At 54.7% G+C, this 228,433-nt stretch carries 231 protein-coding genes, 5 tRNA genes, 1 rRNA gene, 1 pseudogene, 1 CRISPR repeat array and 1 riboswitch; of the genes and pseudogenes, 81 read left to right on the top strand and 157 right to left on the bottom strand.

The genetic code is table 11. The features are described from left to right. Positions 1-56 precede the first annotated feature (56 nt). Positions 57-872: a helix-turn-helix domain-containing protein gene (locus ACUN8H_RS12225; RefSeq protein ID WP_445532366.1), complete on the top strand. Its 816-nt coding sequence runs from the start codon at positions 57-59 to the stop codon at positions 870-872. 98 nt (positions 873-970) lie between these two features. Here the strand turns inward: ACUN8H_RS12225 and ACUN8H_RS12220 are convergent, their stop codons facing one another. The 3 genes from ACUN8H_RS12220 to ACUN8H_RS12210 all read right to left on the bottom strand — a co-directional run bounded on the left by ACUN8H_RS12220 (position 971) and on the right by ACUN8H_RS12210 (position 2,688). Continuing rightward, positions 971-1,369: a lysozyme inhibitor LprI family protein gene (locus tag ACUN8H_RS12220; RefSeq protein ID WP_445532365.1), complete on the bottom strand. Its 399-nt coding sequence runs from the start codon at positions 1,367-1,369 to the stop codon at positions 971-973. 147 nt (positions 1,370-1,516) lie between these two features. Further along, a complete protein-coding gene (locus tag ACUN8H_RS12215; RefSeq protein ID WP_445532364.1) occupies positions 1,517-2,212 on the bottom strand; it encodes a metal-binding protein ZinT in 696 nt (231 codons plus the stop codon). Between the two features lie 269 nt (positions 2,213-2,481). Continuing rightward, on the bottom strand, positions 2,482-2,688 hold the full coding sequence (locus tag ACUN8H_RS12210) for a cold-shock protein (RefSeq protein WP_007111857.1): 207 nt from the start codon (positions 2,686-2,688) through the stop codon (positions 2,482-2,484). A 361-nt stretch (positions 2,689-3,049) separates the two neighbouring features. On the opposite strand from ACUN8H_RS12210, the gene ACUN8H_RS12205 reads away from it, so the two are divergent. Both ACUN8H_RS12205 and ACUN8H_RS12200 read left to right on the top strand, forming a co-directional pair. Further along, the gene (locus ACUN8H_RS12205) at positions 3,050-4,006 is read left to right on the top strand and encodes a calcium/sodium antiporter (RefSeq protein WP_445532363.1); all 957 of its coding nucleotides are present in this window, start codon (positions 3,050-3,052) and stop codon (positions 4,004-4,006) included. An 83-nt stretch (positions 4,007-4,089) separates the two neighbouring features. Next, positions 4,090-4,659 carry a hypothetical protein gene (locus tag ACUN8H_RS12200; RefSeq protein ID WP_445532362.1) on the top strand — a complete coding sequence of 190 codons (570 nt, stop codon included), beginning with the start codon at positions 4,090-4,092 and terminating at the stop codon, positions 4,657-4,659. Here ACUN8H_RS12200 and ACUN8H_RS12195 read toward each other — a convergent pair. Next, positions 4,656-6,455 carry a TRAP transporter permease gene (locus ACUN8H_RS12195; RefSeq protein WP_445532361.1) on the bottom strand — a complete coding sequence of 600 codons (1,800 nt, stop codon included), beginning with the start codon at positions 6,453-6,455 and terminating at the stop codon, positions 4,656-4,658. The two genes, ACUN8H_RS12200 and ACUN8H_RS12195, sit on opposite strands and share 4 nt — an antisense overlap. Before the next feature lie 121 nt (positions 6,456-6,576). Further along, positions 6,577-7,554 carry a TAXI family TRAP transporter solute-binding subunit gene (locus tag ACUN8H_RS12190; protein ID WP_445532360.1) on the bottom strand — a complete coding sequence of 326 codons (978 nt, stop codon included), beginning with the start codon at positions 7,552-7,554 and terminating at the stop codon, positions 6,577-6,579. 449 nt (positions 7,555-8,003) lie between these two features. Between ACUN8H_RS12190 and nhaD the strand changes: the two genes are divergently transcribed. Then, on the top strand, positions 8,004-9,482 hold the full coding sequence (nhaD, locus tag ACUN8H_RS12185; protein WP_445532359.1) for a sodium:proton antiporter NhaD: 1,479 nt from the start codon (positions 8,004-8,006) through the stop codon (positions 9,480-9,482). Between the two features lie 67 nt (positions 9,483-9,549). On the opposite strand, the gene ACUN8H_RS12180 is transcribed toward nhaD, so the two are convergent. The 5 genes from ACUN8H_RS12180 to ACUN8H_RS12160 form a co-directional block, all read right to left on the bottom strand. After that, positions 9,550-11,367 (bottom strand): putative bifunctional diguanylate cyclase/phosphodiesterase, encoded by a 1,818-nt coding sequence (locus ACUN8H_RS12180; RefSeq protein ID WP_445532419.1) that lies wholly within the window; start codon positions 11,365-11,367, stop codon positions 9,550-9,552. 267 nt (positions 11,368-11,634) lie between these two features. After that, the gene (locus ACUN8H_RS12175; protein ID WP_445532358.1) at positions 11,635-12,306 is read right to left on the bottom strand and encodes a glutathione S-transferase; all 672 of its coding nucleotides are present in this window, start codon (positions 12,304-12,306) and stop codon (positions 11,635-11,637) included. Between the two features lie 162 nt (positions 12,307-12,468). After that, on the bottom strand, positions 12,469-13,044 hold the full coding sequence (locus ACUN8H_RS12170; RefSeq protein ID WP_445532357.1) for an antibiotic biosynthesis monooxygenase: 576 nt from the start codon (positions 13,042-13,044) through the stop codon (positions 12,469-12,471). Positions 13,045-13,171: 127 nt separating this feature from the next. Further along, the gene (locus ACUN8H_RS12165) at positions 13,172-13,558 is read right to left on the bottom strand and encodes a hypothetical protein (RefSeq protein WP_445532356.1); all 387 of its coding nucleotides are present in this window, start codon (positions 13,556-13,558) and stop codon (positions 13,172-13,174) included. Between the two features lie 28 nt (positions 13,559-13,586). After that, complete coding sequence (locus ACUN8H_RS12160) at positions 13,587-13,814, bottom strand: DUF2835 family protein (RefSeq protein WP_445532418.1); 228 nt, start codon at positions 13,812-13,814, stop codon at positions 13,587-13,589. A gap of 156 nt (positions 13,815-13,970) precedes the next feature. Between ACUN8H_RS12160 and ACUN8H_RS12155 the strand changes: the two genes are divergently transcribed. Further along, entirely contained in the window at positions 13,971-14,651 is a 681-nt protein-coding gene (locus ACUN8H_RS12155) for a putative metalloprotease CJM1_0395 family protein (RefSeq protein ID WP_445532355.1), read from the top strand. On the opposite strand, the gene ACUN8H_RS12150 is transcribed toward ACUN8H_RS12155, so the two are convergent. The 12 genes from ACUN8H_RS12150 to ACUN8H_RS12095 form a co-directional block, all read right to left on the bottom strand. Continuing rightward, complete coding sequence (locus ACUN8H_RS12150) at positions 14,648-16,366, bottom strand: putative bifunctional diguanylate cyclase/phosphodiesterase (RefSeq protein WP_445532417.1); 1,719 nt, start codon at positions 16,364-16,366, stop codon at positions 14,648-14,650. The two genes, ACUN8H_RS12155 and ACUN8H_RS12150, sit on opposite strands and share 4 nt — an antisense overlap. Before the next feature lie 280 nt (positions 16,367-16,646). Then, positions 16,647-17,159, bottom strand: a complete 513-nt coding sequence (locus ACUN8H_RS12145) for a C40 family peptidase (protein WP_445532354.1) — start codon at positions 17,157-17,159, stop codon at positions 16,647-16,649. A gap of 65 nt (positions 17,160-17,224) precedes the next feature. After that, positions 17,225-17,854 (bottom strand): histidine phosphatase family protein, encoded by a 630-nt coding sequence (locus ACUN8H_RS12140; RefSeq protein WP_445532353.1) that lies wholly within the window; start codon positions 17,852-17,854, stop codon positions 17,225-17,227. Between the two features lie 32 nt (positions 17,855-17,886). Beyond that, positions 17,887-18,702, bottom strand: a complete 816-nt coding sequence (gene phnE, locus ACUN8H_RS12135) for a phosphonate ABC transporter, permease protein PhnE (RefSeq protein ID WP_445532352.1) — start codon at positions 18,700-18,702, stop codon at positions 17,887-17,889. A gap of 44 nt (positions 18,703-18,746) precedes the next feature. After that, positions 18,747-19,592 carry a phosphonate ABC transporter, permease protein PhnE gene (phnE, locus tag ACUN8H_RS12130; RefSeq protein ID WP_445532351.1) on the bottom strand — a complete coding sequence of 282 codons (846 nt, stop codon included), beginning with the start codon at positions 19,590-19,592 and terminating at the stop codon, positions 18,747-18,749. Beyond that, complete coding sequence (gene phnC / locus ACUN8H_RS12125) at positions 19,589-20,428, bottom strand: phosphonate ABC transporter ATP-binding protein (protein ID WP_445532350.1); 840 nt, start codon at positions 20,426-20,428, stop codon at positions 19,589-19,591. The genes phnE (ACUN8H_RS12130) and phnC overlap by 4 nt, the downstream gene beginning before the upstream one ends. A gap of 78 nt (positions 20,429-20,506) precedes the next feature. Then, positions 20,507-21,472, bottom strand: a complete 966-nt coding sequence (phnD, locus tag ACUN8H_RS12120) for a phosphate/phosphite/phosphonate ABC transporter substrate-binding protein (RefSeq protein WP_445532349.1) — start codon at positions 21,470-21,472, stop codon at positions 20,507-20,509. Between the two features lie 119 nt (positions 21,473-21,591). Further along, complete coding sequence (locus tag ACUN8H_RS12115; RefSeq protein WP_445532348.1) at positions 21,592-23,340, bottom strand: bifunctional diguanylate cyclase/phosphodiesterase; 1,749 nt, start codon at positions 23,338-23,340, stop codon at positions 21,592-21,594. A gap of 181 nt (positions 23,341-23,521) precedes the next feature. Beyond that, positions 23,522-25,441, bottom strand: coding sequence for an alkaline phosphatase D family protein (locus ACUN8H_RS12110; RefSeq protein WP_445532347.1), 1,920 nt, complete (start codon positions 25,439-25,441; stop codon positions 23,522-23,524). A gap of 15 nt (positions 25,442-25,456) precedes the next feature. Continuing rightward, positions 25,457-26,833: a sensor histidine kinase gene (locus ACUN8H_RS12105; RefSeq protein WP_445532346.1), complete on the bottom strand. Its 1,377-nt coding sequence runs from the start codon at positions 26,831-26,833 to the stop codon at positions 25,457-25,459. Then, positions 26,830-27,504, bottom strand: a complete 675-nt coding sequence (locus ACUN8H_RS12100) for a response regulator transcription factor (RefSeq protein ID WP_290700764.1) — start codon at positions 27,502-27,504, stop codon at positions 26,830-26,832. The genes ACUN8H_RS12105 and ACUN8H_RS12100 overlap by 4 nt, the downstream gene beginning before the upstream one ends. A gap of 68 nt (positions 27,505-27,572) precedes the next feature. Further along, positions 27,573-27,857, bottom strand: coding sequence for a PepSY domain-containing protein (locus ACUN8H_RS12095; protein WP_445532345.1), 285 nt, complete (start codon positions 27,855-27,857; stop codon positions 27,573-27,575). A gap of 230 nt (positions 27,858-28,087) precedes the next feature. Between ACUN8H_RS12095 and ACUN8H_RS12090 the strand changes: the two genes are divergently transcribed. Then, positions 28,088-28,567 (top strand): PepSY domain-containing protein, encoded by a 480-nt coding sequence (locus ACUN8H_RS12090; protein WP_445532344.1) that lies wholly within the window; start codon positions 28,088-28,090, stop codon positions 28,565-28,567. Positions 28,568-28,649: 82 nt separating this feature from the next. Here ACUN8H_RS12090 and ACUN8H_RS12085 read toward each other — a convergent pair whose 3' ends face one another. Continuing rightward, positions 28,650-30,008 (bottom strand): Glu/Leu/Phe/Val family dehydrogenase, encoded by a 1,359-nt coding sequence (locus ACUN8H_RS12085; protein WP_445532343.1) that lies wholly within the window; start codon positions 30,006-30,008, stop codon positions 28,650-28,652. Positions 30,009-30,133: 125 nt separating this feature from the next. On the opposite strand from ACUN8H_RS12085, the gene ACUN8H_RS12080 reads away from it, so the two are divergent. Next, the gene (locus ACUN8H_RS12080; protein ID WP_445532342.1) at positions 30,134-31,126 is read left to right on the top strand and encodes a DUF1853 family protein; all 993 of its coding nucleotides are present in this window, start codon (positions 30,134-30,136) and stop codon (positions 31,124-31,126) included. A gap of 11 nt (positions 31,127-31,137) precedes the next feature. Here ACUN8H_RS12080 and proB read toward each other — a convergent pair whose 3' ends face one another. From proB to rplU, 4 genes are all read right to left on the bottom strand, one after another. Further along, complete coding sequence (proB, locus tag ACUN8H_RS12075) at positions 31,138-32,277, bottom strand: glutamate 5-kinase (RefSeq protein ID WP_445532341.1); 1,140 nt, start codon at positions 32,275-32,277, stop codon at positions 31,138-31,140. 105 nt (positions 32,278-32,382) lie between these two features. Beyond that, the gene (gene cgtA, locus ACUN8H_RS12070; RefSeq protein WP_445532340.1) at positions 32,383-33,570 is read right to left on the bottom strand and encodes an Obg family GTPase CgtA; all 1,188 of its coding nucleotides are present in this window, start codon (positions 33,568-33,570) and stop codon (positions 32,383-32,385) included. Between the two features lie 194 nt (positions 33,571-33,764). Beyond that, positions 33,765-34,022 (bottom strand): 50S ribosomal protein L27, encoded by a 258-nt coding sequence (rpmA, locus tag ACUN8H_RS12065; protein WP_008957069.1) that lies wholly within the window; start codon positions 34,020-34,022, stop codon positions 33,765-33,767. A 29-nt stretch (positions 34,023-34,051) separates the two neighbouring features. Continuing rightward, positions 34,052-34,363, bottom strand: a complete 312-nt coding sequence (gene rplU / locus ACUN8H_RS12060; RefSeq protein ID WP_022520761.1) for a 50S ribosomal protein L21 — start codon at positions 34,361-34,363, stop codon at positions 34,052-34,054. A gap of 338 nt (positions 34,364-34,701) precedes the next feature. On the opposite strand from rplU, the gene ispB reads away from it, so the two are divergent. Both ispB and ACUN8H_RS12050 read left to right on the top strand, forming a co-directional pair. Further along, a complete protein-coding gene (ispB, locus tag ACUN8H_RS12055; protein ID WP_445532339.1) occupies positions 34,702-35,706 on the top strand; it encodes an octaprenyl diphosphate synthase in 1,005 nt (334 codons plus the stop codon). 100 nt (positions 35,707-35,806) lie between these two features. Then, positions 35,807-35,883, top strand: a tRNA-Pro gene (locus ACUN8H_RS12050). A gap of 105 nt (positions 35,884-35,988) precedes the next feature. Here ACUN8H_RS12050 and ACUN8H_RS12045 read toward each other — a convergent pair. Beyond that, a complete protein-coding gene (locus ACUN8H_RS12045; RefSeq protein WP_445532338.1) occupies positions 35,989-36,927 on the bottom strand; it encodes a GGDEF domain-containing protein in 939 nt (312 codons plus the stop codon). 349 nt (positions 36,928-37,276) lie between these two features. On the opposite strand from ACUN8H_RS12045, the gene ACUN8H_RS12040 reads away from it, so the two are divergent. Then, on the top strand, positions 37,277-38,422 hold the full coding sequence (locus tag ACUN8H_RS12040; RefSeq protein ID WP_445532337.1) for an MFS transporter: 1,146 nt from the start codon (positions 37,277-37,279) through the stop codon (positions 38,420-38,422). Between the two features lie 27 nt (positions 38,423-38,449). On the opposite strand, the gene ACUN8H_RS12035 is transcribed toward ACUN8H_RS12040, so the two are convergent. The 8 genes from ACUN8H_RS12035 to ACUN8H_RS12000 form a co-directional block, all read right to left on the bottom strand. After that, positions 38,450-39,232 carry a TSUP family transporter gene (locus ACUN8H_RS12035; RefSeq protein WP_445532336.1) on the bottom strand — a complete coding sequence of 261 codons (783 nt, stop codon included), beginning with the start codon at positions 39,230-39,232 and terminating at the stop codon, positions 38,450-38,452. A gap of 16 nt (positions 39,233-39,248) precedes the next feature. Then, positions 39,249-41,546 carry an ATP-dependent DNA helicase gene (locus ACUN8H_RS12030; RefSeq protein WP_445532335.1) on the bottom strand — a complete coding sequence of 766 codons (2,298 nt, stop codon included), beginning with the start codon at positions 41,544-41,546 and terminating at the stop codon, positions 39,249-39,251. After that, positions 41,543-43,234, bottom strand: coding sequence for a VRR-NUC domain-containing protein (locus ACUN8H_RS12025; RefSeq protein ID WP_445532334.1), 1,692 nt, complete (start codon positions 43,232-43,234; stop codon positions 41,543-41,545). The genes ACUN8H_RS12030 and ACUN8H_RS12025 overlap by 4 nt, the downstream gene beginning before the upstream one ends. A 41-nt stretch (positions 43,235-43,275) precedes the next feature. After that, the gene (locus tag ACUN8H_RS12020) at positions 43,276-45,054 is read right to left on the bottom strand and encodes a M14 family zinc carboxypeptidase (protein WP_445532333.1); all 1,779 of its coding nucleotides are present in this window, start codon (positions 45,052-45,054) and stop codon (positions 43,276-43,278) included. A 174-nt stretch (positions 45,055-45,228) separates the two neighbouring features. After that, positions 45,229-45,564: a hypothetical protein gene (locus ACUN8H_RS12015; protein ID WP_445532332.1), complete on the bottom strand. Its 336-nt coding sequence runs from the start codon at positions 45,562-45,564 to the stop codon at positions 45,229-45,231. A gap of 64 nt (positions 45,565-45,628) precedes the next feature. Then, positions 45,629-46,702: a histone deacetylase family protein gene (locus ACUN8H_RS12010; RefSeq protein ID WP_445532331.1), complete on the bottom strand. Its 1,074-nt coding sequence runs from the start codon at positions 46,700-46,702 to the stop codon at positions 45,629-45,631. 59 nt (positions 46,703-46,761) lie between these two features. Continuing rightward, positions 46,762-47,064, bottom strand: coding sequence for a GIY-YIG nuclease family protein (locus ACUN8H_RS12005; protein ID WP_445532330.1), 303 nt, complete (start codon positions 47,062-47,064; stop codon positions 46,762-46,764). Next, a complete protein-coding gene (locus tag ACUN8H_RS12000) occupies positions 47,057-47,536 on the bottom strand; it encodes a YchJ family protein (protein ID WP_445532329.1) in 480 nt (159 codons plus the stop codon). Before ACUN8H_RS12000 ends, ACUN8H_RS12005 begins: the two co-directional genes overlap by 8 nt. A gap of 185 nt (positions 47,537-47,721) precedes the next feature. Here ACUN8H_RS12000 and ACUN8H_RS11995 point away from each other — a divergent pair, with 185 nt between their 5' ends. Next, positions 47,722-48,033: a hypothetical protein gene (locus tag ACUN8H_RS11995; protein ID WP_008957053.1), complete on the top strand. Its 312-nt coding sequence runs from the start codon at positions 47,722-47,724 to the stop codon at positions 48,031-48,033. 69 nt (positions 48,034-48,102) lie between these two features. On the opposite strand, the gene argE is transcribed toward ACUN8H_RS11995, so the two are convergent. Continuing rightward, positions 48,103-49,266 carry an acetylornithine deacetylase gene (gene argE / locus ACUN8H_RS11990; protein ID WP_445532328.1) on the bottom strand — a complete coding sequence of 388 codons (1,164 nt, stop codon included), beginning with the start codon at positions 49,264-49,266 and terminating at the stop codon, positions 48,103-48,105. A 229-nt stretch (positions 49,267-49,495) separates the two neighbouring features. Between argE and ugpB the strand changes: the two genes are divergently transcribed. The 7 genes from ugpB (at position 49,496) to ACUN8H_RS11955 (ending at position 55,876) form a co-directional block, all read left to right on the top strand. Continuing rightward, positions 49,496-50,821, top strand: a complete 1,326-nt coding sequence (ugpB, locus tag ACUN8H_RS11985) for a sn-glycerol-3-phosphate ABC transporter substrate-binding protein UgpB (RefSeq protein WP_445532327.1) — start codon at positions 49,496-49,498, stop codon at positions 50,819-50,821. Between the two features lie 90 nt (positions 50,822-50,911). Beyond that, entirely contained in the window at positions 50,912-51,796 is an 885-nt protein-coding gene (gene ugpA, locus ACUN8H_RS11980; protein WP_445532326.1) for a sn-glycerol-3-phosphate ABC transporter permease UgpA, read from the top strand. 23 nt (positions 51,797-51,819) lie between these two features. Further along, positions 51,820-52,662: a sn-glycerol-3-phosphate ABC transporter permease UgpE gene (ugpE, locus tag ACUN8H_RS11975; protein ID WP_445532325.1), complete on the top strand. Its 843-nt coding sequence runs from the start codon at positions 51,820-51,822 to the stop codon at positions 52,660-52,662. A gap of 1 nt (position 52,663) precedes the next feature. After that, complete coding sequence (locus ACUN8H_RS11970) at positions 52,664-53,719, top strand: sn-glycerol-3-phosphate import ATP-binding protein UgpC (protein WP_445532324.1); 1,056 nt, start codon at positions 52,664-52,666, stop codon at positions 53,717-53,719. A gap of 91 nt (positions 53,720-53,810) precedes the next feature. After that, on the top strand, positions 53,811-55,055 hold the full coding sequence (locus tag ACUN8H_RS11965; RefSeq protein ID WP_445532323.1) for an RNA polymerase sigma factor: 1,245 nt from the start codon (positions 53,811-53,813) through the stop codon (positions 55,053-55,055). Between the two features lie 78 nt (positions 55,056-55,133). After that, the gene (locus ACUN8H_RS11960; protein ID WP_445532322.1) at positions 55,134-55,511 is read left to right on the top strand and encodes a YciI family protein; all 378 of its coding nucleotides are present in this window, start codon (positions 55,134-55,136) and stop codon (positions 55,509-55,511) included. Then, entirely contained in the window at positions 55,508-55,876 is a 369-nt protein-coding gene (locus ACUN8H_RS11955; protein ID WP_445532321.1) for a DUF1428 domain-containing protein, read from the top strand. The genes ACUN8H_RS11960 and ACUN8H_RS11955 overlap by 4 nt, the downstream gene beginning before the upstream one ends. Positions 55,877-56,031: 155 nt before the next feature. Here the strand turns inward: ACUN8H_RS11955 and ACUN8H_RS11950 are convergent, their stop codons facing one another. The 4 genes from ACUN8H_RS11950 to fdhD all read right to left on the bottom strand — a co-directional run bounded on the left by ACUN8H_RS11950 (position 56,032) and on the right by fdhD (position 59,930). After that, on the bottom strand, positions 56,032-56,481 hold the full coding sequence (locus tag ACUN8H_RS11950) for a DUF305 domain-containing protein (RefSeq protein WP_445532320.1): 450 nt from the start codon (positions 56,479-56,481) through the stop codon (positions 56,032-56,034). Positions 56,482-57,064: 583 nt separating this feature from the next. Continuing rightward, positions 57,065-58,069, bottom strand: a complete 1,005-nt coding sequence (locus ACUN8H_RS11945) for a porin (RefSeq protein WP_445532319.1) — start codon at positions 58,067-58,069, stop codon at positions 57,065-57,067. Positions 58,070-58,307: 238 nt separating this feature from the next. Beyond that, positions 58,308-58,973, bottom strand: coding sequence for an SDR family oxidoreductase (locus tag ACUN8H_RS11940; RefSeq protein ID WP_445532318.1), 666 nt, complete (start codon positions 58,971-58,973; stop codon positions 58,308-58,310). Positions 58,974-59,063: 90 nt separating this feature from the next. Beyond that, positions 59,064-59,930: a formate dehydrogenase accessory sulfurtransferase FdhD gene (gene fdhD / locus ACUN8H_RS11935; RefSeq protein WP_445532317.1), complete on the bottom strand. Its 867-nt coding sequence runs from the start codon at positions 59,928-59,930 to the stop codon at positions 59,064-59,066. 279 nt (positions 59,931-60,209) lie between these two features. Here fdhD and ACUN8H_RS11930 point away from each other — a divergent pair, with 279 nt between their 5' ends. From ACUN8H_RS11930 to ACUN8H_RS11920, 3 genes are all read left to right on the top strand, one after another. Continuing rightward, on the top strand, positions 60,210-61,373 hold the full coding sequence (locus tag ACUN8H_RS11930) for a glycosyltransferase family 4 protein (protein ID WP_445532316.1): 1,164 nt from the start codon (positions 60,210-60,212) through the stop codon (positions 61,371-61,373). After that, positions 61,336-61,875, top strand: coding sequence for a phosphatase PAP2 family protein (locus ACUN8H_RS11925; RefSeq protein ID WP_445532315.1), 540 nt, complete (start codon positions 61,336-61,338; stop codon positions 61,873-61,875). The genes ACUN8H_RS11930 and ACUN8H_RS11925 overlap by 38 nt, the downstream gene beginning before the upstream one ends. 115 nt (positions 61,876-61,990) lie before the next feature. Continuing rightward, positions 61,991-63,451 carry a sodium/glutamate symporter gene (locus tag ACUN8H_RS11920; protein ID WP_445532314.1) on the top strand — a complete coding sequence of 487 codons (1,461 nt, stop codon included), beginning with the start codon at positions 61,991-61,993 and terminating at the stop codon, positions 63,449-63,451. 86 nt (positions 63,452-63,537) lie between these two features. Here ACUN8H_RS11920 and ACUN8H_RS11915 read toward each other — a convergent pair whose 3' ends face one another. Continuing rightward, positions 63,538-63,669 (bottom strand): hypothetical protein, encoded by a 132-nt coding sequence (locus tag ACUN8H_RS11915; RefSeq protein WP_445532313.1) that lies wholly within the window; start codon positions 63,667-63,669, stop codon positions 63,538-63,540. A gap of 708 nt (positions 63,670-64,377) precedes the next feature. On the opposite strand from ACUN8H_RS11915, the gene ACUN8H_RS11910 reads away from it, so the two are divergent. The 3 genes from ACUN8H_RS11910 (at position 64,378) to ACUN8H_RS11900 (ending at position 65,299) form a co-directional block, all read left to right on the top strand. Continuing rightward, positions 64,378-64,509: an entericidin A/B family lipoprotein gene (locus tag ACUN8H_RS11910; RefSeq protein ID WP_445532312.1), complete on the top strand. Its 132-nt coding sequence runs from the start codon at positions 64,378-64,380 to the stop codon at positions 64,507-64,509. 5 nt (positions 64,510-64,514) lie between these two features. Next, positions 64,515-65,045: a YqiA/YcfP family alpha/beta fold hydrolase gene (locus ACUN8H_RS11905; RefSeq protein ID WP_445532416.1), complete on the top strand. Its 531-nt coding sequence runs from the start codon at positions 64,515-64,517 to the stop codon at positions 65,043-65,045. Positions 65,046-65,131: 86 nt separating this feature from the next. Beyond that, entirely contained in the window at positions 65,132-65,299 is a 168-nt protein-coding gene (locus ACUN8H_RS11900) for a DUF6435 family protein (RefSeq protein WP_445532311.1), read from the top strand. A gap of 53 nt (positions 65,300-65,352) precedes the next feature. On the opposite strand, the gene ntrC is transcribed toward ACUN8H_RS11900, so the two are convergent. The 4 genes from ntrC to glnA all read right to left on the bottom strand — a co-directional run bounded on the left by ntrC (position 65,353) and on the right by glnA (position 70,147). Beyond that, positions 65,353-66,780 carry a nitrogen regulation protein NR(I) gene (ntrC, locus tag ACUN8H_RS11895; RefSeq protein WP_445532310.1) on the bottom strand — a complete coding sequence of 476 codons (1,428 nt, stop codon included), beginning with the start codon at positions 66,778-66,780 and terminating at the stop codon, positions 65,353-65,355. Continuing rightward, positions 66,773-67,834: a nitrogen regulation protein NR(II) gene (gene glnL, locus ACUN8H_RS11890; protein ID WP_445532309.1), complete on the bottom strand. Its 1,062-nt coding sequence runs from the start codon at positions 67,832-67,834 to the stop codon at positions 66,773-66,775. The genes ntrC and glnL overlap by 8 nt, the downstream gene beginning before the upstream one ends. 221 nt (positions 67,835-68,055) lie before the next feature. Next, positions 68,056-68,604, bottom strand: a complete 549-nt coding sequence (locus ACUN8H_RS11885) for a DUF4124 domain-containing protein (protein WP_445532308.1) — start codon at positions 68,602-68,604, stop codon at positions 68,056-68,058. A 136-nt stretch (positions 68,605-68,740) separates the two neighbouring features. Continuing rightward, positions 68,741-70,147 carry a glutamate--ammonia ligase gene (gene glnA, locus ACUN8H_RS11880; RefSeq protein ID WP_445532307.1) on the bottom strand — a complete coding sequence of 469 codons (1,407 nt, stop codon included), beginning with the start codon at positions 70,145-70,147 and terminating at the stop codon, positions 68,741-68,743. Positions 70,148-70,680: 533 nt separating this feature from the next. Between glnA and ACUN8H_RS11875 the strand changes: the two genes are divergently transcribed. Next, complete coding sequence (locus ACUN8H_RS11875) at positions 70,681-71,310, top strand: hypothetical protein (protein ID WP_445532306.1); 630 nt, start codon at positions 70,681-70,683, stop codon at positions 71,308-71,310. 105 nt (positions 71,311-71,415) lie between these two features. On the opposite strand, the gene ACUN8H_RS11870 is transcribed toward ACUN8H_RS11875, so the two are convergent. Then, positions 71,416-72,444 carry an acyltransferase family protein gene (locus ACUN8H_RS11870; RefSeq protein WP_445532305.1) on the bottom strand — a complete coding sequence of 343 codons (1,029 nt, stop codon included), beginning with the start codon at positions 72,442-72,444 and terminating at the stop codon, positions 71,416-71,418. Between the two features lie 140 nt (positions 72,445-72,584). Here ACUN8H_RS11870 and ACUN8H_RS11865 point away from each other — a divergent pair, with 140 nt between their 5' ends. Next, the gene (locus ACUN8H_RS11865) at positions 72,585-73,613 is read left to right on the top strand and encodes an alpha/beta hydrolase (RefSeq protein WP_445532304.1); all 1,029 of its coding nucleotides are present in this window, start codon (positions 72,585-72,587) and stop codon (positions 73,611-73,613) included. A gap of 45 nt (positions 73,614-73,658) precedes the next feature. Next, complete coding sequence (locus ACUN8H_RS11860) at positions 73,659-73,961, top strand: hypothetical protein (RefSeq protein ID WP_445532303.1); 303 nt, start codon at positions 73,659-73,661, stop codon at positions 73,959-73,961. Positions 73,962-74,257: 296 nt separating this feature from the next. Next, positions 74,258-75,323: a CRISPR direct-repeat array (repeat unit 29 nt; unit sequence CGGTTCATCCCCGCTCGTGCGGGGATCGG). 110 nt (positions 75,324-75,433) lie between these two features. Here the strand turns inward: ACUN8H_RS11860 and cas2e are convergent. The 7 genes from cas2e to casA are packed head-to-tail and all read right to left on the bottom strand — an operon-like array spanning position 75,434 to position 81,629. Then, positions 75,434-75,727, bottom strand: coding sequence for a type I-E CRISPR-associated endoribonuclease Cas2e (cas2e, locus tag ACUN8H_RS11855; protein WP_445532302.1), 294 nt, complete (start codon positions 75,725-75,727; stop codon positions 75,434-75,436). Beyond that, positions 75,728-76,648 (bottom strand): type I-E CRISPR-associated endonuclease Cas1e, encoded by a 921-nt coding sequence (gene cas1e / locus ACUN8H_RS11850; RefSeq protein WP_445532301.1) that lies wholly within the window; start codon positions 76,646-76,648, stop codon positions 75,728-75,730. Between the two features lie 9 nt (positions 76,649-76,657). Further along, on the bottom strand, positions 76,658-77,347 hold the full coding sequence (gene cas6e, locus ACUN8H_RS11845; protein WP_445532300.1) for a type I-E CRISPR-associated protein Cas6/Cse3/CasE: 690 nt from the start codon (positions 77,345-77,347) through the stop codon (positions 76,658-76,660). Then, complete coding sequence (gene cas5e, locus ACUN8H_RS11840; RefSeq protein WP_445532299.1) at positions 77,347-78,099, bottom strand: type I-E CRISPR-associated protein Cas5/CasD; 753 nt, start codon at positions 78,097-78,099, stop codon at positions 77,347-77,349. Before cas5e ends, cas6e begins: the two co-directional genes overlap by 1 nt. A 9-nt stretch (positions 78,100-78,108) precedes the next feature. Further along, the gene (gene cas7e, locus ACUN8H_RS11835) at positions 78,109-79,200 is read right to left on the bottom strand and encodes a type I-E CRISPR-associated protein Cas7/Cse4/CasC (RefSeq protein WP_445532298.1); all 1,092 of its coding nucleotides are present in this window, start codon (positions 79,198-79,200) and stop codon (positions 78,109-78,111) included. Positions 79,201-79,260: 60 nt separating this feature from the next. Further along, complete coding sequence (gene casB, locus ACUN8H_RS11830) at positions 79,261-79,926, bottom strand: type I-E CRISPR-associated protein Cse2/CasB (RefSeq protein ID WP_445532297.1); 666 nt, start codon at positions 79,924-79,926, stop codon at positions 79,261-79,263. Continuing rightward, on the bottom strand, positions 79,926-81,629 hold the full coding sequence (casA, locus tag ACUN8H_RS11825) for a type I-E CRISPR-associated protein Cse1/CasA (protein WP_445532296.1): 1,704 nt from the start codon (positions 81,627-81,629) through the stop codon (positions 79,926-79,928). The genes casB and casA overlap by 1 nt, the downstream gene beginning before the upstream one ends. Before the next feature lie 394 nt (positions 81,630-82,023). Here casA and ACUN8H_RS11820 point away from each other — a divergent pair, with 394 nt between their 5' ends. Next, on the top strand, positions 82,024-82,455 hold the full coding sequence (locus tag ACUN8H_RS11820) for a DUF29 domain-containing protein (protein ID WP_445532295.1): 432 nt from the start codon (positions 82,024-82,026) through the stop codon (positions 82,453-82,455). A 5-nt stretch (positions 82,456-82,460) separates the two neighbouring features. Here the strand turns inward: ACUN8H_RS11820 and cas3 are convergent, their stop codons facing one another. After that, positions 82,461-85,169 (bottom strand): CRISPR-associated helicase Cas3', encoded by a 2,709-nt coding sequence (cas3, locus tag ACUN8H_RS11815; protein WP_445532294.1) that lies wholly within the window; start codon positions 85,167-85,169, stop codon positions 82,461-82,463. Between the two features lie 127 nt (positions 85,170-85,296). On the opposite strand from cas3, the gene ACUN8H_RS11810 reads away from it, so the two are divergent. From ACUN8H_RS11810 to ACUN8H_RS11790, 5 genes are all read left to right on the top strand, one after another. After that, positions 85,297-85,968, top strand: coding sequence for a hypothetical protein (locus ACUN8H_RS11810; protein ID WP_445532293.1), 672 nt, complete (start codon positions 85,297-85,299; stop codon positions 85,966-85,968). Between the two features lie 161 nt (positions 85,969-86,129). Then, positions 86,130-86,279 carry a hypothetical protein gene (locus tag ACUN8H_RS11805; RefSeq protein ID WP_290699917.1) on the top strand — a complete coding sequence of 50 codons (150 nt, stop codon included), beginning with the start codon at positions 86,130-86,132 and terminating at the stop codon, positions 86,277-86,279. After that, positions 86,276-87,010 carry a metal ABC transporter ATP-binding protein gene (locus ACUN8H_RS11800; RefSeq protein WP_445532292.1) on the top strand — a complete coding sequence of 245 codons (735 nt, stop codon included), beginning with the start codon at positions 86,276-86,278 and terminating at the stop codon, positions 87,008-87,010. The genes ACUN8H_RS11805 and ACUN8H_RS11800 overlap by 4 nt, the downstream gene beginning before the upstream one ends. Beyond that, positions 86,994-87,884 carry a metal ABC transporter permease gene (locus ACUN8H_RS11795; RefSeq protein WP_445532291.1) on the top strand — a complete coding sequence of 297 codons (891 nt, stop codon included), beginning with the start codon at positions 86,994-86,996 and terminating at the stop codon, positions 87,882-87,884. Before ACUN8H_RS11800 ends, ACUN8H_RS11795 begins: the two co-directional genes overlap by 17 nt. 31 nt (positions 87,885-87,915) lie before the next feature. Further along, on the top strand, positions 87,916-88,953 hold the full coding sequence (locus ACUN8H_RS11790; RefSeq protein WP_445532290.1) for a metal ABC transporter solute-binding protein, Zn/Mn family: 1,038 nt from the start codon (positions 87,916-87,918) through the stop codon (positions 88,951-88,953). A 55-nt stretch (positions 88,954-89,008) separates the two neighbouring features. Here ACUN8H_RS11790 and ACUN8H_RS11785 read toward each other — a convergent pair whose 3' ends face one another. Then, positions 89,009-89,884 (bottom strand): LysR family transcriptional regulator, encoded by an 876-nt coding sequence (locus ACUN8H_RS11785; RefSeq protein WP_445532289.1) that lies wholly within the window; start codon positions 89,882-89,884, stop codon positions 89,009-89,011. A gap of 138 nt (positions 89,885-90,022) precedes the next feature. On the opposite strand from ACUN8H_RS11785, the gene ampC reads away from it, so the two are divergent. Further along, positions 90,023-91,195 (top strand): class C beta-lactamase, encoded by a 1,173-nt coding sequence (gene ampC, locus ACUN8H_RS11780; protein ID WP_445532288.1) that lies wholly within the window; start codon positions 90,023-90,025, stop codon positions 91,193-91,195. Between the two features lie 170 nt (positions 91,196-91,365). Continuing rightward, a complete protein-coding gene (locus ACUN8H_RS11775; RefSeq protein WP_445532287.1) occupies positions 91,366-92,031 on the top strand; it encodes a cupin domain-containing protein in 666 nt (221 codons plus the stop codon). A 14-nt stretch (positions 92,032-92,045) separates the two neighbouring features. On the opposite strand, the gene ACUN8H_RS11770 is transcribed toward ACUN8H_RS11775, so the two are convergent. Then, positions 92,046-92,414 (bottom strand): DUF6164 family protein, encoded by a 369-nt coding sequence (locus ACUN8H_RS11770; protein ID WP_445532286.1) that lies wholly within the window; start codon positions 92,412-92,414, stop codon positions 92,046-92,048. A gap of 9 nt (positions 92,415-92,423) precedes the next feature. Further along, on the bottom strand, positions 92,424-92,960 hold the full coding sequence (gene gloA, locus ACUN8H_RS11765; RefSeq protein WP_445532285.1) for a lactoylglutathione lyase: 537 nt from the start codon (positions 92,958-92,960) through the stop codon (positions 92,424-92,426). Between the two features lie 127 nt (positions 92,961-93,087). Further along, positions 93,088-93,186: riboswitch (TPP riboswitch) on the top strand. A 23-nt stretch (positions 93,187-93,209) separates the two neighbouring features. Between gloA and thiM the strand changes: the two genes are divergently transcribed. From thiM to ACUN8H_RS11740, 5 genes are all read left to right on the top strand, one after another. After that, positions 93,210-94,019 carry a hydroxyethylthiazole kinase gene (gene thiM / locus ACUN8H_RS11760; protein WP_445532284.1) on the top strand — a complete coding sequence of 270 codons (810 nt, stop codon included), beginning with the start codon at positions 93,210-93,212 and terminating at the stop codon, positions 94,017-94,019. After that, entirely contained in the window at positions 94,009-94,632 is a 624-nt protein-coding gene (thiE, locus tag ACUN8H_RS11755; protein ID WP_445532283.1) for a thiamine phosphate synthase, read from the top strand. Before thiM ends, thiE begins: the two co-directional genes overlap by 11 nt. Continuing rightward, a complete protein-coding gene (locus ACUN8H_RS11750; protein WP_445532282.1) occupies positions 94,629-95,549 on the top strand; it encodes a LysR family transcriptional regulator in 921 nt (306 codons plus the stop codon). Before thiE ends, ACUN8H_RS11750 begins: the two co-directional genes overlap by 4 nt. 79 nt (positions 95,550-95,628) lie before the next feature. Then, positions 95,629-96,048: a DoxX family protein gene (locus tag ACUN8H_RS11745; protein WP_445532281.1), complete on the top strand. Its 420-nt coding sequence runs from the start codon at positions 95,629-95,631 to the stop codon at positions 96,046-96,048. 57 nt (positions 96,049-96,105) lie between these two features. Continuing rightward, complete coding sequence (locus tag ACUN8H_RS11740; RefSeq protein WP_445532280.1) at positions 96,106-96,843, top strand: DODA-type extradiol aromatic ring-opening family dioxygenase; 738 nt, start codon at positions 96,106-96,108, stop codon at positions 96,841-96,843. A gap of 8 nt (positions 96,844-96,851) precedes the next feature. Here ACUN8H_RS11740 and ACUN8H_RS11735 read toward each other — a convergent pair whose 3' ends face one another. The 32 genes from ACUN8H_RS11735 to fusA all read right to left on the bottom strand — a co-directional run bounded on the left by ACUN8H_RS11735 (position 96,852) and on the right by fusA (position 116,807). Beyond that, positions 96,852-97,727 (bottom strand): DMT family transporter, encoded by an 876-nt coding sequence (locus ACUN8H_RS11735; RefSeq protein WP_445532279.1) that lies wholly within the window; start codon positions 97,725-97,727, stop codon positions 96,852-96,854. A 133-nt stretch (positions 97,728-97,860) separates the two neighbouring features. Beyond that, complete coding sequence (locus ACUN8H_RS11730; protein ID WP_445532278.1) at positions 97,861-99,255, bottom strand: SPOR domain-containing protein; 1,395 nt, start codon at positions 99,253-99,255, stop codon at positions 97,861-97,863. A 262-nt stretch (positions 99,256-99,517) separates the two neighbouring features. Further along, positions 99,518-99,904, bottom strand: coding sequence for a 50S ribosomal protein L17 (gene rplQ / locus ACUN8H_RS11725; protein ID WP_008959150.1), 387 nt, complete (start codon positions 99,902-99,904; stop codon positions 99,518-99,520). A gap of 39 nt (positions 99,905-99,943) precedes the next feature. Next, complete coding sequence (locus tag ACUN8H_RS11720; protein ID WP_113269833.1) at positions 99,944-100,939, bottom strand: DNA-directed RNA polymerase subunit alpha; 996 nt, start codon at positions 100,937-100,939, stop codon at positions 99,944-99,946. A gap of 98 nt (positions 100,940-101,037) precedes the next feature. Beyond that, complete coding sequence (gene rpsD, locus ACUN8H_RS11715) at positions 101,038-101,658, bottom strand: 30S ribosomal protein S4 (RefSeq protein ID WP_290699868.1); 621 nt, start codon at positions 101,656-101,658, stop codon at positions 101,038-101,040. A gap of 12 nt (positions 101,659-101,670) precedes the next feature. Further along, positions 101,671-102,057 (bottom strand): 30S ribosomal protein S11, encoded by a 387-nt coding sequence (rpsK, locus tag ACUN8H_RS11710; RefSeq protein WP_007111985.1) that lies wholly within the window; start codon positions 102,055-102,057, stop codon positions 101,671-101,673. A gap of 39 nt (positions 102,058-102,096) precedes the next feature. Continuing rightward, positions 102,097-102,453, bottom strand: coding sequence for a 30S ribosomal protein S13 (rpsM, locus tag ACUN8H_RS11705; protein WP_022520863.1), 357 nt, complete (start codon positions 102,451-102,453; stop codon positions 102,097-102,099). 123 nt (positions 102,454-102,576) lie between these two features. Next, complete coding sequence (gene rpmJ, locus ACUN8H_RS11700; protein WP_008959154.1) at positions 102,577-102,690, bottom strand: 50S ribosomal protein L36; 114 nt, start codon at positions 102,688-102,690, stop codon at positions 102,577-102,579. A gap of 65 nt (positions 102,691-102,755) precedes the next feature. After that, the gene (gene secY / locus ACUN8H_RS11695; RefSeq protein ID WP_101147110.1) at positions 102,756-104,087 is read right to left on the bottom strand and encodes a preprotein translocase subunit SecY; all 1,332 of its coding nucleotides are present in this window, start codon (positions 104,085-104,087) and stop codon (positions 102,756-102,758) included. After that, positions 104,088-104,522 carry a 50S ribosomal protein L15 gene (gene rplO, locus ACUN8H_RS11690; protein WP_101147111.1) on the bottom strand — a complete coding sequence of 145 codons (435 nt, stop codon included), beginning with the start codon at positions 104,520-104,522 and terminating at the stop codon, positions 104,088-104,090. It lies immediately after the preceding gene. Positions 104,523-104,525: 3 nt separating this feature from the next. Next, complete coding sequence (gene rpmD, locus ACUN8H_RS11685) at positions 104,526-104,708, bottom strand: 50S ribosomal protein L30 (protein WP_008959157.1); 183 nt, start codon at positions 104,706-104,708, stop codon at positions 104,526-104,528. A 6-nt stretch (positions 104,709-104,714) separates the two neighbouring features. Beyond that, positions 104,715-105,215, bottom strand: coding sequence for a 30S ribosomal protein S5 (gene rpsE, locus ACUN8H_RS11680; protein ID WP_008959158.1), 501 nt, complete (start codon positions 105,213-105,215; stop codon positions 104,715-104,717). Between the two features lie 11 nt (positions 105,216-105,226). Continuing rightward, entirely contained in the window at positions 105,227-105,577 is a 351-nt protein-coding gene (rplR, locus tag ACUN8H_RS11675) for a 50S ribosomal protein L18 (RefSeq protein WP_008959159.1), read from the bottom strand. Positions 105,578-105,586: 9 nt separating this feature from the next. Beyond that, entirely contained in the window at positions 105,587-106,117 is a 531-nt protein-coding gene (rplF, locus tag ACUN8H_RS11670) for a 50S ribosomal protein L6 (RefSeq protein WP_113269835.1), read from the bottom strand. Positions 106,118-106,126: 9 nt separating this feature from the next. Next, complete coding sequence (gene rpsH / locus ACUN8H_RS11665) at positions 106,127-106,519, bottom strand: 30S ribosomal protein S8 (protein ID WP_290699860.1); 393 nt, start codon at positions 106,517-106,519, stop codon at positions 106,127-106,129. A 32-nt stretch (positions 106,520-106,551) separates the two neighbouring features. Beyond that, complete coding sequence (gene rpsN / locus ACUN8H_RS11660) at positions 106,552-106,857, bottom strand: 30S ribosomal protein S14 (protein ID WP_113269837.1); 306 nt, start codon at positions 106,855-106,857, stop codon at positions 106,552-106,554. Between the two features lie 10 nt (positions 106,858-106,867). Continuing rightward, on the bottom strand, positions 106,868-107,407 hold the full coding sequence (rplE, locus tag ACUN8H_RS11655) for a 50S ribosomal protein L5 (protein WP_280105346.1): 540 nt from the start codon (positions 107,405-107,407) through the stop codon (positions 106,868-106,870). Positions 107,408-107,425: 18 nt separating this feature from the next. Then, positions 107,426-107,740, bottom strand: a complete 315-nt coding sequence (rplX, locus tag ACUN8H_RS11650; protein ID WP_007111996.1) for a 50S ribosomal protein L24 — start codon at positions 107,738-107,740, stop codon at positions 107,426-107,428. Positions 107,741-107,754: 14 nt separating this feature from the next. Beyond that, positions 107,755-108,126, bottom strand: coding sequence for a 50S ribosomal protein L14 (gene rplN / locus ACUN8H_RS11645; RefSeq protein WP_008959163.1), 372 nt, complete (start codon positions 108,124-108,126; stop codon positions 107,755-107,757). Positions 108,127-108,175: 49 nt separating this feature from the next. Next, a complete protein-coding gene (gene rpsQ / locus ACUN8H_RS11640) occupies positions 108,176-108,436 on the bottom strand; it encodes a 30S ribosomal protein S17 (protein ID WP_007111998.1) in 261 nt (86 codons plus the stop codon). A gap of 1 nt (position 108,437) precedes the next feature. Beyond that, the gene (rpmC, locus tag ACUN8H_RS11635) at positions 108,438-108,629 is read right to left on the bottom strand and encodes a 50S ribosomal protein L29 (protein ID WP_007111999.1); all 192 of its coding nucleotides are present in this window, start codon (positions 108,627-108,629) and stop codon (positions 108,438-108,440) included. Next, on the bottom strand, positions 108,629-109,042 hold the full coding sequence (gene rplP / locus ACUN8H_RS11630; protein ID WP_007112000.1) for a 50S ribosomal protein L16: 414 nt from the start codon (positions 109,040-109,042) through the stop codon (positions 108,629-108,631). The genes rpmC and rplP overlap by 1 nt, the downstream gene beginning before the upstream one ends. A 15-nt stretch (positions 109,043-109,057) precedes the next feature. Further along, positions 109,058-109,759 carry a 30S ribosomal protein S3 gene (rpsC, locus tag ACUN8H_RS11625; RefSeq protein ID WP_009288141.1) on the bottom strand — a complete coding sequence of 234 codons (702 nt, stop codon included), beginning with the start codon at positions 109,757-109,759 and terminating at the stop codon, positions 109,058-109,060. 10 nt (positions 109,760-109,769) lie between these two features. Continuing rightward, complete coding sequence (gene rplV, locus ACUN8H_RS11620) at positions 109,770-110,102, bottom strand: 50S ribosomal protein L22 (protein WP_007112002.1); 333 nt, start codon at positions 110,100-110,102, stop codon at positions 109,770-109,772. Between the two features lie 18 nt (positions 110,103-110,120). Next, positions 110,121-110,396: a 30S ribosomal protein S19 gene (rpsS, locus tag ACUN8H_RS11615; protein WP_009098993.1), complete on the bottom strand. Its 276-nt coding sequence runs from the start codon at positions 110,394-110,396 to the stop codon at positions 110,121-110,123. Positions 110,397-110,429: 33 nt separating this feature from the next. Next, the gene (gene rplB, locus ACUN8H_RS11610; protein WP_290699825.1) at positions 110,430-111,260 is read right to left on the bottom strand and encodes a 50S ribosomal protein L2; all 831 of its coding nucleotides are present in this window, start codon (positions 111,258-111,260) and stop codon (positions 110,430-110,432) included. Between the two features lie 17 nt (positions 111,261-111,277). Then, positions 111,278-111,574 carry a 50S ribosomal protein L23 gene (gene rplW, locus ACUN8H_RS11605; protein WP_008959167.1) on the bottom strand — a complete coding sequence of 99 codons (297 nt, stop codon included), beginning with the start codon at positions 111,572-111,574 and terminating at the stop codon, positions 111,278-111,280. Further along, positions 111,571-112,176, bottom strand: coding sequence for a 50S ribosomal protein L4 (gene rplD, locus ACUN8H_RS11600; protein ID WP_240718647.1), 606 nt, complete (start codon positions 112,174-112,176; stop codon positions 111,571-111,573). The genes rplW and rplD overlap by 4 nt, the downstream gene beginning before the upstream one ends. A gap of 15 nt (positions 112,177-112,191) precedes the next feature. Beyond that, positions 112,192-112,830, bottom strand: coding sequence for a 50S ribosomal protein L3 (gene rplC, locus ACUN8H_RS11595; protein ID WP_290699820.1), 639 nt, complete (start codon positions 112,828-112,830; stop codon positions 112,192-112,194). Positions 112,831-112,989: 159 nt separating this feature from the next. Next, a complete protein-coding gene (gene rpsJ / locus ACUN8H_RS11590) occupies positions 112,990-113,301 on the bottom strand; it encodes a 30S ribosomal protein S10 (RefSeq protein WP_007112007.1) in 312 nt (103 codons plus the stop codon). 159 nt (positions 113,302-113,460) lie between these two features. After that, positions 113,461-114,654, bottom strand: a complete 1,194-nt coding sequence (gene tuf / locus ACUN8H_RS11585; RefSeq protein WP_101147113.1) for an elongation factor Tu — start codon at positions 114,652-114,654, stop codon at positions 113,461-113,463. 29 nt (positions 114,655-114,683) lie between these two features. Then, complete coding sequence (gene fusA, locus ACUN8H_RS11580) at positions 114,684-116,807, bottom strand: elongation factor G (RefSeq protein ID WP_445532277.1); 2,124 nt, start codon at positions 116,805-116,807, stop codon at positions 114,684-114,686. A gap of 108 nt (positions 116,808-116,915) precedes the next feature. Here fusA and ACUN8H_RS11575 point away from each other — a divergent pair, with 108 nt between their 5' ends. Next, on the top strand, positions 116,916-117,104 hold the full coding sequence (locus ACUN8H_RS11575; protein WP_445532415.1) for a pentapeptide repeat-containing protein: 189 nt from the start codon (positions 116,916-116,918) through the stop codon (positions 117,102-117,104). Here the strand turns inward: ACUN8H_RS11575 and rpsG are convergent. The 16 genes from rpsG to ACUN8H_RS11495 all read right to left on the bottom strand — a co-directional run bounded on the left by rpsG (position 117,037) and on the right by ACUN8H_RS11495 (position 133,049). Then, positions 117,037-117,507, bottom strand: coding sequence for a 30S ribosomal protein S7 (gene rpsG / locus ACUN8H_RS11570; RefSeq protein ID WP_009288145.1), 471 nt, complete (start codon positions 117,505-117,507; stop codon positions 117,037-117,039). The two genes, ACUN8H_RS11575 and rpsG, sit on opposite strands and share 68 nt — an antisense overlap. A gap of 162 nt (positions 117,508-117,669) precedes the next feature. Further along, positions 117,670-118,044, bottom strand: coding sequence for a 30S ribosomal protein S12 (rpsL, locus tag ACUN8H_RS11565; protein WP_008959173.1), 375 nt, complete (start codon positions 118,042-118,044; stop codon positions 117,670-117,672). Between the two features lie 223 nt (positions 118,045-118,267). Beyond that, the gene (rpoC, locus tag ACUN8H_RS11560) at positions 118,268-122,482 is read right to left on the bottom strand and encodes a DNA-directed RNA polymerase subunit beta' (RefSeq protein WP_445532276.1); all 4,215 of its coding nucleotides are present in this window, start codon (positions 122,480-122,482) and stop codon (positions 118,268-118,270) included. A 10-nt stretch (positions 122,483-122,492) separates the two neighbouring features. Next, positions 122,493-126,569 carry a DNA-directed RNA polymerase subunit beta gene (gene rpoB, locus ACUN8H_RS11555; protein WP_445532275.1) on the bottom strand — a complete coding sequence of 1,359 codons (4,077 nt, stop codon included), beginning with the start codon at positions 126,567-126,569 and terminating at the stop codon, positions 122,493-122,495. 310 nt (positions 126,570-126,879) lie between these two features. Further along, positions 126,880-127,248: a 50S ribosomal protein L7/L12 gene (gene rplL, locus ACUN8H_RS11550; RefSeq protein ID WP_290699793.1), complete on the bottom strand. Its 369-nt coding sequence runs from the start codon at positions 127,246-127,248 to the stop codon at positions 126,880-126,882. A gap of 112 nt (positions 127,249-127,360) precedes the next feature. After that, positions 127,361-127,867, bottom strand: coding sequence for a 50S ribosomal protein L10 (gene rplJ / locus ACUN8H_RS11545; RefSeq protein ID WP_240718642.1), 507 nt, complete (start codon positions 127,865-127,867; stop codon positions 127,361-127,363). A gap of 310 nt (positions 127,868-128,177) precedes the next feature. Then, positions 128,178-128,870 carry a 50S ribosomal protein L1 gene (rplA, locus tag ACUN8H_RS11540; RefSeq protein ID WP_445532274.1) on the bottom strand — a complete coding sequence of 231 codons (693 nt, stop codon included), beginning with the start codon at positions 128,868-128,870 and terminating at the stop codon, positions 128,178-128,180. Between the two features lie 2 nt (positions 128,871-128,872). Further along, complete coding sequence (rplK, locus tag ACUN8H_RS11535) at positions 128,873-129,304, bottom strand: 50S ribosomal protein L11 (protein WP_007112017.1); 432 nt, start codon at positions 129,302-129,304, stop codon at positions 128,873-128,875. Positions 129,305-129,386: 82 nt separating this feature from the next. Then, on the bottom strand, positions 129,387-129,920 hold the full coding sequence (gene nusG, locus ACUN8H_RS11530; protein WP_008959178.1) for a transcription termination/antitermination protein NusG: 534 nt from the start codon (positions 129,918-129,920) through the stop codon (positions 129,387-129,389). A gap of 8 nt (positions 129,921-129,928) precedes the next feature. Continuing rightward, a complete protein-coding gene (gene secE, locus ACUN8H_RS11525; protein WP_008959179.1) occupies positions 129,929-130,312 on the bottom strand; it encodes a preprotein translocase subunit SecE in 384 nt (127 codons plus the stop codon). 75 nt (positions 130,313-130,387) lie between these two features. After that, positions 130,388-130,463 (bottom strand) — tRNA-Trp (locus tag ACUN8H_RS11520). 221 nt (positions 130,464-130,684) lie between these two features. After that, positions 130,685-130,759, bottom strand: a tRNA-Thr gene (locus ACUN8H_RS11515). Between the two features lie 13 nt (positions 130,760-130,772). Beyond that, positions 130,773-130,846, bottom strand: a tRNA-Gly gene (locus ACUN8H_RS11510). A 135-nt stretch (positions 130,847-130,981) separates the two neighbouring features. Further along, positions 130,982-131,065: transfer RNA gene (locus tag ACUN8H_RS11505), tRNA-Tyr, on the bottom strand. Between the two features lie 152 nt (positions 131,066-131,217). Further along, positions 131,218-132,057 carry a type III pantothenate kinase gene (locus ACUN8H_RS11500; RefSeq protein WP_290699781.1) on the bottom strand — a complete coding sequence of 280 codons (840 nt, stop codon included), beginning with the start codon at positions 132,055-132,057 and terminating at the stop codon, positions 131,218-131,220. Further along, positions 132,054-133,049, bottom strand: a complete 996-nt coding sequence (locus tag ACUN8H_RS11495) for a biotin--[acetyl-CoA-carboxylase] ligase (RefSeq protein ID WP_445532273.1) — start codon at positions 133,047-133,049, stop codon at positions 132,054-132,056. The genes ACUN8H_RS11500 and ACUN8H_RS11495 overlap by 4 nt, the downstream gene beginning before the upstream one ends. A gap of 234 nt (positions 133,050-133,283) precedes the next feature. Here ACUN8H_RS11495 and typA point away from each other — a divergent pair, with 234 nt between their 5' ends. From typA to ACUN8H_RS11465, 6 genes are all read left to right on the top strand, one after another. Further along, positions 133,284-135,134: a translational GTPase TypA gene (gene typA / locus ACUN8H_RS11490; protein ID WP_445532272.1), complete on the top strand. Its 1,851-nt coding sequence runs from the start codon at positions 133,284-133,286 to the stop codon at positions 135,132-135,134. A 268-nt stretch (positions 135,135-135,402) separates the two neighbouring features. Beyond that, positions 135,403-136,848, top strand: coding sequence for a sodium-dependent transporter (locus ACUN8H_RS11485; protein WP_445532271.1), 1,446 nt, complete (start codon positions 135,403-135,405; stop codon positions 136,846-136,848). 53 nt (positions 136,849-136,901) lie between these two features. Further along, positions 136,902-137,672, top strand: coding sequence for an ABC transporter ATP-binding protein (locus tag ACUN8H_RS11480; protein WP_445532270.1), 771 nt, complete (start codon positions 136,902-136,904; stop codon positions 137,670-137,672). Positions 137,673-137,749: 77 nt separating this feature from the next. After that, the gene (locus ACUN8H_RS11475; protein WP_445532269.1) at positions 137,750-138,469 is read left to right on the top strand and encodes an ABC transporter ATP-binding protein; all 720 of its coding nucleotides are present in this window, start codon (positions 137,750-137,752) and stop codon (positions 138,467-138,469) included. 16 nt (positions 138,470-138,485) lie between these two features. Then, positions 138,486-139,490 carry a branched-chain amino acid ABC transporter permease gene (locus ACUN8H_RS11470; RefSeq protein WP_445532268.1) on the top strand — a complete coding sequence of 335 codons (1,005 nt, stop codon included), beginning with the start codon at positions 138,486-138,488 and terminating at the stop codon, positions 139,488-139,490. Continuing rightward, on the top strand, positions 139,490-140,815 hold the full coding sequence (locus tag ACUN8H_RS11465) for a branched-chain amino acid ABC transporter permease (protein WP_445532267.1): 1,326 nt from the start codon (positions 139,490-139,492) through the stop codon (positions 140,813-140,815). The genes ACUN8H_RS11470 and ACUN8H_RS11465 overlap by 1 nt, the downstream gene beginning before the upstream one ends. Positions 140,816-140,891: 76 nt before the next feature. On the opposite strand, the gene ACUN8H_RS11460 is transcribed toward ACUN8H_RS11465, so the two are convergent. The 3 genes from ACUN8H_RS11460 to ACUN8H_RS11450 form a co-directional block, all read right to left on the bottom strand. After that, the gene (locus tag ACUN8H_RS11460; RefSeq protein ID WP_445532266.1) at positions 140,892-142,100 is read right to left on the bottom strand and encodes an ABC transporter substrate-binding protein; all 1,209 of its coding nucleotides are present in this window, start codon (positions 142,098-142,100) and stop codon (positions 140,892-140,894) included. A gap of 141 nt (positions 142,101-142,241) precedes the next feature. Next, positions 142,242-143,783: a phospholipase D-like domain-containing protein gene (locus ACUN8H_RS11455; RefSeq protein ID WP_445532265.1), complete on the bottom strand. Its 1,542-nt coding sequence runs from the start codon at positions 143,781-143,783 to the stop codon at positions 142,242-142,244. Further along, a complete protein-coding gene (locus tag ACUN8H_RS11450; RefSeq protein WP_445532264.1) occupies positions 143,776-144,030 on the bottom strand; it encodes a hypothetical protein in 255 nt (84 codons plus the stop codon). Before ACUN8H_RS11450 ends, ACUN8H_RS11455 begins: the two co-directional genes overlap by 8 nt. A 65-nt stretch (positions 144,031-144,095) precedes the next feature. On the opposite strand from ACUN8H_RS11450, the gene ACUN8H_RS11445 reads away from it, so the two are divergent. Together ACUN8H_RS11445 and rapA are read left to right on the top strand one after the other, a co-directional pair. Then, positions 144,096-144,899, top strand: a complete 804-nt coding sequence (locus ACUN8H_RS11445) for a redoxin family protein (protein WP_445532263.1) — start codon at positions 144,096-144,098, stop codon at positions 144,897-144,899. Between the two features lie 113 nt (positions 144,900-145,012). After that, positions 145,013-147,958 (top strand): RNA polymerase-associated protein RapA, encoded by a 2,946-nt coding sequence (rapA, locus tag ACUN8H_RS11440; protein WP_445532262.1) that lies wholly within the window; start codon positions 145,013-145,015, stop codon positions 147,956-147,958. A 3-nt stretch (positions 147,959-147,961) separates the two neighbouring features. On the opposite strand, the gene ACUN8H_RS11435 is transcribed toward rapA, so the two are convergent. Continuing rightward, positions 147,962-148,864, bottom strand: coding sequence for a TIGR01777 family oxidoreductase (locus ACUN8H_RS11435; protein WP_445532261.1), 903 nt, complete (start codon positions 148,862-148,864; stop codon positions 147,962-147,964). Between the two features lie 174 nt (positions 148,865-149,038). Here ACUN8H_RS11435 and ACUN8H_RS11430 point away from each other — a divergent pair, with 174 nt between their 5' ends. From ACUN8H_RS11430 to ACUN8H_RS11390, 9 genes are all read left to right on the top strand, one after another. Then, the gene (locus ACUN8H_RS11430) at positions 149,039-150,088 is read left to right on the top strand and encodes an NAD(P)/FAD-dependent oxidoreductase (RefSeq protein ID WP_445532260.1); all 1,050 of its coding nucleotides are present in this window, start codon (positions 149,039-149,041) and stop codon (positions 150,086-150,088) included. Between the two features lie 301 nt (positions 150,089-150,389). Next, positions 150,390-151,310: a MerR family transcriptional regulator gene (locus ACUN8H_RS11425; protein WP_445532259.1), complete on the top strand. Its 921-nt coding sequence runs from the start codon at positions 150,390-150,392 to the stop codon at positions 151,308-151,310. 84 nt (positions 151,311-151,394) lie between these two features. Then, positions 151,395-152,810: a deoxyribodipyrimidine photo-lyase gene (gene phrB / locus ACUN8H_RS11420; RefSeq protein WP_445532258.1), complete on the top strand. Its 1,416-nt coding sequence runs from the start codon at positions 151,395-151,397 to the stop codon at positions 152,808-152,810. A 64-nt stretch (positions 152,811-152,874) separates the two neighbouring features. Next, on the top strand, positions 152,875-153,306 hold the full coding sequence (locus ACUN8H_RS11415; protein WP_445532257.1) for a nuclear transport factor 2 family protein: 432 nt from the start codon (positions 152,875-152,877) through the stop codon (positions 153,304-153,306). A gap of 36 nt (positions 153,307-153,342) precedes the next feature. Continuing rightward, a complete protein-coding gene (locus ACUN8H_RS11410) occupies positions 153,343-154,128 on the top strand; it encodes an SDR family NAD(P)-dependent oxidoreductase (RefSeq protein ID WP_445532256.1) in 786 nt (261 codons plus the stop codon). Beyond that, on the top strand, positions 154,125-155,486 hold the full coding sequence (locus ACUN8H_RS11405; protein ID WP_445532255.1) for an NAD(P)/FAD-dependent oxidoreductase: 1,362 nt from the start codon (positions 154,125-154,127) through the stop codon (positions 155,484-155,486). The genes ACUN8H_RS11410 and ACUN8H_RS11405 overlap by 4 nt, the downstream gene beginning before the upstream one ends. Further along, positions 155,483-156,247, top strand: coding sequence for a DUF1365 domain-containing protein (locus tag ACUN8H_RS11400; RefSeq protein ID WP_445532254.1), 765 nt, complete (start codon positions 155,483-155,485; stop codon positions 156,245-156,247). Before ACUN8H_RS11405 ends, ACUN8H_RS11400 begins: the two co-directional genes overlap by 4 nt. Further along, positions 156,244-157,512: a class I SAM-dependent methyltransferase gene (locus tag ACUN8H_RS11395; protein ID WP_445532253.1), complete on the top strand. Its 1,269-nt coding sequence runs from the start codon at positions 156,244-156,246 to the stop codon at positions 157,510-157,512. The genes ACUN8H_RS11400 and ACUN8H_RS11395 overlap by 4 nt, the downstream gene beginning before the upstream one ends. After that, positions 157,513-158,007, top strand: coding sequence for a DUF2878 domain-containing protein (locus ACUN8H_RS11390; RefSeq protein ID WP_445532252.1), 495 nt, complete (start codon positions 157,513-157,515; stop codon positions 158,005-158,007). It begins immediately after the preceding gene. Here ACUN8H_RS11390 and ACUN8H_RS11385 read toward each other — a convergent pair. Further along, a complete protein-coding gene (locus ACUN8H_RS11385; protein ID WP_445532251.1) occupies positions 158,004-159,836 on the bottom strand; it encodes a putative bifunctional diguanylate cyclase/phosphodiesterase in 1,833 nt (610 codons plus the stop codon). The two genes, ACUN8H_RS11390 and ACUN8H_RS11385, sit on opposite strands and share 4 nt — an antisense overlap. 281 nt (positions 159,837-160,117) lie before the next feature. On the opposite strand from ACUN8H_RS11385, the gene fabA reads away from it, so the two are divergent. Next, complete coding sequence (gene fabA / locus ACUN8H_RS11380) at positions 160,118-160,633, top strand: 3-hydroxyacyl-[acyl-carrier-protein] dehydratase FabA (protein ID WP_008959204.1); 516 nt, start codon at positions 160,118-160,120, stop codon at positions 160,631-160,633. 13 nt (positions 160,634-160,646) lie between these two features. Then, positions 160,647-161,864: a beta-ketoacyl-ACP synthase I gene (fabB, locus tag ACUN8H_RS11375; RefSeq protein WP_445532250.1), complete on the top strand. Its 1,218-nt coding sequence runs from the start codon at positions 160,647-160,649 to the stop codon at positions 161,862-161,864. Positions 161,865-161,937: 73 nt separating this feature from the next. Here fabB and ACUN8H_RS11370 read toward each other — a convergent pair whose 3' ends face one another. From ACUN8H_RS11370 to ACUN8H_RS11355, 4 genes are all read right to left on the bottom strand, one after another. Beyond that, entirely contained in the window at positions 161,938-162,672 is a 735-nt protein-coding gene (locus ACUN8H_RS11370) for a lysophospholipid acyltransferase family protein (protein ID WP_445532249.1), read from the bottom strand. After that, a complete protein-coding gene (locus ACUN8H_RS11365; protein WP_445532248.1) occupies positions 162,669-163,559 on the bottom strand; it encodes a sugar nucleotide-binding protein in 891 nt (296 codons plus the stop codon). Before ACUN8H_RS11365 ends, ACUN8H_RS11370 begins: the two co-directional genes overlap by 4 nt. A 53-nt stretch (positions 163,560-163,612) precedes the next feature. Then, the gene (locus ACUN8H_RS11360; RefSeq protein ID WP_445532247.1) at positions 163,613-164,224 is read right to left on the bottom strand and encodes a single-stranded DNA-binding protein; all 612 of its coding nucleotides are present in this window, start codon (positions 164,222-164,224) and stop codon (positions 163,613-163,615) included. 73 nt (positions 164,225-164,297) lie between these two features. Then, on the bottom strand, positions 164,298-165,677 hold the full coding sequence (locus tag ACUN8H_RS11355; protein ID WP_445532246.1) for an MFS transporter: 1,380 nt from the start codon (positions 165,675-165,677) through the stop codon (positions 164,298-164,300). Positions 165,678-165,848: 171 nt separating this feature from the next. Between ACUN8H_RS11355 and uvrA the strand changes: the two genes are divergently transcribed. Beyond that, the gene (uvrA, locus tag ACUN8H_RS11350) at positions 165,849-168,686 is read left to right on the top strand and encodes an excinuclease ABC subunit UvrA (RefSeq protein WP_445532245.1); all 2,838 of its coding nucleotides are present in this window, start codon (positions 165,849-165,851) and stop codon (positions 168,684-168,686) included. Between the two features lie 179 nt (positions 168,687-168,865). Then, complete coding sequence (locus tag ACUN8H_RS11345; protein ID WP_445532244.1) at positions 168,866-169,609, top strand: Crp/Fnr family transcriptional regulator; 744 nt, start codon at positions 168,866-168,868, stop codon at positions 169,607-169,609. Positions 169,610-169,715: 106 nt separating this feature from the next. Here ACUN8H_RS11345 and ACUN8H_RS11340 read toward each other — a convergent pair whose 3' ends face one another. After that, positions 169,716-170,498, bottom strand: coding sequence for a ribonucleoside-diphosphate reductase (locus ACUN8H_RS11340; protein WP_445532243.1), 783 nt, complete (start codon positions 170,496-170,498; stop codon positions 169,716-169,718). Between the two features lie 75 nt (positions 170,499-170,573). Continuing rightward, the gene (locus ACUN8H_RS11335; RefSeq protein ID WP_445532242.1) at positions 170,574-172,685 is read right to left on the bottom strand and encodes an adenosylcobalamin-dependent ribonucleoside-diphosphate reductase; all 2,112 of its coding nucleotides are present in this window, start codon (positions 172,683-172,685) and stop codon (positions 170,574-170,576) included. 249 nt (positions 172,686-172,934) lie between these two features. Here ACUN8H_RS11335 and ACUN8H_RS11330 point away from each other — a divergent pair, with 249 nt between their 5' ends. Continuing rightward, positions 172,935-173,474, top strand: a complete 540-nt coding sequence (locus ACUN8H_RS11330) for a hypothetical protein (RefSeq protein WP_445532414.1) — start codon at positions 172,935-172,937, stop codon at positions 173,472-173,474. 9 nt (positions 173,475-173,483) lie between these two features. Here the strand turns inward: ACUN8H_RS11330 and ACUN8H_RS11325 are convergent, their stop codons facing one another. The 27 genes and pseudogenes from ACUN8H_RS11325 to ACUN8H_RS11195 all read right to left on the bottom strand — a co-directional run bounded on the left by ACUN8H_RS11325 (position 173,484) and on the right by ACUN8H_RS11195 (position 202,130). Further along, positions 173,484-175,499 carry a diguanylate cyclase gene (locus ACUN8H_RS11325; protein ID WP_445532241.1) on the bottom strand — a complete coding sequence of 672 codons (2,016 nt, stop codon included), beginning with the start codon at positions 175,497-175,499 and terminating at the stop codon, positions 173,484-173,486. A gap of 22 nt (positions 175,500-175,521) precedes the next feature. Continuing rightward, the gene (locus ACUN8H_RS11320; RefSeq protein ID WP_445532240.1) at positions 175,522-176,193 is read right to left on the bottom strand and encodes an OmpA/MotB family protein; all 672 of its coding nucleotides are present in this window, start codon (positions 176,191-176,193) and stop codon (positions 175,522-175,524) included. Positions 176,194-176,198: 5 nt separating this feature from the next. Further along, on the bottom strand, positions 176,199-177,017 hold the full coding sequence (locus ACUN8H_RS11315; protein WP_445532239.1) for a motility protein A: 819 nt from the start codon (positions 177,015-177,017) through the stop codon (positions 176,199-176,201). Between the two features lie 41 nt (positions 177,018-177,058). Then, on the bottom strand, positions 177,059-177,760 hold the full coding sequence (locus ACUN8H_RS11310) for an RNA polymerase sigma factor FliA (RefSeq protein ID WP_445532238.1): 702 nt from the start codon (positions 177,758-177,760) through the stop codon (positions 177,059-177,061). A 26-nt stretch (positions 177,761-177,786) separates the two neighbouring features. Further along, positions 177,787-178,215: a flagellar protein FlhE gene (locus ACUN8H_RS11305; protein WP_445532237.1), complete on the bottom strand. Its 429-nt coding sequence runs from the start codon at positions 178,213-178,215 to the stop codon at positions 177,787-177,789. A gap of 25 nt (positions 178,216-178,240) precedes the next feature. Beyond that, positions 178,241-178,834, bottom strand: coding sequence for a hypothetical protein (locus tag ACUN8H_RS11300; RefSeq protein ID WP_445532236.1), 594 nt, complete (start codon positions 178,832-178,834; stop codon positions 178,241-178,243). Further along, a complete protein-coding gene (gene flhF, locus ACUN8H_RS11295) occupies positions 178,831-181,014 on the bottom strand; it encodes a flagellar biosynthesis protein FlhF (protein ID WP_445532235.1) in 2,184 nt (727 codons plus the stop codon). Before flhF ends, ACUN8H_RS11300 begins: the two co-directional genes overlap by 4 nt. A gap of 59 nt (positions 181,015-181,073) precedes the next feature. Further along, entirely contained in the window at positions 181,074-183,161 is a 2,088-nt protein-coding gene (gene flhA, locus ACUN8H_RS11290; protein ID WP_445532234.1) for a flagellar biosynthesis protein FlhA, read from the bottom strand. After that, positions 183,158-184,324 carry a flagellar biosynthesis protein FlhB gene (gene flhB, locus ACUN8H_RS11285; RefSeq protein ID WP_445532233.1) on the bottom strand — a complete coding sequence of 389 codons (1,167 nt, stop codon included), beginning with the start codon at positions 184,322-184,324 and terminating at the stop codon, positions 183,158-183,160. The genes flhA and flhB overlap by 4 nt, the downstream gene beginning before the upstream one ends. Before the next feature lie 104 nt (positions 184,325-184,428). Then, the gene (gene cheZ / locus ACUN8H_RS11280) at positions 184,429-185,124 is read right to left on the bottom strand and encodes a protein phosphatase CheZ (RefSeq protein WP_445532413.1); all 696 of its coding nucleotides are present in this window, start codon (positions 185,122-185,124) and stop codon (positions 184,429-184,431) included. 41 nt (positions 185,125-185,165) lie between these two features. Further along, entirely contained in the window at positions 185,166-185,555 is a 390-nt protein-coding gene (gene cheY, locus ACUN8H_RS11275) for a chemotaxis response regulator CheY (protein WP_113271044.1), read from the bottom strand. Positions 185,556-185,639: 84 nt separating this feature from the next. Then, positions 185,640-187,334, bottom strand: coding sequence for a methyl-accepting chemotaxis protein (locus ACUN8H_RS11270; RefSeq protein WP_445532232.1), 1,695 nt, complete (start codon positions 187,332-187,334; stop codon positions 185,640-185,642). Positions 187,335-187,460: 126 nt separating this feature from the next. Further along, positions 187,461-188,522, bottom strand: a complete 1,062-nt coding sequence (locus ACUN8H_RS11265; protein WP_445532231.1) for a protein-glutamate methylesterase/protein-glutamine glutaminase — start codon at positions 188,520-188,522, stop codon at positions 187,461-187,463. Between the two features lie 91 nt (positions 188,523-188,613). Continuing rightward, positions 188,614-189,486, bottom strand: coding sequence for a CheR family methyltransferase (locus tag ACUN8H_RS11260; RefSeq protein ID WP_445532229.1), 873 nt, complete (start codon positions 189,484-189,486; stop codon positions 188,614-188,616). After that, a complete protein-coding gene (locus ACUN8H_RS11255; RefSeq protein WP_445532228.1) occupies positions 189,483-191,654 on the bottom strand; it encodes a methyl-accepting chemotaxis protein in 2,172 nt (723 codons plus the stop codon). The genes ACUN8H_RS11260 and ACUN8H_RS11255 overlap by 4 nt, the downstream gene beginning before the upstream one ends. A gap of 303 nt (positions 191,655-191,957) precedes the next feature. Further along, positions 191,958-192,125, bottom strand: a pseudogene (locus ACUN8H_RS11250) (methyl-accepting chemotaxis protein); the annotation flags it as partial. Between the two features lie 77 nt (positions 192,126-192,202). Continuing rightward, positions 192,203-192,700: a chemotaxis protein CheW gene (gene cheW / locus ACUN8H_RS11245; protein ID WP_445532226.1), complete on the bottom strand. Its 498-nt coding sequence runs from the start codon at positions 192,698-192,700 to the stop codon at positions 192,203-192,205. Next, entirely contained in the window at positions 192,697-194,781 is a 2,085-nt protein-coding gene (gene cheA / locus ACUN8H_RS11240; protein ID WP_445532225.1) for a chemotaxis protein CheA, read from the bottom strand. Before cheA ends, cheW begins: the two co-directional genes overlap by 4 nt. A gap of 54 nt (positions 194,782-194,835) precedes the next feature. After that, positions 194,836-195,762 (bottom strand): flagellar motor protein MotB, encoded by a 927-nt coding sequence (gene motB / locus ACUN8H_RS11235; protein ID WP_445532224.1) that lies wholly within the window; start codon positions 195,760-195,762, stop codon positions 194,836-194,838. Further along, a complete protein-coding gene (gene motA / locus ACUN8H_RS11230; protein WP_445532223.1) occupies positions 195,759-196,628 on the bottom strand; it encodes a flagellar motor stator protein MotA in 870 nt (289 codons plus the stop codon). The genes motB and motA overlap by 4 nt, the downstream gene beginning before the upstream one ends. A 255-nt stretch (positions 196,629-196,883) precedes the next feature. Then, entirely contained in the window at positions 196,884-197,426 is a 543-nt protein-coding gene (flhC, locus tag ACUN8H_RS11225) for a flagellar transcriptional regulator FlhC (protein WP_445532222.1), read from the bottom strand. Continuing rightward, the gene (gene flhD, locus ACUN8H_RS11220; RefSeq protein WP_445532221.1) at positions 197,423-197,755 is read right to left on the bottom strand and encodes a flagellar transcriptional regulator FlhD; all 333 of its coding nucleotides are present in this window, start codon (positions 197,753-197,755) and stop codon (positions 197,423-197,425) included. Before flhD ends, flhC begins: the two co-directional genes overlap by 4 nt. 109 nt (positions 197,756-197,864) lie before the next feature. Beyond that, positions 197,865-198,155 (bottom strand): EscU/YscU/HrcU family type III secretion system export apparatus switch protein, encoded by a 291-nt coding sequence (locus ACUN8H_RS11215; RefSeq protein WP_445532220.1) that lies wholly within the window; start codon positions 198,153-198,155, stop codon positions 197,865-197,867. After that, positions 198,139-199,410 (bottom strand): flagellar hook-length control protein FliK, encoded by a 1,272-nt coding sequence (gene fliK / locus ACUN8H_RS11210; RefSeq protein ID WP_445532219.1) that lies wholly within the window; start codon positions 199,408-199,410, stop codon positions 198,139-198,141. The genes ACUN8H_RS11215 and fliK overlap by 17 nt, the downstream gene beginning before the upstream one ends. After that, positions 199,407-199,817 carry a flagellar protein FliT gene (gene fliT / locus ACUN8H_RS11205; RefSeq protein ID WP_445532218.1) on the bottom strand — a complete coding sequence of 137 codons (411 nt, stop codon included), beginning with the start codon at positions 199,815-199,817 and terminating at the stop codon, positions 199,407-199,409. Before fliT ends, fliK begins: the two co-directional genes overlap by 4 nt. Positions 199,818-199,824: 7 nt before the next feature. Then, positions 199,825-200,241: a flagellar export chaperone FliS gene (gene fliS / locus ACUN8H_RS11200; protein ID WP_445532216.1), complete on the bottom strand. Its 417-nt coding sequence runs from the start codon at positions 200,239-200,241 to the stop codon at positions 199,825-199,827. 200 nt (positions 200,242-200,441) lie between these two features. Next, positions 200,442-202,130, bottom strand: coding sequence for an HD domain-containing phosphohydrolase (locus tag ACUN8H_RS11195; RefSeq protein ID WP_445532215.1), 1,689 nt, complete (start codon positions 202,128-202,130; stop codon positions 200,442-200,444). A 310-nt stretch (positions 202,131-202,440) separates the two neighbouring features. Here ACUN8H_RS11195 and ACUN8H_RS11190 point away from each other — a divergent pair, with 310 nt between their 5' ends. Beyond that, on the top strand, positions 202,441-202,806 hold the full coding sequence (locus tag ACUN8H_RS11190) for a flagellar protein FlaG (protein ID WP_445532214.1): 366 nt from the start codon (positions 202,441-202,443) through the stop codon (positions 202,804-202,806). Positions 202,807-202,844: 38 nt separating this feature from the next. Here ACUN8H_RS11190 and fliE read toward each other — a convergent pair whose 3' ends face one another. After that, positions 202,845-203,177 (bottom strand): flagellar hook-basal body complex protein FliE, encoded by a 333-nt coding sequence (gene fliE / locus ACUN8H_RS11185; RefSeq protein ID WP_445532213.1) that lies wholly within the window; start codon positions 203,175-203,177, stop codon positions 202,845-202,847. A 253-nt stretch (positions 203,178-203,430) separates the two neighbouring features. On the opposite strand from fliE, the gene fliF reads away from it, so the two are divergent. The 13 genes from fliF to fliR all read left to right on the top strand — a co-directional run bounded on the left by fliF (position 203,431) and on the right by fliR (position 214,830). Continuing rightward, a complete protein-coding gene (gene fliF, locus ACUN8H_RS11180; protein ID WP_445532212.1) occupies positions 203,431-205,221 on the top strand; it encodes a flagellar basal-body MS-ring/collar protein FliF in 1,791 nt (596 codons plus the stop codon). Beyond that, positions 205,214-206,221 (top strand): flagellar motor switch protein FliG, encoded by a 1,008-nt coding sequence (gene fliG / locus ACUN8H_RS11175; protein WP_445532211.1) that lies wholly within the window; start codon positions 205,214-205,216, stop codon positions 206,219-206,221. Before fliF ends, fliG begins: the two co-directional genes overlap by 8 nt. After that, a complete protein-coding gene (gene fliH / locus ACUN8H_RS11170) occupies positions 206,214-206,987 on the top strand; it encodes a flagellar assembly protein FliH (protein WP_445532210.1) in 774 nt (257 codons plus the stop codon). Before fliG ends, fliH begins: the two co-directional genes overlap by 8 nt. Positions 206,988-206,998: 11 nt before the next feature. Next, positions 206,999-208,393, top strand: coding sequence for a flagellar protein export ATPase FliI (fliI, locus tag ACUN8H_RS11165; protein ID WP_445532209.1), 1,395 nt, complete (start codon positions 206,999-207,001; stop codon positions 208,391-208,393). After that, positions 208,390-208,842, top strand: coding sequence for a flagellar export protein FliJ (gene fliJ, locus ACUN8H_RS11160; protein ID WP_445532208.1), 453 nt, complete (start codon positions 208,390-208,392; stop codon positions 208,840-208,842). The genes fliI and fliJ overlap by 4 nt, the downstream gene beginning before the upstream one ends. 19 nt (positions 208,843-208,861) lie before the next feature. Further along, the gene (locus ACUN8H_RS11155; protein ID WP_445532207.1) at positions 208,862-210,190 is read left to right on the top strand and encodes a flagellar hook-length control protein FliK; all 1,329 of its coding nucleotides are present in this window, start codon (positions 208,862-208,864) and stop codon (positions 210,188-210,190) included. A gap of 161 nt (positions 210,191-210,351) precedes the next feature. Then, on the top strand, positions 210,352-210,828 hold the full coding sequence (fliL, locus tag ACUN8H_RS11150) for a flagellar basal body-associated protein FliL (RefSeq protein WP_445532206.1): 477 nt from the start codon (positions 210,352-210,354) through the stop codon (positions 210,826-210,828). Positions 210,829-210,849: 21 nt separating this feature from the next. Next, entirely contained in the window at positions 210,850-211,905 is a 1,056-nt protein-coding gene (gene fliM / locus ACUN8H_RS11145; RefSeq protein ID WP_445532205.1) for a flagellar motor switch protein FliM, read from the top strand. Next, complete coding sequence (fliN, locus tag ACUN8H_RS11140) at positions 211,902-212,435, top strand: flagellar motor switch protein FliN (protein ID WP_445532204.1); 534 nt, start codon at positions 211,902-211,904, stop codon at positions 212,433-212,435. The genes fliM and fliN overlap by 4 nt, the downstream gene beginning before the upstream one ends. After that, entirely contained in the window at positions 212,432-212,875 is a 444-nt protein-coding gene (gene fliO / locus ACUN8H_RS11135; protein WP_445532203.1) for a flagellar biosynthetic protein FliO, read from the top strand. The genes fliN and fliO overlap by 4 nt, the downstream gene beginning before the upstream one ends. Positions 212,876-212,883: 8 nt before the next feature. After that, positions 212,884-213,696 (top strand): flagellar type III secretion system pore protein FliP, encoded by an 813-nt coding sequence (gene fliP / locus ACUN8H_RS11130; protein ID WP_445532202.1) that lies wholly within the window; start codon positions 212,884-212,886, stop codon positions 213,694-213,696. A gap of 68 nt (positions 213,697-213,764) precedes the next feature. Beyond that, positions 213,765-214,034, top strand: a complete 270-nt coding sequence (gene fliQ / locus ACUN8H_RS11125) for a flagellar biosynthesis protein FliQ (protein ID WP_445532201.1) — start codon at positions 213,765-213,767, stop codon at positions 214,032-214,034. A gap of 4 nt (positions 214,035-214,038) precedes the next feature. Next, positions 214,039-214,830 carry a flagellar biosynthetic protein FliR gene (gene fliR, locus ACUN8H_RS11120; RefSeq protein ID WP_445532200.1) on the top strand — a complete coding sequence of 264 codons (792 nt, stop codon included), beginning with the start codon at positions 214,039-214,041 and terminating at the stop codon, positions 214,828-214,830. 60 nt (positions 214,831-214,890) lie between these two features. Here the strand turns inward: fliR and flgL are convergent, their stop codons facing one another. From flgL to flgB, 11 genes are all read right to left on the bottom strand, one after another. Then, positions 214,891-216,129, bottom strand: coding sequence for a flagellar hook-associated protein FlgL (flgL, locus tag ACUN8H_RS11115; RefSeq protein WP_445532199.1), 1,239 nt, complete (start codon positions 216,127-216,129; stop codon positions 214,891-214,893). Positions 216,130-216,145: 16 nt separating this feature from the next. Further along, positions 216,146-218,053 carry a flagellar hook-associated protein FlgK gene (flgK, locus tag ACUN8H_RS11110; protein ID WP_445532198.1) on the bottom strand — a complete coding sequence of 636 codons (1,908 nt, stop codon included), beginning with the start codon at positions 218,051-218,053 and terminating at the stop codon, positions 216,146-216,148. A gap of 73 nt (positions 218,054-218,126) precedes the next feature. Continuing rightward, complete coding sequence (gene flgJ, locus ACUN8H_RS11105; RefSeq protein WP_445532197.1) at positions 218,127-219,164, bottom strand: flagellar assembly peptidoglycan hydrolase FlgJ; 1,038 nt, start codon at positions 219,162-219,164, stop codon at positions 218,127-218,129. Then, positions 219,164-220,231, bottom strand: coding sequence for a flagellar basal body P-ring protein FlgI (locus ACUN8H_RS11100; protein ID WP_445532412.1), 1,068 nt, complete (start codon positions 220,229-220,231; stop codon positions 219,164-219,166). The genes flgJ and ACUN8H_RS11100 overlap by 1 nt, the downstream gene beginning before the upstream one ends. Before the next feature lie 168 nt (positions 220,232-220,399). Continuing rightward, a complete protein-coding gene (locus tag ACUN8H_RS11095) occupies positions 220,400-221,089 on the bottom strand; it encodes a flagellar basal body L-ring protein FlgH (RefSeq protein WP_445532196.1) in 690 nt (229 codons plus the stop codon). Between the two features lie 37 nt (positions 221,090-221,126). Beyond that, entirely contained in the window at positions 221,127-221,909 is a 783-nt protein-coding gene (gene flgG / locus ACUN8H_RS11090) for a flagellar basal-body rod protein FlgG (RefSeq protein WP_445532195.1), read from the bottom strand. Positions 221,910-221,959: 50 nt separating this feature from the next. Beyond that, complete coding sequence (gene flgF / locus ACUN8H_RS11085; RefSeq protein ID WP_445532194.1) at positions 221,960-222,718, bottom strand: flagellar basal-body rod protein FlgF; 759 nt, start codon at positions 222,716-222,718, stop codon at positions 221,960-221,962. Positions 222,719-222,749: 31 nt separating this feature from the next. Continuing rightward, positions 222,750-223,979 carry a flagellar hook protein FlgE gene (gene flgE, locus ACUN8H_RS11080; protein WP_445532193.1) on the bottom strand — a complete coding sequence of 410 codons (1,230 nt, stop codon included), beginning with the start codon at positions 223,977-223,979 and terminating at the stop codon, positions 222,750-222,752. Positions 223,980-224,032: 53 nt separating this feature from the next. Next, the gene (locus tag ACUN8H_RS11075; RefSeq protein ID WP_445532192.1) at positions 224,033-224,722 is read right to left on the bottom strand and encodes a flagellar hook assembly protein FlgD; all 690 of its coding nucleotides are present in this window, start codon (positions 224,720-224,722) and stop codon (positions 224,033-224,035) included. Positions 224,723-224,725: 3 nt separating this feature from the next. Next, entirely contained in the window at positions 224,726-225,136 is a 411-nt protein-coding gene (gene flgC / locus ACUN8H_RS11070; protein WP_445532191.1) for a flagellar basal body rod protein FlgC, read from the bottom strand. 32 nt (positions 225,137-225,168) lie between these two features. Beyond that, on the bottom strand, positions 225,169-225,603 hold the full coding sequence (flgB, locus tag ACUN8H_RS11065; RefSeq protein WP_445532189.1) for a flagellar basal body rod protein FlgB: 435 nt from the start codon (positions 225,601-225,603) through the stop codon (positions 225,169-225,171). 199 nt (positions 225,604-225,802) lie between these two features. Between flgB and flgA the strand changes: the two genes are divergently transcribed. The 4 genes from flgA (at position 225,803) to ACUN8H_RS11045 (ending at position 228,155) form a co-directional block, all read left to right on the top strand. Continuing rightward, the gene (flgA, locus tag ACUN8H_RS11060) at positions 225,803-226,519 is read left to right on the top strand and encodes a flagellar basal body P-ring formation chaperone FlgA (protein WP_445532188.1); all 717 of its coding nucleotides are present in this window, start codon (positions 225,803-225,805) and stop codon (positions 226,517-226,519) included. Positions 226,520-226,605: 86 nt separating this feature from the next. Then, positions 226,606-226,872 (top strand): flagellar biosynthesis anti-sigma factor FlgM, encoded by a 267-nt coding sequence (flgM, locus tag ACUN8H_RS11055; RefSeq protein WP_445532187.1) that lies wholly within the window; start codon positions 226,606-226,608, stop codon positions 226,870-226,872. Between the two features lie 12 nt (positions 226,873-226,884). After that, complete coding sequence (locus ACUN8H_RS11050) at positions 226,885-227,334, top strand: flagella synthesis protein FlgN (protein WP_445532186.1); 450 nt, start codon at positions 226,885-226,887, stop codon at positions 227,332-227,334. An 80-nt stretch (positions 227,335-227,414) separates the two neighbouring features. Then, positions 227,415-228,155 (top strand): SDR family NAD(P)-dependent oxidoreductase, encoded by a 741-nt coding sequence (locus tag ACUN8H_RS11045; RefSeq protein WP_445532185.1) that lies wholly within the window; start codon positions 227,415-227,417, stop codon positions 228,153-228,155. Between the two features lie 198 nt (positions 228,156-228,353). On the opposite strand, the gene rrf is transcribed toward ACUN8H_RS11045, so the two are convergent. Beyond that, positions 228,354-228,433, bottom strand: a 5S ribosomal RNA gene (rrf, locus tag ACUN8H_RS11040); the annotation flags it as partial.

The raw sequence follows: 228,433 nt of genomic DNA, 5'->3' as shown, positions 1-228,433 counted from the left end.
GTATTGGCAGCTCATCGGATCGTATATAACCCTAGCGTGGTATGGGGCCTGCGGATGTGGAATTGGTGACTCATAGCGAAATTGACGAAGTATTGGCCAATACCTTCATGGCGCTGGCGACCCCCGCGTTGCCTCAACAATTTTCCAGATTGGTGAAACGTCTAGCGGCATTCGATAACTTGATCATCATCGCTTATCACGGCGAACACCGGCCAGCGGTGCTCTATCGGGAATACACCGACCCCATCGTTTATCTACCCATGGATAGCCAATATTTAGGGGGAGATTACCTGCTGGATCCGTTTTATCGCGAGCACCTCAGAGGCGATGTTCAGGGCATACGTCGATTGAGGGACATCGCGCCCGATCACTTTCGGCGCACGCATTACTATAAAAATTACTATCAACAAACCACACTACTGGACGAGGTAGCGGTTTTCGCCAATATTACCAAGCGTGAAACGATAACCGCTTGTTTTGGTAGGGATCGTTCAAGTGGCAAGCCTTTCAATAAGCGTGAACTTGAGGATCTGCATCAGTACGAAAACACCCTCAGCTCTCTGCTGAAAAAGCACTGGCAAGATTACCGCTTTGAAGGCGTGGGCAAAGCGCCGCTAGCGCCTCTTGAGGAACGCCTAAGAGAGGCCCTGAACCAGCAACACAGCATTCGTCTGAGCCCACGCCAAGCCGAAGTGGCCTTATTTATTTTAAGAGGCCACTCCTCCCTATCCATTAGTCTCCACTTGGCAGTCAGCCTTCAGACCGTTAAAGTCTTCCGCCGCCAACTCTATGCCAAGTGCTGCATTTCGTCCCAGGCGGAACTCTTCGCGCTACTTATGCCGCTTTTCGCTCGGCTAGCCGAGCACAAATAAAGCGGAGTCTTATTAGGCTTTAAGAGCTAAAAAACTTGTGAAGTTAAGCAGTTAGATGAATGACTTATCGCTGATTATCACCAAGCCGATGAACACCTTTATCGCGCGCAACTTAGATCGCCCTCTTCACAGCTAGCATGCTCACGCAGCGCTTCGGTACGTGCTTCCGTTAGCTCTTCAAGACAGCCGTTACGCACCATCGGCTGTGCACTGCCGCCTTCAACAGCGCTACTTTCAAATGCACACTCGGCATCGCGAAAACCGATCCACGCCCGCTGAGCGGCTCTCAGCTTTTCCAGTGACGCGGCGTTATTACTTAATTGGTCTACCAGCACCTGGTAGACTTCATTTAGCGCATCGTCAGCCGTTTGATAGGCCTGCGCCGAGCATTCGGTGAGCTCAGCCTGAGTAGTCGCGTTAACACACCTATCGCCCGCATAGGTAAAGCTGCTTGAGGCCAACCACCCAATAACAATAAGAAGTGAAGACAAACGCATAATGAATGGCCCTATGACAATTGGTAGAACAAGACGGAAAGCGTGCCGTCGATCTGGCCTGAATCCTATTTCAACAGTGCCAATAACAACAAAGCGCTGGCATGATAGCCAGCGCTTTTTCAATCATTAAAGTATGCTTAATAAAGATTAATGGGCCAGCATCTCTTCAACAATCTTTTCGCCACTTAGTTCTGAGGCGTAATAGGTCGGCCAGTTAGTCACTTCCTCTAACAGCGCTTCACGATCATCGCCCCAATAAAGGTGGTAATGGTCTGCGTCAGTGGGATAAATGCTGTGGTCGCTGAACTGAATATACTGGGGAAGCTCTTCAGCCCCCTCGCCTTCGAGCGCATAAATAAAGCGAACACCCCGGTTGCCCGTCTCGTAATTTAAAATCTCGTAGCCATCATATTGATAGTCACCCGACATCTCTTCGCCGTTCGCAAAGAAGGTGACGTTGCTGCCGTCGATAACGATACGATCTACGTCCGTTTCATACCCTATCTCGTAATACGCTTTGTACTCTTCGCCGGTTTTATCGCCACTCTCTGCCTTGTCCGCAAACACTTCATCTAGTGTGCCATCTTGTAGGTACGGATAAACGGATTGCCAATCACCTTCCCAGTCTGAAAGCGAGCGATCCTTGATCTGCTCATCCTCAAAATAACCCGAATAGATATCGCTATCATGGTCATGATGAGCATGGTCGTGGTCGTGGTCGTGACTGTGGTCATGAGCATGCTCATCAGCGCTGGCGTAGTGAGCACCCGCCAATAACAGCGTACTCAATGCAAAGACACTCACACCCTTGAGTGGCGATACCATCACTTTACTATCTAGCATCTTGCTGACGCCCATCTTGCGTTCTCCCTTATGAAATAACAGCAGCCAAAAAAGATACAATATAACATATCATTTAATCAAGCTGTTTTATAAAGGCCATTAGATGCTTTGGAGAAAGAGGTAACGGAGGGAGGGTAACTATGACTGACAGCCGATACAGCAATGATGGCTTCGGCGGTTCTTGCGAACCTTCAAACGCATCGGGCCCCGCTCACGCGGGGCCCGATCATCGAATCTAAACGATTCGAGGACTTAAATAATCGCTAGGATTAAGAAAGCAACTTGATGTTTGATGCTTGAAGGCCTTTCTGACCTTGGGTAACGTCAAAAGAAACGTTAGCGCCTTCGGGCAGAGTTTTGAAGCCATCAGACTGAATTTCAGAAAAATGAGCAAAAACGTCGTCGCTGCCGTCAGACGGTGCGATGAAGCCAAAACCTTTAGAATCGTTAAACCACTTAACTGTGCCAGTTGCCATGATATAAATCCTTTTCGCTAATCGTAAAATTCCTGGTATTACCCAGATAAATAGTGAGTAGAACAAGGAATACAATTACAGACTACCGAAAGAATTCGAATGTCGCTGGAACCATGCTTGCTTGCTAACTTACTAACTGCGCACACCTTGCCACGTAAGCATTGGCAGGTCAAAGCCTTTATGTTTTTAAATTCACTAAAATGCCGCTTATCACCTCGTTAAAATCGCGCAAATTACTAAAAATAGCAGTAATCTTGGCAGAGAGCTGGGCCCTAATAATTCGACCACCCGGCGCACTCTACTGATCAGGTAAACCCCGCATCATTTACAGCCTGATCAGTACTTTGTAAGAGGCTTTGACATGCTATATGGACTTAGTTTGCTGGCGGGAATTGTACTGCTCACCCTGGGTGGGGAGTCCCTTATCCGTGGCGCTATCGCTGGCGCAAAAAGAGTGGGCGTCTCGCCCCTATTGACCGGGCTAGTGGTCGTTGGCTTCGGCACATCGTCTCCCGAGCTGGTTGTTTCTATTGGTGCTGCCATGAACCAACAACCAGACATCGCTATTGGCAATATCGTGGGCAGCAATATCGGCAATATCTTATTGATTTTGGGCATGTGCGCCGTTATTTGCCCAATGGCGGTTCAGCCGCTAGCCCTGCGTCGTGATGGCTTAGTGATGGTGCTCGCCAGCCTGCTGTTTATTGGCCTCTCCTTGGGTGGCGCATTAGGCCGCGTCGATGCCGCTATCTTTACAGCCAGCCTCGTGGGCTATCTTATTTGGGCATATGTCAGCGAAAGCCGACAGCATATTCCTGCGGCGGATATGCATGCCTCAGAAGCCGAAGAGATGACCAAACTTCCTACCACGGCCGGGATGATTGTCTTAGCGCTGGTGATTGGTTTAGGCATGCTGGTAGGTGGCTCACAGCTACTGCTGTTTGGGGCCATCGGTTTGGCTCAGGCCATGGGTATTTCGGAAGCTGTGATCGGCTTGACCATCGTTGCGGTAGGGACGTCTTTACCTGAAATGGCCGTGTCGGTGATTGCTGCGTTGCGCCGTCATGCCGATGTTGCCGTTGGCAATATTATTGGTAGCAACATCTTTAACGTCCTGGGCATCCTGGGTATTTCAGCGTTTTTACAGCCTCTGCCCCTCGCACCCCGCGTGGCCTTGTTTGACCAGTGGGTAATGCTAGGTGCCGCCGGTATACTGGTGCTGTTTCTGTATACCGGGATGCGCCTATCGCGTTGGGAAGGGGCCGTATTACTTGCCGGATACGCGGCCTATATCGCGCTAAGCTTTACGATTTTTTGAGCGCCGCAACTATTTAATAACTATGAACCAAAGGCCCAGCGCTTTTAGCTCATTAGTTTCACGCTTGAGAGATAGGGATCACCGTGCACATTGCGACCTTAGGACCTTGCGGGAATAACCATGAGCTAATTGCTTGGCGCTACCTCAATAGGCGCTGTTCCGGCACAGGTAGCGTGACGCTCTTCAGCCAGTTTGAAGAAGCCTTCCAGGCACTGGTGGCGGGAAAGGTTAGCCATGTTCTGCAATGCACGGCTCACTCGGCGCACAGTGCCTGTGTGGGCCGCTATATGCATCGTGCTTACCCTGTGGATACGTTTATCGCCGGTAGCAAGCCGCTGGCGTTGATTGCGCAACGCGCCATTGCTAAGCCTGCCCACGTGGCACTGCAACCAGCCACACGCTATTACATTGATTTAACCAGTTATACCGAAATTATCGAGGCGCCCACCACGATGGCGGTGGCAGAAGGGTTGCTGGCAGGTCGTTTTGAGGCGGGCATTTGCGCCGAAGAAGTGCTGGCACAAGCCCCCGACCAGTTGCGTTTAGTAATGTCGCTGGGGCCTGCGCTGGATACCTGGGTGTTGTTCGCCACAACGCCCCTACCGGTGTCTTCACCGCTGAGGCTGGACGCTGCCTCTGACTCACAGGACTAAACAACGAAGATCAGCACAACACCTGCGGCAACAAGAGCGACGCGTAGCCAGAACACTTTGCGGGCAATCACGCCGAACGAAATCGCCCCTAAGCCAATCGCCACTTTTACCCCATCAAACAGAGCGTCAAACGGATTAAACGCCAGCTGGATTATTTCTGGGTTGGCGACCATCGCCAAGGGAATGATGTATAGCCCGATCCCTAACGCCATGGCCTTGAAGGCGACTTTGAGCCAGTTCTCGCCTACCATGCCCGCGGCGATAAACACGCCACCACACACTGGCGGCGTAATGGTCGACAGCAGTGCGTACCAAAAAACGAACAGATGCGCTAAGAGGGGCTCCAAACCAAGCGATGTCAATGCCGGCCCGGCGACGGAAACACAGATTACATAGGCAGCGGTCGTCGGCACCTCCATACCTAAAATCAGGCAGGCGAGTGCCGTGAGCAGCAGCGCTGGCCATAGCATGTCATTGGAGAGCGACAAAATAGCCGAGGTAATTTTAACGCCTAACCCGGTCAGCGATAACACGCCTACTACCAACGAAGCACAGAGAATGATGGCGCCGATCACGGCAATCTGGCGCCCAGCCGTTATCGCTGCTTCTGATAATCGCTTGGTAAACCCCGGTAATGAAAATCGCAGCGCCACGTTGAAGAATAGCAGCGCCATGCCTGCAAAAATCGCAATGCTAGCCGCATATTGGGGGGTATAACCGCCGTTGAAAATGCGCTCTAACAACAGCACGAAGGGAATCGCGAAAAATAAAGAAGTAATGACCACTTCTTTCGCACTGGGGCGTTCGTCTTCAGCAACCGGCTGCAAATCATGCCGGGTGGCATAGGCATTAATGCCCACCCAAACGGTCAAAAAATAGAGTACCGCGGGTAGCATCGCTGCGGCCATAATCTGGGTGTAGGGCGTGCCTGTCAGCTCTACCATCACGAACGCGCCCGCGCCCATTAACGGCGGCATGATCTGTCCTCCCGAGGAGGCAACCGCCTCGACGGCGCCAGCGAGCGAGCGTGGGTACCGCAGGCGCACCATGGAAGGAATAGTAATGGCCCCGGTAGACGCCACGTTAGCCGAAGCCGATCCCGAAATAGAGCCCATTAGCGCAGAGGAAATCACGGCCACTTTGGCGGCCCCACCGGTGAGCCGCCCGGCGACGGCGCTAGCCAGGTTCATAAACCCCTGGCCCGCCTCGCCGGCATTCAGTACGGCGCCAAAAATCACGAAAATGGCCACGACGCTGACACTGACGCCGGTCAGCGAGCCCCATAGCCCGCCTTCGGCAATCGTCAACGAGCCCACCATGCTGGGTAACGGCAACCCAGGATGGCCAAAGGCGCCCGGTATATACTGGCCAAAAGCGCCGTACAGCAAAGCCAGCAGGGCCACCAATGGGAGTGGCCAGCCAATTGCCCGACGCGCCGCCTCGAGCGCCAAAGCGATGAGAAACAGCCCAATTGTCATCTGAAGATGGGTATCAATAAAGCCGTACTGATTGGCCAGTGCTGCCTCGTTCAACGCAATATAGCCGCAGGCAGACACGCCCAGAACCGTCAGCAGCCAGCCACTTATGCGCTGCGCTGGGGTCTTGGCCATAAAAACCAGCACCCACGGCAACAGTAGCGCCATATGCAACGGGCGACTCACCAAGGCAGGGGTTAAGCCGTAAAAAATCAAGCCAAGATGAAATGTGACGCTGGTCGCACCCAGCGCTATCCAGCCTGGCGCCACGGCGCCATCATGCAAAGAAGCCGTCGCTTGCGGCAGGGAAAAAACACGCATGCCTAATCGCCTATTATCGCTACTGGATCAATACACCCCTGCCACAGTGAAAGCACTGTGGCAGGGGGAGGTACGCAAAGATCTTTTGCAAAGGTCTGTTGCAAAGTTCTACTGCAAACGGCTAGCGCAGAGTATCTGGCACCTCGATGCTCGCTTCTTCGTAGTAGCGCAGCGCCCCTGGGTGAAGGGTGCCGGTCATGTTTTCCAGCATCGCAGGGGTAATGCTTCCCCACCACGCAGCCTCTTCCGCCATCGCGTCACGACGCTCCCAAAACGTTTTGGTCAGCGTGTAAGCGGTGTCGTTATCCATAAACGTGGTGGTGTAGGCAATCACCGGCAGCGACGTGGTTTCGACATCTTTATCAACACCGGGGTAGGTGCCGCCAGGGATCGTTTGGCGCGCTGCGCCGGTTTGTTCGATTTGCTCATCGGTCAGGCTAACCAGGGATACCGGCATGCTGGCGGCGGTCTCGATCACGTTGGGTGACGGGAAAGAGCTGGCGGTCACAAAGCCATCAATCTGACCATTTTTAAGCGCGTCGGGACCACTGCCAATAGCGGCGTCGGCAATTTTGACGCTCTCTTCCAGGCCGAACAGGGCTAAGTAGCGAGCCGCCTCACGGGCGCCAAAGGTGCCTCGGCCAATCAATAAATGCTTGTCTTTCAGCGCAGCCATATCGGTCACGCCTTCATCGCCCGCCAGCACAAAATGCATGGTAATAGAGGGAATTGGGAATAAGCCACGGATCTCTTGAAAGCGAGGATTCTGGCGTTCTGCAAAAGCGCCCTCTCCTGCCATCGCCTGTTCCACTAATGCAGGCGGCGAGGTAAAGACATAGTTACCTTGGCGCGCCATGACTTCCATTACGTTTTGAACGGAGCCTTGACTCTCTTCAAGGGTGACGATAATCGCGTCATCCGTGCCCTGTCGGATGGCTTCTGAGAGTTCGACGCCCATCTGGTAGTAGGCGGTGCCGGCCGACGCTGATTTATAGGTGACCCGCGTTTCCGCGTGGGCAGAGAAAGCGCTAGCGGCTAGTGCAAGCGAAGCAGCCGACACGCCAAGCGTGCGACGGAGGGAGCGAAAGGGGTTGCGCATCGTGAGTTCCTTAACGTGTCCAGGGGCCGTTTATTGACGGGCCTCGTTCTTATCCTACAAAGCCTGAGGTGGCAGGCCTCAACATACCATGACTGCGCCTCGACGGGCACTCACCCTCGCCACCGGGGGTTGGTTAAGCATGTCTTTTATGAAGGGCTGGCAAGGCAGTTTAATCGTGCATTAGCCAATGCCGTTACAAGAACCAGCCACGGCTAAATAATACTATTCGGCAATAGTATAATAGCAACCTAATAATTGGCGCTAAGACAAAACGAATATCATTAAAGTTACTATTACCTAAAAGATTAATTTCCTAAAAAAACATGCTATTGCCTTAAGAAGAACTACTTTCGTTCGTTTTTATAAAGTATTGCGGCGCAATAGAGGCTGGTAAAATAATTCGGTTTTTACACTACTCCTAATAACTTAACGATGAGGATAATCGTCACATGCCTATCTTGTGCCAGCCCTCTTGCCAGCCACGATTATATCGTCGCTGGCTTTTTTTGTTAGCGGCCTTACTATTTAGTGTCAGCCCCAATGCGTTGGCGGTGACAGGTGAACTAGATTTAACCACCTCTGCCGTTGGCTTCTTTGCAGTGGCTATTTTCGTCCTGGCATATGCCTTAGTCATGGCGGAAGAAAAAATCCATATGCGTAAGTCTAAACCGGTATTAGTGGCCGCCGGTATCATCTGGAGCCTCATCGGCTGGGTGTATGTTCAAAACGGTATGTCGGAAGCGTCCGAGTATGCTTTCCGCGTCACGCTTTTGGAGTTCACCGAGCTGATGCTGTTCTTGCTGGTGGCCATGACCTACATCAACGCCATGGAAGAACGCCGCGTCTTCGATGCACTGCGCTCCTGGATGCTACGCAAAGGTTTCAACTATCGAACGCTCTTTTGGCTCACCGGGGGATTGGCATTTGTCCTGTCACCGATTGCCGATAACCTCACGACGGCGCTGTTGATGTGCGCCGTCGTGACAAAAGTGGCGGAAGGCGATCAGCGGTTTATTAACGTTGCCTGTATCAATATCGTGGTGGCAGCCAATGCGGGTGGCGCGTTTAGCCCCTTTGGCGACATAACCACGCTAATGGTATGGCAAGCGGGCATGGTCGCCTTTCAGGAGTTCTTCATCCTGTTTTTCCCCGCCTTGGTCAACTTCCTTATTCCGGCGGCGATCATGAGTGTGTTTATCAAAGATGAAAAACCCGCCAGCGTTTATGAGGACGTTTGGATGAAGCGCGGTGCCCGCCGCATTGTAGTGCTGTTTTTATTGACCATTATCACCGCGGTGCTGTGCCATGTGGTGCTTCACCTGCCGCCCGTGCTGGGCATGATGACCGGCCTGGGCTATTTACAGTTCTTCGGTTATTACCTGCGCCGCAGCTTGCCCCGTTCGTTGGAGCGCAAGCGCGAACGCTATAGCCGCCAAGGGGATAACCGTAAGCTTGAGCAGCTAGGCAGCGTGGTGCCGTTCGATGTCTTTAACCGCGTGGCGCGTGCCGAGTGGGACACCTTGTTGTTCTTCTACGGGGTGGTGATGTGCGTTGGCGGGCTTGGCTTCATGGGCTATCTCGGTTTGTTGTCCGAGGCACTTTACACCGGCTGGAACGCGACGGCGGCTAATATTACGCTAGGCATTGTATCGGCGGTGATCGACAACATTCCTGTGATGTTTGCGGTGCTAACGATGGAGCCCGATATGTCGCATGGCCAATGGCTGCTGATTACCTTAACCGCCGGTGTCGGTGGCAGCTTGCTATCAATTGGCTCAGCAGCGGGGGTAGCCGTCATGGGGCAGGCAAGGGGGTCATATACCTTTATGGGTCACTTGCGCTGGTCGCCGGTTATTCTGCTCGGCTACATCGCCAGCATTCTGGTTCACATGTGGCTTAACGCTGAGAGCTTTGCGCTTTTCAGTTAGTTCAGCGTGTGGCAACCTGACAGCTGCATACCCCCTTCCCAGGTCCTGGGAAGGGGGATACCACCACTTAATAGCTCTCGAAAAGATACTCAATCGGCGTGGGGCGTCCAAACAGATAGCCCTGATAGCGGTAACAGCCGTGACCCCTTAGCCAATCCAACTGCTCTTTTTTCTCTACCCCTTCCGCAACGACGGTTAAACCTAAACTGACGGCGAGCAAAATAGTGGTATCCACGATCGCTGCGTCTGTTTTGTCAGTGAGTAGTTCGCGAACAAACGATTGGTCAATTTTTAATTCATCTAGCGGCAAGCGTTTTAGATAACTGAGCGATGAGTAGCCGGTACCAAAGTCGTCCAGCGCAAAGCGAATTCCCTTGGCACGCAGTTTTAACATGGTATTGCGTACCCGGATGGGCTCGCGCATCAACAGGCTTTCGGTTACCTCCAACACCAACCGACCTGGCGGCGCTTGCGTCTCTGCTAACAGCGCCTCGACATCACTTACGAAGTCTGTCTGCTGAAATTGTACCGAACTCACGTTAACGGAAATGCTTAAAGGGGCATAAGCAGCTTGGTGCGACCACTTGGCCAATTGCTCACAGGCCGACCGAAGCACCCAATAACCGATCGGTACAATCAATCGATTCTCCTCAGCCAGCGGAATGAAGGTCGCCGGTGAAACCCAGCCACGCTCGGGGTGATACCACCGCAATAAGGCTTCAACTCCAAGTGTCACGCCCTGGTGGTCAACCTGCACTTGGTAATGAAGCGCCAGCTCGTTGCGCTCAAGCGCCTTGTGCAGGTCAGCTTCGAGGCTGGCTCGCTCCAAAACGCTGGTCTGCATATCGGTGTTAAAAAAGCACAGCGTGTTGCCCCCGCCACTCTTGGCCTGCTGTAAGGCCATGTCGGCCTGTTGCAGCACATTATCCATACTATGTTCGCGCCCGGTGAACAGGGAAACACCAATACTGGCACTAATGGGTAACGAGTGGCCGCTGCTTACTTGGGCGATCGTTTCCAACAGTTGGCGGGAAACACGTTCTGCTTTTAGGGCGGCCTCGGTCTGCTGCTCGCCCAAATTATTCATCAGCACTGCAAATTCATCGCTGCTAAAGCGCGCCAACGTGGACTCCTCCTGAAGCCGCTGGCGAAGCTGGTCGGCAACATTGATCAATAGCTGATCGCCACTCTCATGGCCCTGAATATCGTTGACCAGCCGAAAGTTATCCAAATCGATTACCAGCACGGCGCTATACGAAGCAGCCCACTCTTCATGGTCAATGGCGGCCGTTAAGGATTCCATCAGGAGTCGACGGTTTGGCAGCCCTGTCAGCGAATCATAGAAGGCCAAGTAGTGGGTACGCGACTGCATTTCAAGATAGTCAGTCAGTTCAGTCGAAATTCCACACAGCGAGGCAGGTGCACCAGGAGACATTGAGAGCGGCATTTTAATCGACAAGAACGTTCTTACACGGTTTTCTCCCTGTAAAACATTACTCTCTTCAACCGTTACTTTTTTACCCGATGTCAAAACATTGCGATCAACCTGCTCCATTTCAGCGGCGCTGCCCGCATCAAAAAACTCAGCATCGCGCTTACCGATAATTTTATCGGCTGACAGGCCAAATAGATCGCTGATACGGCGATTAACATATTGGTACTCTAGTGTCGGCGACTTGATATAAATAAAGGCATCAACGCTATCTAAAATAGTCGCCAACATCTCTTTATTGGTTTGCAGCAACGCTCGGTTATGCTGCACACGGCGTTTTAATAACAGGTTGGCTAACAACGCTAGTAGTAAAAAAATCACTAATAAGACAATGCCCCAACGCCCTAAGTAATCATCAGCGCGGCGTAGCATATCGATAGGCACAGTCGCCATAGAAGCTAATAAGGCAGTGTTGGCAATCGTATCCGCGTAGCCTAACAAATTCACCTGAAGAGGAACTTCACTGAACATCGAGCGTGCAGCGAGATTGAAAACGGCTATGTCCTGGCTAGCGCTTGCGAAACCAATAGGCGCACACAAACACGTCGATAAAAGAAATCCCGCCCCCGCCTTCAAGCGACCACTCCAGCCAGGAGCAGTGGCCTTTTTAAACCATTGGCGGCTATTATTGACAGTAACCGAATAACGCATAGCAGCTTTTCACTGGCCAGGCAGGGTAAGCGGACCTGCCCGCTCCACCACTCGCTGCCACGCGGGGTCTTGTTCAATACGCGCTACAAACGCAGCAATGGCAGAATAGTGTTCTAGCGATTGAACAGCCGCAACGGCCTGAAGGGGGAAGCTCATCTGAATATCCGCACCGCTAGGCCATGGCCCAGCAAAGTTACCTTTTGCTGATAAGTGCTGATTAATAAAGGTAAGGTGCTGTTTTAGCTGCGGCGCTAAAAAACGTTTCCTCACCGTATCGCTAATGCCTTTCGCCAGCGGTTTGATTAGCCAGGGCGACTGCTTTGGGATTTGACTAAACACCAGCTGCATCACCAGCAACGGCATCAGTGAGCCTTCGGCATAATGCAGCCAGTAGCGGTAATCAACCCAGTCATGCACTTCATCGGGTGCAGGCTGGCAACGCCCCTCGCCATAACGATGCAACAGATAATCAATAATCGCGCCTGACTCAGCCACGGTAATATCGCCATCGGTAATCACTGGTGATTTACCAAGCGGGTGGATTTTTTTCAGCGAGTCGGGCGCTTGCTGTGTTTTGCCATCGCGTTGATAAACAACCAGCTCATAGTCCAGTTCTAACGCTTCTAATAACCATAGAATTCGATGCGAACGAGATTTTTCCAGATGGTGAACGTGAATCATAAATACTCCATGAGCTGAGTTATGCGCCAGCGACAGTAATCCTTTCCTGCTGGCACATTTAGCTTAGTACCATAAAGACCATCATCATAGGATCAATAGACTAAGATTAGCACCAACGCAGCGTTGAACCCATGAAAGCGTCGAACTAACGAAAATTAACGCTTACCGAGGCGCATGACGCCTTCTTGCTAACAGATCGAGCGGTGACCACTTGCCTTGCAGCCAGGATGCTAATAAGCGCATCGAGAGGGGAATAAACACAAACACCATCACTGGTGTCAGCATCAGGGTGCTGACCATTACCCGCGGCACTAGCGCCCAATCGGCCAATACACCACCAAATACCCATTGAAAAAGCAGCGAGATAGGAAAAAAGGCCAACCAAACGGCCACCGCCTGCTTCCAACGCGGTGGCGCACTATTGCCACCGTTTTGAAACCAGGTGTCCAACCCCATGGCACGATGCTCTTGAGGCGCTTCATACAAGCCTTTACCGCGTGCCAACCATGCATGGCGTGAGGCAGAGTGCTCCCAGGCGGCTAACGTCTCGCTGCTGCTAAAACGGAATATAATCTGATACTCATCGTCATTAGCAGGGGGCGCTAAGACACCCGAACCAAGGTAGCCCGTAAAATCAGCGGCTAGCTCGCGGCCTTCGTTTAGCCAACGGTTAAAATCAGAATAGCGGCCGTGCTCGACGCGACGAGCCACCATCAAGGTGACAGGTGAGGCAGACATGGTATATCTCCTAATGTGACGACAGCCATGGCTGGGTAAGCCGGCTGTTTGCTTTCAAGCGGGTGAGCCTGAAAGTCCAGTTGCCACATTATACAAGCAATGTTGATGCCATGCAGTGCTGTTTAGGTTATGTCAGTTTGCGGGGCGTAGCGCCCAACCCCGGCACAGGATGGGGGCGCTCACCGCGCTGAAACGCACAGACATGGCGATAGATTTCTACCGCGCCGCGGATGGCATCAGCTTCCTGATGATCTGGTTCTACTATGGGTCCTTTATGCTCGCCCTCGCTGCGCAACACGGCGTCTACTTCGTCTCGGTAGCGGCTAAGCAAATGTTCCAGGTTGATTCTTATACGGTGAACTTCCAAGCTAAAAGCTTGACGTTGATCAGTGCGTTTCAGAATGTCCAATGGATTATTGGCAGCATTGATCAAGCTTTCTAAGGTCGAAAAGACTAATTTTTCAGCACTGTTTAAATTGGGAATAACGGAATAAATCAGCTCATTTACCGTCATCGTTGTTTCATCATGGAGCATAGGCAACTCAACGTCTGGTTAATGCAACAATGCTGATAAATCGGCCATGTTCAGAAAAACTTAACCGATAGATACCGTGCACACCGTCACGCCCTACCACGCGGCGAATCGCCTCAGCAGGAAATATGACCCAACGCCCATCGACGCTGCGCGTGCGCACATTCGCAATGCGCCCTTCGTAATGGGCCAAGCACTCGTCGTAATTCAGATTAATAGCAACGTCGATAGTGGGCATAGATAGTGGGAAGAGTAGGAAAGGATCAGGATAACGAAGCGTGACAGTCAAAACGTTAATGATGCATCGATAAAACCCATAGCGCTCACTTGCACTGTGTGCATCGCTCGCTAATACTTCATGGTATCCCAACTCGCACTTTGTCGGTAATTATCTATGGTCATTTCTTCCATCAGCACCTCTTCGCTCACGGCGTGGGTTAACCCATCAGTGGCCTCGCACTCACCGCGTGTCGAGCAAGCATCGAAAGACAGCGCTGTTAACAAAGATACGGCTTCTACCGACGCTTCCAGCACCAGTGAAGCAAACAGCAGTGAAACAGCGGGCCCCAAGCGTGCTGATGGCACCCCAATGGCGCCGGAAGAGATTCAGCTATTGGAACAGCTTAAGCAGACCGACCGCGAGGTACGCCAGCACGAGATGGCTCACCAAGTAGCAGGCGGTGCTTATACAGGCGGCGCCAGCTACGATTATGAAGTTGGCCCTGATGGTAAGCGCTACGCAGTCGCTGGCGAGGTGCCGATTGATTATGGCCCGGTGCCTAACGACCCCCAAGCGACAATCGAAAAAATGCAGACCGTGATCGCTGCCGCCATGGCCCCTGCCGACCCCTCACCGAAAGATCATCAGGTGGCCGCTCAAGCGCGTCAATATTTACTCGAAGCCAAGCTAGACGCCGCCATGCAACGCAGTGAAATGGCGCAAGCTCGCAGCGCCGGTGCCACTGAAGCAAATGACGACGAGGCGACGCCAGGCAGCGATAGCCCCGCGACGAATTCGCCCCCCGTTATTTCTTCAGCAACGCCCGGGGCCAACGCTGAGCAGCAGGCTGCTTAACCGCCAGATTTGGCAAGGGAGTTCCAATCCGCACGCGTTGGCCATGCTGCCAGCCAAGCCGGCAACGCCTTGGCGGGCATGGGCCGCGCAATACCGTAGCCCTGCGCTAGCTCACACCCCAGCTCTATGAGCGCTTTAGCATGCGCCAGTGTTTCCACCCCTTCTGCCAGCATGGGCCGCTTAAAGCGATTTGCCATGTAAATAACGCTCTCTACGATCGCCATATCGTCTTGGTCGCTGAGCATATCGCGCACAAAACTCTGGTCAATTTTAATCAAGCTGACCGGCAACTGCCGCAAATGGGTTAACGACGAAAAACCAGTGCCAAAATCATCAATGGCAAAACTCACGCCGAGTACTTGGCAACGCGACATGTTTTGCAGCGCGGCCTGGATGTCATGCATGGCGGCACTCTCCAGCACTTCAAGCTTCAGCATCGAAGGCGACACCTCAGGGTGACGTGCCAGCAGCTCAGCGAGGCGTTGGCTAAAATTACTGACCAGTAGATGCGTCGGGCTTATATTCACATTGATGGGCAAAGCGATACCTTGAGTATGCCATTCCGCCACTTGGCAGAGCGCCCGTTCAATGACCCACTCGCCAAGATCTACTTCTAACGGCGTGGCATCGATGATGGGAAGGAACTGACCAGGGGCAAGCAATCCCTCATCCGGGTGCTGCCAACGAATCAATGCCTCGACCCCCACTACCTTGCCGCTACGCATATCCACCTGTGGCTGATAATAAAGACACAGCTCGTCGTTATTCAGAGCATCGACAAAGCGCTGGCGCTGCTCGTGACGTACTTGCAGCAAGCGGTCGTGGTTAGGATCAAATAAGTGAAACGTATCGCGGCCACGCTGCTTAGCACGATACATCGCCTGATTGGCATGGCGTAACAGCACATCGCCTTGAACGTGGTCATTCGGGTACAGCGTGACCCCTAAGCTGGCTGTCAGATGAATACTCTGCCCATCGACCATCAGTGGTTGGCGAATGGAGGCTAACAACTTCTCAAAAAAATCATCGTCGACGCCATGGTGAAGCAGCAGCACGAACTCGTCACCGCCTACCCGCGCCAACACATCATCACCGAACAGCAGATGGCTAATGCGCTGTGAAAACGAGGAGAGCAGCGCATCACCCACCTGCGCGCCTAAGCGATCATTAATGTTTTTGAAGAAATCGATATCCAATGAGCATACCGCCAAAGGTAGCTGCTTGGCCTCTGCATGCTGCATCGACTCCTGAATCAACTGGGTCAGCAGTTGCAGGTTGGGCAATCCCGTTAAGGCATCAAAATAGACCTCTCGGTTCAGATGGCGCGCATGCGCGGGGATGGCCGAAAGATCAGCCAGCACAATGACATGGTGATTGATCACTGCGTGCTCGTCGCGAACACGGTTAATCGACATCATCCCCGGGTAAAATTGGCCGTCGTGGCTACGATAACTCACTTGGCTTTTACTGCGGTCACGTAACTGTAACTCTTCGCGCATCAAGCGCGTTGTGCGGCTGTCATCCAGCGGCAATATACTAAACGCTTCAGGCGTTTTGCCTTGCACATCGTCCAGCGTCATCCCCGTTAACTCACAAAAGGCAGGGTTGACTTCCACTACCCGGTTTTCCGCATCGGTAATAATGATCGCCTCGTTGGCGTAGTAAAAAACCGTTTCAGCAAGCGAAGCTGAATAGCTAACGGCCGACGACGGCATCAACTTTGAGCGGGGCAGTACGGATATTGGCTGGGTGGATGGCTGAGACAAAGACTGTTCCTTCGATAAATTCAAGGATTCATACATACGTCTTTGCTCTCCTTGTTGTTTTAGGCCCTTAAAGACTGACCTTTCGTTATCGACCCCTACTGGTAGGATCGGGCACGTATGGCGCCGTTATCCAATCGACTGCGCTATGACTCAACACACCTATTAACATTGCGTTACCGCCAAGATTTATTCGAGGCCGTATTATGTTATCGGCACCCATCGCAATAACTTAAGGTGCAGGACTGGCGGCACCCAAAAAGCGCGCCTGCCAGTAATCGATTTCTAGCGGTACGCTGACCACGGCGCGACCATTGCCGGGCGCATGGATCATTTGGCCATCGCCACGGTAAATACCAACGTGGGTGGCTTTACGGCGATCACCAAAAAAGAGGAGATCGCCTGGACGCGGCGATGCGATGGAGGGCAGCGCACGAAACTGCTCGTCGGCGGTGCGCGGCACACGAATCCCCGCCGCTCGATAGGTCATCTCTACCAGTCCTGAACAGTCCAACCCTTCAGGCGTATTGCCGCCAAAGCGGTAAGGCGTGCCAATGGCTTGCTGGGCGCGGGAAAGAATCAGGGCGCGTTCCATAGATAGCCCCGCGCGATTGGGGGGTGCTTCGATAGGGGTCAAATCACGGCTTGCGCAACCCGTCAGTACCAGCATTAATAAGCAGGCAAACACCCATCTACTCGTTGATATAGAACCACAAGATAAAGACAACAGACGAGCCAAACACATGGACAGCCGCTCCGGTAAACCTACTTGCCCTCATCATCGCGCAAAGCCTGCCTAGCCGCCAATGATTAACGGCCGATCCACTCGACAAACGTTGTCTCTCCCAGTGAATGTCGCTCATGACGCACCCGACTCAGCGCGGCGTAAGGCAGGTCCATCGCCAACACCCGCGAAAGCGGTTGCGCTATTACTTGGCGCAGCAGGCCATTGCAGACAAAAAGATGCGCCACGACGAGCACATGTTTGCCGGGAGGGTTGGCAAGCAGTTGCTGCCACGCCTCAGCAAGTCGTGCATCGAAGGCCTGCATCGTTTCGCCATCAGGGGGAGAAAACCTGGCGGGATCAAACCAGAACGCCTGCATACGCTCAGTGCCCTCTTCAGCGAACACCTGGGCGTGCGTCTTACCCTCCCACTGCCCTAGGTGCAATTCGGCGAAATCGTCTTCCACTTGCACGGGCAGGTCGAATTCTTCGCCCAGCCACAAGGCGAACTCACGGCAGCGCATGAGAGGCGAAGTGACAATCGCATCATAAGGCAGATACCCTTCCACCGTGTGGCGCATAACGGCATCGGTTACTTGCTGCCAGCCGGCTTCGCTCAGCGGGTGATCGGTAGAGCCACGCAGCATACGTCCCCCCACCGGCTCGCCATGGCGCAACAAATCAATGGTGGTGATCTCCGCATCAGGAAAACGCATACTCAGCCCTCGCTTGAAAGTGCCACTGACGGTTAAATAATCGCGTGACGAACGCGCGCGGAAACCCACTCGGACACCAGCACGGTGGCAAAAATCATGATGAAAATGACGCTGACCTGGTCCCAGGCGAGGCTGTTGATCGAGGCGTTTAGCTGCAAACCGATCCCGCCTGCACCCACCAACCCTAACACCGTCGATTCGCGGATATTAATATCCCAGCGATAGACGCTAATACCGGCAAAGGCAGGCATGACTTGCGGCAGCACACCATAGTTCATCACCTGCAGGCGGCTTGCTCCGGTCGCGCTTATCGCCTCGACGGGCGTAGGGTGGATCTCTTCAATCGCTTCATAAAGCAGCTTGCCGACAAAGCCGATCGAGCGAAGCGCGATCGCGATAATGCCCGCCAACACGCCAGGGCCGAGAATGGTGACTAGCAGCATCGCCCAGATCAGCGAGTTGATCGAGCGGGATGAGACAATCACCATCAGCGCTGCACTGCGCACCAGCGGATGTGGCGTAGTGTTACGTGCGGCCATAAACGCCACGGGAAACGCCATCATAATGCCAATGGCGGTGCCCAGGGTGGCGATGTTAATGGTGTCCCACATGGGCTTCCAGAGCACATTGGCGTAGCCCCATTCCGGCGGCGTCATACGGCTGATCAGATCCGCCCCTTGGCGGCCAGCGTCTTCGACAAACACCCACATGGTATTGTCGGAAATCATCTTCCAGCAGAGCAGAAAGAGACTGACACCCGCCAGCCAAGCCAAATACTGCAGCCATTGGGCGCGGGTGGTGCGCCGCCGCCAAACCGGCAGACCCTGTGAGTTAATAGATGCTGGCATCGCAGTTCTCCAAAAATAACAGGCCAGGGGTGGCTAATAAGCGTTTACTGGGTCCAGCGGCGGACATGGCTCGAGCTGTACTCGCACAACAACACAATAACGATAATAATCAGCAAAATAGCGGCAGAGGTATCGTACTCATAGCGGCTCAGCGAGGTGTTCAACGTGGCGCCGATACCGCCCGCGCCCACAATACCAATCACCGACGATTCACGGAAATTGATATCCAGCCGGTAAACCGAAAGCCCAATCAAGCGCGGCATGACCTGGGGCTGAACCGCATGGTTCATGGTTTGCCACCAACTTGCTCCTGTTGCCCGCACGGCTTCCACCTGTCGCCAGTCCAGGTCTTCGATATCTTCCGCTAACAGCTTGGCCATAAAGCCAATCGTCGCAAAGGCCAGGGTGATCATCCCCGCTAGCGGCCCAAAGCCAAACATGACCACAAACAGAATCGCGATAATGATTTCTTGAAACGTCCGAGAAACGGCAATAATCGCGCGACATATAAAATAGATCGGTAGCGGTGAAATGTTCCGCGCGGCGCCCAGGCCCACCGGAATCGCCAGCAGCACGCCGACCACAGTGGAAGTCAGCGTCATGGTCAAACTTTCCAGCAGCCCCGCTACGATGTCGTCGTAGCGGCTAACAAAATCAGGCTGCATAAAGGCGCCCAAGAAGTTAACCGCCCGCCCCGCGCCTTCGGCTACCCGCGCCCAGTTCACCTCGACCGAGGCGAGCGCCAGCACTAAGTAAATCACCGCCCCAATGACCAATCCCCAACGCAACCGCGGGTTCTCAATCAATGGCAGGCGCCGCCACTGGCCCCGCTGGGCCGCCTGCTGACGTGCTTGCCCCTGTGATAGCTGTGTCTCTGCCCGTTCGCTCATCGAGCACTCCCGGCTGCCACCGTCGGCAGTTCGCGCAGGTATGAAGTCATTTCCGCGTCATCGGCCTCGTCATCCAGCGGCTCGGGGGTGGTATCCCAATCCTCTTCGCCATAAATGGTCGTGAGCATTTCGCTAGTGAGTTCACTCGGCAGTCCATCAAAGACGATTTGCCCAGCGCGCAGGCCGACAATCCGGTCGGCAAATTGCTGCGCCAAGGCCACATCATGAATATTGATGATTGCCGCCAAGTCGCGCTCAGCGCACAGCTCGCGAATCAAGCGCATGATCTGGCGCGAGGTTTTCGGGTCGAGGCTGGCGGTCGGCTCGTCAACCAGCAGTAGCTTGGGGCTTTGTAAAAGCGCCCGGGCGATGCCCACGCGCTGGCGCTGGCCGCCGGAAAGCGCATCGGCGCGCTTATCGATGGCGTGAGGCAGCCCTACCCGCTCGAGTAGCCGAAAGGCTTCGACGACCGCTTCCTGTGGGTAGCGACGTAAAAAACTGCGCCAAAAACCCACATAGCCGAGCTGGCCGGATAGCACGTTTTCCATCACCGTGAGCCGGTCTACCAGGGCATACTCCTGGAAAATCATCCCCATTGAGCGGCGCGCCTGACGCAGCTTCTGCCCTGACAGCTTGGTCAGCTCCGTGCCTTCCAGGCGAATACTGCCCTGGGTGGGCTCCACTAACCGATTCACGCAGCGAATGAGGGTGCTTTTACCCGCGCCGGATGGCCCAATCAGCGCCATTACCTGGCCTTTGGGCAGCGTGAGTTCAATGTCCGTCAGCGCCCGATCCCCGGTGGGGTAACGCTTGCCAACGCCGCTTAGTGTCAACATTTTTCCCGCCTCGTCTGTATAGCGAAACGGCCAGAAAGGGATGCCTTCCTGGCCGTGCAGTACCGTTTACCTTAACGATCAGTCACAGTCGTAAGTCACACCGTTAGCATCGGCAATGGTGCGAATGACCGACCAGTTTTCCTGATAGGTAATCGGAACGAACTGCGCTTCACCAGAGTTGGCAAACTCCGCTTCCAGCGGGGTACCTGCCCAGTCATAGCTGAAGAAAGCGTCTTGTATTTTCTCGGCAAGCTCAGGGTTCAGGTTGTTTGCCAACCCGTATGCCGTGGTCGGGAAGGTTTCTGAGGTGAAGATAATCTCGTAATCACCCTCATTCACGACACCACGGGAAATCATCCGCTTGCCCACGGAGTTAGCGATGGCGGCCGCGTCGTAATCTTCGTTCACCACACCCAGGATGGAATTGTCGTGGGAGCCTGAGAAAGCGGTTTCAAAATCTTCGCCCGCTTCCATGCCGTACTCGGAGCGCAGCAGGGCAGAAGGCGCGCGGAAACCAGAGTTAGAGGTCTCGGAAGTGAACGCAAGCTGGCGGCCCTCTAGGTCTTCAACAGACTCAATGCCGCTGCCCGGATAGGTGATGATCTCCATTTCGTAGCCAAAGCTGCCATCCTCGGCCGCCATCATGGCAAACGGGCGGAAACCACCGCAGTTCACCGCCACCGGTACACCGCCGGTATTAAAGCCGGCAACGTGCAAACGGCCAGCGCGCAGCGCTTCCTGCTGGGCGGCGTTGGACTGCACGGGGAAGAACTGAACTTCCTTGCCCGTTGCTTCGCTCAGGTGCGCCAGGAAATCAGACCATACGTCTGCGTAAACCGCGGGGTCTTCCACCGGCGTGTAAGCAAACACGAGCGTATCAGGATCGACCCACTGCGACTCATCGCTAGGTACATCGGCGATCATATCGCCGTCGTTATCGACATAACGCGATGAAAGATCCGCTGAAGCGTTCACGGCCGCCAAGGCGAAGGCACTGGCAACGGCGGCGCTGGTCAGCGTGCGGGAGAAAGATAACGTCTGCATGGGGCACCTAACGTGTTGTTAAAAGATAGCGACAATCCTGACCACTTCAGATGACAACGGCGGGGCAGTTATATGACCGCTTGGTGACGTTTTGGCGAACGTCACATGACAAGAATGTTTTATAAGCTAACGCAGTGACCACGTCGCTCAACAAACAGACTGTTACCGGGGATTTTTTTGGCTTGGTGCTTCAACTCAGACAGTTCAGCGGCGATATCCAGCGCTCTGCAAGTCGCCGTCTCGGTGATAGGCTTTACCGCAATCGACACGCTAACAAAGGGGAAAAAGGTAATACTATTTTGGCGGTTTTCAATCTGAATCCCCCCTCTCAGCCGATCGGCATCTTCATAGAAACCGGGCGCCATCACTTCGAAAGAGCGTAGGATTTGGCCACAAACGCTCTCCCAATGATTCAGCGACAACAGCACCATAAAATCATCGCCGCCTATATGACCGATAAAGCCACCCGCACTCTCCACTTGCGCCTGCAGCAACCGCGCTAGCGCAATGATCACCTGGTCGCCCCGGGCATAGCCGTAAGCGTCGTTAAAGGCTTTAAAATTATCCAAGTCGACATAAGCAGCGGCAAAGCCTTGCTCTGCGGCAAGATACGTCATCAAGGTTTCATTAATCAGAATATTACCCGGCAAGCCGGTCAACGGATTGGCATGACGCGCTTGGCGTACCTGTATCGCGGTGATTTCACGCAAAAGGTCAACGATATTGCCCATGCCCACGTAATCACCTGCGTCATTGGTGATGACAAAATCTTCCTGCTCGATATCGTGGCTATCGGTCAGCTGCTGACTCAATATCTCCAGCGGGGTATCTGCCTCTGCGACCAGCATGCGTGCATCCGCCACATCCAGCACGCGCCGCTTGGCATACAGCGCATGGCTATAAGGATTCGTAAACAGGGTTAAAAAGGCATTGCGACGCACCACCGCCAAGGGTTTACCGTTCTCCAACACCGCCACACAGCGCAAGTTGGGCTGGCGGCGAAACCGCTCGGAGATGAGCGGTACCGCGCAGTCAGTGGTGATAGGTTCAATCGCGCGCAAAATAGAGCGCGCTGTGCGGCCCGCCGGGCTTTTTAACTGAATCGTCGAGGGCAGCATCATATCGAGCTGCAAAGGCGGATGCTGGCTGGGACGAGCGAAGTAGAATCCTTGTAACAGGGCGAGCCCACGGTCGAGTTCCCATAGGCAAAGATGTTCCGCCGCGGTCTCCACCCCTTCGGCAATCAGCTGACAATCCAGGCTACGCGCCACATCGAGAATCGAGCGGAGAAATTCACGCTTGGCAGGCTCCTGATCAATACCAGAAATGAAGTGCCGATCGAGCTTGACGAAATCAGGGCGCAGTTCCGACCAGTGGCGCAGGCTTGAATGCCCTGCCCCCAGGTCGTCCAGCGCTACCTGAAAGCCCATGTCGCGATAGTGTGCTACCGCTTGGCGCATTAAGTCATAGTCATGAATCGGCACATGCTCGGTGAGCTCAATCACCACCCTTTCAGGGGGCAGACCGCTCTCACGAATGAAGCCCAGCGTTAACCCTTCGCGAAAGTCGCGCTCGACGATGGTCAACGGCATGACATTGAGAAATAGCAGGCCGGGCAATTCAAGCTCGGCAAAACGCTGAATTGCCAAACGTCGGCAGAGTAAATCCAAGTCCACCAGCAGGCCTGCTTGGGTGGCCACGTCAAACAACCGTAGCGGAGAGTGCAACGGTGAGGTTTTGGGACCACGAATCAACGCTTCGTAGCCATAAATCGATTGCTGATTGGCATCCACAATGGGCTGGAATAATACATGCAGCTCTTCAGCCACAATGATCTGGTTAAGCCACTGCGCTTCTTGTGCGGTCATTTGCCTACTGTCCTATTCATCAGCCCAGGCGTTTCACCTCACAAAGGTAGCCGGGTACTGATGTGCAACCGTCCCTGGCGGTGATGGGGAGGTCGCAATCGTGCGTCATTTTCGTGACGCTATCATGACAGTCGGCGCGTTAGCGCAGCGTACACCAAGCCGTGTTAACCACAGCAGCCATTTAGGTAAGAGGTTTTTCGGACGGTGGAAAGACCACCTCACTGCCATCGACGTCGAGCTGGCGAATATCGATAGGGTGGCCCTTTTCGTCCAGTGTCACTAAGCCAATGCCGCTGGCATTCCAAAGCCGTTCACCGGCGCTGGCGCGGTCAGGGTCGCGGGGGTGCACGCTGAGTTTGCGCCGCTTGGTAAACCAGTTGAGCGGCGACCACGGTGCATATAGCCAGCGATTCAAGCGGTCAAAGGTATTCAGTAGGTCTTTCGGAAAGGTGTTTTTGACCCCGCTTGAGGTGATCTGCCACAGGTGCGGTGAGCGCCGCTGATGGCGTACCACAATGTCGTAAACAAACGAGTAATGCACATCCCCCGACAAAATCACGTAGTTGCCGGGCGTTTTAGAGTGCTGCCAAATCTGCAGCAGCGTATTGGCTGCGCCACGGTGGGCCATCCAGTTTTCGGCATCGACCACCAACGGTTTACCCACTAGGGTAAAGAGCTTTTGAATACTCTCAATCAACTTAACGCCAAACATGGGTGCGGGAGAAATAATCACGGCGCTTTTGGCGCCCAGCAGCGCCTGCTGCATCTCCATGAGCGCTTCCCAATCCATTAAACCCGAGGGCCGACCAGGGCTGCGTTCACTGCGCCAGCGTCGGGTGCGGGTATCCAGCACAATCAGTGCGGGGGTGCCGGGGACCTGAAATTCCCAGCCCTGAAAACGCAGTAGTCGTTCAATGAACCCATTCTGCTCAGCACATACCAGTGGCTGGCTCCCATCACTCAGCAGCGTTGAAGCGTGATGAGTCAATGGATTTAGCTTATCGGGATCGTTACCCCATCCTTGGCAGAGCAAATAAGCGACCAAGGCATTGCCGATGATCCGTTTAGAGAACGGATGCCCATAGGCAGTGCGTTCCCAGTCAGCCGTCAGGTTCCAGTCATCGGTGACATCGTGGTCATCGAAAATCATCAGGCTGGGCAAGTGCGCCATCAACCTCGCACATTGGGGCAAACCCGCCACAAAGGCGTCGATCACTGCCTGCTCTTGGCGATAGAGTTCGGCATCTTTTTCATCTAAAGCGGGGGCGTCGGGCGTGATCACTTGCCAGGGCACCGGTGACCACACCAAACAGTACATGGCGAGCATTTCGGCCAGCGTCATCAAATGGTTCTGCGCGTTGGCCGAGGTAAAAACCGGTTTTTTCACACCACCGAAAAAGCGCTCGCGCAGCGCGGCATTGCTGGTGACATCCGGCAGCAGCTCTGCACGCCGATAGTAGCTATCGGGCGATTGATAGAGCGCTTGGCTATCGTCGACCGTGGCACCTTCCAGCCGCTCGTCCACTAACCCTAGCCGTTCGATGAGCGCATGCACGGCGCGTAGCATCGGCCCTGCCACGTCATCGGCGTACACCTGGTCGCCGGTCATCAGCAGCCAAGCAGGCCACTCGGTGGGCGCTGATTGCTGCTCGGCTAGCCAGCTATCGGCACGCACCAGGCCATCGGCACTGTCGTGATGAGGCTTACGGCAGGAACCGTGCATCAGGCGATGATGCCGTGATGCGATCACAAAAGCGGGGTAGTCGGCACCGTCATAACATAGCCACGGCGCCCACTCGGGCAACGAACGCCAATCGCCGCTTAGCGTTTCCACTTGCAGGTCGTACTCGATGCGCTCATCGCAAGGCAGCGGTGACTCAAGCGCGACATCAATGAGATAAATAAAAGCACGTTGGCCGATGGGAAGGCACTGGTGATGATGCGCCAACCCTATCGACTCGGCATCAGGCTGCTCAGGCCGTAGCACCAGGGTCATGTTTAGCGGCCGGGTAGCGACCATCCAGAACACCAGCCGGGTCGTGCTGAGACGTCTTAACAAGGGGCCAACTAAAATATCGGGCAGCGTATCAGTGCCATTCATCCAATGAGGTCTCCGTTATCCATGCGCCACCACGGGCAGTTCGACGACTACCTCTAACCCGCCGGTGCTGGCGCGAGTAAGATGCATTTGGCCGCTATACAGGGCGACAAGATCGGTCACGATGGCCAGCCCCAAGCCGCTGCCAGAGCGCTGTTCATCCAACCGCTTACCACGCTGAACCGCCTGCTGGCACTCCGCCTCCGACATGCCAGGGCCATTATCACGCACGGTTAACACCAACTGCTGCTCAACGGCCTGTACATCGAGTTCTACCTCGCTCTGTGCCCAGCGCAGCGCATTGTCCATTAAATTACCCACCAGCTCTTGGATATCTTGTTCATCCATATGCACTCTGATTGCCTGTCCCCAGCTTTGACGCAGCGCGATACCACGCCGCTGAGCGAGCCTGGAAAGCCCGTTCAGCAGCGGCGCTAGTGTAGTGTGCAACGTAATAGGTGCAAAACGCACGCCTTCACCCGCCGCCGATGCGCGTGCGAGGTGGTGGCGTACTGCGCTATCGATACGTGCTAACTCTACTTCCCAAGCGCTGCGGTTTGCCTCAGGTAACTGGCGCAGTTGAAGCCGCATCACACTCAGCGGCGTTTTCAGTGCATGGGCTAGATTGCCAGCGGTATGGCGTCCACGCTCTATTAAGCGCTGATCGCGTGCCAGCACTGCGTTCATGGAACCCGCAAGGGTCGCCAGTTCTTCCGGTAGCCGGGTGTCTAACTGCTCGCTGCGCCCCTGCTCCACATCACGAAGGTTGGCGTGCATGCGGCGCAGCGGTGCCAACCCCCAGCGTACCTGCAGTGCTAATACACCGATGAGCAAGGCGCCCAGGCCAATTAGCCCACCCCACAGCAGATGCTGAAATTCACCAATATCATCGGCTAACACGTCGTTCCGGGCGGCCACGCTGATATGCAGCGGCGCTTCTAACGGGGCCAGATAAATGTCGCGCTCCACCATGCGCAGCGATTGATCACGCGGGCCGCTAATCGAGCGTGCACTGAGGTTTTCGTTCTCAACCACGGGCAGACGTTGATCCCAAAGCGAGCGCGACGCCAGGGTATTCTGTGCACCGTCGGTAATTTGCCAGTACCAGCCGGAGTAGACATTTTCAAAACGCGGGTCGCCCAGCGCTTGGTCGAGGACAAGCTGCTGCGCTAAACGGTCATAGGTAACGCCCGCCATGATGACGTTAAGGGTTGCCGCCAACCGCTCGTCAAACGCCTGGGTGGCCGAGGCACGGTAGTGGTGGGAAAGCAGTGTGCCAGCAATCGGTAGCGCGAGCCCCACCATCACCAGCACGGCCAGCAAGAGCCGCAGACTGATAGAGCGCTTTGTCCAACGTCGTTGCCATTGATTATGCCACTCTGCATTGGCGCTCATTCGGCCGCTGGCTCTTCTTCTAATAGCCGATAGCCCTGGCCCCGCTGGGTAACGATTCGCCAACTGCCCAGCTTACGGCGTAAACGGCTAACCTGAACATCGATCACGTTAGAATCGGGTTCGTGATCACGGTCGTAAACGTGTTCCGCCAGCTCGGTTCGGCTCACCACCCGCGGTGCCGCATGCATTAGATAGCCCAGCAGGCGCGTCTCTTGCGCGGTCAAGCCCACCGGGCGCCCTGCCAACGTAACGTGCTGCGTGTGGGTGTCTAAACTCAATTCGCCCACTTTAAGCACCGGATGGGCATGACCGTGGCTGCGGCGCACCAGTGCACGCAGCCGAAACAACACTTCCGCTGGCTCGAATGGCTTGGTGACATAATCATCTGCACCCGCGGAAAATCCGGCGGCTTTATCGGCCCAACGCTCTCGAGCCGTTAGAATGAGTACGGGCAGATCGATACCGTCTTCCCGCCACGCCGCCAGCCAGCGAGTACCGTCGCCATCGGGCAGTCCTACATCTAAAATCAAGGTGTCGTAGGCTTCGGTGCGGACTAAAAAATCAGCGTCCTGTCCGGTCGCCGCATGCTCGACCAGCCAGTCACCGTCGCGAAGCGCTTGGCTCAGTTCGCGCGCTAGCGCTTGGTCGTCCTCTACCAGCAAACACTTCATTGGCTAACTACCCTTTTCTTAACTATTAACGTCTGGCGCTTTTTACTACTGGCGACTGGCACAGCGCCTTAACGCTGCATGTCGTTAATACGGACACCTTCAATGGACATCAGTTGGCCGTTTTGGCCATCAAACTCGAACTCAACGACTTGCCCCTGGGGGCCAAGCATTTTGATTTCGTACTCAACGTAGCCACCTTCACGCTCCAACTCTACTTCCAGCACTTCACCTCGATAGTTCGCTTCGAGCCAGTCCAAAATCGTGTCTAATGGAACGACTTCACCACGGCTGACTTCGCCGTGCAGCGTCTCCCAAGGCTGGTCGCCCACAGCGCTACCCACCAGTAATAGCATTAAAGCTAAACCAGTCACGTTGCGACGAGTGCGTTCTGGGACGCAGCGCAGCGGCTTGATAAGAGGGTATCGGCGTTTACACATAGGGTCAGCATGCCAAAGGCAACATGAACGCTAGATGAATGGTTTTGTCAGCTTAAGGAAAGTATAGCGGTGATATAAATTCACTGTCGCATTCGCTGAGTGGCAGTCACTCATCCACGTTTAAATACGTAAAGAAGGAATTTACTATGAACACTTTGAAAAAAATGCTGCTGATTCCGACCTCCGCACTACTGCTTGCCGCTGCTGCCGGTAATGTTCAGGCAGACGACGCACTGGCAATGGATCGCATCGATGACGTATTGAACCACGCTAATAATTACGGTTTCAGCCACTACGAAGAAATTAGCATTGAAAGCTCTAACCGCGTAGAAGTAGAAGGCTGGTTGGACGAGGAGTGGTATGCCGACGTGGATTTCTCTTTGGATAACGGCGAAACCCTGCAGGAGCAACGTGAGCGCCAGATTACCGGTGCCTGGGGTATGAGTGAAGACGATATCCGCCAAGCGCTAGACGTTGCCAGCCAGGAAGGTATGGTCGAGTTTGAATCTCTCGATATCAATAAAAATGGCATCATTGATGTCGAAGGCCGCGGAGAGAATGGCCGTGAACTAGAAATCAGCGTGCGCCAGGGTTCTTCTGAAGTTACCCAAATTGACCGTGATTAATCATCTTAGCTAACCGCTTTGCGGACTCCCCATGGGGAGCCCGCTGCGCTTTAAAGCGACTGTTATTAGTAACCCACTTCTTTTAGCGGCAATCCTGACAATTACCCCGCGCCATAATGGCGGCCGCAATGCGTTCGATACCCTGGCGATAGGCAGCTTGACGATAGGTGATACCACTTGCCTCCGCGAGCGCTAGCACCTTGCCAGCCTCTTCACTTAGCAGCGCGTCCAAGCGCTCATTGATCTGCTCCTCACGCCACTTTTCTCCTGCCCGGTTTTGCAGCCACTCAAAATAACTGACGATCACGCCGCCTGTATTGGCAAGGACATCGGGCAGCACCGGCACATCTCGTTTAGCAAGCACCTGATCAGCATCGCTGGTCAGTGGGCCATTGGCGATCTCTAGGATAGCGCCGGCATTCACTTCATCCACATTGTCACTGTGAATCTGGTTCTCAAGTGCTGCCAGCGCTAATACATCGACCTCCAAGGCCAATAGCGCATCGCCACTTATCGCTTTTCCTGCCTGACTGTCTGCCACCGTGCCGCTTTTCGACTTGGCCTGTTTAACCGCTTCAATATCGAGGCCATCCGCGTTGTAGCAAGCGCCGCTGGAATCCGATACCGCCACGATTCGGTAGCCACGTTCACTGGCTAACCGCGCAAAATGGTAAGCCGCGTTACCAAACCCCTGCACCGCCACCGTCGTCTCTTCGGGTGTGCGCTCTTCACGCTCAGCCCACAAATCGAGCACTTTTAACGCGCCCCGTCCCGTGGCGGCCACGCGCCCTGGCGAGCCGCATAATGGCAAGGGTTTTCCGGTAATCGCCGCGGGCATTTTAGCTTTTACAATCTGCTCATACTCATCAATCATCCAGCCCATGACCGTCGCGTCGGTGTTCACATCGGGCGCGGGGATATCCCGGTCGGGTCCCATGATATCGGCAATGGCCCGGATGTAGCCGCGCGCCAGCCGCTCTCGTTCGAGTGAAGAGAGCGCCTTGGCATCGACCTGAACGCCGCCTTTACCGCCGCCATAGGGCAAGCGCACCACCGCACATTTAACCGCCATCCAGAAACTTAGCGTGGTGACTTCATGCTGATTGACGTCGGGATGAAAGCGCACACCGCCCTTGGCTGGCCCCAAGCTGGTATCGTAGTGAACTCGCCAGGCAGGAAAGGCTTTTAAGCTGCCATCGTCCATCCTGACCGGGATACTCACCTGTAGCGAAAGGCTGGGCTGCATCAGGCGTGCTTGGGCATCCGCGTGAATATCCAACGCCTTGAACACATCTTCCAGTCGTGAACGGGCATCCTCGAAGAGAGCCGCACCCACTTCTGGGGTTAGCGTGCGAGGCGCCGTTTTTTCAGCTTGCCGTTGGGGCGTCGTGTTGGCCTTTTGATTGTTTGACTTCGCCTTTTTCGTCTTAGCGTTACCCATTCAGTGCGCTCCTTTTTCATGGTCAGGGTAGGACTTTAAGAGATGAACGTTATAACGTGTTGACAGCGTAGCAGTTGGTGGCCAAACCAGAGCGCCGACCTAATCAACGTGTTGAGGAGAAACTCGTGCTGAATGAAGGCGGTGATGACGAAAGCCTACGTTTAGGCCTTGATGATCCCGTACTGCGGGATTTGGCTTGGCTGGCCGTCACACCGGATCTCGTGGAGCTGCCGCCACCGATCCCCTGCGGGGGGCGGCCAACGCTGAAAGAGCTGGGGCTGGAAAATAGGCTGCTGCCCTGGCTGCGCCAGCTTGGCCGATCGCCGTTAGCCGCTTTGATGAGTAACCGTGCGATGCGCATGGGCCATTACCATGAACGCCTCTGGCACACGCTGTTAGACCACGCACCCAATACGCGGCTGCTGGCCCGTAACGTGCGTATCAACCGAAAACGCAACACGCTCGGCGAGCTGGATATGCTCTACCGTACACGCGCTAACCCAGCGCCGGTGCACTTGGAAGTCGCCATTAAATTCTACCTCGGGCTACCGGAAGGGCCGGGCGCACCGACAAGCCCAGCGCGCTGGATTGGCCCCGGCGGACTAGACAGCCTTGCGCTGAAGTGCGCCCATTTGCGCCGCCATCAGCTGCCGCTCTCTACCACGGCGCTCGCGCAGCAAACCCTCGCTCACTGGCTTGCACCACGGGATATTGGGGTGGCGGATAGCCGATTAGGCGAGCAACTCACCCAGCGCTTGGCGATACCGGGCGTGCTTTACTACCCGTGGCACGCGGCAATGCCAGCGCCCGAAGGCGCCACCGCCAATCATCGCCGGGGTATTTGGTGCTACTGTCGCGATTGGCCTGAGGTAGCGGCCCGCTTTTCAGTCATGCCGAAGATGGCCTGGTTGGAAAAACCGCACTGGCTGGCACCACCTCCACCGCATGCTTTTCGCTCTGCCGAAGAGGTCCTGCCAGGCGTTATTAAACAGCTTCACGCCTGGCGCTCCCCCCAACAAGTGATGCTTTATTACCCGCCGCAGCAGCGCTATGAGCGGCTTTTTTTGGTGCCCGACAACTGGCCACGTCAGGTACCTCTGCCACCAGTAGCGGGCTAGCGACGATTCCTTTACACCACCACGAGGTTATCGCGGTGAATCAGCTCGTGGGCTTCCACGTAGCCAAGGATCGCTTCAATCTGGTGGCTGGGCTGGCCCGCCAACTGGCGCGCTTCATCGGCACCGTAGTTCACCAACCCCTTCGCCACTGACGCGCCCTGCTCATCCACGCAAACCACCATATCACCGCGCTTGAAACTGCCCTGCACACCGCGCACTCCCACCGCTAATAGGCTGGAGCCTTTATCGCGCAACACTTTCACCGCCCCGGCATCCAGCACCAGCGTCCCGCGTACCTGCAGTTGCCCCGCCAGCCAGCGCTTGCGCGCCGCCATGGGCACCTGGTCAGGTCGCAGCAGCGTGCCCAGCGCCTCTCCGGCCATAATCCGATTGATAACGTCAGGCTGGCGGCCACTGGCAATCACCGTCACCGCCCCGGAGCGCGCCGCCAGCTGCGCCGCCCGCACTTTGGTGCTCATTCCACCTCGCCCCAGCGCGCCACCGCTGCCCGCCACAGCGGCTAAACGCGGGTCGTCGGCGCGTCCTTCGGCAATCATCTGGGCGTTAGGGTTATGGCGGGGGTCAGCGTCAAACAGGCCTTCCTGGTCGGTCAATAGCAACAACGCGTCCGCTTCCAATAGGTTTGCGACCAGCGCCCCTAGGGTGTCGTTGTCACCAAAACGAATCTCATCAGTGACGACGGTATCGTTTTCATTGATCACCGGCACTACGCGCATCTCTACCAGCGTACGCAGTGCTGAAAGCGCATTCAGGTAGCGTTTGCGGTTGGAAAGGTCATCGTGGGTAAGCAAAATCTGCGCGGTGAGCATGCGGTGACGGGCAAAGTGCTGTTCATAGCACTGGGTCAGGCCATTCTGGCCTACCGCGGCGGCGGCTTGCAGTTCATGCACGGCGCTGGGGCGCACCTGCCAACCCAGGCGCACCATACCTGCCGCCACGGCTCCTGATGAGACCAGCACCACTTCGATGCCCCGCTGGTGCAAGGCGGCGATTTGATCGACCCAGCCGCCAATGGCGGTTTCATCCAGGCCGCGCCCATCGTTGGTGAGTAGCGCACTGCCGATCTTCACCACTACCCGCCGGGCACGATTCAGCGCGCCGCGTCCTAGGATTTGCTCGTTACTTTCCATGCCACCCCGCCTCAATCCGACACTTACAAAAGGGGCCGCGCGAACGCAGCCCCCTTTTTAGCTTATAAACTTAAGCTTACTACTGAATGCACCTGCTCAATACCACTAAGGGGCGTATTCGACTTCAACATCGTAATCATCATCGTCGAAGTCTTCGTCATCTTCATCATCACGCTTACGCCGACGGCCCAAACGATCTTCGGTACGCGCAACCGACTCTTCTTCCATACGGCGGCGCATCTCTTCTTCGCGGTCCCGCGCCTCTTCATCTTCGTTCTCGAGGCGACGCTGTTCAGTCAACCAGCGGTAGGCCGCCTGAACCAGCTTATCGGTGCCGTCGCTGCTGATCGCTGAAATGCGGGATACCGGGCCTTCCCAATTCAATGCCTGGATAATCGCCTGTGCGCGCGCTTCGCGCTCGTCTTCCGGCAGCAAGTCAAACTTATTCAGCACCAGCCAGCGTGGGCGCTCGGAAAGCGCTGGCGAGAATTGCCCCAGCTCGTGGACAATCGCCTTGGCGGCCTCAACCGGGTCGGACTCGTCAAACGGCGCGACATCGACCACATGAAACAGCAGCCGCGTGCGCGTCAGGTGCTTCAAAAAACGTAGCCCTAAACCAGCGCCTTCAGAGGCCCCTTCGATCAAGCCCGGTACGTCGGCCATCACGAAGTGCTCGTGCATGCCCAGCTTCACCACACCCAAGTTGGGCACTAAGGTGGTAAACGGGTAGTTGGCGACTTTGGGTTTGGCGGCAGACACCGAACGAATCAGCGTGGATTTGCCCGCGTTGGGCATGCCCAGCAGACCCACATCGGCCATGACTTTCATTTCCAGCCGCAGATTGCGGCGGTCGCCATCGGTGCCCGGCGTGGTGCGGCGCGGCGCGCGGTTGGTCGAGGACTTAAAGTGGATATTGCCCAAACCACGGCGGCCACCTTCGCCCACCAGCACTACCTGACCAATTTCGGTCACATCGGCGATGACTTCCAGCGTGTCTTCATCAATGACCGTGGTGCCCACCGGCACTTTTACGTGCAGGTCTTCACCGGCTTTGCCGCTCATTTGACGGCCCATGCCGCCCTGCCCGTTTTGGGCCTTATAGAAGCGCTGGAATTTAAAATCGATCAAGGTGTTGAGCGCATCGTCACCAATCAGGTAAACACTACCACCATGGCCGCCATCGCCCCCATCGGGGCCGCCCCTGGGCACATATTTTTCGCGGCGAAAGCTCAGACAGCCATTGCCGCCTTTGCCTGCCTCAACAATAATCGAGGCTTCATCGACGAACTGCATTGGATTCTCCCGGCCGCTTCCGCCGCCCTAATATGTACTACTTTTTTTCCAATCCTTTATTCCCATCAGCATGCTGGTAAAGCGCCGTGGTCAAACGTACTGGAAAAGAGATTTAACCGACAAAAAAGCCCCGCCATAGCGGGGCCTTTTTCTCGTAACTTAACTTGCACAGTCACGAGCATAGCATTCGCCGTTTAGGCAGAAACAATGCTAACAAACTTGCGGTTTTTGGGACCTTTGGTCTCAAACTTCACAAAACCGTCGCTCAGTGCGAACAGCGTGTGGTCACGACCTAGGCCTACGCCAGTGCCCGCGTGGAAACGTGTGCCACGCTGACGCACGATGATGTTACCCGCAGTTGCCGCTTGGCCACCGAAGAGTTTTACACCTAAGCGTTTGGACTCGGAATCGCGACCGTTACGCGTGGAGCCAGCTGCCTTTTTATGTGCCATTGCAAAATCCTCCTAAGGGAATTGACCGCTTACGCAGAAATTCCGGTAATTTTGACTTCAGTGAACCACTGGCGGTGGCCCTGACGCTTCATGTGGTGCTTACGACGACGGAACTTGATGATGGTCACTTTATCGCCACGGCCGTGGGAAACCACCTCGGCAGAAACTTTAGCACCACTGATCATCGGCGCACCGATGTTGAAGTCATCGCCGTCTGCAACCATCAGCACTTCGTCAAACTCGATCGTTTCGCCGGTGGCGACTTCGATTTTCTCGAGCTTGAGCGTTTGACCTTCTTGAACGCGGTACTGTTTGCCACCGCTTTTAATAACTGCGTACATGTCGCTCTCCGGACTTGTCGTTAATGCCGCTTTCGGCAGCGCTCATCGCTTTTCGCTCTTATCGACCTGCTGCGAGTGGCGCCCCTTTTGGAGCCATCTGACAGGGAGCATGATGAGTGGGTCGCGGATTATAACGACTATCTATGCATACCACAAGACCACAGGCCATTGTCAATTACCCCAGGCGTTGCCGTTGACGCCTAACCCGCGCGAGTATCTTGACGCCTAACAGGCAGCCCCATAGCATGACCTCACTACATGGTCATAAACGTGACCATAACTACACCGCAAATATGGGTGGCACTTCCCGCCTCCCTCTGCCGCGATGAACGGATTCCATGACCGCCAACGTCTCTTCAGCCCAGCCTGTCAGCCCAACGCCTTCACCGCTGCACGCCGTGGTGGCCGATGACTTCGCCGCCGTCAACCGGACGATTGTCGAGCAACTCAACTCCAAAGTACCACTAGTCGAAACCATCGGTCAGTACATTACCGAAAGCGGCGGGAAACGGTTGCGCCCTTTATTGGCGCTACTCGCCGCCCGCTCACTCAACTACACCGGCGACAAACATATACCGCTGGCCACATTGATTGAGTTTATGCACACCTCCACGCTACTTCATGATGACGTGGTGGATGAATCGCACATGCGCCGAGGCAAGAAAACCGCCAACGACGCTTGGGGTAATGCGCCTTCCGTGCTAGTGGGCGACTTCCTTTACGCCCGCTCGTTTCAAATGATGGTCGATGTGGGCTCGATGCGCATTATGGCGATTCTTTCCGGCGCCACCTGCATCATCGCGGAAGGCGAAGTGCTGCAGTTGACCAATATCGGCAACCCCAGCATCTCCGAAGAGGACTACTTCGAGACCATTTTGGGCAAAACCGCCATGCTGTTTGAAGCGGCTTCCCATAGCGGTGCCGTACTGGCAGATGCAACGCCGGAGCAGGAGCAGGCGCTCCAGTATTATGGCCGCTACTTAGGCCTCGCCTTTCAGTTGATTGATGACCTGCTGGATTACCAAGGCGACGCCAATGCCATGGGCAAAAACGTGGGCGACGACCTCGCCGAAGGCAAGCCGACACTGCCGCTGATCCACGCCATGGAGCAAGGCACGCCGGAACAGGCCAAGCTGATTCGTCAGGTGATTCGCGATGGAGGTCTTGAGCAGCTTGATGCCGTACTGGAAATTATTCACGCCACCGGTGCACTTGACTATACCCGCCAGCGGGCCGAAGAGATGGCCGAGAAAGCCCTGCAGCAATTGGACGTCCTACCACCCAGCGCCTACCGCGACAGCATGGCCCAACTGGCCCGCTTAGCGGTTGATCGCCAAGCATAAAAATTGCTAGATCACACCGCCGAAGACTTGAAAAAACACGTTTGGCTCAGTATGATCCACCTCCGTTGTTGAGCGTAGACAAGCGCTTCTCAACTACTTTCGGAATATAGCTCAGCTTGGTAGAGCGCTGCCTTCGGGAGGCAGAGGTCGTAGGTTCGAATCCTGCTATTCCGACCAAGAATACTACTAAAAACGGCCACTTAGCTAACACAGCAAGTGGCCGTTTTTTGTTGGGCAAATATTCAGTTGAATACAGCTTCCAAGCGTTACAGGTGGCGACTATTACACAAGCTTAATACGATCCCGCCCGCTACGCTTCGCCTGATAAAGCGCATCGTCAGCGTCTTTGAGCAGTAGTGAAAGACTATCCGAATTTACAATTTCTCGGTTGGCAAGGCCTATGCTTAAGGTAACCAACCCAGAGCTTGTTATAGGATGCGGTATAGCACTTTTATGTACACCATTTCTGATTCTTTGAGCCACCTGTTGAGCGAGCGATAGGGGTGCGCCCAACATCAGCACCAGGAATTCATCACCACCCAATCTTATCGGATAGGCCTCGCTCGATCGGAGACTGCTACGAATCACCTGGGCCACCTGCTGCAAACAGTGGTCACCCTGCAAGTGGCCCAAGGTATCGTTGTAGGGTTTAAACTGATCAATATCGATCATCAAAGCAGTTACTTGAAGATGGTGCCCTTTACTCAGCAAAATATGACGCAAACGTTCCAAGGCCCGGCGATTACCCATACCTGTTAGTAGGTCGGTTTCCGCCTTGACCAGCGCATTCTGGTACTCCTGCTTTAAAGCAGTCGTCATGTTCTTTGACTGAGTGATGTCTACACCGATACCTAGCAAGCCGACATCTGGAATCAGTGTTTCCGTCATCAACAGCCAACGGCCATCCCATGCGTCGATTTCAAATTGACGATAAATTTGCGTGCGACGCTTAGATAACGCCGTTTTGATCCACAGTTCAATATTATCTGTTTCAACAATCAGCCCCTGCCCCTTGGCATAGTTGTCACGCACAATATCCGGCCAAGTGAGGTGTGCTCCCTGTGGATAGCAAATCAGTTCATAGTAGTGGGCATTACCATATAGCAACCAGTCCTGGTCATCGAACAGGGAGATTGCTGCGCCACTATTGTTAAACAGGTGAGCCGCCACTGGCAGAATGTGCGCTAGTGGGTCGGAATTATCATTTGACGAGAACGTCACGACATCTGCTCCCTACGGTGCTTTGCGTCCAGCTATAACAGCTCAACTCCAACAAACCTATTAGATAAACGATAGTACAGCTCTCTACAACCGCTTTGAATTCGCGTTCACCTTCCCTCTTTAAAGCTATCATGAGAAGCGCAAGACCTATTTCCAACCCTCCAACCACCTTGCCAATGCAAGATTAACGGCGAAAGCCGGCAACTGTTGGCCTTATCAATTAGCTTAGTTAACAAAAGCAAATAACTAGCCTGCTAACAACTATGCTAAGATTGGTGGTTGCTTTGAACCCTTTCTTTCTCTTTCTAAGTGGGCCAAGACCATTCGCCAGTTAACGCATATTAAGGCCGTGCTGCTGTTTGCCAGCACCATGACCGTAATGTCGGGAGCAATTATTGCGCCAGCGCTGCCGGGCATTAGCCGCCACTTCCCTGATCAGCCCCAGGTATTGATCCAACTGATTCTGACCATTCCGGCGCTGATGATTACCCTGTTCAGTCCACTGATGGGGTATCTGGCTGATCGGTTTGGGCGCAAGAAACTGCTGCTGGCAATGCTGTTCATTTATGGCTTTGCCGGTGTTTCGGGCTTTTTCATTGATCGCGTGGATCTGCTGCTGAGCTCCCGGGCGCTAATGGGAATCGCGGTGGCTGGCATTCTCAGCATTAGCACCACACTGGTAGGCGATTATTTTGATAGCGCCGAACGCGCCCGCTTTCTGGGGCTGCAGAGTAGCTGCATGGCGTTGGGCGGGGTGATTTTTATTAACCTGGGCGGGCTGCTCTCCGACTGGAGTTGGCGTGGTCCGTTCCTTCTCTACCTGACTGGCGTGCTGCTCCTGCCCTACGCCTGGGCGATTCTTCAGGAACCCAAATCCAGTGATGACATCAGCCGTGATTCCAGCGATGCGCCGGTCAAGGTGGATATCGGGCGCACCGGCCTTGCCTACCTGATCGCCATGATCAGCATGGCGATGTTTTATATGTTTCCCGCACAGTTGCCCTTTCTGCTTTCTCAACAGGGCCAGATTAGCGGCATGGCCATTGGGGTGGCGCTCTCGATGTCAGCGCTAACGGCCAGCATCGTGGCGTTTTGCTATGGTTACTACAAGCCGTTTCTGTCGGTGATGACCATTTATGTGCTCGGATTTTTCCTGGCGGCCGCCGGCTTTTTGGTGGTGGGCTTCACCCAAAGTTACGCCATGGCTATTGTGGGTGCAGCGATCTCCGGGTTCGGCCTGGGCGCCTTCATGCCAAATACCACCACCTGGCTGATGCGAATCACCCCTCAACGCGTGCGCGGTCGAGTGTTTGGCGGTTTTACCTCGACCTTCTTTTTCGGCCAGTTCGCCTCCCCGGTGGTGGTCGCTCCAGCGGTGATCTGGCTGGAGTCGCTGCGTCATGTGTTTACCGGCATGGCGGTGGTATGCGGCCTGCTGGCCGTCGTGCTGATCATATTGAGCAAGACGACGCTAAAGGCCGACAGCCAGCTTTAACAGGGAGCGGCAAGTGTGCCGCCAGAGTCATGCCGGCGGATGAATCAGCCCCACGACACTAACCAGAATCAGCACGGCCCCCAGCACACGGAAGAACAGCCCGGTGTCCGCTTTCAGCATATAACAGTGGGCTTTCTCGCCGAGCAGATGGCCGATAAAGGCACAGGGCAGCAGCCACAGCTGATGGATGAGCTGAAGGTCTACACCTGCAATGAGGAACGAGACCATCTTGATGACCACCAGAATAAACCACAGCACGAACATGGTATCCCGCAACTGCGCTTTGGCCACATGCGCTGCGAACACCGCCACGATCAGCGGCGCACCAATCAGCGACGTACCACTGACATAGCCCCCGAGTGCCAGCAGCACGTAGTCCACATACTTATTCTTGCTCTTGAACGGCTTGTTTAGCACATAACCAATGGCATAGATGAAGACGATGCCAAAGATAATGCTGGTCATCACGTTAGCGGGCAGTGTCAGCAGCCCAATCACCCCAATCAGCTTGGGGATGATCATGATTTTCAGGGCTTTTAACAGGTAGCCCCAATCGATATTGCTCTCCGGCGAAGCGCCGGTCACTTCCGCTTTCTGCAGTTGGCGATGCCCACTCCAGGCAATCCAACTGGAGAAAATCAGTAGCTGGATGGCAATAATCGGCAGGAATACCAGCGGTTCGTTGACCACCAGGAGTAGGAAGGGTAGCGCCAGCACGGCGCCGCCAAACCCAAGGCTGGTTCTGACAAAACCGCTCCAGGCAAAGATAAGTCCGATCAGTAGATACTGGTACCAGAGTAGATCCGTCATTGCGCGTGCAGGGTCCTTAACAAGATGAATGATTGCCCAGTTGCCACCAGCTTGGCAGCAGCGCGCGTACCTTAGGCTGGGCAAAGCGATCATCTATTAATACCACAACCCCTTCATCTTCTGGGCTGCGAATCACCCGCCCGGCCGCCTGCACTACCTTGATCATACCGGGAATTTGGTAGGTGTAATCATCGCCCTGGCCAAACCGGGCGCTCAAACGCGCCTTGAGCGCTTCATTGAACGCGTTGAAGGGTGGCAGGCCCAGCGTAGCGATAAAGGCGCCTATCAAGCGGTCACCGGGCAAGTCGATCCCCTCGGCGAAGGCACCGCCCAGCACGGCGAAACCGATACCTTTCCCGCCAGGTGAAAAGCGGGCTAAAAAGGCATCACGCTGCGCCTCCGGCATACCCCGGGTTTGGCTGAAGACCGGCACATCAGGATGCGCCTCACGAAAACGCGTCAACGCGGCCTCCAGGTAGGCAAAGCTGCTGAAGAAGGCTAGGTAATGGCCGGGCCTGCGCTGATACTGCTGCGCCATGGCGGCCACTAGCGGCTCGATGGAGGCATCGCGGTCGCGAAAGCGCGTCGAGATATCGCGGTGAATACGCACCTCCAACTGACGCGCGGCAAAGGGAGAGGCCACTTCGCGCCAGGCAGTCGTCGTTGGCAGTCCTAGCAGATCCCGGTAGTAATGCGCAGGGTTCAGGGTGGCGGAAAACAGCACCACCGAGTGCGCAGCATTGAACCGCGCGGTCAGAAAGTCCGCGGGTATCAAATTGCGTAACCCGAGCACCGCCCGGCCGCGCCCATGGCGGGTAAGATCACACAGCGAGTGCTCGCCAAAGTGCTCTGCCAAACGGCAGAACGCCAAGGCTTCGAACAGTAGCTCTTGTAGTTCAAGGCTGGCCTGGTCCGGGTGCTCACCGAGGTAATCGGTGATCGCGGCCCCCACTTGTTGGACAGCACCCACCAGCTTATCGGGCAACGTCGCGAGTAGCGCATAGCCCGGCGGCCCTTTATCGCCCGCCGCCTCAAGGCCTGCCGCTTTGATCACCGTCTGCCACTGGCGAGCCAAACGCCCTAACGGGCCCGCGATGGGGCTGGGCGCGACACGGCGTAGTCGATTGAGGCGCTGCTGGTCGAGTTCAGCGCTATACATCCCGCGTGCACGCTCCACCAAGTTATGCGCTTCATCCACCAGCACCCCGGCCCGCCACTCGTTGGCCTGCGCCAAACCGTGCAGCAGGGCATGGCTATCAAACCAGTGATTGACGTCACCGACGATCACATCCGACCAGCGCGCCAGCTCTTGGCCGAGGTAATACGGGCATACCTCGTGGGCGAGCGCCACCTCGCGCAGTGCTTGACGATCGAGCCACCCCTGCTCGACGGCCGCTTGGCGAGCAGCGGGCAGACGATCGTAAAATCCGGCGGCCAATGGGCAGGACTCGCCATGACAGGCACGGTCAGGGTATTCGCAGGCCTTTTCCCGCGCCACTAATTCCAGCACACGCAGCGGCAGGGGTTCGTTTTTATCACGCATACTCAGGGTGATCAGGGCGTTTAGCGCCAACCGGCGCCCCGGGGTTTTCATGGTGAGAAAGGCGATGCGATCGAGCTGCTGGCGCGGCATCGCTGAGAGCATGGGAAACAGCGTAGCGAGGGTTTTGCCTATCCCGGTGGGCGCCTGGGCGAGCAGGCAACGCCCGGTGCTGGCCGCCTTATAAACATCCTCGGCGAGTTCACGCTGGCCGGGGCGAAACGTGGCGTGGGGAAAACGCAAGTTGCAAAGGGCATCGTCACGGCGTTGACGGTGGTCGGCTTCCTGCTGCGCCCAGGCGAGAAAGCGTTGGCACTGTTCAGCAAAGAACGCCTGGAGTTCATCGGCAGTGGCATCTTGCGTGAGCAGGGTCTCTTTGCCGCTGGCAATCTCCAGATACACCAGCGTCAAGGTGATACCCTCCAGGCCGCGCTCGGCACACAGCAGCGCGCCGTACACTTTTACCTGCGCCCAATGGAGCGCACGCTGGTTATCCGCCATGCGCTCCAGTCTGCCACGATGGGTTTTAACTTCCTCCAGGCGGTTGGTCACCGGGTCATAACCATCGGCGCGCCCGGTAACAGTCAGCCCTTCAAAGGCACCGGAGAGTGGCAATTCAGCGAGGTAGTCTTCCCCGCGGCGACTAGCGACGAGGGCATGCCCTTGCATACCTTCCCGGGCACTGGGGGCAGGCGTAAAGCGGTGATCAAGATCTCCCTCGCGGGCGGTGAAATCGCACAGTGCCCGCACCGCCACCCGGTAGTTCCCGCTCATACGGCAGGCTCGCCGTTGTCCGCCCAGCGCACGTAACACACCGCGACGGGCATTCCATGGCGGTGGAAAAACGTTAGCCAGCGGCGCTGGTTATCCTGCAAGCGATCGCCTGGGCCTTTGACTTCGACCATCCGGTAGCGCGGCTCGCCTGCGGGCGCGTTGGGCAGAAACTGAACCAGATCCGGTAGCCCGGCCCGGTTGGCTTTTAGATCCTCCAGCAGCCGCTCGAAGCAGCGCTGCAGGTGCTCGGCGGGAATACACGCTAGCGCCAGCTCCACCAGCGCCTCATCGACGATTGCCCAGTGCACAAAGGGAGACGCCAGGCCAAACTTCTCTCGCCAAGTTGCCCGAATGACCTCGCAGTAGTTGCCGTTTTCCAAGTGCGCCAGGCAGGCATCAAAAGCCTCTCGCCGCCGTGCCACGAAATCATCGCGGTATAAATCCGCCGGGCCATTGTGGAAGGGGTGGAAGAAGGCACCCGGCAGTGGGGCGAAAATAGCTGGCCAGCAAAGCAAGCCAAAAAGCCCTGTCAGCAGGCTGTTTTCCACGTAGCAGACCGGTGCCTTGCGCTCACTTATTGCCTCCGCCACCGCGCGCTCGACGCCCTGCGGGCCAGGAAGCTGAAGATCCCAGCGTTCATGGGGCGGTTCGGAGGCGCTCGGTTCAGGTGGCAGCTTAAGCCGTCGGCGCAGCCGCGGCAGCAGCCGAGCTAGCGCCTGGTGCTCCGTTTCATTGGGGTGGCTTTCCAGTGCCTGAGTTGCCAATCTAAAGGCGGTCTGATGGTCACCCTGCCGCTCCAGCAACCGCCACTGGCGAATGCGTGTCTCGCTGCTGCCCGCCTCTGCATAGAGCGCCAGCGCCAGCGCTGGCTCACCGCGCCGCTCGGCGTCTCGGCCCAGCTGGAGGAGCAACCGCGCACGGCGCGTATCCAGCCAGCGGTTATCAGAGCGCGGTGGAACCTCTCTGCAGAGCTCGGTAGGTAGCTCGCCAGCATCCAGGCGTTCGCGCAGCTGATGCAGGGCCAGATAGGCGTCCACCTCGTAGCGCGCTTGAAAGGCGCGCGATTGAAGGGTGAAAGGCACCGCCTCAAAACGCTGCAGCCCCAGCGCCGTGAGCACGAATTCGGCCCAATCCTGGCGTAGATTGCCAAAGAACATCAGCCGCAAACGGTCACAAGTTTCCATCTTTAGAAGACGCACTATTGGATCAGTAGCATCAGGCCACCATTGGCATAGCGGCTTGGGGGCGATGGGCTGGCTTGTTAACGCCTCGAAGAGCACGCCTTTAGCGCTGGACGCTCCGAGCCCAGCGGCGCGTATCTCTTCCGCTAAGGCCTGGCGCAGTTCGGCCAGGCGCAGCTGGTTAAAAAGCTCATCAACACGGATCACCGGGTCGCAATCCACCCACCCCAGCTCGATGAGCGGCGCCATTGCCTCGGCGCTGTCACCGATTTCGGCATAGCGGAGCTTGCTGAGCCGAAACAGCTCGCCTTTACGCATCACCATGCGCACCAGCAGCGCTTGCGATTCGCGTGGCAAGCGTTCGAATTGATCGATGAAGTCACGCTCGTCGACTGAAAGCAGATCGGCGTGACGCTCGCCTACCCAGGTCAGAACGAAGCGAAAGTTCGTCAGGTAGTAGAAGGGGTCATCGAGAGAGGCGGTTGGCGTAACGAAGGCACTGTTCATTTATCCATTATAACAGTGCGATGGTTTTGTCGTCATGAGGATCAGCGATTCAATGAGAGCGTTTGAAAGGCGTGATAGGCCGTTATCACCGTTGCCATTTGCGCGGTATGCGCCTGCACGAAAGCATCGCCGGTCACTGTCTCGTCAGGGTATTCGGTTATCAACATCAGGGGCGTCAGCTGGTCAGGATCCTCTGACAGCAAATAAGGAAAGCCATTGACGACGGGGAAGGTCAGCGCGCCCGCATGGGTTTCGAACAAGTCGATTTGTGTGGCATTGAACGCCACTAAGCCTGGTACCTGGGCAAGCTGCCGCGTCACGGTGTCGACCAGTTGCTTCGCCGCCGCTTCCCAGCCCGGTTGATGGCGCAGTATCAGGAAGAACCCTTTGGGAATCGTCCACATTTCAAAACCACGCGGCACATAGCCGTTCAATGGGCGCGTCCATTCATGGGCGGGATAGCCGTGCAGATTGATATGCAGCTCGGCACCGCTGACCTCGACCGCCTGTTCACGAATCGCATACTCGAAAGGACGCCCAAGCGGCTGGCTCTGTAAATCATTGCCGAATGCCGTGTAGCGCGCGGCGTGGTGCATATGCCGCGGCTGGGTGGCGATGAGACGGTGCTGCAATGCGTAACCGTCAGGGTTTTCTAGCGGCGAAATGACAAAGTGTGCCCCAGGCTCCCTGCACAGTTGTTGGGCAGCCCGCAACGCCCCTACCACCCCGGATGTCTCGTTGGCGTGCTGGCCGGCACTGATCACCACAGCGCGATCACTGCCGACGTGATAACGCGCCTCCACTGCACGGCCTGACCGAGTGGTGGCATAGAGCGCCTGACCGCCAAGGGCTGCCATGAACGGTTTGATCTGGGCAGTGCCGATGGCTTGCTGAGCGTTCTCCAGCGTGACCTCATCGCGCTCGGCAGAAAAGACCGCTAAGGGTCGCAGGCTTATCTGCAGGTAGGCGGTTTCCCCCTGAGTGGATACTTCCGGCACAATCTGGCCCGGCTGAATAGAACGATCACCCAGCGCAAGGCCTGCACGGCGTTGAAAATACTCCAGCGCTGAGAAATAGAGTTCTTCATGCATCGCCTCGCTGAGGCTTATATGTTCGTCATCCCAGGCTAATCGGCGGTCTCTGCTCGGCCAATGTACAGTGAAATTTAGCTCTTCAAAGTAAGGCGGCGCGGACTGCCACTGGGTGGAAGCCAACGTCGCCATCGCCGCTTGAAACAGCGCCTCATAATCGGTCTCCAGGCGTGTTTCACTAACTTCGCCTTGAGGCGAAGTCAACCACAGCCAGCCACAGGGCGAGTACTGCGCCTCACCCACATGATCCTGATGATGGCGGTTGGGCGCTGTCACAAGGTGGGTCTCCCACCCTTTACCCCTTCGCTCCACTTGCACGCGATAGTGGACAGTGGCCGTTGCGGCAGGCGTCGTTTCAACCCCCTCCCAACGAAGCGACACTCCTTGCGGTAGGAGTGCTGCCAGCGGATAGGCTTCCAGTAAAAAGCGACGCGGCGCGTGCGCCAGCACGGGATACTCAATCACCACCGATTGCACTGAAGCCCATGAAAATGCCTCTAAAAAGAAATGCACTAAGGGTTTATAGGCACTATGCAGGCACGCATTAATCCCCGCCTCTTTGAAGGCCGTTTCCGTTGCCTGACGCTCAGCTTCGTCATCAAAGACCCACGCCTCCAATTGGTAGCCTTGATAGGCAGGCGTCGCATAGGTCTCAAGGAGCGTTTTTGTGGTACGTGGAAAGGAGCGCTCGAGCAGTGTTGAAGGGGGTAAACAAAGGGTCGTGTTCATAAGGCAGCACGTTTAGTGAGGTTACGAATAGTGGGAAAAGCCGGACTGGATGCTAATAAAAGCAAACTATGGCCCTGACCACCAATGCCCCATGACAATTTTCCCAACCACAAAAAAAGCTCCCGGATCGAGAGTTTTTTTATCTGCACTTAATCTGCTTACTGATAGCGAGGCTTACCCTACGCGGTGCTGCTTGAGTAAGGTGAGGCTATGCTCTTCTTCGCTTTGCGGCTGTGCCGGTACTTGGCGGGTGCCAACCAGTACGTACCATTCCGCTTCGGAAAGGTAGCATTCACACCAGCGGCCCAGGTCGGCTGCGCACTCCTCGCGGCTAGAATCGCCGCAGCGATAGTCGTTCGCCAGATGCAGCAGGTCTTGGCGGGCGGTGCGCGCACGGGCAGTGCCACCGTGCACTTTTACCAGCGGGCAGCGTCGGTCATAGGCGGCGTTGGTTAACGCATTAAGCCAACGCTCCAATTCATGTGCCTGAATTCCACCATACACTGCCACGCGCGAGCTCCCTGCCCCATTGAAAGGGCATTAGCCTGCCCGATTTACGGGCCGCTGTCACTGGTTAACCTTTGTCCGTTGATTGAGACGTTGCCACGTCTTTTTCAAAAATCTGCTTAAAGCCTTGTAACACGTTGACTACATTGACACCAATTGCCTCTACCGCATAGCCCCCTTCCATAAGAAACACGCAGGGCAAGCCCGCTTGCGCCAAGCGTTCACCTAAAACGGTGAAGTCACTGCTAGCAAAGGTGAAGGCACTTATCGGATCACCCTCAAAAATATCGACCCCAAGGGAGACGATTAAACACTCGCACTCGGCTGCCTTTATCTGTGCTAACGCTTGTTCTAGCGTGGCCAGCCAAGTCGCCACACTGGTACCGGGCGGTAATGGGTAATTGACGTTAAAGCCTTGCCCGTTGCCTTCTCCACACTCATCAGCGTAGCCCAAATAGTAAGGAAAGGTTACCTCGGGGTCACCGTGTAACGAAATGAACAGGACATCATCGCGCCCATAAAAGATCTGCTGAGTGCCGTTGCCATGGTGAAAATCGACATCAAGAATAGCGACCCGGCGCTTACCCGCATCCAATGCGCGCTGGGCAGCCACCGCGGCATTATTGAAGAAACAGTATCCACCGAACTGATCATAAGCGGCGTGATGGCCGGGGGGTCGGCATAGCCCAAAACTGGGTTCGCCGGTTTCCAGGGTATGCTCGACCGCACCAAGCGCTACATCTTTGCTTGCCATGGCGGCTTCAAAGGTTCCTTCTGATATCGATGTTTCCGCTGCCAGCGCGTAATAGCCTAGCTGGCCGCTAATCGAACGCGGAATACGGTCACCGCGCATCGTTCGGGCTGGCCAGATATTGGGGATGGCCTCGCCCTGATGACCGGCAGCACCCCATGCTTCCCAGCAGTTGGCTAAAAATGTCACGTACTGTTCGTCGTGGACCGCCAGCACCGGCGCTAACCCGTAGGCAGTGGGGGTACGAATATCACCAACCTTGGCCTGACGGAGCTGATTGAGCACTAGATCAAGGCGCTCGGGACACTCAAAGGGAGTGACCAAGGCGCCGTCATGTAACTCCGTGCGCGCTTGACGCAAGCGGCTATCCTCTGAGTAAAACGTCAGCATGTCGGCTCCTTGATGCTACGCCAAGCGGTAACGGTTAATCGGTTGGCTGATAGAGGTCGTTAACTGGGCATTTCCAATGGCACGGGCCATCGTCTGGCCCAGTGGCGTTTTTCGCTCGCGTTTTGCTGCTTTAGTTGATATTCAGCCCGGCTAGCGGCAGCGCGGTCTTCAAACGGCTCGGCGCCCAGCAAGGCAACGGGCGGATTGGCACGCGTATAGCGTGCTCCTTTGCCCGCGCAGTGCGCTTGATAGCGTTTTGCCAAATCATTGGTAATGCCGGTATAGGTGCCGCGCTGACACTCCAGCAAATAGAGGTACCACTGCTTGTCGACTTGACGAGGCTGCACGACCGGGCTATTCACCGCAACATACCTTTAATTTGCGCCCACTGCCACATAAGCAAGGGTCGTTTCGGCGTGGCTTCAAGCGGTTAAGTGTGGGCGCGCCATCCACGTACCACCAGCGCTCGTCCTCTTTAACGAAACGCGATACTTCTTCCAGCACGTGCCAGCGTTTACGCCGATGCTCCCCTTCATAGCTACAAAAAAAAGCGCGAAAATGCACTTGGCCGCGATTGGCGAGGGCTGGCTCGGCATGCACAATAACCAGCGATTTCCACGCTGTATCGGGGTCAGGCTCATGCACTTCTGGGCGGGTAGAGGGGTGCCAAGTGGCTAGTAAATAAGTATTAAGGCCTAATGCAAAGGCAGAATAGCGAGAGCGCATTAGCGCTTCAGGATCAGGCGCAGCGGCGCCTTGATGATAACGACCACAGCACTCATCAAGCGCTAATGGGCTACCACAGGGGCAACTTAGCTCATTCGTAGAGGTCATAAAAAAGCTCGTTATTGGCATCTTCTATAGCCTAACCGAAACGACCTATGCGCGTCGCTCGGCGTGTATCACTTTTGTTTCGATATTTATGCCACGTTAGGTATATAGTAGTGGAGCAACACATTCAGACGATGGAGTACGAATCACGATTGATCATTCTTTCCAAAAATTTTGGAGGTTCTCCTATGAAGGTCTTTAAACCGGAATGGCAGTGCACGTTTAGCGTAAACGAAGGCGCGGAAGAATCAGCAACTTGGAAAGAGAAAATCGCGTGGCGGCTCAGAGGCGTTGCTGACCGGCTAGAAGGCGGCGGGCGCACGGTAAAAATTGATTACCGCGTGACACCAGCGGTTAGCCCACAGGAAGTGGATACTTGCTTAGGCAAGGGCTTCGAAGTGACTCAGCGCCTGTTGACGCAGTTAGCGCAACAGCAGGCGTGCGAAGATGTGATGCGCCATGCCAAAGCCGAGCTGTTTGAACAACATCCTCAGCACTGAAATGGTAATCCCAGAAATCCCACCCCTTTAACCGGGTGGGATTTTTATTTGGCCCAAACATAAACGTCGTTAAAAAGGCGTTTCCAGGGCTTTGCCCATTTTGGTAAGAAAATCCTCGCACGCTTCAAGCTGCTCAATATCGATATATTCATCGGGCTGATGCGCCTGGGCGATGCTACCAGGGCCAAGAATGATGGTTTGCAAGCCCTGCCCCTGGAACTGCCCCGCTTCCGTTGCATACGCCACCGCATGGTCGCAGCAACCTGCTGGCAAATGGTCTTTGGCTAAGCGAAGCACCTGGTCGTTGTCGCGGTCGGCCAAGCCCGGCACTGTCACGTTTAGCGGCTCAGTGGTGATTTCAACGTGCTTGCCTTTGGCCTGCAGCTCAGTGCTTAGCTGGGCGCAATAGGCCGCAAAGCGCGCATATATTTCATCGAAGGTGTCCGTGGGCAGGTGGCGAATCTCCCACTCAAACTGACACTCCCGCGCCATGATATTGATCGCCGTACCACCTTTGATTTTACCCACGTGCAGGCTGGTATGCGGCACGTTAAACGCCTCATCGACCCTTCCCTCTTCGACCAATGCCGCCATGGTGTCTTCGATAAAGGTGACCAGCCTTGCCGCTACGTGAATGGCTGAAGTGCCTTGATTGACTTGGCTGCTGTGGGCTTCCTGGCCAATCACGGTAGTACGCAGATTGGTCGCTCCTTTTTGAGCCACCACGGGCTGCATACTGGTGGGCTCGCCAACGATCACATGAGCGCTAGTGGAGTAATGTTTGTAAAAGCGCTTGATGAGGCTGGGCGCGCCGACGCAGCCGATCTCTTCATCGTATGAGAAGCCCAGGTAGATAGGCTGCTGTAAATGCGCCTTCACCCAGGCAGGTACCATGGCGAGCACACTGGCAATAAACCCTTTCATGTCACATGTGCCGCGCCCATAGAGCCGCCCGTCGTTGCCATCGCGCAGCGTGAAGGGGTCACTGGACCACGGCTGCCCGGCTACCGGCACCACATCGGTATGCCCCGAAAGCATCACCCCGCCAGGCGCATCCGGGCCGATTCTTGCAATCAAATTGGCCTTGGTGTTGCACGGGCTCATTACCCGCTCGGCGCTAACGCCGTACGCAGCCAAATAGTCTTCCACGTACTCAATCAACGCCAAGTTGGATTCGCTGGAGGTAGTATCAAAACCAACCAGTTTTTCTAGCAGTTCAATGGCGTGGGGCATAACGTTCTCTTTCCAGGATAGCTTTCAATATAGCGTGTATAAATCGATTGCCGCTAACCCTATCACCCCTCAACCACTTCGCCTACTCCCGCCCGCTCCAACGGCTGTCATCACCTATTCACCTCGCGTTCATTAAAACGTCATCGCGCTTTTCTACTGTTCAATACATCCAAAACAACTTAACAACGCACGACTCGCCTGATGACGTTCAGGCCCACAAGGAGCCGTTATGTCTCGTTTATCACTGCATGCTCTTGCCGTTGGGGTGGCGACTGCCAGCCTGAGCCTATCTGCCCAAGCCGCCACTGAAGTTAGCTGGTGGCACGCCATGGGCGGCCAGCTTGGCGAAATCCTTGAAGGCATCACCGAGGATTTCAACCAGTCCCAAGATGAGTACCAAGTGACACCCAGCTACCGTGGTACTTACGCTGAAACCATGACCGGTGCCATTGCCGCTTTCCGTGCTAACGAGCAACCGCATATTTTGCAAGTCTTTGAAGTTGGTACCGGTACCATGATGAACGCCAAAGGCGCCATCTATCCGGTATATGAGCTTATGGAAGCGCATGACCGCGCTTTTGATAACGATGCCTTCCTACCGGCGGTGGTGGGTTATTACACCGACACCAATGGCAATATGTTGTCGTTCCCATTTAACTCCTCCACGCCGATCATGTACTACAACCGCGACGTGTTCGAGGAAGCGGGCCTTGACCCTGAGCAACCGCCCGAAACGTGGGAAGCGCTGGCCGATGCCTCTCGCCAAATCGTCGAATCTGGCGCGGCTAGCTGCGGTTTCACTTCTTCCTGGCCTAGCTGGGTGATGCTGGAAAACTTCTCGGCCATGCATAACTCGCCACTCGGGACGCTTGAAAACGGTTTTGGCGGCATGCAAACCGAACTAAATTTCAATAACGAGCTGGTTGCCCGCCACTGGGATAACCTGCACGACTGGCAAGAAGAGGGCGTATACCGCTGGGCGGGCCCCGGTACCGGGCCGGATTCCGAGCCGATGTTCTATTCGCAAGATTGTGCGATTTTCTTCGGCTCTTCCGCATCCCGCGCCGATGTCGCTGCCAATGCCGATTTTGAAGTCGGTTATGGTATGCAGCCCTACTACGCGGATGTAGAGGGCGCGCCGCAAAACTCCATTATCGGCGGCGCCACTCTGTGGGCACTGCAAGGCCACAGCGACGAAGAGTATGCCGCCGTTGCCGCCTTCTTCGAGTACCTTTCCCAACCGGAGGTACAGGCCGAGTGGCACCAGCAAACCGGCTACTTACCCATTACCCAAGCCTCCTGGGATTTGAGCGAAGAGCAGGGTTACTACGATGAGAATCCTGGTGCGGATATTTCGCTTAAACAGATGACGCTCAATGAGCCAACGGAAAACTCGAAAGGCCTTCGTTTTGGCAACTTCGTTCAGATTCGCGACATCATCTCTGAGGAGATGGAAGCCGTGATGACTGGCGGAAAATCAGGCCAAGAGGCCGCTGATGACGCGGTGGAACGCGGCAATGCGCTGCTGCGTGACTTTGAATCCGCCAATCAGTAAATAAGCACTCACTTCGCCGCTTGCTCTTATAAGCAGGCGGCGAAGTCGTTTATTACGTCACGCATTAATGACGATGCTACCGAGCTACCCATGCAAACCAAACGCATGACCTTTCCAGGTCGCTGGCTGCCTTTCGCGCTGCTGGCGCCCCAGGTAATAGTGACACTGATTTTCTTTATCTGGCCAGCAGGCCAGGCGCTCTATCAGTCACTACTGCGCGAAGACGCCTTTGGCCTTAAAACGACGTTTGTCGGCCTAGAGAACTTTGCCCGCTTATTTCACGATGGCAGCTACCTCAATTCACTGTCCGTAACGGTGGTGTTTGCACTAGGTACCACAATTTTATCGATGACGGTGGCCCTACTGTTAGCCAGCACAGTGAACCGAATGATTCGTTCGCGTAGTGCCTACACCACCTTGCTGGTGTGGCCCTACGCTATTGCACCAGCGCTTGCCGGGGTTTTGTGGTGGTTTATCTTCAATCCCTCCATCGGCATCGTGCCTTATATGCTAGAAATGGTGGGCTACCAGTGGAACCACCGTAACTCGGGTAGCGACGCCATGCTGTTGGTGATTTTCGCTGCCTCCTGGAAACAGATCTCCTATAACTTCCTGTTTTTCCTGGCGGGCTTACAGTCGATTCCTCAGTCGCTCATTGAGGCGGCTTCGATTGATGGTGCCAGCCCCATTAAACGTTTCTGGACCATTATTTTTCCGCTGCTTTCGCCCACCACGTTCTTCCTGATGGTGGTGAACGTGGTGTACGCCATGTTCGATACCTTTGGCATTATCCATGCCACCACACAAGGCGGCCCGGCCCAGTCGACCAACATTTTGGTTTATAAGGTCTATGCCGACGGTTTCGTAGGGCTCAACCTGGGATCATCGGCCGCCCAATCGGTGATCCTCATGGTGATCGTGGTAATGCTCACCGTCATTCAATTCCGCTTTATTGAACGGCGCGTCAATTATTAAATCGGCCTCGTTGGAGTGTTGCCATGGTTGAAAACCGCCCCTGGGCCAATTTCTTCGCCCACACCGTGTTGATTATTGGCGTCGCGCTGGTGATCTTTCCGGTTTATATCGCCCTGGTGGCGTCAACACAGGCACCGGGTGAGTTAATGCGCGGTACGCTACCGCTGTTACCCGGCAATCATGGGATCGAAAACTATACCCAGATGTGGCAGTCCGGCATATCGACGACGAATTCACCGTCAGCCGCCCTGATGCTCTGGAACAGTTTCGTGATGGCCATGGCCATTACTGTTGGAAAGCTGTCGATTTCGCTGCTTTCCGCCTTTGCGATCGTCTACTTCCGCTTTCGCTTTCGGATGTTTTTTTTCTGGCTGATTTTCGTGACATTGATGCTGCCGGTAGAGGTACGCATTATTCCCACCTTTCAGGTGGTCGCAGACCTCAACATGCTCAATAGTTTTGCCGGGCTGTCGATTCCCTTGATCGCCTCTGCCACGGCAACATTTTTATTTCGCCAGTTCTTTATGACCATTCCTGAAGAGATGCTGGAAGCGGCGCGAGTGGACGGCGCCGGGCCGTTAAAATTTTTTAAGGACATTTTGCTGCCGCTCTCCATCACCAATATCGCCGCGCTGTTCGTCATCATGTTTATTTACGGCTGGAACCAGTACCTCTGGCCACTGCTGATTACCACCGACCCCGACTACACCACTATTGTGATGGGCATTCAGCGCATGACCTCGGAAGAGAACCCCCAGTGGCATCTCGTCATGGCGGCAGTGGTCATGGCGGCACTACCGCCGGTGTTAGTGATTTTGTTTATGCAACGCCTGTTTGTGAAAGGCCTGACCGAGACGGAGAAATAAGATGGCCAGCATTACCTTGGAAGGGCTAAAAAAAACCTATACCGGCAACGTCAATGCGGTAAAAGGCATCGACCTACATATTGAAGATGGGGAATTTGTCGTGCTGGTCGGGCCTTCCGGGTGCGGCAAATCTACCCTGCTGCGCATGGTGGCGGGGCTTGAAACCATTACCGAAGGCACGCTCAAAATCGGTGACCGGGTGGTGAATAAGCTAGAACCCGCCGAGCGGGATATCGCCATGGTGTTTCAGAACTATGCGCTCTACCCACACATGTCGGTGTACAACAATCTTGCCTATGGCCTGAAAAACCGTGGCTTTAATAAAGATGAAATCGAACAGCGTGTGCGCATAGCCGCCAAGATGTTAGAAATTGAAGAATTCTTAGAGCGCAAGCCGCGCAAGCTTTCCGGCGGCCAACGTCAGCGGGTGGCGATGGGCCGTGCGTTGGTGCGTGAACCGGCGGCGTTCCTGTTTGATGAGCCACTTTCTAACCTGGATGCCAAATTGCGCGTACAGATGCGTGTTGAGATCAAGCAACTGCAGCGGCGCCTGAGAACTACCAGCCTCTATGTGACCCACGACCAGTTGGAAGCTATGACGCTGGGTGATCGCCTAGTAGTGCTTAACGCCGGGCAGATTGAGCAAGTCGGCACACCGATGGAGATCTACGCGCGCCCCGCCACCCTGTTTGTCGCCGGGTTTATCGGTTCCCCCGCCATGAACATGCTGTCGGTGGATTACCTAAAGGCGCAAGACCCCAACGGCCTACTGGAAGACCTGCCCGCAGGCACCGATATCGTCGGTATTCGCCCGGATGATATGCACTTAGCCCAACCGGCAGTGCCTCACCTAATTGTCGACTCAACGCTGGCACTGTTTGAAGCCGCCGGTGCCGAAAGCCACTTGTATGTGACCCTTGCCGACAGCGACCAGACCACGGTGATTCGCGTCTCGGGTCAGTCACCGGTCGCCGAAGGTGAAACCCTGCTTTTTTATGTGCCCCGCGACGCCCTGCATCCTTTCAACTTTGAGACGGGAAAACGTACAGAGGATTGAATGCCTACCCCAAAATAACAAAGACAATAAAAAACAAGTCACCAGGGAGACCATGCGCTACGTTTGAGATAAAGCTTACGGATCTCCCTTGATGGATACTGAACCTTCCTACATTGATAGCCTATATCGTGATCACTCCCGGCGCGTACAGGCAACGCTGATCCGCCTGCTGGGGGATTTTGAGCTAGCCGAAGAAGCCATGCAGGATGCCTTTATGGCGGCTGTTCAACAGTGGCCGGTTAACGGCAAACCTGACAACCCCACGGCATGGCTAATTCGCACCGGCTACCATTGCGGAATAGATCAAATCCGCCAGCGCAGTACTGCCCGCCGTCGGGCCCACTTGCTATTACCCACAGAGCTATTACCTGCGGAAGGGACGCTAGACCTTGAACCAACGGCTATCGTAGACGATGCCCTGCGGCTGCTATTTACCTGCTGCCACCCAAGTTTGAGCATGGAAGCACGGATTGCCCTGACACTTCGCGAGATGTGCGGTTTGACTACCGAGCAGGTAGCCAGCGCGCTACTGATGAAGCCTACCACGCTGGCACAGCGTATCGTGCGCGCCAAACGCAAAATTCGCGATGCACATATCCCTTATGCGGTGCCCACCCAGGATGAGCTGCCCGAACGCCTACCCGATGTGCTCCAAGTCATCTATCTGGTCTTCAATGAGGGCTACTCACGCAGCACAGGCGCTAGCGTGGTCGATATCAGCCTTACCCAAGAGGCCATGCGACTGGGTAATGAGCTGGCACGGCTACTGCCCCAGGGGGAGGTATTTGGCCTGATGGCCTTGATGCTGCTTAATGATGCCCGCCGGGATGCGCGCCAGGATAGCGGTGGTGAGCTGGTGACACTGGATGCCCAGGACAGACGCCTATGGCGTCAGGAAGACATCCAGGCCGGCATAGCGTGGCTGGAACAGGCGCTGGCCCTCACTCCCACTGGCTACTATACCCTCCAGGCATCAATTGCTGCTGTACACGCCCAGGCGAGCAGCGCCGAACTGACCGATTGGGCGCGCATCGTTAGGCTCTACAATGCGTTATGCGGGCGCTCTCCTTCACCAATTTTGGCGCTAAACCGTGCGGTCGCCATTGCCATGAATGGCGCTCCCGCTATTGGCCTTCAGCAGCTTGACGACCTTGCACAACACCCACAACTTGCCCGCTATCACTTATTTTATGCAGCAAAAGCGGATTTACTGCGGCGCCAGGGCGAACGTGAGGCAGCGCGCAGTGCCTACCAACAGGCGTTGCTATTGGCCACGCTGGAGCCAGAAAAACGTTTTTTACTTGGCCGGCTATCCGAGTTAGAAAAGTTGATATAAAAAACACAGCCGTGTCGATTTGCAGACGCCTCGAACGACTATAGATAGTAACTACCTTGACCATTCAGGAGATACTCAATGAAGTACGTTGCGCTGGTGTATTACCAAGAGCAGATTATCAACGCCATGAGCGAACAGGCGTGGCACGACCTGAATCAGGAATGCATTGCTGGGGTAGAGCGCTTGAGTGCCAGCGGTAACTACCTGGCCGGGCAGCCGTTACAACCGACTGAAACCGCTACTACCGTGCGCGTGCGCGATGGCGAGACGATAATTTCCGATGGCCCCTTCGCGGAAACCAAAGAGCAGTTGGCGGGTTTCTACCTGCTCGAAGCCCACGACTTGAATGAGGCGCTGCTGCTGGCTAGCCGCATCCCACCTGCCCGGCTGGGCAGCATTGAAGTACGTCCCGTTCGAGAACTACCACCTAAAATAGAAACCGGAGAACAATCATGAGTGCTAACGTTCAATCTTATATTGATGGCTTCGTCGCTGCCGTGCCAACCACCAATAAAAAACTTTTCATTGAGCATGCCCGTACCGCGGCTATCGTTTTCAAGGAGTACGGAGCGCTGCGAGTAGTGGAGTGTTGGGGTGACGATGTGCCCGAGGGGGAAGTTACCTCCTTCACCATGGCGGTTAAACGTAAGGATGACGAAACCGTCATTTTTTCATGGATCGAATGGCCCTCACGGGAAGCTCGCGATGAGGGCATGGCGAAGGTCATGCAAGATCCCCGCATGCAGATGGACGTAAACGCCATGCCCTTTGATGGAAAACGCGTCATCTTTGGTGGTTTTAAAAGTATTCTTGATGAGTAGTAGCGAAGCATCGTTCGATATAAACGCTGGAAGCGCCATGCGCTGCTCGGCTTCGTAGCGCCCTCCAGCTCAATGTCAGGACCAGCACATCGCCAACCGGATTTCGACAATCTTATACCAACCTCCCCCCCCAGGGGCGGTTTCAACAAATGTTGTTACTCATCCTCAAGATCCGCTATCAGGGCTTTCATTTCGGCGATCTCCTCCCGTTGCGTTTCGATAATCGCATCGGCGAGTTCACGCACACGGGGATCCTCTATTTGGGCACGCTCACTGGTCAAAATGGCGATGGAGTGGTGCGGTATCATCGCCTTCATATAGGCAACATCATCCACGGTCTGCTGGCTGCGCACCAGCCATAATGCGCCCGCAAAAACCGCAATGCTGCCCATCAAAATAGCCATATTCACGCCCTTTTGGGTGTACATGTCCAGCATAAAACCCAACATCACCACCGCCATCGTGGCGCCCATCACGATGGCCATGTAGGTACGTGTCTCACTGAACGTCACGTGGTCTAGCTGGTAAGTGTTTAGGTACATTAACCCCAGCATGATCACGGTGGCCGTCAAGATCATAGCGCCAAAGCGTATATACATTTTCATCGGATTCCTCCTTGAATCAATGACTCGAATTATGAGTTTAGATAGTGATCTCCTCTCCTGCCAACCCATTGCGGTGAAAACGCCTAGCGGAGGCGCTGACAAGAGGTGGCTGGGTACCTTAAAAGGGGTTGTCCGGTTTTTCAAAACACCGCCATCCCGGCCCACTAAAGTGTTAAGCGCCACTGGCGCAGGCAGGTTATGAGTGATTGGCGGCGCCTTTTTAACGGAAACGTTGGCGTCAATGACCGCTACCAGCCTCTACAGCGTCGAAAAAGCGCTGCGTTCTGCGTCTGACGCTTGGCTTGGCGGGCGCAGGCGGTATTGGTGTTGAACTCACCGCCGCTATGCGCTTATTTAATTATGACCGTGCGTTAACCATTATTTTGGTCATCGTTATTGGCTTTGAACAACTCTCTTCGCAAATCAGAAAACGGGTGACTTACTATAACTAAATCATTAAATATATATTAAAGGAAAATTAAAAACCGGTGTGAAGTTATCCACACCGGTAAAGATCGAAACATGCGAGCTAACTTAAAGCTAAAGAGCTAAAGTAACACTACCGCTAACATCACTCTATCAATTAGAAGTGATAGCGAGCGCCTAATGCGTAGTACATATCTTCTTCAAAGTCGTTAACGGCGTCCAGATTACGATCGTTCAACTCGAGGAACATATCGAAGTTGCTAGACAAGTTGTACATTGTGCCTAGCGCCCAGGCATTACGCTCATCGCTAGCGCCGTCTACATCGATGTTGTAGTAGTCGGCGAAGAACTCCCAAGCATCAATAACGAAAGTAGCACCAACACCGATTTTATCGAAACCACCGCCGTTAACATCATCATCCCCACGTGTTTCATACCCTACACGAGCAGAGAAAGCATCAGTAATAGCAAACTCGCCCGTAGTACCATAACGCACCTCACCGTTACCGCCACCACGTACCTTATCGTCCACATAACCAAGCGCTAAGCGAGCAGGGCCTGTTTCATAGACAACGCCACCCTGAGTAGCAATAACGGATCCTTCATCACTCTGCTGTGCTTCTGTCAAACCACGCTCAGAAAAGTGCTTGGCAGAAATAACTGCCTGAAAACCATTAAATTCAGGGGTTTTATAGCCAATCGAGTCGCCGCGTGCCTGAAGGCCGCCACCAGCAAACTCGTAGCCGCGCTCAACGTACACATCAAACGGAGAGGTAACGTAGTCATCGTAGAAACTATCGTAGTTACCGGCCATGAAGGTACCAAACTGCTGGCTTTCCAAGCCTAGATAGCTGTTACGCACTTCATCGAAACCAGAGTCCTGGTTGCGCTCATCAGCGGTAAAACGCCACTCTACACGGGCAAATGCACGCAGATCAGAAGAAATCTGGTGGCCAGCGGTAATCCGTAGACGGGAGCCGAAATTGCGAAATTCTTCACCGTTATCAACACCATCATCAACACCGCCGCCTTCAAATCCCATGGCAATACGGCCGTAGATTTCCAGATCGGTACCATCTTGATCGTAAACGGTTGCTGCTTGTGCTGCAGAGGCTGACAGTAAACCGCTAACGGTTAGAGCCAGTGTCGTTTTTTTAAACATGATTGTTCCCATTAAAGTAGTTAATGCTTGCGCTTTGCGAAGGCACAATGAAGGACGAATAACGCCTCAACGCAGGGAACCTTAAAGGACTTATATGTCATTTATTTTAAAGTTTTAATTTTTATTAAACTTATTTTTATTAGTTATTTAAAATAAAAATGCCATTAAAAATTAACATTAACTTGCTATGGCAGCTATCAACAGAGGGAAGGCTCTTAGCAGACTATTTAGCACAATATTACCAGGGCAGCAGTTCTCCATTGCTATGCCAAAACCCGCCACTATTATCCAGTGTCAACGCTTCAATGCGGGCAGCAATGCCTAAAGCGGCTTCTTGTGGGCTAATTAATCCCCCAAAATTAACCATGCGTGTTTGCACATAGCCCGGGTGGAGCTGAGCCACCGCAATGCCCTTCGGCTTTAAGTCCATCGCCAGCGATTTCCCGAACGCGTTGAGCGCCGCTTTAGAGGCTCGGTAACCATAGCGTCCACCGGAGTCGTTATCAGCCATTGAGCCCATGCGGCTCGTGATATTGGCGATTTTGCTGCCGTGGGTAAGGTTGGGTAACAGCGCTTCGGTCACACGCAGCGGCGCGTAGGCGTTGATTTCCATCTGCTCGCGGATACTGTCGAAATCAATATCACCCAGCGATTCATCACGAAGCAGGCCTGCATTGTTGATGAGTAGCGTGATTACGCGCCCATTGAGCGCCGTCACCAGTCGGGCAATCGCGTCTGGCTGGGTAACATCGATGCCCGCAATCACCTCGGTAGCCGTGCGATCAAGCTCTTCTGATGACTGTCGGCAGACCCCAATGACATGCCATTCTGCGTCCACATAGTGACCTGCCAGCGCTAGCCCTACGCCACGATTAGCGCCTGTAATGACCACTGTCGATGTCATGTTGTCTCCCTGTTTCCGTTGATCATGGGTCTAACCCGGCACCATGGAAAAGTGTGCATACGTTGCATATCTAGCCAAGGATCACCCAGGCTACGCTAAGCGTTTATTATCTACGCTAGCGGGCAATGCATAAGAGGGGCCCAAAATACGCTCCGCCCCAGCGTAAATGTTGAAGCGTCCGTCACGCAGAAATCCCACCAGGGTGATGCCAAACTCTCTTGCTAGTCGAACGGCGTAACTACTCGGGGCGGAAATAGCGCACACCACTGAAACCCGCGCCATGATGCATTTCTGAATGAGTTCGAAACTCGCTCGGCCGCTGAGTAGCACAATGCGCTCGCCGAGCGGCAACTGATCATTCAACAATGCCCACCCAGTCAGTTTATCGACCGCATTATGGCGCCCCACATCTTCTCTTAAAGCTAATAGCTGCCCATTGGCATCAAACAGGGCGGCAGCGTGCAGCCCGCCGGTATGCGCAAAAAGCGTTTGCTGCTTATTCAGCTCGCCCGGCAACGACGTTAATAGCTGGCGACTTAACGGGGAGGAAAACACCAATGGCGCCAATCCCTGCATGGCCTCCAGATTGAGCTTCTTCTTACCGCAGACGCCACAGGCGCTGTTGGAAAGAGACGAACGCGCCAGTCGCTCGGCCTTTGTGGCTTTAAAACGCTTGAGCACCACTTGCAGGACATTGGGCTGCCCCACTAGATGATCGATCACTTCAAAGTCATCCTTCGAATGCGCTACGCCTTCACTAAGCATCAGACCAGCCGCCAGCTCACGATCATGACCGGGTGTGCGCATAGTGATGACTGGCTCGCTACCTGCCAAGCGGATTTCTAGTGCTTCTTCGATGGCCAGCGCATCCTCTCTGGCGGTGACCCCTTGAGTATCAAGGGTGAGAATATCGAGATGAACATCACCATATTCATGCGTGCCGTCGGCTACATCCATTATGACCTCCTTGCTAACCGCTCCCTGAGTGCAGCTTTTTCAACCACTGATAAGTCTGCTTAGTGCTGTGCCTAGTGTGAGGCTAGTCCAGCTTTTACCCGCTGCCAATAGCGACGCGCGCCCCCTACCTAAATCCCCCCTATTCCTAACAAATGCTATGAAGGCACACCCGCTAGCGCCCATTACTCGTGTTGTCATCGCTTGTTCATCCGTTTGACTCGGCAGTGTCATTCACGTTGCCCACACTGCAACAAAACGTGATAAAGGGATGGATCTCTTATGCGGCTCTGCATCGTTAGTGAAACATGGTCACCGGATATCAACGGCGTCGCCCATACGCTGAGCCGGATAAGTTATGAACTTGGCCAGCAAGGAGTGCTGGTCGATGTCATTCGCCCCCGCCCGCGACTCGCTGCCCATACGACGGGAGTTAACCGCGAACTGCAGGTACAGCGGCTGGCCTTACCCGGCTACGCCGATGTTCAGGTAGGGCTGGCGACACCGGCCACCCTGCGGCGCTTTTGGCGCCAGCATCGCCCCGATGTGATTTACCTAGCGACGCAAGGCCCGCTCGGCTGGGCGGCACGTCAGGCGGCACGGCGGCTCAATATCCCTCTGGTCGCTGGTTGGCACACGAATTTTGACCACTACTGCGAAGACTATGGCGTTAACTGGCTGGCTTCTACCACTCGGCGCTACCTGCGCTATTTTCATAACGGGTGTGCGTTAACGTTAGTGCCTACCCACCTGCAAGCCAAGTCGCTTCAGCAGCAGGGCATCCGCGATACCCATGTATTGTCACGCGGGCTTGACGGAGAACGCTTCTCGCCAGCCCATCGCGATACACAGTTGCGCCAGCAATGGGGGGTAAACGAGCATCAACCAGTCGCTCTTTATGTTGGCCGGCTCGCGGCTGAAAAAAACCTCACCTTACTGCATGAAAGTTTTCAAGCCATGCGCGAAGTGCGGCCCGATATCGCCCAGGTCATCGTGGGCGATGGCCCTGCGAGGGCGCAGCTAGAGAAAGCGCTACCCGACGCGCATTTTACCGGTTTCGTGGGCCAGGAAGCGCTTGCTCGTCACTATGCAAGCGCTGACCTGTTTATTTTCCCCTCGCTTTCCGAAACCTGGGGGAATGTGGTCGCCGAAGCCATGGCCAGCGGCTTGGCCGTGGTGGCTTATGATCACGCTGCCAGCGCTGAGCTCATTAATAGTGGCTATAACGGCATTACCGTCCCCGCTGGCAATAGCGTCGCCTTCCAGCAGGCGGCAGTGGCGCTGTGCCAACACCCCGCTGACTACGCTCGCTTGGGTCGCGTCGCGCGACTACGTGCACTTGAGCAGAGCTGGAAAGGGATTGCCGAGCAGTTTTTGCGTTATTTACACCAAGCCCTGGAGGCTCACCATGCGCCCGCGTCCGCTTGTCGTATTCGACCGTCTTGATTTAGTAGAGTGGCAGTTATGCCAGCGAGTCTCGAGGCTGTCGCTGTATCGCCCCTGGCGCCTTATCCTGCAAGCGGCCAGCCGCTTGGGTGATTGGCCGGTGTGGATACTGCTGATTCTGGCCCAGCCTTGGCTGCAGCCTAACGGCGCCTGGCGGCTGATGCAGTACAGCGTTATCGCCCTGTTTGCCGTGGCGGTCTATCGGCTGGTGAAGACACGCCTCTGTCGCGAGCGGCCTTTTATTACTTACAGTGAAGGCATCCAATGTTGTGAACCAGCCCGGGACCGTTATAGCTTTCCCAGCGGCCACACCATGCATGCCGTCATGTTTAGCGTGTTAGTAGCTGCCCATACTCCCTGGCTACTACCGGTGGTGTTGCCACTCACGCTGCTAATCGCGATTTCACGCGTGGGTTTAGGGCTCCACTATGTCAGTGATGTACTTGCAGGTGCAGCCCTAGGCTATGCCTTTGCTTTGTTCAGCCTTTACTGGATGGGGTAAATACCTCTGTTTTCGCGAAATTGGTCACTAAGCACTATGGTTAATTCAATCTAATTTTGTTGAACGCTTCCGCTTAAGCGTTATTAGCGGTATGCCAACATCAAGGAGCGATGTGATGACCATGACGGTTGGTGAATTATTTATCGCGCTAGTGACCATTGCGTTAGCTCTTTTAGCCAGCAATGCCCTGCGGCTATGGCTACCCTGGATAAGACGGCTCTTTCTGCCCAGCTCGGTCATTGGCGGGTTACTGCTGTTAGTGATGGGTCCTGATGTGCTGGGCCAAGCCCTTCCCACCTTTTTTGAAGAGAGCCCTGGGCTATTTCCTGCCTATGTACAAGAGAGCTGGGCAGCACTGCCGGGGCTATTGATTAACGTGGTATTCGCCGCACTGTTTATTGGCAAAACAATCCCTGGACTACGCACTATTTGGCTACGCGCCGGGCCCCAGGTCGTGGTCGGCCAAACCATGGCGTGGGGGCAATACGTTGTCGGCTTGAGCCTAGCGCTATTGGTACTGGTGCCGGTGTTTAATATGAACCCTATGGTGGGGGCATTAATCGAAATTGGTTTTGAAGGTGGCCATGGCACCGCAGCCGGCATGGCAGGCACTTTTGAAGAGCTAGGTTTCGAAGAGGGAGCGGATCTTGCCTTGGGCTTGGCAACGGTAGGCATTGTCGCCGGGGTGTTGATAGGTACCATGCTGATCAATATTGCTGCGCGCCGGGGGATCATCGCCCTTAACGATGAGAGCAAAGATGCTGATCACCCCGATGATCTAATGCGCGATGACGAGCGCCCTTCCACTGAAGAGTTCAGCGAGTTCAAAAAAGACTTAGCCCAGGAAGCAGGGACAACGGACCCTCTCAGCTTACATATTGGCTTAGTGGGTATCGCCATTGTGATTGGCTGGCTAATACTTTCGGGCTTACAGTGGATTGAACAAAGTACCTGGGCAAGCGACGGAGGCTTGGAAATTCTTGCCCATGTACCGCTGTTTCCTATTGCCATGATTGGTGGGGTCATCGTTCAATTAGTGGTCATGCGGTTTGGGCTGGAACGTCATGTCTCTAGTCGCACTATGTCCCGCATCGCTGGCACCGCGCTCGACTTTACGATTGTAGCGGCCCTCGCCACCCTCTCGCTCACGACCCTAGGCGAGTATTTTATGCCATTCCTGCTCCTTTCAGTAGCAGGTATTGCTTGGGGCTTGTTTGTGCTGATTGTGATCGCGCCACGCGTCATTCCTGAAAACTGGTTTGAACGAGGGGTAGGTGACTTTGGCCAGTCGATGGGGGTAACGGTTACCGGTCTACTGCTAATGCGTATGGCAGACCCTAAAAATGAATCTGGGGCGTTTGAAAGCTTTGGTTATAAACAGCTGATGTTTGAACCGATTGTTGGCGGTGGCCTTTTTACCGCCGCCGCCCTGCCATTGATAGCCGAATTTGGGGCGCTAGCCGTGCTTATTTTTACCGCCCTATTAACCTTAGGCTGGCTTGCATTCGGGCTATTTTACTTCGGCCGCATGGTGCCAGATCGTGGCAAAGGCCGCTGGAAGAGGGAACGCGATTAAATCGCTTCACCTCACCAAGAACCGAAACGCCCGCTCAAAGCGGGTGCTTCTGTCTTTAACTTAAATTATCATTGAAAAATAGTGACTTAGATATCCGGCGGCATATCATCGCGCTCGTCCAGGCTGGCCATGAATGACGTTTTAAACATCATGTACACACCCACCCCCGAAAACCCTAAGAACAAAATAAACATGCATAACATCAATGCCATCGCCATAATCTTGTCCCTGATAGTGTGCGGTCGTTACGTTGACGTTTTCTAACCGCTGCATTTTTGGTTTCCAAGAAAGGATAGACCAAAACACACTTTTTTTCTGTACAAAGGCTATGCAAAATCAAGAGGGTGACATAAATAACTATTAAAATCAGCTACTTATAAAATTATAAGCACGCAAAAAGACCACCTCATTTTCACAAGATGGTCGTTTTGCACCGATTCCATTCCCTGGTCTGATGAACAGCGCCTCCCTGCGCTGCAACCAGTGAGTGGGCGGATTGTCCTTTAACGTCCTGTTGGTCTCACGGCATCCTGCCTTCCATTTGCCTGTCAACCCACTCACTTAGTTACTCATAACACTTATCAAAAAGGCTTAATCTAAAGCGGATAACTAAATAACTATTTAGTAATTGCAGACATTGCGCCAAGCTGTGCCAAAAATTAATAATAAATATAAAAAACAAACACTTAAAAAATAAAGCACTGCCGATAGGCCAGCCTACATACCCCTACTTTATGTGTAGAACTGGCACATGCGACATAAACAAGCGCTGAATAGCCTATTTATCTGCCTAAAACGTTCTAAAACAATGGCGAAACGCTTCAACAGCGATTATTTTGCTTACGCACCGCAACGCTTTGCTATAAAAAGAGTGAGCGGGCTGATTTATGCAGCCACCCCTCACTCCCCTACTTTCGGAGATCGCTATGAAACGTACTATTGCGCTTTGCATCCTCGTCCTCACCACCCTGCTGGTAGTCAGCGGTTGCAACACCATTCGGGGTGCAGGTGAAGATATTGAACAAGGTGGAGAAGCGATCCAACGTTCAGCGAGCTAAACGTGATGATGACGGTTTATTTGTCCCACGGGCTGGAGAGCGGCCCAGCGGCACTTAAAATGCAGGCATTAAAAGGCGTTGCGGAAAAAATCGATGACTGTGAGCCGGTGGTGATGGACTATCGCGGCATCACCGAGCCCCAGCAACGTCTTCAACACTTGTTAAAGGTGTTAAGCGAGCGCGGTGACGACCCCGCGCACCGTGTGCTGGCAGGTTCTAGCCTGGGTGGGTGGCTAAGCGCTGCCGTTAGCGCCCAACAGCCCGTGTTAGGCTGTTTTTTATTGGCACCAGCGTTGGGCTTAGCTGACTACCCTGAAACGTCACCTACCATTCAGGCGCGCCTCACGCACATCATTCACGGCTGGCGTGATGATGTCGTTGCCCCTGAGCCGGTGATTGAACGTGCCCGTCACCAGCGGCTGTCGCTAAGAATGGTCGATGACGATCACCGCCTACACGCCAGCCTCGATACTATTTTGGTCGATTTTGAGCGTTTTCTTAGACAGTGCAGCGCGCTCTCTCAGGAACAAGCGTAAACATCCATAAAACAAACATTCGACACAGCGCCTCAAAACCTATACAAATGATGTACATCACATTATAGATAACGAGGCTACTGCTAATGTTTGGCATGTTTAAGCGCGACCCAAAAAAGAAACTTCAGCAAGACTACGAACGTAAACTGCAAGCGGCGATGGAAGCGTCTCGTAACGGCGATATGCGTGCCAACGCTACCCTAACCGAAGAGGCTGAAGCGATATTGGCAGAGATCCAGCGTCTCGAGAAGTAGCGTGACGCTCAGCCTAGACCGATGCAGGCTTTTATCTCACCGATGAATCACCTTTACTCGTCGGCCAGCGCTGGCAGCAGTGTTTTCAGTTTGCGTGTCAGCGTGTTACGGCCCCAGCCAAGTAGTTCAGCGGCCTCTCCTTTGCGCCCACCGGTATGCTTTAAGGCGGTTTCAATCAGAATCCTTTCGAAATCGGGCACCGCCTCTTCCAAAAGATGGGTATGGCCTTCGGCCAGGGCATGATCCGCCCAGTCGCGAAACGCCGTTCGCCAGTCCCCCTGGGCACTGCTTTCAGAAGCACTGGGCGAACGCAGTTCCGGGGGAAGGTCCTCCACCAAGATTTCACGTCCGGAGGCCATGACGGTTAGCCAACGGCAGATATTTTCTAACTGCCGCACGTTACCGGGCCACGGCAAGCGCGTGAGATGCGCCTCCGCTTCGCTGGTCAGTACCTTGATATCGGTGGTGAGTTCTTTCGCTGCTTCGGCTAAAAAGTGCCGGGTCAAGCGAGGAATATCTTCACGCCGCTCGGCAAGTTTTGGCAGATGTATACGGATCACGTTTAAACGGTGAAACAAATCCTCACGGAAACGGCCATCATCGACCAGCACCTCTAAATTTTGGTGGGTCGCTGCGATAATACGCACATCAACGCGTACCGGCGTATGGCCACCCACGCGATAAAACTCACCATCCGCCAAAACCCGCAGTAACCGCGTTTGCGTTTCGGCGGGCATATCACCAATTTCATCTAAAAACAGCGTGCCACCGTTGGCTTGTTCGAACCGCCCTTGGCGCTGCTGTGCTGCCCCTGTAAAAGCGCCCTTCTCATGGCCAAACAGCTCCGATTCGATCAAGTCGCGGGGAATCGCCGCCATGTTCAACGCGATAAACGGTTTACCGGCGCGCGGGCTATGCTGATGCAGCGCTTGGGCCACGCGCTCTTTACCGGTGCCCGACTCGCCGTTGATCAAGACCGTGATATGCGAGTGAGAAAGACGCCCAATGGCGCGAAATACCTCCTGCATCGCGGGCGCTTCACCGATGATTTCGGCGTTTAACCCCTCGGGCACGGTCACCGGCCGCTGGCGTTCACGGGCGTGCGCCACCGCACGGCGAACCAGCGCCAAGGCTTCATCAACGTCAAACGGTTTGGGCAGGTATTCGAACGCCCCGCCCTGATAAGAGGCAACGGCGCTGTCCAGGTCGGAGTGCGCGGTCATCACAATCACCGGGAGGTCGGGATGCGCCTCGCGTACGCGTGCCATTAAATCCAGGCCATCGATGCCTGGCATGCGAATATCGGTGACCAGTACGTCAGGGGGGCTTTCGAGTAGACGTGTCAGCGCGACATCGGCACGTTCAATACACTCAACGTCGAGATCGGGTTGCGCCAACGCGCGTTCCAACACCCAACGGATAGCGCGGTCGTCATCGACAATCACCACCCGCGCAACATCGGTACGTGTAGCCTCAGTCATGACGCTTCTCCGGTAAAATTATTACCAATGGAATCAGTAATCGAAATTCGGTGTGTCCGGCTCGTGAGTCGCATTCAATCAATCCTTGATGTTGGTGCAAAATCGACTGGGCGATCGATAGTCCAAGACCGCTGCCTTCCGCGCGCCCCGATACCATGGGGTAGAAAAGTGTTTCCTGCAGTGCATCGGGAATGCCCGGGCCGTTATCGATCACCGCCACTTCACTGACTAACCGGTGGCGTTCGGCGCCAAGGGTAAACTGGCGCCGAGCGCGGGTGCGCAGTATTAAGGTAGGCTCAGGGGTTTGTGCATCGCTCATGGCCTGCACGGCGTTGCGCGCAACGTTGAGTACCGCTTGGATCATTTGCGCTTCATCACCAGAAAGGTCGGGCAAACTAGGATCATAATCACGGCTAATCATAACGCTGGGATGCTCGGCAATTAGCAGTGCGCGTACGCGCTCCAGCACCCGATGAATATTGACCGGCTCATGCTTGAGCATTCGGTTAGGGCCCAGCATGGAGTCGACCAGATCTCGCAGGCGATCCACCTCTTCCACGATGATATGGGTATATTCACGCAGCGACGGATCGTCTAAATCGCGCTCCAGCAACTGCGCCGCCCCACGAATCCCCCCGAGCGGGTTTTTAACCTCGTGAGCGAGGCCGCGGGCCAAAATTTTGATGGTTTCCTGGCGTGTGGTCAGCGCTTCTTCCCGGGAGATTTGCATTAACCGATCCCGCGGCTCGACCTCTAACAGCAGTTCGTCGTCAGATAAGGGCGTTACCGTATAGTCGACGGTGAGTGGGTCACTATTGAGGGGCGTGATACGCGCCTCGCGCTGGGTATAGGGATGAAAGGCGTCACGCGCTTTGGCCAAGACATCATCGATGCTGACATCACCCCCCAGCAGCGTATCCAGACTGATCCCTTGAACACGGCTTAGGCTGACCGCCAATAAGGCTTCAGCGGCAGGATTCATCCAGCGCACACGCAGCTCGCCGTCTAGCAGCAGCACCGCCGTGGTGAGATGTTCAAGCAAACGCTGATGCATGGTGGTGTCCTGAGAAATTACGTCTTCCATCGCCGTTACCGATCTACAGGTGGATGTTCATTGAGAGAACTGCAAAAAGCGCGCCAATTACGTCTTTATGCCTAGTTGCACGGCTTGCGGGCATAGCAGCCACCGGAGGTGAATCGTTTTAGCGCACTCACGGCGCTAAATGCGCCCACTCATGCACTATTTTAGTGCAGACGATTTTTTTACTAGCCCTTTTAAGGAACTGTAATCGTTACCGCGGGCGTGCGGTGCTGTAAACGCTGGCTGCTATCGAGTAACTCTGCTTGAAGTTCGTGCTGCCCTGCAGGTAGCCCCGTTAACCAGAAAACATCGCTGTGTAGCGCGGTTTGGCTAATTTCACCATTCACTAACAGCCGCACTTGGTGGTCTTCACGCAGGGGGGGCGCAATGGCCACTTCCACCGCGGTGCTTCGCTCTGTCAATCGTGCGCCTTGCTGGGGCACAGCAATCGAAAAGTGGTCATAAGGCATGAAGGGCTGCCCAGGCTTTCCGCGCGGGCGCACCGCCGCGGGCGTGGTTTCTCGGACAGTGGAGATCGCTGTCCTTAAAGCGGGCGGCAGACTAGGCAGTGGCGTCAGTTCTAATGCCTCGCCACCGCGGTCCGGATCATCGGTAAACGTAACGTTGCCGTGCTCATCGGTGACCCGGTAAACCGTTTGCCCGAACGCCGCGCCACCCACCACCCCCACACCTAAAAAAGTGATCAGCACGCTGCTTACCACGACTGCAGTGACCTTGCTCATAGCCTCCCCTTAAAACGTTTCTTAGCTCCCAGTAACAAAAAAACCCCGCCGTAGCGGGGTTCTATTAGCCATCATTGTGACCACCCCTGGCTGATGGTAACAGCCAAGGGCGAGTAACGCTGATTAGCAGCTGTACTTAACAGCTGTAATACATATCAAACTCGATGGGGTGCGTGGTCATACGAATACGCTCCACTTCTTCCATCTTGAGCTCGATGTAGGCATCGATCATTTCGTCGGTGAACACGCCACCTTCGGTCAAGAACGCACGGTCAGCATCGAGTGCTTCCAAGGCTTGATCCAGGCTGTGCGCCACGGTCGGCACGGACTTGCCTTCTTCTGGCGGCAGGTCGTACAGGTTTTTGTCCATGGCATCGCCAGGATGGATCTTGTTCTTAATACCGTCGATACCGGCCATCAACATGGCAGAAAACGCCAGGTAAGGGTTAGCCGTCGGGTCAGGGAAGCGCGTTTCAACACGCTTGCCTTTCGGGCTAGCGGTATAAGGAATACGGATAGAAGCAGAACGGTTGCGGGCGCTGTAGGCCAGCATAACCGGCGCTTCAAAACCTGGCACTAGACGCTTGTACGAGTTGGTAGAGGCGTTAGTAAAAGCGTTTAGGGCACGAGCGTGCTTGATGATACCGCCGATGTAGAAAAGCGCCATTTCAGACAGGCCCGCATACTCGTCACCCGCGAACTGGTTTTGGCCATCTTTCCAGAACGACTGGTGCACGTGCATACCAGAACCGTTGTCGCCGACCAGCGGCTTCGGCATGAAGGTCGCTGTTTTGCCGTACGCGTGTGCCACGTTGTGGATCACGTACTTCATTTCCTGAACTTCGTCAGCTTTCTTCACCAGCGTGTTGAATTTAACGCCGATTTCGTTCTGACCCGCGTTGGCAACTTCGTGGTGGTGAACTTCCACAGTCTGGCCAATCGCTTCTAGCGTGTTACACATAGCGCCACGAATATCGTGGAAGCTGTCAACCGGGGGAACCGGGAAATAGCCGCCTTTAACGCGCGGGCGGTGGCCTAGATTGCCGCCTTCTACCTGATTGCTAGTCGCCCAAGCGCCTTCGTCAGACGTGATTTTATACATGGAGCCCTGAATGTCGGACTTCCAGTGTACTTCGTCAAAAATAAAGAATTCAGGCTCAGGGCCGAAGAACGCAGTATCGCCCAGGCCAGTGGACTCCAGATACGCTTCAGCGCGCTTGGCGATGGAGCGTGGATCACGGTCATAGCCCTGCATAGTGGCAGGCTCAATGATGTCACAGCGCAACACTAGCGTGGCATCTTCGGTGAAGGGGTCAAGGTAACCCGTACCGTCTTCCGGGCTCAGAATCATGTCAGATTCGTTGATACCCTTCCAACCTTCGATTGAAGAGCCATCAAACATTTGGCCATTCTCAAAAAACTCTTCGTTCACATCACGGGCAGGCACGGTCACGTGCTGCTCTTTGCCGCGGGTGTCAGTGAAACGCAGGTCTACCCACTTAACATCATGTTCTTCAATTAGCGCGAGAGTCTTGGCTGACATAGTGTCCTCCGGTATGAGCGTGGCTTAAAGCTAACGACAGTAAGCTACCGATAAAAGTGTTGTTCGACAAAATACGCGCTAAACCGCACGTTTGTCATTCTTGTTCGCTCAACGTTTGCCTGGCATTTGTGAACAAATCGCTCAGCGAGCTTTTCAGACCGGCTATCGTTTTAGCACGACGCAAGGCTTATGCCTACGATCCGCTAGCCGTTTACAAATATAATGCAGAGAGCATGCCAACACTGCACCAATATGGCATAAAAAAACAGCAACTAATTGTTTTAAAAACATTATTAATTGCACATTTATGCCTCTTGATGTTGCATTGACGCATGAATAGGCGTGTTGAAACATTCAAAGCAAGCATTACGCACCAAAAAAGATCAAAAATAAATATAAATGCACCAAACAAGAGCGTTAAAAATACTGAGTCCTCTTTTTTGGCTCACAAGTTTTTTTCCTTGCTACGCAAATAAGCCAGATACTACAATAAATTACAATTTGATAGATTTGCTCACAGTTGGAGTCGGCAAATGGGATCGGTCTGCTTTATCGTTGATGCCATGGTGACGGGTGAAATGTTGCCACGCCATTTGAAATCCATTCGTGAATCCGGCGTCGCCGACCACTTGCTACCCATACTGGTAACGAGCACCCAAACCCATGCGCGCTTGAATTCGATTGAACAGCGTTACCACACCCACTGCTTGGTGACGCCTTCCCTACCGCTAGGCACACGCCTCAATAAAGCGGCATTTGCCAGCCAGGCTGAATGGCTAATCATTGCACTTCAAAAACAGCCACTGCCAGCTAGCCTATGGGGATCGCTTTACCCTCAACTGGACACCTACAGCCTAGACGCTTTAATTGTTGGCTTTGCTCAGCCGTCGTTTTCAGAGCGGATTCTGCGCCGCCTACTAGCGAGCGCGCTGCTGTTACCGCCCTACATTGCGGTAAGACGGGTTTGGCTGGAACGCTTAGGTGGATTTGACCCTGATCTGGATAATGGCAGAGCAATTGAGGACTTCTTACAGCGCTTACATGCCTGCCCCACCCGTCTGAAAACGTTCAGCAGCCACTTACTGAACCAAGTAGAAGTGGAAGAAGACATCACACCGCCGCCTCACACCCCCAACCCGGCCTATACCCCACCGCAGCCTTAAAGGGCCGGTGCCGCGCTTACGGTTACTCTCTTACTTACCTTTTTGTTAATCCTCTTAACGCCCTGTGAGCTGCGTCTTTGCCTGCTATGGTGACCAACTCAAGGCCTAATTTACCTTTAACCGCTTACCAAATAAAATCGCGCCCAGCATAGTGGTATTCGCCACTTTATTCAGCGCCACCGACCCCACCACACCCACCACGATCAATACCAGCGCATACACCCCAATCGGCAACGACAACGGCTCAACCATCAGATCAGCAAGCACAAAGAACATCGGGTGGGCCAAGTAAATACCAAAAGAGTACACATTGATGTGGCGCACCCACCGCGGCGCGGGCAACCCGGCCATAAAGCGCATGGCGCATAGCGTAAACAGCACAAAGAACGGAATCACCCATACCTCTTTAGAGGAAAACTCCAGCCAACCCGCGAAAGTAGCCGCCATGATCAGCGCCACCAGCAGCACTAACCACAACGGGTGCGCCAACTGCTGCAACCAGATAGGCCGCTCAGCGAACACATGCTCAGGATCCAATGGGTAGTAACGTACTAACACCAACGCCAGGAAAAACACATAGATCCAACCCAGAGGGGCAATCCATAGCAAGTAGCCGGGCAAATCGACATCAAACCAGTACGCCAACCCCCAGTACGCCATGCTGATCACACAGGCGCCCCACAGCCACGGCACTGGATTCAACCGCCATAGCTGCCAGCGCGTGAACAGCCAATACGCCACGTAAAACTGCATCGCAATGATCAAAAAATAGCCATGCCAACCCGCATAGACGTAATACTCAACGGCATTGGTCACGAATCCTACCGGCTCCTCGGATGATCGTTGGCGCAACCATTGCGACGTCGAATAAATAAAGCCGTACACGAAGTACGGCACCATCACATATTTGACGCGCTGCGCAAGAAAGCCATCCGGTACGGATTTATCGTAGCGAACAGCAAACACAAAGACTGATATAAACAAGAAGATGGGCGTACCCAACACTAGCGGCAGGCGCATTAAATCGGTAGCGACGTTATCGAGGCGTTGATTGACATGATCTAACAAATGAAACAAAAAAACGGCTATACAGCCGTAAGCTCGCAACCAATAGATCTCTTCAACTCTTCGCATTGGGCCTCCCGCCGCTACCTACTCCTGCGCTTTTTATGCTGCATCATTTTCCGTCATGGCTATATTAATTAACTATTATGAACAACTAACGTCATCGTGCTGTCCGACCTCATTGAACAGTTTTAATTCCTGGAGGAGACGTGTTCGCCCTTAAGCCACCCCTGACGTCCTACCGGTTTCGTGCCTTGCTCACCACATTACTTGGGTGGCTAACACTTAGCGGTCACAGTGTGGCCAGCGAGGTAGAGCACCATTATTTTCCCTCACCAACGCTAGGCCACGACTACCCTTATAGCGTTTATTTACCTGACCATTATGACACCCAGACGACACATACCTATCCGGTCGTCTATATGCTGCACGGCTCTTTTGGCACCGACCGTGATTGGGTTTCGCGTGGCAATTTGCAACAAGTGACCGATAGGTTAATTCGCGCCGGGCATATTCCTCCCGCCGTTTTCATTATGCCCGGTAGCCGCAGTTGGTGGGTAGATGGCCACAACGAACCCGCTCGTAGCGCGTTTTTCAATGATCTCATGCCCCATGTGGAAGCCACTTACCGGGTTGGCCAAGCGCGCCATTATCGGGGCGTAGCGGGGCTCTCCGCCGGGGGTTATGGCGCGCTTAACTTCGCCTTGGAACGGCCCGATTTATTTGCTGCCGTGGCCGCGTTGAGCCCTGCAAGCTACGTGCCTCTGCCGCCGGGCAACTCTTCGGCCTGGCGCCACCCCGCCTTTATCGACGCGCAGGGGCAGTTCGACCGTGAACTATGGGAAACACTTAACTACACCGCCTATTTAGAGGCGTACCGCCTGCGTGTCACGCCGCGCGGCACGGAAGCAGAGGGCGATCTTCCCCCCGTACCGCTGTATATCAGCGCCGGGCGCAGCGACGTTTACGATGCTGAGTTTCATGCCCGCCAACTTCGCCAAGCGATGGAGCGCATCCAACCCAACGATGTACGCCTTGACCTCTACCCCGGCGGCCATACTTGGCAGGTGTGGCGCGCCAGCCTGCCCGCCGCGCTTAACTTTCTCTTTCAGTACGTGGGGCAGCCAAGCGAAGTAGCGGTTCAAGAAACCATTGAACAACAAATCCAGGAAGAGCGAGAAGAAACACAGCGCCCTGGGGAAGAAAGCAGCACAAGCAGTGAGGCAGTAAGCGGTTGAACGCACTACACTTAAACAACATTCCACACGACAAGGAAGATAACGATGCATCAGCACGTAGAATGGGACGAACCCGGTAACGCCAGCGTCGCGGAATACTTCAAAAACGACCCCGACCACCAAGCCCCCGACCCAGGCGACATTATCTCTGCCCGTTACCAAGGCGCAATGGTACGCATCAAAGTAGAAGCCTACCGCGAAGATGACGCCGTCAGCATCGGCGAAGTCGCTGCGATCATCGACGCCAACGGCAGCCGCCATAAAACCCATGGTGAGCTCGAAGTAGGCCACATTGTGCGGGTACCCGACGACAAACGCGCCATGGAAACAGCGCCGAAAGAAGACTAAGCGTTAGCGTTTTGCTGATTTCAGCACCACAAGCCATCCAATGTGATGGCTTTTTTTCAGATCCTGAGTTCTCCAACAGCAGTGCCGATATGGCACTAATCGAGTGTTAAGCACATTTCGAGTAACGCGTGGTAAGCGAAGCGCACCCGCGAAAGCACCGCATAGCGGTGCCACGGGCACATACCTTAAATTTAACCACGATCGTCTCAATGAGACTTTTTTGCACCACTCTGAGTGGTTCATACCTGCCTGAACGGGGATCAGACAAAACAGCAAACAAAGCAGATCTCTGACGATGGTTCATCCCTGCTGGCGCTGGGATCGGAAGCAAAACGGCCTAGCCCAAGCGATCATGGTCGGTTCATCCCCGCAGGTGCGGGGATCGGTCAACGGCACGGCGATACGCGCCTTCCTAACCCGGTTCATCCCCGCTCGTGCGGGGATCGGGATTCGAACCTACGACCTCTGCCTCCCGAAGGCGGTTCATCCCCGCTCGTGCGGGGATCGGTAACAGGCGTTTTTTCCAATGCCTTCTACGCTCGGTTCATCCCCGCTCGTGCGGGGATCGGCAGGATTTCGACAGTCTGTCATCGCTCGATAACGGTTCATCCCCGCTCGTGCGGGGATCGGGGCGGTATTGCGCTGCGGCCTTGCGGTTCGCTTGGTTCATCCCCGCTCGTGCGGGGATCGGACCCATGCCGCCGTCTCTGTTAGGGTTTAAACCGGTTCATCCCCGCTCGTGCGGGGATCGGTCAATGGTTGATTCGTGAAGCCTGGCCGGTAACGGTTCATCCCCGCTCGTGCGGGGATCGGTATTTGAGCCAGGCGTTGAAGATCCGCCAGGGCGGTTCATCCCCGCTCGTGCGGGGATCGGATTGCAGTGGCGGGCATTTTATTGCATATAAACGGTTCATCCCCGCTCGTGCGGGGATCGGTCGCTGCTAGCCTCCCGGTTGGCCAAGAAAATCGGTTCATCCCCGCTCGTGCGGGGATCGGGCCGTCATTGAGCGTTACATTGCCACGTTCAGCGGTTCATCCCCGCTCGTGCGGGGATCGGTGGCGTTCCATTGCGCGGAGCGCTTAACCTGCCGGTTCATCCCCGCTCGTGCGGGGATCGGATGCGCGGCGCTATTCAAGTGCCGTTTTTCGACGGTTCATCCCCGCTCGTGCGGGGATCGGTTTAAAGCACTTGGCCTAGATTAACTAAGCATCGGTTCATCCCCGCTCGTGCGGGGATCGGAATCAAGACAACTTCGACCCACAAGTAGTAGGCGGTTCATCCCCGCTCGTGCGGGGATCGGCCCCACACGCGCCGACAACCGTACAGGCACCGCGGTTCATCCCCGCTCGTGCGGGGATCGGTCTATTTGTAGACAGTTGATCTACAAGGAGAAAATAGCAGATAAAAATTCCACCAGCTATTTTGCTTACTTTTTAACCAGGCTAAATTGTTAAAGAGCAAATAAAATCAGCTAGTTAGCTTGTGTCGGTAAAAAGCGCACCAAACGTAACCCGTCATGATCAACAGGCTCTCTGCGGTTTTCACCATACGTTTGAAATTCAAAACCGGATTCATGGTTGCTGGCCCAGGCCATGGCTACGTTGCCTTCTTCAGCTAACGCTTCGACCTGCTCCCAAATCATTTCTCGAATTCGCCTGCTTACATCACCCACATAAACACCGGCTCTAATCTCTAAAAGCCACACTGCTAATCTGCCCCGTAGGCGTGGAGGCACCGCTTCTGTAATTACTACCAGCATTGCCATTTACCCGCTCCTATGACCAGCATCGCCAACCGAAGGTGGTTCTGGAATAGCAGGTGGAACCGCATCAGGTGCTGGCGGTGGCGGCTGAATATCACCGGCGGCCAGCACATCTTCGATCATGGGGATTAAGCGCTGGAGAATGCGGGATTGCTTGAATGCATCGCGGCAAGCGATACGAACTTCTCTTTCCGGCATAGGCGGATTACGTGCAGCGACTCTAAAGGCCGCTGGTACTACCGTGTCAAACTTCACGATATCGGCAATATCATAAACAAAACTCAGCGGTTTACCGGTGTGTAGATAACCAATAGCAGGGGCGTAACCTGCCGCTAAAATAGCCGCTTCGGTAATCCCATATAGGCAGGCCGTTGCTGCGGATAGACATTGGTTAGCGACATCTGAGGAATCCCACTGTTTTGGGTCATAACGCCGCCCATTCCATTTAACGCCATATTGCTTGGCTAGCAATTGATAGGTTTTGCGCACCCTGGCACCTTCCATACCACGCAGTTGCTCGATGCTGCGACGCGATGGAGGCTCTTCACCAAAACGCAGCTCAAACATTTTGCGCACCACTTTTAGACGCAGCTTTTCATCTAGCGCCAGCTGCGCTTGATAGAGCAATTTATCCGAGCGTGCGCCCCCAGGTTGGCCAGCGCTATATAGTCGAACGCCCGCATCCCCGACCCAAATCAATAAGGTGCCAACGGTGGCGGCCAACTTAACGGCTGCATGCGAAACTCGGGTGCCCGGTTCAAGTAGCAGGCACGCCACTGAACCAACAGGAATGTGCATGCGCTCCCCATTGACCTCGTCAATGACCACAAAAGCGCCGTCGCGCACGTCTATTTGGCCCATCCCGATAAAGATCATCGACATTCGGTCTTTTTCGGGAATGGGCTTTAGCGGGATAAAGCCCATATTGGCCTCCTAAGGTCGTCGCAGTAGTAACAAACCACCGCCAAATGCCTTGGCCCGCCCAATGCCATGGGCCATGGTTTCGATCAGCTTTCCTGGGTTTGTTACTTCCAGCAGGCCTTCGTAATCCACCGTAGAGAATTGAACAGGCTTGCCACCCCCTTTATTCAGCACATTTTGGCGGTAGGCGCCCACCTCTGGCGTAACCGGCAAGCTAAAGCCCCATGTTTCAGCGCGACTTTCGAGCCATTCACGAGCCTTGCCATTCATCGCATCAACACAGGCTTGGCTGGTGCGTTGTCCTGGCGGGAATGGTTTTTTGGCTGCCATTAACACATCGGCGCGCTGGCCGCGTTGCCCTGGCACAGGAACCGCTATCGTGGGGTTAGCGCGCAGGCGAAATGCCAGTGTCTCGCCCACTTTGAGCTCTGGTGCGTAGGGTTTGCTCTCTGCGGAAAGCAAGCCTGGTACTGATGAAGGTTCACGATCTGAAAGAACGTAAAATAGCGGTAACCCTTTAGGGCCTCTGCCCCCTTCGGTTTCTTCCAACTCTTGTCGGAAAATAAATGGCCTTGAGCCTTCGTAGTCGGGAAATAGCTGCCATAAAAGCTGATGCGCCGTATAAGCTTCGGCGTTCATCACATCAAACAGTTTTTCTCGAGAAAGCCCGTTCAGGTCAATACGTACGCGGGAGAGATACATTAGCGCACCTCCTCTGCTGCTATGGCCCGGCGAAACTCTAACCGAGGGCCAAACTGCCAGCGGCGGCGATTGAGTGGTAAATCCCACACATCGTTGTACTCTGCCGCTTTGCCATTGCCGTCTAACCTGCTGGCATCCCCTTCCCAGACGTATAGTGCTTCATCGGGAAAGCGCAGCGCCTTTCTGTCTTCTTGGCAGTTGAACGCCAGCTTAGGGAACGCCGCATCAAGCACCTCTTTAAGCGTGTGGCACTGCCGCACTTGAGGCGCCAATGGCGCGGAGGGCGGGCAGGATTTCCGCCCTAAATATAGCGGGTAATGGGGCGTTTTCAGCGCTTGCTCAAGCTCGGCCAGTGTCAGGGTTGCCGCAGGCGTTAACCATACGGCCACTGTCCATAGGCCATCGCAGCGGTAGTCGCGGCTGGAAAGAATCGTTTTCAGCACATCGCGCGGCGCGCTTAACTCTTCTTTGCGTGTGTGATAGTTCACTTTTGACTGTGCGGCGGGCATCTGCACCGTGTGGTAGTCGCGCATCAGCATACCGGGGGTCGACTGTTTGACGCCCATGGCAATGCTTTCACGCAGTTGCTTTTGGCCTTCATCATCATCCCGGCGAATACCTAGTGCGGCCCCAAGCAACCCCAAAACAGCCCCTTTGCCGGGGTATGTAGCGGTAGGACGCGTTTCACCAACGGCGGCTTCCCCCCAACTGGCAAGCGGAGCATAGAGCCGAAAAATAAGATAGTCGGTCATGCGGCCTCCTTACTGGTCGGCTTTTAAGAACGCGATCAGTTCTGTAAGGCTGCCTTTTTTAACATTGCCTTTTAGCTGCGGTTCTTCATAGCCGGTCTCGGCGCTGGTGACAAAGCGACTGTCAGCGCCTGCGTCATAGGCGCTATCAAACGCGCTAGCCTGCTCTTCAATACGCTTAATAGCATCGAGTGCTTGATCTTGCCCCGCGATCGGGCGCAGATAAGCGGTGGAGAGTGAGCGCGGCTGCTGGTTGCCTTTTTCAGCCAGCACGTAGCTCGCATGGGCACGGGAACCAAAGCTATTTTGCTTGCCTTTGGGCGACGTTTTCGCCGCAGCTTCGACCAATGCAGCAATTGCCTGGTCGGCTAGTTCACTGTTGCCTTGCAGGTTCTCAACCAACTGTTGGCGGTCAATGCAGATATACAAATAGAACAGCCCAGCCCCAAAACCAGATTCACCGATATGTGCCGCACCTCGGTCTTCATCGCCATTGTTTAAGTCATCGACAGCAGTAAAGTAATCATCTTCTACTTCGGCAGCGTGCACGGTAATCGCGTGGGCAACTTGGCAAGCGGCATCGACGTTATACTCAGGGACGGCAGCCAGCATACGGCCAAACAGTGCCACATCGGCGGCGGCAGGTTTGTGGCGTAAGAGTTTTAATTCATCATCGTTTGGTTCACGCGTCTCTGCCACCAGCGTTTCCACCAAAGCGCTGATAGCCTGGCGCTCTTCCAAGCCAACGTGCACTAGCTGCTCAATCTCAAATTCTTTGGCTTCGCCTTTTTCTACTTTACGCAATTTACCAAACACACCGGCTATTTTTTCTGCGCTGACCGCTGCAATTTTTTCATCAAGCCCTTTTTCTTTCAGTGCTTTATAAGCTTCAGAGCCTAGGCGTTTGGTGCGAGTGCCAACATGCCCAGCCAGTGCTTCTTCAAAGAGCGTAGAAGTACGCCAAGTGCGCTTAAGGCTTTGTGACGAAACGCGTAGACGCTTAGCACCACCCATCAAGGCAGTTTTGGGGCGGCCTAAATCATCACGGTTCAGGTTGGCAGGCGGATAAGAAGTCAGCAGATGCAGTTGAATAAAGTGACTCATGGATAACTCCGTTAGTGATTTCTATATGAAGCAAGAAAGGTTGATCGTCAGTCGTAAAAGTCAGTCGCCGCGGTGGCTATAGCGTGACGTTGCCGCGAAATAGTCATTCGCCAGGACAAATCCCAGCCGCTGGGTAGGCTTGGCAGATAAACGCCCACGATGCTCACGCCACCAGAGCGAGATAACACTTGCCAGCAGCACGACACTGACATCCTTCTTATCCGCAAGCGCCAGCGCCCGGCGTAAGCGCTGGATAAACTCTTCAGGCGTAGGGCAGGAAAGAAGTTGCTGAAAACGCAGCTCGCTCATCAGCGGTTTACCGGTTTGCTCTTTTTGTTGGCCAAGGCGTAAGGCTAACGATGCGCCCTTCTTTTCTTCGCGCAACTCTGCGGCTATTAGCGCGATGCATGACCACACTTGTAGCTTTTCATCGCGGTAATCTGTTTGCTTCGTCGCCTCTGGCAGCATCGCCCAAAGCTCACGAAAACCTTGGGTTAACATTGCGGCCTCCGCGCTATCACAGCGGCGCAGTACCGCTCGTACACCACGGGGCAGTGGTGGCTGAGGGGTCAATGCTTTCAAAACCTGTGGCGGTAGCGTCAACCGCTGCCACCAACGACGTAAAGCGGCGGCTTCATCCCGTTTCAAAGCAACGAGCGCTTTTTTCTCCGACTCGGTCAACATATCTTCTTTTTCGATTGTTTCCGGCGTCTCCATATCACTCATCAGACGTCTCCTGTCGTTGTTGCAGCAGAGGCCGCATTACGCTTGGCCTTCGCGGAGGGGTCAAAACCACCCTGTTGGATAAAGTCACTCACCACTTTGCTACCTTTGCTCTTACCGCCAAGAAAGCTTCGCAGCTGCCGGTGGGCAGCGGTGGCACGTTCAAGATCCATGCTTTCCTGGGCGCCGCTTAGGGCCAATTCTTCGAATACGCGCATGGCTTCACGCTTAAGGGCGAAGTACCAGCGCTCAGCAATGTCGGGAGGAATATGCGGAGGCGGCGAGTCTTGTTGCAGCACCTGCTGAAGGGCTAGCAGCGCTTTAAAAAACTCAGGCTGGGTTGCATCGTAAAATTGGTTATCAATGGCGCTCATATCGCCCTTGACATCCGATGGCCGCGAGAACCAGGCATTTTTCACCTGGGTGCGTACCATCCAGGCGATATTGCGTGAAAGTTCGGTCACCTGGTAAACCCAGGCGCGAAGCCTCTCCTGCTGGCCTGGGGAAATTTCCACCAGGGGCATTTCGACGCTGTACCAACCACGCGGCTTCATATTGTCCATGTCGTAGCCAAACACCCAAAGACGCGCCTCTTTCAGCAGCTCCGGAATATCTTTATCAAAGCGACGTTCCTGCCTTACCACGTTTTGTTTATCGAAGTAGCTCTTTAAAACTGCTGCCGCTATCGCGCCGCTGTTGTCCTCGTCATTAAGAACAAAACCCGACCAGTGCCTGTAGCCCAGCCCACCCGGCTGCCCCTTACTGGAAAGCGGTAACTCATTGGGTTTTTTAGGGTCGCGTCGGTAGGGTGTTAACGGGTGTAGCCATGGGCCATCGTAGTTGGCCCCCTGCTTTTTAGCGCGCAATTCGCGCACTACCCGCTGCGTTTTTCGTCCGCAAATATCACAAGGGCATTCACCTGCTTCTTCAAATAGCAGCCGGAACCGACGCGGCATTGACCAGTAAGCGTGTAAAGGGTGGGTGTCTGCAGGCAGCACTTCCGTGCCTTTTTTATCGCTTACCCGTGTATTAGCCATCCAGAAAAAGAGCGAAGGCTCTTCTGGATGCGGTGTCGACCACTGCTGTCCTTTCTGAGTCGCTTCTTTCTGGGTAATGACGTTCAGCCACAGCCGCTCCCACAAGCTGGCTGTGGATAACTCAGGCATGGCCAGTGTGGTCAGCGGGCCACCACCACGCAGGCCCACACGGATACCAGCACCGCCCGCAGGCGCGTTGATTTGCATGGTGTAGAGTGCTATCGCCGCACAGGCGTCACACATCACCTCAACACGGCCGCGCTTGACGAAAAAGTCGGTATTGTTTTTGATGCCGTTAGCCCCGGGGGCATCAATTAACAAACCGCTGACGGTGGCGTTTTTTACATCGTCCAGCGGATCGAGATCCTGCATAAAGCGAGGACCGTGGCCATCCAGCTCAAAAGCACTACTGAAAGGCGCAAACGCTTTATCCAACGCGTCAACACTGAGAGGCACCATTAGCAAATCAAGCCAATCGTCGTGAGTTTTCGGCGGTAGTGCGGTTTGCAGCAGGCTTATAAGGAACTGGTAGGCTGCCCCTTGGAAGTCTGCTCGTGGCAGAGCGAGGTTAATTACATCAGGGTCAACTAGCGCTGAAGGAGGGCGGTATTTCACCTCGCCGCTGCGATGGAGAAACGGCAACCAATAGTCGCCACCGATCAAGTTCATACTCTTACCTCCTGTCCAGCATGTGAGCAATTCGCTTAATTAGCTTCAAAAGGAACAGCTATCCCAAACTTCCTCTACAGAGCACTGAAGCCGTTAAAACATGCGCCTTTGTCAACTTTGAGATCAAACATAAATCCAAAAAATCATTAAGTAAACAATGCTAACCGAACATACGTTGTGAAAAGAAAACTATAGGCATGAGCTCATGATCAGTGCAAAATAAACCCCGTGGACGTTCCCCATACTAATGGGGATGAACCGTAAACTAGGCTGACGGAACAGGCAGCCCTCCCATGCTCCCCGCACCTGCGGGGATACATCTGCTTGATGACCAAAGGGTTCAGTGTGTTTACACTCTCTACTCATAAAGTGAATCAGCGGTTGGGGGTGCAGCATGGCGACTCTTTACGAGCAGGATGTCTACGCCTGGGCGCTTGAACAGGCGGAGCTGCTGCGGGCAGGAAAACTGAACAAATTGGATCTTGAGCATCTCGCCGAGGAGATTGAGAGCATGGGAAAAAGCGAGCGGCGCGCTTTGATTCACCAACTTAACCGTTTGCTGATACACCTGCTGAAATGGGATCACCAACCGGAACGGCGCTCGCGCAGTTGGCGGTTGACGATTCAAGATGCTCAAATCAAAGTCAATCGCCTGCTGAAAGACAACCCTAGCTTGAAGGCATCGCTGCCTGAACTGATGAACGAGGCCTATGATGACGCCCGTCGAGCAGCGGCCATCGAAACGGATCGGGAACCCCAAGAGTTCCCTGAGCATTGCCTGTATAACTTTGAAGAAGCCATGAGATTTCAACCCAGCGAACATTGAACACCTCATGGCACTTGCTCCTTACTGCCCAACCTAACTCCCCATTGGTTATCATAACCACAAGCAGCGTCATCACCAGGCAGCCAAGGCTGGGTGTACTTCAATGCTTTATAGCGCTCTTGAAGGGCAAGCCATTGGCTGTCATAGCGGCTCGGAAGCGTTGCCAACTTGGCAGCCTGGCTTTGGCGTAGCCTCACTTGGCTGAGCATATCAGCATGGCGACGCTCTCCCGCCCATAGCGCCAGCTCGTTATCATCGGTGAGTGAAAGCAGCACGACATTGACCGTAGGCTCATCCATCAGCCTTGTGCCTATTTCTTGCTCTTCCTGCCACTGGTCACTTTTTACATAGCCCTCTTCAAGGTTGAGTGCGTTAAAGTTTGCCATTGAGCCTGCCGTTCTCTGCATTCCTTTTTGTTCGTAGCGCGCCGCTTGCAGAGCATCAGGAATATATTCAGATACGGCACCATACACACTTTCAATAAGATCTCTCGCCTCTTCGGGCATACGGATTGCTTCCAGGCGACGCAATACTCGCTGGGTTAACCAACTTAACGAGGTATCGCGATAAACAGCTTGAGTGCCCGGCAGCGTTTTCTTAAGCCAATGTTCATCAGGTTCATCTGCCCAAGGCGGCGCTAGCACCAGCAGACGCGGCAGGCAGCGCTCACCACGCTGATGGCGTTGTAAACGCCCAGCCCGCTGGATAAGCAGATCAATGGGTGCGATATCGCTGATCATCACATCCGCATCGCAATCTAAAGACTCTTGGAAAACTTGTGTACTGATCAACACCTGGCCTTTACGTATTTCAGGCGTTGAGTCTTTACCCAAGCGCTCAATGACCTGGGACTCAATGCGCTGCCTATCCACCATGGCAAAACGGCTATGAAACAGCAGGCAGCACTCGGGATCAGGGTGGCGGGCAGCAATGGCTTCGAACGCACGAATGGCATCATCAACAGTATTGCGCACCCAGGCGATACACTCACCGGCCTCCACTGCTTCCAGCACCGCCTCTATCGCCCGTTCTTCTTCGTTAAGCCAAGCGACTTCAACACTCCTGGACACCTCTTTGCGCGAGCCCAGCGGCAACTCCAACGGTTGCCCTTCGCTCACATGAGTCAGTAACGGAAAGTCATCTTTTTGTGGTTTTGTTGTCGGCTGGCCAAGTCCTGTTTGCCAAGCAGCCATTAAGGCACTGCGCATGGTGCGGGGAAGCGTGGCCGTTAGCAGAATCGCGCTACCGCCCTGGCGGGCATGGTAGGCAAGCAGTTGGCTGAGCAGTGTTTGCATGTAATTGTCGTAGGCGTGCACCTCATCAATCACAAGCACCTTGCGCGCCAGCCCGTATAAACGCATTGACTGGTGGCGAAACGGCAAAATGGCCATTAAGGCTTGATCAATGGTGCCTACACCCACTTCCGCCAGCAGCGCTTTTTTACGCGAGTCTGCTAGCCATTGGTTGCAGCGACTGGTAGCCGATAGTTCGCTGGCGGTGTAATCCAAATCAGCAGGCTGAGGCGCGGCAACGGCGGCGATAAAATCGTCGTTTAAATCCCGCGCACCGTGGGCAAGGACAAAAGAGGGGGAGGAGTCAGCGGTATAAAATCGCCGATGCAAATTTCCCAGCCGTGAAAACATGGCGTTAGAGGTGGCCATGGTGGGCAGTGCAAAATAGAGCCCGTCGCCGTGGCCTGCCGCTAATAGACGTTGCGTCAGAATACAGGCGGCCTCGGTCTTTCCTGACCCGGTGACATCTTCCAAGATAAACAGCTGCGACCCGTCTGAGATCTCTAATGTCTCGGCGGCATGCTGCAAAGGCGTTGGCGTGATGGAGTGTTTGCCAAACCAGTCGGCCATGCCTGCGTAAGGCAACGGTTCGGAAACCTTGTTAAACACTGTTTCTTCCAATGCTTTCTCAGCATTGTGTAACGCAATTTGCCAATAATCGGTGAGTGGAAGCTTCTCTTGAAGATAGGGGAAATGATCCTGGTTCGAGCCTAGCCAGTCACTTAACGTTGCCCACCCGGCGATTGTCCAGCTGAGCGTCTTTAGGGCATAAACCCATTCTTCAGAAAATAGCTGCTCGATAGGCCACTCTGGTGGAACGACGTTGGCCCAATCAGCGATGAACTGACGGGTTGCTTCAATATCATCTGCGTATTCATCACGACAAAAAAACATCTCTATGTCGATATTGCCTGCGCTTACTGGCTGGCCATGATGGCCAAAGAAAGGGGCGCTTATAACGGGGAAGGCCGCGCGAAGCGCTTTGCATGTAGCGCGGCTCAGTTCACCAGGCCAATGCAAGGTGCCGTCTTGACACCAATCTAGCCATTTGGCCCCCCAAACCACTGCACCTAAGCGGTCATGGCGCTCTTTATAAATATATTGCGCAACGGGAGGGACTAAAGCCAAATTTGAGGTTGGTTGAAAAAGCCCCTGAAAAGATCGCGCAAATTTTCCAATATCGTGCAGCCCCAACCAAAAAACCAACAGCTTACGTAACGCTTCCGGCTCAAGGTCTAGCTGCGCTGCTAGGCGTTGCGTTAGCGGTCTATCAGGTGAAAGCAGTAACCAACCCACAGCAGCTACATCTAAGCTGTGATATGGCAATAGATGACACTCTACAGCGCCTCCCTTTGATTGCGCTTTGCCCCAGTAGTGATAGTAAGCCACCGACACTTCTCCACAACGCCCTAAGGCATCCATCTAACCATTCTTCGCCCTGCAACGCTATTCACCTTAGTTCTATTTCGCTCAACCTGAACCCACCCTCACCTTCTGTGATTTGCGTGCTACGCTTAGCGCTACCATTCCCCTTATATAGGCGCTTCTCATGCATCCTTTTCGTCTTCTCACTGCTTTGGTGACTACGCTGGTGATCACTCTGCCTGTGGCGCTACACGCCCAGGCGCAAACCAACGGGCAGTGGGGTGAATATGACGATGTGTTTGAGGACGGCGCGCGCCATGCCAATATTTGGCAGTGGGGCTGGACCGGCATTTACGGCACTAGCCTGGCGGTGAATGCTTACCAATCGAGTGAGGCGAGCGACGAGGATGACCGTTTTGACGCGCGGGTGGGTGTGGTGAAATCCGCCCTGGCGTTGGGCGGCATGTTCATGGATCGCCAGCCGCACCCGGCGGCTTTAGCCGAATATGAGCGTTTGAAAGCCAGCGGAGATTTAAGTGGCGTGCAGGCGCTGGGATTGCAGCTCGCGCAAGCAGAGCATGAACGGCGCGGTTGGGGTGCTCGCGTGGGCTCTTTGGTGGTGAATGGCGTGGCGGGCGCGGTGATTGCGGCCGATGGCCGGGAAAGCGATGGCGCAATCAATTTTGCTACCGGCATGCTGGTCAATGAGTTACAAATTTGGACCCAGCCAAATCAGGCATCGTCTGCGATTAACCGCTTCCAACCCGCCAATCTATCGCTGGGGCCGATTACTATTCCTGGTGAATATGCACTTAACGTGGGGCCACAGCAGTTGGGCGCTACCTGGCGTTACTGATTCACGCCTTCCCCTCTGGTTCTCCTCTAAAGCGATGGCGGCGGTTTGCTGCCAGCGCTTTATCTTTGCCTGCTCGGCTTTAACGCGTAAAATATTCAGCAATTTTTTGGCACTGCCAAACGTTATGTTATAACCTATTTGAAATTATACGAGGCCACTTGATGAGTGAGCATACGCATCGGCATAACAAAGAGGGCCCCTGCCACTTCTCGTTAATGTCGCTATCCGCGGTTAAACGGCTGCTGTTTGTGGCCATGCCGCTATTGGCGCTATGGGGATTAGTGGTGTGGGCTAGCGGGTGGTTGGGATGAGTCAGCGCTCTGTATCTCGCTGCCAGTTGCATAACCTGCATCTGGCGCAGGCGCGCCGCACGGTGCTGGAAAATCTCGAAGGTGACTTTCAGCCGGGAGCGATCACCGCCCTGATTGGCGCGAATGGTGCCGGTAAAAGCACATTGATCCAGGCGATCATGGGCGAACTGCGGCCGATTAGCGGCGAAGTGGTTTGCACGGTAGCGAAAGAGCGCCGGGCGTGGCTGCCTCAGCAGTTGGCGTTAGACCTGACTTTTCCGATGAGCGTGGAAGAGCTGGTCATGACCGGCAGTTGGCCCAGCCACGGCGCGTTAACCGGTTACTGTGCGGGGCACTACCGCAAGGGCCGTGAAATCATGGCGCGGCTGGGCATTTCCCATTTGGCCCACCGCCCGCTGGGCGAGCTTTCCGGTGGCCAGCGCCAGCGGGCACTGATTGGCCGCACGCTCATGCAGGAAGCCGAGCTGCTCCTGCTGGATGAACCGTTCGCCAATGTGGATAGCGAGACCGTGGATATTTTGATCCGCATTCTGCGCCAGATGGCGGATGACGGCGCAACGATCATTGTCGTGCTGCACGATATGGATCATTTACGCCGCCTGGCCGATGAAGTGCTGATGCTTAACGGCGGCCATGGCCGCTGGGTTGCGCCCAGCGCGCTGACGCAGCAACAGGCGCCCGCGCAGGTAGTGCCGTTTACGATGGGAGGGCGGCATGCTGGATCTGCTTAATGCGTGGTTTGTCAGCCCGTTCGACTACGGCTTTATGCGCCGCGCGGTGGTGGGGGGGTTAGCGCTTTCGTTGGCCGCCCCACCGCTAGGGGTGTTTTTGGTGCTGCGCGGCATGAGCCTGATTGGCGACGCCATGGCCCATGCGATTCTGCCCGGCGTCGCGTTAGGCTTTTTGCTGGCAGGGTTTTCGCTGCCGATTATGAGCATTGGCGGGGTGCTGTTTGGCTTAATGGTCGCGCTGCTGGCGGGGGCAGTCTCTAAAATGGGCGGTCAGCGCGAGGATGCCGCCATGGCAAGCTTTTTTATTATTTCGCTGGCCGCTGGCGTGATGTTGATTTCGTTGGGGGGCAGCAGTGTCGATCTCACCCACGTGCTGTTTGGCTCGATTCTGGCGATCAACTCCACCGCGCTGCTGCTGATTGCCGGGATCAGTACGCTGATTGTGTTGACGCTCGCGGTGGTGTTTCGCGCCCTGGTGGTGGAGTGCTTGGACCCGCTGTTTTTACGCGGCCAAAGCCGCCGCAGTGGTTGGGTGCACAGCGTGTTTTTAGGGCTACTGGTGCTGAATCTAACCGCCGGTTTTCAAACCCTGGGCACACTCATGGCGGTGGGCTTAATGATGCTGCCCGCTACCTCGGCACGCTTTTGGAGTAAACGTCTGGAAGGCTTGATCGGCATCGCGATTGTGCTGGCGATGGTATCGAGTACCGGTGGCCTGCTGCTCTCTTTCCATCTGGATATCCCTTCAGGCCCCAGCATTATTCTGTTGGCTGGGTTCGGTTATCTTTTTTCGGCCCTGTTTGGCCGCTACCACAGCTTGGCCGCCAAGCTGCGGCGTAAAACTACGCCGTTGGCCGCAGAACAAGGGCCTTAATCGCCTTTCTACTTACCGTAAGGAATACTGTATGTCGCTTGCCTATTTATCCTCTCGCCCGTCGCGCAGGTTGGTCGGCGTTTCTGCCCTGCTGGCGCTGCCGGCCGCTATCGCCGATGAGCGAGTTCAGGTCGTTACCAGTTTTTCGATCCTGGCGGATATGGTGGAAAACGTAGGCGGCGAGCATGTCGTGGTAACCTCGCTGGTCGCCGCCGATGGCGATGCCCATGTTTATTCGCCCAGCCCTGGCGATGCACGCTCACTGGCGAATGCAGATTTAGTGGTCTTTAACGGCCTGTTGTTTGAAGGCTGGATGGAGCGTTTGATTAGCGCCAGCGACTATTCAGGCGCGTTGGTCACCGCGACCGACGGCGTCGAGCCGCTCGCTTTCGCCGGACATGACGAACATGGGCATGAAGGACACGGGCATGAAGGACACGGCGACCATGCCGATGAGCACACCGGTCATGACCACGGTAATGAAGACCCACACGCCTGGCATGATATGCAGCAGGCCAAGGTCTATGTGGCCAATATCCGCGATGGCTTAATCGCCGCCGATGCCGACAATGAAGATGCTTACCGCGCCAATGCTGAGCAGTACTTACAGGAAATGGCCGAGGTAGATGCTGACATTCGTGCGCTGATTGAAGAGATTCCGGCTTCCACCAGCGTGATTACCGGCCATGACTCGTTTGGCTATTTCTCAAGCGCCTATGGCGTGAACTTCCTCTCCCCGGTAGGGCTTTCCACCGAAGCCGACCCCAGCGGCGCCAGCATGGCAGCGCTGGTGGATGTCATTGAGCAAGAGAACGTGGAAGCGCTGTTTCACGAGAACATGACCAACCAGTCGATCATCACTCAGTTGGCCGAAGAGACCGGACTACCGATTGCAGGCACGCTCTACGCCGATGCCTTGGCCAGCGAAGGCGAGGCAAGCACCTACCTAGGCATGATGCGCCACAACGCGCAGGTGCTGCACGATGCATTGGCCCAGCCTGGGCATGAAGAGGCTGGCCATGGAGAGCATGGTCACGACGACCATGACCACAGTGAGCATAGCCACTAAGTCCCTTTCATCATCCCATTGTTATCTGCCCGCGTGCTGCTCCGCTATTGGCGAATCAACGATTGATAGCCGTGAGCAGCCACTCGCGAAAAGAGGCCATGGCGTGGGTTTCGGGGCGTGTCTGCAGCCGCGTTAGCCAATAGCCTCCCAGGCTGACAGCGGTGTCGAAAGGTTGTACCAGCGCACCGCTGTTCAGTTGCCTTGAGAACATCAGGGGCGGCGCCAATGCAAGGCCCGTGCCTTGCATGGCCGCTTCCACCATGGCGATGGAAGAGTCAAACACAATGCTCTTGGTCATTGGAACGCTACGGGGCAACCCTGCCGCCAAGAGCCACTCGGTCCACTCCTCGGCGCGATAAGAGCGCAGCCAGGTTTCTCCCACGACATCGATAGGCGCTTTGAGCCGCGCAGCGATAGTGGGTGTGCACATGACCGAAAGCGATGCCGGCAGCAGCGGCTGTGCCGCCGTGCCGTGCCAAGCACCGGCGCCGAAGCGGATCGCAAAATCGAGCCCGTCAGCGGCCATCTCGGCGCGGTTATTATGGGTAGAAAGGCGCAAATCAATAAACGGGTAGTGGTGCTGAAAATCATCCAATCGTGGTAATAGCCAGCCAACGGCAAACGTTCCCACCACTCCCACATTGAGCACTTCGCGGTAGCTGTTCTCGCCCACCCGTTCCAGCGTGTGCGCTATCTGATCGAAGGCGCTATTGAGTACCGGCAACAGCCGTTCCCCCTCCTGGGTAAGCATTAACCCGCGCGGCAGGCGCGTGAACAGCGGTACCTTCAGCTGTGTTTCGAGCAACTTAACCTGATGGCTGACCGCCGCCTGGGTAACGTGAAGCTCTTCTGCCGCACGGGTAAAGCTCAAATGCCTGGCCGATGCTTCAAAGGCGCGCAGCGCCTTCAGCGGCAGGTAGGGAAGCACCACGTTGACCCCCAAATTTTTCTAATACCTAGTGCAAAAATTTGCTGTTTGTGAATCCTAACAGCGCGCCTTATGTTAACGCCTGTCACGCTATTCACGGCTGGCGATACGCTTAGCCGTCACCCACCACAGGACTTTGGTATGCGTAAGATTTTAGCAGTAAACATCGGTATTATCATGACAGGCTCACTGCTGATCGGCAGCACTGCCTGGGCGCTTGAAACAGCGGATAGCGAAGCCATTGAGGCGTTGGTGGATAAGACTATCGCCCCGCTCATGGAGGAACACCGCATTCCGGGGATGTCGATTGCCTTGAGTATCGATGGACAGCAGCACTACTTTAATTATGGCCTAGCCAATCAAGCAGCGGGGCTTCCGGTCACCGATGAGACGCTGTTCGAACTCGGCTCTATCAGCAAGATATTCACGGCGGCTCTCGCTGGTTATGCACAGTCGAGAGGTGACCTCGTGCTTTCCGACCCAGCTAGCCAGTACCTGCCGGCCTTGGAAGGCAGTGCTTTCGATGAGATCACGCTACTGGAACTGGGTACCTACACCGCAGGCGAGCTGCCACTGCAGTTCCCCGACGCGGTTCAAAGTGAAGAGCAGATGCTTGACTACTATCGCCAGTGGCAGCCTGAGTCCGCCCCTGGTAGTCATCGGCTCTATTCTAACCCCAGCATAGGTTTGCTGGGTTACCTAACCGCCCAACGCTTTGGCAAACCGTATGACACGCTGATGGAGGAGAAGCTGTTCGCACCGCTCGGGCTTGAGCAGAGCTACTTTCAGGTGCCTGAACAGCAGCAAGCGCACTACGCCTACGGTTACTCTAAAGAGGATGAGCCCATTCGGGTAAGCCCCGGCATGCTGGATGCCCAAGCCTATGGTGTGAAATCAACGGCCGCCGACGTGCTGAGATTTGTAGAAGCGCATATGGGGCTGGCTGAGATTGATGAGTCACTAAGCCAAGCCTTGTCCGCTACGCGCACGGGGTATTTTGAGGTCGGCAATATGACCCAAGGACTGGGCTGGGAAAGCTATGCCTACCCGGTGGCACTCGATCAGTTACTGGCAGGCAACTCGCTTGAGATGATTTTGGAGCCCAACCCCGCCAACCGATTAACCCCGCCGCGATCCCCCAGACAGGAGGCGCTCTATAACAAGACGGGCGCTACCAATGGCTTTGGCGGTTATGTGGCCTTCGTGCCCAGCGAGCAAATCGGCATTGTACTGCTAGCTAACCGCAATTACCCGAATCAGGCGCGCATCGAAACGGCACACCACCTCCTTACCGCACTCACCAGCGCCCGATAAGCAAGACTAGGTAGACATTTTCTTAAGCAGCATTAAGCGTTGCCGCCTTCAGGCGGCATTTTTATGCTAAATGGCCCTTGAAACAGACCGAAAGTTGCATTTTTCGCTGTCGATATGGAGACTAGCACCCCTCCCCGTTACTTTACCTTCACTGCGAAGAGTCCTTTCCCATGCGTCTAAACGCCGATTTTAGCCACTTTGCCTGTGTTACCCCGGAAGCGTATCAGTGGGTCGATTCCCCCAGTGCTGGCGTCGAGCGCATGATGTTTGACCGCATTGGTGATGAAGTGGCCCGCGCTACCAGCCTTGTCCGCTACGCGCCCAACACGCAGTTTGAGCGGCATACTCACGGCGGCGGCGAAGAAATCCTGGTATTGGAAGGGGTATTCGCCGATGAGCATGGGCGCTACGCAGCGGGCAGCTACCTTCGGAACCCCATCGGCACTGGCCATACCCCGCAGATTGGCGAAGAGGGCGCGCTGATTTTCGTCAAGCTACATCAGTTTGACCCTAACGATACGCTTCAGCTTGCCGTGCCTGCCCACCGGCTTCCCTGGCAGCCCGACCGGCGCCCGCGCATTGCCTACAAAATGCTGCATACCTACAAGCAGGAGCGCACCAGCCTGGAACGGTGGTCGGCAGGCACTTCTATTGCTTACCCCACGCTGCTGGGCGGTTTGGAGTTTTTAATTCTGGAAGGCACGCTGAGCGATAGCGAGCAGAGCTACACGGCGGGCACTTGGTGCCGCTACCCCAGCGGCGCCGCACCGGCATTAACCGCGGGCGACGATGGCGTGATGATGTACCTTAAACGCGGCCATCTGCCGCCCGCTTAAAGCTAGGCTTAGACTCAGGTGCGGGCCAAACCCAGAAACGGCAACAGCGTCAGGGCCGCAATCAGCCCCACCGCTATCAGCACTAGCACTACCTGCAGCGGGTGAGCGGCCAAACGGCGCCATAAGGTTTCTGCCTCGCCCCGTTCCACCGCTGCTTGATGCTCACGCTGGGCACGCTCAAGGCGCTCCGCCTGGTAGGCGTTTAACGCCGCAATGGCAGCATCGTGCTGGTGTGGGTTGCGCAGCCAGATGGCATCGACCCCCAGGCGGAAAAAGCCCGCCTGGGTTTCATAGGTGTCAAAGCCGTGGGCAGCGAGCAGGTCGCGCACTTCCATGGCCTCTTCGTCGGTCACATGGCGTAGCCGGAACAGTAGTTTAGCCATTGCTAGGTCTCATGAATCGCTCTTTCCCACCATCAAGTCAGCTTGGATCACTTCGATCCAGTAACCGTCCGGGTCTTTAACGAAGATAACGTCTTGCATCTTGCCCTGGTCTGCGCGCTTGACGAAGGTAACGTCGTGCTGGTCAAACCACGCTTGAGCCGCGGCTAAGTCCGGCACGTTGAAGCAGATATGCCCAAAACCTTGCGGTTCCGCGTTGCCATCGTGATATGAGAAGTCATCTTTGTTTTCGGTGCCCCAATTGTGGGTCAACTCTAACAGGCCTTTCTGACTGAAGGTCCAGGCGGTACGCGCTTGCGCATCTTGTGGCACGTTATCGCTCGGCTCTAGGTTGGCTAAGAAGTAGAGCGAAAACTGCATCTCTTCGAAATCCAGCCGCCGCATTACCTGCATGCCAAATACCTTGGAGTAGAACGCCAGGGCATGCTCGGGGTCCTTCACCCGCAACATGGTGTGATTTAAACGGAATCCTTGGGTTTGCGGGGGCGTATCGACGACACCAGGATGCTGCTCACCTTGAAAACTCATCATGCTCTCCTGTCGCTGATGTGGATCGTTAACTGCTTATACCACTTAACGTGGGGGTTGAGGCGCCCTATTTCCACCTACCTCCCTCACCCTGGGCTTTACAGGGTCAACGCAGCCATGGATAGTAATCGTTCGGCAGGGGCGCTCGCCGTTATTGGCGAGCTGAGAAGAACCCTTTGAACCTGAACCGGATAACACCGGCGTAGGGAGTCGTGGTACCGCTTACCACCTCCCCGCCGGGAGGATGCTATGACCCTACCTCCGCTTGGCGATTATCTTTCGACGCTACGCACAGCGACACCGTTAGTCCATTGCATGACCAATTATGTCGCCATGAACAGTACGGCCAATCTGCTGCTAGCCACTGGTGCGTCACCCGCCATGGTGCATGCGCCAGAGGAAGTGGCTGAGTTCACCGCTATTTCTGCCGGGCTCTCGATCAATATTGGCACCATCTCTGCCCACTGGGCTGACGCAATGCTGACCGCCGCGGACAGTGCTGGCCAGCACTCGATTCCCTGGGTGTTAGATCCTGTCGCCGTTGGCGCGACCCGCTATCGTCAATCGCTGTGTACGCGGTTACTCGCGTTAAAGCCTAGCGTGATTCGCGGCAATGCCTCTGAAATCCTGGCGCTCAATGGGTTAGCCAGCCAAGGCCGCGGCGTGGACTCGACCGCCGCCTCCGACCAAGCCATCGACGCAGCGATAGCACTGGCGCAACAACACGGCTGCATTGTCGCGATGACCGGCGAAAGCGACTGGGTGACGAATGGCACACAGCACTACCGTATTAACGGTGGCCACCCCTTAATGCCCCAGGTAACAACGTTAGGCTGCGGTCTTAGCGCGCTGGTCACCGCGTTTGTAGCGGCTAACCGTGACGCGCCGCTGGAAGCTACCGCCGCTGCGCTCGGCTGCTTTGCCGTTGCTGGCGAGCAGGCGGGTAAAACGGCGCAGGGCCCAGGCAGTTTTCAAGTCGCTCTGCTGGATGCGCTTTATCAACTAACCCCTGACGACCTCACTGCTCATACCCAGTTGGAGTCACGCCATGCCGTTTGACCTATCGCTTTATTTGGTGACCGACGCTGCGCTTTGCGACGCTTATGGCCTAGAGCAGACGGTAGAAGCAGCGGTAAGCGGCGGTGTGACCATCGTGCAGCTACGTGATAAGCGTGCCAGCGATGAACAGATGATTGCTCAAGCCAAGCGGCTAAAAGCAGTGCTGGCAGGCACCGGGGTGCCACTGATCATTAATGACCGGTTACAGGTAGCGCTAGAGAGCCAAGCAGATGGTCTGCATGTCGGTCAGAGTGATGCCGCTGTTGAGGAAGCCCGACGAGTGCTAGGTGAACAGGCGATTATTGGCCTGTCGATCAATACCCTTTCTCAGCTCCAAGCGGCTCCTATGGCGTTACTCGATTACGTGGGTATTGGGCCCGTGTTTGCGACTGGCAGCAAACAGGATCACGCCCAGCCGATTGGCTTTGGCGGCTTAGCGTCATTGGTCAACGCCTGCCCCCTGCCCAGCGTAGCGATTGGCGGGTTGAAAGCGGCGCATGCCATTAGCGTTCAGCGGGCGGGAGCGAACGGTATTGCCGTGATTTCCGCGATCTGTGGCCAGCCCGACCCTCGACAGGCAGCACTCGCCTTTCAGGTCGCTGCGGCGTCATGAACCAATTAGAGCATATCGTGGCGTTCGTGCGGGTGGCCGAGCTGGGTAGCTATACCCGGGCGGCTGAGGCACTCGATCTGTCGCGTACCCGCGTGTCTCGTCAAGTTATGGCATTGGAGGAAGCACTTGGGGCTCGCCTGATACAGCGCACTACGCGTCGTCTCCATCTCACAGAGGCAGGAGAGCGCTACTTAATGCGTGCCCAGGGCGTGCTGCAAGCGCTTGATGAAGCCGCTGCTGAAGTTGGCCAAGGCACCAGCGACGTGCGCGGCCGTTTACGCGTCAATGGGCCCATGAGTTTTGGTACCCGCTACTTAGCGCCACTCGTTACCCAATTTATGCTGGCCCACCCAGCGCTTGACGTGCGCCTGGATCTTAATGACCGTCGCGTTGATCTACTGGAAGAGGGTTATGACGTGGCGATCCGTATCGGCAGCCTGCCCGATTCCAGCCTGGTGGCACGCCGCCTGACTCGCTGCCGTTTGCTGTTTTGTGCCTCCCCTGAATATCTTTCCACCCACGGCGAACCCGGCAGTGTTAGCGCGCTTAATGAGCACTGCTGCCTGCGCTATCGTAGTGGTCAGCAGAGCGCTGACTGGCAAATTGCAACGCAGTCATTAGCGGTCAATGGCCCACTTGAGAGCAATAATGGTGATGTGCTGACCCAAGCCGCGGAAGCGGGCTTAGGCATCGCCCAACAGCCCAGCTTTCTGGTCACGGAGAGTATCGCCAGCGGGCGGTTAGTGCCGATTTTAACCAACGAGCCTGCGGTGCGACTCGACGTTCACGCGCTCTACCCTGCCCGGCGCTACCTGCCCGCCAAGGTGGAGCGCTTTATCGATCTGCTTACCGAGGCGTGGGGAGATCCCCCTATCTGGGAACAGGCGATCGGATTGTCGCCTATTGCGCAACAGTGATGTGCATAACGCGCTGATTATCTCACGCTGGCCCGTCGGTAAAGTAGCTTCATCAACCACACAGATGGAAGCTCCTCCCATGACAACTCAATCATCACTTACGGCCACTCCCTCTCTACAGCCTTATGCTATTACGCTTCTGCGCATCAGTCTGGGCGTTATGGCCCTCGCTCACGGTTTGCTCAAAGTGTTGGTATTTACCCTGCCGGGCACGGTCGGCTATTTTGAATCACTCGGCTTACCAGGGTTTGTGGCGTACCTCACTATTGCGGCTGAAGTGGGTGGCGGGATCGCCCTTCTGCTCGGCGTATATACCCGCTGGGTAAGCCTGGCATTGGTGCCGGTGCTGCTGGGCGCCGCCTGGGTGCATTTGGGTAACGGCTGGATGTTCTCGAATACAGGGGGCGGTTGGGAGTTTCCCGTGTTCTGGACGCTGGCCCTCATTGCGCAAGCGGGCCTGGGAAGTGGTCACTGGGTATTAAACCGTCGCTACGCCTAACCTCATCACCGGCGCTTGCTTCACCGCAAGCGCCGGTACTGCCGTGGAGAGCTACCCATGTTACCTAGTCTATTTATTTCCCATGGTTCACCCATGCTGGCACTGAATAAAACATCCGCCCATAGGTTTCTGCGTGAACTCGGCAGTCAACTCTCACCTAAAGCGGTGGTAGTGGTTTCGGCCCACTGGGAGAGCGACGAGTTACTGGTCAGTAGCAGCGTCGAACCAGAAACGATTCACGATTTTGGTGGGTTTCCGCAGGCGCTTTTCGATATGCAGTATGCCGCGCCTGGCGATCCTGAACTGGCGGAGCGGCTGGACGTGCTGCTGGGCGCCAAACCGGTAGAGCGTGGCTTCGACCATGGCGTTTGGGTGCCGCTCTCGTTAATGTTTCCTGATGCTAATGTACCCGTCGTTTCTTTATCGTTGCCGGTGCGCTGGAGCAATGCGGCGCTTACGGCACTCGGTGAACGGCTGTCGGCACTTCGCGACGAGGGGATATTGGTGATCGGCTCGGGCAGCCTGACCCATAATTTATATGAGCTGATGGCACCAGATAGCGACATGCCCGGCTGGGTAGATGTGTTTGCGCGCTGGGTGCACGATCACTTGGTCGCCAATGACCGTGAGGCGTTGCTACATTGGGAAAACGCCCCTAGCGCGCAGAAAAATCACCCCACGCCGGAGCACTTTCAACCTTTACTGATCGCGATGGGCGCGGGCGGTCATGCTAGTCAACTCCACTACAGCGTTGAACACGGCGTGCTGGCAATGGATATTTACCAGTTTGCTTAAGCATTCTGCTAGGCGGTGGGGCGGCGCTTCAAGGTAGTACGCCGATCGTGATACGCCACCGCTAGCCCGCTGCCCATGATCAAGGCGCTACCGACCCACACCCAGATATCCGGCATTTCACCCCAGAACCACCAGCCCAAGAGCACTGCCCAGAGCATGGCGGTATAGTCGAACGGCGCAGCAATGGCGGCAGGCGCGTAGCGAAAGGCCAGGGTAATGAAGGCGGTCGCCGCCACACCGAAGATACCGGAGGTGAAAAACCCAACCCAGTGCCACGGCTGGGGAGTTTGCCATACCCATGGCAGCGTCAACCCGGTCACCACTAATGGCACAAAGGTCATATAAAACAGCATGGCCCATAAATGCTCCTGGGCACCGTAGCGGCGTGCGGTAATCATCATCAAGGCATAAAAAAGCGCCGCCCCCACCAGCACCAAAGCGCCGACTTGAAATGCATCGCCGTTAGGCCGAACCACAATCAGCACGCCCACAAACCCGACTAACGAGGCAATTAGCACCGGAGGATCGATACGCTCACCCAATAAAGGCACCGACAGAAGCGTGACAAACAGCGGTGCCACGAAGGCGATTGCGGTGGCTTCTGCGAGCGGTAGCAGTGTTAGCCCCCAAACGAAACAGACCATCGTGGCGGTATAGATTAATCCGCGCAGAAAATGGACGCCTGGGCGCTTCGTGCGTAGCTTGCGTAAACCACCCGCAAAATGCGCAAGTAGTGCAATCATCGGCAGCGAAACCAAGGCACGAAAGAAAATAATCTGCAGCGGCGAATGTGTTTCACCCAGCCACTTTGAAACAGCATCCCCCAAGGCAAGAAATAGAACACCCAGACACATACAAAGTATGCCTTTCAGCGAGGTGGTCACCGCGATCTCCTTATTGGATTGTTATTTAATCGTCATCAATGGGCTAAAAGCAAAAACCCCGCCAGTAACAAAGGGCGGGGTGAGGTGAGCCAGCATGAAGGGTCGCCATTTAGGCAGTGCTTGCGATAGCCACTTAAAGGCTGGCATTAACGACCATACAGTCCATACCCTGCGAGTGTAGTTCCCGACACGCCTGGCGAGCGCGCTGCTCATCCAAAGCCACTAAACGGGCACGGTAAACCGGGTTCAGGCCTTCGACAGTGTCCACCGCCACACGCCCGCCTAAATTTTGCGCAATACGCTGGGCTGCCTGCTGCGCCAATTGCCGTGCCTGGGCTTCCTGACTAAAGGCACCCACTTGTACTCCCCAGCCACCACCCGCTTCAGAGACTGAAGCAAGCTGGCGCTCGCGCTCAATAAAAGCCCGTAAAGGGTCAGGCTGCTGCGCTGTGTCATTTACCGCGGGGGGGCGCTGCATACTGGTGATATCGGCCAACTGCTCTTCAAGGTCCACGGCAGGCGCTGACGCGTTTGAGTCCGGTGAAGGTGAAAGCGTGGTGGTCTCCACTACCGCCAGCAGCGGCTGACGCGGCTCAGGCGTTGGCGGAGCTATCGGCTGAGCGGGAGGTGCAAACGCCATGAATTCTTGCGAAAAGTTGGTATCCGCCATCCAGCTGCGCTGATCACGCAGCGACGCACGCAGGAAACTGCGGTCTAACAAGTTGGCCATATGAGTATCACGCGACTGGGATGAAAAACCACCCATGACCACCCCGACCAAACGTCGATTACCACGCATAGCGGTCGTCGCTACGTTAAAGCCGGATGCGCGGATAAAACCGGTTTTCAACCCATCGGCACCGGGATAGTCACGCACTAAGCGATTGTGGCTGGTGTGCCGTGTACCACGATAGGTGAATTCTTGCAGGCCAAAGTAGTGATAGTACTGCGGAAAATCCTGCATCACGCGTACCGAGAGGGTCAGCATATCTCGCGCCGTGGTGATCTGGCCATCATCTGGCAAGCCTGACGCATTGCGAAAGGTGGTCGCGTGCATGCCTAACTCGCGCGCCTTCGTAGTCATCATTTGCGCAAAACGTGCTTCCGTGCCCCCCAATGCTTCGGCGACGACAGCGGCGACATCATTGGCTGAACGCACCGCTAGCGCACGTATTGCCGTATCGACGGGAATAGAACTACCCGCCGCCAACCAGAGTTTAACGGCGGGCTTAGCGGCAGCGTATTGAGAAACGGGCAGCGGCTCGTCGAGGCGCAGCGTTCCCGCTTCCAGCGCTTCAAAGGTTAAATACAGCGTCATCATTTTGGTGAGCGAGGCGGGATAACGCTGGTCATCGATATTTTCAGCATAGAGCACTTCGCCATTATCCAAGTCGACCACAATGCCTGCATAGCGCGGGTTGTCTGCGTGAGCGCTGGACATAACCACCAGCATGATCAGCCAGACGACACTCAGTGACCAAAACGCTGCCACACTGCCAGCGGTGAGCTGTTTTACCCTCGCATACATACCTGCCCCTTGCTTGTTATCAACGCGCTGTGACTTGATCCATTGCCTCACTACCATGCCACACTCAAGGTGCAACGCAAGGCTTTACGTACTCTGCACTACACGGCCTAGTAAGGACCGTCATCAGCTGAGTATATACGGTGTACGGGTTAGAAAAACAAAGCTAAATGCGTTTGAGAAAAAGATAAATATACAATCCAAAAAAAACCGACCTCTGAGAGGTCGGTTTTCGATCGCTACTAAAGAAACCTAGCGCAGAGAATTACTCTTCTGCAGCGGCTTCTTCAACAACCGGACGGTCAACTAACTCAACGAACGCCATAGGTGCGTTGTCGCCGGTGCGGAAACCGCACTTGAGAATACGGACGTAACCGCCCGGACGCTCGGCATAACGCGGACCTAATTCGTTGAACAGTTTGCCGACGGCTTCTTTAGAGCGCGTGCGGGCAAACGCCAAACGACGGTTTGCAACGCTATCCTGCTTAGACAAGGTGATCAGCGGCTCGATAACGCGACGCAACTCCTTGGCTTTCGGCAGGGTTGTCTTGATGACTTCATGCTCGACCAGCGAGACAGACATGTTCTTGAACATGGCCTGACGATGCGAGCTGGTGCGATTCAGATGACGACCACTCTTACGATGACGCATGGTTGTAATTCCTTACCAAACTGGGACTCAAGTCGACGCTCACGCGGAGGCTTTGTCGTCCTTCAGGCTTGCCGGTGGCCAATTTTCCAACCGCATGCCAAGGGACAAGCCGCGAGCCGCCAATACATCTTTGATTTCATTCAAAGACTTTTTACCGAGATTCGGGGTCTTCAACAGCTCAACTTCTGTGCGCTGGATAAGATCACCGATGTAGTAAATATTCTCGGCTTTTAGGCAGTTCGCGCTGCGAACGGTCAACTCAAGATCGTCTACGGGGCGCAATAGAATTGGATCGACATGATCCTCTTCCTCTTCGACTTCCTGTTCTTTATCAGCTTCCAGGTCGACGAAGGCGGCCAGCTGCTCTTGCAGGATGGTCGCACTGCGACGGATAGCCTCTTCCGGATCCAGGGTACCGTCGGTTTCCAGATCGATAATCAACTTATCGAGGTCGGTGCGCTGCTCAACACGAGCGGCTTCAACCGAGTAGGAAACACGGCGGACAGGGCTGAAGGTGGCATCCAGCTGCAGGCGGCCAATGGCACGTGACTCTTCATCAGAGCCGCGCGCGTCAGCCGGTTCGTAGCCACGACCCAGCGCTACCTTAAGCTGAATTTTCAGCTCGGCACCTTCATTGACATGGGCAATGATGTGGTCCGGGTTGACGATTTCGACGCTATGATCAAGCGCAATGTCGCCAGCGGTGACGACGGCTGGGCCCTGCTTGTTCAGCGTGAGCACCGCCTCATCGCGGCTGTGCATCTTGATCGCAACATCTTTCAAGTTCAGGAGGATTTCAATGACATCTTCCTGCACCCCTTCGAGCGCACTGTATTCATGCTCAACGCCGGCAATTTCAGCCTCTACCACGGCACAGCCGGGCATAGACGAAAGCAGAATGCGACGCAGTGCATTCCCCAGGGTGTGACCAAAGCCACGCTCGAACGGTTCGAGCACGATTTTGGCGTGATGTGCGCTGATTTCTTCGACCTTGATGTCGCGAGGACGAAGAAACTCTGTCACTGAACGCTGCATATGAACACCTTTCAGGCTGCCAAACGGATACTTGGTACTCGGTACGATCTGGCGCGGGCGTTATACCCACACCAGATTGACAAGAAACAGAAAACTGCTTACTTGGAGTACAGCTCGACGATCAGGTTTTCGTTGATGTCGGCAGTCAGGTCACCGCGTTCAGGCAGAGCCTTGAAAGTGCCTTCCATCTTCTTGGCGTCGATTTCGATCCAAGCGATATCGCCACGGTTGGCCGCAATGGACAACGCGCTTTGAATACGTGCTTGGTTTTTCGCCTTTTCGCGAATGGAAACAACGTCACCCGGCTTCACTTGGTAGGAAGCTACGTTAACGGTGCGGCCGTTCACGGAAATCGCCTTGTGGCTGACCAGCTGACGCGCTTCAGAGCGAGTCGAGCCGAAGCCCATGCGGTAGACGACATTATCCAGTCGGGATTCGAGCAACTGTAACAATACTTCACCAGTCGCGCCTTTCAGGCGAGCGGCTTCTTTGTAGTAGTTACGGAATTGTTTTTCGAGTACGCCATACATGCGACGTACTTTTTGCTTCTCGCGAAGCTGCAAGCCGTAGTCTGAAAGACGTTGACGACGTTGGCCGTGTACACCCGGGATCTGCTCGGATTTACACTTTTTCTCGAAGGGAGTCACACCGCTCTTCAAAAAGAGGTCTGTGCCTTCACGACGAGACAGTTTGCACTTCGGTCCAATATAACGAGCCATGAATCTGTCTCCTTAAACGCGGCGTTTCTTCGGCGGACGGCAGCCATTATGGGGAATGGGCGTCGCGTCTACGATGCTCTGCACGCGGAAGCCGGCGGCGTTCAATGCGCGCACGGCGGATTCACGACCGGGACCTGGGCCTTTAACCAGTACGTCTACGTTTTTCACACCATACTCGGCTGCAGCAGTTGCTGCACGTTCGCTTGCCACTTGAGCAGCGAACGGGGTGCTCTTGCGAGAACCACGAAAACCCGAACCACCGGCAGTTGCCCATGAAAGAGCATTGCCCTGGCGGTCTGTGATCGTCACGATCGTGTTGTTAAAAGAGGCATGGATATGCGCAATTGCGTCCACTACCTGCTTTTTAACCTTTTTACGGTTACTACGCGGGTTAGCCATGTTGATGTCTATTCCTGTCTTTACGCCAGAACGTGCGTGTTATTTGCGGATCGGCTTACGCGGGCCCTTACGGGTGCGCGCGTTAGTCTTAGTCCGCTGACCACGCAGCGGAAGACTACGACGATGACGCAGACCACGGTAGCAGCCTAAGTCCATGAGACGCTTAATGTTAAGCGTGACATCACGACGAAGGTCGCCTTCTACGGTGTACTTGCCAACTTCAGAACGCAGGGTGTCGACTTCTTCAGAAGACAGATCCTGGATCTTGGCAGTAGGCGCGATACCGGCTGCAGCACAGATGTGCTCAGCACGGGTACGGCCAATCCCGAAGATATAGGTCAGCGAGATCGCCGCATGCTTGTTGTCCGGGATATTGACGCCTGCAATACGGGCCATCAGCTTACTCCGAAATTTGAGCGGCTTGCTCGTTTATTCATCTACAAAAGGCGCAACAGCATACCCCTTTAGTTGCCTTATGGCAAGGGGTATGCTGGCACCCGCTTAATACAACCCAGGCTATTAACCCTGGCGCTGTTTGTGCCGTGGCTCGCTGCAGATGACGCGGACAGCGCCATTGCGACGAATGATCTTGCAGTTACGGCACATTTTCTTTACGGAAGCTCGAACTTTCATCGATCTTTCTCCAAAAACCGGCTCGCGGCGCGCCCCTTCTCTAAAGCGATAGGGGAGACGGCGCCTCAGCGCATGATACCGCCGCTACCGTAGCCTTTCAGGTTGGACTTCTTCATCACTGAGTCATACTGATGCGACATGAGATGCGATTGCACCTGGGCCATGAAGTCCATGATGACCACGACTACGATTAACAACGAGGTACCGCCGAAAAAGAACGGCACGTTCCACGCCACAATCAAGAACTGGGGCATCAAGGAAACCGCAGTGATATACAAGGCACCGAACAGGGTCAGACGTGTCATGACCTTGTCGATATAGCGAGCGGTCTGCTCGCCGGGGCGAATGCCCGGCAGGAAAGCGCCTGACTTTTTAAGATTGTCAGCCACATCCTTGGGGTTGAAGACCAGCGCTGTGTAAAAGAAGCAGAAGAATACCACTGCCGCCGCGAAAAGCAAGATGTAAAGCGGTTGACCTGGGCCTAATGCCTGAGATGCACGCTGCAACCACTCCATACCTTCGCCGGCACCTACCCACTGGCCGATAGAGGCCGGGAAGAGCAGAATACTGGAGGCAAAAATCGCCGGAATTACGCCGGCCATGTTGACCTTCAAAGGCAGGTAGCTACTTTGCCCTGCATACATCTTATTGCCCACTTGACGCCGGGGGTAGTTCACCTTGAGGCGGCGTTGGCCACGCTCGATGAAAACCACGAAGGCGACAGTCGCAATACCTAACGCAGACAACGCTAACAGCGGCAGAACATTCCAGGCCCCTTCATTACGGGCAAGCTCGAACGCTTGACCCACGGCACTGGGTAGTCCAGCGACAATACCGGCAAAGATTAGCAGCGAAATACCGTTGCCAATGCCCTTCTCGGTAATCTGCTCACCTAGCCACATCATAAACACCGCGCCTGATACGAACGTAATCACGGCGGTGAAGTAGAAGCTAAAGTCAGCGCTGTACGCGATGCCTTGGCTAGCCAGGCCGACGGACATACCGGTTGCCTGGACAAATGCCAGTATCACCGTGCCGTAGCGGGTGTACTGGCTAATCTTGCGGCGGCCAGCCTCACCCTCTTTCTTGAGCTGCTCAAGATGAGGGGAGACCGCAGTCATGAGCTGCATGATAATCGACGCCGAAATATAGGGCATGATACCCAGGGCGAGGACACTCATGCGCTCCAGGGCGCCACCCGAGAACATGTTAAACATGCCTAGGATGGTTCCCTGTTGCTCCCTAAACAAGGCAGCAAGCTGGTCAGGATTGATACCGGGAACGGGAATGTGGGCACCAATACGGTACACCACGATGGCGAGGAGCACGAAGCGCAAACGCGCCCACAGTTCACTCAGACCGCTGCCCATCGCCGGCATTTTTCCTGACTTGGCCATTTAGTCCTCTACCTTGCCGCCAGCGGCTTCGATCGCTTCACGGGCACCTTTGGTGACCTTGATTCCGCGAACGGTAACCGCTGTTTTCAATTCGCCAGAAAGGATGATCTTCGCGTGTAGCGTAGCATCCTTCAGCACATTGGCTTCTTTCAAAGATGCCATGGTGACTTCGCCACCGGCAACTTTAGCAAGCTCAGCCAGGCGTACTTCTTCAGAGACCAGCGACTTCGCAGACGTAAAGCCGAATTTCGGCAAACGACGCTGCAAAGGCATCTGACCGCCTTCGAAACCGGGCTTAACACTGCCGCCACTACGTGATTTCTGACCTTTGTGACCACGGCCACCGGTCTTACCAAGACCGGAACCGATGCCACGACCCACACGCTTTGCAGCGTGCTTGGAGCCCGGAGCCGGGCTTAGGTTATTGAGTTTCATGGATTACTCTCCCTCAACGCGCACAAGGTAAGTTACCTTGTGGATCATGCCGCGTACGGCAGGGGTGTCTTCCAGTTCAACCGTATGACCGATGCGACGCAGGCCCAAGCCCTTCATAGTAGCCTTGTGCTTGGGCATGATGCCGATGGTGCTGCGGATCTGGGTAACCTTGATCGTTGCTGCCATGGTGCCTTACCCCGTGATCGCTTCGACAGACAAACCGCGCTTAGCGGCAATGTCTTCCGGTGCTTGCATGGAAGAGAGACCTTTAACAGTCGCTCGAACCACGTTAACCGGGTTGGTGGAACCGTAGCACTTGGCCAGTACGTCGTGGACACCGGCAAGCTCTAGTACAGAGCGCATGGCGCCACCGGCGATGATGCCGGTACCTTCGGAAGCCGGCTGCATGTACACCTTGGAAGCACCGTGACGGGCTTTTACCGGGTACTGCAGCGTTTGGCCAGCGAGGTTCACCTTGACCATGTTGCGACGAGCTTGATCCATCGCTTTCTGGATTGCGACAGGCACTTCACGCGCCTTGCCACGACCGAAACCGACACGACCTTTACCATCACCAACGACGGTCAGTGCGGTGAAGCCGAAAATACGACCACCCTTGACCACCTTGGCGACGCGGTTGACCTGCACTAACTTCTCTTGCAGATCACCGCTTTGCTGTTCGTTCTTCGCCATCGTAAAACCCTTTAGAATTCCAGGCCGCCTTCACGTGCGGCGTCGGCCAGCGCCTTGACGCGGCCGTGATACTTAAAGCCAGCACGGTCGAAGGCCACCTGGGTGATGCCTGCTTCTTTAGCGCGTTCGGCAATCAGAGCACCTACTTTAGAGGCAGCATCTGAGTTACCGGTCGCACCCTCGCGCAGTGCTTTGTCCAGCGTAGAAGCACTGGCTAACACTTTGCCACCATCCGGCGAGATAATCTGCGCATAGATGTGACGCGGGGTACGGTTGACGCACAGGCGATACACGCCCAGCTCGCGGATCTTCGCGCGAGCGCGGCGGGCACGACGGAGACGAGATTCTTTCTTCGCGTTCATAACCCTGCCTTACTTCTTCTTGGCTTCTTTGCGACGCACCTGCTCGTCGGCGTACCGGACACCCTTGCCTTTATACGGCTCGGGCGGACGGAAAGCGCGGATTTCCGCGGCGCACTGACCGAGCTGCTGCTTGTCCGCGCTTTTCAGCACGATCACGGTGTTTTTCGGCGTTTCCGCTGTAACACCTTTCGGCAGTTCGTAGTCGACCGGGTGCGAGAAGCCCAGTGAAAGATTGAGCGTCTGGCCCTTAGCTTGGGCACGATAACCGACGCCAACAATTTCGAGAGTTCGTGTAAAACCCTCGGATACGCCCGTTACCAGGTTCTGAACTAAGGCGCGGGTAGTACCGGCCATTGCCCAGCTCTTGGCAGACTCACTCGGGGCGAAGGTCAGCTGGCCATCTTCTTGATTCACCACTACATCAGAGTGGATGGTCATAGATAGCGTGCCCTGGCCGCCTTTGGCGGTCAGCTGGTCGGCATTGATTTTAATGTCAACGCCGGCAGGCACTTTAACCGGATATTTCGCTATGCGGGACATTCCAGCCTCCTAGAATACGGTGCAGATGACTTCGCCACCGACACCCGCTTGGCGCGCGGCACGATCGGTCATGACACCATTGGATGTGGTGACAATCGCGATACCAAGACCATCGGCGACCTTAGGCAGGTTGTCCTTGCCCATGTAACGGCGCAGGGACGGCTTGGAAACCCGCTGAATGTGCTCTATAACCGGCTTACCCTCAAAATACTTGAGCGTTACAGTTAGCTCAGGCTTAGCGCCCTCCGCGACTGTGAAGTCGGTAATGTAGCCTTCTTCCTTTAGCACTCGGGCCACTTGCACTTTCAGCTTGGAGGACGGCATGGTTGCCGTCTCCTTGGTGGCCATCTGCGCATTGCGGATACGAGTAAACATATCCGCCAGAGTGTCTTGCATGCTCATTTAATGTGCGCTCCTGATGATTCTACGTGGCGTTACCAACTGGACTTTTTGAGTCCAGGAACGTCGCCACGCATGGCGGCTTCACGCAGCTTGTTACGGCCGAGGCCGAACTTGTTGTAAAAACCGTGCGGACGACCGGTGATACGGCAGCGGTTACGCTGACGCACCGGGCTTGAGTCGCGCGGCAGTTGCTGCAGCTTCAGCGTCGCCTCGAAGCGGTCTTCCTCAGACGTGTTAACGTCTGAGATGATCTTCTTGAGTTCAGCGCGCTTGGCCGCATACTTCGCGACCAGCTGAGTACGCTTAAGCTCACGCTCTACCATACTTTTCTTAGCCATGATCTCGCCCCTATTTCTTGAACGGGAAGTTCAGTGCAGCTAATAGCGCACGACCTTCCTCGTCGGTTTTGGCGGTCGTAGTGATAGTGACGTCCAACCCCCGGATGCGATCGATTTTATCATACTCGATCTCCGGGAAGATGATCTGCTCACGCACACCCATGGAGTAATTGCCACGACCGTCGAAAGACTTCGGGTTGAGACCACGGAAGTCACGCACGCGGGGAATCGCGATGTAAACCAAACGGTCCAAGAAGTCCCACATACGCTCAGCGCGCAGTGTTACCTTGATGCCGATAGGCCAACCTTCGCGCACCTTAAAGCCCGCGATGGACTTACGTGCCTTGGTCACCAACGGCTTTTGACCAGAGAGCTTCTCTAGATCGCCGATGGCATTGTCAATCAACTTTTTATCGTTGACTGCTTCGCCGATACCCATGTTCAGAGTCACTTTCGTGATCCGGGGTACCTGCATAACGTTGGCATAGCTGAACTCTTCTTTGAGTTGAGCTGCTACCTCGTTTTGATAACGTTCTTTCAAGTTCGCCATTGTGCTACCCGACTCGCGTTAGGCGTCGATCTGCGTCTGCGTCGACTTGTAGATACGTACCTTGGTACCGTCTTCCTTCACTTGGAAGCCGACGCGATCCGCCTTACCGGTCTCCGAATTGAAGATGGCTACGTTGGACGCGTGAATCGGAGCCTCACGCTCGACGATACCGCCCTGATTACCCGCCATGGGATTTGGCTTGGTGTGACGTTTAATCATGTTCACACCGGACACCAAGAAGCGGTTTTCTAGTACCCGCTTAACGGTGCCACGTTTGCCTTTATCCTTTCCGGCGATGACGATGACTTCATCGTCACGTTTGATCTTTTGCATATCCGCCTCGCTCCTTACAGCACTTCAGGCGCTAAGGAAATGATCTTCATGAACTTTTCATTACGAAGTTCACGAGTCACCGGCCCAAAAATACGGGTACCGATGGGCTGTTCGTTGGTGTTATTCAACAAAACTGCCGCATTTCCATCGAAACGGATGAGCGAACCGTCGGGACGACGGACGCCACTACGGGTCCGGACCACGACCGCTTTTAGCACCTGGCCTTTTTTGACCTTGCCACGCGGAATCGCTTCCTTAACCGTGACCTTGATGATATCACCAACGCGAGCGTAACGACGGTGTGAACCGCCTAACACCTTGATGCACTGCACCCGGCGCGCTCCGCTGTTGTCGGCGACATCCAGCATTGTCTGAGTCTGAATCATCGGTTTTCTCCAAACCTAATCTGACTGCACTGATTGACAAGCCTAGGGATTAACCCTTGGCGTGTTCAACCACCTCGACCAGCGTCCAGGCTTTCTTCTTGGAAAGCGGACGGCACTCCTGAATGGAAACCGTATCGCCTGCCTTCGCCTGGTTCGCCTCATCATGGGCGTGCAGCTTGGTGGAGCGCTTAACGTATTTTCCGTAGATCGGGTGACGCTCGCGCCGCTCGATCATGACGACGATGGACTTGTCCATCTTATCGCTCACCACTTTACCGGTGAGCGTACGCTTTGTGTTTTCTTCGGCCATCTCAATCACCTGCCTTCTCGTTGAGCAAAGTCTTTACGCGGGCGATATCCCGGCGGACCTGCTTGAGCAGATGAGTCTGGCTCAGTTGGCCAGTGGCCTTCTGCATGCGCAGGTTAAACTGCTCGCGGAGGAGTTCGAGGAGTTGCTCCTGGAGCTCTCCTGCGGACTTTTCACGAATTTCCTGGGCTTTCATCACATCACCGTCCGTTTCGCAAAGGTGGTGGATAAGGGCATTTTCTGTGCGGCAAGCTCAAACGCTTCACGAGCGAGCTCTTCCGACACGCCTTCAATTTCATACAGGACCCGACCCGGTTGGATCTGGGCAACCCAGTACTCAACAGAACCTTTACCTTTACCCATACGAACTTCGAGCGGCTTCTTGGAGATCGGCTTATCAGGGAAGACGCGGATCCAGATTTTACCGCCACGCTTTACGTGACGTGTGATCGCACGACGGCCTGCTTCGATCTGACGCGCAGTGATGCGGCCGCGACCAGTAGCTTTAAGGCCGTATTCCCCGAAGCTGATCTTGCTTCCGCGATGCGCCAGGCCACGGTTGCGGCCTTTCATCATCTTGCGGAATTTCATACGCTTGGGCTGTAACATCGACTCGCTCTCCCCTTACCTGGAACCTTTCTTCTTGGGCGCGTTGCCGGCAGGCTGTTGTTTAGCCTTGGCACGTACTTCCTCGATACCGCCGAGGATTTCACCCTTGAAGATCCACACTTTGACGCCGATAACGCCGTAGGTGGTGTGAGCTTCGTAAGTGGCGTAGTCGATATCCGCACGCAACGTGTGCAGCGGAACGCGACCTTCGCGGTACCATTCGGTACGTGCGATTTCAGCGCCACCAAGACGACCTGATAGCTGAATCTTGATGCCACCAGCGCCAAGACGCATTGCGTTCTGTACCGCGCGCTTCATCGCACGACGGAACATGACGCGACGCTCAAGCTGACCCGCTACGTTAGCAGCGACTAGCTTGGCATCCAGCTCCGGCTTGCGAACTTCTTCGATGTTCACATGCACAGGAACACCCATCATCTGGGTAAGATCGCGACGCAGACGGTCGACATCTTCCCCTTTCTTACCAATCACGATACCCGGACGGGCCGTGTGAATGGTGATGCGGGCATTGTTCGCCGGACGCTCGATGTGGATGCGGCTAACAGAGGCGCTTTTAAGACGCTCTTCCAGGAAGCTACGCACTTCGAGATCGTTATTGAGCTTATCGGCGTAAGCGCCGCGCTCAGCATACCAGACAGAAGCATGGTCTTTGACGATGCCCAGTCGAATGCCTGTTGGATTGACTTTCTGACCCATCGGTCGACTCCTACTTCTCGGCTACCTTGACGGTGATGTGGCACGTGCGCTTCAAGATACGATCCGCACGCCCCTTGGCACGCGGCTTGATACGCTTGAGCGTCATGCCCTCATCGACGCAGATGGTCGAGACACGCAGCTCGTCAATATCCATGCCGTTATTTTCTTCCGCATTCGCAATCGCGGATTGCAGCACCTTCTTAACCAGCTTGGCAGCCTTCTTCGGTGAGAAGGTCAGCAGGTCGAGTGCCTCGGCGACAGGTTTACCGCGCACCTGGTCAGCCACCAAACGGGCCTTCTGGGCGGATAAACGAGCGCCAAGCAGCTTAGCTGTGACTTCCATCTCTCAATCCTCTCTGGCTTACCGTTTGGCTTTTTTATCCGCCGCATGCCCACGATAAGTGCGGGTAGCAGCGAATTCGCCCAATTTGTGGCCAACCATTTCCTCGGAGACGTGCACCGGGACGTGTTGACGACCATTATGGACAGCGATAGTGAGGCCTACCATATTTGGCAGGATCATAGAACGACGCGACCAGGTCTTGATCGGTTTACGGTCGTTCTTCTCCACTGCAGCCTCTACCTTCTTCAAAAGATGAAGGTCAATGAAGGGACCTTTCTTTAGTGAACGTGGCACAGCCGTTACCTCTTAATGTCTTGGCAATTTAGATCAGCGCGTCTTATTACGACGACGGATGATCAGCTTGTCGGTGCGCTTGTTCTTACGCGTCTTGTGACCCTTAGTCGGCACGCCCCATGGGGATACCGGGTGACGACCACCACTGGTGCGGCCTTCGCCACCACCGTGCGGGTGATCGACTGGGTTCATCGCGACACCGCGAACAGTCGGACGCACGCCTCTCCAGCGCTTCGCACCGGCCTTGCCAAGTTGACGCAGGCTGTGCTCAGAGTTGCTCACCTCACCCAAGGTCGCGCGGCACTCGGCCAACACTTTACGCATTTCGCCAGAGCGAAGACGCAGGGTGGCATAGTTACCTTCACGAGCAACCAGCTGGGCGCTTGTACCGGCACTGCGAGCAATCTGCGCACCTTTGCCCGGCTTGAGTTCGATGCAGTGCACCGTAGAACCCAACGGGACGTTACGCAGCGGCAAGGCATTGCCTTTCTTGATAGGCGCGTTAACACCAGATTCCAGCACGTCACCCGCGCTGACACCTTTCGGTGCAATGATGTAACGACGCTCACCATCGGCATACTTCAGCAGTGCAATGTGCGCACTGCGGTTGGGATCATGCTCCAGGCGCTCAACGGTGGCAGGAATGCCATCTTTGGTGCGCTTGAAATCGATCAGCCGATAGTGGTGACGATGACCACCGCCCACGTGGCGGGTGGTGATACGACCGTAGTTATTCCGGCCGCCGGACTTGGACTGTTTTTCCAAAAGCGGTGCATAAGCACGACCTTTAAACAGTTCCTCGCCAACGATCTTGACGACGTGGCGACGACCGGCGGAAGTGGGTTTGGTCTTGACGATTGCCATTATCCGTACTCCTGCCCTTATTCGGCGCCAGAGAAGTCTTCGAGCGTTTCACCCGCAGCCAGGGTCACATACGCTTTGCGGTAACCCTTACGCAGGCCAACGCCGTTCGCAGTACGTTTTGTTTTACCCTTCATGTTCAGTACCTGAACACTACCGACCTTTTTGCCGAACAGTGCTTCAACGGCTTTTTTGATCTCGGGCTTGGTAGCATCAGATGCCACCTTGAAAACGTACTGGTTGCGCTCGGCTGCCATCGCGGCCTTTTCGGTCACGTGCGGTCCAAGCAGAACCTTAAATACGCGTTCCTGGTTCATGCCAGCTTCTCCTCGAATTTACGCAGGGCGGAGACGGTAATCAGGACCTTATCAAAGGCTACCAGACTTACCGGGTCAGCTGCCGCGACATCCACCACGTCAACGTGGGGAAGGTTGCGTGCGGCCAAATAGAGCTTCTCGTCAATTTCTTCAGTGACGATCAACACTTTTTCAAGGTTGAGCTCTTTCAGCTTGGCAGCTACCTGCTTGGTCTTAGGCGCATCGACGATGAACTCTTCAATCGCGACTAAGCGCTCTTGACGTACCAGCTCAGACAAGATGGAGCGCATCGCTGCACGGTACATCTTGCGGTTAACCTTCTGGGTATAGTCTTGCGGACGTGCCGCGAAGGTTACGCCGCCGCTACGCCATAGCGGAGAGCGGATAGTACCGGCACGTGCACGACCGGTGCCTTTCTGACGCCAAGGCTTCTTACCACCGCCACGAACGTCGGAACGACTCTTTTGTGCGCGAGTTCCCTGGCGTCCAGCTGCTAAGTAAGCAGTAACGACCTGGTGAACGAGCGCTTCGTTGAATTCTTTGCCAAAAGTGGCGTCGGCTACTTCAACGGTACCCGCGCCTGCAGCAAGATTCAGATTCATTGGTAATTATCCCCTTCAGCCTGCTTTCACGGCGCTGCGAACGATAACGTCACTACCGGGAGCACCCGGTACGGCGCCTTTGATAAGCAGCAGGTTACGCTCGGCGTCGACACGGACGATCTCAAGGCTCTGCACGGTGCAACGGGCATTACCCATTTGACCGGCCATTTTTTTGCCTTTAAAAACGCGACCCGGTGTCTGACACATGCCGATAGAACCCGGCGCGCGATGCGACAAAGAGTTACCGTGAGTCATGTCTTGGGTACGGAAGTTCCAGCGCTTAACAGCACCCTGGAAGCCTTTACCCTTAGAGGTGCCAGTCACGTCTACCATTTGACCAGCTTCGAAGAGGGATACGGTGAGTTCGCCGCCCACTTCAGGAATCTCTTCGCCTTCTGCAAGACGAAATTCCATCAGTGCACGACCAGCTTCAACACCCGCCTTGGCAAACTGACCTGCTTGCGCTTTGGTGAGGTGCTTAGCTTTGCGAGAGCCAGATGTGACCTGAATCGCTGCGTAACCGTCAGAATCGACAGATTTAACGCGAGTAACACGATTAGGATCAACTTCAATAACGGTTACGGGCACGGATGCGCCGTCTTCGGTAAAGACACGGGTCATCCCGGCCTTTTTACCGACTAAACCGATAGTCATACTCAGTCTCCTATAGTGTACGGGGCTATCACCCGCTATGGCTGCCCTTTCCAGAGCATTCCACTAGCACATTGTATGGCGCCTCACGGCGCGGCGGCTGCTGCTCATGCTAGCTTCTTATGAAGCGATGAGCGCTGGGCCGCAAAGTGACTAGTGTAATTAGTTGAGCTTGATTTGCACGTCAACGCCTGCGGCGAGATCGAGCTTCATCAATGCATCAACAGTTTTCTCGGTCGGCTCAACGATGTCGAGCACACGCTTGTGCGTACGAATCTCATACTGGTCACGCGCATCTTTGTTGACGTGCGGCGAGATCAGAATGGTGTAACGCTCGCGGTTGGTCGGCAGCGGAATCGGTCCACGAACCTGAGCACCAGTACGCTTAGCGGTTTCAACAATCTCCGCTGTGGACTGATCGATCAGGCGATGGTCGAATGCTTTCAACCGAATGCGAATTTTTTGGTTCTGCATTTGCCCTAAACTCCAATGGATGTCGACGGCGCGAGCCGCCTACCCACGCATTCAAAGGATGCGCATTATAGGCACGCCATCATCACATGTCAAACATTTGCTGATGGTGCGCAGAAAAGGGGGCTCCTCAGAGCCCCCTTCATCATTCAAGCATCTAGCTTACTTGACGATCTTGGCGACAACGCCAGCACCGACAGTACGGCCGCCTTCACGAATAGCGAAGCGCAAACCTTCGTCCATTGCGATCGGAGCGATCAAGGTAACAACCATTTGCACGTTGTCACCCGGCATGACCATTTCAACACCTTCCGGCAGTTCACAGGTACCCGTTACGTCGGTGGTACGGAAGTAGAACTGCGGACGGTAGCCCTTGAAGAAAGGCGTGTGACGACCACCTTCTTCTTTGGACAGTACGTACACTTCTGCTTCGAAGGTAGTGTGCGGGTTGATGGTGCCCGGCTTGGCCAATACTTGACCACGCTCGACGTCATCACGCTTAGTACCACGCAGCAGGGCGCCAACGTTCTCACCAGCACGACCTTCGTCGAGCAGCTTACGGAACATCTCAACACCGGTAACGATCGTTTTGGTGGTGTCGCGGATACCCACGATTTCCACTTCTTCGCCCGCTTTAACGATACCGCGCTCTACACGACCGGTAACAACAGTACCGCGGCCAGAGATAGAGAACACGTCTTCGATCGGCATCAGGAACGGCTGGTCGATAGCACGCTCCGGCTCAGGGATGTACTCATCCAGAGCTTTGATCAGGTTAGCTACCGCAGTAGTACCCATGCCGTTCTCGTCTTCACCATTCAACGCCATTAGCGCAGAACCAGTGATGATCGGTGTGTCGTCACCCGGGAAGTCGTACTGGTCGAGAAGTTCACGAACTTCCATTTCTACCAGTTCGAGCAGCTCTTCGTCATCGACCATGTCCGCTTTGTTCAGGAACACAACGATAAACGGTACGCCAACCTGACGAGACAGCAGGATGTGCTCGCGCGTTTGCGGCATCGGGCCGTCTGCGGCAGAACACACCAGGATCGCGCCGTCCATCTGCGCAGCACCGGTGATCATGTTCTTGACGTAGTCAGCGTGTCCTGGGCAATCAACGTGAGCGTAGTGACGCTCTTCAGACTGATATTCCACGTGAGAAGTAGCGATGGTGATACCGCGCTCGCGCTCTTCAGGAGCGTTATCGATGGTATCAAACTCACGCCAGTCGCCGCCGAAAACCTCAGCAGACACGCGGGTCAGGGCCGCCGTCAGAGTCGTTTTACCGTGGTCGACGTGACCAATGGTGCCGACGTTGACGTGCGGTTTGGAACGTTCAAATTTTTCCTTAGCCACTGCTATAACCTCTTTACGTTAGCTAACGGTTAACCGTTTTGATTGATGACGGCTTCAACGACGCTGGAGGGCGCCTCGTCGTACTTCGAGAACTCCATAGAGTAGCTCGCACGGCCCTGGGTTTGTGAGCGCAGATCGGTTGCATAACCGAACATCTCGCCCAGCGGCACCGTTGCACGAATGACTTTACCAGAAGAAGAGTCATCCATGCCCTGCACCAGGCCGCGACGACGACTCAGGTCACCCATGACGTCACCCATAAATTCTTCGGGTGTCACGATTTCGACCTTCATCACCGGCTCCAGCAGCACGGCCTTGGCCTTCCTGGCACCTTCTTTCACTGCCATAGAAGAAGCAATCTTAAACGCAGTCTCGTTTGAGTCCACGTCGTGGAAGGAGCCGTCGAACAGCGATACTTTAACATCAATCATCGGGTAACCCGCGATGACGCCGTTTTTAAGCTGCTCGTAAGCACCCTTCTCAACCGCAGGCACGTACTCCTTAGGAACCGCGCCACCTACGATCTCAGAGTTGAATTTGAAGAAAATTTCATCTTCGCCTTCACCCTTCTCTTCTTTAGTCAGCGGCTCGATACGTAGCCAAACGTGACCGTATTGACCACGACCACCCGACTGACGTACGAACTTGCCTTCTTGCTCAATGCTGCCGCGAATCGTTTCACGATAGGCAACCTGAGGCTTACCGATATTGGCTTCAACCTTGAACTCGCGACGCATACGGTCAACAAGGATATCCAAGTGAAGCTCACCCATACCAGAAATAATCGTCTGGCCGGTTTCTTCGTCGGTTTTAACCTGGAAGGAAGGGTCTTCTTGAGCAAGCTTGCCCAGCGCAACACCCATCTTCTCTTGGTCAGCCTTGGATTTAGGCTCTACGGCAACCGAGATAACCGGATCCGGGAACTCCATGCGCTCGAGAACGATCTTGTTATCGATGTCACACAGGGTGTCACCCGTAGTAACGTCTTTAAGACCGATACAAGCAGCGATGTCGCCCGCCAGTACTTCTTTGATCTCTTCACGAGAGTTGGCGTGCATCTGAACGATACGACCAACGCGCTCTTTCTTCTGTTTAACGGAGTTATACACACCGTCGCCAGATTTCAGAACACCGGAATAGACGCGGATAAAGGTCAGCGTGCCAACAAAGGGGTCGGTTGCGATCTTAAACGCCAGCGCTGCGAATGGCGCACTGTCGTCAGCCTCACGGGTATCAACGGTACCGTCTTTGTCATCAAGCTCACCTTCGATCGCCTTAACTTCCGTCGGCGAAGGCATGTATTCGATAACGCCGTCCAGCACTGCTTGAACGCCTTTGTTCTTAAAGGCCGAACCACAGGTTACCAGAACGATATCGTTAGCCAGTGTGCGAGCACGTAAGCCAGCCTTGATCTCTTCAATGGTGAGCTCACCACCTTCAAGATACTTCTCCATCAGCTCGTCAGAGCCTTCGGCAGCTGCTTCGACCATCTGCTCGCGATAGGTTTCGGCGGTTTCTTGCAATTCCGCCGGAATATCTACGAGGTCATAATTCATACCCAGGCTTTCCTCATCCCACAGGATAGCCTTCATCTGAATCAGGTCGATAACGCCTTTAAACTCTTCTTCCGTACCCCAGTTAATCTGGATCGGCACGGCATTAGCACCCAGACGCTCTTTCAACTGATCAACGACCATGAAGAAGTCAGCACCGGTACGGTCCATCTTGTTGACGAAAACCATACGCGGTACTTCGTACTTATTCGCCTGGCGCCATACGGTTTCAGTCTGGGGCTGAACGCCGGAAGAACCACACAGCACAACGACGGCACCATCAAGTACGCGCAAAGAACGCTCAACTTCAATGGTAAAGTCAACGTGCCCTGGGGTATCGATAATGTTGATACGGTGCTCAGGAAACTGCTTGCTCATGCCCTGCCAGAAACAGGTAGTTGCAGCTGAGGTGATAGTGATACCACGCTCCTGCTCCTGCTCCATCCAGTCCATGGTCGCAGCACCATCGTGCACTTCACCCACTTTGTGGGAAAGGCCGGTATAGAACAGTACACGCTCGGTTGTCGTGGTTTTACCCGCGTCAACGTGAGCGACGATACCGATATTACGGTAGCGATTTAGTGGAGTCTTGCGTGCCACGGTGAAACTCCCGTTTGTTGGCGATGCTCGTTAATTTAGCGACGTATGCAAGCGAGGCTTATGCGACCGCCGCCACCCCTGCAGGGTAGCGGTTAGGTATTACAACTAATCTGTTGCAACGACGCGACTCAGCAAACACTTCGCCATGCTGAACAACGTGCATATAAAAACCATAAAGCCGTACTTAAAAACGCCGTACTCAGAAACGCCGATCTTAGAAACGCTGATCTTAGAAACGGTAGTGCGAGAAGGCCTTGTTGGCTTCTGCCATACGATGCACGTCTTCGCGCTTCTTAACGGCAGAACCTTTACCTTCAGCGGCATCCAGCATTTCACCAGCCAGACGCTGCACCATGGTTTTCTCACCGCGACGACGCGCCGCGTCTACCAGCCAGCGCATGGCCAGCGCTTGACGGCGAGACGGACGTACTTCTACTGGCACCTGATAGGTCGCCCCACCTACGCGGCGCGACTTCACTTCGACCATGGGCTGGATAGCTTCCAGCGCCTTGTCAAAGATCTCCAGCGGATCTTCTTTACTACGCTCGGCAACCTTGTCCAACGCACCGTAGACGATACGCTCAGCTATGGACTTTTTGCCGCTGACCATCAGGTGGTTCATGAACTTCGCCAGACGCTCACTTCCGAACTTAGGATCCGGCAGGATTTCGCGTTTAGCTACTACTCTTCTTCTAGGCATGATAAGCCCTCAATTAAGGATCTTTCAGGTAAACCCGAGACTTTTGCGACTCAAATTAAGCTAAGCGCCGCTCGACCTTACTCTTATCAGACCGTCAAATTCGTGATAATCGCTACTCAGCAACCGGCTGACCGGTGATGCTGTCAAGCCACCCAAAGTCGATTAGGACTTAGGACGCTTAGTACCGTATTTAGAACGACCCTGACGACGATTTTGAACGCCAGAGGTGTCAAGGGCGCCACGTACGGTGTGATAACGCACACCTGGCAAATCCTTTACACGACCGCCACGAATCAAAACGACAGAGTGTTCTTGAAGGTTGTGACCTTCACCACCGATGTAAGAAGACACTTCAAAGCCGTTGGTCAGGCGCACACGGCAAACCTTACGCAGGGCTGAGTTAGGCTTCTTCGGGGTGGTGGTGTAAACGCGCGTACAAACGCCACGTTTTTGCGGACAGGCCTGCAGCGCTGGCACGTCACTTTTAGTGACGGGGCGCTTGCGCGGCTTGCGCACTAGCTGATTAATCGTTGCCATGGTGTTTAGCTGACTCCAATGGTTGCCTTAGCCTTTTAACAAATACAAGCAGCGGATGCGGGCGCACCCACCCCACTATTAAAGGCTGCGCATTCTAAAGGCTGACCTTAGGTGACGTCAAGCCTTGCCGGCGGTTTTACCGACAAGGTGACGTTTTTAGGTCAGCAATTCGTTTTCTTTCTCTTTTACCGATGGTTCAAAACCAATGGTTCAAGCACCTGGCTTACAGCTCGTCGTCTGAATCGAGAGCGGTTAGCTGGGCACCGAGCTCCTGCTCTACTTCGGTGGCCGAAGGATTGAACAGTTGCTCTACGTCTTCGCGCTTGCGACGACGCTCTGCGTGGTGAGTCAGGCCCGTACCTGCCGGTATGAGTCGACCAACGACCACGTTTTCTTTCAGGCCGCGCAGATAATCGCGCTTGCCGGTCACCGCTGCTTCGGTCAATACGCGGGTGGTCTCCTGGAAGGAGGCCGCGGAAATGAACGACTCAGTAGCCAAGCTGGCCTTGGTGATACCCAGCAGCATACGTTGGTACTTGGCTGGGAATTTCTTCTCTTTTTCCAGACGCTCGTTCTGTTCCAACACACGCACCAGTTCCGCTTGGTCGCCCGTGATGAAATCAGAGTCGCCCGAATCAGTGATTTCAACCTTACGTAGCATCTGACGAACAATGACTTCGATGTGCTTATCATTGATGCCGACACCCTGAAGACGATAAACGTCTTGTACTTCAGCAGTGATGTACTTGGCGAGCTCCTCAACACCCAGCAAGCGCAAGATGTCGTGCGGGTTGCTCGGGCCATCCGAAATCACTTCGCCTTTCTCGACGGTTTCACCTTCAAAGACGGCAATTTGACGCCATTTCGGGATCAAGGCCTCGAACGGATCGCCTGACTCTGGCGTAATCATCAGGCGACGCTTGCCTTTGGTCTCTTTACCAAAGCTCACGACACCGCTGATTTCAGCCAGAATAGACGATTCTTTCGGCTTACGTGCTTCGAACAAGTCAGCCACCCGCGGCAGACCACCGGTAATATCTTTGTTCGCCGACGCCTCTACCGGGATACGGGCAACCACCTCACCCACACCGATGGTGACGCCATCGTCTACCGAAATAATCGAGTTGCCCGGCAATAGGTACTGTACCGGCGTGTTAGAGCCCGATACAGATACGTACTCACCTGCCGCGTCTTGCAGCATGACCATCGGACGCTTGTCGCGACCCGCCATCGGGCGAGCTGCCGATTCGATAACCTCAATAGAGGACAGGCCGGTCATCTCATCAACGCTGCGGTGCATGGTGACACCTTCGTCAAGATCGATGAACTGCGCCTTACCTTCTACTTCAGCAACAATGGGGTGAGTGTGCGGATCCCACTTGGCGACAATGGCACCTGCATCCACAACGTCGCCGTCGCGTACAGAGAGCTCAGCACCGTAAGGCAGCTTGTAATACTCACGCTCACGGCCGTGATCATCGGCAACGGCCAGGGCGCTCGAACGCGAGACCACTACCAATTTGCCGTCAGCACGTTCAACGTGCTTGATGTTGTGCAAACGCACCTTACCGCCGTGTTTGACCTGTACGCTGTCCACAGCAGATGAACGCGATGCCGCGCCACCGATGTGGAAGGTACGCATGGTCAACTGGGTACCCGGCTCACCAATCGACTGTGCCGCGATAACGCCGACAGCTTCACCGATGTTGACCTGGTGGCCACGGGCCAAGTCACGGCCGTAACAGGAAGCACATACGCCATGCGGCGTTTCACAGGTAATCGTAGAGCGTACGATGATCTCATCGACACCCATGGTGTCGAGCTCGGCACACCACTTCTCGTCGAGCAAGGTGCCTTTAGCGATCAACACTTCACCGCTGCCCGGATGCACGACATCCTGAGCGACCACACGACCCAATACGCGCTGTGACAGCGGTACGATGATATCGCCGCCTTCGATGATCGGATGAAGCGTCAAACCGTTTTCAGTGCCACAGTCCACTTCGGTGATCACCAAGTCTTGCGCTACGTCGACCAAGCGACGCGTCAGGTAACCAGAGTTGGCCGTTTTCAGGGCCGTATCCGCCAGACCTTTACGTGCACCGTGGGTCGAGATGAAGTACTGCAGTACGTTCAGACCTTCACGGAAGTTGGCAACGATCGGCGTTTCAATGATCGATCCATCCGGCTTGGCCATCAGGCCACGCATACCGGCCAACTGACGAATCTGGGCAGCACTACCACGGGCACCGGAGTCGGCCATGATGAAGACGCTGTTGAAAGAATCCTGCTCAACCTCGTTGCCATCACGATCAATGACGGTCTCTTTCGAGATACCAACCATCATCGCCTTGGCGACTTTGTCGTTGGCTTTCGACCAGATATCGATAACCTTGTTGTACTTCTCGCCGGCAGTTACCAGACCAGAAGAGAACTGGTCTTCGATCTCTTTAACTTCGGCTTCCGCCGCGTCAACGATTTCGGTTTTGGCTTCGGGGATAACGAAGTCGTTAACACCGATTGAGGCGCCGGACCAAGTAGCCAGACGGAAGCCGGTATACATCAGCTGATCAGCAAAGATGACGGTCGGCTTTAGACCAGCACGACGATACACTTCGTTGATCAGGCTGGAGATCGCCTTCTTCTTCATCGGCTGATCGATCAGCTCGAAGGGCACGCCTTCGGGCAGAATACGGAACAGCAGCGCACGGCCTACCGTCGTATCGTAAATACGGCGGTGGAAGCTACGCTCGCCGCTCTCTTCTTCGATATCGATTTCGTCCAGACGCACTTTGACCCGCGCGTGAAGCGATACTGACTGAGTACCAAAAGCGCGCTCGACCTCATTGAGGTCAGAGAACACCATGCCCTCGCCTTTGGCGTTGATCTTTTCACGGGTCATGTAATACAGACCCAGAACAACGTCTTGCGACGGTACGATGATCGGCTCGCCATTAGCGGGCGACAACACGTTGTTGGTAGCCATCATCAGCGCACGCGCTTCAAGCTGGGCTTCAAGGGTCAGCGGTACGTGTACCGCCATCTGGTCACCGTCGAAGTCGGCGTTGTAAGCAGCACACACCAGCGGGTGCAGTTGGATCGCTTTACCTTCGATCAATAGCGGCTCAAACGCCTGGATACCCAGACGGTGAAGCGTCGGCGCACGGTTCAGCAGTACCGGGTGTTCGCGGATAACATCGGCGAGGATGTCCCACACTTCCGGCAGCTCGCGCTCGACCATCTTCTTGGCGGCTTTGATCGTTGAGGCGTAGCCCAGCGACTGCAGCTTGGAGTAGATGAACGGCTTGAACAGCTCCAGCGCCATTTTCTTGGGCAGACCACACTGGTGCAGGCGCAGCGTCGGACCTACGGTAATCACCGAACGGCCCGAGTAGTCGACACGCTTACCCAGCAGGTTCTGACGGAAACGCCCCTGCTTACCTTTGATCATGTCGGCGAGCGATTTCAGCGGACGCTTGTTAGAGCCCGTGATCGCACGGCCACGACGGCCGTTATCCAGCAGCGCATCGACCGCTTCCTGCAGCATCCGCTTCTCGTTGCGCACGATGATGTCCGGCGCATTAAGATCGAGCAGACGCTTCAGGCGGTTGTTACGGTTGATCACACGACGGTAAAGGTCGTTGAGATCGGAGGTCGCGAAGCGACCGCCATCCAGCGGCACCAGCGGACGCAGATCCGGCGGCAGCACGGGCAGCACTTCCATGACCATCCACGCCGGCGCATTGCCGGAGTGGTAGAACGCTTCCAGTAGTTTCAAGCGCTTGGAAAGCTTCTTGATCTTGGTTTCAGAGTTGGTCTGCGGAATCTCTTCACGCAGATGATTGATCTCTTCTTCCAGATCGATATCTTTGAGCAGCTCCTGAACCGCTTCGGCACCCATACGGGCATCGAAGTCGTCGCCGAACTCTTCCAGCGCTTCGAAGTACTGTTCGTCGTTGAGCAGCTGGCCACGCTCAAGCGTGGTCATGCCCGGGTCGATGACGACAAAGCTTTCGAAATACAGCACGCGCTCGATATCACGCAGGGTCATATCGAGGAACATGCCAATCCGCGACGGCAGTGACTTCAGAAACCAGATGTGAGCGACCGGCGAGGCCAGCTCAATGTGCCCCATGCGCTCACGGCGCACGGCGGCTTTGGTCACTTCTACGCCACACTTTTCGCAGATAATACCGCGGTGCTTCATGCGCTTATACTTGCCGCACAAACACTCGTAGTCTTTCACCGGGCCAAAAATTTTGGCGCAGAACAGGCCGTCCCGCTCCGGTTTAAAGGTACGGTAGTTGATGGTCTCAGGCTTCTTCACCTCGCCAAACGACCAGGAGCGAATCATGTCCGGCGACGCCAGGGTAATCTTGATCGCGTCAAACTCTTCGGACTGAGACTGCGATTTGAGTACTTTCACCAAATCTTTCATGTGACGGCTCCTAGCTCTCTAACTCGATATCGATGCCCAGCGAGCGGATTTCCTTCACGAGTACGTTGAAGGATTCCGGCATGCCTGCCTGCATGGTGTGGTCGCCATCCACGATGTTTTTATACATCTTGGTGCGGCCTTCGACGTCGTCCGACTTGACGGTGAGCATTTCTTGTAGCGTGTACGCGGCGCCGTATGCTTCCAACGCCCACACTTCCATCTCACCGAAGCGCTGACCACCGAATTGCGCCTTACCACCCAAGGGCTGCTGGGTAACCAGCGAGTAAGAACCGGTAGAACGCGCGTGCATCTTGTCGTCTACCAAGTGGTTAAGCTTCAGCATGTACATGTAGCCGACGGTAACCGGACGGTCAAAAGCGTCACCGGTACGGCCATCGAACAGGGCCATCTGGCCCGATTCAGGAATGTCCGCCAGCTTCAGCAGATGCTTGATTTCGTGCTCTTTGGCACCGTCAAACACCGGCGTAGCCATCGGTACACCCCCTTTGAGGTTCTTCGCCAGGGCAATGACCTCATCGTCAGTCAGAGAATCGAGATCTTCAACGCGCGTACCTTGCGTGTTGTAGATCTGTCCCAGGAAGTCACGAATCTCGGCGACTTGCTGTCCGCGTGCATCGCGCAGCATGGCTTCGATCTTGACCCCTAGACCACGGGCGGCCATGCCCAGGTGGGTTTCCAAAATCTGACCGACGTTCATGCGCGACGGTACACCCAGCGGGTTCAGTACCACATCGACCGGCTCGCCTTTTTCGTCGAACGGCATGTCTTCGATCGGCATGATCGCGGAGATAACACCCTTGTTACCGTGACGACCGGCCATTTTGTCGCCTGGCTGGATGCGACGCTTGACCGCCATGTAAACCTTGACGATTTTCAGCACGCCCGGCGCGAGATCGTCGCCCTGGGTCAGCTTGCGCTTCTTATCTTCAAAGCGCTCGTCCATCTCTTTACGACGGTTTTCAAGCTGCTCGTCGGCCTGGGCCAACAGCTCGTTGTAAGACTCATCCTGCATGCGCAGTTTGAACCACTGCTGCCGCGGCAACTCGTCAAGGTACGCCTCGTCTAGCACGTCGCCTTTCTTAAGGTTCGGGCCACCGTTAACGGCTTGGCCGTCAAGGGTACGCTTGAGACGCTCAAACGTTGCGTCTTCAGCGATACGATAGGTCTCTTGCAGATCCTTACGAACTTCATCAAGCTGCGTACGCTCGATAGAGAGTGCGCGAGAGTCTTTATCGACGCCGTCACGAGTAAACACCTGAACGTCGATGACCGTTCCCTTCATGCCGGTGGGAGCACGCAGAGAAGTATCTTTAACGTCCGACGCTTTCTCACCGAAGATGGCACGCAGCAGCTTCTCTTCTGGCGTCAGCTGGGTTTCACCTTTCGGCGTTACCTTACCGACCAGAATGTCGCCGGGGCCAACTTCAGCACCGATGTAAACAACGCCCGCCTCATCCAGCTTGGAGAGCGCCGACTCACCCACGTTGGGAATATCGGAGGTAATCTCTTCCGAGCCCAACTTGGTGTCGCGAGACACACAGGTCAGTTCCTGAATGTGAATCGTGGTGAAACGGTCTTCTTGAACGACTCGCTCGGAAAGCAGGATCGAGTCTTCGAAGTTGTAGCCGTTCCAGGGCATAAACGCGATGCGCATGTTCTGACCCAGCGCCAGATCACCCATATCGACAGACGGGCCGTCAGCGAGAATATCGCCGCGCGCCACGTTGTCACCAGGCCGTACGATGGGGCGCTGGTTCATACAAGTGTTCTGGTTCGAACGGGTGTACTTGGTCAGGTTGTAGATATCAACACCGGCTTCACCGCCGATAATTTCATCTTCATTGACCCGTACCACGACACGACGCGCATCAACGGAATCAATCACGCCGCCGCGATTGGCTACCGCACAGACACCGGAGTCACGGGCAACAAAGCGCTCCATGCCCGTACCTACCAGCGGCTTATCGGCACGCAGGGTCGGCACCGCCTGACGCTGCATGTTCGAACCCATCAGGGCGCGGTTGGCGTCATCGTGCTCAAGGAACGGAATCAACGCCGCTGCGACGGAGACGACCTGGCGTGGCGATACGTCCATCAGCGTCACTTGCTCAGGACGCATAAAGGTCGTTTCACCGCGGTGACGTACCTGAACCAGGTCATCACTCAGCTTGTTGGACTCATCCACCGCTGCCGACGCCTGGGCGATAACGAAATCGCCCTCTTCGATCGCCGAAAGGTGGACGATGTCGTCGGTCAACTGACGGTCAACCACTTTACGGTACGGCGTTTCAAGGAAGCCGTAGCTGTTAGTGTGGCTGTAAGTCGCCAGCGAGTTGATCAGACCGATGTTCGGGCCTTCCGGCGTTTCGATCGGGCAGAGGCGCCCGTAGTGCGTGGCGTGAACGTCACGTACTTCGAAGCCAGCACGCTCACGGGTCAAACCACCGGGCCCGAGTGCAGAGACACGACGCTTGTGAGTCACTTCCGAAAGCGGGTTGTTCTGGTCCATGAACTGAGAAAGCTGGCTGGAACCGAAGAACTCTTTCACCGCCGCCGCAACCGGCTTGGCGTTGATCAAGTCTTGCGGCATCAGGCCTTCGCTTTCGGCCATGGATAGACGCTCTTTCACCGCGCGCTCAACACGCACCAAGCCAACGCGGAACTGGTTCTCGGCCATTTCGCCAACGCAGCGAATACGACGGTTACCCAGGTGATCGATATCGTCAACGTCACCGAAGCCGTTACGAATGTTGATCAGCTCGCGCAGCACATCAAGGATGTCTTTGCGATCCAGTACGCCGGAGCCGGTGTCAGTATCACGGCGCAGGCGACGGTTGAACTTCATGCGGCCAACGCCAGACAGGTCGTAGCGGTCCTCAGAGAAGAACAGGTTGTTAAACAGCGTTTCGGCAGACTCTTTGGTCGGCGGCTCGCCGGGACGCATCATGCGGTAAATTTCGACCAGCGCCTCAAGTGCTGAATTAGTCGCATCCAGCTTCAGGGTGTCGGAAATAAAGGAACCGCAGTCAAGATCGTTGGTGTAGAGCGTTTCGACCAGGGTAATACCGCCCTGAGCCATGCGCTCGAGTACTTCTGGCGTGATCTCGGTGTTACACGGGCAGATCAGCTCGCCTGTTTTGGCGTCGACTTGATCTTTGGCCAGGGTTTTACCGAACAGGTACTCCATCGGCACATCCAGGCGCTCAAGGCCGGCTTTTTCAAGCTGACGGATGTGCTTCTGGGTAATCCGACGACCTTCTTCGACGATCACATTACCTTCGCCATCTTTGATGTCGAAAGTTGCCGTCTCACCGCGCAGGCGCGACGGTACCAACTCCACAGAGAAACCGGATTTCTCAATGTGGAAAATGCTGGTTTCAAAGAACTCGTCCAGGATCTCTTCGGTGCTCATACCCAGCGCACGCATCAGTACCGACGCCGGCAGTTTGCGGCGACGGTCGATACGTACAAAGACATTGTCTTTGGGATCGAATTCGAAGTCTAACCATGAACCACGGTAAGGAATCACACGCGCCGAGTAGAGTAGTTTACCCGAGGAGTGGCTCTTACCTTTATCGTGATCAAAGAACACACCGGGCGAGCGGTGGAGCTGGGAAACGATAACCCGCTCAGTACCATTAATGACAAAGGTACCGTTCTCGGTCATCAGGGGGATTTCCCCCATGTAGACTTCCTGCTCTTTAATATCTTTGATTGCTTTATTTGAGGAATCGCGATCATAGATGATCAAGCGAACCTTGACGCGCAGCGGGGCGGAGTAAGTCACGCCGCGCAGCTGGCACTCCTTAACATCGAACGCCGGCGTGCCGAAGCGGTAGCTGACATACTCAAGCGCTGCATTGCCGGAGAAGCTCTCAATCGGAAACACGGACTTAAAAGCCGCGTGCAAACCGACTTCGTGACGCTCGTCGGGCGAACGATCTTGCTGGAGGAAGTCGTAATAGGAATCAAGCTGGATCGCCAGCAAGTAAGGCACATCCATCACTTGGGGCAGTTTGCCGAAATCCTTGCGGATGCGTTTTTTCTCAGTATATGAGTAAGCCATCTGTATTCCCCAGCTTGTTCACCATGGGTGACCGATGCGTGGTCATCTGCCCTTCGAGCTTCGTCAGACACAGACAGCAAGCTCCTAAATCGGTAGCTCGCCGTCGAAAATCTAGTTCGATAACTCAGTCGTCGATAACACTGTAGTCGATAACACTATCTTCAATAACGCTTATACATTTCTGTCGTGACTGCTCGTGGTAAAAGCAGTTGCTATTTAACTTAAGCTACAACAGAAAAAGGCCGGCAGCGGGATATCCCGCCGCCAGCCGTGGAAGCTTACGCAGCGCGTAAAGCCGTCCGCACAAGAATTACTTGAGCTCGACGCTTGCGCCCGCTTCTTCCAGCTTAGCTTTTGCTGCTTCTGCGTCGTCTTTAGACAGACCTTCTTTGATGGTCGCCGGAGCGCCGTCAACAGCACCTTTAGCTTCTTTCAAGCCAAGGCCGGTGATCTCACGAACTGCTTTGATCACGTTAACTTTCTTGTCGCCAGCAGCGGTCAGAACAACGTCAAATTCAGTCTGTTCTTCAGCTACTTCGCCGCCAGCAGCCGGGCCAGCCATTACAGCGGCAGCGGCAGAAACGCCGAATTTCTCTTCCATTGCTTCGATTAGCTCAACAACTTCCATAACGGACATGTCGGCTACAGCATTGATGATATCGTCTTTAGACAGTGCCATTGTTTCATTCCTAACTTTGCGGGAGCCTCGGTCAGCCGAGTGCTCAGGGTTCATTGCTCGGTTCAGGCAGCGGACGGGGCAAACCCTTCACGCCACCTGCAAGAAGCGCTGCTTAAGCGGCTTCGGCTTCTTGCTTCTGGTCGCGCAGAGCGGCCAGAGTACGAACCAGCTTGCCAGCGGAGGCTTCTTTCATTACCGACATCAACTTGGCAATTGCTTCGTCGTAAGTCGGTAGGGTTGCCAGACGGTCGATGTCAGCAGCCGGAATCAGCTCACCTTCGTAGGCCAACGCTTTTACTTCGAAGTCCTTGTTCGTTTTAGCAAACTCTTTGAACAAACGAGCGGCAGCGCCCGGATGGTCAGTAGAGAAGGCCAACAACGTAGGACCAACAAAGCTATCGTTCAGGCACTCCCACTGAGTGCCCTCGAGAGCGCGGCGAGCCAGCGTATTACGTACAACACGCAGCTCTACACCATTCTCACGCGCCTGCTTGCGCAGATCGGTCATCTTACCAACCGTAACGCCGCGAGAATCAGCAACTACGACGGAGAGTGCGCCCTTGGCCGCTTCACTGACCTCGGCAACAATCGCTTTCTTGCCTTCAAGTGCTAGTGGCACAGTGATCACTCCTTCGTGCCGGAACCCAAGAAGGTTCCGGTGGTTACCATCTCTTCCCGTTTTGAGCTGCTTAACAATACCAGCAGCGCTGAACGGGAAGCCTTGGGGATGGTGCTCACCAGAAAGCCTTTTAGCTTAACCAACTGGCGGCCACACCATCTGCGCAGGCGCTTTTAGGGCAATTAAGCCGCTACTAAAACGTCAAGCGGCACCTGCGGTCTTTGACGATGCCCCGGCCAGTGTTCATAACTAAACGGGGGACCGCAAAGTTCTTGCTCAGTTCCTACAAAAAAACCAACGACAACTCGCTTTACGCAAAAGCAGAGTGATCGATTGTTAGACCTGGACCCATGGTAGTGGACAGCGTCATTTTTTTGAAGTAAATGCCTTTAGAAGAGCTCGGCTTGAGACGCTTCAGGTCAGCCACCAGAGCTTCCAGGTTGCCGTTAATCGCTGCCACGTCAAAATCCACTTTACCTAACGTCGTGTGGATGATGCCGTTTTTGTCAGTACGGAAACGCACTTGACCCGCTTTGGCATTTTTAACTGCTGTCGCCACATCGGGCGTCACAGTGCCTACTTTCGGGTTAGGCATCAGGCCACGCGGACCTAAGATTTGACCTAACTGGCCGACAACGCGCATAGCGTCAGGCGAAGCGATAACGACGTCAAAATCCATCACGCCTTTTTTCACTTGCTCAGCCAAGTCGTCCATACCCACGATGTCGGCGCCGGCTTCTTTAGCGGCATCGGCATTGGCGCCCTGGGTGAAGACCGCAACGCGTACGTCTTTACCAGTACCATTAGGCATGACAGTAGCGCCACGCACTACTTGGTCTGATTTACGCGGGTCAACGCCAAGGTTGATAGCGACATCAACAGACTCTTTGAATTTAACGGTAGACAGCTCGGAGAGCAGCGCCACCGCTTCTTCAAGTGAGTAAGCTTTGCGTGTATCTACTTTTTCGCGAATAACTTTCGCGCGCTTAGACAGTTTAGCCATGATCAGAGACCCTCCACGTTTAGGCCCATGCTACGAGCACTGCCCGCGATGGTGCGCACAGCGGCATCAAGATTCGCAGCCGTTAAGTCAGGCTCTTTCGTTTTGGCGATCTCTTCAAGTTGCTCACGCGTCACGGTACCAACCTTCTTCTTGTTCGGCTCACCAGAACCGGACTTGATACCAGCAGCTTTTTTCAGCAGCACGGCAGCAGGCGGTGTTTTGGTGACAAACGTGAAGCTACGGTCAGAGTAGACAGTGATCACGACTGGCGTCGGCAGGCCCGGCTCAATTTCTTGAGTCGCCGCATTGAACGCCTTACAGAATTCCATGATATTCACGCCGTGCTGACCCAGTGCTGGGCCTACCGGCGGACTTGGATTGGCTTTACCTGCAGCAACCTGCAGTTTGATGTAAGCCTGTACTTTCTTGGCCATGGTAGTTACTCCGTTTGGGTAATAGCGCCTTTCGGCTCCCCGGGACTAGCGAGACAGCCAATCGCTGTCTCTTACGAAAACATTACTCTTTTTCTACCTGGGAGAACTCAAGTTCAACAGGCGTTGAGCGCCCAAAGATCAGCACACTGACATGCAGGCGACTTTTTTCATAATTGACTTCTTCGACAACCCCGTTGAAGTCGGCAAACGGGCCATCGACAACACGCACTGACTGGCCCGGCTCAAACATGGTTTTAGGCCGCGGCTTGTCAGTGCCATCTTTCACACGCAGCAGAATCGCATCCGCTTCGCGCGATGTAATAGGTGCCGGCTTCTCTTTGGTACCACCGATAAAGCCCATCACTCGGGGCGTCTCGTTAACGAGATGCCAAGTTTCGTCGGCCATTTCCATTTCTACCAGCACGTAGCCAGGATAGAACTTGCGCTCACTCTTACGACGCTTGCCGTCACGCATTTCCACCACTTCTTCGGTCGGCACCAGAATTTCGCCAAAACGATCTTCCATGCCATACATTTTCACACGCTCAATCAATGAGCGCATGACATGCTTTTCGAACCCAGAATAAGCGTGAACGACGTACCAACGTTTGGACATGAAAACTCCTAACCAATGACGCCGGACATCGCCCAGCCAAGAAGAGTGTCGATCAACCACAGCATCAGCCCCACCACCAGAACCGCCACTAACACGATGGCAGTGGTCTGAATGGTTTCGGCACGGGTCGGCCATACAACGCGCTGAATCTCTTTCTTGGCGCTTCTGGCAAGCTCTACCAAATCACGACCTTTGGTAGTGGTTAGTGCGATCAAACCCGCAATCACACACAACACCACCACACCCAGCACGCGGTAGAGCAGGCCAATATCGGCGAAATAGGTATTACCAACGACAGCAACGACAAGCAGCGCTACGACCGCCGCCCATTTGAGCCCGTCATGGCGCGTCTGTTGCACCTCGGCGCCATGTTTTACAGAACCAGGCTTCATAAAAACGAGACTCCTCAAGGGTGCGGCGAACGATAAAAGAATTTCGGAAAAAAGACATACCAACCTGGGGAAGGCTGGCAGGCCAGGAGGGAATCGAACCCCCAACCTGCGGTTTTGGAGACCGCTGCTCTGCCAATTGAGCTACTGGCCTGTATCGTCGTACTGACTTTCTACATCATCTATCTAACCCTATCGATAAGCGCCTTTTCAGCCACCTATACAACAGCGGGCGCCATAGTAGCGAAGTACACCACTTCTGACAACCCCTCCTTTACGCCTAAGCTTATTACACTGACCGAGGCGTAAAGACAAAAAAAGCGAGCTTGGCTCGCTTTATCTGCAACTTTCTACCCACTAACTTCTTGCAAAATATGGAGCTCATGGACGGAATTGAACCGTCGACCTCACCCTTACCAAGGGTGTGCTCTACCCCTGAGCTACATGAGCTAAACACAACAACTGGAGCGGGCGGCGGGAATCGAACCCGCACCATCAGCTTGGAAGGCTGAGGTTCTACCGTTGAACTACGCCCGCAGAACCTGTCGCAGAATGACAACCCGCTACGCGCCGCTTTATAGCTTCCACTTTAACTAGGCTACAAAGCGTAGACTTATGCCCGCTACCGGCTTTTCATTCAGCAGCATCGATGACATCGCTGCTGCTTAAATCTGGTGGAGAGAGAAGGATTCGAACCTTCGAAGCTTTCGCGGCAGATTTACAGTCTGCTCCCTTTGGCCACTCGGGAATCTCTCCAACGTGGCGGCACATTATGCCAGCCTTAAGAAACGTGTCAAGCTTGATAATCGTCTTAGCTATTAAAAGCTTAGCTTACCAACACTTTCTACATTTAAGCTTTCCAACCAGCAAGACGCTTTACGCCTCGCCTTCGAACGCGCTGCATTCTGTCAAAGCAGCATTGAGAATGCAAGTCCCGCCCGAATCTTTTCTAACGACACGGGCTCTGGCACGCGCGGTGCGCCCGACATTTTACCCGCGCGTTCGGCAAAGGTCATCGGAAAGCAGGCTTCTAAACCGCCATAGACCATGTCTGGCCATACCGCGTGAGGTACTTGCACACCACGTGACACCACGCGTGCGTCGCCACCGGTTAGCAGCATCGGTAGCGCGACGCCTTGTTGATCACACACTTCACTATAGATACGGTTAATCGCACTGACCGCTGCCATGAAAATGCCGTGATTGACCGCATCGACAGTGCGTCGGCCAGGCTCGAGCAATTCATCCGCTTCGCTTTCTGGGTCAATGGCCACATTGCGGGTACCTAACTTCAAGCTCTCTTTCATTAGCCGTAAGCCGGGAATAATGAAGCCACCCAAATGGCTACCTCCTGGCAGCACAAAATCAATAGTGATAGCACTGCCACAATCCACCGCACAGCAGCCACCCGCCAGCTGGTAGCCAGCTAGCGCGCCCATCCAACGGTCGACCCCCAGGCGCCCCGGCTCTTCGTAACCGTTGACGACACCTAGCGCTTCGTGGGTAGAGCGTGCCACATGCACATGGCGCACTCGGCGGCGCAGCAGAGCCACGGTTTCCTCCAACACAGCCGCCCTGGCAACACTCGATATGCGCACCGCTTCGACCACATCAAGATCCGGAATATCGGCCCCAGGGCGCCACTCTTCACGGGTCCAGACGGCCCCGCGCGATCGTATCTCGCTACTCTCGGCATCTTTGAGCCGCCATTTCGACAGCGTGTTGCCGATATCAAGATCCAGAATCATAAACGCCTGCGTACGCTGATCTCACCGCCGGCTAGGCGTCGCGAGTGACCACTTTCGGTAACCCATAGGTTACCACTCTCATCTGCTTCTCCGGCGACAGCTTCACTGGTCTGCTGGCCCTGAATTACACGAATAGGCAGCCCGGCGTAAGCGTGACGCTGGTTCCAGGCATCCCGCCAAGCGCCAAACCCGTTTTGCTCAAAGTCAGCCAGCATCGCCAATAAGCCTGCGACGACTTCAGAGGCCAATTGATTGCGTGAGATTGTCGGCAGCCGCTCGAAAAGCGCCGCGACAGGCTGGTCGATGGCGGCCCGCTGAGCTTCCGGCAGCCACAGGTTCATCCCCATGCCGATCACAACCTCACAGGGGCCTGCTGCATCACCGGTGACTTCGATAAGAATGCCGGCCAGCTTGCCGAGCTCGTCGCTGGCGGCGTCACCTTGTTCGGAAAGTAAGATGTCGTTGGGCCACTTCAGCTTAGGTGCCACGCCGTACTGCTCGAGCACTTGGGCAACGACAACCCCCACGGCCAGACTCAAACCTTCGAGCACCGCGATACCGGATTCAAAGCGCCAGCCTAGCGAGAGCATTAAACTTTGCCCCCATGGCGTCGACCAGACACGACCACGCCGCCCACGCCCCGCCGTTTGCAGTTCAACCAGACACACCTCACCGTGCCCTGCGCCTTGTTCAAAGCGTTGGCGCAGATACTCATTGCTGGAAGGCAACTGATCTTCAACAAACAGACGCGCGAGGTGATGGCGCGCCTGGGCAGGCAAACGCTCAACAATTTTGGCGCCCTCTAACGGCTCCAGCCGACGCGCCAATCGGTAACCGCGCCCCTTGACGGCAACTAACTCAACCCCCAGCGCTTCCAGTTTTTTTAACTGCTTCCACACCGCAGCACGAGAAATACCTAGCGCCTCACCCAGCTGCTCGCCAGAGTGAACCTCGCCATCGCTTAACAAACGCATCAGGTTGCCGATGGTCATGCTCCTGCCCCAATGGGAAAAACGCTATTCTAGCGGATGGAGGTTCTCGGCGAAAACTTTCGGGGCGAGACCAAGGTCGATAAACGCTCCAGTAATATCAGCGAAGCCTTCGACATGCTAGAATGTCCGTTGGACGCAAGCCCTGAGCCAAGATGGTCGGCAAATTGCCAGCCCTTGCGACCCGCATTTTCCGACCCGTGGACAAACGGGTGTTCACAAGAGTTCTCTCTCAGCATGCAAAACCAGCAAAACTCCAGCGCGGTTAATAACCTGCGCAACGTCGCGATCATAGCCCACGTTGACCATGGTAAAACCACTCTGGTCGATAAACTCCTGAGCCAGTCCGGCACCCTTGACCGTAAAGCAGAAGGTCAAGAGCGCATCATGGACTCAAACGATCAGGAAAAAGAGCGTGGCATTACCATTTTGGCCAAGAACACGGCCATTCAATGGCAAGACAGCCAAGGTAATGGCTACCACATCAACATTGTGGATACGCCTGGGCACGCCGATTTCGGTGGCGAAGTTGAGCGCGTCATGTCGATGGTCGACTCGGTGCTACTGTTAGTAGACGCCGTTGACGGCCCGATGCCACAAACTCGCTTCGTGACCCAAAAAGCATTCGCCCAAGGCTTGAAGCCCATCGTGGTCGTCAACAAAATTGACCGTCCCGGTGCCCGCCCTGACTGGGTGATCGACCAGATCTTTGACCTGTTCGACAACCTGGGCGCTTCCGACGAACAGCTCGATTTCCCGATCATTTACTGCTCTGCCTTGAACGGCATTGCCGGCATGGATCCTGAAGAGCTGGCGGACAACATGGACCCCATGTTCCAAGCCATCGTCGATATCGTCGAGCCGCCCAAGGTGGAACTCGACGGCCCTTTCCAGATGCAGATTTCGGCACTAGATTACAACAGCTACGTGGGCGTTATCGGTCTAGGCCGCATCAAGCGTGGCTCGGTAAAACCGAACCAGCAGATCTCGGTGATCGGCGTTGACGGCAATGTGCGTAAGGGCAAAATCGGCCAAGTCATGACTCATATGGGCTTGGAGCGCGTTCAGACCAACGAAGCGACCGCTGGCGATATCGTCTGCATCACCGGCATCGACGATCTGGCGATTTCCGATACGCTGTGCGATCCGGCCAATGTGGCAGCGCTCCCCCCGCTGTCCGTCGACGAACCCACCGTGTCGATGACTTTCCAGGTCAACGACTCACCGTTCGCCGGTAAAGATGGCAAGTTCGTGACCAGCCGTAATATCAAGGATCGTCTTGATCAAGAGCTGATTCACAATGTGGCGCTGCGTGTTGAACAGGGCGAAACCCCTGAGAAGTTCAAGGTGTCTGGCCGTGGCGAACTGCACCTGTCGGTGTTGATCGAAACCATGCGCCGTGAAGGCTTTGAGCTGGCCGTCGGCCGCCCAGAAGTCATCATCAAAGAGATTGACGGTGAGAAGCAGGAACCTTACGAAGAAGTCATCATCGACTGTGAAGAGCAGCACCAGGGCTCGATCATGGAAGAGCTGGGCTACCGTAAAGGTGAAATGACCAACATGCTGCCGGACGGTAAAGGACGGGTTCGCCTGGACTTCATCATCCCTGCCCGCGGCCTGATCGGCTTCCGTGGTCAGTTCTTAACCCTGACTTCCGGCACCGGCATTCTCACCAGCCGTTTTGATCACTATGGTCCGCTCAAGCCTGAAGCGTCCATCGAGCGTCGTAATGGCGTGCTGGTCTCCATGGTCGACGGTAAAGCCCTTGCTTATGCACTGTATGCCCTGCAAGAGCGCGGCAAGCTGATCATCGATCACGCCACGGAAGTTTACGAAGGCATGCTGATCGGCATCAACAACCGTGCTAACGACATGGTAGTAAACCCTACCAAGGGTAAGAAGCTCGACAACATGCGTTCTACCGGCAACGATGAAAACATCGTGTTAACCCCGCCGGTTAAGTTCTCTCTTGAGCAAGCGATTGAATTTCTCGATTCCGACGAACTCGTCGAAGTCACGCCTGTGCATATCCGCCTGCGTAAGAAGCTGTTGAAAGAGACCGAGCGTAAGCGTTTTAGCAAAAAGTAATACCGCTAAAAGCCGTAGCTTTCGAAAAACCCGCGCAAGCGGGTTTTTTTGTACCTTAACGCCACGCTCTCCTGCATGATGCGGCCTCATTAAGCTGCCAAGGCACTTCACTAAACGCAGCCTAAACGCTAATACGCTGGAAAGGTGAGGCGTTCTATCGCACAGTAACGCTAACTTCAGCGCGTCCAAGGCACGCTGGCATCTTTATATTCATACGAGTGTTTGGATACCATCCCCATCCTGCACTCAAACACGGACACTCTTACCCATGAGCGGTCAAAACGTCTGGACGCACAAAGGTACGTTTCTACTCGCCGCGGTTGGCTCCGCCGTTGGCTTAGGCAACCTGTGGCGGTTTCCTTACCTTACCGGTGAAAACGGCGGTGGTGCCTTTATTTTAGTCTACGCACTGACCATTTTCGCGGTGGGTATTCCCATTTTGATTGCGGAGATCATGCTGGGGCGTCACAGCCGCCAGAGCCCGATTATGGGCATGCGGCATTTAACCAAAACCCATAAGACATCCCGAGCCTGGGAAACGATCGGCTGGCTGGGCGCCGCCTCGGCTTTTTTGATTTTAAGTTTCTATTCGGTGATTGCCGGTTGGGCAATCCACTACACCGGCCTGATGCTGACGGGTTCGCTGGTGGGTGCCGATGCGCAGACCATTAGTGACGGCTTCGATGCGTTACTGGCTGCCCCAGGACTAATGACGCTTTACCACTCCCTTTTCATTGCAGCCTCGGCGTTGATTGTCGGCATGGGAATACATAAAGGCATCGAATCAGGCCTGCGCATTATGATGCCCGCGCTGTTTGTGATTCTGTTGGTGGTGCTGGTCTACAGCGTAGTGAATGGCGATATAGGCGCTGCAGCCACTTTCCTGTTTACCTTTAATATTGCCGATCTCAGCCTTGAGGGCTGGCTTCAGGCCATGGGGCAATCGTTCTTTACCCTGAGCTTGGGCATGGGGGCCATCATGGCTTACGGCGCCTACATGCCCAGCAACGTGTCGCTGACGCGAACCGCTTTTGCCGTCGCCATTGTCGATACCGCCGTGGCGATGGTCGCTGGCTTGGCTATCTTTGCCCTGGTGTTTGGCGCTGGGTTAGAAACAGGCCAAGGCCCAGGGTTGATGTTTGTCACCCTGCCATTGGCATTTGCCGAAATGCCGTTTGGTGCCTTGGTAGGCGGCGTGTTCTTTATCCTGGTGCTAGGCGCCGCCATCAGCTCCTCCATTTCCCTGATCGAGCCCGTCGCCGCGTTTCTAGTGGAGCGTTTCGATATGACCCGCCCCCAGGCAGTCACTATCATGGTGATTGCCGCCTGGGCGATGGGGCTGTTGACGGTCGTCAGCTTTAACGTGTGGGCCGAGGGGACGATATTCCATAGCCTGTTTGGGCGCAGTGCGTTTGAGTTTATCGAGCTACTCACCAATATCTTTATGCCGGTGGGCGGTCTGCTGATCGCCCTGTTCGCCGGCTGGGCGCTAACACAGAGCGAAGTGATGAAGGAACTGGGCAGCAGCGTCACTTGGTTTAAATACTGGCGGTTGCTGGTGCGCTTTGTGGCACCCGCGGCTGTCGCCTTTGTGTTTTTACGCACAATCCCTCAGGTGGATGGCTATCTTATTCCCACCCTTGGCGCGCTGCTCATCGTTGGCGCCTTTGCTGCCAGCCAATCGTGGCTCAAAAAACCACGCCCAACAACTTAATAAATAATAGTGCACAGGCGGCTTATTAGCCGCCTGTATCGCGTGGAGACACCATGACCTCTCTCATTGATGTACAACGAGTGAATAAAGCGTTCGGCGGCCTGCAGGTAATCAACGACTGCTCCATCCAAGTGGAGAAAGGCTCCATTACGGGCATGATCGGCCCCAACGGCGCCGGTAAATCCACCCTGTTTAACCTTATTGCGGGCGCTCTAGAGCCTGATAGCGGGCACATTCTACTCGATGGAGAAGACATTACCGCGCTCAGCGCCGACCAGCGCTTTCATCGGGGGTTACTGCGCACGTTTCAGATTGCTCACGAGTTCAGCCAGATGAGCGCCCTGGAAAATCTGATGATGGTACCGCCTAAACAAGCCGGTGAAAGCCTTTTTAGCGCTTGGCTAAAGCCTGGCAAGGTGCAGCGAGAAGAGGCTGAAGTACGTCGCCGCGCGCTGGAAGTGATCGACTTCGTTGGCCTGCATCACGTTCGCAACGAGCTGGCAGGCAATTTATCGGGTGGGCAGAAGAAGCTGCTAGAACTTGGTCGCACCATGATGACGGATGCCAAGGTGGTGCTGCTAGATGAGATCGCCGCCGGGGTAAACCGCACCCTGCTGGGCGATTTGATCGGCAATATCGAGCGGCTCAACCGTGAGATGGGCTACACCTTTCTCGTCATCGAGCACGATATGGAAATGATTGCCCGCCTCTGCGACCCGGTGATTGTGCTCGCCCAGGGTAGCGTGATGGTCGAAGGCCATATCAATGAGATTCAGAATAACCCTGAGGTAATCGAAGCCTACTTTGGCACCGATGCCGCTTAAGTGTGACCGTTTCGCTACTCACTAATTAATACAATGATGTCGCTTTAAGTAAGCGACCTTGCTGAGACCCCTTGCTTATGTCATCAACAATCAGGCCATTAATCGACGCACGGGATGTGCATGGAGGCTATGGCGGCATGAATATCCTTAACGGGGTAAACATGACGCTGGAAGCCGATGAGGTCGGGGTAATCGTTGGCCCCAACGGGGCTGGCAAATCCACCATGCTCAAAGCAGTCTTTGGCCTGCTGAAGGTTAATCAGGGCGAGATCCTGCTTAACGGCCAGCCCATCCAAAACTTACCGCCCAACCAGTTGGTGCAGCGTGGCATGGGTTTCGTGCCCCAGGAGAAGAACGTTTTTCCCAGCCTCTCGGTACAGGAAAACCTGGAGATGGGCGCATTCTTAAAGCCACAAAACGTTAAACGCATGCTGGCTCAGGTGTACGAGTTTTTCCCACCGCTGTATGAAAAACGCCGCCAGCCCGCCGGTGAGCTCTCCGGTGGCCAGCGTCAGATGGTCGCCATGGGACGCGCCTTAATGGCCGAGCCGAGCCTTTTGTTACTCGATGAGCCCACCGCGGGACTGTCGCCGCTCTACATGAATGAAATCTTTGACCGCGTCAAACAGATCAACGCCGCCGGCGTGGGTATTTTGATGGTCGAGCAGAACGCCAAACAGGCCTTAGCAATCGCCGACAAGGGCTTTGTGCTGGCCGCCGGACAAAACCGCTTTACCGATACCGGGGCCGCCTTACTGGCCGATCCGGACGTCGCTAAAAGCTTTTTGGGCGGCTAGCCCCAGGGAGAAACGTGTGAACGAACTGGCTTTTTTTATTAATAACGTGGTGATCGCTGGCAGTGTCAGCGGCTCCATTTACGCCATTGGCGCGATTGGCGTAACGCTGATTTTCAGTATTATGCGCTTTGCCCATTTTGCCCACGCCGACATGATGACTTTCGGTGCCTTTATGGTGCTACTGCTTACCACGCTGTTCCCAGCGGCAGGCGCCAGCCTTGGCGTGCCGACAGCGGTTTTAATGCTACCGTTGGCGATGCTGCTGACCGCGGCGCTGGCGGTGGGCATCGATAAAACCTTCTATAAACCGCTACGCGCCCATGGCGTTAAGCCAATCGTGCTGGTGATTGGCTCGCTGGGTGTTACATTGATTCTGCAGGGTTTGATCCGCCTCTTTTCGGGCACCGGCGGGCAGAGTTTGTATGTCGATGACCGCAAAGAAATCTTCCGCCTGGCGCTGCCCTTCGAGGGCGCCCGTGCGCCCATCGTGATCACCGAGCCGCAACTCTATTTGTTTGTAATCACGCTAGTGGCCGTGGTCGCACTGCACCTGTTTCTTAACCGTTCGCGGTTAGGCAAAGCAATGCGCGCCATGTCGGATAACCCGGAACTGGCCCAGGCATCGGGTATCAATACCAATACCATTGTGGCGGTGACGTGGATGATCGCCGGAGCGCTCGCGGCGATTGCCGGTACCCTGCTCTCCCTGGATGTCACCTTCAAACCCGATTTAAGCTTCTTTCTGCTGCTGCCCATCTTTGCCGCCGCAATCGTTGGCGGGGTTGGTCACCCTTATGGCGCCATTGCCGGTGGCTTTGTGGTCGGTTTTGCCGAAACACTGGCCGTGTTTAACTGGAACGTTCTCCTGCGCCCTTTCAGCGATAGCTTGCCTGCTTGGCTGGAGCTGCCGTCGAACCTCGCCTTCGTGGGCACGGAGTACAAGATTGTGGTGCCGTTCTTTATTCTGGTCGCCATTCTGGTGTGGCGCCCAACCGGACTGTTCAAGGGCAAGGTGATCTAATGAGCCATTCAGCCAAAACACGTAATCCTGCCTACACGCCCAAAGACGCTACCCAAGTACGCCGGTTCCCGTTGCGCGAGCTGATCCTGTTTTGGGTTCTGCTCGCGGCCATTTTAGTGGTTTACGCCATGATGGGGGCGGCCTATAGCACGCGCATGCTCGTTGAGGCCGCTTGTTATGCCATCCTCGCGCTGGGCTTAACCATTCAGTGGGGCTATGCAGGTCAGTTCAACGCGGGGGTGATGGGGTTTGTCGCCCTCGGTGGTTTTTGTGCGATGTTCTTCAGCGTACCGGTTAATGATGCCTTCTGGGGCTCTGCACTTCCCGGCGAGCTAGGCCTTGTGCTGCTCTATGGCGTTGCGGCCATCCTGTTGATGGTCGCCGTCAGCAAGCTGGATCGCCTGGGGGTGCCAAAACCGCTGCGAACGTTCCTGGTGATCGTGTTAAGTATCGTGCTTTACCTCGCGGTGATTAGCCAGCTACGTGAAGTGACGGAAGCGATTGAAAGCCAGGCAGGCTTTGTCGGCGGGCTAGGCTTACCCCCCTGGACCGGTTGGATAGTAGGCGGCGCCCTGGCAGGGGGCGTCGGTTATTTTATCGGCCATATCTGCTTGGGCCTGCGTAGCGATTATCTCGCGATTGCCACCCTCGGCATTGCTGAGATCATCAAAGCGTTTCTAAAAAACTCCGACTGGCTGACCCGCGGCACTGCCACAGTCTCACCACTACCCTGGCCAACGCCGGGACCCGCCGAGCTGGGTTTCACCCTTTCACGCGCGATCTATCTCTCGATTACGGCAGTGGTCATTGCGGTGATCTTCTTCCTACTCAACCGTGCCTATAACGCGCCATGGGGGCGTATGATTCGGGCGATTCGCGATAACGAAATGTCCGCGGCCGCCATGGGCAAAGACATCAATAAGCGTCGGCTGGAGATCTTTGTGCTGGGGTGCATTCTGATGGGCTTGGGCGGGGGCATTCTGGGCACCTTCAATAGCCTCTTCGACCCGCAAGGCTACCTGCCGCTTAACCATACCTTTTTGGTACTGGTGATGGTAATACTTGGCGGGCCGGGCAATAACCTAGGCACTATTTTCGGTGCCGTGGCGGTGTATATCATCTGGATTATGTCGGAGCCCCTGGCGCTGTTTTTGATGCAGTTAGCCGTCGCCTTTGGCGAAGGCACGTTTGGCTGGGACGCCCCCAGTAATATAGATAGCCGCGCGCTGCAGGCCAGGGTACTGGTGATTGGGTTGCTGATCACGATGGTGCTGCGCTTCGCGCCCAAAGGGCTACTGCCCGAGAAGATCAAAAGCCACGGCTGATGCTATTAACTGATGGCCTATAAAAAAATGCCCGGCTGGAAACAGCCGGGCATTCTGTTAATACTAAGCCTACAAATTAAAGATCAACCTGACCTTTGCTGGTAAAGGTGCCGTCTTCTACCGCCATCTCGACCACTACGCCAGGTACATCGCCGTTATCATCGAACTCATGCGAGCCAGACGCGCCTTCATAGTTGATATCGGTACCTGCCGCAATCAGCTCAACCGCCTTCTCCCACTCGCCGGGCAGAATGACTTCACCTGGGGCGCTTGAGACACTGCGCAGTGCGTCTGAAAGTCCTTCACGGTCGGCATTGCCGTTTTGCTCAATCGCCAGCGCGATCAGGAAAGCGGCATCGTAGGCCTGGGCTGCAAATACGGCGCTTGGGTCTAGCTCAGCGGCTTCGGCGGCTTCGATAAAGAGTTCAGTGCCGGGCAGGTCAGGGCTGCCGGGGCGCGTGGCAATCATGCCATCAAGCACGTCAGCACCAATGGCTTCAATAAGGCTATCGCCGACCATGCCGTCAGCGCCTACGTACTGGGTAAACATGCCACTTTCGTAAGCTTGGCGCAGTACCGTTTGGCCCGACGTATCGGCGTAGGCCAGCACGACAAGCGTATCCACACCGCTCACCGAGAGCGAACCTAGCTCAGAGCGATAATCTGCCCGGTTGTCTTCGTGTGCCAAATTTTCGGTAATTTCACCGCCGCCCGCTTCAAACGCAGCACTGAAGGCGTCAGAAAGCCCTTGACCGTAATCGTTGTTTACATAGGTAACGGCGACAGCGTCGATGCCTTTTTCCAGCAGCAGTTTGGCCAGCATCTCACCTTGGAAAGCGTCTGACGGTACGGTGCGGAAGACGAGATCGTTATCGTTAAGTTCAGATACTGCCGGTGCCGTAGAGGCAGGTGATACCATCAATACGCCACCGGGAATGGCGGCGTTGTTAGCCGCGGCAATGGTGGCACCGGTGCACAGCGCGCCCACAATCGCCGTCACATTTTCAGAGTTCACCATACGGTCAGCGGCGTTTGAGGCAGCCGATGCATCAGAACAGGTGGTATCACCCGTCGGCATTACCAGCGTTTGACCGTCTAAAATACCGCCCTGCTCATTGATCTGCTCTACGGCTAGCTGAGCACCTTCAAAAATTGGTGGCGTTAAACTTTCGATTCCCCCGGTAAAGCCGCCCAAGAAGCCAACTTTGACCTCTGCCTGTGCGAAACCTGCCACTGCCAGGGTAGAAGCCGCCACGGCGGTGGCTAATGCGCGTTTATTCATCATGTTATTGGTCGCTCCCAGTATCCTAAAAGTTTGTTCAAATTTTTGTGTGCCCCAGCGTACATTCGTTAAGGCTGCTATTAATCTGGAACCGGAACGCCAAAAACACAAGCATCGACTTCTAACGCTACTTCGCCAAATGGTCTATAGCCAGCGCTCCATCTTGAGCGCATGGCTTAACCAGGCGTTGAAATGGCGCCAAAAGCTCCCCGGCTCAGTGGTTAAAATTTCCACGTTGCCATCGCGCTCCAGGTGCCAGTTCAACTCACCCTCTGGGGTAAGTTCGATGCGATAACTCAGCGCAGGTTCTTGCCCTATGGCCACCAGATCGTTAAACGCCTGCGTAAGGGTATCGCTGCGGGCCAGCACGCCAATTTCGGTATTCCAGTAGATCGACCGTGGGTCAGCGTTAAACGAACCCACAAACACCTGATCATCAAAACTCAACGCTTTGATATGTAGCGCTGAAGCAGAGGCGCCGGGCACACGCATATCTTCATTCGGGCCCGCTTCCTGTTCGGGGCGCAGCTCATAGAGGGTGATACCGTGAGCGAGAAGCGTTTTACGCCACGGCGCATAGGCGCCGTGTACGACGGCTGCGTCTGTCGACTCCAGTGAATTGGTAATAATCTCGACAGCGATACCCTGGTCAGCAAGATCGGTTAGGTTTTGCACGCCTTGCTCGGTGGGCACAAAGTAAGCAGAAATAACCACAAGGCGCTGGTTAAGCTCGGTGGCATCAGTTAACTCGCCTAGCAGAGTATCGCGCCATTCAGGCGTACCAGACGCCAGCTTGCCGGGGTTATCCCACATCGCCACGCCTTCCCCCCAATGAAGGGTTTCCCAGGGCGGCGCGCTGCGCGGGTGGCTGCGCAGCTGGGTAAAGTATTCCGAGTCGGCATTAACATCCAGCCAATCTTCCAACGCCGTTTCGAGCGATTGCCAAGCGTTATCGGCGACTTGATGATAGCGTTCAATCGGCTGCGCCAAGCCGTGATTCCAATACAGATCAAAACTGCGCGAAAGATCGGGTACTACCTCGCCAATGGTCGCAAAGTCCAAATCAGCAAAGTTGCGGGAGTCGTTGGCATCAAAATATTCATCGCCCAGATTACGCCCCCCCACAATGGCGACGCTATTATCGGCTACCCACAGCTTGTTATGCATGCGCCGGTGCTGCTGAGCAGGGTTGACCACAGAGGCCAAGACGCGCGTGAATATATGCCCACGCCCCACCGGGAGCGGATTATAAACCCGCACGTGGATACCTGGGTGGCTCGCCAGTGCGGCTAAACGATCACCTTGACCAATAGCGCCGATATCATCGACCAGCAGGCGCACCCGGACGCCTTCCTCGGCGGCTTCCAGCAACTGCGAAAAGATTAGCCGCGTGGTTTGGCCTTCGCCCAGTAAGTAGGTTTGGATATTCAACTCACGCTGGGCTTGGCGAATCAATCCTACCCGAGCAGCAAATGCTTCCCGCCCATTGGCTAGCAATGCAAAACCATCGGGTTGTGTCTGTTCCGCTAACGCCTGATAGGCCTGCTCACCCAACCAGGTCGTGCGTGCACCGTCCAAGGCGAGCGTCGTGTGGTGTTCACGCGTCACAGCGTGGGTGCATCCCGCCATTACGCTGCACAGTGCCACTAAGCTCATCCATTGACGCCAGCCAATGGCATTAGTCATCGTCTTGGTCTTTGTTATGGTCACTGGCTTCAAGGCGTTCGGCCCAGCGCTTGCGGGTAAGATTGCGCTGATAAAGGCGCACTAACGCAATCGTGAGCGCTGCGACCAACATGCCGGCCAGCACTACCCCTTGCCAGGGGCGGGCGGCATTACCCATAACGGTTTCCAAGCCAATGACCAGCATTAAACCAATCGCCTGGGAAACAATAGCAAGCGCGCGCAGCCTATCAAACGCGGGTGGGGGCATAACGTCTCCGTAATTTGCAGCTCGCATGGTATGGTCTGCCAGTGTACCTGTTTCACGAGAAAATCATGAATGCCATTGCTCTCGGTCCGCTACTGATTTCGCTACCACGTCTCTATGCCATTGGCTGCGCCCTGGTGCTGCTACTCTGCGCGCGATGGCTGCTGGGGCTTCCCCAGCGTGATCAGCAGCGCTGGTTTAACGGCCTTATAATTGCCTGGCTGGTTGGCGCTAGGGTCGGCTATATCCTGCTCCATTGGGAAAGCTATAGCGCTGCGCCATGGGAGGCGCTAAAGGTCTGGCAATCTGGCTACCACGGCCTTTGGGGCATGGTCGCCGGGTTAATATGGACAGCCTGGACGCTACGTACACGCCTGTTAGCCATGGGCGGTGCAATGGCCATGCTGGTCGCGACTTCCAGTCTGTGGTTGGTGCTGGTCACCCTGGCCCCCTTGGGCAACGATTTTGCCATTGACTCCCTACCAGCGATCACCTTGGAGGACGTAGACGGCAATCCGGTAGCGCTGTCGTCGCTGACCGAGAGCGGCGACCTGGTTATCGTCAACCTGTGGGCGACCTGGTGCCCACCCTGCCTACGCGAAATGCCGCTGCTCGAGGAGGCCGCCCAACGCGAGGGCGTGAGCGTGGTGGTGGCTAACCAGGGCGAAGACCTGCTGCCCATGGTGCGTTATTTGGATGCGCAGCAGCTTGAATTTCGCTACGCGCTGCGCGATCCCAGCCAACAGCTGATGGCCCTATTTGAAGCGCCAGGGCTACCTACCACGGTACTATTTGATGAACAGGGCAATACGCTGGATGTACACGTGGGCGAGGTGACCCGTGCCCATCTCGACCGCTGGCTAAAAGATTGATGCCGATACACCTTAATCCCCTCGCTGCTTTGCGTTAGAATCCCCCGCCCTGTTGCCGCCGGCGCTCCCCTCCGGCGGCAGTCGACCCGTTTTGCAGACTCCTCCGAGGCATCATGAGCGATTTTTCTCCCGGCCAACGCTGGATTAGCGACGGTGAAGCTGAGCTTGGGCTCGGCACCGTGCTTAACTGCGACGCCCGTAGCGTTACCATTTTGTTCAGTGCCAGTCAGGAAACCCGTACCTACAACACCCGCCAGGCCCCGCTGACCCGCGTCATGTTCGGCAGCGGCGACCGTGTCATCTCCGCCGATGGCTGGCAGATGGTGGTCGATGACAGCAAAGAGACCGACGGCCTGATCACCTATATCGGTGAAGACAAGGAAGGCAACCTGCGCGAGCTGCCCGAAGCCAAGCTCGCCGATACCATGCAGTTCGATCAAGCGCGCGACCGGCTGCTGACCGGCCAAGTCGATCGCAATGACTGGTTTGATTTGCGCTTTCGTACCCTGCACCACTATCAGCGTATCGAGCAGCACAGCGCGCTGGGCTTTTCCGGGCCGCGCATCGATCTGATTCCTCACCAGCTCTATATCGCCAATGAAGTCGCCAACCGCCATGCGCCTCGCGTACTGCTGGCGGATGAAGTGGGCCTGGGCAAAACTATCGAAGCGGGCTTGATTCTGCACCGCCTGCTGCTCAATGGCCGCGTTGAGCGCGCGCTGATTCTGGTTCCCGATAGCCTCACGCATCAGTGGCTGGTCGAGCTACTGCGGCGCTTTTCGCTCAACGTCTCGCTGTTAGACGAGACCCAGAGCCAAGCCCATGGCAGCGCTAATCCGTTTGAGAGCGCCCAGCTGGTGTTAGCCAGCCAAGGCTGGCTATTTGCCAACCCTCAGCGTCAGGAGCAGGCACTGGCGAGCCAGTTCGACCTGCTGATTGTTGATGAAGCGCACCACCTCGACTGGAGCGAAGAAGGCAGCGGCCCCGGCTACCGCTGCGTCGAACAGCTTTCGGCGCTAATCCCCGGCTTGCTGCTGCTCACTGCCACCCCCGAACAGATGGGTATCAAGAGCCACTTTGCCCGCTTGCGGCTGTTGGATGATGAGCGCTATCACGACCTGGAACGCTTCAAAGCCGAAGAGAGCCACTACACCGAAGTAGCCCGCGCCATTGATGCCTTAGCGGCTCTGCCTGACGATGCGAGCGCCCGTACTGCCGTCTCAGCAGTCGCGGATGACCGCGATAGCCAGGCGCTGCTCGACACGCTGTGCAATCCGGAGGCAAGCATTGCGCAGCAGGACGCTGCCCGCGCCCAGCTCAGCGAAGCGCTACTGGACCGCCACGGTACGGGGCGGGTGATGTTCCGCAATAGCCGCCGTCATGTGGGAGGCTTCCCAGAACGACGCCTCAACTTAGCGCCGCTGGCGCTGCCTTCGGCTTACCGTCGCGTCGTGCGCCGCCTAGAGCGTGACGATGATTATCTCGATGAACTGTTGATCGAAACCGGCATGGATCACCCCGACGTGCTGATCTACCCCGACGCGGCCTACCGCGCGCTCAGCAATGACCCGCTCAACGGCGAGGACTGGTGGCACATCGACCCACGCGTGAACTGGCTGCTGGAAAAGCTCAGCGACGACAGTGAGAGCGGCTTCGCCAACGAAAAAGTGCTGGTCATTGCCCATCATCGGGAAACCGCCGAAGGGCTTGCCGAAGGGCTGCGGGTGCTGGGCGGCTATCATGCCCCGGTGTTCCACGAAGATCTCTCTTTAATCGAGCGTGACCGCGCAGCGGCGGCGTTTGCCGATGAGGATGAGGGCGTTCAGGTGCTGGTCTGCTCGGAAATTGGTTCAGAGGGGCGCAACTTTCAGTTCTGCCGCCATCTGGTCATGTTCGATATGCCCCAGCATCCGGATCAGCTCGAACAACGCATCGGCCGCCTGGACCGTATTGGCCAGCGCCACGCTATCGAGCTGCATATTCCCACCTTTGAAGGTAGCCCTGGCGAGCGGCTGCTGCGCTGGTACCACGAAGGTATGGATGCGTTCAGCGCTCCCCATGGGGTCGGCAACGACTTGTTTGATGCGTTTGGTGACGCCCTGGCCGACGCCCTGCTGGATGATGAGGCGCTTGACGAGATCATCACCGAAACCCGCGCCATGTTTAGCGCCAAATTGGCGGAGCACGATGCGGGCCGCAACCGGCTGCTGGAGCTTAACGCCTGCCGCCCTGCGCGTGCACAGCAGGTGATCGACGCGGTGCGCGAATTGGATGACGACGCCGCCTTGCCTCGCTACCTTGAGCGGGCGCTGGATATTTTCGGCGTGGAGAGCCAGGAGATCGGCAAGGGTTTAATGCACCTGCAGCCCAGCCAACATATGCTGGATGGCCTGCCGGGCCTGATCAAAGGCGAAGAGGGCTTCACCGCCACCTACAGCCGCACCCAGGCGCTGGCCCGTGACGATGTGCAGCGACTCTCCTGGGAGCATCCGCTGCTACGGGAAATGATGGGCCGAGTGCTGGATGGCACCATGGGCAATTCGGCGCTCGCTCTGCTCCGGCACGACGCCATCCCCGCCGGCCGATTAATGGCTGAACTGGTGTTTCGCACCCACTGTCCGGCGCCCAAGAAGCTGCACCTTAACCGCTTCTTACCGCCCACCGCCGTGCGCCTGTTGCTGGATGAATCGGGCGCCAACCTGACCAGCAAAATCTCCTTTACTGGCCTGGGTAAGAACCTACAGAAGGTCAATAAATCCCTGGCGCGGGACTTAATCAAGAGCCGCCACGATCAGTTGCGCGGGCTGCTGACCCAGGGTGAAGGCGAAGCCGAACGTCAGTTGCCTAGCATCGTGGAGAACGCCGAGGCCCGTATGCGCTCGCAGCTGGATGCCGAAATTGCTCGTTTGACCGCGCTGGCCGAACACAACCCAGCGGTGCGTAGCGCCGAAATCGACACACTAAAAGATGAGCGTAAAGCGCTTAGCGACGCTATTGAGAACACCCGCCTGCGGCTTGATTCCGTGCGGGTAATCATCACCGTCGATGCTGACCGCTAAGCGTTAAAGAATCGCCTCCAGCGCCTTGTCCAGGGTGGGATAGAGAAAGGTAAATCCCGCCGCTTCAAGGCGCGTGGGGCGCATATCCGCCCCGGTCAACAGCAACCGCGACATCTCCCCAAGCCCTGCTTTCAAGGCAAATGCGGGCACCGGGAATATGGCCGGACGGTTGAGCTGCTTGGCCAGGGTTTTAGTAAAGGTCGCATTGGTCACCGGATGGGGCGCACTGCCGTTGAAGGGGCCACTCAAGGTCTCGTGATTAACGAGAAACAGAATTGCCGCGACCAGGTCGTCGCGGTGAATCCAGGGCATAAACTGCTCACCACTGCCAAAGCGGCCGCCTAATCCGAGCTTAAATGGCGGCAGCATTTTCTGCAGACTACCGCCACCCGCCGCTAACACTAACCCCGTACGCAGAATCGCTAACCGCACCCCCAGGCCCTCTATCGGCTGGGCGGCGGCCTCCCACTGTTTACATAGCCGGTAGGCGAACTCATCGTTAGGCATCGTCTCTTCGGTCACCACGCGCTTTCCCTGATCGCCGTAGTAACCCATCGCTGAACCGGAGACCATCACCTTTGGCAACGGCTGTCCGTTAGCGTTTAACTGTTCGCATAACGCCACCAGTTGCTCGGTCGCCGCCACCCGAGAGTTAATCAGCTTGGCTTTCTGCTCATCGCTCCAGCGTTTGGCGGCAATCGGCTCACCCGCCAGGTTAATCAACGCGTCCGGCGGCGACTCGATAAACGCCTGGGCGCTATCACGAATATCGCATCCGCTAGGCAAGCGATCACGCACTTGATGAGGGCGGCGAGAAACTACCTGCACCTCGTGGCCCTGCTCTATCAGCTGCTGGCACAGCCGCTGGCCGACAAACCCACTGCCTCCGGTCACTAATACGCGCATGCAATTACTCCTGTTGGTGTCACCGTTAGGTGCCAGCTTGGCGAGATGAATCAATCGGCAACTAAATTGTACGTAATTTATACAAAACTGCTACAATAGGTTTCCAATTCAGTTACTTAATCACTTTTATATGGCGTGATTTTATTGAGTGCCTTTAAACGCCGCGAGGAATCCATGGCTACACTGCCGCTAACGGCGACACACAGGGTCGCTATCATCGGGGCAGGCATTTCAGGACTTGCCTGCGCAAAAGTGCTCGCCAACAGCGGCGCCAGCGTCACACTCTTTGATAAAGCCCGCGGCCCCGGTGGGCGTATGTCGAGTAAACGCAGGCCGGGCGCCACACTGGATTTAGGTGCTCAGGCATTCACCGCTCGCGACGTAGATTTTCAACGTGCTGTCGATGAATGGCTTGCTGCGGGCTGCATAACGCTTTGGCCTAAACGTACTTATCAGGCTAGCTCAAGTGGCTGGCAGGCGCACAACGATCATCAAAAGCGCTATACCGGCGCTCCGAGAATGAGCGCCTTGACGCGCTATATGGCCGATGCCTTAACGGCCCAGCCGGGTAATGAGTTGCATGCGGACACGCGTATTACAGCGCTTAACTTGACCGCCAAAGGTTGGCAGTTGATAGCCGCTGACCACACAACATACAGTCCTTTTGAACAGGTTGTTATCAGCACGCCTCCGCCCCAAGCTCATGCATTGCTAGCTGAGTGGGACACCGAGTTGGGGGCGGCGTGTCAAGCAGGGGAGCAGCGCGCCTGCTGGGCGGGGTGGGCGATTTTTGCCGAACCGCTTCCCGCCCTACCCGGTGTTGACCCGGACTGGCAGATGGCGCGGGTAGCGCACCCAGCGCTACACATTGTGTCGCGGAATCAAACCAAGCCGGGGCGCCGTGAGCAAATGGAAAGCCTGAGCTTGCTGGCGCAGCTTGATTGGAGCGAAGCGCACTTAGAGCAACCGGCCGACCAAGTGGCTCACCAACTGCTGGCCGCCCTGCAAAGTCTTTACCCGACCACATCCCCCCTGCCTACACCCATTGAAATCGGCGCACACCGGTGGCGTTATGCGCAGCCAGCGAGCTCGTATGGGCTTGAATACTTATACAGTGAAAGCGGATTGGCCCTATGTGGCGACAGCTTTCGTGGCGGGCGTGTAGAAGATGCTTGGCTATCGGGCCACCGCTTGGGTGAAGCACTAATAGGCCGGTCGGTCTAACCGTTACAATACTTTACTAGCTAAGAAGCCTTCTTATAAAGGTTGTACCGAATAGCGACAAGTTGTACAAATGAGCATACAGTATCGCCCTAGGAAGCCTCAGGTTTAGGTAATGTGTGCAGGCTAGACTTGGCTATTTTCAACGTCGTATGGCCGAGCACCCGCGTCAATCCGTGGTTTTCCACTGTTCAGATCTTTGATTAGGCAACCTTTACATGGAACAAGTTACACCTTCGCCACGGCGAACACTGACAGGCCACTGCAGCGCCGTGCTGCCGTCAACCAAGAGGTACTGGCGCCCATGAGCCTCAAGGCGACCCATCCCCCCGATACGCCTCTCTATCCGATACGCGAAGTATCTCGCTTAACGGGCGTCAACTCGGTCACGCTGCGCGCTTGGGAACGACGCTATGGGTTAATTCGCCCTCAGCGTACCCCAAAAGGCCATCGGCTTTATGCCCAGGATGACATCACTCGCATTGAACGCATTTTGCAGTGGCTCAATCGTGGTGTGCCGGTCAGTCAAGTCGCCGACTTGCTTGACCAGCCAGAAACAATTGAGACACCGTCGCCGGATGCCGGCGATTGGTCCAGTCAGCGCCAACAGTTACAAGCCATCATCGAAGCACTCGATCTACCCAAGCTAGAGGCGTTTTACCATCAGAGCTTGGCGATCTATCCACTGAGTATTGCTATCAATGAGCTGTGGCAGCCGGTCATTTTAAGCTTAGAGGCGAAGTGGGCCCTTCAGACCGATCATTTAGTACGACGCACTCTGGAGTCGTTTTTGCGCAGCCAGGTGGGCATTCGGCTGCATTACGCCAACCAAGCTACCCGTGGTCCGCTGATTTTGCTCAATGCCATGCCCGATGACCCAGGCCCCCTCTGGGTGTTGATGTCAGCGCTGATGGCGAGCGAGCAAGGCTACCGAGTACAGATGCTCGATCACTCGCTGCCACTTGAGGACCTCCCGCAAGCAGTGGCGCGCCTGCACTCGTCAATGGTGCTGCTTTCTAGCGGACAGCGGGAAAGCGATCGCTATATTCACCAAGCGCTGCCTAAAGCGGCGGAGTCGCTCAATGTGCCTATTGGCGTGTGTGGTGAAGTGGCTCGCCTGCGTGAAGCCGACCTGCTCGATAGCCCGGTGCACCTTCTAGGTGATGACTTACCCCAGGCAATCGCTCGCTTGCGGCCGCTGTTACGCGAGTCTGGCGTTCTATAGTTCCTATCGTATGTCGTTCATATGTCACCCTATTGGCCGTTCGCCGCCCGGCGACCGGCCATTTTTTGTGTCGCAGGAGACCCTATGAAATGTCAATTGGTTTGGCTGCGCAGCGACCTGCGCATTGATGACAACAGCGCCCTGGCTGCCGCCGCGGCTAAAGGGCCTGTGATAGCGGTATTTTTGCGTAGTATTTCCCAGTGGCAAGCGCACGGCCATGGCGCTAACAAGCTGGATTTTTGGGCACGCGGCGTGGCAGCCGTTAAAGCAGCCCTCAACGGCTTGAATATTCCGCTACTTCACCGTGATATCGAACGCTATGACCAAGCGCCGAAAGCGCTGCTTGAAATCGCTCGTGACTATGACATTGAACAGCTGCACTTCAACCACGAATACGCGCTCAATGAGCGTCACCGCGACCAAGCGGTGCAGGATGCTTTCAAGCAGGCCGGGGTTGCCGCTCACGGCTACCACGACGCCCTCGCGTTTGCCCCAGGCAGCCTATTGACCGGAAAAGGCGATTTTTACGGCGTTTTCACCCCGTTCTCCAAAGCGTGGCACAAGCAGATCACCGCCGACCAATTGGCGCTACGCGATACACCGCCGGTGCAAACAGCACTGGATATCGACAGTGACCCACTGCCTGCCTTACCAGAGCTGGATAGCATGCCGATCGACGGGCGACTTTGGCCGGCGGGTGAAAAGGCAGCGGCTGATAATTTAGCGCGCTTTCTGCGCTTTCGTGGTCGCCATTATAAGGAGCAGCGCGATCTGCCCAAGGTGCGCGGCACCAGCGAACTCTCGCCCTATCTGGCGCTAGGCATGATCTCCCATCGCCAGTGCTTGCAGGCAGCGATGGCTGAAAATAGCGGACATTTAGGCGATGGTGACCTCGGTCTGACGACATGGATCAATGAACTGGTCTGGCGGGAGTTTTACCAGCACGTGGCGTTTGGCTTTCCTGAGGTATGCCGCTATCAGCCTTTTCAGGCGCATACCAAGCAATTGCCGTGGCGCGACGATGATGAAGGCTTCCAAGCGTGGTGTGAGGGGCGCACCGGGTATCCCATTGTCGATGCCGCCATGCGCCAATTAGTGGCCACCGGCTGGATGCATAACCGGCTGCGTATGATCACGGCGATGTTTTTAAGCAAGCACCTGCTCATTGATTGGCGACGCGGTGAAGCTTTCTTTATGCGCCACTTGGTTGACGGCGAATTTTGCGCTAATAACGGCGGTTGGCAATGGGCTGCCTCGACAGGGACCGATGCCGCCCCCTACTTCCGAATTTTTAATCCCACCACACAGTCCACTCGTTTTGATGCCGACGGTGAGTTTATTGCCCACTGGCTGCCTGAGCTTGCTAATCTTCCTGCGAAAGCACGCCACGCACCGCCCCAGGACCTGCTTACCGATGTGCCGTATCCCGCGCCGATTGTCGATCACAAGGCGGCACGACAACGCGCTCTGGACGCGTTTAAATCGCTCACTAAAGAGTAGTAGCAGTCCATAAAACGCTTTTTTCCTAAACCACTCTGTTCACAACGCTAATAGGGAGTCCGCCATGGCTGAGCCTGCGGCGCTGGAGGCGTTCTGCGCCTTTTTTAACAAACTAGACAATACCTGTACAGAAAAGCTATACGAGGTATATACTGAAAATATAATTTTTAGCGACCCTTTACATCATATTGAAGGTCGTGAAGCGCTGGAACGTTATTTTTCAACCATGTACGAGAATGTCGAACAGTGCAGTTTTACTTATCGCACTCGACAGCTGCAGGGTCAGCAGGCATTTGTTACCTGGACCATGTCTTTCGTGCATCCAAAGCTAGCTTCCGGACGTAGGATAGAAGTAGAGGGATGCAGCTCATTAACATTTGCCGATGATGGGCGCGTCTCACAGCACCACGACTACTTCGATGCCGGTGCCATGCTCTACGAACACTTACCGCTGATGGGAAGCGTCATTCGCTGGTTAAAAAAACGCCTTGCCTAATCCTTCACGAATTGGCGGGGCGCACGAGGAGGCTCGATGAGTACATGGAAAACACCCCAACGCATTTGGTTAACCGGTGCCACCTCCGGCATTGGTGAAGCCCTTGCGCGTAAACTCATCGCCCAAGGCCATCAGGTGGTACTTAGCGCACGCAACGCCGAAGCACTGGACGCTCTATGTCAGCACCAACCCAATGCTCACCCACTCCCGCTTGATATCAGTGACCATCAAGCCGTGCTTGACGCTGGCGAGACCATTCGTGAACGCCTGGGCGCGCTGGATTTAGCGATATTTAACGCCGGCACCTGCGAGTATCTGGATGCCCAACACTTTGACATGGCGTTGGTCGAGCGCGTTTTTACACCTAATTTGTTTGGCACTTTGTACGGGGTCGAAGCCGCCCTACCGCTGCTGCGGGCAGCACGACGCGAGGGCCTGCCTGCCCGTTTAGCGGCTACCTCCAGCGCATCGGCTTATTTGCCGCTGCCCCGCGCGGAAGCCTATGGGGCTTCGAAAGCGGCCATTAGCTACTTTCTAGAATCACTACGCCTAGACCTTGATCAGGAGGGGATTGACGTCAGCCTCATTCATCCAGGTTTTGTCAAAACGCCCCTGACCGAGCGCAACGATTTTCCCATGCCCATGCAGGTAACCGCCGAGCAAGCGGCCGACGCCATTATCGAAGGATTGGCGAAGGGTCGGCTGGATATCCACTTCCCACGCCGATTCACCTATATCGTCAAACTGCTGGGTATTTTACCCACCGCTCTACGTCGTCAGGTGGGCCTGCGTATGACCCGGGCTCAAAAGGAGTCGTCATGAGCAACGCGTCCTCGCCATCGGGATCGCAGCGTATTGCGATTATTGGCAGCGGCATCAGTGGGATGGCCGCTGGCTGGTACCTCTCCGCGCAGCACGAGGTGACGCTGTTCGAGGCAGATTCGCGCCTGGGGGGCCACACTGCCACTATGGAGGTGATGGTCGATGGACAGACGTTCGCTATCGACACCGGTTTCATCGTCTTTAACGACTGGACCTACCCTCATTTTCAGCGTTTGATGGCGACGCTTGGCATAGCGTCACAAGCCACCGAAATGAGTTTTTCGGTGCACGAAACGGCGCGTGACTTTGAGTACAACGGCCATACGCTTGGCTCCTTGTTTGCCCAACGGCGGAACCTGTTCAACCCCTCTTTTTATCGTCTATTGAAAGACATCCTGCGCTTTAATAAACAGGCGACCAACGCGTTGGAGAACAATGCGTTACCCGAGGAGATGACGCTGGGTGACTACCTCGACCAGAACCACTATAACCACGCCTTTCAGCAGTACTATTTACTGCCCATGGGGGCAGCCATCTGGTCAGCTAGCATTAGCGATTTACGCGCCTTTCCGCTGGTATTCTTGGTGCGTTTTTTCCGTAACCATGGTCTGCTATCGGTTAATCATCGCCCCCAGTGGCACACGCTGGTGGGCGGTTCCAAAAGCTACATTCCCGACCTAACAGCCCCCTACGCCTCGCGTATTCATCTTAATTCACCGGTCACACAAATCACCCGTGACAGCACTGGGGTCAACATCACCACCCCCACCGGGACACAGCGATTTGATCAGGTGGTGTTGGCCTGCCACGCCGACCAGGCCCTGGCCATGCTGAGCGATGCCAGCGAGACCGAAAAAGCGGTGCTTGGCGCCATGCCTTATCAGGATAACGAGGTGGTGCTGCATACCGACACTTCGCTGCTACCGCGCCGCAAACGCGCCTGGGCAAGCTGGAATTACCGCTTGGATCAGCGCGATAGCGAAGCACGGGTATCGGTCACTTACGCTATGAATATCCTTCAACGAATCGAAAGCGACACTACGTTTTGCGTAACGTTGAACGATAGTGCAAGCATCGATTCTAGCAAGGTGCTGGGCCGCTACACTTACGCCCACCCGCAGTTCACGCTTGGCGGTCAGGCCGCACAGGCGCGCCATGCGGAGATATCATCACGGGCACATCGCACACACTTTTGCGGCGCCTATTGGCGTAACGGTTTTCATGAAGATGGGGTTTGGAGCGCATTACGCGTCGCTCAGGCATTGGGTTGTGATGAAGCAGCCCAGCCGCCAGCGTCGCCTTCTGCGCTGCCGGCTCAGGACCTGTTGACGCCGCAGGGTGTCGAGGGCCTGGGATGATCGCCACCCCGCGTTCACGCATCTACCGTGGCACCTTACGCCACCGGCGTTTCACGCCCGCCTCGCACACTTTTAGCTATCAGCTATGGATGGCGTGGCTGGATCTGGATGAGCTGCCGGGCGTGTTTGATAACGTGCCTGGCTTTAGCGCCCGGCGACCGGCGTTGGCACGCTTTCGCCGTGAGGATTACCTCGGCCCAACCGACCGGCCGCTTAAAACCGCGGTGAGAGAAGAGCTGGCTCGCCAGTTAGGGAGCGCGCCGAATGGCCGGATTTATGTACTCACCCAGCTGCGCACGTTGGGCTGTATGTTTAACCCTATCTCCGTCTACTACGCCTATGACCATTTAGGCAGATTGGCAGCGGTGTTGAGCGAAGTGACCAATATGCCCTGGCGCGAGCGTACCCGTTACGCCAGCAAGGTGGACCCATCACGGCATAGCCATCAGGCGCATTTTGCTAAAGACCTTCATGTCTCGCCGTTTAATCCGATGGAAATGACCTATCGCTGGAAGTTTAATGCCCCCGGCGAAACCCTCTTTCTGCATATGGAGAACTGGCAGGATCAGCAATGCCATTTTGATGCCACTCTGACGCTGTCCGCCTCCCCCGCTACCCGTGGCGCGCTGATTAAAACCCTGGTGCGCCAGCCATGGATGAGCCTTAAAACCATCGCGGGCATTCATTTTGAAGCGCTACGCCTGTGGCTGAAGCGCGTCCCCGTTCATAACCATCCCAAGCGCAAGGAGACTTCAAAATGACCACCCTGCGTTCTACGCCGCCTACCATCCAACCTGCCAGGCAAGACCGTTTAACCAAATGGCTCAAACCGCGCCTCATGGCACAGTTAGATACCTTTCGCGGTGGCCGCATTACGCTCATCGAAAGCGACCAGTGCCATCATTTAGGCCAAGAGGGCCCGCTGCAAGTGACCGTGGTCATCCGCCACTCCCGCGCCTGGAAACGGCTTGCCTTTGGCGGCACCGTAGGCGCCGCGGAGTCGTATATGGATGGCGATTGGGATGCTGACGACCTGGTTGCTCTGGTGCGGCTATTCGCTGCCAACCTGGAGCATGTCAACGGCAAAATGGAGAACGGCAGTGCTCGCATCGCCCGCTGGCTACTAGGCGCCGCCTACCGTTTTCAGCGTAACAGCGTTAGCGGCGCCAAACGCAATATTGCGGCCCACTACGATATCGGCAACGACCTGTTCTCCACCTTTCTAGATCGCCACCACTGGATGTACTCCAGCGCCGTTTTTCCCTATCCAGACGCCAGTTTGGAAGAGGCATCCACGTATAAACTTGACCTGATGCTGGAAAAGCTCGACGTGCGCCCTGAGCACCATTTGTTAGAGATTGGTACTGGCTGGGGTGGGCTGGCCATTCATGCGGCGAAAACCCGTGGCTGCCGCGTCACGACCACGACAATCTCCGACGAGCAGCACGCCCATACGGCTAAACGCATCGAGGAAGAAGGGTTAGAAGACAGGATTACCCTGCTCAAACAGGATTATCGTGAATTGACCGGCCGCTATGACCGACTTATTTCGGTCGAGATGATAGAGGCAGTAGGGCATCAGTATCTCGACACCTACCTCACGAAGCTGGATAGCTTGCTGCTCGATGACGGGCAAGCCATGCTGCAGGCCATCACCATTCGTGATCAGCGCTTTGAAGACGCTAAGCGCGATATGGATTTCATCAAGCGGTACATCTTCCCCGGCGGTTTTTTACCATCACACCATGCCATGTTAAGTAGCGTGATGCGCAAAACGTCGCTTAACGTCGTCGCTTTAGACGAAATTGGCCCGCATTATGCGCGCACCTTGCGCGAATGGCGCCACCGCTTTGAAGCCAGCCTGGAGCAGGTGCGCACCCTGGGCTACGACGAGCGCTTTATCCGTATGTGGCGCTACTATTTGTGCTACTGCGAGGGCGGCTTTATCGAGCGCTCAATTGGCACCTGCCATCTGCTACTGGCCAAGCCTGCGGCAAAACCCGTTCCGCTGACGGGTGCGCTGTAAATGGCCTCTCGCCCCTGGCAGTCACTGGTCGCCAATGCGCTGCTTTTTGAAGCTGGCTGGCTATTGTGCGTACTGGGGGGATCATGGGTCGCTGCCATAGCGGGGAGCGGCTTGCTAGCCTGGCATTTATGGCGCTGCGCGCTACCCGGTGAGGCGCGGTTTATCGCTGGCTTTGCACTGCTCGGTTTGGTGATTGATGGCAGTTTAAAGCGGTTGGGAGGCTTTGATTTTAACGATCAGACACTGGTACTCGGGCTTTTGCCACTCTGGCTGTGGATGCTGTGGCCATTGTTCGCTACGCTAGTTTATCACTCGTTGGCGTGGCTATGGCGCTATCCACTGCTGGCGGCAACGGCTGGCGCGATTAGCGGCCCACTCTCGTATTACGGCGGCGCGCTATTGGCGGAAGTGACGCTTGCTCCTTGGCTCCTCCCCATTCAGGCCCTGATATGGGCGGTACTCTGCGTGGGAATCAGCCGCGTATATAGAGCTTAAGAAGCAGCGGCAGCTACTGACACCAAACGCTTTTCCAATTCCGCCGCGGAGAGTGGCCGAGAGAAGTAAAACCCCTGCACAGACGTGCAGCCAGCAGTCACCAAAAATTGACACTGCTCTTTAGTCTCTACCCCTTCCGCGATCACCCCGAGCCCCATCCCCTGCGCCATTGCCAGGACCGCCTTGACGATCGAGGCATCGGCCTGGTCGTGCGGTAACTCTTTGATAAAAGCCCGGTCGAGCTTGATTTTATCCACCGGCAAACGCTTCAAATAGCCAAGCGACGAATAGCCGGTGCCAAAATCATCAATCGCAATCGCAAAACCTTGGTCACGCAGTGCCTGTAGTCGCGGAGCCATATTACCTGCACGCTCATCAAGCAGCACCGACTCGGTTAACTCCAGACCAATTTGCGATGGCTTCAATTGGTAACGCTTAAGGCAGGTAGCCAGCTGGCTTTCAAGATCTCCTTGAAAAAGCTGTAGCGCCGAAATATTGACCCAAATGGTTAGCTTGGGCATCGCACTGTTACGCCAATGAGCCTGCTGAGCGCACGCTTTTTCGATCACCCAGGTACCCAGTTGCGTCATCAGGCCGTGTCGCTCTGCCAGCGGTATGAAATCGCCTGGGGAAACCATGCCATCCTGAGGGTGGCGCCAGCGCAGTAGCGCTTCCATGCCCACCAACTCACCGCTACTGGGTTCATGCTGCGTTTGATAATGCAGCTCCAACTGGTCACCCGAAATAAGCGCGGCACGCAGATCGCTCACCAGCGCCAGTTGAGGATTATCCTGTTTATCGAGCGCGGGCCGAAACCGCTGGTTATGATTACGTCCCAGCCGTTTGGCGCTATACAACGCTGATTCCAAACGCTGAAAAAGCACCCCAGAATCACTGCCATCTTCCGGTGCTCGGCAGCTTCCAATTGTCAGCCCCAATCGCAACGATTGATCATTGATTTCAAAAGGTCGCGACATATGATCGCGCAGCGTCGCTATCCATTGGTCATGGTCGTCAAAGGTGGTGGTACGAAACACCATAAACTCATCGCCACCCAGGCGACCCACAACACTGCCGGCGACATAACTCTCTAAACGTTGAGCGAAACGCGCCAACAGGCGATCCCCCTGCTCAACCCCTAGGCTATCGTTAACTGATTTCAGACCGTCAATATCAATCAGGGCGATATCGAGGCTCTCACCTGCGCGTAGATGGCGCAGCCGAGAAGCCAACAGGTCGTGCAGGCGACGGCGATTGGGCAGTCCTGTTAATGGATCCTCGTAGCCAATACGGCGCAAATCACGCTCGCGATCTTTTTGTGCTGAAATATCGGTAAACAAGTTTATAAAATGGGTGACCTTGCCCTTTTTGTCCGTCACCGCGCGCACTTTTAACCACTCGGGATACTCATCGCCGTGCTTACGCCGATTCCATAACTCACCCTCCCACTGACCGGTGCTTTCCAGCGTGCTCCAAAATGTTTCATAGAACGCTTTATCGTGGCGAGGGGCCGCCAATGTTTCTAATTTAAGGCCTAAGATTTCCGTGCTGTTATAGCCTGTCACCTCCGTGAATGCCGGATTTGTAGCAATAACTCGATTTTGAGAATCACTAACCACCATGGCATCGCTTGTAAGACTTAATGCATCTTGAGCCAGTCGCAGGCGAAGCCGCTGCTGACGAACTTGGTTCCACGCATCCCAAAGGCCAAGCAACACAAATGCCGCCGCCACTAAACGTAACATGGGGTCAGGGAGCCAGACGCAACCAGGTAGCGCGACTAGCGCCACCCAAACTAACGGACGATTGAGAGAAACAGGAAGCCACATGGCGGTTTGCGTTATCCTATGCAAATTGATCTAGATAAAAATGAACGTTGGCTGCCACATTAATTATGCCGTCCAATAAAAAATTTGGTTAGGCTATATTACGGTAACAGAACACCAATTGTGCCTAATCGACAGCCAAGGCATTAAACTTCCCAGCAATAGTGCTATCGGCCAAACGGCTAAAATCTTAAGATAGAGGCGATAAATAGCCAGTTACGTGCATTCAGCGGTTTCGGGAAGTAGACTAGCCCAACAACCAATTTGATATTCGGAACGATTCAGTGACCAAGCAACACTCCTTTGATCGCGAAGAACTGCTGGCCTGCTCCCGCGGCGAGCTATTCGGCCCCGGCAATGCCCAGCTTCCAGCTCCCAATATGCTGATGCTTGATCGCATCAAGCACATTCATGAAGAAGGCGGCGAGCATGGCAAGGGCGAACTGATCGCTGAGCTGGATATCAGCTCTAACTTGTGGTTTTTTGACTGCCACTTCCCTGGTGATCCTGTCATGCCTGGCTGCTTAGGCTTGGACGCTATGTGGCAGTTAGTCGGCTTCTACCTGGGCTGGTTAGGCCATCCTGGCCGTGGCCGTGCACTTGGCTGCGGCGAGGTCAAGTTCAGCGGACAGATCCTGCCGGATGCACAAAAAGTGACCTATAGCATTAATATTAAGCGTATTATTACCCGCCGCCTTATCTTGGGTATCGCCGACGGTACCGTATCCGTCGACGGACGCGACATTTATCAGGCTAACGATCTGCGCGTTGGCCTATTCACCTCCACTGCGAATTTCTGAACAGGAGGCTCCCATGCGACGAGTGGTAGTCACCGGCCTTGGCATCGTATCGTGCCTTGGCAACGACCAACGACAGGTCCTGGACGCGCTCAAAACTGGGCGTAGCGGTATTCGTTTTAAGGAAGAGTATGCCGAGCATGGCTTCCGTAGCCATGTCGCCGGTAGCGTCGATATCGATCTTGACGCACTCATCGACCGCAAGCTGCGCCGCTTTATGGGCGATGCTGCTGCCTATGCGTATGTGTCCATGGCCCAAGCCATTGAAGACGCGGGACTCTCTGAGGAGCAGGTCTCCAACGAACGTACCGGTCTTATTGCTGGCTCTGGCGGTGCTTCAAGCGCAAACCAAGTTGAAGCAGCGGATGTGTTGCGTGAAAAAGGTCTACGCCGTGTTGGCCCTTATCGCGTCACGCGAACCATGGGCAGTACGGTTTCTGCATGCTTGGCGACGCCTTTTAAAATTAAGGGCGTGAATTACTCCATTTCCTCTGCTTGTGCAACCTCAGCACACTGTATCGGTAGTGCCATGGAGCAAATCCAGCTGAATAAGCAGGATGTAGTGTTTGCTGGCGGCGGGGAAGAGGAGCACTGGACGCTCTCTTGCTTGTTTGATGCCATGGGCGCGCTCTCCACCCACTATAATGATAACCCTGAGCAAGCCTCGCGCCCTTATGATAACGCCCGCGACGGGTTCGTTATCGCTGGAGGCGGCGGCATGCTGGTGTTGGAAGAGCTCGAGCACGCCAAAGCGCGCGGCGCTAAGATTTATGGCGAACTGGTAGGTTATGGCGCGACCTCTGACGGCCATGACATGGTCGCCCCTTCAGGCGAAGGCGCGATGCGCTGCATGCATCAAGCGATGGCAACGGTGGATGGCGCTATTGATTATATCAATACCCATGGCACCTCTACCCCGGTGGGCGATGTGGCTGAGCTAAAAGCCATTCGCGCGGTGTTCGGTAATACGACCCCAGCCATGAGCTCAACCAAATCGCTGACGGGTCATTCGCTGGGTGCAACCGGCGTTCAGGAAGCGATCTATTCGCTGCTGATGATGCAACATAACTTTGTGGCCGCATCGGCGAATATCGCTACCCTGGACGAGCAGGCCGATGGCTTTGATATTGTCACTGCACGTCGTGATAACGTGACGATAGAGCGAGCTTTATCCAACAGCTTCGGCTTTGGCGGCACCAATGCGTGCTTAGTCTTCCAGCGTTTTAACGACTAACGCGTCATCAATCAGCATCGATAGTAAAAACGGCGCCCCAGGGCGCCGTTTTTATGGAAAAAGAGACAAGCCGTTAACGTGTGGTAGGCCGCGGTACGTCAGAAATTTCCTGTAGCTGTGCTTCGATCCACGCTTCAACATCAGTGAGCACCTCATCGGGCATACGGCCTGCCGTCTCAATAGGCTTACCAATGCGCACACGCAGCACGCCTGGCCGCTTAACCCAGTGGCGCCCTGGCCAACGCTCGCCAGCGTTATGCGCAACCGGCAGCACCGGCACCCCCGCACGACACGCCACCACGCTGCCGCTTTTGTTATAGCGTTTGCGGATACCGGGATCGACACGCGTGCCTTCTGGAAAAATAAGCACCGACAAGCCGGTGCCGAGACGCTCGACGCCTTGCGTCAGTACTTGCTTCATGGCCCGCGCTGGCTTGGAACGGTCCAGGCTAATCGGGCGCAGCAGACGCAACCCCCAACCGAAGATGGGCAGACGCAGTAATTCTCGCTTCAGTACCGTACATACAGGCGGCTTCATCACCTGAAGAAATACCGTTTCCCACTCACACTGGTGATTGGCCTGAATGACACAGGGCCCGCTGGGCAGGTTTTCACGCCCCTGAATGTCATAGCGAACGCCGCAGGCGATACGAAACCACACCATCAAAAAGTAGTTATACAAATTGAGTAAGCGGTAGCGACCCGCGAGTGGGAGAAAGGGTGCAATGGGTAGAAACAGAATGCCAATCATCAGCATGGCGAAGAAATAGCCAGCGTAAAATACCAGGCTGCGAACCACATTTATCAAGCCGATGCTCCTGTATCGCTGGCACGGTTGCTCTCACGGGTTAAACACCACGCATCCAGCATGCGCCCAGCCTCTAACCGCCACGGCTTTTGATGAACCCCAAATACGTCTAACACACGACGACAGTTCAAGACGCGCCGCAGCTTGGCATCATGATGATGTTTAAGCGGCTGCACCTCACCGAGGGTAATCTGCTCACCGCGGCCTTCAAGATGAGTTAACAGTTGAGTACGCACCATGGAAGTAAAGGTAAACGCGCTGACCGGCTCAGTGCCAGCAAGGTGATAAGCACCCCATGCATCGGCACCGCTGCCCTGTTGCTGCAGCATACCAATCAGCGCCATGGCGACGGCATCCGCCGATGTCGGACAAAAAATCACATCTTCTGCCGCCCGCACTGGCTTGCCAAGCACTAAGTTATCAATGATGTCATTCAGCCATGCGTGGCTGCCCTCTAGCGCAAACAACGGCCCCAAACGGACAATCAAATGACGCTGAACGTCGGCGCGAATACGGTTACCGGTCTGCACCAAACGGCGCAGACTGTCGTCGCGCGGCGCAGGGACGACATGCTCATCGATAGGCACTTCCAAACCATCTTCGTAGAGCTGATCGGACACACACCATACCAGCGCCACATCGTGCGATAAGCAGGCCTCCAAACAACGATCTACCGCATCGGCATGCGCGGTGACATCAGCTGGCGCCATATTCAAAGGGTGGGCCAATGGCGGGATAATCACCGCGTCAGGCGCAATCGCTTCAAGGCGCGACGGCGTGATGACGGTCCCTTGTTCAATGACTAGTTCAGTATCGGCGCGACGGCTTGCTTCCCGGGCCAGTGCCAAGCTTAAGCAGTGTCCGGCATCCAGTATCAAAAGTTTCAAGCAACATTCCCCTTACTCACGCCCAGCTAGACACTGATGAACGAACAGCGCACTTAAAACGGTATCTCATCGTCAAAGTCGTCGAAGTTGCTTGGATCCGGCGCACCGTAGCTGCTGTTCTGCTGGTTGGGCGGCGGTGCTTGGTTGCCCTGCTGCGGTGCTGGCTGGGGGGGGCGAGGCTGTTGTGAGCCCTGCCCGCCGTAGTTGCCACCCTGAGGCGCACCGCCCTGCTGAGGGTAACCACCGCCTTGATGGGGGGCCGGTGCGTTTTGGGGCGCACTTTGCGGATAGTTATTCTGGCCTGCGCCGCCGCCCTGGAAATCACCGCCTCGACCGTCCAGCATCTGCATATCGTTAGCGACGATTTCTGTCGAGTAACGATCCTGTCCGTTCTGGTCCTGCCACTTACGGGTTTGCAGACGCCCTTCGATATATACTTTGGAGCCTTTTTTCAGATACTGCTGCGCGATTTCGGCGGTTTTATTGAACATCACCACGCGGTGCCACTCGGTACGCTCTTGGCGCTGGCCGCTCTGACGATCCATCCAGGTATCGGTGGTCGCTAGGTTCAAATTCGCTACCGCGGTACCGCTGGGGGTGAAACGCACCTCTGGATCCTGCCCGAGGTTACCAATCAAAATGACCTTGTTAATGCCGCGAGCCATAAGGCGCTCCTTTAATAGCTGTCGTGTAAGGTTTACTGCCAACCGCCGTCATACGTTTATCGGCCGGGCTGGATTATGATTTGGGTGGCGCCATTAGCCGAGTCAACGCTGCCTGATCCAGCTGTTGGCGGTTTACTTTTAGATAGACCAACCGCTCTTCAGGTACCACCATGACGTCTTCCACGCCGACCACATCGGCCAAGTGCTCCATCAACACGTCGAGCGCGTCTGGCTGGGTTTCGTGCAGCGCCACCACTTCGCTGGAGAGCGGCGGCGGTGAAGGCATTCGCCACATAGCGGCCCACCAGCATAACGCAAGCACGGCACAACCGATAAAGACCGCGTTGAGACCGCCATAATTGGCTAACAAACCGCCGAGGGTACCGCCTAAGAACGCGCCTAAAAACTGGCTGGTCGAATACACCCCCATGGCCGTTCCCTTTGCGCCCGCTGGGGCCAGTTTACTGAGCATGGAGGGTAGCGTGGCTTCCAGCAAGTTAAAGCCAGTGAAGAACACAAACAGCCACATGAACAGCCAGTAGCCTGACGATAATGGCAGCCCAAGCCCCGCCAAGCTAATCACAATAGCGCCGATCGCTACCAGGCACATCAAGCGCATACGCTGCTGCTTCTCAGCCACAATAATTAGCGGCACCATGGCAACAAACGATAACGCCATAATGCCAAGATACGCCAGCCCGTGATACTCAATCGCCACGCCAGCGTTCAACAGGCGAAAGGGAACCGCCACAAAGATCGCCATGAGTACTAAATGCAGGGCAAAGATCGACACATCCAAGCGCCATAAATCAGGGCGAGTGATCACGCTATTGAACTGCTGGCGATCCATGCCTACATCACGATGACGCCGCCGCCTGGGCGCTGCTGGCACCCAGCGCCACAGTACCAGCAAACCTACCAGTGTCAGCAGCGCAGTAAACCAAAACACGCCGGCTAACCCCGCCCAGGCGGCAAGCCATGGCCCCAGCACCATTGCAATGGCAAACGATACGCCAATGGAGAGTCCGATGATGGCCATGGCCGCGGTGCGAATTTCCTCACGGGTTTGATCCGCCAGTAGCGCCATGATGGCGGCGGCCACGGCCCCCCCACCCTGCAACGCTCGCCCGGCAATCACCCCGGCAATGGTATCGGAGAGCGCGGCAACGACGCTGCCGAGCGCAAAAATCACCAGCCCCATGGCGATTACCCGCTTTCGGCCAATGCGGTCAGAGAGTAAGCCAAACGGAATTTGCAGCGTCGCCTGGGTTAATCCATAAATGCCGAGCGCGACACCCACCAACAGGGGCGTTGCCCCGGCTAGCGTATCGGCATAAAGCGCCAGCACGGGCAGCACCATGAACAGCCCCAGCATACGAGACGCATAGAGCCCGGCCAAACCGCTGATCGCACGACGTTCAGAGGCCAGCAATAGTGCGGAAACCTTGCGCATAGTGCCCTTTTTGATGAGAGAGAAACATGACGGCTTGAGATAAACCACTATTCTAGCGGTTTGCACTGGCGCTGGAAACGGCACGAGTTGACGCATGTTATCAAAGCGGTTTTGCCGGGAGGGGCTCCGCAAACGTATAATCACGCTTTTGCCGCGCGATTCGAGGTGTTGATGGACAGCATTCTGGTCAGGGGTGCACGCACCCACAACCTCAAGCAGATCGATGTGGAACTGCCCCGTAACAAGCTGATTGTGATTACCGGCCTATCCGGCTCGGGTAAATCGTCATTAGCGTTTGACACCCTATACGCCGAGGGGCAGCGCCGCTATGTGGAATCACTTTCCACCTATGCGCGCCAGTTCCTGTCGATGATGGAAAAGCCCGATGTGGATCACATCGAAGGGCTTTCGCCTGCGATCTCTATTGAGCAAAAGTCTACCTCTCACAACCCGCGCTCGACCGTGGGCACCATTACCGAAATTTACGACTACCTGCGCCTGCTCTTCGCTCGTGCCGGGACGCCGCGCTGCCCCGAGCATGGCGAAGATTTGGAAGCTCAGACGATCTCGCAGATGGTCGACCAGGTCATGAACCTCGCCGAAGGCACCAAGTTGATGCTGCTGGCCCCGGTAGTCAAAGGGCGCAAAGGCGAGCACCTGCAGCTATTGGCAGAGCTGCGTGCCCAGGGTTTTGTGCGCGCCTTGATCGACGGCCAAGTGCTGGAACTGGACGACATCGCCCCGCTGGATAAGCGCAAAAAACACGACATCAGCGTAGTGGTCGACCGCTTCAAGGTGCGCGACGACCTTGCCCAGCGCTTGGCAGAGTCATTTGAAACCGCGCTCAACCTCGCCGACGGCACCGCCATGATTCACTTCATGGATGGCGAGCGCGACGATATTGCCTTTTCTTCGCGCTTTGCCTGCCCGGTATGTGGCTACTCACTGGCGGAGCTCGAGCCGCGCATGTTTTCGTTCAATAACCCCGCGGGCGCCTGTCCTACCTGCGATGGGCTGGGCGTACAGCAGTACTTCGACCCTGACAAGTTAATCAGCCATCCAGAGCTCTCCCTTGCCGAAGGCGTAATCAAAGGCTGGGATCGCCGCAACATTTACTATTTTACTCAACTCCAGGCGCTGGCAAAGCATTACCGCTTTGAGTTGGAAACGCCCTGGCAAGAGCTCGCGCGGCATGAACGCGAGATTATCTTAAACGGTAGCGGCGACGAGCGAATTCCATTTGCCTATGTGGGTGACCGTGGCCGCAAAGTCACTCGCGAACACGCCTTTGAAGGCGTGCTGCCCAATATGCAGCGCCGTTATCGGGAAACCGAGTCCAACATGGTGCGCGACGACCTGGTCAAATACATCGCGGTCCAGCCCTGTGCTACCTGTAACGGCTCGCGGCTGCGTAAGGAATCACGCCATGTGTATGTGGATGATCACAATATCGCCGAGATTGTCCGTTTCCCCATTGGCGACGCATGGCGCTACTTTGCCGATTTAACGCTGCCCGGTCGTAAAGGCGAAATTGCCGATAAAATCGTTCATGAAATCCATGCCCGGCTAGAATTCCTGGTTAACGTGGGGCTGGACTATCTCAACCTTGAGCGTAGTGCCGACACGCTTTCTGGTGGCGAGGCCCAGCGAATCCGCCTTGCCAGCCAGATTGGCGCGGGCCTCGTCGGCGTCATGTATATACTTGATGAGCCGTCGATTGGTTTGCACCAGCGCGACAATGACCGGCTGCTGAAAACCCTTGAACGTCTGCGCGATTTGGGTAATACCGTGATCGTAGTGGAACACGATGAAGACGCTATCCGCGCCGCCGACCACGTCTTGGATATCGGCCCCGGCGCAGGTGTGCATGGCGGTGAAATTGTCGCACAGGGCACGCCCCAAGACATCATGGACAATACCAGCTCGCTGACCGGCCAGTATCTGTCAGGAACACGGGAAATCGCCGTGCCGCCTTACCGCATTCCTGGCAATCCTGAAAAGCAATTGGTGTTACGCGGGGCCACCGGCAATAATCTGCAGGATGTCACGCTAACGTTGCCATTGGGGCTGTTTATTGCCATTACCGGCGTCTCGGGGTCAGGCAAGTCGACGTTGATTAACGGCACACTCATGCCGATTGCGGCTCGGGAGCTCAACCGTGCGACCACACTGACACCTGCGCCTTTCCAAAAAATCGAAGGACTCGATCAGCTCGATAAAGTGATCGACATTGACCAGAGTCCCATTGGGCGAACGCCGCGCTCCAACCCGGCCACCTATACCGGTATTTTCACGCCGATTCGCGAACTGTTTGCAGGCACCCAGGAAGCGCGTTCGCGGGGTTACAAGCCCGGCCGTTTCAGCTTTAATGTGAAGGGCGGGCGCTGTGAAGCGTGCCAGGGTGAAGGCATGATCAAGGTAGAAATGCACTTCCTGCCCGATATTTACGTGCCCTGCGATGTCTGTAAAGGCAAGCGCTATAACCGTGAAACGCTGGACATACATTACAAAGGCAAAACGATTCACGAAGTACTGACCATGACCGTGGAGGACGCACTAGAGTTTTTCAGCCCGGTACCAGCAATCGCGCGCCGCTTACAAACTCTGCTCGATGTGGGTCTTTCCTATATTCGACTGGGCCAGAGCGCCACAACGCTGTCAGGGGGGGAAGCGCAACGGGTTAAGCTGGCGCGTGAATTGGCCAAGCGCGATACTGGCAAAACGCTGTATATTCTGGATGAGCCGACGACCGGTTTACATTTTGAGGATATTCGCCAGCTGTTGACGGTGCTCCACCGTCTGCGTGATCACGGCAATACCATTGTGGTGATTGAGCACAATCTGGATGTTATTAAGACGGCCGACTGGATTGTCGATCTGGGGCCTGAAGGGGGATCCGGCGGCGGGCAAATCATTGCTGAAGGCACGCCTGAGCAGGTCGTTAAACAAGACGTCTCGCATACGGGGCACTTTTTAGGACCCCTGCTATCAAGGCATAAACGTGCCTAAGCGTCACGATGGTTAACAGGTAGGCACTGGCGATCTGTAAGTGGTCGCGCTCGTGTCTATCATTATCGATAATATTACTTTCAGAAGATCGCTAGCAATCTGAGTACGCTATTGAATTGCTTACGCTAATTAGCAATATTACTCGATATTTGTTGAGCAATGTTCTTGGAGAAAGCACGGTGAGCCAAACCCAAAGCTGCATTATTAAGCACTTCAGCCATTACTGTTCGTTAACTGAGGATGAAAAACAGCTACTGACCACGCTTGAGCAAAGCCCAACCGACATAAAAGCGGGTTCATTGCTGTGGGAAATGGGGGATCCGGCCAATGAATTTTGTACCCTGAAAAGCGGCTGGGCCTACTCTTATCGGCATCTGGAAAACGGTGACCGGCAAATACTTGAAGTGTTTTTGCCGGGCGATATCATCGGCCTACGCGAGTTTGCTTTTTCTGAGCGACTTGAGAACGTACGCATGATTGACGATGGGGTGGTCTGCCATTTTCCCCATAAGCGAATGTTGAACCTTTTCCGTAACTCGCTCACGCTTACCTCGGTCATGTTTGCCATCGGCAGCCGACAGCAGGCACTGCTGACCGAGCGTCTAGTGACCCTGGCGCGACGTACCGCTCGGCAAAAAATGGCGCACTTCCTGTACGAGATGTACTTGAGACTGCGGCAAACCAACCCAGACATTAGCAACCAATTCCGTTTGCCGCTCTCTCAAGAGCAGTTAGCTGATGTGTTGGGCCTTAGCCCTGTACACGTAAGCCGCACTTTTACCGCACTAAGCGAAGATGAGCTGGTATTTCGCGATCGTCACCACCTAACGATTCCTGATCTTGCACTGCTGTGCGAAGAAGGAGGGTTCGATGACTGTTATCTCAACGACAGCGTGCGCCCCCTGCTGGAAGATTCCGCATAACCACCGTGGACATGCCCAAGCGGTTTAAGCACCACTGAGAGTAAGAGGCAAAAGTAGCGGTTAGCTTCTTAAGCGGATATGGCTAGGCCGTGGCTAGTAACACCTACTAGCCACATTTGGACCAGCCGCAGCCAGCGTAGCAAGTGGGGCAGCCATCCATCATGATCAGCTCGCCGCGGCATTCTGGGCAGTTACCCACAACAGCAGGCCCGCCACCTTCAGACTTTTTTCCTGTGCTACTTCCATCGATCGGTTCTACCGCGCCCGCTTCCACCGGTGCCTCAAGCGACTCTTCTTCCGGCTGCCAAGCATGGCCATGGGTCATACGGTGCGCGTAGCGCTCGACAAGCTGCTCCACCGGTACTTGATTGCCATCTCGATCCAGGAAACCGCGACGATAAAGAATTTGCTGTATCGACCAGGCAATCGCAGCGACTTCTGAATCGTGAAACATCGGTTTTTTCCAGCGGTTCATACCACAACGCACCAAGCCTTTATCCCACGCCACTTTACGCAAATCCGCTACTGCCTGGGTGACGTAACCACCTCGCGCCGCCAGCGAAAGACTGCGCATAGTGGCCGTAATCCATTGGTGCTCGCTAGAGAGCTGACCCGATGGGAAAAAGAACTCTACCGGGCGCTCGATCACCACACGCTTACCGCCAATCACACCTTCCACCGGCATGAATGACACCAATAAGTAGACTTTCTTACGCCCTTCCGCACCCACGTAAGAAATCTTTTCTGACACCGCTTCCAAGGTGCCTTCCGGGCGTGACGGAATGCGCACCGTCAGCGGGCTTTCATCCTGTAGCTCAGGAACGGGCGCAGCCTGCTCCTGCTGCTTGATGCGATAACCAACGATTTTTGAGGTAATTTCTACAGCCATGGTGTTCTCCACTTAGCCTAGGTAATCGGGCGGTTCTTTACATGGACGCTGTTAGCAAGGGCGCAGCCCCCGCCGCTACCATTTGCCGTAGGTGCCCTCTTTTAAACCATCAAACAGGTTGGCAGCGTTATGCTCTTCGCCGTCATAGACCACCTTCTCATCCCCGGTCAATTCCAGGGTTTCGCCGTTTTCGAGCTCAAACACATAGGTGGTGTTTTTCAGATCATCCTCACGCACGAGAACACCCTGGAAGGCTTCAGGGTTAAAGCGGAAGGTCGTACAACCTTTTAAGCGGCTTTCATAGGCCTGCAAATAGAGATCTTGGAACTGTTCGAACGGAAAATCGGTGGGAACGTTGACCGTTTTCGAGATGGCTGAATCCACCCAATGCTGGGCGGCGGCCTGAACCGCAACGTGCTGCTCGGGCGAAATCGCATCAGCGGTAACGAAGTAGTCAGGCAGGTCGCTGTCCACCGCATCGGCAGCAATAAAGTGCCGGTAGGCCGCTAACTCGAAAGAGACCACTTCGACCTGCTCTTTGGTCTTCTTACCCGATTGGATGATGTTACGGAAATAGCGGTGCGAGAAGGAAGGCTCAATCCCATTAGAGGCGTTGTTGCCCATCGACAGGCTGATCGTTCCGGTCGGCGCGATCGAGCTGTGGTGGGTGAAACGGGCGCCATGCTCAGCCAGTTGTGCGACTAATTCGGGCTCGAGCTCAGCCACTTGGGCCATGTATTGGCTGTAACGGGCGTGCAGGATACGCCCGGGTACACGATCCCCCACTTCATAACCATCTTTGGCCAACTGCGGGCGCTCACGCAGCATCTTAGGGGTAATGGTGTGCTCCTGTTCAAGCACGGGAGCCATGCCCTTTTCGTGAGAAAGCTCAAGCGCCTGCTTCCAGCCTTCGATCGCCAAGTGACGGCTGACTTCGTCGGTAAACACCAGCGACTGCTTTGAACCATAAGGAATTTTGAGCATGGTGAGCGTCGACCCCAAGCCCAAGAACCCCATGCCGTGACGGCGCTTGGCTTCGATTTCACGCTGCTGTTGCGGCAGCGGCAGCCCGGCAATCTCAACCACGTTATCAAGCATGCGGGTAAAGATGGCAACGACCTTGCGGTAGCGCTCCCAATCAAAACGCGGTTCGGCGCCGAAGGGGTCGATCACGAACTTGGTCAGGTTGACCGAGCCCAGCAGGCAGGCGCCCTCTGGCGGCAGCGGCTGCTCTCCGCAGGGGTTGGTAGCGCGAATATCTTCACAGAACCAGTTATTGTTCATGCGATTGACTTGATCAATCAGGATGAAGCCTGGCTCGGCGTAGTCATAGGTGGAGGACATGATGGTGTCCCACAACTCCCGCGCTTTGATCACCTCCACAATGCGGCAGGCGACGCGGCCTTCGGCGTCCACCGTGTAGCCCTCTTCCACCACCGGCCAGTCACGATAGATCAAATCATCCGCGTTGACGTCCTCTTTCTCGCCGGGATGCAACGGAAAGGCCAGCGGCCAATCGGTATTGTTTTTCACCGCTTCCATGAACTCGTCGGTGATCAGCAAGCTAAGGTTAAACTGACGCAGGCGCCCCGCTTCACGCTTCGCCTGGATAAATTCACGCACGTCCGGGTGACCCACATCGAAGGTGCCCATCTGGGCACCACGGCGGCCACCGGCAGAAGCCACGGTGAAACACATCTTGTCGTAGATATCCATAAACGCCAGTGGGCCATTGGTGCCCGCACCAGCGCCAAATACAAACGCCCCTTTATGGCGCAGCGTCGAGAAGTCGTAGCCAATACCGGCCCCCGATTTCAGCGTCATGCCCGCATCGACGACGGAGTCGAGAATATCGCGCATGGAGTCGCGAATGGTGCGTGAAACGGTGCAATTGATCAGGCTCACCGCTGGCTTAAAAGCCTCAGCCCCCGCATTGGAGAGAATGCGCCCGGCAGGAATAGCACCGTTTTCCAGCGCCCAGCGAAATTTCGGCAGCCACTCTTGTGCTTTGTCACCTTCCACCGCTGCGAGGGCGCGGGCAACACGCTCAAACGTAGCACCAACATCTTGATCGACGGGCTGGCTATGACGATCCTTGAGACGGTATTTGGCATCCCAAATCTCTCGAGAGGGAGCCTGCATCGGAACGTCGTTTGAGGTTTTGATAGCCTTTGCAGCGGTACTCATGTCGCAAAACTCCTTCACGGCGGGGTGACAATAGCGCTCAAATGGAGCGATTATACGTAGCATCGGAGTGAAGTATAGACTTGACTTTCCACTATATGGTGCGCTTTTTTGACTATTTTCTACCATATATAGAAAAATCAGCGCGTTACTCTTTTGCCAGACATCGACACGCTATAGGCTAGTAATTTTGGCTAAATGGCTTCGATTATGCTCGCACTTCACGCCCCGCGTTTCTTTGCGCTCACCTTCATGTCTTCGGTAGCCGCTCTGTTGGCAGCCGCCATGCCCGGCGCCAGTGCAGCCACGTTCAACGTGGATGACGTGGCTTCGCACGGCCATTGGCAGTCGATGAGACTTTCACTAGGAGGGGAGCACCATTACCGCGCGGTAGAAACCCACAGCTATTCAGACGCCACCCTAAGCCTGAACACCACTGCTGGCGTGTGTGATTTGCCGTGGCTGGAGATGCGCGTCACCCTTGATCACCAGCAGGGAGAAAGCCGCACGGTGAATTTAGTGCCCGCCAGGCTGCGTATTGATGAACAGCCCGTCATCGACACCATGGCAGAATTTATTACCGAACGCGGCGATGATGGCTTTTATAGTCACTTTTACTTAAGTGACATGGCAACCCTGATGACCGCCATGCGACAAGGCGAGCAGCTGTTTCTCGGCTTTGACCAGCAGGAGCAAGAACCTTGGTACATGACCTTTAGCCTGCAAGGGGCCGACGCTGCCATTAATCGGATGCTGGCTGAATGTAGGGAAACAGCGCCTAGGCAAGGTTGACGCAGCCTCTCAGTAGAGTGAAGGAACGGGCTCGGGCGCCCTTTCCACCCGATTGCGTCCGCCGTGCTTGGCACGGTACATAGCGTCGTCTGCTCGCGAGATAAGGGTTTTACAGCTATCTCCCGGCTGCCAAACAGCCACGCCGATGCTGACGGTGATCGACAGTTCAAGCCCGACGATGGGCAGCTCAGCCACCAGCGACCGAAGCCGTTCGGCTAGCCCCATGACAGCATCGACATCGGAGTGTGTCGCCAGCACGATAAATTCTTCGCCGCCCCAGCGGCCTAGGCGATCACAGCCCCGCAGTGAGCTTTCCACCAAACGCGCTAATGCCACCAGCACGTCATCACCCACGCTATGGCCATGTGTATCGTTAATCTGTTTGAAGTTATCGACATCAAATAGCAGCAGAGCAAAGGCGGCCGCATAGCGCTTCGCCGCCACCATCTCGGCATTGATCGCCTCTTCAATACGATAACGGTTCCACACGTTGGTTAAGGGATCAAAGTGAGCCAATTGCTTAAGACGCTGGTTGGCCTCAGCGAGGGCTTGGCGCTCACGCTCTAGGTGCATATTCAGGGAGCTGATTTCATAAGCTGAAATGGCCAGCGTTAGATCTTCTCCTAAATCCACCGCGGCTAACCGCTCTACCCGTTGCCACGCTTCGCTCCTGCCCACGACTTCTTCATGCCAAGCAAGCGAAGAGGCCGGTACCGACACCGGTTGGGGAGCAGTGGCCGGCTGCATTGCCCAATACAAAGTTTCCACCTGCTCAGGACGAAAAAAGAGTAACCACGCGCGCTGGGTTGAGTTCATGGGCAGCGGCACGGCTAACGCACCGCACTGGCCGGGCATGGCTAGCGAGCAGGTTAATGGCTCTGTGGCTAACTCACGCGTACACCAAGGCCCGCTATGTACATGAGCTCGTTCCAAACGAAGCACCAACTGGCTAAGAGCCCCCGGTGAGGGCGTGACACCCGCTTGATAAGCCCCCCCATTCACCCACAGCACAATGCCATGGGCGCGAAACAGCTTCATCCAAGTAGCCGCCTGCTCATGCAGGAGTTGTTGTGGGCTCTGTGGCTCTCTGCGCACTCCCACACTCAATACCAAGCTATCCTGAACGCGCTGCAGGTAGCGTGCTTCCTGGCGAGCCCGTAGCAGCAGCATACGTTGCGTGGCCATCTGCACCAGCGTACGCACAGCATCGCGCACAGGCGGTTCAACCGCCTGTGGTGTGGCGGAGTGGCAAAAGACTAACCCCCATAGGCCGGTATCTCCCTGCATGGCTAAACTGAGTGAGCCACACACGCCGAGGCGCTTTAAGTAGCGCTGCCTTTCGGGCGCTGGGGCACGTAAAAAACTGCCGCCAAGGTTCACCGTCATCTGCCCGGGCACAAGCGTCTCAGGAGCAGAATGAACGTCTTCAATCAGCCGCACGGGGTAATTTTCATAACTTTGTCGCAGCGCAGGGGGAAAATCACTGGCGGGGAAGCGCTGCCCTCTTAGCGAAGGCAACTGCTCGCCTAGCGCTTCAGCCACCATCAAACCATGCCAATCACTATCGAAATGACACACGGTGACACGATCATGACCGGTAAGCTGTTGAATAGTATTCACTAAGTAGTCGAGCAGTTCTTCCTGATGCGTCGCTTCGGCCAAGTGCATCAACCGCTCATTCACGGTGCCCAGCAGGCGACGTTTACCAAGCGGATTTAACGGCTCAATCTCAACAATGACCTGCTCATTGGCGCGGTAGGCATGAAGTTGAAAACGCACACTGCTGTGTTTAGCGCGAATAAACGCCAACGGGCCGGGGAGCCGCTGCTGCCCCTGGAGCTCACGCCGCACGCGCTGGCTCAGGCGCTTTCCCAACACACAGGCAAGGCTAAGCTCACCATTACTGGGGCATTCAATACCCGTCAGGCGGGTTAAGTTCGTGCTCGCCGATTGAACGCGCCGACAGTCAGCATCGACGACCAGCAGGGCACCAAACGACTGCAATAGCGGGTGATACTTGGACACGGTGGTGGCCTCGACAGTCTATTCACCCTTTAAGCGGCTGCCGCAGCAACAGCTCTACGCGTCGGTTGGCCGCACGACCATCCGCGGTTGCGTTCGGTTCCATGGGTTGGGTGTCAGCATAGCCGACGGCCCGCATACGAGAAATATTGAAACCTTGGCGCTCTAAATGCCGCACAACGGCAATCGCCCGCGCAGACGAGAGTTCCCAGTTGGAGGGGAAGCGTGCTGTCGCAATAGGCACGCTGTCGGTATGGCCTTCCACCGAAATCTGGCCGTCAAAACGAGCCAAAACATCCATCAGACTTTCAATCACGCCACGTCCCTGAGGTGTCAGTACGGCTTGGCCGCTGGGAAATAACAGGCTGGTATCAATCCGCAGCGTAACCCCTTCGCGCCCTTGCGACACGCTCACGCCGGGAATATCAAGCCCGGCATACTCGGGTTGCAGCCCATCGTGGCGAGGCTGTATGCCAGTGGCGAGGGAAGCTAGTGGTAGCGATGATACCGCGCTAGCCGAACGCATGAAAGCAGTATCAGCGCCCTCTCCGCCACCTGGCGGTGAGAGTGAAAGCAGTAGTACGAAGAGGGTAATGAGCAGCGTTAATACATCGAGATAGCTGGTTAACCACCCCTCATCCCCCTCGCCAGCCGTGACCGGGATTTCCAGCGCATGGCGTGTATCACGGTCTAACATGGTGGCTATCTCATCGCCGAACTAACCGACGTGTCAGGGCGTGGTTTAACGCTGTTATCACGAATCTCATCGTGGTAATTAGCCACAAACGAATGAAGGGTCTCTTCAATAAACGACGGCAGGCGGCGCTTAGTGATCAGTGAAATACCTTCTAGCACCATATTCATGGTTATCAGCCGCTCTTCGGTGCGGCGTTCAAGTTTCACTGCAATCGGTTTGAAAACGAGGTTGGCGAGTAAAATACCGTAGAACGTCGTCAGCAGCGCCACCGCCATGCGAGGGCCAATGACCTGCAGATCGCCTGCGTCCATGACTTCCAGCATATTGACTAGGCCGACCAGGGTACCGATCATGCCAAACGCAGGGGCATAGGTAGCCATGGTGCGAAATATTTGCGCCTCGGCATGCTCACGCGCTTTTAAGCGGGCAATTCGCCAGCGCAGCATGTCGAAAATTTCGTCCTCTTTGGTATTGGCAATTACTAGTTGGATACCGGTGCGTAAAAAGGGGTTGCGCGTATGCTCCAGCTCGCGCTCGACCGCACGCACATCGCCTTTAAACCATAGCCGCGACATGTCGACCAGCTCGCGGATATCGTCGCGCATATAAGTATTTTCGCGCCGGAACACCAACCCCACCAACCGCACTACACGCACTACTTCTTTCAGCGGGTAGCTAATAAACGTCGCCGCTAACGTCCCGGTCACTACGATGGCCAATCCCGGTAAATTGATAAAGCTTGCAGGGGACTCTGCGGTAAAAAAAAGCACACTTACCAACAGCAGTATGCTGGCAAATATGCCTATCAGCGTCGAAGGATTCATCCACGGCTCCTTGCCGGTCACAAGTGAGTTAACAGGCGGTGTTACGCCGAGTCGTGTAAGCGTGCGCGTAGACGACTGACGGCTTGACTGTGCAGTTGAGAAACGCGGGACTCCGTCACGCCCAACACAGCCCCGACTTCCTTGAGGTTGAGCTCTTCCTGGTAATACAGCGCCATGAGGAGTTTTTCACGTTCTGGCAGCGCTTCAATCGCGTCAATCAGCGTTTGCCGCTGCTGGCCGTCCAGCAGTTGTTCAAACGGTGAGTTGCTCGGTTCATTGTTGACCGGCTCACCACCATCGGCGACTAGCTCCTCAAACGGCAGCAGTTGACCACTGTTGGTATCGTTTAGGAGTTGCTGATACTCATTCAGTGGCATCTCAAGGTGATGGGCGATTTCGCTCTCTTCTGGTGCTCGACCCAGCTGTTGCTCTAACTGGCGAACGGCACTGTCCACTGCTCGCGCCGAACGGCGCACGCTGCGGGGCAGCCAATCGCGGGTGCGCAATTCATCCATCATCGCACCACGAATTCGTTGACTGGCAAACGTCGCAAAGGTCGCCCCCTGAGTAGCATCGAAGCGTCCGAGCGCCTCAAGCAGCCCGACCATCCCGGCTTGAATAAGATCGTCGAGCTCAATGCTGGCTGGCAAACGGACCTGAAGCGTCAAGGCCTGGCGTCGCACCAGTGGCATGTATTGCGTCAACAGCTCATTCTGTTTGATCCTGCCTTGTGCTGTGTACATCCTCTCGCCTCGCGGCTATACAGCCTTCACTGATAATTCACAATCATTTGCAGTCCCTGCACTCGAACCGGCCGCTGGCCTGGACGTAAGGCGAAGCGAAAATGCAACGGCGCTTCTGCCCTTTGACCGGCCAATGCGATGGTAGAACCCCGCATACCTGTTAGCGCAACACACTGCTCAGGATGGCACAACCAAGCGTTTAATAGCGCATTGGGAGGATAGTGGAACTGCCACTGAATACGGCCGAGTTGCCCTAAACGAAGATTTGCCGAGGCCGGTGGAGAGGTCTCCTGGCTAGCGCTTGCCCGGTCACTCATCGCCACCATTAGCCCAGGGAGCTGGGCGCTCCAGCTTCCGTTCGCCGCTTGGGCACTCTGCGTCATTCCTGACAGCCATAACCCTGTTAACAGTAACGCACTCAGCGACACTGCCTTTCTCAATGGCCAGCTTAGCATGCTTGTTCTCCTTGGCGGAGTCCACTCATCGTGCAAGTACCAGTAGCTCCATATTTAAGTAGTAATCAGCGGCGCCACGCAAGTTATCGAGCAATCCCTGGCGCGGCAAGTGCGGCTCGTGAAGCGCCAATAAACGACGCGGCCCGCCTCGTTCATGAAGCTCAAGCAACGTACGGTACATCGCAGCAAAAGCCTCGGCATCGCTACTGATCCACAGCGCCCAGCGGCTGTATTGATTGCGTAACTGAGCAAAATCAGCCGTGCCTGCCATCACGATGTGGATGTCCCAATCTTCTGGTTCACCGGCCCAACTGCGGCCTAATGTCGACCACTGGCCTAGCCGTGCTTTGACCTTATTGACCTGGGCGGCGCCACCACTCGGTAGGCCAACCACTACTAATGGCGTCTTAGTCTTCGGCTTGGGCGACGCTGGCGTCTCTGTTTCATCTATCCCTGCTTCGTCTATTGTGCTGGCCATCGGCACTAACAACGACGCACTTTGTTCTTTTACTGGCACATGCTCGGCAACCGCGATATCCATTGCCCCGTCAGCCTGCTGCTGTTGGCGCTGCAGGCTCGCCCACTTGCGCAGCCCTGAGGCTTGGTCTTGATCGCTCACACCACGCCCTCTCGACTGACACTACCTAGTTGGCGAATCGCATCTCGGGCCATAAACGCGTAAACCAGCGCATCGAGCATGCCGGTATCGCGACGCCGACGGCTGGTGCCCGACAAATTGAGCACGTCACCACGCAGTGTTTGTGCCTCTTCATCCTCAGCAACATCCAGATGCCCGGCGACGGCGGCTAGGCCGCTAGCCATGAGCAGGCGTACCTCGGCATTAACCTCACCGCTGTCAGCCTCTTTTAGCTGCTGCCATGCGCGGCGCGTCAAGGTGGCCAGCCCATCGCTTTGGAGTTGTGTCAGCAGTAACGAAAGTACCTCTGTTCCCAGCCGGGCAGGCGTCAGCCAATAGCGACGCGCGACTACTTTCGCGCTTTCCGGGTCACGTACTTCTCCATACCAGGCGAGTAGAGCTAGACCGGTAGCGTCATCTACTTCGGCATGGGCCGTCCAGAGCTGCATGGACTGCCCTCGAAAGCGTACGCCCACATGGTGAGTTAGCACACTGTCATTAAATAACTGACGAAGGGGCTGGCGCTCGTGATGAGAGACTATTCGATGACTGGAAGCCACTTGGCTGACCCAGGTCAAATGTTCGGTTTCTAGCCATGCCAGCGCCTCAGGCTCGGGCAGGCGAGGCAGTAAATGTACGGCGACACCGCTTGCTTGTGTCAGCGCCGCTAGGCGCGGTTGCCAGCCAGCTGGGTGGCGATGCTGCAGCCACGGTAGTGCCAGCCATGCACCCTCGGCATCCAGGCCAATATCGGGCATTGCCCAGTCACAGCCGCGCTCATTGCGGCGCGCCGACCATGCCATGCCCAGCGTTGTCTGCGCGGCGGGATAACGCGCGAGCAATGCATCCAAGCGCTCTTCCTGTAGACGGCTCGGTAGTGAGGCTAAATCCCACATTGCCTCCAGTTCTGCAAACCCGGTCACCCGCTGACGCAGCCGCGCCAGCAATGACGACAAGCGACGTCCTTGCCCCAGTACATCCCGCGACCAGCGTGGCATACCCATCGGCACGTCAGCACGTTGTGCCTGTTCGCGCTGCGGCGTTGCCGTGCTTAGCGCCTGATCCACGAGTGTCGCCGGGGTCGCAATGGCCATATCTTCAGGTACCTGCTGACCATTTGAACCAAACAGCACGCGCAGCCCGTGACGCATGACAATGTCGAGCACCGGCGCTAGGCGCCCCGCTTCGTCCTGTTTGGTAATAATGCAGTCGTCTAGCTCTGCGCCCGCCGCCCGCGCCGCCTGACGATAACGCAGCACGACCTCTTCAAGGGTTTCCGGCTGGCTGGCGGCGTTGAGCAATAGCACCAAGCGCACTCGCGAACGCCCCCCTTGAAGGTGAGCAATCTGCTCAATTACCCGCTGGTCACGCTGGCTCATACCGACGGTGTCGATAATCACCCACTGCTTGCCTTGCAAGCGCCCCAGCAAGTCATCAATGGGTTGCTCCGCATCCAACGCATACATGGGCGTATCCAGCAGGCGCGCATAAATGCGTAGCTGCTCATGGGCGCCGATTCTGAAGCTGTCGGTGGTTACCAGTGCGACCGGCCGTGTGCCGTGACGCATAACAAAACGGGCGGCCAGCTTTGCCGTGGTGGTGGTTTTCCCCACCCCGGTCGGGCCTACCAGCGCCACAATACCGGTTTGATCGAAGAAGCTCGGCTCATCGCTGAGTACGCAAAGACGCGCCATTAACTGCTGACGCAGCCATTGCAACGGCGCGTCACTATCACTGCTTGATGCCTTTAACGGCTCGGGCAATCCTGCCAGCAACTCATCGGCGAGTTCACTGCCAAAGCCAACGCTCCAGAGCATTTGACGCAGCCGTGCAGCGGTATCCGCTGGTGCTCCCTGGGGCGCGGACACCGCACCAGCCGCTTGATTGCTGGCCAGCAGCGCGCGCATATCCTGCATTTCTTGCAACAAGCGCTCACTCATCGCCTGCAGGGGGTCTTGTACCGGTGGCGTTACCGGTGTTTCGGGGGCAGGGGGCTCCGGCGAAGGCTCGAAATGGTCGATGGCTTCGTCCGCCATGGCCAGGATTTCAACGCCCCCTTCGGTACGTCGATTAGCCACGATCAGGGCATCTTCACCGAGAGCTTCACGCACTTGGCGCATTACATCACGACTGTTGGCCCCCACGAAACGTCTAACACTCATGACTTACCCTTAGCCTATACTGGAAATGGATGACGCTAGCCTATCACGGCATGGGAGGATTAGCGTCCGCCTACCAGTGTAGCCACTCTTAATGTACGGTCATCGGGAATCTCTGCCTGAGACAGCACTGACATATGGCGTAACCGGCGGCGCAAGAAACGCGACATTACGGCTCGCAACGAGTGCTGCACGACAAGTACCGGTGGCTCACCCGAGCTTTCATGACGCTCTAACGCCTGCTGCGCTTGGGTCATCAGCGTTTCTGCCAAGCCAGGCTCCATCGCACCGTTACCGTTCATGGCCTGAACCAGCACTTGTTCCAGCTGGGCATCCAGCCCCATCACGTTGAGGGTCTCTTGCCCTGCGAACCACTGCTGGACAATCGCGCGACCCAATGAGACCCGCACCAGCGCCGTCAGCTCGTTGGGATCTTTTTGTTGGGCGGCATACTCCGCGAGCGTATCCAAAATAGTGCGCATATCGCGAATGGAGACATCTTCATCAAGCAAATTTTGCAAAATACGCTGTAGGACCGTCAACGAAATCGCTTTCGGAATCACTTCTTCGACGAGTGCCTTCTGATCGTCGCCCATCTTGTCGAGTAGCTTCTGGACTTCCTGACGACCCAGCATTTCGGGGGAATGACGGTGCAGCAGATGGTTCAAATGCGTCGCAATCACCGTACTGGCATCCACGACGGTGTAACCATATACCTGAGCATGTTCGCGCTGATGGCTATCAATCCAGACAGCAGGCAAGCCAAAGGCTGGGTCCTGTGTAGGCGTGCCCTGCAGCTCGCCAGAGACTTGCCCCGGATTAATCGCCAGCCATTTACCCGGCTGTGCCTCGGCACGGCCAATTTCAGCACCTTTCATTGAAAGCACGTAAGCGTTAGGCGGCAGTTCCAAATTATCGCGGATATGCACGACCGGCGGCAGAAAGCCGACTTCCTGAGCAAACTTCTTCCGCACGCTTTTGATCCGTCCTAGCAGCTCGCCTTTTTGACGCGAATCGACCAGCGGTATTAAACGATGGCCCACTTCCAAACCGAGGGTATCGACCAGTTGCACGTCTTCCCAACTCGCTTCTGGGGTCTCCTGTAAAGGCACCGGCTCAGTGGCAATTTCGTTTTTAACCAGCGTCTGTTCCTTTTGGCGCATGATGAACCACGCCAACCCCGCCAGCAGCGCCGTGAAGAAGAGAAAGACAAGATTGGGCATGCCTGGCACCATGCCCAGCAGCCCCATCACGACGGCGGCTAGGATTAGCACCTGTGGATTCACGAATAGCTGGCTGAGCATTTGCTGCCCAATGTCTTCGTTCGTGTCGGTACTTACCCGAGATACCGTGACACCCGCTGCGGTCGAGATGACCAGAGCGGGGATTTGTGCCACCAAACCATCACCGATCGCCAGCAGCATGTAGGTCTGGCCTGCGGCGGCAAAACTCATATCGTGCTGCAGCATCCCAATCATCAGCCCGCCGATGATATTGACCACCATGATCACCAGGCCCGCAATGGCATCACCGCGGACAAACTTACTCGCCCCGTCCATCGAACCAAAAAAGTCAGCTTCTTGGGCAACTTCCGCACGGCGCTTTTTGGCGTCTTCTTCGCCAATCAAGCCAGCGTTCAAGTCGGCATCGATCGCCATTTGTTTGCCGGGCATCGCATCTAGAGTAAAGCGCGCCCCCACTTCGGCAATACGGCCAGCACCTTTGGTAATGACCATAAAGTTGATGATCACCAGAATCAGGAAGACCACCAGACCAACGGCGAAATTGCCGCCGACCAGAAACGCCCCAAACGCTTCGATAACCTTACCGGCGGATGCTCCGCCTTGGTGGCCTTCCATTAATACGACGCGGGTAGAGGCGACATTGAGCGATAGGCGCAGCAGCGTCGTGAACAACAGCACAGCGGGAAAGGCCGCAAAATCGAGCGGTTTTTGCGTAAACATGCTGACCATTAACACCATAATGGCCAGCGCAATATTAAAGGTGAAGAGTAAATCGAGTGCAAAAGGGGGCAAGGGCACAATCATCATGCCCAAAATCATTAGGATGAGCAGCGGCCCGACCAGCAGCTTCATACGCACATCGCCCATCCAATCGCGCCGACCGATTAACTGACTCAAGCCTTTCATGGTTGTGCCTCATTGCCACCGGCACCATGCCTGGGGCTTTCCATATCCGGAGGAACCGGCAGGTTATCAGGGGTTGGGGGCATCTCGCCTCCTTGTTGGGCTACTTGCTTAAGCCGATAGGCCCAAGCCATGACTTCGGCCACCGCGGTATACAATTCTGCCGGCACCTCCGCCTCTAAATCCACGTGATGATACAGTGCGCGCGCCAATGGCGCTGCCTCCAAGCGTGGTATGCCAGCCTCTGCGCCAATTTCACGGATACGCGCAGCCACTGCATCAGCGCCTTTAGCCACCAACCGCGGAGCGCCCATGCTGCCTTCCTGGTAAACCAGTGCGATCGCGTAGTGAGTTGGGTTGGTAATGATCACGTCCGCCTGGGGCACTTTGCTCATCATCCGCCCACGTGCCATGGCTTGCTGCTGCTGACGAATACGTGCTTTCACATGCGGGTCGCCTTCAGACTCTTTGTGCTCGCGCTTGACCTCTTCCTGACTCATGCGCAGCTTCTTGGCATTATCCCAGAGCTGAAAAGGGACATCGATCAAAATGACCACGATCAATGCCATCACCATGATTCCTGCCGCTTGGGCCGCCATACGAAGCGCATTGGCAAGCGCTTGCTGGATAGGTTGGTCCATCAGCGCCATGAATTTACCAATGTTGTAGTACAAAAATACGGCGGCAACGCCGCCTACCAGCACCGACTTGGCGATAGCTTTTGCCAACTCCACCAACGCCTGAGGGGATAAAATACGTTTGGCGCCTTTAATAGGGTCTAATTTGGACAATTTGGGCTGCATCGATTTTGCCGATATCAGCCAGCCCCCCATCAACCCAGGTGCTACTAACGCAATAACGGTTAACAGCAAAAACAATGGTGTCAAAGCCATTAACGTACGCTGACCAAGGTCAAGCGCGTTAACCAGCATGGGGGTACTTTCCATTGCCTGGCGGCGTTCAAACAAAAACGCTTGCTCCATCACAATGCCTAGCTGGTCATAGAGCATATTTCCCATGCTCCATAGCCCAATGACACCGCCCAACAGGAGTAAGAAAGTATTTAACTCACGGGAACGGGGGACCTGCCCCTCTTCGCGTGCCTTTTCTCTTCGCCTGGGGGTGGCCTCTTCTGTCTTTTCCTGGTCGCTATCGTTATCTGCCATTCGGGTATCCGGCCAGGTGAAGCGAAGCTTAACACGTATTCAGCCGCCCATAGGGACGGCTGAATAGCGTGCTTGCGTGCCCAGAGGGCGTTTAATAACGCGCTTTAAAAGCCTAATTCATCCAACAAGTCGTCTACTTGGTCTTGCCCAGAGACGGTATCGGGAACATTATCCTTCACTTGTGGCCCGTTCAAAAGCTCTTCGTTACGCCGTGCATTGTCGCTTTTCCACTGATCCTCGGCCTTGCGCTGCAGTGTTTCTCGTGCATGGGCACCCGGCGCGTTATCGATAAGCACCTGAACCAGCTGATGCTCGATCTCATGGATCACGTCCATCATCTTCTTGATCACTTGGCCGGTCAGGTCTTGAAAGTCCTGGGCCATCATGATTTCCATCAGCTCTTTGTTGGTCGCTGACACCACATCGGGCACGTCGCTGAGGTAAGTGCGTGTCTCGACGACGAGTGCCTTGGCCTCGTCCAGCTCTTTTGGCGCTTCAAACCACTCGGCCCAGCGCTTATCTAACGCTTCCGCTCGGTCTGACAACTGATCCTGCAGCGGCTGTGCACGGTCAACGGCATTGAGCGCTCGATCTGCTGCCTGCTCCGTCATGGTGGCGACATAGTGCAAGCGGTCGCGTGCATCGGGAATGGCTACTGCCGCTTTCTCAATCTCTTTATCCAGCCCTAGCTCACGCATGTTCTCGCGCAACATGCGCGTCAACTTACCGATGCGATGAATTAGGTCTTCAGCGGCTTGCTCGGACAGCTGGGCAGAATCGGACTGCTCATTCTGGCTCATCATGTTGTCTCCTCATTAACCAAGCCCATAGGCTCAGTCGCTCACATACCCAGTTTGTCGAAGATCTTATTGAGCTTCTCTTCCAGGGTGGCGGCAGTGAACGGCTTAACGACATAGCCGTTCGCACCCGCCTGAGCTGCCGCTATAATGTTTTCTTTCTTCGCTTCTGCGGTCACCATTAGCACGGGAAGACTTTTCAAAGCGTCATCCTGACGGATCTCCTTGAGCATCTCCAAGCCATCCAGATTGGGCATATTCCAATCCGAAACGACAAAATCAAAATTGCCAGCACGCAGCTTATTGAGCGCATCCTGACCATCCTCTGCTTCATCCACATTAGTGAAACCTAGTTCCTTAAGCAGACTACGCACGATCCGACGCATGGTGGGAAAGTCGTCTACGACCAGGAAACTCATATTCTTATCTGCCATCGGTCATCCTCTCGTCAGTACATGGCACAGGGGCGACTGGAAAGTACAGTCAGGGGTTTAAAATGCTTGCTTAAAAACTCTTGCTTAAAATTCTTCCCACTCTTCGTGGTCGCTACGCTGCGTCACGGGCCGACGCGCTGCCGGTTCGGTTCTGGCAGCCAGCATTGCATTCGCGGGTGAAGAAGACGCAGACGGTAGCGACTGATGGGCGGCCGCTTGCGTACCCAGCAGTTTGAAAACGTCGACTGCCTGCTCTAAGCGATTGGCCTGCTCTTCCAGCGAAGCCGCAGCGGCAGACGCCTCTTGCACGAGCGCAGCGTTTTGTTGAGTGACTTGATCCATCTGGCCAACGGCTTGACTCACCTGCTCGATACCGTCGCTCTGCTCCTGGGAGGCCGCCGAGATTTCATCCATGATATCGGTCACGCGGCGTACCGCGGTAACCACATCCGACATCGTGGTACCCGCCTGCTCGACCAGAGTAGAACCCTGTTGGATTTGCGTTACCGACGCATCAATTAGCGTCTTGATCTCTTTGGCAGCATCCGCACTGCGGCTGGCCAGGTTACGCACTTCCCCCGCCACGACCGCAAATCCCCGGCCTTGCTCGCCCGCACGGGCAGCTTCTACCGAGGCGTTCAGCGCCAGGATATTGGTTTGAAAAGCAATTGAATCAATAACGCTGGTGATATCAGCGACTTTTTTCGAGCTTGTAGAGATGCCATGCATGGTTTGAACCACTTGCGCCACGACGTCTCCGCCATGCTCAGCAGTGGTTGAAGCATCAGCTGCCAGCGTGCTGGCTTGGCGCGCGTTGTCGGCATTCTGTTTTACCGTCGCCGTCATCTCTTCCATGCTGGCGGCAGTTTCTTGAATCGACGCCGCCTGCTGTTCAGTGCGCGAAGAGAGATCCGCATTACCGCTGGCGATTTCACGCGTACCGTGGTGAATCTCGTTACTGCCTTCACGCACGCGGCCAACGATATTGGTCAGGTTCTGCTGCATAGTGGCCATTGCGCCAAACAGACGACCAATTTCATTTTTACCCGCCTCCGGTAGCGGGTCGGTTAGATCCGCATCGGCGATAGCGTCCAGGCGCTTCACAGCACCTCTGAGTGGCGCAATTACTGTACGACGTAAGCCGAGGTAAATAACCAACGTCATCAACAGGGCAAAGATCACTACGCCCGCATTGATCATCATAAACAAGTTGCCCTGATCCGCCGCGTCCGTACGGATAGTATCCACACGGTCAAAGCCGTAGGTGACAAACGCAGTCATGCTAGTCGCCAAGCTGCTTAAGGGCTCAACCAATTCGTCGCGCAAATTGTTGTAGCGGGTTAAATCCATATACTCGAACGTTTCATGCTGCTGCTTAACCAGGCCTATTACCGTATTAAAATCTTCGATTAGCGCATTGGCCAGTGCCTCGCCTTGCGGGGAAAATGGGCTCTTCGCAAAAAGTTCAAATCGTTGCTCGGCGCGCTCGATACGATCGCCAGCGATATCGACCTGGGCATTGGACTGCTGGGTCTGGCCGACCATTAAATAGTTTGAGGCCGTTTCCATTGCCAACATGGCCTGGTTTAACAGCGAGTCGGCGCGGTTAATCTCATTTAACTGCGAATCGCTGATCCGGCTTAGCGTCGATAAGTTATTTTGTGCATTGCGGTCAGACACGACACCTAAGCCTGCAATCACTAAAATTAGAGCGACGAAGCAGACGAGCGCTGTGATCACAGCGGCGTGGATACTCAAATTGCGCAGTAAACGATTCATTAGGAGATCCCTTGCGAGCTTATTAATTTTTATGCCACGTTTTTTTGAAAATTTCCAAGCTAAGCTATTAACCAAAACTAGTTTTTATTCCAAACTCAGTTCTTAAGCTAAGTTTTATAAACGGCCCTACACACGCTGCGCGCGACCAGAGGCTGCGATCAGCGCCATCATCCGCGTGGGGACATCATCTAACGCCACCACTTCCACCGCACCGCCCATCGCAATCGCCTCCCGGGGCATACCAAACACCACGCAGGATTGTTCATTCTGAGCAATGGTAGGGGCTCCCGCTTGGCGCATCTCAAGCAGGCCTGCCGCGCCATCTTTACCCATGCCGGTCAGAATCACCCCAACAGAGTTTTTGCCTGCGTGCTGTGCGGCTGAATGGAACAGCACATCGACCGAAGGCCGGTGGCGGTTGACCGGCGGGCCGCTGTCCAGCCGCGCGACGTAGTTTGCGCCACTGCGCGCTAATTTGAGGTGCTGATCCCCTGGGGCAATATAGGCGTGCCCCGGTAGAATCCGCTCGCCATCGGTCGCCTCCTTGACGGTAATCCGGCACAGACGATCTAAGCGCTCAGCAAAGGAGCGGGTAAAACCGCCGGGCATATGCTGAGTAATCAAGATAGCGGGGGCGTTCGCTGGCAACGGCTCAAGCACTGCGCGGATCGCTTCGGTACCACCAGTCGAGGCGCCAATAATAATCAGCTTTTCACTTGAAACGAGCGGGGCTTTCAAAGCTTCAGGGGGAGGGGTATTTTTATGCCGCGCCTGACGAGGCCTTGAACGTGCAGCGGCGCGCAATTTTTCGGCGATCTCGTCGGCATACTCCATCATGCCATTGCGAATACCCAGGCTTGGCTTAGCGACAAAATCAAGCGCACCAAGCTCAAGCGCGCGCAGGGTAATTTCCGAACCGCTTTGGGTTAGCGACGACACCATAAGCACCGGCATAGGCCGCAGACGCATCAAGCGTTCGAGAAAGTCCAGGCCGTCCATACGCGGCATTTCTACATCGAGGGTTAACACATCAGGATTGTGCTGCTTGATCAAATCCCGGGCAGCGATAGGATCCGGCGCTACCGCCACAACTTCCATGTCAGGCTGGGAATTAATGATTTCCGTTAATAAATCGCGAATTAGCGCCGAATCATCGACGCAAAGTACTTTGATCTTGGCTGCGCTCAAAGCACGCCTCCTCTTGCTATAGACGCCTGATGTGTGATTGCAACCGCTGGAGCGACAGCGCCTAAAGCGATCATAAAGACACGACAATGGTTCATTTTTTGGCTAGGGTATAAACGGTCTGCCCACGCAGTTTGAAAGCGTCACTGATATAGGAAAAATTTTCAGAGTGGCCGGCAAACAGCAACCCATCAGGCTTCATGAGCGGTGCAAATCGCTTAAGTATTTTTGACTGTGTATCTTTATCAAAATAAATCATGATGTTCCGGCAAAATACCGCATCAAAAGCACCCTTAATCGGCCATTGCGGCGCCAGCAGGTTGAGCGGCAAAAACTCGACGAGGGCCGACACTTCGGGCCGTACCCGCGCGAAACCCGCATGATTACCGGTTCCTTTCTGGAAAAAGCGTTTTACCCGCACGTCATCAAGCTTGCGCACCTGCTCAAGGGGGTAGACGCCTGCGCGAGCCCTGGCCAACGCATCGGTGTCGATATCGGTGGCAATGACTTTGGCTTGCGACGCTTTAGCGCCTAGGGTTTCTAATAGCGTCATGGCCAGTGAGTAAGGCTCTTCACCCGTAGAGGAGGCCGAACACCAAATAGTAACCGGCTCTTGCTTATTCTTAATATGTTCCGCCAGCAAGGGGAAATGGTGCGCTTCACGAAAAAAAGCCGTGAGGTTGGTGGTCAGTGCGTTGGTAAACGCCTCCCACTCCTTCGCTTCTGGCTGACGCTCCAAACGCACCAAATAATCGGTAAAACGCGTCATGCCATGGTGGCGTAGCCGCTTTGCTAGGCGGCTATAGACCATTTCCCGCTTATGCTCTGCCAACACGATACCGGCGCGCTGATAAATCAGTTCGCGAATACGCGTAAAGTCCGCATCAGTGAGCACCAGATCGCGCTCAATCTGATTGCCGGATGCCCACTGGCCAGCATCTATCGCCCGTTCACGTTGTTCGGTCAAAACGCTTCCCACTCCTCTACTGAGGCTGTTTGCCGTTTAACGGGCGGGGTAGGCGACGTCGCGCCAGATGGCTGAACAGCCAGTACGCGGGGCTGCTGCGCAAAGGGTTTGTTCGCCGTTAGCGCTGGCGCCCGTGAGGTGCCGGTACTATTTAAACGAAAGGCTTCTACCGATAGTGCTAGCAGCCCCGCCTGCTTTTCTAACGAGACCGCTGCACGAGCCGTTTCTTGAACGCGTAAGGCATTACGTTGCGTTGCTTGGTCCATTTCCGCCACCGCTTGGTTGACCTGTGTAATCCCATTACTCTGCTCTTCTGACGCGGCCGAAATCTCATGCATAATTTGAGTCACGCTGCGTGCTGCTTCAGCCACTTCGCTGATCGCCGCTTCAGCTTTAGTCACCAAACTAGCGCCCGCGTTAACCTCGCGATTTGAACCATCAATCAGGCCACGAATTTCTTGTGCCGCGCCTGCGCTACGGCCGGCCAGATTGCGCACTTCTTCAGCCACAACGGCGAAACCACGCCCATGTTCACCGGCTCGCGCTGCTTCTACCGATGCATTCAGTGCCAAGATATTGGTCTGGAACGCAATGGAATCGATGACGTTGATAATATCGGCCATTTGCTGCGAGCTTTGTGTAATCCGCTGCATGTTCTCTACCAACTGCGCCATCAAGTCGCCGGTGTTTGTCACCTGGATAGCATTGTTATCGGCTAGGCGACGGGCTTCTTGAGCGTTTTCGCTGTTTTGCCGCACTGTCGAGGTCATTTCTTCCATGCTGGACGCGGTTTGCTGCAAGGAAGCGGCCTGCTGTTCCGTGCGTGAGGATAGCTCTTCGTTACCGCTGGCTATCTCCTGAGCAGCAGGCGTCACCACATCGATACCGCCTTTTACGTCGGCGATAATGCTACTGAGGCTCTTACGCATCGTATTGAGCGAGTCCATTAATTGTCCCACTTCGTCACGCCGCGGCGGGGGCACTTTTGTGGCCAAATTTCCGCCAGCAATTTGCAACGTAAAGCGCGTGGCACTTTTTAACGGACGAACAATCGCCCGTAATGTCATTACACCGATCAAAATGAGCAACAGTAAACCGACGCCAAGCACAATGGCTTGCGCGCCAACCATGGTAGTTTGCTCTTGCTGCGCATCGGTGGCCATTACCGCAGCCATCTGCTGCTTCTGAGCAATGAGTTGATTTACCATGCCTGACAAGACGCGCCCATCATTCGTCATCACGCTAATGACGGCATCCAGACCGGTAAAGGCTTGATAGGTCTCTTCCGCTTGCAACACACTGGCGGCTTGGCCCATGCCATTTTCTAAAAAGGCCTGGAGCTGTTGATCAAACTCACCGGCGAGTTCGGTTTTATTGACGTCGCGAAAGAAGTATTCCTGCCACACGGTAGCGACACCGTTAGCGCTTTCTTCGATACTCTCGCCCATCTCAAAACGCTGATTGATAAGATCCATACGTTCTGGCTCTATCATTGCCTGACGGGTTTGAGCAATGGTTTGATCGATTTGCTGCAGGCGAATCACATCGCGCAGTCCATCATTATTTAGCTGTTCCAAACGCTCGCCCGAAGCGCTTAAGCCATAAAGCCCTAAACCACCACTCACAAGCAGTAGCACACCCGCGACAATAATCATGCCTGCCAATTTTGCTCGGATGGTATCAAGGCGCACCCGGGCTAAACGCTTCAGTATGCCTTTCTGGCGTAGACGCCCCCTTTCCAGGTAGAGCCGCTTATTACGTCCTTCGCGCATGTCAGCATACGCCCGCTCTGCCTGCTCAATGGTGCTCCGTGCGGCTTGGACGCGTACCGAGGTGAACCCCACTAATTGCTCATCTTCAATAATCGGCGTCACGCTGGCATCCACCCAGTAGTGATCACCATTTTTGCAGCGATTTTTAACTAGTCCGCGCCACGTTTCTCCTGCCTGAACGGTTTGCCAAAGATTGGCAAAGGCCGCTGGCGGCATATCGGGGTGACGTATTAAGTTATGTGGCGCACCTATCAGCTCTGCCTGTTCAAAACCACTAATAGCGATAAACGCGGGGTTCGCATAGGTAATGCGCCCTTTGGTATCGGTACGCGAAACTAAGAAGTCGTCCTCTTTCAGCTCAATTTCCCGCTGAGAGACAGGCTGGTTATTACGCATGGTCTACCTTTTTTTAGTGTTTATTGTTAAGAAAGAGCGTGCCTGCCCTACCAGGCACATTAAAACGATGCCCACTCTTCAGACTGCTTTACTGGCGGCTTAGGTATTGCTGAAGACGAGCGCGCCACCCCAGGCAGGCTAGACGCGGGGAAAGAGGAAGTAGGCGACGAATTAATGGTTCAGCGACACGGAAGCGCTCCACTGCCTCATGTAAACGAGCCGCTTCACTTTCAAGCTCATTAGCATTGCGCGCCGCCTGTTGAACCACTTAATCCATTTGCGCAACGACGGCGCCACAGTTGGCGTGCGTACTTCCTGCGCCATCACAGCGAATCCTTTAACTTCTTCGACAGCACGAGCAGCCTCCACAAAGGCATTGAGTGCCAAAATATAGGGCTGAAACGCAATATTATCGGTAACTGTAATAATATCCGTCACCTAGTGCGAACTAGCGTTAATTTCCTGCATGGTAAAAAACGATTGGTCCGGCTACTTCGCCACTCCAAACTGCAACGTCATACCATTTATACTGCTATATCTTTTGACTACTAATGACTACTGGTGCTGTCTACCAGCGCCATCTCTTCGCTGGTTAGCAGCTTGTCGATATCCACCAGCACCAACATGCGGTCATCTAGACTGCCTAGGCCGCTTAGGAAATCAGACGAGAGCGTGACACCAAACTCAGGGGCCGGCTTGATTTGGTCAGGCGTGAGTGTCATTACATCAGAAACGCCATCGACCACGATGCCGACCACGCGGTCTGCGACATTGACCACGATCACCACCGTTTGGCCGCCGTATTCGACGTTATCAAGGTGAAACTTAATACGGAGGTCGACGATCGGCACGATCACGCCACGCAGATTGGTCACCCCTTTGATGAAATCCGGCGCATTGGCAATGCGGGTGACATTTTCGTACCCACGAATTTCCTGCACTTTCAAAATATCGATGGCGTACTCTTCTTCGCCCAATGAAAACACCAGAAATTCGCGGTTTTCGGCTTCTGCGGCTAAGACCGCCCCACTATTGGCTTGGCTCATGACGGCTCAGCCTCCTTGAAAAATGATAGGTTTTGATTGTTCACTACTTTTTTGCCTGCTTCTTTCTTGTACCGGCTCAAGCGATGTAAACCGGTAATATCGAGGATTAACGCAACGCTACCATCCCCTAAAATAGTAGCGGCCGAGATGCCTGGCACTTTGCGGTAATTGTCTTCCAAGTTCTTGACCACAACTTGCTGTTGGCCAATCAGTTCGTCCACCAGCATGGCGTAACGTCGACCTTCGCCCTGGACAATAACGGCGATGCTTTTGGTGGGGTCAGTAATCGCACTGGCAACATCAAGCACTTCATGAATCGCGATCACCGGCAGGTATTCATCACGCACTTTAATGACCACATCATCCCCGGCCATCGCGTACATATCGTCTTTAGAAGGCTGGAGCGACTCCAGCACAGTGGAAAGCGGAAGAATGAACGTCTCGCCACCCACTTTAATCGACATACCGTCCAAAATGGCCAGCGTAAGCGGCAACACGATGCGTGTATTAGTGCCTTCGCCTAGCTTCGACTGGATTTCAACGCGCCCGCCCATGCTTTGGATATTGCGCTTCACGACATCCATGCCCACGCCTCGGCCGGAAACGTCGGTGACTTCTTTGGCAGTGGAAAAGCCAGGGGCGAAAATAAGCTGGAAAACCTCTTCGTCCGACATGGTTTCGGAGACGTTAAGGCCATTTTCACGCGCTTTCGCAAGCAAGCGATCACGATCCATACCTGCACCATCGTCACGCACTTCGATCAGGATATTACCGCCCTGATGGCGCGCCGATAGCGTTAACTTACCCATACGCGGCTTGCCAATGGCTTCGCGTACATCCGGCATTTCAACACCGTGATCAAGGCTATTGCGCACTAGATGGGTTAACGGATCGGTGATCCTTTCCACCAGACTTTTATCCAGCTCGGTCGACTTGCCTTCGGTAACCAGTTCAATCTCTTTACCCAATTTGCCAGCGGTGTCGCGGACCACGCGAGGGAAGCGACTGAAGACAAACTCCATGGGAATCATACGGATCGACATGACCGCCTCTTGGAGGTCACGCGCGTTGCGCTGTAAAAGGCTCATGCCATTTTGCAATGAGCTGTTACCCACGGACTGGTCTTCTAAATCGCTCACCGTCTGATCAAGCATCGACTGGGTGATAATCAGCTCACCCACCAAATTGATAATTTGATCGACTTTATCCACGGAGACCCGTATGGACGACGATTCAGCAGCGGCTTTTTTAGGTTTCTCTTTAGCGGCGGATGCCGCTGACTGCCCTTTAGGGGCTGCGGGTGGTGCAGGTGCCTTGGGCGCTGGCGCAGCGGGGGCCGACACTGCTGGGGGAGTAGTAACCGATTCAGCCACCTTCCCCTCGACGGCCGTTATGGCTATCTGCTCCGGCTCGATAATAAAACACATGACGGCTTCAATATCGTCAGCGCTGTCACTGCTTTTAAGAACGACTTCATAGCGCTTCGCGTCACCCGATTGGGAGAGCACTTCACCTAGCTGCTCTAGCTCCTCAACCAGTAAAATGCGGTCTTTATCCTCAACATTAAGCAGCGCAACTAACAGATGACCGCCTGCGTCCGGCTCTTCGCTATTGTTTGCTTCTACGTTGCTTTCGATAGTGGCAGGCGAGGCTTTGGGTGCAGCGGCGGGGGGCGGCCCATCCAACTGTTCACCGATTTCATCCAAGGCAATTTGTTGCAGCGTTTGGCAAATGCGTTCAAATGCCTCCTGGTTTGGCTCCTCTTCACTGCGGTAGGCATCGAGTTGCTCATGCATGATGTCTTTAGCCTCTAAAAAGGTATCCACGAGGTCGGCGCGCAGCGTCAGCTCACCCTTACGTGCGTAATCAAGAAGGTTTTCCAAAATATGCGTGGTTTTCTGCAACACGACAAAACCAAAGGTTCCTGCGCCCCCTTTGATCGAGTGGGCGGCACGGAAAATAGCATTGAGCTGCTCGCTGTCCGGATCATCTACATCCAGCTCCAACAAGTGCTGTTCCATATCGGATAACAGCTCTTCTGCCTCTTCAAAAAAGGTGTCAAAAAAATCCGCTATATCCATTCACCGCTCCACCCTTAACGTCGCTTTTTTATGAAAGGCTATGACAGGCTCAGGTCACTCTGGTGCTTGCGACTGAGGCTCGTCTTGTTGTGGTAATTCTCTTAACGCCTCGATTGAAGCGTCTGGCAATGAAGCCTCCGAGCTCATAACAGTTGGATTAAGGATCGCTTCCGCTATTTCGGGCAGCAACACCACCAACTCTATACGGCGATTAATAGGGTCTGTTGGTTCAGTCTCCGGCAACAGTACCCGGTCTGCAAAGCCCGATACACGGAGTAACTGATCTGGATCAAACCCACCTGCAATAAGCTCACGACGCGACGCATTAGCTCGGTCGTTGGAAAGTTCCCAGTTGCTATAGCCGCGATAGCCTCCCGCATAGGGCACGCTGTCAGTGTGGCCACTGATACTTAGTTCATTTGGTAGCTCGTTAAGCAGTGGCGCGATGGTACGTAACAGGCTGCGCATGTACGGCACTACTTGGTCGCTACCCAACTCAAACATGGGCCGCTGGTCAGTATCGAGTAGCTGTATACGTAACCCCTCACGGGTCAAATCAAAGCGCATCTGATTGCGCAGCTGGCGAAGCTCGGGATCGCGCTCAATCGCTCGCTCAATGCGTTCTTGTACGTTTATTAACCTGCGTCGGTCTTCAGCGCTGGGGCGAGTGCGCTGCAACGTGTCAATACGCGCTCGTTCCCCGTCACTATGGGTCGGATCAGGGCCACCGCCAGGAATGACACTCGTACTACCAGAGCGATCCCCACCCGTCATAGCGGTGACGAGGGGTGTGCTGAAGTACTCAGCAACACCTCTGCGTGTCTCTTCACTGGAAACACTTAATAGCCAGAGCACTAAAAAAAAAGCCATCAAAGCGGTCATGAAATCCGCTAGAGCAATTTTCCAAGCTCCACCATGGTGGGCGTGAACGACTTTTTTGCGCCGAATAACGATAGGACGCTTGTCACCACCCTTGCTCATGCGCTACCGGCCTTTTTTGCATCTCTAACATATTCCTCGAGCTCTACAAAACTCGGACGCTCAGCAGCAAATAGCGCTTTGCGACCAAATTCTACTGCTAACTGAGGTGCATAACCGTGCAGGCTGGCGAGCAGCGTGATACGGATACACTGCAACATTTTTTCTGCTTCTTTCGCTTGACGGTCGATATAACTTGCCAGCGGACTGATGAACCCGTAGCCCAGCAAGATACCTAAAAAAGTACCCACCAATGCTTGCCCAATCATGATGCCCATCTGGGCCGGTGTAGCATCTGCATAGGTAAGCGTTTTTACGACCCCCATGACCGCCGCGACAATACCAAAGGCGGGCATGGCATCGCCTACTTTGGCGATGGCGTCAATAGGTATATGCGCCTCTTGCTCAAAGACCTCAATCTCATGCAGCATCAGCTCATCAATTTCCATCGGCTCCATACCACCACTGACCATTAAACGCAGGTAATCCGTTAAAAAATTCATGATATGGGGATCTGACAGCACCGTAGGATGTTCCTGGAAAAGCGGGCTCTCCTGAGGATTATCAATATCACGCTCAATACCTAGCATGCCCTCACGACGGATTTTGGTCAGCAGCTTGTACTGCAGCGCCATTAGCTCCATATACAACGCTTTATTATATTTTTTCGCCCGTTTGAGCCTGGGCAAGATTTTAAACGTCGCTTTAATCGCCTTGCCGTTATTGGCAGCAATGAATGCGCCAACACCTGCCCCCCCGATAATCAATAGCTCTAGTGGTTGATAGAGAGGGCCTAACTTGCCGCCTGCCAACACATAGCCACCAAACACAGAAAGCAATACGATCACATAGCCTAGAGGTATCAGCACAAGCAAGGTCCTTGCGGTATTCAATATTAAGTAAGGGAACCAAAACTTAGCCACCTGTTCTGATGTTTAAGCGATGTTCCATCCCAAGCACAATCTAGCCTCATCATACTAGGGCTAAGCTGCCGTTTAATGAAAAAGTATCACCGTCTTTTACAGCTATCTACGTCAATAAGCTGGCCTTTTATTGCTACCAAGCGATCAGCATTATGTCTTATACCTCAAACACCGTTCATTGGCGCGAGGCAGCTGGTGTTGTTACATTTTTTCACTATTCTCCTGCTGCGACTTGCGTGTTTTACCTGCCCTGGAAGGAGGTTGGCAGATACCGCACACATAGTACTGAGCAGGGCTATGCGCATGAGCCACGAACTGCCCTGTACAGCGCGTACACTGATTGAGCTGCAGCAGGTCACTTTCAAAAAACCGTACTAGCGTCCAGGCGCGCGTCAACCCCAGTACCGGCTCCACCTTTTCCAATGACATTTGCTCATCATAAAGTCGGTACGCTTTAACAAAGGCATCAATTCGCTCGCAGCCTGCCGCCTCTTTTAGGCTTAGATAAATATTGAAAAACAGTGATGAGTGAACGTTAGGTAGCCACGTTATAAACCAGTCAGTGGAAAAAGGTAGCATGCCTTTAGGCGGCGACATGCCCCGCACTTCCTTGTATAGCTTGATCAAACGCGTGCGGCTTAATTCCGTTTCTGTCTCCAGCACCTGCAAGCGCGCCCCAAGTTCAATTAGCTCAATCGCCAACTGCACTTGGTGCATTTCATCGACCAAGCTTTTCTGGCTCACTTCTCTTCTCCTGAGGGCATGGACTCAAAAGATTCGCTCGCCAGCAGTAGCGAAGCATGAAGCCCTGCCAACCCCTGATCACGTGGATTCTCAGTGAGCTGGCGCAGCCGCTCAGCGCTCGTTTGACTAAACCGGCACAGCAGTTGGCTAGTACGTGCCAACTTGGTGAGTTGACGAGCATTGAGGGAGACAAGAAGCTCGGCAACATCACTATTTATTTTCAAGCGAAACATAGCGGCCTCGCGATCTTCATCAAGCAAGCGCTGCGCCAGAAGTAAATACGCTAAATTTATTTCCTGAATTTCATCGAGAAAGTTGGTTTGACTCATGATGTCCCATTAAACGACTCAGGCGCGATATTGTGACCATTATACTGGCGCCATTAATGACTTTTTATTACCTATCCTCATGGTTGCATACAACGTCTGTGATTGGCTACTAAGGCATGTCACGATGACTTAGCCCGCCTTCCGACAATTCGAACACCCATACCAAAAGTTCTGCGACAATTTGGTAGAGTCCTGCAGGGATTTCTGCGTCCAAATCTAGCTGCATTAATAGCGCCACTAGTTCGGGCGCATCGTGCACATAAATACCCTGCCGCTGAGCTTCTGCCATAATGCGCTCGGCTAAATCACCATAGCCCTTTGCCACAACGCGAGGGGCGCGATCATTTTCTTGATAAGCCAGTGCCACGGCTTGGCGACGACGCTCACCCGGCGTGGTCATGGGCTGCCTCCGCTTCGACATAGCGTGCACGAAGCTGCACTTTTTGAAGATCTAAAGCTTCCAGTCGCTTTTCCAAGGCCGGCAACCCCGCATCGATTCGTTGATACGCCGCTGTGTTTTCAGTGGTGAAATCGATGCTTAGCACACTTCGATAGAGCCACAGCGAAGCATTGAACGCCCCCAAATTAGGAACGTCTAACTGCATATCAGAGCGCCAACCGTCCTTGGGCTCACCCTCTTTCTGACTACTCTCCTGCCCCTCTTCACGCGCTGGCACATTGATCACCAAAGCCATAAAAATGCCTGCCCATACATCACCTTCCCAGCGAATAGTCGGCATCACCAGCATTTCAAGTTGCTGGCGGACTAGACTCTGAAGACTTTCATGCACTACCTCTCGCGTCGAGCGCTGAGCCATCAGCTCGGTCACTTCCCTTGCATGACTCAAGTCAGCTCTTGCTTGGCCACTCTCAGACGTTACCCCGTTCATAGTGGCAGAAGGCGTTGAAACGGACCCAGGGGTTGAAGCCGGCGGCGGCGTGACGGCGACGACACCCTGGCCAGGGAGTAAGCCTTGCCCCGGCGCCGAACTATGTCCATGAGTGATGGGCACAAACGGCCCATTAGGTAAGAGCGCGAGCCCTTGCCCAGCGGCATTGGGTGTCGCCAGTGGCGACAATCCCGTCAGTGCTTGCGAAACACCCGGCCCCGTGGGCAACAAAGGTGCTAAAGGTCGTGGCCCAGCCTGCATTTGTGGCTCATTGAGCAATTGTTGGCGATTACCCTCGCCCTGAAACCAACGCTTTAAATGCGATTCATAAAACAGCCCACTATCTCGGACACTGGCTTCTAAACGCGCCGCTACTGTACTAGCCCCAGGCGTTTCATGACCGGCGACAAGAGGCGCCTCGGGGCGCATGACGGAGGGAGGCGCTGGAAAACGCAATAAAACATCAGCAATAGTCCGGGCAGCGGGGCTAAAGTGGGTCTGGGTGGATCCAGGCGAAGAAGGCAGTGGCTCTCCGCCCGGGAGCGCTCTATCACCACCAAGCGGATGGGGTAAACGTTTTAAATCATTTAGCGGGGAAGCCGGTGCTCGACCATCTAAATTAGCATCACGCATCACAGCGCGAGGCCCTTCGCCAGGCGGTATTGGCTTCACTGGCGGATCCAGTGCCCGCTGCAGCGATACTTCTCCCTGTCGCCCTAATACTTGATGCAAGAGCGTATCAATGAGGGGATTAATGCCGCTCACGACGACCTCTTGGTATCAGCATCGTCTGCTAAATAGGGAGACGGCACGCCCTGCTGGGGCGCATAAGCACGATGAAGGTCGCGCTGTCGTTGAGACACCCCAATCAGCTTACCCAACTCGTCTCGGCGAGCGACCAAACGACGCCGAATATCAACGTCATGCTCAAGTATGCTTTCAAGTAGTTCTGCTTTACGCTGTTGAGCGGCAGCGTCAAGCAACACCGTTGCGTCCAGCTCACGCAATTGCTCTACTAACACAACATAGTTGGTGCGTTGCTCAATGAGGTCTGCCCACTTCTCAGCATTGGCAAGTTCATGCATATGTTCAACGCTGCTCAGTAGCGCTTCATAGCTAGCGAGTAGTGACTGTTGAGCATTTTGATCACGAGCGGTTGTAAAAGCTGACATTATTGCCTCACGCGCTCTGCCGCTGGCCGATATCACGCCACGCTGAGCCAATATCATCAAGCAAACGTTCAGCCTGATTCAAGCTCTCTTCATCGTTACGCAGATTAGCCGTCAAGAGCAGCCGAGCAATGTAGTCATATAAGGAGGCTAAGCGCTCGGCAATTTCTCCACCCTTCTCCTGATCGAGCGCGGCGGCGAGACCGTTGTTAACGATATCCAGCGCTTTTGAGATCGACTTACCTTTCTCAGCCGTATTACCAGCCTGCATGTGAATACGTGCAGCACGAATAGCGGCTTTAGCACCATCAAATAGCATCACAATTAGCTGATGCGGGTCTGCCGACATCACTCCGCTTTCTACGCCGACACGCGCATAAGCGTTAGCTCCACGCCCATAAGCGGCGCCACCGCGAGAGTAAGTCATAAGCGGAACTCCTGTACGTGGTTTTGTGTTCGCTTAAAGCGGGAAACCACGAAAAATTAAAAATTATAAAAACAGCAAACTACACGCTGCTACTGTTATCTATCGGCGCAAGCCTTAGCGACTTTAACGTCTAACGCGGCTTTTTTTGCCTAACGCTGTACGTAGTATTAACTGCCTATCATTCCCTATGAACTTTTCTTTCAGGTAGAAACCGCCACCTCACCTACGGATCGCCCGAGCCGCTCAACAATGCCGTCTCTCACCACCGTGCCTACATTATCCCGCATGGGAGGCTCAGCTTGTGGCGCAAGCAAGACCTCGGTGGGGTTGCCTTTTGCATCGATGCGTAAGATCCAGCCCTGCTGCTGGCTGGAAAAAAGTGCCAATGACCCTACAGGCAGGCCCTTGAAGTGTTCGATGTAGCGCTTGATCCAACGCATATCAAATTGATGGGGGTGGTGTAATAAATGGCGATAAATTTGCTGAGCCGTTTTGGCAGGCCGATCGGCCCGGTCGCGCCGCATTGCTTCTACCACATCGACCACAGCGCTGGCTTTCGCTAACTCGTTAAGATCATTACCACTCAGGCCATCAGGATAACCGCTACCATCCATGCGCTCGTTAATGCCACCAATCACCGCCTGGACAATAGCTGGGGCCAACCATTGGCAGTTATTTAAGCGATCCAACAACAATTGCACATGTTCGCTAATGGCCTCTCGGTGACTCGCTTCGAAATGCGGGGCCTTGAACAGCACTTGGGGAACCAGCGCTTTGCCCAAATCATGAATAAGTCCGCTGGCGACAATCGCTTTGCGCAAATCCCGCGGCATGCTGCCACCCACAAAATCCAGCAAATGAATAGCTACCGCAATACCATGGCGTACCACCAAAGGTTCTGGAAACAAGCACCGAGAGGCGAACAGCAAGGCTTCACGATCCTCTTCGTGAAGCTCCAAAATACGATCAGCATAACGCGAGAGTTGACGCCCATTGATATCACTGCCTTGCTGCAATGCAAGGAGCTGTGTGTCTAAATAGGCCGCCACTTTCACCAAACGACGCGCCATCGGGGTGGCGTAGCGCTGAATATCCCGGCGACCCAGCAGCTCCTCGGCACCCGTGCGCTTGCTTGGCATTGTGAACAGTGGTGAAGGTTGACGATCGCCCGGCTGTTCTTTTTTATAGCGCGCGGCTTCACGCTCAATTTCACAGACAAAATACCAAATCTGCCGCTCTTGCTCCGCACTGCACTCAACGAAGTTAAAGCCAACGCGCAGCAGGTGTCGTTCTGCATCGGCCTGCTGGTGGCGGGCACAGCCAAGCACCTCAAAATAAGTGCCATCAGGAAAAGTAAACGCCAACTTGAGGGGACTAGACGATTCTGCCAACAGCCCGCTAGCCGCCAAGGGTAACTCGAGCTGGCAGCCATCCTGAGAAAGATCTTTTAATTCACCCGCCGCTTGGGCCTCGCCGCTTCCCAAAACAGCTGTCACCACCATCCCCATTCGCAGCTCGGCACGAAAGGAGTCACGACGCTGAAGCACATCCAACGTTGCAGGGTAATCACTGCAACATAAAAAACGCCCCCCCGCATGACGCGTTTCCGTCAAGTGCAAAAAGGGAGTTTTAACTACCTTGCCTTGCGCTTGGCCACGCAAATAGAAAGCAGTACCTCCCTGCAAGTGGTGTAGTAGATAATCAACCGAGGAGAGATCCATCACCAAGGTTTGTTTCAGATGCTGCTCCATTAAGACAATGGGCTCTGGACGTGCATCCGCACTAGCAAGGCATAGTGTTACGCCACCCGTTTCAATGAGCGTGTTCAGCAGAGACTCGATCACTGTTGTGTTTGCTATTGTTTCAAACTCATCCTGCTGGATTACCATGCTTGCCTCGCTCACTTTTATGCGTTAATTGGTTCCCGCAAGGCGAAGAAGCATATCAGATGCTAATTAGGCGGCGTATGCACAAAAAGCCACCATTCCTACGCCTATTAAGTGGGCTATAGTAAGCAAAGAGTAAAAAAACATAGCGTCGACGCGCTCAGCGCCCATCCGCCTTAGCACAACATAAAGTTTTTCTGTGCCGTGCCGACAAAAGGAATAGCGACACCCAAAAAACCAAGCTAGAGCCGCTACTTTTCATTGTTGCACTATCAACTGGCTATCAGAGCTGACTTTCAAGAGGAATGTACCCATGAGTTCATTACCCACTGAAGCAACGACACCGCTAACCTCGCCGTTCAGCAATTTAAACCCAAGACAGCGACTAGAGAGCACGTTGGCCCAACTAGCGCCGACCAATATCCAGCTTAAGAATAACGGCAATGACGAACGAGAGATAAAGACAGGGGAACTCGTCGAACCTATCCAGCGTATCAATGAGACAATGCGCCCACGAGGCCTGGAGTTCGAACTAAGCGAAAATTCATCGCGTGTTATTACCCGAGTCATTGACCGGGAATCTGGAGACGTAATCCGTCAAATACCCGCTGAAGAAGTGCTAAAAATCGCAGAGAGACTAGAAGAAATGCAAGGACAGTTAATCTCACTTGAAGCCTAAGGATTTACACAGACAAGCATTTATAATCAGCGAAATCGCTATACTTGCATGTTCATCACATCACGATATGCAGAGACTAACCTGTTGCGAACCTGAAGCCCCATTTGAAAAGCAACACTGGATTTTTGCATATCGACCATCACATCGTTTAGCTGCAAATTTGGGTCACCCGCCTGAAAAGCCATGGCTTGACTGTTAGCTGCCTGCTGAAGTCGATTAATGCGCTGAATAGAAGCTTGAAGCTCGCCCCCAAACCCGCCATGACCAACCGCTGTAGAAGCCTGAGCGCCATTAAGCGGCTGCGTGGACGCCGCCTGGGTTGCCAAGCCCTGCATCTGCTGAAGGGCAGCCTGTATTGCGGGAGTGCTCATACGCATACCTCGATTCGCAAAAAACCTAATGCAAAAAGCCTAACACTGAAGCTAGTTATCTCATACGGACAAATACGCATAAAAAGCGAAGCTTATCGTTCCTTTAGGCTGGACAGGCCACCGGATAATGGCGTCCATCACAATTCCGCCTCACCTTTTTGGCGGATAACCGCGATTGACGGATATAGCCTATGCCTTCTTTGGTGATGCGCCTGGGCCGACACCAGTTTTGCCTGCCCCTTTGGAGGGAAGCATGAGCGAAACCGGTGCAACGGCAGGCCGTCAAAACAGTACGAATCAAGCCGCTCCCCGTAGCGGCACCACCGCCAATGGAAATACCGCACGCGATGCTGGCAGCGACTCGGCCTTCGGGCGAGCGCTTAAGCAATTGCGCGGTAACCCGCTGGTCGCACTGCTCATCGCCGGTGCTGCGTCTATTGCTATTGTGGCGGCACTCTTCATGTGGGCAAGCAGCCCAGAGTACCGCGTGCTTTACAGCAATCTTAGCGAAACCGATGGTGGTAGTATCATCAATGAGCTGGATACGCGCGGCATTGCCTATCAGTTCAGTGAAAGCGGCCAAGCACTGATGGTGCCAAGCGACCAGGTTCACACCTTGCGGCTACAACTCGCCGAGCAGGGTTTGCCGCGTGGCGGCAATTTGGGCCTGGAATTAATGGATAGCCAGGCGTTTGGCATCAGCCAATTTGCCGAGCAAATTAATTACCAACGCGGCCTAGAGGGCGAACTCGCACGTTCGATTGAGTCACTGGGTCCGGTAGAAGGCGTTCGTGTCCACCTCTCGATGGCTAAACCGTCGGTCTTTATTCGCGATCGTGAGCCCGCTAAGGCGTCTGTCGTGCTCACCCTTTTACCCGGCCGAGTACTTGGCGAAGGGCAAGTTAGCGCTATCGTGCACATGGTTTCAGGTAGCGTCCCAGACCTTGCCGCTGAAGACGTCACCGTGGTCAACCAGGATGGGCGATTGCTGTCTGCTGAAACGAGTAGCGGCAACGACCTGGATGGATCGCAGCTAGAGTACATTGTCGAGGTAGAGCGCTCTTATCAGCAGCGTATTGAAAATATTTTAACGCCCATCTTAGGTCGCGATAACGTACGCGCCCAAGTGGCTGCACAAATCGATTTTTCACGGCGCGAGCAAACGTCAGAACGATACGGCCCGAACCAGCCGCCCAACGAGGCAGCCGTGCGTAGCCGTCAGCTCAGCCTTGCCTTTGATGGTGAAGACCCATTGGCCACAGGCATTCCTGGTGCGCTAAGCAATACCCCGCCAGGCACCCTGCCCTCCCCGATCAACCAGCCAGAAGGTGACCAAGAGGGAGACGAAGGTGGCGAAGAGCAACAAGATAATGTCGCGCCTGAAGCATTACGCAATTTGCGCCAAGACGATGTTATTAACTATGAAGTCGATCGCAGCATCGAGCATGTACAACATCGGCTGGGCCAAATAGAGCGGTTATCAGCGGCGGTGGTAGTCAACTACCGCACAGAGATGAATGACGAAGGTGAATGGGTTGATGTCGCCCTAACCGAGATTGAAGTTGCCCAGATTGAGCGCTTGGTGCGCCAAGCGATGGGGTTTTCACAGCTGCGTGGCGATGAAGTCGAAGTCGTTAATTCGCCATTCGCGCGCAGTGAAGATGAAACCCCAGATGTGGAATGGTGGCAACAACCAAGCACCCTTTCGATGGCCGCCAGCCTGGGCCGCTATCTGCTGGTTGCGCTGGCCATCTTGCTACTTTACCTGCTGATATTACGTCCCTTAATAAAGCGCTATACCCAACCACCGGTCATGGCCACTGCGTTTCCTGGCGGCACATTAGCCACGAGCGTAGGTAGCGACGATGATTACGAAGAGGGCGAAACGTCTTCTGACGATAACGATGAGACCTACGCCAAGCCGAAGCGGCGGCGTAAAACCTCACTTTATGAGCATAACCTCAACGACCTGCGTGAAATGGCTCAAGAAGACCCCCGCATGGTCGCGATGATCATTCGTAGCTGGATGAATGCTAATGAGTAGTTCAATTGCTGAAATGAGTGGCGCCCGCAAGAGCGCCATCTTATTGCTTGCGCTCGATGAAGACAGCGCCGCCGAGATATTTAAATACCTTAGCGCCGCGGAAGTGCAAGAAATTAGTATGGAAATGGCCAAACTGAACCAAGTCTCCCATGACGACATGAAGGCCGTGCTCGAAGCATTCCATAAAGAGACGGAAGAGTTCGTAGCACTGAACCTTAACTCCAGCGACCATATCCGCTCGGTGTTGACGAAAGCGTTGGGCAGCGAACGTGCAACCAGCCTGATTGAAGACATTCTCGAGACGACGGGCAATAATTCGGGAATCGATGCTCTCAATCTTATGGAAGCGTCGATGGTGTCTGAGCTTATCCGGGACGAACATCCGCAAATTATAGCTACCATTTTGGTTCATCTGGATCGCCATCAAGCATCCGATATTCTTGAGCTATTCGAAGAAAAGCTGCGTAACGATGTCGTGCTTCGTATTGCTACCTTCAGCGGTGTTCAGCCCGCCGCCTTACAAGAGCTGACCGAAGTACTGACCAGCATGCTCGACGGCCAAAATCTCAAGCGCAGCAAAATGGGCGGCGTAAGAACGGCTGCTGAGATCCTCAACCTAATGAACTCTTCCCAGGAAGAGACCGCTATCGAGACCGTGCGTGCGCACAGCGAAGATTTGGCGCAAAAAATTATCGACGAAATGTTCTTGTTCGAGAATCTGCTTGATCTCGATAACCGCGCCATTCAAATGGTACTACAAGAAGTGGATACCAACTCGCTGGTGGTAGCACTTAAAGGCGCGCAGGACGCCTTGGTTGACAAATTCCTGCGTAACATGTCACAGCGCGCCGCCGATCTGGTTCGTGAAGATATGGAAGCTCGGGGTCCTATCCGCGTTTCTCAAGTCGAAACCGAACAGAAAGCTATTTTGCAGGTTGTCCGACGTTTAGCTGATTCAGGTGAAATCGTTCTGGCCGGAGGAGATGATGAGTATGTCTAGTACTCAATCGCCCAAATTTGACCGCCATGGCGATTGGCGCCGCTGGCAAATGGAAGAGCTAGCGACCAAGTCCAGCGAGCAAACCCACGAGCACAATGTGCCAACGGCTCATCAGCGCAAAGTGCAAGCGGCAGAAAAAGCAGCCGAACTGGCGCACCAACGTGAGGAGCAAGAGCGTCAGGAACTCCATGACCGCATTCGTCAGCAAGCTGAAGAAGAAGGCTATAAAGCGGGCTTTCAGCGGGGGTATGAAGAGGGAATGGAAAAAGGCTTAGCAGAGGCCGCCGAGCAAACCCAAGCAGCCCTGCAAGAAGAAATACGATCAACCGTTACTCCATTGAAAAGTTTGGCAAAACAGTTCTCTGATGCACTAGAGCGTATTGATGAAACCATTGCCCACGACCTCGTTGAGCTAGCCCTGGCAACAGGTAAACAGCTGGCCAGCAATGCGCTACAGGAAACCCCTGAGCAAATACTCGAGATCGTGCGCGAGCTTCTACACACGGAGCCACCCTTGGTAGGTCAACAGCGCCTATGGCTCAATCCTAATGACCATACTTTGGTAGAAGAGCATTTAGGCAATGAGCTCAGGGCCGCTAACTGGAAACTCCAACCCGATGATCAACTGGCCCGGGGCGGCTGCCGTGTTACCAGTGCTCAAGGAGAAATAGACGCGACATTCGAAAGCCGCTGGCAGGCTATTCAGGCCCAATCACGTAAGCGCGGCCTCAATTCACCACCACCTACTAACGTCACTTCATCCTAGGCGGATACGTTATGGCAGATACCACCTGTCCCCATCGACATCGCTGGAATAAGGCTCTGCGACGCACGCAACAGCGCGTTAGCCATTTGCCGCGTTACCGCAATAGCGGTCGCGTTATTCGTGCCACGGGGATGGTGATCGAGGTGGTTGGGTTACGGGTGGCGGTCGGTAGCGCATGCCGTATTGAGCTGCCGGGCAGTGACGGCAGACTAGCCGATAGCGATAAGCACGCCGAAGCCGAAGTCGTCGGCTTTGCCGGTGATAAGCTGTTTTTAATGCCATTGGAAGAAGTCGCCGGGCTAATGCCGGGTGCACGTGTTTCACCGCTGGATGAAGGTGGTAGCAACAGCGCGCGTCGATTCCCCATTGGTGAGGATTTGCTAGGTCGCGTACTGGATGGCAATGGCAATGCGCTTGATAATCGCGAGAACATTGAAGAAACACCGCGCGCAACCCTCAGCACCCCCTCTCTTAACCCCCTTTCGCGCGCCCCGATTGAGGCGCAAATCGATGTTGGCATCCGCGCTATTAACGCACTTTTAAGCGTCGGGCGGGGGCAACGAATGGGGCTATTTGCAGGTTCTGGCGTGGGTAAATCGGTACTGCTGGGTATGATGGCACGCTACACCAAGGCCGATGTCATTGTGGTTGGCTTAATCGGTGAGCGGGGGCGTGAAGTACAGGACTTTATCGACAATATTTTAGGCCCAGAGGGCCGGCGGCGTGCCGTCGTGGTGGCGGCTCCCGCCGATACGTCCCCTCTTCAACGCTTACAGGGCGCTGCTTATGCAACCCGTCTCGCCGAAGGCTTTCGCGATGAGGGCCGCAATGTCCTATTGATAATGGATTCGCTCACCCGCTACGCCATGGCGCAACGGGAAATTGCCCTGGCGATAGGTGAACCGCCTGCCACCAAAGGGTACCCGCCGTCAGTGTTTGCCAAATTACCCGGCCTAGTAGAACGCGCAGGTAACGCTGAGCGGGGCGGTGGCTCGATAACGGCCTTTTATACCGTTCTAACTGAAGGCGATGATCAGCAGGATCCGATTGCGGATGCTGCTCGTGCCATTCTGGATGGTCACATTGTTTTGTCGAGAACGTTAGCGGAAGCGGGACATTACCCTGCCATCGATATTGAGGCCTCTATCAGCCGGGCGATGACCGCGATCACTTCTCCTGAGCAACTTCAAGAAGCGCGTATTTTCAAACAGTTATTCTCGCGCTACCAGCGCAATCGCGACCTTATCAGCGTCGGGGCCTACAGTCCTGGTCATGATCCGCAGCTCGACGAGGCGGTGAACCGTTTCCCATCGCTGGAACGTTTCCTACAACAAAATATTAATGAAAGCGCAACGCTTGCAGATTCTCGCCAAGCGCTGCACACACTGGTTGGAGGGCGTACATGAGTACATCACAACTCGAAATGCTAACCGACTTAGCCAGAGGCGCACGCGATCAAGCGGGCAAAGTGCTGGCGCAAGAGCGACAATCAGAACAACAAACCACTGCGCAGCTACAATCGCTGCTAAACTACCGAGCCGAGTATGCCGAGCGTTTACAAAAAGCGATGCGCGATGGCATTGACCCTGCCACCATGTATAACTACCAACAATTTCTAGCCTCGCTGGACGCCGCATTAAGCCGTGCCCGCCAAGCATTAGCGGCGCAGCAGGCAAGCGTTCAACAGAGCCAAAAGAACTGGCAACAAGAGCAGCGCAAGCTCTCTTCCTACGATACACTGGCGTCGCGTCGACTGTTAGAAGAGCACCGCCGCAGCGAGCGTCATGAACAAAAAACTAACGATGACTTGGTGACGAGCCGCTTGGCCCGTCAGCATAACGACACTCCGCATTAGCGGTGCCAGGGAACTGACTATGAATATCCACCAGTTGCTTTCGGCCAGCCAAAGTTCGCCTCAGACTCAGCCTCATGGCGCTTTCGGCCGGCAAGACTCACCTAACGGTTTTTTCCAGAAGGCGCTTTCACAAGCTTCTGCGGCACAACGTTTGCCGACATCTGAGATTAGTGGGCCTGGCTCGTTAAAGACACCATCACAACACACACAGCTCGATGAACTTAGTGGCCTTTTGTCAGCAGCATTGGGAATTGATGCCGAGAAGTTGCACACCGCCCTTGAGTCACTGAGTCTAGATGTCAGTGAAGGTGATCTATCGCAGCTATTGGCTCAGCTTCAATTAACCAATTCGGAGACCCCGCTGGATTCGCTAACGCTTGATAACGCACAGGCCTCAACGCGCTTAGATGAAATTGCTGCTCGGCTAAATTTAATGGCATCTTTCTCCGAAGACATACCACTGGCTCAGCCTGACTCATCACTCGATCCAGCAGTAATCGACCCAGCAGTGCTAGAAGCCATTACCCAGCACCTAAACATTAATCAGACGGAAGCGGCGCAGCTTGTCTCTACGCTAAATGTCGTCGTCAGCCAGCAACTACCTGCTCACTCGTTACCTGCTGACAATGCACGCTTGTTCAGCACGCGCTCGCCCTCTATTGGAATCCAGGCCGCTTCAGGAGCGCAGCCAGATAATTTCTTTGCGCAGATCAATACCAGTGCTGCCCTCTCACAGATCAGCAGTGACGCCTTGATGGGTGCTTTAATGACGGTGGAAGGCGCGCCCAAAGGAGGCCAGCTTGGTGAGCACTTACTTACTGGCTTCTCCTTAACTAACGGCAGCAATCCACTTGCTTCGGCGCAAACGGTCCAGGGTTTTGCTCCCAGCGTCACGCCGACTCCCACCGCTTTACCAACGCCCTTAACAAGCCCGGCTTGGCCACAACAACTAGGCCAACAGCTGGTGCAGATTTCTCAACGTGGGGGTGAGCAGCATGTCCAAATGCAGTTGAACCCAGCAGAGTTAGGTCCGCTGTCTATCTCATTGAAATTTGGCGAACAGGGAGCTCAGGCACATTTTTTATCTGCCCATGCCCAGGTACGCCAAGTTCTTGAGCAGGCGATTCCTCAGTTGAGGGAAGCATTGGCCGAGCAGGGTATCTCGCTAGGCGAGACATCGGTAGGCGAGCAGCGAGATCCTAATGCTCAGGCATTTGCCCAGTCCGGTGGAAACCGGGGCAGTGGAATGGGTGATGACAGTGGCGGTGATGGCTCTGAGGAAAAATCTGCCTTAGGGGCTGAAAGTAGTCCACTGGTCATAGATGGGCGTGTCGACCTTTACGCTTAGCCGTTGCCGGCTGACACTGCATGAATATTCTGGTTCCCCACAGACCAGATAACTAAACCAAAAGATAGGCTTGCCAATCGAGCCTGTTCATTTCATCACCAGCATGCGCTTTTGGCATAATACACGGCTAGTGATACGCATGGAGTTCACAGGAATCACAAATGGCAGAGAAAAGCGGCGGGTCAAAGAAACTGCTTTGGATAATGGTTATCCTGGTACTGCTGTCCTCAGCAGGCGCAGCGGCAGCTATTTATATGGTAATGGATCAGCGCGATGGCGATGCGCAAGTCGCAGAAGAGCAGCAATCAATGGAGCGCGAGCCGCCCATTTTTATGCGCATTGAACCCTTCACCGTCAACCTTGCCGATGACAGTTATGGCTCACGCTTACTTTATACTGGCGTGACGCTTCGGGTTGGAAATGACGAAAGCAGGATTATCCTTGAAGAGCATATGCCCCAAGTGCGCAGCCGTTTGCTAATGTTGCTTTCCGGCAAACAGGCTGATGAGCTCACCTCAACGGAGGGTAAGCAGCAGCTTGCCCAGGCGATTGTAGATCGTTTGAATGTTCCGTTAACAGAGAATCAGCCGCCGCTTGATTTGCGCGAAGTTTTATTCACTGACTTTATTGTGCAATAACCTCGGGAACTGGAGCCGTTCATGTCACAGGACGATCTACTGTCCCAGGAAGAAATTGATGCCCTTCTAAAGGGCGTTAGCGGAGACGATGAACCATCGCCGTCCTCTTCCCAAGTGCCTGATGAAGCGCGTATTCGCGCTTATGATCCGGCCACTCAGCATCGCGTAATCCGTGAGCGTTTACATGCGCTGGATTTCATCAATGAACGTTTCGCGCGTTATTTCCGTAACGGGCTATTCAATTTATTGCGCCGTAGTGCAGACATCACGGTTGAGTCGGTACGCTATCAAAGCTTTAGCGAATTTTCACGTAATGTGCCAGTACCGACCAACCTGAATATAGTGGCCATGAAGCCGTTACGCGGTTCCGCCCTGGTGGTGTTCCCACCTAATCTCGTTTTTATGGTGGTTGACAACCTTTTCGGTGGTGATGGGCGTTTTGTCACGAAATCGGACGGTCGCGAGTTTACCAACACCGAACAGCGCATAATTCAGCGCCTGCTCAATCTTGCGATTGATGCTTATCAAGAAGCCTGGAAAGTTGTGTATCCGCTTGATGTCAGTTTTTTGCGTTCAGAAGTGCAGTCAAAGTTTGCCAACATCACAAACTCACCTAATGAAATCGTGGTGAATACTAAATTTAATATTGAAGTGGGTAACCTATCGAGCAATTTTCAGATATGTATGCCTTACGCCATGATCGAGCCGTTGCGTGATTTATTAGCCAACCCGATCAATGATAGCAACCATGATCAAGATGGCAGTTGGTCGCGCCGTATGGCTAGCGAGCTACGTCAATCCGAAGTTGAGCTTGTCGCTGAGTTTGCGCAGATACCGAGCCGTATCGCTCATGTAATGGGGCTCAAGAAGGGCGATGTGCTTCCGATAGATATACCACGTTCTATCACAGCCAGTGTAGATGGCGTGCCGGTTATGCAGTGCGAGTACGGCAGCCAGCGACAACAGCATGCGCTGCGTGTATTACATTTGATCGACCACGCGGCGATGAATAACGCCTCGTCCAAAGACTTTATTAAAATGCCTACGCGACAGAAAGCCAAGGAATCCAAAGCATGACTGATCCCAATAAGCCTAATCAGAATGTCTCTGAAGACGATTGGGCGGATGCCATGTCCGAGCAAGAAGAGACCTCTTCAGACGCCGCCAGTGAAGAAGAAGATCCATGGGCCGCTGCCATGGCAGAGCAAGGAGCGGCAGAAGAGAGTGAGGAAGATAGAGGAGAAGCGACTGCAGCTTCCGAGCAGACGTCTAAAGCATCCGCTGCAAAGCCCGCCAGTGATGATGTGTTCCGCCCATTAAGCCCGGATAGCGGCTCATCACAAGCGCGAGAGCTTGAGATGATCATGGATATCCCGGTGAAACTCACCGTGGAGTTAGGGCGTACCAAGCTCACTATCAAGCAATTGCTTGAGTTAGCGCAGGGCTCGGTTATCGAGCTTGAGGGGCTGGCTGGGGAGCCAATGGATATCTTGATTAATGGATATTTAATCGCTCAAGGGGAAGTGGTTGTTATTGAAGACAAATACGGAATTCGTATCACTGAAATCGTCACCCCCTCTGAACGTATTCACAAATTGAATCGATGAGCGTTGCAACCTCCACGGCGCAGAACGGCTCGCTTGATGCACTGGGTAACAGTGGTGAAGCGCTGGTAGGCATGGCTGTTCTGGGCAAGACAGCCGCTGCGCTGGCCCTCGTTATTGCCATCATTTTAATTTGTACGTGGCTTTTAAAGCGCTGGAGCAACCACACTACTCGTCATGGCGCTCACTTACATGTCGTAGGCAGCACTGCCGTGGGTAATCGTGAACGTGTTGTCATCGTTGAAGTGGAAGATACGTGGTTAGTCATTGGCGTTGGAGGAGGCCGTATTACTAAGTTACACGAACGCCCTGCCCCGGAAGAGCGCACGCCAACGGTTACGCCACCCTCCTCCTCGCGCTTTGCACGGCGCTTGTCTAAAGCACTCGCCACTAGTCAGCGAAAAGGGACATCCCCTTCTTCCGATCCACATAAGACGCCATGAGGCACTGGATGCACCTTTCTTGGCCCTGTTTTATAAAGCAGTCGGTTTTTAAGCCTCTTATAGCTAACCGCAATAGTCAGTGCTGGCGATGGTTGATTAGCGCACTGGCTATTTGCTTACTCGCCGCGCCGGCGCATGCTCAGCAAATACCCGGGGTTATTTCCCAACCGTTAGAGAATGGTGGGCAACAGTGGTCGCTATCGCTGCAAACCCTGCTCTTTCTAAGCTCGCTAGCGTTTTTACCATCGATGCTGCTGATGATGACCAGCTTCACACGCATCATCATTGTGCTGAGCCTGCTACGCACAGCAATGGGCACACAGGCAACGCCACCTAACCAAGTGCTGTTAGGGATTGCTCTCTTTTTGACTTTTTTCATTATGTCGCCGGTATTGGCGCAGGTATATGATAACGCCTGGGTACCGCTGACCAACGAATCGATTAATTTTGAAGAATTTTTGCTGCTTGCCCAAGACCCATTTCGCGAGTTTATGCTTGCACAAACCCGCGAGCCGGATTTAGCACTGTTCGTTCGCCTAGCGGACGTAGGGCCAATGCAAGGTCCCGAAGAGCTTCCTATGCGCGTTTTGCTGCCCGCCTTTGTCACTAGTGAGTTAAAAACAGCGTTTCAAATTGGGTTTACGATATTCATACCTTTCTTAATTATCGACCTGGTCGTAGCCAGTACCCTAATGGCGCTAGGGATGATGATGGTACCGCCCATCACCATTTCGCTCCCTTTTAAACTGATGTTATTCATTTTAGTGGATGGCTGGCAGCTGATCATTGGCTCGATGGCCGAAAGCTTTTACATGATATAGCGCGTTATTGAAGTAGCTTTTACCTAAAATGGGCAGTGCCGTTTTATACGGCCCAAAGGATTTACGCGATGACCCCTGAAATGGTGATGAGCATTGCTTATCAAGGGATGCGAGTAACACTTCTGCTTGCCGGCCCTATACTGTTGGCAGCACTATTCACCGGCCTTATCATTAGTCTGTTTCAAGCGGCAACACAGATTAACGAAATGACGCTGACTTTTATTCCTAAAATTCTGGCCGTCTTTGCGGTACTGGTCTTTGCTGGCCCATGGCTGATTGGCTTGATTACCGACTTCACCCATCGCCTATTTACTAATATTCCCAATATGGTGATGTAACCAAATGGTCGAGGTCACTTTCGCACAGCTACAAGGGTGGTTAGTGGCTTTTTTATGGCCGTTTGCACGTATTACTGCCTTTATGGCCGCCTCGCCTCTTTGGGGGCACTCCAGTGTGCCCAATCAAGCCAAAGTTGGCCTGGCTGCCCTTATTGCCATTGTAATTGCCCCAATACTGCCGGCCATGCCAGATATCGCGGTGATGTCCTGGGCTGGCATCGGCATTATTATCGAACAAATACTGGTAGGCTTGGCGATGGGCCTCGTTATGCATATCATTTTTGCGGTCGTGCAAGCGGCGGGGGATTTTATCGGTCTGCAAATGGGCCTAGCATTTGCGAGCTTTTTTGATACATCAAGCGGTACCAATATCATGGTGCTTTCCCGCATCCTCTACATGATTACGCTACTTATGTTTCTGGCGATGAATGGGCACCTAATGGTGCTTGAAACGCTGATTATGAGTTTCCAAACATTGCCCATTGGCATTGGGACATTCAATCCAGATGCGTTTATTTTGCTGGCTCGCTATGCGGGGACGATTTTTGCTGCGGGTATGCTACTGGCGCTGCCGCTGGTGGGCTCTCTGCTGACTATCAACTTGGCCCTGGGTATATTGAATCGCTCCGCGCCTCAGCTCACGGTCTTCAATATCGGCTTCCCTACTTCCCTCATCGTCGGCCTCATATTAATGATGGTACTGATGACCGATATCAACCGTTTTTTAGAACGTTTGTTTACTCAAGGGCTGGGCTTTCTGCAAAATTTAATCGAAACAATGGCGCCATTAACCTAAAAACCCCAGGCTTTAAAAAAGCCTGGGGTTTTTAGTGCATCGTGTAAAAGTTAATTATTTCTACATATAGTTAAACAGGGATAAGCCTTTGATATCCACGAATGCCTTTTGGGCCGCCTGCATACCTACTTGGCGCAAGCTGTATTCTGAGATTGCTTCAGCGTAGTCAAGATCCACCAAATCAGACAGAGTTTGCTCGTAGTTTAGCGTTCGGTTACTACTAACAGCATCAATCACGTCAAGTTCATTGAGCCGAGCCCCAGCCGAAGCGCGCACCGTTAGAACGTTATCTAGGCTATTATCCAGGTCTCGCATAGCCGTATTCAGGGTATTGCGCTGATCGGCTTTCTTTGTAGCGTCATCAGCGGGATTCTCCAAAACACGGATAGCTTCTTCCATGGTACGGAAGAGATCAGCACCGCGAACATCGCCACCTGATTTGGCAACTAGTATTTCATCTCCTGCCGCTGGCGTACCTTCTAAAGTAATTGACATACCCCCAACGGTGATCTGTTGAGAGGAATCGCCACCGCTATAAGCTTGATCAGTAGGGCCAGGAGTCCAGCTATTGCTATCATTGTCGTATGTTTCGATTCGGAACAAACTTTCACTGGTAAAAGTGATGCGGAAGTCTTTGGCATCTTTTACATCGTTAACCTGAGGCCCGCGAAATGTCACGTTTCCCTGGTTAAGCTCGCCATTATCTTTCTTTGCTTCAGCTACATAACCTGCACCGCTAGGTACGCTTTTGAAGATAGTCTCACCATTGTCGGCTATCGGCATTAAACGCGTTGCGTCGACACGCTGCTCGCGAGCATTGCTGTCGCCTTTATACTGTACGCTGCCAGCGGCGTCTTTAGCGAACGGCGGTTCGCTGTCGTTATAACCGCCAAACAAATAACGGCCGCTGCCATCGGTGGCGTTGGCTTGGCCCAGCATCGTTTCATAAACGCCTTTAAGCTCGCTGGCGATTGATTCGCGATTTTCATTAGTCAGGGTGTCGCTAGATGCTTGGATTAACAATCCTTTTGCACTTGTAATTGCATCACTGACGCTATTAATAATACTTTCCGTTTGTGCTAACGAATTACGCGCCGATACGCGAGAATCTGAATATTGCTCGGTCACCGCCTTGGCTTGGTCAACGCCAACCGCACGCGAGGCTGCCTGGGGGTCGTCGGAGGGGTTAACCACGCGGCGACCACTTGCGATCTGCTGACTAACTCGCATCAAGTCGCTCTGCTGGCGGTTCATCGATGCCGTGCTTTGCTCAAACATGGTTACGGTACTAATACGCATCACTTAAGCTCCCGAATTAACCGCGCAGGTTCAAGATGGTGTCCATCAGCGTTCCCGCGGTGTCGATCACACGCGCATTGGCCTGATAGTACTGCTGATAACGGATTAAGTTAGCGGCTTCCTCATCTAAATTGACCCCAGACTCGGACTGTTGCACAGCGGTCAGCTGATCCGTAAGCCCCTGCCTAGCATCCAAGTTTACCTGTGTAATATTAGTGCGATTACCGACATCGCTGACCATGGATGCATAGGCACCGGTAACCGTCGCACTAGCGCCAACAATGGATTGGGATTGCAAGTCTTGCATCGCCAAAGCGTTACGGTTATCACCGGTGCTTGCATTGCTCAAGGTAATAGATAAATTCGTTTCACCTGCTTCAGGTAGTTCGTTTAGAGTAAAGGCAATATCACCGATCTGAATACGGTCTTCTGCATTCAGTGTTTGACCAGCAGTGTATGCATTACCATTTACTGTCATCGTCGTCGTAGCAGGCCCTGGCTCTACCTCGGTGACGTTACCTTCATTGTCGACTGTAATTGTGTACTCTGCGTTTACATCAGCAAAAGCCCCATCGGCGATGGTGACTTTGCCTATATCCAAATTACCTTCAACGTCAGCGAAGCTAGCCGCCGCAATCTTATCAACATCAGCAATATTGACTTCCATGCCTGCGCCCGCGCGGCGCACCGGCTGGATTTCAAAGCTGTCACCATTGCTAGGTGTACCGCTGATAGTAAGTGCCACCCCACCAAAAGTGAGCTCTCCTGAACCAGCATCCCATTCAACAGCTTCATCTTCTAAGGCTACGCCGTTGTCGTTACGTGTGACCGTAGGCGCGCCACCTTCAAAACGCACGGTGTAATCTGTCGCGCGTAACTGGTCAATAGTTTCAGTATCAAACTCCGCAGACTCAATGATGGCAGTGCCTACATTGTTTTCATTGCCAAAAGTCTGAGGCGAGCGCACTGCAAAGAAATCTTCACCCTGGTCACCGTTAAGATCCACACCGAGTTTGTGCTGCTCGTTGAAAGCAGTAGACAGAGATACGGCTAGCTGGCCAATCTGGTTCTGTGTTTTATCCAAGGTTTCTGAACGGAAGGTCATCAATCCACCTAATGCCCCACCCGTAATCGTCGATTCGTCTAACTGAACTAAATTGCCACCGCCATCGCGATAACCGACCACTGTGCGCTGGGGATCATAATCGGCTTGCATCGCTTCCAACTGAAACGAATTAGTACCGGTTACTAGCGGCTGCCCATTAGGCAAGCTGATGTTATAGGTTTTACCATCCTGCACATTCAAGCGTAGATTCATACGCTCATTGAGCTCAGATACCATATGGTCACGCTGATTGAGCAGGCTGTTAGGTGCTTCGCCAGTCCGGGCACGGGCTAATGCTATCTCTTTGTTTAAGCCTGCGATTTGCTCAGTCGTATTATTGATCTGGGTTATTTCATCTTTAATCTGGCTATTAATATTTCCCTGCATATCCTGCAGATAGCCATCGAAAGAGCGGAACTGTGAACTCAGCGTGTTGGCGGTGCCAAGCACGCCCTGGCGAGCGGCCGGATCAGATGGCGAGCTGGCTAGATCTTCTAATGATGAGAAGAATCCCTGCATCAGCGGTGCTAACCCTGCCTCGCGATCTGCTAACAGGTTATCGATTTGCGATACCTGGTTATAATACGTTTCTAATGCACTCGACTGGGTCTTTGCGCTGTTTAGCTGGTCAGCCACGTAAGTATTGAACTGACGTTCAATATCGTTGACTCGAACGCCCCCGCCTACACGGCCCTCACCCAACTGGGCTAACTCCCGGTTATAGCCAGGCGTGTAGACATTACTAATGTTGTTGCTGCTTGTATTAAGGGCGTTTTGTGCCGCGTTAAGGCCGCTTAACCCAATCGAAAACATGCTCATGGTTCAATTCCTTAGGCCGATACCTCTATCTTTTATAAATATCGGCACTGCGCAGAAAAACTTGAATAAGGGGCTAGCGGGAATCTGCCAGAAAATTACCACCAGCTTCAATCGGGCCCAGAGATTTCATGACGGCGACTAGTTTGTCCGCATAGAGAGGGTCTGTCGCGTACCCTCCTCGCTGCAACTCGCGCGCAGCCTGCTCGGCACTAGGCGCCTGGATGACACCGGCGTAGCGGGGGTTATTGCTAATCAAGCTGGCATAGTCGGTAAATGCGTGCTCAAACGAATCGTAAACGCGGAAAGTGTCGACAACTTGGGTACGTCGCCCATTGATATACTCATGGGTCACAATATCCGTTGTTTCGCCCTGCCAATGGCTACCGGCTTTAATCCCAAACAGGTTATGACTATTACTGCCATTGCGTGTGGTGATTTCGTGCCGCCCCCAGCCTGTTTCTAGCGCCGCTTGCGCCAAAATTAACTCGGCTGGAACACCCGTAGTGGCGCTGGCCGCCTGCGCGGGTTCAGCAAGCGTTTGGATAAACTGATCGACATGGGCTAATGCATTTTGTTCTCGCCGGGCTAACGTAGAATCATCAGGCGCACTGCTGCTCCTTTGCATCCCTTGGCGGATCGCCTCAAGCTCATCTAAGAACCTGCCACTACCCTGAGGGGGCGCTTCAGCAATGGAAACTTGATCGGCCGAGAAGGATCCATCCAGCATCCGAGGCGTACCCCGAGGAATACCCGCGATTAACGCCTGAAGTTCGCGATCTGCGCTTGCTGACGATTCTGCTTTTGGAATGGCCCCTTGCCGCTCTAACTGCTCAACGAGCATTTCTGCAAGACCCATTCCACGCGAAGCCATCACTTGCGACCACTGCTGATCTAGCATTGATTGATAGGTATCTGTCGCGCTGCTGTTCATCAGGCCTGAACTAGGAGTCGCATCACGCATACTTTTCATCATCATCTGAATAAAAAGCGCTTCAAACTGCTGGGCTGCTCCATTCACACCGGCCTCAGGATCGATTCGTGCCGTGTGTTGAAGCCGCTGAAAGCCCGTCATATCGAGGGCAAACTGGCTGGTCATATCACTCGCGCTCATCAAATAACCTCCAGCTCAGCGCGCAGCGAACCCGACGCTTTTAATGCTTCTAAGATTGACATTAAGTCTTGAGGCGTCGCGCCTAATGCATTCAACGCATTGACTACCTCGTTAAGCTGCGCACCCTCTACGATTTGCAGGTAGGCCTCTTGCTGATTAATTTCAATATCCGCATCGGGCACCACGACCGTTTCGCCCTGTCCAAAGGGATTAGGCTGGCTCACCCCAAACTGGGTATCGATCATGATCGATAGGCTACCGTGGGCTACCGCTGCTTGTCGTAACGTGACAGCACTGTTCATCACGACTGAGCCTGTGCGTGAATTCAACACGACCCGCGCCGGTGCTTCCGTAGGCGTCACCTGCACATTTTCAATACGCGCCATAAAATTGACGCGTGCATTGTCGTCGACAGGCCCATCAAGGGCGATCACTCGACCATTACGCGCATAGGCAACCGACTGGCCAAATTCATTATTAATAGCCGTTACCATACGCTGTACGGTGCCAAAATCGGAGTCGTTAAGCTGTAATTCAAGCATACCGCCGTTGCCACCCAAATTGAGCGGCACTTCTCTTTCAACCAAGGCGCCGTTGGGAATACGTCCCGATGCTTGCTGATTAATTTGTACGCTACTGCCCCCTGCCTGCGCGCCTGCTCCTCCCACTAGCATATTGCCTTGAGCAATGGCGTAGGTGTCACCATCGGCTCCTTTTAACGGGGTCATTAGCAGCGTACCGCCTCGCAAACTGCGAGCGTTAGCTATCGAAGACACGACAATGTCTAAGCGCTGGCCCGGCCTTGAAAAAGGGGGTAAGTCCGTGGTTACCATTACCGCCGCCACGTTACGTAGCTGTAAGTTTGTGCCAGCCGGTACGGTCACTCCTAGCTGAGAGAGCATGTTTGTTAGGCTTTGACTGGTAAAAGGTGCTTGCGTCGTTTGGTCGCCAGTACTGTCAAGTCCAACGACTAAACCATAGCCGACCAATTGGTTGTCGCGCACGCCAGCAAAGCTCGCTAACTCCCGGACGCTCTCTGCCTGAGCGGGTAGAGCCAGTCCACCCATCAGGATCAAGGCCACTAGCCGGAAAAGCCAAACGTCGGACGCCCGACGAAAATATAGCCATAAATTACTTAACCGCATCGCTATTGCCTGCTGTCGCTCATTCATTGGTCGACCCGCCCGTTAATGGGCCTATCAAGAGTTGCTCTGTCATTTGAGGCTCCCATAGCGCTAGAACGGCGAGACGTTTAGGAAGAAGCGTTGTAGCCACCCCATGTGCTGCGCTTCGTTGATATAACCGTCACCTACATACTCAATCCGCGCATCCGCCACCTGAGTGGAAGGGACGGTATTTTGGGCAGTAATCGTACGCGGGTTAACCACACCCGAGAAACGAATAAACTCAGTACCTTGGTTGATGGCAATTTGCTTTTCACCACGCACGCGTAAGTTGCCGTTATTCATGACCTCTAAGACCGATACGGTGATCGTACCAGTAAAGGAGTTATTGGCCTGAGACCCACCACTGCCCGAAAAATCATTTTCACCAGACACATCGAAGCCATACTCGGCCAGCACATCAAGAACGTCAGGTAGTTGTGCAAGCTCAAGGCTGGCGCTACCACTACGCCCCGCATTGGATTGCGAATTCTTACTCGCACTGACCTCTTCATCCAAGACTATCGTCAAAATGTCGCCCATCGCCCTTGGGCGACGATCTTCAAATAGCGGCTGATAGCCTTGCCTCGCTTGATAAATAGAGCCATTGGGAATAGGGGGAGGGCGATCCACAATGCTTATTTGCTCTTGCTCGCCTACCACCGAAGCGCGGGGAACTTGGGCGCATCCGGCAATAACCAGTATTAAAAGCGCCAGGCAGGCTAGCGCAATACGACGTGACATGTGGTGCAACTCCAGCATAACGCAACCTATTATTAAGCCCAGTGATTAACCATGGTTACATTTGGCTCAAGCGTGCCAACATTTCATCACTGGTTGACACCGCTTTGCTATTAATCTCATAGGCGCGCTGTGTCTGAATCATATTGACCATCTCTTCAACGACATTAACGTTGGAGGTTTCCACATAGCCCTGGAACAGTCGGCCAGCACCGTTCATACCAGGCATGTTTTCATTGGGTGCACCTGAAGCGCCTGTTTCTAAGTAGAGGTTGCCACCAATACTCTGAAGGCCAGCTGGGTTAATAAAGGTGCTGACGGTGATTTGCCCTACCTCATTATCAAGCGCAACACCTGGCTGCCGGACGCTTACAGTGCCATCTTCACCCACGTTCACTGACAGTGAATTAGCGGGTAAAAAAATAGCCGGCTCGACGGGGTAACCATTGGCGGTGACCATTTGGCCATTTTCATTTAACTGAAAACTGCCGTCACGCGTGTACGCCGTCGTTCCATCCGGCATTAACACCTGAAAAAACCCTTGGCCGTTAATCGCTAGGTCGCGTGAATTCTCAGTCTGCTCTAGACCACCCTGGGTATGCAGACGCTCAGTAGCGACGGCGCGCACACCGGTGCCCACCTGCATACCAGACGGCAGCCGATCCTGGATATTATTCTGGGCACCGGGCTGACGCATGTTCTGGTACAGCAGATCTTCAAATACTGGGCGTGAGCGCTTGAAGCCATTGGTACTCACGTTAGCTAGGTTATTTGAAATGACATCTAGCTTGGTTTGCTGAGATTCCAGACCGGTTTTAGCTGTCCATAATGACTTAATCATAACTCTGCTCCCTTGGCCGGCTGACATACATCAGCACTGGATGGCCAACATCAACCTTGAATAGATAGAATGCCATTGGCGCGCTGGGCATTTTCGTCGGCGCTACTAAGCACCTTCATCTGCATATCGTAACGGCGCGCAACATCAATCATTGAAACCATGGCATCGACGGCGCTAACGTTGCTGCCTTCAAGCGCACCGCTCACTAACTTGGCATTCTCATCAGCGGGTAAGGCGCCCGGTTCCCCTTCATCATTGGGAGGAGCACGAAACAACCCGTCTTCACCTCGCGTTAATGCACCTGCTTCCGGCGTCACCAGCTTAATACGCCCAACTTCAACCAACGCTTCTGGCCCTACGCCCTCGGGAATAGCACTAATTGTGCCGTCAGCACCGATAGACACTTGTGCACCCTGCGGTATCGCAATAGGGCCACCTTCTCCCATCACGGGACGGCCTACATTAAGTAGGACGCCATCGCTGTCGATCTGAAGATCGCCACGTCGTGTATAGGTTTCGGTACCATCATCCGCCTGCACCGCCATCCATGCGTCGTCTTGCATAGCGACATCAAGCGTGCGCCCCGTATATTCCACCGGGCCCTGTGAGAAATCACTTCCAGGCGTTGTTGTTACCGCGGAGGTGCGCGTCGCTAGCAATGCCTCTCCCTGCACAGGCACGGAACGGGCGGCGTGTAGCTGCGCGCGAAAGCCTGTAGTGCTCACATTCGATAGGTTATTACTCACTATCGACTGTTGATCCATACTGTTTTTGGCACCACTCATGGCGGTATAGAGCATTCGATCCACGCTACTTACTCCTTAACCAAGTGACCGATTATTAAAGGTTAATAATGGTCTGCAGGAGCTCGTCCTGAGTACTGATCGTTTGCGAGTTGGCCTGATAGGCACGCTGGGCAATTATCATATCCACAAGCTCTCGAGCCATATCAACATTGGATGTTTCGACCGCACTCGGCTCAATTAAACCACGCTGCCCGGTACCCGGCGCACCCACCAACTCTTGGCCAGACGCACCGGTAGCAGTCCACAGGTTATCTCCATCAGGCTTTAAACCTTCGGGGTTACGGAAACTAACCAGCGCTATTTGTCCGGCGGCACGTGACTCCTCGTTCGAGTAGTTACGCATAACGGTGCCATCGTCTTCGATAGTTACGCCTACCAGTGAGCCTGAAGTGTAACCGTCTTGAGAAATGTCACTAACAGAGGAGCTTTCTGCGAACTGAGTAGAGCCCAGAAAATTCAACTCAATATTTAGCTCTTCAAAAACACTCCCAGCACCAAACTCACCATTAGCTATTGCAATTGGGTTTGAGGCGTCGGTTTGAAGCGTACCATTTTGATTAAAGGTCAAAGAACCTAGAGCAGGAATATCGTAGGTCTGAGCGTCATTGGGCCCTCCACTCAGTCGACCACGTAATTGCCATTCATTAGTCGCGCCTTGGTCTTTAATAAAATACATGGTCAAATTACGACCATTACCCTGCGAGTCATAAACCGTGGCGTTAGTGGAATAGTTATAGGTAGTTGAATCGGCAGCATCGAAAGCAGTTGGATCTAGCCCCGCCTCACCTGAATCCAGGTTTAATTCAGCGGCAAGCTGTGTCGTAGCACTGGCAGCTAAGCCACCTGAATCTACTTGCAACGCAGCCACATCACCCCCCGCTTGCACATTACCATCGGCATCGGCTGCATAACCCATAATTTGTGCGCCCTGGGCGTTCACCAAGCGCCCATCAGCCGTCATGGTCAGTTGGCCGTTACGCGAATAACCTACTTCGCCATTAGGCTGCTGAAAGCGGAAGAAACCTTCACCTGCAATGGCTAAGTCCATATTGCGATTCGTGGACTCAACATTACCTTGGCTAAAGTTCTGTAATACAGTCGAAGTGCGGACTCCAAGTCCTATGCGAGACTCTGCATACACATCAGCGAACTGTACGTTAGAACTTTTAAAACCAACTGTTTGCGAGTTGGCAATATTATTACCAACGGCGCCTAATTTTTGCTGCTGAGCGTTTAGACCACTAAGTGCTTGTGAAAAACTCATGATGTTCCCCTAAGAAAGCTGTGTTTAGTTAAAGACTGTTTTTTAATTAACAATTAAAGAATTTGTTTAACGTCATTCAGGCCGATTTGGCCGTAAATAGCGCCTAAATCCAACCGAACGCTGCCACTGCTATCATTAGGCGTTACGCTATTGACTACTGCGTATTGCAAGGCCGTGTGTTCGATTTTTTCACCTTCAGCGTCGGTCACCTCTAACTGAACCGAATAGCGACCGCTGGCAACCGATTCTTTCTGCTCATTGAGGCCGTCCCACTGGAAGGATTGAACCCCGGCATCTAGCGCTCCAAGGTCAAGCGTTCTAATAACTTGGCCACCCTCACCCACGATCGTCGCTTTAACATTTGCTGCCGGCTCGGCCATTTCTATGCCGAAGGGCGTGGTATAAGCGCTTCCTTCGTCATCTTGCCCTACTAAAACGTCTTTACCGGAGACCATAACGCCTTTGCCAATAAGGCCACTCGCCTGCAGAGCCTGATTGGCATCCATTTGGCTGGTAATGCCTTCGAGCGTGCTATTTAGCTCTTCAATACCGCTGACCGTGTTAATTTGCGCTAACTGCGAGGTCATTTCCGAATTTTCCATCGGATTTAGCGGATCTTGATTTTGTAATTGGGTAATCAGCAACGTCATGAAGCTTTCACGCAGCTCATCGGATTGGCGTCCAGAAAGACCATTGGCGCCACCGCTATTGACGTTACTTAATACGCTAGTGTCGATATTCATGGTTTAGCCCTCACCCAGCGACAGCGTCTGCATCAGCATTTGCTTGCTGGTGTTAAATACTTCGATATTGGCTTGGTAGGAACGGGAAGCTGAAATCATATTGACCATTTCATGTACGGGCTCGACATTGGGCTTTGCCACGTACCCCTCTTCATCCGCTGCGGGGTGGCTGGGCATGTACTCCATGCGCAGCGGTGAATCGTCTTCCACCACTTCGGTAACTCGCACGCCGCCAACCCCATAACGCGAAGCGTGTGCTTGGGTCTCAAACATGACCTGCTTCGCTCGATAGGTTTCACCGTCAGGTCCGGCAACACTGTCAGCGTTTGCCATATTGCTAGCGGTAACGTTCATGCGTTGAGCCTGTGCACTCATGGCTGAGCCTGCAATATCAAACGCGGAAAACATCGACATAACGTATTAACTCCTCACGAATCAGGCCTAGATTATTCAGGCTGCATGGCATTTTTCAGCCCCTGAATACGACTGTTGAGCATAGTGAGACCGACCTGATAACGGACAGCGTTATCAGCAAATTGCGTCCGCTCACGATCCATATCAACCGTATTGCCATCTAAGCTAGGCTGATCGGGAATGCGGTAAAGTAAATCGGTGTTGCCAGTGCCTCGCCATGCGGGGCCTTCGCCAGCAATATGGTTTCCAGCGGTACGTGCCAATGCCAGTCCACCGCCGGTATCGCTTGATGCATTCTGAGTACCGTCTACTGCTTTTTTTAACTCACTAGCAAAATCGATATCACGCGCTTTATAGTTGGGCGTATCGGCATTAGCGATATTTGCGGCCAACACTTCGTGACGAGCTTGCCGTAAACTGACCGCTTGCTGGTGAAAATTAAAGGCAGATTCCAGTTGATCAATCATGCCGACCCTCGCGTTGAGGCAAAAAATAAAATGGATTTTGTTGATGATGAAGAATACGTCTGTCTCTGTCAGCCTAAAGCATGGAACAGCTTGCGTTTCTGCCAGTATTTCGCGTGATGCTGCTACCACCTTTTCACTACACTGATTCTGCAGTTACTCTACCCTTGTTTATTTCAGTCCTTCATCAAGTGGCCCCTCCATGCTACGAAAGCACGTGATTTCGCTAAGTAGGCCTTGCTACTGGCAAATGTTTATTTTATTGGCAATTCTGGTCATGGTCGCCATTAACAAGGTGCAGGCTGATGACGACAAATTACTCCAGCAAGTGCATCAGTTCTTGTATGAGGAAACACAGGCATTAGGTGAGGAAGTCGTGATTGAGCTGCGGCCGCCGTCACCACACCTCCCTGAATGTATCCAACCAGAACCCTTTTTACCCAATGCGAATCAAGCGCCATTAGGCCGCGTTTCAGTCGGTGTGCGTTGCGGCGAGAACAGCCGTCAAGTTCGCTACTTACAGGCCCAAGTCGATGTCATCGGTACCTATTTAGTGGCCGCTGGCGATATCGAACGAGGCACACTGATCACATCCGATATGCTCAGCGAACGCGGTGGTAACTTGGGCGATCTCTCAGCACAAGCTTTGACAGCAGAAGCTGACATCGTGGGCAAAGTCGCACAGCGCCCGATCCGCAACGGCAGCACTTTTTTAGCACATTACTTACAAGCACCTGACTTAGTTGAACGCGGTCAGCGCGTTACTGTCATAGTACAAGGTTCGGCTTTTCGGGTTTCACGCGAAGGCGAGGCCCTTGAAAACGGCGCTCTTGGTGAGCAAGTACGCGTCCGTTTTGAGTCACGGGAAATTCTGACTGCACGGGTTGCTGATCACGGTACTTTGATAGTGGATTTTTAATTCTCTACCTAAAGTTATACTCAGCACTGCCGATAGTTACTACACTAAGCGCCAAGCGCATCGACGTTGACGATGAGGCAGACAACGTGAAAATTGATAACATTAATTCGCTATTACGCTCGAACCAAACTCAGCAGCGGGATGAAACCCAAAAAGCTGAGAGCGTATCGCCAGTCGCACCGAGCACGGCGACTCGCGAATCAACCCAACTGAGCCAGTCAAACATTGATGAATCTCAGGATATCGACACTGCAAAAGTGGAAGAGATTCGCGATGCTATTCGTGAAGGGCGACTGGAAATGCGCGCTGATCGGATCGCTGAAGGCCTGATTGCTAATCTCAAAGAACTATAGGAAGCCTTTCATATGAGCCTTGCAACCTTGCTTACCGATCAACAGCAGCGCCTTGATACGCTTATTACGTTGTTGTCCAGCGAGCAAAACTTATTGACGCAAGGTGATATTGACGGTGATGCGCTAACGAAAGTGGCATTAGAAAAGCAGTCATTGCTGACCGAGCTTGAGGGCATCGAATCTGTGCGTCGCAATGTACAGCAACGTCTCGGTTATGCGGATGGCGCCAAAGGCGCTAGAGAGGCAGCTGCCAATGCTGGCTGCCAAACAGCCTGGGACAGCTTGTTAGAAAAGAGTGAACGTGCCTCGCGCATGAATGAATTAACGGGGCAAATGCTGTCAGTTCGCATGAAGCATAATCAAGCAATGCTGGATTACATCAGGCAGATCGCTGAAAAAACACTGTATAAACCAGATGGCCGAAACAGCGCTCAACCCGGTCGAATTAACGCTTCTGCCTAGTATATTCCTCGTTAGATTCCCTTGCTTGCACGTCGTTGTGTCAATCCGCCTGCTAATCGGCGGATATTAAGAGGCCTCTCATGTTTCACTTATTGCCTCATCGGTATACCGCTCTTGTCGTTGGTGCATCGGGAGGAATAGGGTCGGCTGTTATTGAGCAGTTACTCTCGTCGTCTCAAGTCGGTCATGTCATGACGGTTAGCCGTCAACCACTTGTCTTTGATGACCCTCGCATTACCCATTTTGTACTCGATATTTCCCAAGAGCAGGATAGACAAGCGCTTAAAGCCGAATTGGCTGCCCGCCCGGTTCACCTCTTCTTCAATGCCATCGGCATCCTTCATGATAAGGCTCAACAGCTGAAGCCTGAAAAACGCCTGGACCAGCTCAGTGTAGAAAATCTAGCGCAGACAATGAGTATCAATGCCTTTACACCTATTTTACTAATAGCGGCTCTACAAGACTCTTTTAAAGGATCGCACCCTGCAGTTATCGCCAGCCTTTCTGCTAGGGTTGGCTCCATCGGGGATAATCGGTTAGGCGGGTGGTATAGCTATCGTGCCAGTAAAGCAGCTCATAACATGTTGCTTAAGACAGCATCGATAGAGCTAAAGCGACTCAACAAGCAGTCAGTCGTGCTCTGCTTACATCCAGGAACAACCGACACATCGCTTTCTAAGCCTTTTCAAGCAAGAGTGCCTGACGAGAAGCTATTTACGCCTTCATTCGTAGCCGAGCAATTGCTTGCTGTCATCGCTAAGCGCACGCCTGAGGACAGTGGTAGCTTTTGGGATTGGAACGGCCAACCAATCGATTGGTAGTTTTGCTTTTCAATATCATACCGCTATTAGGAGTAGACAGGTTCCTTTCGCGGCGGCGTCATGTCATCAAGCGCCCTCCCGATGCCCACCCAAACCCGAGATGGCCACGTCGCTGCGCTCCTCGCCATGACATAGTTTTTTCTTTCTTTCAGGCAACAAAAAACCCAGCCGGTTGGCTGGGTTTTCTGCGGTATAAGTGCCTGACGATGACCTACTCTCGCATGGGGAGACCCCACACTACCATCGGCGCTAAGCGGTTTCACTTCTGAGTTCGGCAA

The organism is Vreelandella sp. V005, assembly GCF_052645115.1.
Note: the sequence above shows the minus strand (reverse complement) of the source record. Positions and strands in the feature narration are given on the sequence as shown.

Bases quoted from the DNA above. Each gene is read 5' to 3' on its own strand.
- ACUN8H_RS12220 (WP_445532365.1), bottom strand. From the start codon at position 1,369: ATGCGTTTGTCTTCACTTCTTATTGTTATTGGGTGGTTGGCCTCAAGC.
- ACUN8H_RS12215 (WP_445532364.1), bottom strand. From the start codon at position 2,212: ATGCTAGATAGTAAAGTGATGGTATCGCCACTCAAGGGTGTGAGTGTC.
- ACUN8H_RS12210 (WP_007111857.1), bottom strand. From the start codon at position 2,688: ATGGCAACTGGCACAGTTAAGTGGTTTAACGATTCTAAAGGTTTTGGC.
- ACUN8H_RS12205 (WP_445532363.1), top strand. From the start codon at position 3,050: ATGCTATATGGACTTAGTTTGCTGGCGGGAATTGTACTGCTCACCCTG.
- ACUN8H_RS12195 (WP_445532361.1), bottom strand. From the start codon at position 6,455: ATGCGTGTTTTTTCCCTGCCGCAAGCGACGGCTTCTTTGCATGATGGC.
- ACUN8H_RS12190 (WP_445532360.1), bottom strand. From the start codon at position 7,554: ATGCGCAACCCCTTTCGCTCCCTCCGTCGCACGCTTGGCGTGTCGGCT.
- nhaD (WP_445532359.1), top strand. From the start codon at position 8,004: ATGCCTATCTTGTGCCAGCCCTCTTGCCAGCCACGATTATATCGTCGC.
- ACUN8H_RS12180 (WP_445532419.1), bottom strand. From the start codon at position 11,367: ATGGCGACTGTGCCTATCGATATGCTACGCCGCGCTGATGATTACTTA.
- ACUN8H_RS12175 (WP_445532358.1), bottom strand. From the start codon at position 12,306: ATGATTCACGTTCACCATCTGGAAAAATCTCGTTCGCATCGAATTCTA.
- ACUN8H_RS12170 (WP_445532357.1), bottom strand. From the start codon at position 13,044: ATGTCTGCCTCACCTGTCACCTTGATGGTGGCTCGTCGCGTCGAGCAC.
- ACUN8H_RS12165 (WP_445532356.1), bottom strand. From the start codon at position 13,558: ATGACGGTAAATGAGCTGATTTATTCCGTTATTCCCAATTTAAACAGT.
- ACUN8H_RS12160 (WP_445532418.1), bottom strand. From the start codon at position 13,814: ATGCCCACTATCGACGTTGCTATTAATCTGAATTACGACGAGTGCTTG.
- ACUN8H_RS12155 (WP_445532355.1), top strand. From the start codon at position 13,971: ATGGTCATTTCTTCCATCAGCACCTCTTCGCTCACGGCGTGGGTTAAC.
- ACUN8H_RS12150 (WP_445532417.1), bottom strand. From the start codon at position 16,366: ATGCCGTCGTCGGCCGTTAGCTATTCAGCTTCGCTTGCTGAAACGGTT.
- ACUN8H_RS12145 (WP_445532354.1), bottom strand. From the start codon at position 17,159: ATGTGTTTGGCTCGTCTGTTGTCTTTATCTTGTGGTTCTATATCAACG.
- ACUN8H_RS12140 (WP_445532353.1), bottom strand. From the start codon at position 17,854: ATGCGTTTTCCTGATGCGGAGATCACCACCATTGATTTGTTGCGCCAT.
- phnE (WP_445532352.1), bottom strand. From the start codon at position 18,702: ATGCCAGCATCTATTAACTCACAGGGTCTGCCGGTTTGGCGGCGGCGC.
- phnE (WP_445532351.1), bottom strand. From the start codon at position 19,592: ATGAGCGAACGGGCAGAGACACAGCTATCACAGGGGCAAGCACGTCAG.
- phnC (WP_445532350.1), bottom strand. From the start codon at position 20,428: ATGTTGACACTAAGCGGCGTTGGCAAGCGTTACCCCACCGGGGATCGG.
- phnD (WP_445532349.1), bottom strand. From the start codon at position 21,472: ATGCAGACGTTATCTTTCTCCCGCACGCTGACCAGCGCCGCCGTTGCC.
- ACUN8H_RS12115 (WP_445532348.1), bottom strand. From the start codon at position 23,340: ATGACCGCACAAGAAGCGCAGTGGCTTAACCAGATCATTGTGGCTGAA.
- ACUN8H_RS12110 (WP_445532347.1), bottom strand. From the start codon at position 25,441: ATGAATGGCACTGATACGCTGCCCGATATTTTAGTTGGCCCCTTGTTA.
- ACUN8H_RS12105 (WP_445532346.1), bottom strand. From the start codon at position 26,833: ATGAGCGCCAATGCAGAGTGGCATAATCAATGGCAACGACGTTGGACA.
- ACUN8H_RS12100 (WP_290700764.1), bottom strand. From the start codon at position 27,504: ATGAAGTGTTTGCTGGTAGAGGACGACCAAGCGCTAGCGCGCGAACTG.
- ACUN8H_RS12095 (WP_445532345.1), bottom strand. From the start codon at position 27,857: ATGCTATTACTGGTGGGTAGCGCTGTGGGCGACCAGCCTTGGGAGACG.
- ACUN8H_RS12090 (WP_445532344.1), top strand. From the start codon at position 28,088: ATGAACACTTTGAAAAAAATGCTGCTGATTCCGACCTCCGCACTACTG.
- ACUN8H_RS12085 (WP_445532343.1), bottom strand. From the start codon at position 30,008: ATGGGTAACGCTAAGACGAAAAAGGCGAAGTCAAACAATCAAAAGGCC.
- proB (WP_445532341.1), bottom strand. From the start codon at position 32,277: ATGGAAAGTAACGAGCAAATCCTAGGACGCGGCGCGCTGAATCGTGCC.
- cgtA (WP_445532340.1), bottom strand. From the start codon at position 33,570: ATGCAGTTCGTCGATGAAGCCTCGATTATTGTTGAGGCAGGCAAAGGC.
- rpmA (WP_008957069.1), bottom strand. From the start codon at position 34,022: ATGGCACATAAAAAGGCAGCTGGCTCCACGCGTAACGGTCGCGATTCC.
- rplU (WP_022520761.1), bottom strand. From the start codon at position 34,363: ATGTACGCAGTTATTAAAAGCGGTGGCAAACAGTACCGCGTTCAAGAA.
- ispB (WP_445532339.1), top strand. From the start codon at position 34,702: ATGACCGCCAACGTCTCTTCAGCCCAGCCTGTCAGCCCAACGCCTTCA.
- ACUN8H_RS12035 (WP_445532336.1), bottom strand. From the start codon at position 39,232: ATGACGGATCTACTCTGGTACCAGTATCTACTGATCGGACTTATCTTT.
- ACUN8H_RS12030 (WP_445532335.1), bottom strand. From the start codon at position 41,546: ATGAGCGGGAACTACCGGGTGGCGGTGCGGGCACTGTGCGATTTCACC.
- ACUN8H_RS12025 (WP_445532334.1), bottom strand. From the start codon at position 43,234: ATGAACAGTGCCTTCGTTACGCCAACCGCCTCTCTCGATGACCCCTTC.
- ACUN8H_RS12020 (WP_445532333.1), bottom strand. From the start codon at position 45,054: ATGAACACGACCCTTTGTTTACCCCCTTCAACACTGCTCGAGCGCTCC.
- ACUN8H_RS12010 (WP_445532331.1), bottom strand. From the start codon at position 46,702: ATGCTGACGTTTTACTCAGAGGATAGCCGCTTGCGTCAAGCGCGCACG.
- ACUN8H_RS12000 (WP_445532329.1), bottom strand. From the start codon at position 47,536: ATGACCTCTACGAATGAGCTAAGTTGCCCCTGTGGTAGCCCATTAGCG.
- ACUN8H_RS11995 (WP_008957053.1), top strand. From the start codon at position 47,722: ATGAAGGTCTTTAAACCGGAATGGCAGTGCACGTTTAGCGTAAACGAA.
- argE (WP_445532328.1), bottom strand. From the start codon at position 49,266: ATGCCCCACGCCATTGAACTGCTAGAAAAACTGGTTGGTTTTGATACT.
- ugpB (WP_445532327.1), top strand. From the start codon at position 49,496: ATGTCTCGTTTATCACTGCATGCTCTTGCCGTTGGGGTGGCGACTGCC.
- ugpA (WP_445532326.1), top strand. From the start codon at position 50,912: ATGCAAACCAAACGCATGACCTTTCCAGGTCGCTGGCTGCCTTTCGCG.
- ugpE (WP_445532325.1), top strand. From the start codon at position 51,820: ATGGTTGAAAACCGCCCCTGGGCCAATTTCTTCGCCCACACCGTGTTG.
- ACUN8H_RS11970 (WP_445532324.1), top strand. From the start codon at position 52,664: ATGGCCAGCATTACCTTGGAAGGGCTAAAAAAAACCTATACCGGCAAC.
- ACUN8H_RS11965 (WP_445532323.1), top strand. From the start codon at position 53,811: ATGGATACTGAACCTTCCTACATTGATAGCCTATATCGTGATCACTCC.
- ACUN8H_RS11960 (WP_445532322.1), top strand. From the start codon at position 55,134: ATGAAGTACGTTGCGCTGGTGTATTACCAAGAGCAGATTATCAACGCC.
- ACUN8H_RS11955 (WP_445532321.1), top strand. From the start codon at position 55,508: ATGAGTGCTAACGTTCAATCTTATATTGATGGCTTCGTCGCTGCCGTG.
- ACUN8H_RS11950 (WP_445532320.1), bottom strand. From the start codon at position 56,481: ATGAAAATGTATATACGCTTTGGCGCTATGATCTTGACGGCCACCGTG.
- ACUN8H_RS11945 (WP_445532319.1), bottom strand. From the start codon at position 58,069: ATGTTTAAAAAAACGACACTGGCTCTAACCGTTAGCGGTTTACTGTCA.
- ACUN8H_RS11940 (WP_445532318.1), bottom strand. From the start codon at position 58,973: ATGACATCGACAGTGGTCATTACAGGCGCTAATCGTGGCGTAGGGCTA.
- fdhD (WP_445532317.1), bottom strand. From the start codon at position 59,930: ATGGATGTAGCCGACGGCACGCATGAATATGGTGATGTTCATCTCGAT.
- ACUN8H_RS11930 (WP_445532316.1), top strand. From the start codon at position 60,210: ATGCGGCTCTGCATCGTTAGTGAAACATGGTCACCGGATATCAACGGC.
- ACUN8H_RS11925 (WP_445532315.1), top strand. From the start codon at position 61,336: ATGCGCCCGCGTCCGCTTGTCGTATTCGACCGTCTTGATTTAGTAGAG.
- ACUN8H_RS11920 (WP_445532314.1), top strand. From the start codon at position 61,991: ATGACCATGACGGTTGGTGAATTATTTATCGCGCTAGTGACCATTGCG.
- ACUN8H_RS11915 (WP_445532313.1), bottom strand. From the start codon at position 63,669: ATGGCGATGGCATTGATGTTATGCATGTTTATTTTGTTCTTAGGGTTT.
- ACUN8H_RS11910 (WP_445532312.1), top strand. From the start codon at position 64,378: ATGAAACGTACTATTGCGCTTTGCATCCTCGTCCTCACCACCCTGCTG.
- ACUN8H_RS11905 (WP_445532416.1), top strand. From the start codon at position 64,515: ATGATGACGGTTTATTTGTCCCACGGGCTGGAGAGCGGCCCAGCGGCA.
- ACUN8H_RS11900 (WP_445532311.1), top strand. From the start codon at position 65,132: ATGTTTGGCATGTTTAAGCGCGACCCAAAAAAGAAACTTCAGCAAGAC.
- ntrC (WP_445532310.1), bottom strand. From the start codon at position 66,780: ATGACTGAGGCTACACGTACCGATGTTGCGCGGGTGGTGATTGTCGAT.
- glnL (WP_445532309.1), bottom strand. From the start codon at position 67,834: ATGCATCAGCGTTTGCTTGAACATCTCACCACGGCGGTGCTGCTGCTA.
- ACUN8H_RS11885 (WP_445532308.1), bottom strand. From the start codon at position 68,604: ATGAGCAAGGTCACTGCAGTCGTGGTAAGCAGCGTGCTGATCACTTTT.
- glnA (WP_445532307.1), bottom strand. From the start codon at position 70,147: ATGTCAGCCAAGACTCTCGCGCTAATTGAAGAACATGATGTTAAGTGG.
- ACUN8H_RS11875 (WP_445532306.1), top strand. From the start codon at position 70,681: ATGGGATCGGTCTGCTTTATCGTTGATGCCATGGTGACGGGTGAAATG.
- ACUN8H_RS11870 (WP_445532305.1), bottom strand. From the start codon at position 72,444: ATGCGAAGAGTTGAAGAGATCTATTGGTTGCGAGCTTACGGCTGTATA.
- ACUN8H_RS11860 (WP_445532303.1), top strand. From the start codon at position 73,659: ATGCATCAGCACGTAGAATGGGACGAACCCGGTAACGCCAGCGTCGCG.
- cas2e (WP_445532302.1), bottom strand. From the start codon at position 75,727: ATGGCAATGCTGGTAGTAATTACAGAAGCGGTGCCTCCACGCCTACGG.
- cas1e (WP_445532301.1), bottom strand. From the start codon at position 76,648: ATGGGCTTTATCCCGCTAAAGCCCATTCCCGAAAAAGACCGAATGTCG.
- cas6e (WP_445532300.1), bottom strand. From the start codon at position 77,347: ATGTATCTCTCCCGCGTACGTATTGACCTGAACGGGCTTTCTCGAGAA.
- cas5e (WP_445532299.1), bottom strand. From the start codon at position 78,099: ATGACCGACTATCTTATTTTTCGGCTCTATGCTCCGCTTGCCAGTTGG.
- cas7e (WP_445532298.1), bottom strand. From the start codon at position 79,200: ATGAGTCACTTTATTCAACTGCATCTGCTGACTTCTTATCCGCCTGCC.
- casB (WP_445532297.1), bottom strand. From the start codon at position 79,926: ATGAGTGATATGGAGACGCCGGAAACAATCGAAAAAGAAGATATGTTG.
- casA (WP_445532296.1), bottom strand. From the start codon at position 81,629: ATGAACTTGATCGGTGGCGACTATTGGTTGCCGTTTCTCCATCGCAGC.
- ACUN8H_RS11820 (WP_445532295.1), top strand. From the start codon at position 82,024: ATGGCGACTCTTTACGAGCAGGATGTCTACGCCTGGGCGCTTGAACAG.
- cas3 (WP_445532294.1), bottom strand. From the start codon at position 85,169: ATGGATGCCTTAGGGCGTTGTGGAGAAGTGTCGGTGGCTTACTATCAC.
- ACUN8H_RS11810 (WP_445532293.1), top strand. From the start codon at position 85,297: ATGCATCCTTTTCGTCTTCTCACTGCTTTGGTGACTACGCTGGTGATC.
- ACUN8H_RS11805 (WP_290699917.1), top strand. From the start codon at position 86,130: ATGAGTGAGCATACGCATCGGCATAACAAAGAGGGCCCCTGCCACTTC.
- ACUN8H_RS11800 (WP_445532292.1), top strand. From the start codon at position 86,276: ATGAGTCAGCGCTCTGTATCTCGCTGCCAGTTGCATAACCTGCATCTG.
- ACUN8H_RS11795 (WP_445532291.1), top strand. From the start codon at position 86,994: ATGCTGGATCTGCTTAATGCGTGGTTTGTCAGCCCGTTCGACTACGGC.
- ACUN8H_RS11790 (WP_445532290.1), top strand. From the start codon at position 87,916: ATGTCGCTTGCCTATTTATCCTCTCGCCCGTCGCGCAGGTTGGTCGGC.
- ampC (WP_445532288.1), top strand. From the start codon at position 90,023: ATGCGTAAGATTTTAGCAGTAAACATCGGTATTATCATGACAGGCTCA.
- ACUN8H_RS11775 (WP_445532287.1), top strand. From the start codon at position 91,366: ATGCGTCTAAACGCCGATTTTAGCCACTTTGCCTGTGTTACCCCGGAA.
- ACUN8H_RS11770 (WP_445532286.1), bottom strand. From the start codon at position 92,414: ATGGCTAAACTACTGTTCCGGCTACGCCATGTGACCGACGAAGAGGCC.
- gloA (WP_445532285.1), bottom strand. From the start codon at position 92,960: ATGAGTTTTCAAGGTGAGCAGCATCCTGGTGTCGTCGATACGCCCCCG.
- thiM (WP_445532284.1), top strand. From the start codon at position 93,210: ATGACCCTACCTCCGCTTGGCGATTATCTTTCGACGCTACGCACAGCG.
- thiE (WP_445532283.1), top strand. From the start codon at position 94,009: ATGCCGTTTGACCTATCGCTTTATTTGGTGACCGACGCTGCGCTTTGC.
- ACUN8H_RS11750 (WP_445532282.1), top strand. From the start codon at position 94,629: ATGAACCAATTAGAGCATATCGTGGCGTTCGTGCGGGTGGCCGAGCTG.
- ACUN8H_RS11745 (WP_445532281.1), top strand. From the start codon at position 95,629: ATGACAACTCAATCATCACTTACGGCCACTCCCTCTCTACAGCCTTAT.
- ACUN8H_RS11740 (WP_445532280.1), top strand. From the start codon at position 96,106: ATGTTACCTAGTCTATTTATTTCCCATGGTTCACCCATGCTGGCACTG.
- ACUN8H_RS11730 (WP_445532278.1), bottom strand. From the start codon at position 99,255: ATGTATGCGAGGGTAAAACAGCTCACCGCTGGCAGTGTGGCAGCGTTT.
- rplQ (WP_008959150.1), bottom strand. From the start codon at position 99,904: ATGCGTCATCGTAAGAGTGGTCGTCATCTGAATCGCACCAGCTCGCAT.
- ACUN8H_RS11720 (WP_113269833.1), bottom strand. From the start codon at position 100,939: ATGCAGCGTTCAGTGACAGAGTTTCTTCGTCCTCGCGACATCAAGGTC.
- rpsD (WP_290699868.1), bottom strand. From the start codon at position 101,658: ATGGCTCGTTATATTGGACCGAAGTGCAAACTGTCTCGTCGTGAAGGC.
- rpsK (WP_007111985.1), bottom strand. From the start codon at position 102,057: ATGGCTAACCCGCGTAGTAACCGTAAAAAGGTTAAAAAGCAGGTAGTG.
- rpsM (WP_022520863.1), bottom strand. From the start codon at position 102,453: ATGGCCCGTATTGCAGGCGTCAATATCCCGGACAACAAGCATGCGGCG.
- rpmJ (WP_008959154.1), bottom strand. From the start codon at position 102,690: ATGAAAGTTCGAGCTTCCGTAAAGAAAATGTGCCGTAACTGCAAGATC.
- secY (WP_101147110.1), bottom strand. From the start codon at position 104,087: ATGGCCAAGTCAGGAAAAATGCCGGCGATGGGCAGCGGTCTGAGTGAA.
- rplO (WP_101147111.1), bottom strand. From the start codon at position 104,522: ATGAAACTCAATAACCTAAGCCCGGCTCCGGGCTCCAAGCACGCTGCA.
- rpmD (WP_008959157.1), bottom strand. From the start codon at position 104,708: ATGGCAGCAACGATCAAGGTTACCCAGATCCGCAGCACCATCGGCATC.
- rpsE (WP_008959158.1), bottom strand. From the start codon at position 105,215: ATGGCGAAGAACGAACAGCAAAGCGGTGATCTGCAAGAGAAGTTAGTG.
- rplR (WP_008959159.1), bottom strand. From the start codon at position 105,577: ATGAACGCGAAGAAAGAATCTCGTCTCCGTCGTGCCCGCCGCGCTCGC.
- rplF (WP_113269835.1), bottom strand. From the start codon at position 106,117: ATGTCCCGCATAGCGAAATATCCGGTTAAAGTGCCTGCCGGCGTTGAC.
- rpsH (WP_290699860.1), bottom strand. From the start codon at position 106,519: ATGAGCATGCAAGACACTCTGGCGGATATGTTTACTCGTATCCGCAAT.
- rpsN (WP_113269837.1), bottom strand. From the start codon at position 106,857: ATGGCTAAGAAAAGTATGGTAGAGCGTGAGCTTAAGCGTACTCAGCTG.
- rplE (WP_280105346.1), bottom strand. From the start codon at position 107,407: ATGGCGAACTTGAAAGAACGTTATCAAAACGAGGTAGCAGCTCAACTC.
- rplX (WP_007111996.1), bottom strand. From the start codon at position 107,740: ATGCAAAAGATCAAACGTGACGATGAAGTCATCGTCATCGCCGGAAAG.
- rplN (WP_008959163.1), bottom strand. From the start codon at position 108,126: ATGATTCAGACTCAGACAATGCTGGATGTCGCCGACAACAGCGGAGCG.
- rpsQ (WP_007111998.1), bottom strand. From the start codon at position 108,436: ATGGCCGAAGAAAACACAAAGCGTACGCTCACCGGTAAAGTGGTGAGC.
- rpmC (WP_007111999.1), bottom strand. From the start codon at position 108,629: ATGAAAGCCCAGGAAATTCGTGAAAAGTCCGCAGGAGAGCTCCAGGAG.
- rplP (WP_007112000.1), bottom strand. From the start codon at position 109,042: ATGTTACAGCCCAAGCGTATGAAATTCCGCAAGATGATGAAAGGCCGC.
- rpsC (WP_009288141.1), bottom strand. From the start codon at position 109,759: ATGGGTCAGAAAGTCAATCCAACAGGCATTCGACTGGGCATCGTCAAA.
- rplV (WP_007112002.1), bottom strand. From the start codon at position 110,102: ATGGAAGTCACAGCTAAGCTGCTTGGCGCTCGTTTATCCGCCCAGAAG.
- rplB (WP_290699825.1), bottom strand. From the start codon at position 111,260: ATGGCAATCGTCAAGACCAAACCCACTTCCGCCGGTCGTCGCCACGTC.
- rplW (WP_008959167.1), bottom strand. From the start codon at position 111,574: ATGAACCAGGAACGCGTATTTAAGGTTCTGCTTGGACCGCACGTGACC.
- rplD (WP_240718647.1), bottom strand. From the start codon at position 112,176: ATGAATCTGAATCTTGCTGCAGGCGCGGGTACCGTTGAAGTAGCCGAC.
- rplC (WP_290699820.1), bottom strand. From the start codon at position 112,830: ATGACTATCGGTTTAGTCGGTAAAAAGGCCGGGATGACCCGTGTCTTT.
- rpsJ (WP_007112007.1), bottom strand. From the start codon at position 113,301: ATGCAGAACCAAAAAATTCGCATTCGGTTGAAAGCATTCGACCATCGC.
- rpsG (WP_009288145.1), bottom strand. From the start codon at position 117,507: ATGCCTAGAAGAAGAGTAGTAGCTAAACGCGAAATCCTGCCGGATCCT.
- rpsL (WP_008959173.1), bottom strand. From the start codon at position 118,044: ATGGCAACGATTAATCAGCTAGTGCGCAAGCCGCGCAAGCGCCCCGTC.
- rpoC (WP_445532276.1), bottom strand. From the start codon at position 122,482: ATGAAAGATTTGGTGAAAGTACTCAAATCGCAGTCTCAGTCCGAAGAG.
- rpoB (WP_445532275.1), bottom strand. From the start codon at position 126,569: ATGGCTTACTCATATACTGAGAAAAAACGCATCCGCAAGGATTTCGGC.
- rplL (WP_290699793.1), bottom strand. From the start codon at position 127,248: ATGGCACTGTCTAAAGACGATATCATCAATGCTGTAGCCGACATGTCC.
- rplA (WP_445532274.1), bottom strand. From the start codon at position 128,870: ATGGCTAAACTGTCTAAGCGCGCGAAAGTTATTCGCGAAAAAGTAGAT.
- rplK (WP_007112017.1), bottom strand. From the start codon at position 129,304: ATGGCCAAGAAAGTACAGGCTTACATCAAACTGCAGGTTGCTGCAGGT.
- nusG (WP_008959178.1), bottom strand. From the start codon at position 129,920: ATGTCCAAACGTTGGTACGTCGTTCACGCTTATTCTGGGTTCGAAAAG.
- secE (WP_008959179.1), bottom strand. From the start codon at position 130,312: ATGAAGCCTGGTTCTGTAAAACATGGCGCCGAGGTGCAACAGACGCGC.
- ACUN8H_RS11500 (WP_290699781.1), bottom strand. From the start codon at position 132,057: ATGATTCTGGATCTTGATATCGGCAACACGCTGTCGAAATGGCGGCTC.
- ACUN8H_RS11495 (WP_445532273.1), bottom strand. From the start codon at position 133,049: ATGACCATCGGCAACCTGATGCGTTTGTTAAGCGATGGCGAGGTTCAC.
- typA (WP_445532272.1), top strand. From the start codon at position 133,284: ATGCAAAACCAGCAAAACTCCAGCGCGGTTAATAACCTGCGCAACGTC.
- ACUN8H_RS11485 (WP_445532271.1), top strand. From the start codon at position 135,403: ATGAGCGGTCAAAACGTCTGGACGCACAAAGGTACGTTTCTACTCGCC.
- ACUN8H_RS11480 (WP_445532270.1), top strand. From the start codon at position 136,902: ATGACCTCTCTCATTGATGTACAACGAGTGAATAAAGCGTTCGGCGGC.
- ACUN8H_RS11475 (WP_445532269.1), top strand. From the start codon at position 137,750: ATGTCATCAACAATCAGGCCATTAATCGACGCACGGGATGTGCATGGA.
- ACUN8H_RS11465 (WP_445532267.1), top strand. From the start codon at position 139,490: ATGAGCCATTCAGCCAAAACACGTAATCCTGCCTACACGCCCAAAGAC.
- ACUN8H_RS11460 (WP_445532266.1), bottom strand. From the start codon at position 142,100: ATGATGAATAAACGCGCATTAGCCACCGCCGTGGCGGCTTCTACCCTG.
- ACUN8H_RS11455 (WP_445532265.1), bottom strand. From the start codon at position 143,783: ATGACTAATGCCATTGGCTGGCGTCAATGGATGAGCTTAGTGGCACTG.
- ACUN8H_RS11450 (WP_445532264.1), bottom strand. From the start codon at position 144,030: ATGCCCCCACCCGCGTTTGATAGGCTGCGCGCGCTTGCTATTGTTTCC.
- ACUN8H_RS11445 (WP_445532263.1), top strand. From the start codon at position 144,096: ATGAATGCCATTGCTCTCGGTCCGCTACTGATTTCGCTACCACGTCTC.
- rapA (WP_445532262.1), top strand. From the start codon at position 145,013: ATGAGCGATTTTTCTCCCGGCCAACGCTGGATTAGCGACGGTGAAGCT.
- ACUN8H_RS11435 (WP_445532261.1), bottom strand. From the start codon at position 148,864: ATGCGCGTATTAGTGACCGGAGGCAGTGGGTTTGTCGGCCAGCGGCTG.
- ACUN8H_RS11430 (WP_445532260.1), top strand. From the start codon at position 149,039: ATGGCTACACTGCCGCTAACGGCGACACACAGGGTCGCTATCATCGGG.
- ACUN8H_RS11425 (WP_445532259.1), top strand. From the start codon at position 150,390: ATGAGCCTCAAGGCGACCCATCCCCCCGATACGCCTCTCTATCCGATA.
- phrB (WP_445532258.1), top strand. From the start codon at position 151,395: ATGAAATGTCAATTGGTTTGGCTGCGCAGCGACCTGCGCATTGATGAC.
- ACUN8H_RS11415 (WP_445532257.1), top strand. From the start codon at position 152,875: ATGGCTGAGCCTGCGGCGCTGGAGGCGTTCTGCGCCTTTTTTAACAAA.
- ACUN8H_RS11410 (WP_445532256.1), top strand. From the start codon at position 153,343: ATGAGTACATGGAAAACACCCCAACGCATTTGGTTAACCGGTGCCACC.
- ACUN8H_RS11405 (WP_445532255.1), top strand. From the start codon at position 154,125: ATGAGCAACGCGTCCTCGCCATCGGGATCGCAGCGTATTGCGATTATT.
- ACUN8H_RS11400 (WP_445532254.1), top strand. From the start codon at position 155,483: ATGATCGCCACCCCGCGTTCACGCATCTACCGTGGCACCTTACGCCAC.
- ACUN8H_RS11395 (WP_445532253.1), top strand. From the start codon at position 156,244: ATGACCACCCTGCGTTCTACGCCGCCTACCATCCAACCTGCCAGGCAA.
- ACUN8H_RS11390 (WP_445532252.1), top strand. From the start codon at position 157,513: ATGGCCTCTCGCCCCTGGCAGTCACTGGTCGCCAATGCGCTGCTTTTT.
- ACUN8H_RS11385 (WP_445532251.1), bottom strand. From the start codon at position 159,836: ATGTGGCTTCCTGTTTCTCTCAATCGTCCGTTAGTTTGGGTGGCGCTA.
- fabB (WP_445532250.1), top strand. From the start codon at position 160,647: ATGCGACGAGTGGTAGTCACCGGCCTTGGCATCGTATCGTGCCTTGGC.
- ACUN8H_RS11360 (WP_445532247.1), bottom strand. From the start codon at position 164,224: ATGGCTCGCGGCATTAACAAGGTCATTTTGATTGGTAACCTCGGGCAG.
- ACUN8H_RS11355 (WP_445532246.1), bottom strand. From the start codon at position 165,677: ATGCGCAAGGTTTCCGCACTATTGCTGGCCTCTGAACGTCGTGCGATC.
- uvrA (WP_445532245.1), top strand. From the start codon at position 165,849: ATGGACAGCATTCTGGTCAGGGGTGCACGCACCCACAACCTCAAGCAG.
- ACUN8H_RS11340 (WP_445532243.1), bottom strand. From the start codon at position 170,498: ATGGCTGTAGAAATTACCTCAAAAATCGTTGGTTATCGCATCAAGCAG.
- ACUN8H_RS11335 (WP_445532242.1), bottom strand. From the start codon at position 172,685: ATGAGTACCGCTGCAAAGGCTATCAAAACCTCAAACGACGTTCCGATG.
- ACUN8H_RS11330 (WP_445532414.1), top strand. From the start codon at position 172,935: ATGTCTTCGGTAGCCGCTCTGTTGGCAGCCGCCATGCCCGGCGCCAGT.
- ACUN8H_RS11320 (WP_445532240.1), bottom strand. From the start codon at position 176,193: ATGTTAGACCGTGATACACGCCATGCGCTGGAAATCCCGGTCACGGCT.
- ACUN8H_RS11315 (WP_445532239.1), bottom strand. From the start codon at position 177,017: ATGAATCCTTCGACGCTGATAGGCATATTTGCCAGCATACTGCTGTTG.
- ACUN8H_RS11310 (WP_445532238.1), bottom strand. From the start codon at position 177,760: ATGTACACAGCACAAGGCAGGATCAAACAGAATGAGCTGTTGACGCAA.
- ACUN8H_RS11305 (WP_445532237.1), bottom strand. From the start codon at position 178,215: ATGCTAAGCTGGCCATTGAGAAAGGCAGTGTCGCTGAGTGCGTTACTG.
- flhF (WP_445532235.1), bottom strand. From the start codon at position 181,014: ATGAGTGTTAGACGTTTCGTGGGGGCCAACAGTCGTGATGTAATGCGC.
- flhA (WP_445532234.1), bottom strand. From the start codon at position 183,161: ATGAAAGGCTTGAGTCAGTTAATCGGTCGGCGCGATTGGATGGGCGAT.
- flhB (WP_445532233.1), bottom strand. From the start codon at position 184,324: ATGGCAGATAACGATAGCGACCAGGAAAAGACAGAAGAGGCCACCCCC.
- cheZ (WP_445532413.1), bottom strand. From the start codon at position 185,124: ATGAGCCAGAATGAGCAGTCCGATTCTGCCCAGCTGTCCGAGCAAGCC.
- cheY (WP_113271044.1), bottom strand. From the start codon at position 185,555: ATGGCAGATAAGAATATGAGTTTCCTGGTCGTAGACGACTTTCCCACC.
- ACUN8H_RS11270 (WP_445532232.1), bottom strand. From the start codon at position 187,334: ATGAATCGTTTACTGCGCAATTTGAGTATCCACGCCGCTGTGATCACA.
- ACUN8H_RS11255 (WP_445532228.1), bottom strand. From the start codon at position 191,654: ATGCGTAATAACCAGCCTGTCTCTCAGCGGGAAATTGAGCTGAAAGAG.
- cheW (WP_445532226.1), bottom strand. From the start codon at position 192,700: ATGAGCCAAGCCAATAGTGGGGCGGTCTTAGCCGCAGAAGCCGAAAAC.
- cheA (WP_445532225.1), bottom strand. From the start codon at position 194,781: ATGGATATAGCGGATTTTTTTGACACCTTTTTTGAAGAGGCAGAAGAG.
- motB (WP_445532224.1), bottom strand. From the start codon at position 195,762: ATGAGCAAGGGTGGTGACAAGCGTCCTATCGTTATTCGGCGCAAAAAA.
- flhD (WP_445532221.1), bottom strand. From the start codon at position 197,755: ATGAGTCAAACCAACTTTCTCGATGAAATTCAGGAAATAAATTTAGCG.
- ACUN8H_RS11215 (WP_445532220.1), bottom strand. From the start codon at position 198,155: ATGACCACGCCGGGTGAGCGTCGTCGCCAAGCCGTGGCACTGGCTTAT.
- fliT (WP_445532218.1), bottom strand. From the start codon at position 199,817: ATGTCAGCTTTTACAACCGCTCGTGATCAAAATGCTCAACAGTCACTA.
- fliS (WP_445532216.1), bottom strand. From the start codon at position 200,241: ATGACTTACTCTCGCGGTGGCGCCGCTTATGGGCGTGGAGCTAACGCT.
- ACUN8H_RS11195 (WP_445532215.1), bottom strand. From the start codon at position 202,130: ATGGTAATCCAGCAGGATGAGTTTGAAACAATAGCAAACACAACAGTG.
- ACUN8H_RS11190 (WP_445532214.1), top strand. From the start codon at position 202,441: ATGAGTTCATTACCCACTGAAGCAACGACACCGCTAACCTCGCCGTTC.
- fliE (WP_445532213.1), bottom strand. From the start codon at position 203,177: ATGAGCACTCCCGCAATACAGGCTGCCCTTCAGCAGATGCAGGGCTTG.
- fliF (WP_445532212.1), top strand. From the start codon at position 203,431: ATGAGCGAAACCGGTGCAACGGCAGGCCGTCAAAACAGTACGAATCAA.
- fliG (WP_445532211.1), top strand. From the start codon at position 205,214: ATGAGTAGTTCAATTGCTGAAATGAGTGGCGCCCGCAAGAGCGCCATC.
- fliH (WP_445532210.1), top strand. From the start codon at position 206,214: ATGTCTAGTACTCAATCGCCCAAATTTGACCGCCATGGCGATTGGCGC.
- fliI (WP_445532209.1), top strand. From the start codon at position 206,999: ATGGCAGATACCACCTGTCCCCATCGACATCGCTGGAATAAGGCTCTG.
- fliJ (WP_445532208.1), top strand. From the start codon at position 208,390: ATGAGTACATCACAACTCGAAATGCTAACCGACTTAGCCAGAGGCGCA.
- ACUN8H_RS11155 (WP_445532207.1), top strand. From the start codon at position 208,862: ATGAATATCCACCAGTTGCTTTCGGCCAGCCAAAGTTCGCCTCAGACT.
- fliL (WP_445532206.1), top strand. From the start codon at position 210,352: ATGGCAGAGAAAAGCGGCGGGTCAAAGAAACTGCTTTGGATAATGGTT.
- fliM (WP_445532205.1), top strand. From the start codon at position 210,850: ATGTCACAGGACGATCTACTGTCCCAGGAAGAAATTGATGCCCTTCTA.
- fliN (WP_445532204.1), top strand. From the start codon at position 211,902: ATGACTGATCCCAATAAGCCTAATCAGAATGTCTCTGAAGACGATTGG.
- fliO (WP_445532203.1), top strand. From the start codon at position 212,432: ATGAGCGTTGCAACCTCCACGGCGCAGAACGGCTCGCTTGATGCACTG.
- fliP (WP_445532202.1), top strand. From the start codon at position 212,884: ATGCACCTTTCTTGGCCCTGTTTTATAAAGCAGTCGGTTTTTAAGCCT.
- fliQ (WP_445532201.1), top strand. From the start codon at position 213,765: ATGACCCCTGAAATGGTGATGAGCATTGCTTATCAAGGGATGCGAGTA.
- fliR (WP_445532200.1), top strand. From the start codon at position 214,039: ATGGTCGAGGTCACTTTCGCACAGCTACAAGGGTGGTTAGTGGCTTTT.
- flgL (WP_445532199.1), bottom strand. From the start codon at position 216,129: ATGCGTATTAGTACCGTAACCATGTTTGAGCAAAGCACGGCATCGATG.
- flgK (WP_445532198.1), bottom strand. From the start codon at position 218,053: ATGAGCATGTTTTCGATTGGGTTAAGCGGCCTTAACGCGGCACAAAAC.
- flgJ (WP_445532197.1), bottom strand. From the start codon at position 219,164: ATGAGCGCGAGTGATATGACCAGCCAGTTTGCCCTCGATATGACGGGC.
- ACUN8H_RS11100 (WP_445532412.1), bottom strand. From the start codon at position 220,231: ATGGGTGGACTGGCTCTACCCGCTCAGGCAGAGAGCGTCCGGGAGTTA.
- ACUN8H_RS11095 (WP_445532196.1), bottom strand. From the start codon at position 221,089: ATGCTGGAGTTGCACCACATGTCACGTCGTATTGCGCTAGCCTGCCTG.
- flgG (WP_445532195.1), bottom strand. From the start codon at position 221,909: ATGATTAAGTCATTATGGACAGCTAAAACCGGTCTGGAATCTCAGCAA.
- flgE (WP_445532193.1), bottom strand. From the start codon at position 223,979: ATGAGTTTTTCACAAGCACTTAGTGGTCTAAACGCTCAGCAGCAAAAA.
- ACUN8H_RS11075 (WP_445532192.1), bottom strand. From the start codon at position 224,722: ATGAATATCGACACTAGCGTATTAAGTAACGTCAATAGCGGTGGCGCC.
- flgC (WP_445532191.1), bottom strand. From the start codon at position 225,136: ATGTCGATGTTTTCCGCGTTTGATATTGCAGGCTCAGCCATGAGTGCA.
- flgB (WP_445532189.1), bottom strand. From the start codon at position 225,603: ATGATTGATCAACTGGAATCTGCCTTTAATTTTCACCAGCAAGCGGTC.
- flgA (WP_445532188.1), top strand. From the start codon at position 225,803: ATGCTACGAAAGCACGTGATTTCGCTAAGTAGGCCTTGCTACTGGCAA.
- ACUN8H_RS11050 (WP_445532186.1), top strand. From the start codon at position 226,885: ATGAGCCTTGCAACCTTGCTTACCGATCAACAGCAGCGCCTTGATACG.
- ACUN8H_RS11045 (WP_445532185.1), top strand. From the start codon at position 227,415: ATGTTTCACTTATTGCCTCATCGGTATACCGCTCTTGTCGTTGGTGCA.